The following is a 224,834-nucleotide window of genomic DNA, read 5'->3' on the forward strand; positions in this document are numbered from 1 at the left end:
CAGTGACAGCGACGCGCACTCAGTCGCCGAGCGCCGCCTGCATCAGCGCACGCGTCGCCGCGTCGAATTCGACGGTCCCTTCGGCGAGGCCCTTCGCCATTTCCTTGCCCAGCTCGACCCCGAACTGGTCGAACGGGTTGATCCCGAGCAGCACGGCGTTGGCGAAGACACGATGCTCGTAAAAGGCGATCAGCGCGCCGAGGCTGCGCGGCGTCACCTGGTCGAGCAGGATTGTCGTCGACGGGCGGTTCCCGGGATAATTGCGCGCGCCATCCTCGCTCGCGCGGCCCGTCATCAGCGCGGCGCCCTGTGCGATGCAATTGGCGACGAGCGTTTCATGATGCGCATCATCGAGCAGATGGTCGGGCTCGCGTGCGACGACGAACTCGACCGGGGTCAGGTGCGTCCCCTGATGGAGCAACTGGAACACTGCATGCTGTGCGTCGGTGCCGACGCCGCCCCAGGTGATCGGCGCGGTCTGCTGCGCCAGCGGCTGGCCGTCAAACGTCACCGATTTGCCGTTCGATTCCATTTCGAGCTGCTGCAGATAGGACGGCAGCAGACGAAGCCGCTCGTCATAAGCAAAGACTGCGCGCGTCTGGCACGCGAGGCGGTTGGCGTAAATCTGGTCGGCGAAGGCGGCGAGCAGGCAGATATTGTCCGCGCCGTCGGCGAGGCGGAAATGGCGGTCCATCTCGGCCGCGCCTTCCAACAGATCGGCAAAGGCGTCCCAGCCGAGCGCGAGCGCGGCGGGAAAACCGATCGACGACCATAGCGAATAGCGGCCGCCAACACTTTCGTTGAACGGCAGTATGCGCGTTTCATCGATGCCCCATTCCATCGCGCGCTCGGGCTTCGCGGTCAGCGCGATAAATCGCCCGACCGGATCGACAACGCCCGCTTCGTCGAGCCACTGCAGCGCCGAATTGGCGTTGAGCAGGGTTTCGGTCGTGGTGAAAGTCTTCGAAGCCACGGCAACGAGCGTATGCTCGGGACTGAACTTGGCGAAGGCTTCGTCGAGCGCAGCGCCATCGACGTTCGACACCACCGCGACATCATAACGATCGCTGTGACGGCCGAGCGCGTCGATAAGCAGATCCGGGCCGAGCGCCGACCCGCCGATGCCGATGTGGAGCAGGTGGCGGATCTCGCCGAACGCGCCGGCCTCGATCGCGTCGATCATCATCCGCATCCGCTGATGGAGCGCCTGGGCGGCATGAACCGACTCGGGAGCCCCATCCCCGCGCTCGGCGCTATGTTCGGCAGCACGATCCTCCGTCGGGTTCGCGATCCCGCCCGAGAAGAGCGTTTTGCGACGACCGGCGAAATCCTGCGCTTCCGCAAGGCCGGACAGGATCGCGATCGCCGAGGTGTCGAGATGGGTCTTGGCGAAGTCGAAACGAATGTCGGCGACGCTGCGCACCAGCGCCTGCAGCCGCGCTTCAGGGTCGGCGGCGACCAGATCGATCAGCTTCTGCGGCTGCCAGTCGGAGAGGGCCTGCCAGGCATCGGGGGCGGTTGTCATCGTCATTGTCCTCAACGGGGGAGTGAATCGCCGACTTTCTCTAAGCCTGCCGCCAGCCGCGCGCCAGTGTCGTCCGCCGATATTTGCTTGACGTGGCAACCTATTCATCGCCAATGCCGCGAGATGACCAATGCCAGCTTTACCGCCGATGTGACGCCCCCAACCGGGCCCGTGCCGCCCACGCCGACCCCGGCACCGGTGTCGGCCAAGGAAGAGGCGGTCGACACTGTCCGCTTCCTCGCGCTGCTCGCGATCGCAGTGCTGATTTTCCGCAGCTTTTTCCTGTCGCCCTTCAATATTCCTTCGGAATCGATGCAGCCACGACTGCTCATCGGCGACTATCTGCTCGTCAACAAGATGGCCTATGGTTATTCGAAATATAGCCTGCCGTTCAGTGTCCCGCTGATCCCGGGCCGCATTTTCGCGCGCACCCCCGAACGAGGCGACGTGGTCGTTTTCAAGGCGCCGCCGGTCGCCGACAATGATTATATCAAGCGCGTCATCGGCCTGCCCGGCGACAGCGTGCAGGTGAAGGACGGCATCGTCTGGCTGAACGGTAAGCCCGTCCAGCGCGAAGCAATGCCCGATTTCGTGATCCCCGTGACCCCGAACATGATCGAGGCATCGCGCGCGACGGGCACCCTGCCCTGCTATTCGCCCGAGTTTGAGGAAATCGCCGCCGACGGCCAACGCCAGTGCCGCTACAAGCAGTTCAGAGAAACGCTGCCCGGCGGAAAAAGCTATAACATCCTCGACATCACGACGATCCCGGAAGACAATACTCCGCTCGTCGTCGTTCCCGAGGGCCATTTGTTCCTGATGGGCGACAACCGCGACCGCAGCGCCGACAGTCGGTTCCCCGCGATGGAGAATCAGGGCATCGGCCTCGTGCCCGAGGAAAATCTCGTCGGCCACGCCCTCGTCGGCATGTTCTCGACCGATGGATCGGCGAGTTGGCTAAACCCGATCAGTTGGTTCACCGCCGCGCGCTGGGAACGGATCGGGGACGGTTTTTGAACGATCCCCTCGACACCGGGGCGCTCGCCAGCATCATCGGCGACGCTCCGGGCGATCCGGCGCTCTATGATCTGGCGCTGACGCACGGCAGCACCGGGCGCGCCGACTATCAACGGCTCGAGTTTCTGGGCGACCGTGTCCTGGGGCTCGTGATTGCGTCTGAACTCTACACGCGCTTCCCCACCGCAAGCGAAGGCGAGATGTCGTCGCGGCTGCACGTGCTCGCGGCGGGCGCGACGTGCGCTGCGGTGGCGCGCAAGCTCGATCTGACCGCACTGATCCGCTTCGGCGCGCAGGCACGTAACGACGGCGGGCGATACAGCGACAATATTGCTGCCGACGCGATGGAAGCCCTGATCGGCGCACTCTATCTCGACAAAGGTGCTGATGCGGCGCGGCAGTTCATCCTGACCCATTGGAACGAAATGATCGACGGGCAGCAGGCGGCGCCGAAACATCCGAAGGCGGCGCTTCAGGAATGGGCGCTCGCACGCAAACGCCGCCCGCCCGAGTATGAAATCGTCTCACGCGAAGGCCCCGACCACGCGCCGCGCTTTCGTATCGCGGTGAGCATCGGCAAGCTCGCCCGTGCTGAAGCCGAAGGTGCATCGAAACAAGCTGCCGAAAAGGCGGCGGCGGCGGCGTTGCTCGCCGAACTCGAAGGAATGAAATTATGACCCAGCATTGCGGTTTTGTCGCCGTCGTCGGCGCGCCCAACGCGGGAAAATCGACCATCGTCAACGCACTCGTCGGCCAGAAGGTCGCGATCGTCAGCCCAAAGGCGCAAACGACGCGCACACGGTTGATGGGCGTCGCTATGGACGGCGAGACACAGATCGTTCTGATCGATACGCCGGGCATCTTTGCCCCCACCCGCCGGCTCGACCGCGCGATGGTCGCGGCGGCGTGGAACAGCCTCGATCAGGCCGAGGCGATCCTGGTCATGATCGACGCCGCCGCCAAGCTCGGCGAACGTGCGGAGCGCGTGCTGCAGGGAATCGAGGGGCGGCCCGAGAAGAAGTTTCTTGTGCTCAACAAGGTTGACCTGACCAAGAAGGACAAGCTGCTAACGATCGCGACCCAGCTCAATGAGCGCGTCAAATTCGACGAAACCTTCTTCATCTCAGCCAGCACCGGCGACGGGGTTCCCGAACTCAAGACGACACTGTCGAAGCTGATGCCCGAAGGGCCTTGGCACTTTCCCGAAGATGAGGTCAGCGACGCGCCCGAACGCATGCTAGCCGCCGAGATCACGCGCGAACAGCTTTACCGCCAGCTCCACGAGGAACTGCCTTATCAGTCGACGGTCGAGACCGAGAAGTTCACGACGCGCCCCGACGGAAGTGCCGAAATCCACCAGCAGATCCTTGTCGCACGCGACAACCAGCGCGCAATCATCCTGGGCCACAAGGGCGAGCGCATCAAGGAAATCGGCAGCAAGTCGCGCGCCGAACTGACCGAACTGCTGGGACGCAAGGTTCACCTGTTCCTGCATGTGAAGGTCAAGGCGAATTGGGACGAGGACCGCGGCGTCTATCGCGACATGGGGCTCGACTGGGTCGATTGAGCCTGCGGGTACTTGCGGGAGAATATATGGAACGTCCGAAATCGATCATCGCCTTCGAAAGGGCTTTCTGGGCTTCTTTCGCGGTTGGCCTGCTAGGTGGGATTTTGAGCTGGAATCAGGTGCTTGCGGCCTATGAGCGCGAGCCGTCGATTGCTGCGATGGGCTTTGGCAGCGGGTTTCTGATCTCAATCTGGTGCATCAGCTTGGCGTGCCAGTTCCTCTTCTGGTATCTTATTGCGCGCAAGGCTAGCAATGTAACGCGATGGGTCTACGTCGTGCTAATGGGCCTTGGCATTATTTCGGCACTCGCGACGATTAATGATCCCGCCATGCCCGGCGGCGTCTCATGGATTTTCAGCCTCGCGTCGAGCGCGCTGACCGCGCTTGCTATCTTTTTCCTATTTCGGCCCGATGCGTCGGATTGGCTGACCAAAAAGCGGTATGTCGATCCAGATACCTTCCGCTAGTCGCTAAATCCTCCGACAGTCATTCGGCGGCGCGTTCCCGTCGAAGCGCGCCGTGATCCAGCCGATCGTTTCCTGCGCGCTGTCGCGCGCGGCATCGACATGACCGCCCGTCATCTCGATCCAGCGCAGCGCCGTACCGCGGCGGCAGACGGATTTCGCAAATTTGCGGGTGACGGCGGGGGCGATGATCGTGTCCTTGCTGCTTTGCGCGATCAGCAGAGGTCCCGGCACGCGTGCCGGATCGACGCTGTTGGCGCGGGCGAAGCTTCCCCATGGTTCGATTTTGGCGATGTCCTTGTTCTTCGTGGCGCGAACAATGGTCAGGACGCCGAGGATCATGCCGAACTTCGGCTTCTTTTCCAGGCTGATGCAGTTATTCTCCGCCAGTCGGTGGATGATGCCCTGGTTCGTGCGGTTGGCTATGCCGTCCATCGAGAAGCCATAGAGCGTCGACCAGCTATGCAGCGTAAAGGATAGGAGAAGTGCGCGCGCATTCTTGTCGCTGCCCTCGCGCAGATTGGCCGCCAGATCGGTCGGGGGCGCCGCTGCAGCAGTGGCCACGAGCCGCAAGTCGGGCGCATGTGAGCGCGCGGCTATCGCGGTCCAAAGCGCCGCATGGGCGCCTTGCGATTCACCCCATACCGCGAAGTCGGCGCCCGCAGCGGCGCCCGGGATTTCGCGCGCCGCGCGCACCGCGTCGAGAACCGCATTGGCAGTATCCTGACCAACGAGAAAAGGGTGCATCGTAGAGCTTGCGAGGCCGATATAGTCGGGCGCGACCACAACATAACCGCTGCGGACGGCATCCATTCCGGCGGTCGCCGCGAAGAAGTTCGGACTGAGCGAGGGCGCGCATTTTTCGGCGACGCCCCATGCGCCGTGGGTCCAGGCGATAACGCGGCGCGGACGCGACGGCATCGCTTCCATCGGGGCCGCAACGATGCCCGTTACCGCGAGGCGCTGACCATTGCCGTTCGTCGTCCAATATTGCACGCGCCAGGCCTGCACGCCCGCTGGCGTATCCTGCATCGGGTCGGCCGATATCAGGCGCCCCGCCTGTTGAGCGGCGGCGGGTAAGGAAAATATGGACAGAATGGAAAGCAGGAAGGCGGCGAGCAGGTGGCGCATGGACAGTCTCCCGGATGCGCCACCCTATCATGCCTTGGCAGCGGCGCAAACGCCGCCGGTCGAGACAGTTATTCCGCCGCCGCCTTTTTGGCCGGAGCTTTCTTTGCAGCCGTTTTCTTGGCCGCGGGCTTCTTAGCCGCAGCTTTCTTCGGTGCCGCCTTTTTCTTGCCCTTCGCCGGCCCCTTCGCCGCGCGCGCGTCGATCAACGCGATCGCTTCTTCCAGCGTCAGCGTCGCCGGATCTGCTGTCTTGGGCAGGGTTGCATTGGTCGTGCCATCGGTGACGTAAGGACCGAATCGCCCTTCCATCAGCTTCATCTCGCCGCCGCTTGTCGGATGTGGGCCGAAGGTATTGAGCGGCTCGGCCTTGGTCCGTCCGCGCCCGCCGCCCGCAGCAGCTTCGGCGATGCGCACGACCGCGGCGTTCATGCCGATATCGAAGATTTCGGCGGTGCCCGTCAGTTTCGCATATTTGCCGTCGTGGAGCAGATAGGGGCCATAACGCCCCAGCCCTGCCATGATCGTCTTGCCGCTTTCGGGATGCACCCCGACCTCGCGCGGCAGGCTCAGCAGTCGCAGTGCATAATCAAGGTCGAAATCCTCGCCCGGAATATCCTTCGGGATCGACGACCGCTTCGCCTCCTTGCCGTCACCGAGCTGGATATACGGGCCAAAGCGCCCGCTGCGCTTCGTCACCTCCAGCCCGCTGTCGGGATCATTTCCCATCGTCTCGGGACCGGTATCCGCACCGTCGCTACCGCCTGGCTGCGCAAACTTCCGGGTGAATTTGCAGTCGGGATAGTTGCTGCACGCGATAAACGGCCCGAACTTGCCGCCGCGCAGCGCGAGGCGCCCGGTGCCGCAATTGGGGCAGAGGCGCGGGTCGCTGCCGTCGCCCTTGTCCGGGAAGAGATAGGGGCCGAGGAATTCGTCGAGCGCCGCGGTGATCTCCGACGGCTTCTGCTCCATCACTTCGCCGGTGCGCGGTTTGAAATCGCGCCAGAAGCGCTCAAGCACCGCCTGCCATTGTGCACGACCGCCCGACACGTCGTCGAGTTCTTCCTCGAGCCCGGCGGTGAAATCATAGCCGACATAACGTTCGAAGAAGCGTTCGAGGAACGCCGTCAGCAGCCGCCCGCTCTCCTCTGGGATGAAGCGGTTCTTCTCGACCGTCACATAAGCGCGGTCCTTGAGCACCTGCAGGATCGAGGCATAGGTCGACGGACGCCCAATGCCGAGTTCCTCCATCTTCTTGACGAGGCTCGCTTCGGAATAGCGCGGCGGCGGCTGTGTCTCGTGGCTTTCGACCTCGACGCCGGTTTTCGCCGGCGCATCGCCCTTTGCCATCGCCGGCAACAGGCGCGCATCCTCGTCGTCGCCAGCATCGTCGCGGCTTTCGTCGTAGAGTGCAAGGAATCCAGGGAATTTCACCACCTGTCCCGTCGCGCGCATCACCGTCTTGCCGGTGCCGTCGGACAGATCGACGCTGGTGCGTTCGAGCCGCGCCGACGCCATCTGGCTCGCGAGCGCACGCTTCCAGATCAGCTCGTAGAGGCGGCCATGATCGCCGCTGCCTGCCTTGTCCTTCGAAAAGTCGGTCGGGCGGATCGCCTCATGCGCTTCCTGCGCATTCTTTGCCTTGGTCTGATACTGGCGCGGCTGGTCGGGGACATAGCCACCGTCGTAGCGCGTCGCGATGGCTTTGCGGGCCGCGCTGATCGCGCTTCCATCCATCTGAACGCCGTCGGTACGCATATAGGTGATCGCGCCATCCTCGTAGAGCGCCTGCGCCACGCGCATCGTGTGGCTTGCGGAGAAGCCGAGCTTGCGCGCGGCTTCCTGTTGCAGCGTCGAGGTCGTGAACGGCGGCGGCGGATTGCGCGTCAGCGGCTTGGTCTCGACCGCATCGACAGTGAAATGGCCCGCCTTCACATCAGCTTCGGCGGCGCGCGCGTCGGCCTCGTTCGTGATCGAGAGGCGCTCGATCTTGTCGCCGCGCCAGCGCGAAAGCCGCGCCTTGAACGGCGTACCGCCCATCTCGAACAGGCCGGTCACCGACCAATATTGCTGCGCAACAAAAGCCTCGATCTCGCGCTCGCGCTCGACCACCAGCCGCAGCGCGACCGACTGGACGCGGCCGGCCGATTTTGCTCCGGGCAGTTTGCGCCACAGCACCGGCGACAGGGTGAAGCCGACGAGATAGTCGAGCGCGCGGCGCGCCCGGTAGGCGTCGATCAAATCGGTGTCGAGCTCGCGCGGATGCGCCATCGCATCGGTCACGGCCTGCTTGGTGATTGCGTTGAAGGTGACGCGATCGACCAACGCCGGCAGCGCCTTCTTGCTGCGCAACAACTCCTGCACATGCCAGCTAATCGCCTCGCCCTCGCGATCAGGGTCAGTCGCGAGAATCAGTCGATCGGCGCCCTTCGCGGCGTCCTGAATTTCCTTCATCCGCTTCGTTTTGTCGGGATACAACTGCCACTGCATCGCAAAGCCGTCGTCAGGATCGACCGAGCCGTCCTTGGGCGGCAAGTCGCGAACATGGCCATAGCTGGCCAGAACCTTGAAATCGCGACCGAGATATTTCTCGATCGTTTTCGCCTTTGCGGGCGATTCCACAATTACCAATTGCATTAAAAAACTATCCCCGTCACCGGCTCTCACATGTACGCGCGAGGGTGGCGGGGATAGCTTGATTCCGTCAAGCTGGATTTTTTCTTATCCATCCTGCCATTTGAAATCGGCGGGCAGGATGCATTTGCCGGCGTCATATTTGCCGACACTGCGGATGATTTCCTGGTCGTCAGGCTCGACGCGGCGGCCGCTGATCTGGCTGTCGATCACACGGCGGACGAGCGCATCGAGCTTGGTCACAAGATAGCAGTCGATCGCCGGCGGCGCGTGCGGATCGCCGACGCCGCTGTCGTCGGTCAGGAACAGATAGCGCGACTGCGTCGCTGCCGCCATCGCGCGCATCGCATATTCGGCCTTGTCAGCGACGCCCGAGGCGGCGACCGGCGTGATATGAATGCGCTTGGCGCGCGCAGCCTCCGCAGCAGCCCAAGTCCTGCCGAACTTGTCGTCGTGCGGCGGCGCGTCGGCGACGAGCAGCAAGGACTTCACCGCGTCGGGACGCCAGTCCTGCCCGACCGCGCGGATCATCGCCTGATCCATCGCCTCGGGATAGTCGCCACCACCGTTCGCATCCTGCCGCGCCAGCGCGCCCTGCACGCGCCCAATGTCGCGATCGAAGGCAACCGTGCGCGTGACATAATCATCGCCAAGGTCGCGGTAGAAGACAAAGCCGATCCGGATATCGAGATCGCGGTGCTTCGCCGTAATCGCGCCGATGATAGAGCGGAGTTCGGCCTGTAAATAGTTGATCTCGTCGCCCATGCTGCCCGTCGTGTCGACGACCAGCATCAGGTCGAGCTTGGTCGCTTTCGTCGCCGCCTGGTTCGCGGTCAGGCCGACGACCTGCCCGCCTGCGGCATTGGCGACCAGAACCGGTCGTGCGTCGGCGATGTTGCGCCCGGCCTTTCGCGCCGAAACGGTGATTCGTTCGCTCAGCCGGTCGAGCCCGGGGAAAAAGACCGCGCTGCCGTCGGCCTGCGTCGCCATGGTGATGCTGTTGCCGTCGCTGCACGTCACCACGACGTCGGCGAAGGGGATCGGCTGGCCGCTGCGGTCATTGACCTTCACCGTCACGACGCGCGTGGTATCGACCCGCGGCAGGTTGCGGACTTCCTGCCCCAGATCGCCGCTGCGATTGACGTAGGCGACGTAGAGCTCGGGGTTGAGCAGGTCGTCATGCTCGCCCGCGGTCAATATGCCCGATTGGGGTTGCGGCTGCGGCCGTGGATAGGAACGCGGAGGGACGATGCCAGGGCTGACGCGTGCGAAATCCGAAGACGAGCCCGGGGTCGGCGCGGCCGAAGCGGGCGGCGGCGGGAGCGCCTCAGCGGCGGAATAGCTGGAACCAGCGCCCGCTCGCGATCGAGATACCACCACCTCGGCAGCATCGTCGGAATAGGATGGGGGCGGCGGAGCCATTGGCGGAGGGGGCGGCGGCGGCGGAGGTGGTGGTGGCGGCGGAGGGGCGGGCTCGACGGCCATTGCCTCTTCGCGATCACGTTTCTCGCTCCCCCGCGTGTTGATGCTGCCATTCAACGGCTGCGGCTGGGGCTGCATCTCTGGATCGAGCTGGGGCAAGGGCGCGGCGTTGCGGCAGAAGCCCTGGTCAGGAGAAGGCCGCGAATGCGCCATCGCGAGCGGTATTGGTGCGGGCGCTGCGGCCAGTACGGCAACCATAGTCACGCTTGTCAGAAACCGGCTTCGCATCAACAAACTCCCCACCATGTGATACAATATCATTAGCCTGTGGCTCGGCCGCTGAACTGTGGCTGAACCGCGATGAGGCGTTAGATTGTCAAGGGTTAGCCAGCAGTGCAGCCAATCACATCAGCGAAATCTTCCCGCCGGCATGGCGCTCGACACGGCCTGCCAACTCGAGTTCGAGCAAAATCAGTTGCACCGTAGACGCGTCCTGTCCCGATTGACGCACCAGTTCATCGACCGCGACCGGCGTCGGCCCCAGCAAGTCAATCAGCGACCGGCGCCCGCCTTCGCACGCCTCCGCTGGCGCAGGAGCGGCGGCGTAGCGTTGCACGGGCTCGCGCACCATCCGCACGTCGATCGGCCCGACCGCTTCGAGGACATCGTCGACTGTCTGAATGAGCGTCGCGCCCTCGCGGATCAGCAGATTGCAGCCCTGCGCGCGCGGGTCCAGCGGCGAGCCTGGAACCGCCATCACCTCGCGCCCATAGTCGCCGGCACGCCGTGCGGTGATCAGCGATCCTGACCGCGGCGCCGCCTCGATCACGACCGTGCCGTGCGCGATCCCGGCGATGATGCGATTGCGCGTCGGGAAGTGGCGCGCGAGTGGTTCGGTCCCCGGCGGCTGTTCGGCGATCAACAACTGGTCGCTCGCGATCTTTTCCTGCAGCGCGGCGTTTTCGGGCGGAAAGGCGATGTCGATTCCGCTCGCGATCACGCCCGCCGTCGAGCCCCCGAGCGCGCCGATATGCGCGGCGGTGTCGACACCACGCGCAAGGCCGCTGACAACCGTGACATCGCGGGCGGCGAGGTCCGCCGCGAGTTGGCGCGCGTAGCGGCAGGCGACCGCCGACGCGTTGCGCGCGCCGACGATCGCGACGCATGGACGCCGCAGCATGGACGCATCGCCGCGCACGACAACAACCGGCGGCGCCCCCTCTACCTCACGCAGCATCGGCGAATAATCATCCTCGTCGCTGAAAATATGCCGCGCGCCAAGCGCCGCCACACGCTCGACCTCGCGCTCGGCAACATCAAGGGAGGCGATGCGCGCCTTCCCTGCCCCACCGCGCAGTACGAGATTGGGAAGTGCGTCGAGCGCCGCCTCGCCCGAACCAAAGCGCAACATCAACTGGTGCCAGCTGACCGGCCCGACGTGCGGCGTGCGAATCAGCCGGAGCCGCGCCAGCCGCTCGGAGTGGGTCACGCGCGCCCGGCTCCTTTGTCGGCGTCCTTGCTTCTGCCGATACGCGGCTCGGTCCCGGCGCGCAGCCGCGCGATATTCTCTCGGTGCCGCCACAGCACGATGACCGCGAGACCCGCGAGCCCGATGGCGTAGATGGGATAACCTAAGGCGAGCGCGGCGATCGGTGCCGACACCGCGCCGAGCATCCCGCCGAGCGAGGATATGCGGAGCAACAAGACTGCCGCGAGCCACACGATGGCGAAAATAAGTCCGATCGGCCAGGCGAGCGCAAGTGCAAGGCCCAGCAGCGTCGCGACCCCTTTCCCGCCCCGGAACTTCAGCCACACGGGATAGCAATGACCGATCATCGCGGCAGCACCCGCTATCATCGCGGCATGTTCGCCGAGTTCGGGAACGAAATGGCGCGCGAGCAACACCGCCACCGCGCCCTTTGCACCGTCGAGGATCAGCGTCGCCGCCGCGAGCCCTTTGCGCCCCGTGCGTAGCACATTGGTCGCGCCGATATTGCCTGATCCGATCTGGCGCAGGTCGCCCGCACCGAACAGTCGCGTGAGGATCACGCCGAACGGGATCGACCCCAAAAGGTAACCCGCAGCAATCAGCAAATATAAACTCATGACGTTCCCCGCTCGCTTTGAAGCAATGTGGCGCCGTTACCCGAATCAATCAATGGATTCGGCAAGATTGGCAACCAAAGCGGACGAACTCGCCGCCCCATTGAGTGCCCCCCGGGTCGCTGCTAGGCGGGGCGCATGACCATGCCTGCTCCCGATGCGCCGATCCTCTTCTTCGACAGCGGCCTTGGCGGGCTGACGGTTCTCGGGCCGACGCGCGCATTGCTGCCGACGGCACGGATCGTCTACGCTGCCGATTATGCCGGCCTGCCCTATGGCAAGAAGAGCGACGAAGAACTCGCGGCGCGCGTCCCCGCGCTGCTCGGCCGGCTCGTCGAGCGCTATCAGCCGCGCCTTGCGGTCATCGCATGCAACACAGCCTCGACGATCGCCTTGGGACATGTTCGGGCCGCGCTCGACCTGCCGATCGTCGGCACGGTTCCGGCGATCAAGCCCGCAGCGGAAATGACCAATAGCGGTGTGATCGGCGTTCTGGGCACCGAGGCGACGGTGCGCCAGCCCTATGTCGATGATTTGAGCGCCAGGTTTGCGGGCGGCAAGACCGTCCTTCGGCACGGGAGCCCGGGTCTTGTCACCGGCGCGGAAGCGAAGTTGCGCGGCGATGCAGTCGATCCCGCAGTCATCGCGCGCGCGATTGCGGGCCTGCGCGAGCAACCGGGGGGCGACGCGATGGACGTCATCGTGCTTGCCTGCACCCATTTTCCATTGCTCAAGACGGAATTGCAGGCGATCGCGGGCCCAGACGTCGCGCTGATCGACGGCGCCGAAGGCATCGCGCGTCGCATCGCCCATCTGACCGAAGGGCAGGATTGGCCCGACGCGGCAACGCCCGGCATCGCAGTCTTCACGCGCAGCAACGACCGCCCGCCGCCGCCGCTCGCCGCGCTCTCGCCCTATGGCATCGGGTCGCTCGAGACGATCTGATAGGACAATTTGTCCCATAAGTTGCGAATCGTTCGCACTGGATTTCAGCCAGATTCGGCGTTATTGGCCCGCGTGTTAATAGCCGCCGGAGGGAGCGGCTCAAGAGCTGCACTAGCACCTGACTGCGGGGCTGAGACGTGAACTACAACGATATTTTCGCACGCGCGATCGACCGGCTGCACGAAGAAGGACGCTATCGCGTCTTCATCGATATCCTGCGCAATCGCGGTGCTTTTCCGAACGCACGATGCTTCGCGGGCCACAACGGGCCGAAGCCGATCACGGTGTGGTGCTCGAACGACTATCTCGCGATGGGCCAGCATCCGAAAGTCATCGAAGCGATGGAAGGCGCGCTGCACGACGTGGGTGCCGGTTCGGGCGGGACGCGCAATATTGGCGGCAACACCCATTATCATATCGATCTCGAACATGAACTCGCCGACCTCCACGGCAAGGATGGAGCACTGCTCTTCACCTCGGGGTATATCTCGAACGAAGCGACGCTCGGCACGCTCGGCAAACTGCTGCCGAACTGCATCATCTATTCGGACGAACTCAACCACGCGTCGATGATCGCGGGCATCCGCAACTCGGGCTGCGAAAAGCGCGTGTGGCGGCATAACGACCTCGCGCATCTCGAGGAACTGCTCGCCGCCGACGATCCCGACGCGGCGAAGCTGATCGCGTTCGAAAGCGTCTATTCCATGGATGGCGACGTTGCCCCGATCCATGCGATCTGCGACCTTGCCGACAAATATAACGCGCTCACCTATTGCGACGAAGTCCATGCCGTCGGCATGTACGGCCCGCGCGGCGGCGGCATTACCGACCGCGACGAAGCGGCCGACCGGGTCACGATCATCGAAGGTACGCTGGGCAAGGCGTTCGGCGTGATGGGTGGCTATATCGCCGCCGACAAGAATATTATCGACGTGATCCGCAGCTATGCGCCGGGCTTTATCTTCACGACCAGCCTGTCGCCGGTGCTCGTCGCGGGCGTGCTCGCAAGCGTGCGCCACCTTAAGGCGTCGAGCGTCGAACGCGACGCGCAACAGGAAGCCGCGGCTTACCTCAAGCAGAGCTTCCGCGACGCGGGCCTCCCGGTCATGGATTCGACGACGCATATCGTCCCGCTGATGGTCGGCGATCCGGTGCGAGCGAAGAAGATCAGCGATATCCTGCTCGCCGAATATGGCGTCTATGTGCAGCCGATCAATTTCCCGACCGTGCCGCGCGGCACCGAACGCTTGCGCTTCACGCCCGGCCCGGCGCATGACGAGGCGATGATGCGCGAACTCACCGAAGCGCTGGTCGAAATCTGGGACCGGCTCGAACTGCAACTCCAGAAGGCCGCGTGACGACTGCACCCCGTTACGACGACGTCGTGGTCGGGCGCCGCTCGATCCGCGGCTTTCTCGACAAGCCTGTACCGAAGGCGCTGATCGCCGAGATCCTCGAAGTCGCAATGCGCGCGCCCTCGTCGTTCAACAACCAGTGCTGGAATTTCTCGGTCGTTACCGGGGAACCGCTCGCGGCGATCCGGCAGGGCAACACTGACGGCATCCTTGCGGGCAAGCCCGACAGCCGCGAATTTCGCCGCTTCGACGGCATCGCCGACGACCATCGCGCGCGTCAGATCGAGATCGCGAAACAGCTATTCGGCGCGATGGGCATCGCGCGTGACGACAGGGATGCGCGGCAGGACTGGGTGCTGCGCGGCTTTCGCCAGTTCGATGCGCCGGTCAGCATCGTCGTCACCTATGATCGCGTGCTGCTCGGCAGCGACATTGCGCCCTTCGACTGCGGCGCCGTTACCAATGCGCTGGTTAACGCCGCCTGGTCGCGCGGGCTCGGCTGTGTGATCAACAGTCAGGGGATCATGCAAAGCCCCGTCGTGCGCGAACATGCGCGCATCCCCGACGACCAGGTCATCATGATCTGCGTCGCGATGGGCTGGCCCGATGCCGATTTCCCGGCCAATGCGGTGGTATCGAACCGTAAGAGCGTCGACGAGGCGGTAAGGTTCGTGGGTTTCGAGGATTGATTGGTGAGGTCATTTTCCACGCGATCGGTGCGGTGGTAGATTTCTTCGCCGCAGGAAAACTCGATTACGGACTGCGCAAGCATTTCTGGCTCCGCGCGATCTTTCTTGCAGTCCTCGCAATCGCGATTGGTCTCGCTGCGGGCTCGTTGCTACGTATCGTTGCATAGCTTTTCGCAGAAGGTGCATTTCAACCGCCTTCGACAAGCTCGATGTGCATCGATAAGGTGAACGACGAATCCCCTCCCCGGTCTCGAAAGATTGTCATGCCAACACAGCGTTATAGCTATACCGCCATCACGCTCCACTGGCTCATCGCTCTGTTGCTGGCATTCCAGATCGCGCTCGGCTGGGCGCTTGAGGGGAACAACAGCCCCGAATTGTTCGCACGGTACCAACTCCACAAATCGGTCGGCATCACGATCCTGTTGCTCAGCCTTGCACGTCTCGCGGCTCGCCTGTTCACACCGCGCCCGCCCGCGTCCGACGGCCCGGCATGGACGCGCGCGCTCGCCAGTACGGTGCACTGGCTTTTTTATCTCGCGATGATCCTCGGGCCGCTCACGGGCTGGCTTCTCGTTTCGACCGCGCGGGTTCAGGTCCCCACGCTGCTATACGGCCTCATTCCATGGCCGCACTTGCCTGTTGGCCGAAGCTGGCATGAGCCGGCGGAGTCGATCCACGGCGCGATGGCGTGGCTCGCGATCGGCCTGTTCGCACTGCATATTACCGGCGCGCTTCGCCACCAATGGCTGCTCGGCAAACCCGAACTACAGCGGATGATCCCCTTCGCGCGCGGCAAGGCCGTCGGTGCGGCGATCGGTGCGATCGCGCTGGTTGCCGGTGCTTTCACTGCAGGCAATTCAATCTATCCGGACAAGAAGCAGGCAACCACGAAACAGCGGCCGGCGGCACCGGTCACGCCGATCTCGGCAGCGACTACCACGCCCGCCCTTTCGGCCGAAGCACCCGAAGCTCAGGCGGCCGAAGAAGCGGTGGCTGAAGATACGAAGCAGCCGCTCGCCGACTGGACGGTCGCATCGGGCGGACGGCTGGGCTTCACGGCACGCTGGAATGGCGAAGCGATCGACGGCCGCTTCGGTCGCTGGCGCGCCGCGATCCGTTTCAGCCCTGACGAGCTGGCGAATTCGACAATTCGCGTGACGGTCGATCTCGGGTCGGCCGACACGGGCGACGGACAGCGCGACGATTCGCTGAAGAGCAGCGATTTCTTCGACGTCGGCGCGCATCCGAGCGCAGTCTTCGCCGCGCGCGATATCCGCCATCTTGGCGGCGACAAATATGAGGCACGCGGCACGCTCGACCTACGCGGCACCAGCAAGCCCGCAACGCTGCGCTTTACCTTGCGCATCGAGGGCGACCGTGCGCACGTTGCCGGAACCGCGCGCATCGACCGTACAGCCTTCGGCGTCGGTCAGGGCGAATGGGCGGCGACCGACGCGATCGCCGCTGCCGTGGATATCATCTTTTCCTTCAACGCCACACGTCCGGCGTCCTGATCGATCAGGACGAAGGGCGCATCATGCCCCAGAAATGCGGGCCGCCGGGTACGTCCCATTGGACTTGGGTAACGAACCCGAGCCGCTCGTAAAGCGGTACATTTTCGGGTGTCGCCGTTTCGAGCCAGCAAGGCAGCGCTTGATCGTCAGCGACGGTGATTTGCTCGCGAATGATTCGTCCGCCGTGTCCCTTGCCCTGATGGCTTGGGCGGACGCCGACATAGTGAAGGTACCAGAAACGCCCCTTGGGTCGGTGCGCGTCGATGCTCGCTTGCACCTTCAGTCCGCGCGGCAGGGCGGTGCCGAAGGTCGCGACAAGCGGGACGACGGTTCGCAGGAACTCGAGCGTGCCGCTGTGCGCCTGCCCCGGCGCGCGCCAGAGAGCCGCAGCCTCGTCGTCCGGCGAGCGCAGCGCGACGCCGACGCGGACATCAGCGGGGACGAGGACCCGAAACAGGCTGCGGAGCGCGCGGGCGCGGTGATCGGGGTCGGGCAATATCCACGACAGCGCGGGGTCTGTCTGAAACGCCTGTGCCAGTGTTTCGGCGACGGAAGCCAATTCGGCGGTCCCCGCCGGCGAGATCATATCGGTCATTGCGCCTCCCCCCACCAAAGGAGCAGGTGTCGCGCGGCTTGGCAAGACTAGCGCGGGCGTTTGTCGAGCCGCAACGCCCAGGCATAACCCCGATAGAGCCGAGTCACCGCGAGCCGCGCACCGGCATCGTTCGCGGCTTCGCGCGCGGCTTCGATCAGCAGTGCGCGTGGTTCGACATGAAAGCGCGCGAGCCACGCGAACAGCGTGCTGCGGAACCAGTCAGGCATGTCCTCCTGCTGTCCGAAATCGACGATATGCAGCGAACCATAAGTCGACAGATGGCGCATCGCTTCACCGATCGCGCCCTGCCAGTCGGGGATCATCGACAATGTATAGCTTTGAAAAATACGGTCGAAACTGGCGGTACGGAACAACGCGTTCGGATCGAAACCTGTTGCGTCAGCCTGTGCAACGCTCACGCGTCGCGCCAGCCCCGCGTGGGCGATCGCGGCGCGAGCCGTTTTCAGCATCTCTTCGGAAATATCTATCCCGTGAAATTTGGCGCTCGGCCAGCAGCGCGCCGCTGCGATAAGATTACGCCCCGTGCCGCAACCGATTTCGAGTACATGTCCGCCGGCCGGAGGCGACAGTTCATCGATCAAGCGGTCGCGCCCAAGCAGGTAATATTTGCGCGTCAGGTCATAGATGTGACGCTGTCCGCGATAGACGCCGTCCATGCGTGCGGCATGCCCATCCCCCCGGATCATCGTCAGCCTTTCAGGATATAGAGGTGGACCCCGCCGTAGATCGCCGAGCGATCGCGCCGTGTGTAATCGAGCGATTCGGCGGCGCGATAATCCCATCGCCGCAGCAGGTCGTCGGGAAGCCGACCCGGCAGCAAGCTTGGTTCGGCGGCGGTGCGAAAAAGGACGCGGGCACCGGGGCGGGCGGTCCGCGTGACTTCGCTCCACAGGGCGGTCAATTGCGCGTCGCTCATCCAGTCCTGCGCATCGAGGAATATGTAACGGTCAAAGCTGTTCGCATCGGCCGCCGCGAGCATGTCGGTCATGTTCGCGTGAAGCACCGTAACCCGCCCCGCGCGGGCGCGGACGGCGGCATAATGATCCGCGTGCAGATAGGGCGGCAACGACGCAGCGGCGTGCTTTCCATAGCCGCGACCAAAGGCTTGCCAGGCGAAATAATTATCCTCGAGCGCAAAATCGCAGGTCAATTTTTCAAGGCGCGCGCGCAACACATCGGCCATCGGCCTTCCGTCCGCGAGCGCGTCATATTGCGCCGGCGGAATGCCCAAACCGAACAGCGACGATCGCTGGTCCGTGACCCAACGGATGAACTTGCGATCGAAGAAGGGCGCGAACTTCGTCTCGAAAATCGTGCGCTGTTCTTCGATCGTCTTCGCTTCGAGGAACTGGCGCGGATCGACGCGGTGCATGCGAGCGACGAGGTGCGCGACCCCGATAAAATTACCGAGCAGTCCGCGCTTGTAGAGCCCGTGCGCGAAGCCGTTGATCCGGCGGCGCCCGACCAGGTCGCGGCCTTCCCAATAGCGGCGGGTTACCTCGTCCAGGTGGGGTCGGACGAAGGCACGATAGTCTGCGATGTTGCTGCTGTTGTCGGCGTCGGCGAAAAAGCGGCGAAGGCTCGCATGATCGGACAACCGCTGGATCGCCACGCGTTTAAGATTGTTAAGTGCGACATGCGCGGTGTTGAGGTCGACCGCGACAATCTCCGCCGGGTCGGCGGTCAGATAGGAAAAGACATTGCAGCCGCCGCTGGCGATCGTGGCGATCCGGTTGCCCGGTTCGATCGCCAGCGCCTCCATATCGACGACCGGGTCTTCCCATATCTGGGCATAGACGAGGCCTTTGAACGCTAGCGCGAAAGCGCGGTCGAGCAGGCGTTGTTTCTGCTCGCCATCCTCGCGAACGACGGCGGCGGCGATCTTGCGATTGGGTCGGCTGGCCATGCGAATGGGTATCCCGGACAAGGTTGATCCGGGGCTGCCCATTGCATGCTTTCATGCGATTTCCGTGCCGGTTCGATGACAATCCGGCGACATACGAGAAAATATGCGTACCTCGACAATCGTCATTCCCGCGTAGTCAGCGACTCTGCGGGAATGACGAAGATATTTGTCAGTCGCGGCAGTAGCCCTCACCTTCCTTCACGATCAGGCATTCCTTCTTGCCGGCCAGATATTTGAGACCGGTTTCGTCGCCGTTGCCGCGACGCAGGCTGAGTTCCTCGGTCCCGCGCTTGAACTTGATGCCATGCTCGCTGTCTTCGCCATCATAGGTCCCCTTGGTGTCGAGGTCCGACTGCATTTCGAGCTTGTATTTCCCTGGCGCGGCGGTCGTGATCGTGGCGTACATGCCCTCGACCCCGGTCCACTTACCTGCCCAGCTCGCGAAGCGATGCGGCGCGGTCGCGGGATCGGTTGCCTCTGCGCCCTCGGCCGGAACGGTCTCGACCGGAACCTCGGTGGTCGTGGCATCGGTCGGCGCAGGCGCGGGCGCCTCTGCCTTTTCGCAGCCGGCCAATAGAACCAGCGCCGCAGCGCCCGCCAAAATTGCACTCTTCTGCATCATGCTTCTCCTTCCCCGTCCAAACGCATGTCGGCGGATAAGTTTCCGCCAGCCTATTCGGTGATGATCTCCGCGAATTTCAGCGGATCGACATTGCCGCCCGACAGCGTGACGAGAGTCGCGTCCGTTACCGACACTTTGCCCGCGAGCACCGCCGCCAACGCGGCCGCTCCGCCGGGCTCGACGACAAGGTGCAGCTTCTCGAACGCCAGCCGCATTGCATCGCGCACTTCGCTGCGCGTCACGGCAACGCCCTTTACGCCGCGCGCCTGCAGCACCGCGAAGTTGATCGGCCAGGTTTGTGGCGTCTGCAAGGCGTCGCATTCGGTCGGATAGGTCATATCCTCGACCGAAAGGATTTCGCCGGCAGCAAGGCTGCGCGTTACATCGTCCCAGCCTTCGGGCTCCACGGCAACAATTTCGGCCTCGGCCAGCGCAAGAGCGAGTCCTGCCGACAGACCGCCCCCGCCACAGCAGGCGACAACCTTGTCGGGGCTGCCGATCCCGCGCGTAACCATCTGCGCTTTCGCTTCGGTTCCGGCGCTGCCCTGTCCCTCTATGACCCACGGATCACCATAGGCATGGACGAGCGTCCCGCCGCGTTCGGCGAGCAGCTTTGCCGCGACCGCGTCGCGCGATTCGGTCACGCGATCATAGAGCACGACCTCGGCGCCCAGTTGGCGCGTTGCGGCAAGCTTCATCGCCGGCGCATTGCTCGGCATCACGATCGTCGCTTTGATCCCCAGCTGCTTTGCCGCCCATGCGACGCCTTGCGCATGATTGCCGCTCGATACACCGACGACGCCCGCCGCCGCCTGTTCGGGCGTCAGATCGGTCAACCGGTGCCAGGCGCCGCGGATCTTGAACGCTCCGACGGGTTGCAGGCATTCCGCCTTGCACCAGATCGTCTTGCCATCGACTTCGAGCGGCAACAGCGGGGTTTGCGGGAGCAATGCAGCGACTTTCGCCGCGGCGCGTTCGACACCCGCAAGCGTGGGTGCGCGGTTCGGATCGAGCAAGGGATCGGGGCTTTGCTGTGTCATGGCTTCGTCCTATAGGGCCGGCCATACAAGACAAGCCACATAGGTAGGCGCAGGAGATTTTTCGATGAGCAAGGTTCTGGTGATCGGCGCAGGCGGCGTCGGTTCGGTCGCGGTGCACAAGATGGCGATGAACCCCGACATTTTTCCCGACATCACGCTGGCGAGCCGCCGCAAGTTCAAATGCGACGCGATTGCCGAATCGGTGAAGGAACGCACCGGCGTCACGATCAAGACCGCCGAAGTTGACGCCGACCATATCGACGCGACCGCAGCGCTGATCCGCTCGATCGGCGCGACACATGTCGTCAATCTCGCACTTCCCTATCAGGACCTCACGATTATGGAGGCCTGTCTGTCGACCGGCGCGCATTATCTTGATACCGCCAACTACGAACCCCGCGACGAGGCGAAGTTCGAATATCATTGGCAGTGGGCCTATCAGGACCGCTTCAAGGAGGCTGGTCTGATGGCGCTGCTCGGTTCGGGTTTCGATCCGGGCGTGACGAGCGTGTTCACGACCTGGCTCAAGAAGCATCATTTCGACCGCATCGACACGCTCGATATTCTCGATTGCAACGGCGGCGATCATGGCCAGCATTTCGCGACCAACTTCAACCCTGAGATCAACATTCGCGAAGTGACCGCTGTCGCTCGTCACTGGGAAAATGGCGACTGGGTCGAAACCCCGCCGATGTCGGTGAAGCAGCAGTTCGATTTCGAGGCTGTCGGCCCGAAGACGATGTACCTCATGTATCATGAGGAGATCGAAAGCCTCAAAACCCACTTGCCCGAAATCAAACGCATCCGTTTCTGGATGACATTCGGCGAGGCCTATATCACGCACCTTACCGTCCTCCAGAATGTCGGCATGACGCGCATCGATCCGGTGATCTACGAAGGCCGCGAGATCGTACCGCTGCAGTTCCTGAAGGCCGTCCTTCCCGAACCGTCGAGCCTCGGCGAGACCACCAAGGGCAAGACGAACATCGGCGTCATTGCGACCGGTCTGGGCAAGGATGGCAAGGAAAAGACGCTCTATCTCTATAATATCTGCGACCATGAGGATGCCTATGCCGAAACGGGCAATCAGGCGGTGAGCTACACCACCGGCGTACCGGCGATGATCGGCGCCGCCATGATGGTCACCGGCACGTGGAACGGCGACGGCGTGTTCAACATGGAACAGATGGATCCCGATCCCTTCATGGACATGCTCAACAAGCATGGCCTGCCCTGGCAGGTGAAGGAATTGGACGGTCCGCTCGATTTCTGAGCGATTTTACGTTTTTCGTCATTTCCGCGAAAGCGGGAACCCGTTAGCCACGGCGAAACTGGGTCCCGCTTTCGCGGGAATGACGAAAGGTAGCCCGAATGAAATTGCAATTGGCAGCGATCGCCTTGTTTGCTGCTTTCGCCACGCCCGCCGCGGCTCAAACCGACGACACCTATGCCCCGGCACGCGCAATCGTCGCCGACATCGGTAAAATTGTTACGCCAAACGGTGTGCAGGAGACCTTCGAGGCCACCCTCGGCGGGGCGCGGCAGGTCGTGAACGTGCGCGGTTCGGACCGCGACAATCCCATCCTGGTTTTCGTGCATGGCGGACCCGGCGCGGTCGAAATGCCCTTTGCCTGGGCTTTTCAGCGGCCGTGGGAGGATGTCTTTACCGTCGTCCAATATGATCAGCGCGGGGCCGGCCGTAGCTATCCGCTCAACGATCCCGCGACCCTTGCGCCGACGATGACACCCGAACGCTACCGCGACGACGCCATCGAACTGATCGAGTTGCTCAAAAAGCGCTATGCCAAACGCAAGGTCGTGCTGATGGGCCATAGCTGGGGCTCGATCGTCGGCCTGTCGGTCGCGGTAAAGCGGCCCGACCTGCTCTACGCCTATGTCGGTGTCGGCCAGGGCATCGATTTTCGCGAAGGCGAAAAGGCCGGTATGGCGTGGACGCGGGCCAAAGCGCTCGCGGCAGGGAATATGGAGGCCGTCCGTGCGGTCGATGCTCTCGCACCCTATCCGAGCGGCGAGTTCACGATTGCGAAAGCCGACGGCTGGCGCAAATATGCGATCCCCTACGGCTCGCTCATCTATAACAAGCCCGACCTCAAATATTATTTCCAGACGCCGCGCCTTTCGCCTGAATATAGCGAGGCCGACCGACAGGCGTGGGGCAAGGGCAGCGAGTTTTCTGTGACGACGCTCTGGCCGCGTTTGGCCGATGTCAGCTTCACGAAGGTCAAGAAGATGGATGTACCGCTGGTCTTCCTGCTCGGACGGCATGATTATACTGTCCCTTCGCCGGTGGCGGCCCAGTGGTTCGGACAGGTTGAAGCACCCTCAAAGAGGCTCGTCTGGCTCGAACATTCGGCGCATATGCCGATGGTCGAGGAGCCGGGTCATTTCTTCGCCGCGCTGCTCCGCGACGTGCTGCCGCTGACGAAGGACCGGAAATGACTGCCTATCTCGCGCCGATCGGCCTGCTGTTCGTATCGAACATCTTCATGACATTTGCTTGGTACGGCCAGCTTGGCGCCGTGTCGCGGCCCGTCTGGCTGGCGGTGCTGATCGCATGGGGAATCGCCTTTTTCGAATATTGTCTTGTCATCCCCGCGAACCGCATAGGCTATGGCGTTTACAGCGCCGCCGAACTCAAGACCTTGCAGGAAGTGATTACACTGGTCATATTCGCTGGGTTCGCGGTCTTCTGGCTCGGTGAGAAGCTGACCCTGAACCATCTCGTCGGCTTCGGTCTGATCGCGGCGGGTGCGTTCTTCATCTTCAAGGGACCGATTGCGGTCTGACAGGAAACACAAGCGACATGGAAACCCGTGCCGGCGATCCCGGAGCCTTTGCCCGCTTCGACCTGACCCGAGTCCCCTCTCCCGCATTCATCGTCGATGCCGCAAAGGTGCGCGCCAACCTCGCGTTGCTGCGCCATATCGGCGACGCGTCGGGTGCGCGCGTACTGGCGGCGCTCAAGGCGTTCTCGATGTGGTCCCTGGGGCCGACCGTCATCGAATATCTCGACGGCGTATGTGCTTCCGGCATCTATGAAGCGAAGCTCGGGCGCGGCGAATATGGCGGCGAAGTCGCAACCTATTGCGCGGGCTACAAGGAAGCTGACCTGCCCGAGATCGCGGCGCTGTCCGACCATCTGATCTTCAACTCGCCGGGGCAGATCTCACGCTTCCGCCCATTGCTCGATGAATTGCGGGCGAACGGCGAAACATTCGACATCGGCCTACGCATCAATCCGATGCACAGCGAAGGCGAGGTCGCGAAATATGATCCTGCGGCGCCGTGCAGCCGCCTCGGCTTCCCGATCAGCCAGCTTCTTCCCGAACATATGGAGGGCGTCGACGGCATCCATATGCACAGTCTGTGCGAACAGGATTTCCCGCCGCTGCAGCGCACGTGGAACGCGGTGCAACCGATGCTGCGCCCCTTCTTCAGCCAGCTCAAATGGATCAATTTCGGCGGCGGCCACCATGTCACGCGGGCCGATTATCAGGTCGATGATCTGATCGCCTTCCTGAAGCAGGTGCGTGCATCGACCAACTGCGATGTGATGATCGAGCCCGGCGAGGCCATCGCGCTGGACGCCGGCATCCTCGTCGGCGAGATACTCGACCTGTTCGACAATGGTATGCAGATCGGTATCACCGACATTTCGGCAACCTGCCACATGCCCGACGTCATCGAGGCGCCCTACCGCCCCGCGATGCTCGATGAGGGCGACGAGGGCATGCCGGTCCGGCTCGGGGGCCCATCATGCCTGGCGGGCGACGTCATTGGCGATTACCGCCTTCCCGGCGGCGCGCGCATCGGGCAACGTTTCGCATTCCTCGACCAGGCGCATTATTCGATGGTCAAAACCAACACCTTCAACGGCGTGCCGCTACCGTCGATCTGGCTGTGGGACAGCGAGAGTGACGCACTCAAGCTGATCCGCGAGTTCGGTTATGAGGACTTCAAGACGCGGCTCGGATAAGGTCGCGTCAGAAGTGCGAAGCGTTGAAAATCAACGCGACCGCCCGGCCCCGCGCATCGGTGGCGGCGAGCGAATTCCAGATGTCTTCGCATTCGAACCCGCATTGGATGTCGCGATTTTCGTGGCGTGCGGTAATCTTGTAGCGCCCTGCCGGCGCCTGTCGGCACGCATTCGCGGCCCGCGCCTTGCCGAACGCCTGATTCTGGACCGCCTTATTCCCCTTCGTGGGGATCGCCCGAACGGCGGCACGCGCACCATCGACAGTCGCGCATAGATAGAGCGTGCTCATCGTTGCCGGATCGTAGTTGATCAGACCATTGGGCGCGAATTCGGACAACCAGCGCTCGAAATCGGTGCGGGGATGCTTGTTGTTTCCCATTTCATCGACGATCCCGACGACCCGAACGCCCTTGGCGTTCGCGCCGCGATAGATAAGATAGGTTTCGCTAGCTGAGGCGAGCTTCAGCGTCCGCCGCGCCACCGCCTGCTGGATCGTGATCACCGACGTCGCATCGGAGCTGTCCTGCGAGCAGCCGGTCGCCGCCAGGCCCTGAAAGAACAGGCTGGTGTCGATCGTATGATTCCGCGGCGCGGGCTGCACGCCATAATAAGTACCCAACATCTGACGCGCTGCCGACTCAGTTGGGCAAATGACCGTCGAAAAATCGTTCGGGATATCGATTTTAGCGGGTAGCGGCTCTCCGCCCCCCTGCACTGCAATCATCATCACCCACGCGGACAAGCTCATCGGCGGTTCCTTTTTTTGTTCGAAGGCAGGAGCTTAACGTGCGAGCGGAGGCGGGGTCAATCGATGGTCGTGCCTGTTTCCGCCAGAGCTTGGTGAATATGGCTGACCACCACCGATCCCTCTCCGACCGAAGATGCGACGCGCTTTACCGATCCCTTCCGCACGTCGCCGACGGCATAGATGCGCGGCCAGCTCGTTTCGAGGCGGCTTGGCATGCGGTCGAGCGACCAGCCCGCCTTGACCAGTTCGAGCGGCGCGATATCGGCGCCGGTCTTCACGAATCCGCGATCGTCGCACACCATCTCTTTGGGCAGCCACCGGGTGTTCGGAGTGGCACCAAGGAACAGGAACAGGAAGCGGCAATCGCAATGATCCTCGGCTCCCGTCTCGCGGCAGCGATAGGTCAGGCCGGCCAGATGCTCCTCGCCGTGCAGACCGACGACGTCGGTCGCGGGAATGATCTCGATGTTCGGATGCTCTTCGAGCCGCTTGACCAAATATTCGGACATCGTCTCGCGCAGGCTCGCACGGCGGAAGATAACATAGACCTTCTTTGCCACGCTCGCGAGATAGATGGCGCCCTGCCCCGCCGAGTTGCCCGATCCGACGACGGTCACCTCTGCATTGCCGCAGAGCTGCGCCTCCATCGGCGTCGCGCCATAATAAATGCCGCGGCCCTCATAGGATTCGATGCCCTCGATCGGCAGGCGCTGATATTCCGCGCCGCTCGCCACGACCACGGCACGGCTGCGCAGCTTGCGCCCGTCGGCAAGATGCAAGCAATAGGCATCGCCGTCGCGGTTGATCGACGTCGCGCGGACGGGCGCGACCAGTCGCGCGCCGAACTTCTGCGCCTGCACCGTCGCCCGGCGCGCCAGCTCATTCCCCGAAATGCCGGTTGGAAAACCCAGATAATTCTCGATCTTCGACGACGTGCCCGCCTGCCCGCCGGGCGCGAGCGAGTCGAGCGCGATCACCGTCAGCCCTTCGGACGCGGCATAGACCGCTGCCGCTAGCCCGCCGGGGCCGCTGCCGACGACGATGACATCAGCGGTCGCACCATCGGGTAACAGATCGAGCCCGAGCCCCGCCGCGAGCTGTTCGGGGGTCGGCTGAACGAGCACGTCGGCTGCGCCCAGGATGACCGCCGGCAACTGGTCGCCGGTCAGCCCCCGTTCGGCCATCAGATGCCCCGCGACCGGTCCGTCGGCGGGATCAAACCAGCGATGTGCGACACCATGCTTCATCAGCAGGTCGCGCAAGGCATAGACGCTGCGATCCATCGCCGCGCCGATGACGATCGTCACCGCGAAACCGCGATTATTGCTGAATTCGCGGCGGGCGGAAAGAACGCGGACGAAAATGTCCGAATAATAGGAGTTGCCGGCAATAAGACGCTGGAAATCGGCGTGGGCGATACGGATGACCTCGCCGTCGGCGCCCATCTCGACGCGCGACAGGTGGCGCTGTCCGGTCAGTACCGACAGGTCGCCCGCGAACTGGCCGTGCTCCATCCAGCCGACGCGCCTTCTCCCTTCATCGGTGGAGGCGAAAATATCGGTATGTCCCGAAAGGGTGATGATGCAATCGGGCGCCATCATGCCCTCCTCGACGATCAGATCACCGGCGCGATGCGACTCGATTGTGCCGAACGCCGCCAGTTCTTGGAGTTCCGCGTCGGAAAAGCTGTGATTAACGTCGGCGCGAGACACCATGGCGGGGAGGTCCTTTTCGGGTTTGGCGATGCGCCATCCCTAGCGCGGCGGTATGGCTTTGTCTCGCGTTTGCGCGGTTTGGCGCAGATCGGCCCCGGTTCGGCCCCGGTGTTACCGGACTATTACAAAATTGCGCGATAGGGTCTTTACAGGGGGGACCCCCCTGCATATATCGCCCTCCGCTGCCCCAGGGGGACTTCCAATAACCGCAAGGCAGCCTTGTCGTTTACCGTTTAATTTTGGGGGTCCCTTGAGTTGCACCAGCATCATAGCGCCCACGGGCTGATTCAGGCACTTTCGCCGATCGAACCTGTTACGCTTGTCCGCCCGCACGCCGCGCGGCGCGCAGCGCGTTTCTTCATCGAGCGTTTTCCCGGCACGACCATGTATGCGGTCAAGGCGAATCCGTCGCCTGACCTCTTGCGCGTGCTGTGGGATTCGGGTGTCACCCATTATGACGTCGCCTCGATTGCCGAAGTGCGTCTGGTTGCCCGCACGCTTCCCGAAGCAACGCTCTGCTTCATGCATCCGGTGAAGGCTGAGGAAGCGATTTCCGAAGCCTATTGGAAGCATGGCGTCCGCACCTTCTCGCTCGACACGCTCGACGAACTCGAAAAGATCGTCCGTGCGACCGAAGGCGCGCAGGATCTGAACCTGCTCGTGCGCCTGCGCGTCTCGTCCGATCATTCGAAGCTCAGCCTCGCCGCCAAGTTCGGCGCCGAAGCCGACGAGGTCGTCGAACTGCTTATGGCGACACGCCAGGCGGCCGATGCGCTCGGCATCTGCTTCCATGTCGGCAGCCAGGCGATGACGCCGCATGCCTATGCGCAGGCGATGGAGCGGGTTCGCGCCGCGATCGTCGCAGCATCGGTTACCGTCGACATCATCGATGTCGGTGGCGGCTTCCCTTCGTCCTATCCGGGCATGGAGCCTCCGCCGCTCGACGCTTATTTCGAGACGATCCACCGCAGCTTCGAAAGCCTGCCGATCAGCTATTCCGCTGAACTGTGGTGCGAGCCGGGCCGCGCCCTGTCGGCCGAGTATAGCTCGCTGATCGTACGCGTCGAAAAGCGCCGCGGCGAAGAGCTGTACATCAACGACGGCGCCTATGGCGCGCTGTTCGATGCCGCGCATGTCGGATGGCGCTTTCCTGTCACGCTGCAGCGCGACGTGGCGAGCGACGCCGAGATGATGCCGTTCAGCTTCTATGGTCCGACCTGCGACGATCTCGACCATATGGCAGGCCCCTTCTTCCTGCCCGCCGACATCAAGGCTGGCGATTTCATCGAGATTGGTATGCTCGGCGCCTATGGCTGCGCGATGCGAACCAAGTTCAACGGCTTCGGCGCAGACGAGACGCATGTCGTCAGCGACGAGCCGATGGTCAGCCTCTACACCGGCGAAATCGAACAGGAGCGCCGCAGCGCGACGGTGACCAAGCTGTTCTGACGAACCGCAATATGGAAAATGAAAGGGCCGGCGCAGCGATGCGACCGGCCCTTTCTCTTTTGGGCAGGGCCGCTAGATTGCGCGGCCCATGCAGCCCTTTCATCACCTTCTCGCCAACAATCTGATCGCGAACATCACCAATTTTACGGTGTGGTTCGCGCTAACCTTCTGGACCTTCCTCGAAACGCAGTCGGTATTCGCTACCGGCGTGATCGCGGGCATCTATCTCGTCCTGACCGCGATGCTCGGCATCTGGTTCGGCAGCCTTGTCGACCATCATGGCAAGCGGCACATGATGCTGGTGTCGAGCATCGCATCGCTTCTCCTCTACACCGCGGCGCTTGCCGGCCATGCGCTTGACCCCGCTATTCGCGGCGCCGACACCCACGGCATCACTCTCTGGCTCTTCATCCTCATCACGATGCTCGCCGTGATCGCCGGCAATATCCGCATGATCGCGCTGCCTACGCTCGTAACCCTGCTCGTGCCCGAGGATCGCCGCGACAAGGCGAACGGGCTGGTCGGAATGGTAAGTGGCATCGGATTCCTGATGACGTCGGCGATCAGCGGCTTCCTTGTCGCGTGGGGCGGGATGGCCGGGGCGCTTTACTTCGCCATCAGCTTCACCTCGATCGCGATCCTTCACCTGCTGTTCGTCCGCATCGACGAGCCGCGCGATCCTGAAACGCATGACGCCCCCCGCAGCATCGATCTCGCGGGGACGCTGCGCGTCGTGCTCGGCATTCCCGGGCTGATCGCACTCATCCTCTTCACGACGTTCAACAATCTTCTGGGCGGCGTTTTTATGGCGCTGATGGACGCCTATGGCCTGTCGCTGATGAAGGTCGAGGAATGGGGCCTGCTATGGGCTGTCATTTCCTGCGCCTTCATTGTCAGCGGGATGGTGATTGCACGGACGGGCCTCGGTGCGAATCCGGTCCGCACGCTTCTCCTCGTCAATCTCGCGGCGTGGATCGTCGCGGTCTTCTTTACGATCCAGTCGTTGGTCATATTGCTCGCCGCCGGCTGCTTCATCTGGATGTTCCTCGGCCCCTATGCAGAGGCGGCAGAACAGACCACGCTGCAAAAGGTCGTCCCCTACGAACGTCAGGGCCGCGTCTTTGGTTTCGCACAGTCGGTCGAGCAATCGGCCTCGCCGCTCACCGCCTTTCTGATCGCCCCGCTCACGCAGTTCGTCTTTGTGCCCTTGATGACTGACGGCGCGGGAGCCGACGCGATCGGTGACTGGTACGGTCGAGGGCCCGAACGCGGCATCGCGATCGTCTTTTCGATCGCCGGGCTGTTTGGCGTGCTCGCGACGATTGCCGCGTTCCGGTCGAAATCCTATCGGCGGATATCGGCCGCCTATAACAGCGAAACCGACGACAACACCGGCGCCCTGACAGAACAGCCAGTCTGACGACGAAGCCCCTTCCGTTTTACTTTGCAATCATTCTATCGTGTCCGCGAAGCAGAGAGAGGATGCGTGCTTATGTTGTCAGGGATCCGGATCGTCGATCTCACCACCGTCATTTTCGGACCCTATGCGACGCAGATGCTCGCCGACCTCGGCGCCGAGGTGATCAAGGTCGAAACACCGGGGCTCGGCGACATATCGCGTTATCTAGGCAGCGGTATACCCGATCCGACGATGGGGTCGATCCATCTGACGGTAAACCGCGGCAAGCGATCGATTGCGCTCGACCTCAAAAATCCTGAGGATGCCGCCGTGCTGCGCGAGCTGATCGTGACCGCCGACGTGTTTTTCCACAATGTCCGGGGCAAGGCGATAGAGCGGCTCGGTTTCGACTATAACGGTTGCAAGGCGCTGAAGCCCGATATCATTTATGTTCATGGCACGGGCTTCGGGCAGGATGGCCCCTATGCTGACCTTCAGGCCTATGACGACGTCATCCAGGCCGCGACTGGCACGACCAGCCTTCTCCCGCGCGTCGACGGGAACCCAAGCCCGCGATATTTCCCGTCGCTGATCGCCGACAAGATCGCCGGCCAATTCGGCGCGCAGGCGATCCTCGCCGCGCTGGTCCACAAGCTGCGAACCGGCGAGGGGCAAGAAGTCGAAGTGCCGATGTTCGAATGCTTCGCCGCCTTCATGCTCACCGAACATCTGCGCGACGCGGCGCTCGATCCGCCGATCGGTCCGGCGGGTTACCCGCGCCAACTCGACCCAACCCGCCAGCCGTTTCCGACGAGCGACGGTTACCTTGCGATCGTACCCTATACACCCGAATCGACCGCGCGGCTGATGGACCTGCTCGGGAGCGCCGGCTTGCTGGAAACCCCGGAATATGAGGCCGCCAAAGCCAAGGGGCGACATATGCCGATTATCTACAGCGAGATCGCGCGCAAAACCCCCGCGAAGTCGAACGCCGAATGGCTCGAACTCTTCGCCGCCAATGACATCCCTGCGATGGCGGCGCGCGACCTCCAGGACATTAAGGAGGACCCGCATTTTGTCGCGACCGAATTCTTCCGTCACCGCACACACCCCGATGTCGGCGCCTTTCATGAGATGCAGCCGCCGGTGAAATATGACGCGATGCCACGCCGCGATCTGGGCTTCGCGCCGCGCGTCGATGGCGACGGCGCGGCGATCCGGGACGAACTGGCGCGCTGAACTTCGCCGGTTGCATTGTCGGCGCCGTGCCTTAGCATCGCCGCAAAACAGACAGGGGGAGCCAAATGTCCGAAAGCCTTCTCGCACCCGGCGCGGTGCTCGTTCTCTGGACTCTCGTCGTGCTGGTCTGGGCGGGCGTAACGCGTTTCCGGGCCTTTTCAAAGGTCGGTATCGACCTGAAGGCCGCGCCGCCGGGCGGGCGCGGTGTTGATCTGGAGGGCGTCCTTCCGCCGCTCACCAACTGGAAATCGCACAACTACACGCATCTGTGCGAACAGCCGACGATCTTCTACGCAGTGATCATCTTCCTGCACCTGTCGGGCGGCAGCACCGACCTGACGCGCGGGTTGGCGTGGGCCTATGTCGTGCTGCGTATCGTTCACAGCTTCTGGCAGTCGACGGTGAACCGCGTGCCTGTCCGTTTCGTGATTTTCTCGGTCGCAACGCTGTGCCTGTTCGCGCTGTCGCTGCTGGCCGTGATCGCTACTTTGGGTTGAGGGGGAAAGAATATGGATACGAACGCAATATTAGGACCGGTCGCGACACTCGCGCTCTGGTCGATGATTATGTGGGTGTGGATGTACGCGACGCGCATCCCCGCGATGCAGCGCGCCAAGATCGACGCGGCGAAGATGGTCGGCGGGACGGGCAAGAGCCTTGATGAGGTGCTACCCCCCGACGTGCAGTGGAAGGCGCATAACTATAACCATCTGATGGAACAGCCGACGGTGTTTTACGCCGTCGCGCTGGCGCTGGCGATCGGCGGCATGGGCGGCGGGCTCAATGCGCAGCTTGCCTGGGCCTATGTCGCCCTTCGCATCCTGCACAGCCTGATCCAGGCGACGGTGAACCGCGTGATGTGGCGCTTCGGCATTTTCGCGCTGGCCAGCCTCGCGCTGATCGCATTGTGCATCCACGCCTTCATGGGCTTCGTGCTACACTAAGCCTTTAGCGTGAAAAGCGCGCGGCCAGTTCCACATGGGTCGACCAGCGGAACTGGCCCACGGGCTGCACCCAGTCAAGCGTGTAGCCGCCTTCGATCAGCGTCTTGGCATCACGCGCGAAACTCGCGGGATTGCAGCTAACATAGGCGATGACTGGCGCGGTCGACATCGCCAGTTGCTTCACCTGCTCCTCGGCACCAGCGCGCGGTGGGTCGAGGATGACCGCGCCGAAGCGGTTCAACTCGGCGGGCACGAGGGGCCGACGGAACAGATCACGATGTTCAGTTGCGACGAGCGCCCGCGCGCGGTTCGCCGCGCCCGTCAGCGCCGCGATCGCATCGCGCGCGCCCTCGGCCGCATAGATTTTGCGTCCCGCCTGCACCGACAAGGCGAAAGTACCGACGCCAGCGAACAAGTCGGCGACCGCGCCTGCATCACCAATCGCCTTGGTCACCGCCCCGATCAGCGCCGCTTGCCCGGCACTCGTGGGCTGGAGGAAGGCAAAGGGCGGAACTTCGACAACGATATCGCCAAAGCGCATCGTCGGCGGCTCGGGCTGCCAGAGGATTTCTAGCCCGTCGCCCTGATCGATCGCGAACCGCGCCAGATTGTGCGCACCAGCAAAGTCTTGCAGCGCCATCGCAGCGTCGAGCCCTTCGGCCTTGACGCCTTCCAATATCAGTTCGACGCCCTGATCGAGCATCTGCAGCTTGACCTTCACCGGACGGCGCGGCTGAGCGATCATTACCAGCAGTTCGCGCACGGGGGCAATCAGTGCAAATAGCTCGGGAAGCAACAGCGGACACATCCGCATATCGACGATCTGGTTGCTCTGCGCGGCGTTGAAACCGATTGACACCTGCTTGCCGGTGCGAAGCGCGGTCAGGACGGCGCGACGGCGGCTTTGCGGAGGCGACAACACTGCGGGCAGGACCTGGACGCCCGTAACCTCTTGCCCCTCGAGCCCACCCACGACACGGTCGCGCACGAAGTCGGCGAGCGCAGGTTCGGCGACATGCTGCAACTGGCAGCCGCCGCACTTGCCGAAATGGCGGCAAGGCGGGTCGGTGCGGTTCGGGCCCGGAATAATAATCCCGTCGTCGCGGACGCGGTCGCCCGGCACGCCGCCCGCCACATGACGGCCGTCGCCCGTCACGCCATCGCCGCGCGCGGCAATGCGCTCGATCAGCGCAGCTTCACTCATTTCAGTCCCTAACCAGATCGTCGGCTACAAGGCCGGGGCCTATACGCGCCGCTTGCGCGATATGCCACCCCACCGCCGCGACGGCGGCATCGAAGGCATCACCACCGCGCGCCAGCATTGCGCCGCACGCGCCGGCGAGCACATCGCCCGTTCCCGCCGTCGCAAGCCAGGGGCTGCCCGGCCATGCCGCGGCAACGCGCCCATCGGGTGCGGCGATGATCGTGTCGGCGCCCTTGTAGACGATGACGGCCTGCGTCCGCACCGCCGCGGCTTTTGCGCGGTCGATCTTGCTGCCGTAAAGCTGCGGAAAGGCGCGCGCGAACTCACCTTCGTGCGGGGTCAGGATCGCTTTGCGCGGCGTTTCGGACAGGCGCGGTAATGCCGCGTCAATCGCGGCAGCGTCCAGAACGAGCGGCTTGCCGGAATCGAGCGCGGCCTCGACGTCGAACAGCAGTTCGTCGCCTGCGGGAAACCCCGGACCGATCACCACCGCGCCGACGCGAGGATCGTTCAACCGTTCGCCGAACCGGGCGTCGCTCTCGGCTATGATCGCGGCGAAAGGCGGAGGCGCACCTCCTTCCAGCACGACATAGCCGGCGCCCGCGCGAAGCGCCGCCGCGGCGCTGAGCCCCGCAGCACCGCGCATCGGCCCCGCAAACACAAGCACCGTGCCACGGGTGAATTTGTGCGAAGCTGCATCGGGCTCAGGCGTTTGTAGCTTGGGCAAGCTACTCATCATCTTGTTTGCCGATATCCCGATCGACGCGAGAAGCACGCGCCCGCACGCTGGCGCTGTCGGCAACAGCACATGAGCGGGTTTGAGAGCGCCGAGCGCCAGCGTCACATCGGCACGAAGCGGCGGCATCCAGGCGGCCGCACCGTCGCCGTCCACCCCGCTCGGGATGTCGACCGCCAATATGCGGCTATCGGCAAAATGCCCAATGATTGTCGCCAGTTCGTTAGCAATCGGGCGCGTCAGCCCAACGCCGAACAGCGCATCGACAATCAAGGGCGCCGGGGCAAGGCGGCCATTCAGCACTTCAACAGGCCCAGTCCAGCCGGCGCGCGCAGCTTTTGCCAGATCGGTCGCAGGTTCCGCCAGAGCGGCGACCCGTACCGTGGCTCCACGCTCCGCGAGCAAGCGCGCGGCGACATAACCGTCGCCGCCATTGTTGCCGGGACCGCAGAGTATCAGGATCGGCGCACCTGCGGCCATGCGCCAAGCGGTATCGGCAACCGCTGCGCCCGCAAGATCCATCAATTCGGAGAGCGAGGTGCCCTGTATCGCGCACGCCGCCTCGGCTTCGCGCATCGCCTTGGCTGTCAGGATCGGGGCGCCGGCGGGAACAGACATGACCCCTGCCCTATCACGATCGCGCGAAAGCGCCTACTTCGCGCCGCCCGTATTGGCGGGCAGGCGATAGCGGTCATTGGCGATCGCGACTTCGATCATATTGTTGCCGACGATGCTCACCTTGGCGGGTTCGGCGCCGTCGGCCGAGACGACACCGCGCCCGTCGGTCGTGATCTGCAGGCGGCGATAACCGACATTGCCGCGCCCGACGACGAGGATCGTTCCGCCCTCGCCGCTCATTTCCTCGACGGTGCAGGTCCGGTCGAACAGCTTCGAGCCTTCGAGCGCGCATTCGATACGTCCGTCCTCGGCCGCCTCGCGCGATCCGCGCGCTTCGGCGTCGGCAAGCTCGCTATTGTCGGGTGCGCGGTTGCAGGCCGCGAGCGCGACCATCATCAGCAATGCCCCCCCAAGTTTTTTCATCCCTTGCCCTTCAACTGCGACAGGTCGCGCACTGCGCCGCGTGCGGCGCTGGTCGTCATCGCGGCATAAGCCTGAAGTGCTACCGAAACCTTGCGCGGGCGCGGCTTGACGGGCTGCCATGCAGCATCGCCCTTCGCCTCCATCGCGGCCCGGCGCTCGGCCAGCACGCTATCCGCCACGGCCAACACGATCGTTCGCGACGGGATGTCGATATTGATCAGGTCGCCATTCTCGACCAGCCCGATCGCGCCGCCCTCGGCCGCCTCGGGCGAGACGTGGCCGATCGAAAGGCCCGAGGTGCCGCCGGAGAAACGCCCGTCGGTGATCAGCGCGCAGGCGGCGCCGAGGCCCTTCGATTTGAGATAGCTCGTCGGATAAAGCATTTCCTGCATTCCCGGGCCGCCTTTCGGCCCCTCGTAGCGGATGACGACGACGTCGCCCGCCTCGACTTGCCCCGTAAGGATACCCGCGACCGCGGCGTCCTGGCTCTCATATACTTTGGCGGGGCCGGAGAATTTGAGGATGCTCTCGTCGACCCCTGCGGTCTTCACGATACAGCCGTCGAGCGCGATATTGCCCGATAGCACGGCCAGCCCGCCGTCCTTGCTGAACGCATGATCGGCCGAACGGATTACGCCTGCCTCGCGGTCGAGGTCGAGGCTGTCCCAGCGCCGGTCCTGACTGAACGCGGTCTGGGTGGGCACCCCGCCGGGCGCGGCCATGAAGAATTTCTGCACATCGGGATCGTTGGTGCGCGAAATATCCCATTTGTTGAGCGCATCGCCGAGCGTCGCGCTGTGCACCGTCGGCAGGTGCGCGTGAAGCAGGCCCGCGCGTTCGAGCTGGCCGAGGATCGCCATGATCCCGCCAGCGCGATGCACGTCTTCCATATGGACATCGCTCTTGGCGGGCGCGACCTTCGAAAGGCAGGGCACGCGGCGCGAAAGACGGTCAATGTCGTCCATCGTGAAATCGACGCCGGCCTCGAACGCCGCGGCAAGCAGATGAAGCACCGTGTTGGTCGACCCGCCCATCGCAATATCAAGGCTCATCGCATTTTCGAACGCCTCGAAGGTCGCGATGTTGCGCGGCAGCACGCTGTCGTCGCCCTCCTCATAATGGCGGCGGCACATTTCGACGACGATCCGTCCGGCGCGCAGGAACAACTCCTTGCGGTCGGCATGCGTCGCGAGGGTCGAGCCATTGCCGGGCAGCGACAGGCCCAGCGCCTCGGTCAGGCAGTTCATCGAGTTGGCGGTGAACATGCCCGAGCAGCTGCCGCATGTCGGACACGCCGCGCGTTCGATCTCGCTGACTTCCTCGTCCGTATATTTCTCATCCGCGGCGGCGACCATCGCATCGACCAGATCGAGCGCGACCTCCTTGCCCTTCAGCACGACCTTGCCGGCCTCCATCGGCCCGCCCGAGACGAACACGACGGGGATGTTGATGCGCAGCGCGGCCATCAGCATGCCCGGCGTGATCTTGTCGCAATTCGAAATGCACACCATCGCATCGGCGCAATGCGCGTTGACCATATATTCGACGCTGTCGGCGATCAGGTCGCGGCTCGGCAGCGAATAGAGCATGCCGTCATGCCCCATCGCGATGCCGTCATCGACCGCGATCGTGTTGAATTCCTTGGCAACCCCGCCCGACGCCTCGATCTCGCGCGCGACCATCTGGCCGAGGTCTTTCAGGTGGACGTGTCCCGGCACGAACTGCGTGAAGCTGTTAACCACGGCAATGATCGGTTTGCCGAAGTCGCTGTCCTTCATCCCCGTCGCGCGCCAGAGGCCGCGTGCACCGGCCATATTGCGGCCGTGGGTGGTGGTGCGCGAACGATATGAAGGCATTTTCAACAGTCCTGATAATTTTATTTCAAAAATGTGCGAAGAGACGCGCCTCTACACGCCTATCCGGGCAGATTCAATGCAACTTTGCTGCACATGCGAGAAAGGCGTCCGGCGAACAGCGCCTGCCCCGCCGCATCGCCGACCAGATCCTGCCGCATCTCGATCCCGACATAGGGAATGCCGTTCGCTTCGGCGTGGCGGTTCATCGTCGCGTTGAGCAACTTACCCGAATAGGGCTGCTGGTCGCCAACGATCATTTCTTCGGCTTCCAGGGCCGCGATTGCCGCCGCTGCGAGCCGATCGTCCTCATTGTACAGAACGCCGACATGCCAGGGCCGCGCTTGATCGGGATGTGCGGCGAGCGACGGCGTAAAGCTGTGCAGCGACAGGACCATCGCCGGGCGATGCGCCGCGATCGTCGCAGCGATATGGTCGTGATAGGGCCGGAAAAAACGCGCCAGCCGTGCCTCGCGCCCATCGTCGCCCAGCGCATTGCCGGGAACGGCATGCCCATCGCTGGCGATCGGCAATACGCCCGGCGCATCCTCATCGCGATTGCAATCGACGACGAGGCGCGACACGCCGCCGAGGATTGCCGCGTCGACCGCGCCGCCTTCAACGAGTAGCGCGGCCACCTCGGCCACGCCGATATCGATCGCGATGTGATTGGTCAGCAGCATGGGATCGATACCCAGATCGATATCGGCGGGCACGAAAGCCGACGCATGGTCGGCGATCAGCAGGATACCCCCGGTCCGCGCCGTTCCGATCTGCCGCCAAGCCTCGCTCACCGTAATACTCCTGCCATGGTCCACCAGTCCGGATGCCGTTCCGCCAGCGTTGCAGCGGCCGCGTCGCGCTCGGCGGCGGAATCGAACAGCGCGAAACAGGTTGCTCCCGATCCCGACATGCGCGCCAGCCAGGGCCGCAATGCCCCCAGTTCGAGCAGGATATCGGTAATCGCCGGACATTGCGCGATTGCCGCGCGCTGCAGATCGTTACGCGCGCCGAGCAGCCCGGCGCGCATGTCGGCGCCGGTGAAGAGTGCGCCCCGATCGACCCCATCCCACGCGGCAAACACCGGACCCGTCGCAACCGGCAGACGCGGATTGACGAGCAGGACCGGCGTCCCGCCGAGGCTTAGCCCTGGCACCGGGCTCAGTTCTTCGCCCACGCCGACGCCAAGGCACGTCATGCTCGCCACGCACGCGGCGATATCGGCACCCAGCGGGCTCACCAGCCGTGCCAAGGTCGCATCGCCCAGCTCGGGCAAAAAATGCTTCCGTATGAGCCGCGCCATCGCCGCGGCATCCGCCGAACCGCCGCCGATCCCTGCCGCGACCGGCAGCCGCTTCGTTAACGTCACGGCAAGCGGCGGCACCCGGTCGGCGCCATAGCGCCCGCGCAGCAGCGCCAGCACCTTCATCACCAGATTGTCGCCGCCCGCGCTCAGCCCTTCACCGAATTCACCGTCAATCGCCAGCGCATCCTCGTCCGCGAATTCGGCCGTAATCGCGTCGCCGCCGTCGACGAAGGCGAACAGCGTCTCGATCTCATGATAGCCGTCGGCCCGCCGCCCGCGCACATGCAGCGCAAGGTTGATCTTGGCCCAACCCGTCTCGTGGAACGCCGTCACGGTGCAGTGGTCGCGTGGGTCAGCCCGTCGCGCAGTTTCGCCTCCAGCCGGGTCGCCATTTCGGCGTCGGCGATCAGCGCCGCTGCACGCCAGTTATAGCGTGCGCGAAACTTCTGCCCCGCCTGCCAATAGGCATCGCCCAGATGTTCGACGATCACCGCATTTTCGGGCTCGCCGAGCTGAGCCTTTTCGAGCAGCTTGATCGCGTCGTCGGTGCGACCGGTGAGGAAATAGGCCCAGCCAAGCGAATCGGCGATGCTCGCATTCTGCGGCGCCTGCGCCCATGCCGCCTCGATCCGAGCGATTGATTGTTTTACGTCCTTACGCCGTTCGAGCGCCGAATAGCCGGCGAAGTTCAGGATCGACCCGTCTTCAGGGCGCAGCGCGACCGCCTTTTCCATCAATGGCGCGGCCGCATCCCACTGTCCCGCCTGCAGCAGCAACTCGGCGCGGGCGATCAGCAAAGTACCGCGCAGCGACTGGTCGCCTTCATCGTCGCCCAGCGCGGCTTCGAGCCGTTCATAGGCCCGCGACGCCGTCGCCGGATCGTTCGAGCGCCGCGCAATGTCGGCAAGGCGGACCAGCATGCTGCGCGCGGGATTTTCGTTCGCCGCGACCTCGGCAAGCTTGGCTGCGCCGGGAAGGTCGCCGGCATCGGCGATCAATTCGGCGCGGCGCATCATGAGCACCGGCGGCAGCGGCGTCCGCCCGGTATCGAGCAGCGCGATCGCATCCCCCTGTTGCCCATTGCGATCGAGCGCCTCCACAAGCGTCGTCCGCACCGCCATATCCTGATCGTTCAGCCAATAAGCCGCGCGTGCGAACAGCAGCGGCAGTTTCGCGCTGCCATTGGGGGTCCGCGCCAGTCCGTCGGCGAGCAAACCGAGCCATTGCGCCGTGCCGGCGCGCGGGGTCGACACCGGCTGATCGGGCAAAAGCAGCATCGGATCCTCGCGCTGGCCCGACGCAAGCGCAATCCGTCCGCGAAGTCGCTGCGCCGCATCGCGCTCGCCCGCTTTGTCGAGCGTCGCCGCGAGGCGCAGACCCACCAGTTGGCTCGTCCGGTCGGTCAATGTCACGCCATCGCTCAGCATCACCGCCGCGGCGGTGCGTTTCGTCGCGATCTGGACGAGTGCGACCTGAAGCGTCAGCGCAGGTTCGGGCCGTATCCGGCTGTTCGCGCTAAGCAAATGGCGCTCGGGGAAATTCTCGCGCGCGCCGACGTCGATCCATGCATTCACCGTCGGGACGATCAGCCGCGCGATCGTATCGGCGCCCGCCTTGTCGGCGCGCCCCGCCATATAGTCGCGCGCCGCTTTCCAGTCCGACCGGCGCATCGCGTCGACCATCAGCACCAACTGCGCATCGAAACGCCGATCACCGGCGGTCCACAGCCGAAGCGCCGCCGAGCGCGAGGCCTCAAGATCGCCTGCCTCGATCGCTTGCTCCAGCATCCGTCCGCTGAGGCCCGGCAAATCGGGCGCGACGCTGGAGACCGCGGTCAAGGCCGACAGCGCCGCTGCGGGCTCGCCGCCCTCTTCCGCCAGCCGCGCCCGCACCAGCGCGTTGAGCGCGGCGCCATTATCGTCGATTGCCCACGCCGGCACCGCCGCCGCGAACAGGCCGGCGATCAGGAACAGGCGAACGGGCTTACATATTGGGGTAATTGGGGCCTCCGCCGCCTTCAGGGGTGACCCAGTTGATATTCTGGGTCGGGTCCTTGATGTCGCACGTCTTGCAATGGACGCAATTCTGCGCGTTGATCACGAATTTCGGGTCGCCTTCTGCCTCGCCGACGATTTCGTAGACGCCCGCCGGGCAATAACGCTGCGCGGGCTCGTCATAGAGCGGCAAATTATACGCCACCGGGATCGACGGGTCCTTGAGTTGCAGGTGGACCGGCTGATCTTCCTCATGATTGGTGTTCGAAATGAACACCGAGGACAGGCGATCAAAGGTCAGCACGCCGTCGGGCTTGGGATAATCGGGTTTCGGCATGATGTCGGCCCGGTACAGGCTCTCATTGTCCGGATGATGCTTCATCGTGAAGGGAACTTTGATCTTCAGCGTTTCGAGCCACATCGTCATGCCCGACAGGATCGTCCCGGCCAGATCGCCATATTTCTCGACGAGCGGCAACACGTTGCGGACGACGCTGAGTTCCTTCTTGACCCAGCTCTCGTCAAAGGCCGCCTGATAGGCGTCGAGCGTGTCGCTGCCACGACCTGCGGTCACCGCGGCGAACGCCGCTTCGGCCGCCATCATCCCCGACTTCATCGCGGTATGCGTGCCCTTGATGCGCGGGACGTTGAGGAAGCCGGCGGTGTCGCCGATCAGCGCGCCGCCCGGGAAAGCGAGTTTGGGTACCGATTGCAGCCCGCCGTCGCTGATCGCGCGCGCGCCATAGGAAACGCGCTTACCACCCTTCAGTATCTTGGCGATCTCCGGGTGGGTCTTCCACTTCTGCATCTCCTGGAACGGGGAGATGTGCGGGTTGCGATAGTTGAGCCAAGTCACAAAGCCCAGGGCGACCTGCCCGTTCGCCTGATGATACAGGAAACCGCCGCCATTGGCATTCTGGTCGAGCGGCCAGCCCTGCGTGTGGATCACGCGGCCGGCGGCATGATTCTCCGGCTTGATGTCCCAGAGCTCCTTGACGCCAAGGCCATAGACCTGCGGCTCGCAATCGCTGTCGAGCGCGAACTGCGGCTTCAGCATCTTGGTCAGATGGCCGCGCACCCCCTCGGCGAAAAAAGTGTATTTTGCATGGAGTTCGAGGCCGGGGGCGTAATCGCCCTTGTGGCTGCCGTCGCGCGCAATGCCCATATCGCCGGTTGCGACGCCTTTGACCGAGCCATCTTCATTGTAGAGGATTTCCGCCGCGGGAAAGCCCGGGAAGATTTCGACGCCCAGCCCTTCGGCCTGTTCGGCCAGCCAGCGGCAGAGGTTGCCAAGGCTGCCGGTGTAGGTCCCGACATTGTGCATGAAGGGCGGCGTGATGATGTGCGGCAGGCTGAACTTCTTGCCCTTGGTCAGCACCCAATGCTGGTTGTCGTTGACCGGCACCTCGGCGAGCGGGCAACCCATCTCGCGCCACTCGGGAAGCAGTTCGTCGAGCCCCTTGGGGTCGATCACCGCGCCCGACAGGATATGCGCGCCGACTTCCGATCCCTTTTCGAGGATACAGACCGACAATTCGCTGCCCGCGTCATTCGCCAATTGTTTGAGGCGGATCGCCGCCGAAAGCCCCGCCGGCCCTGCGCCGACGATGACCACGTCATAGGGCATCGATTCCCGTTCGCTCACCGCAAATACCTTTCTGCCGTCCCTGCGCGGACATTCATCGTGTCCTGCGCTCATTCTGTCACGATTTGCGATGCCCGCCAATTGACGCGTCCGTCAACTGCCTGTTTGAAACAAAATCATGGGTGGGCAAAATTCAGCCTTGCTGGCGGAAAGCATTTGCGACTGGTGGTCGCTGGCGGGTGTCGACGCGCTTGTCGGCGAGCAGCCGGCGGGCTGGCTCGTCACGCCGCCTGCAAATGACGCTGCGGCAGCCAAGCCGAAACGCGTTGTTCAGGCCGAGCCCGAACTGCCCCCGCTCCCCCCAGCACTCCAGCGCCAGGACGCGGCCGAAGACGCCGAACCCAAGGGTCCGGTCGTGTTTCCGGACGATTGGACCGAATTTCGAAACTGGCTTGCCGAGAGCGACGACGTGCCCGGCAGCCAATGGGACGCGCATCGCGTCCTTCCCGTCGGCGACGCCGGGGCGCCGCTGATGCTGCTTACAGCATGGCCCGAAATCGACGATCAACAGGGCGGAACGCTGTTTTCCGGCGCGGCGGGCAAGCTGCTCGACGCGATGTTGCAGGCGATCGGCATGGCACGCAGCGACTGCTATGTCGCTAGCCTCGCGGTGACGCGGCCCGCCGGCGGCCGCTGCGACGGCGAAGAGGCGGCCGAACTCGACCGCCTGCTCTGGCATCATCTGCGACTGGCGAAACCGGGCCGCCTGCTGTTGATCGGAAGCGATATCGTGCGCATGGCGGCCGCGACCGCGCTGCCCGATGCGCGCGGACGGTTACTGAATATTAACCAAGATGGCGGCAATCTGGAGGCTGTGGCTGTGGCGCATCCGACGATGCTGCTGGCCCGACCCGCCCAGAAAGCGGCGGCATGGGATAGCCTGAAACTGTTCAACCGGGGACGTTGACGGATGCAGAATATGACCAGAACCCTGATTTCATGCGCCGCTCTGGCGATTTCTATCAGCGCGGCACCGGCGTTCGCCGCCGATGCCAGCAACCGCGACCTGATGTCCGCGCCGCAGACGGTGCCCGATATCCTGTCGTCGAAGCAGAAACAGCTTTATACGCAGGTGCTGACGGCGATCCGCGGCCAGCGTTGGGCCGACGCCAAATCGCTGCTCGACGGGGCGGACAATGGCCCGCTCAACGATTTTCTGCGCGCCGAACTGCTGACCGCCGCGAACAGCCCGCGCGCCGAAGTTTCGGATATCATGCCGATCCTGTCGCGCTCCCCCTTTCTGCCGCAGGCGGAGCAGCTCGGCCGCCTCGCCGCAAAGCGCGGCGCGACCGACATGCCGACGTTGCCGCTGCAGTCGCGGCTCGCCTGGTCGGGCAGCGCGCCGCGCCGTCTCGGTGCCGACGCGATCAGCAGCGACCCCGTCGCCGCGAGCCTTGCGCGAACGATCCCCGAGCGGATCAAGAATGACGATCCCGCAGGCGCCGAAGCCCTGCTCAACGCGGTCGCGGACCGGCTGACGCCCGAAGCGCGTAACGAATGGCGGCAGAAGGTCGCCTGGTCCTATTATATCGAGAATGACGACGCGAACGCGTTGCGCCTCGCGAACGATTGCAGCGATGGCCAGGGCGCCTGGTCGACGCAGGGCGCTTGGGTCAAGGGCCTCGCCGCCTGGCGCACCCGCGACTATCGCACCGCCCTCACCGCCTTCGACCGCGTTTCGAAGGAAGCGCCCGATAGCGAGCTGCGCGCAGCCGCTTATTATTGGGCTGCCCGCGCCGCCGTCGCGGCGGGCGAACCTTCGTCGGTCCAGTCGCGCCTGCGGGCCGCAGCCGCCAACGAAGAAACACTTTACGGCCTGCTTGCCGCCGAAATACTCGGCGTCGAAACGACCGCCCAACGCGAGAATGTCCGCGCCGACCGCAGCGCCTGGCGCGCGCTCGAAGATATGCCGAACGTTCGTATCGCGATGGCCTTCGCGGAAATCGGCGAGGATAATTATGCCGGCGCCGCGCTGCGCCATCAGGCGCTGATCGGCGATCCGCGCCAGCATGAGCAATTGCTTGCCATGGCGGGCGCGCTCAGCCTGCCCGAAACGCAGCTCTATCTTGCGCACAACACGCCGCAGGGGCGCAAGCTCGCGGCGCAGACACGCTATCCGCAGCCGAAATGGGAGCCGAACGGCGGCTGGAAAGTCGACCCTGCGCTAGTCTTTGCCCATACGTTGCAGGAATCGCGGTTCCAGCGCACCGTCGTCAGCCCCGCCGGCGCTTTTGGTCTGATGCAAGTCCGCCCGGGCACCGCGCGCGATATTGCGCGCTGGCGCGGCGACGCCGGCACCGGCGACCTGCGCATTCCCGCGGTGAACATGGATATGGGGCAGAGCTATCTGCAATATCTCAGCCGCGACCCGTCGACTGGTGGCCAGCTGCCGAAGGTCATCGCCGCCTATAACGCCGGCCCCGCGCCGATCGCGCGCTGGCAGACCGAGATCCGCGACAATGGCGATCCGCTGCTCTACATCGAATCGATCCCTTATTGGGAAACGCGCGGTTATGTCGGCATCGTGCTGCGCAATTACTGGATGTACGAAGCGCAGCAGGGCAAACCGTCGGTCAGCCGCGCGGCGCTCGCGCAGGGCAAATGGCCGCGCTTTCCCGACGGCAAGGATCGCACGCGCCTGACCTATGCGGGCGGCATCGCGAATGCCGATTGATCGGAGCGCGAATGCCGATTGACGAGAGCCTCGTCTTCAAACCCGTCCGCATTGCGCTGCTGACCATATCGGACAGCCGCAGCGCCGCCGACGACCGGTCGGGCGACAAGCTGGAACAACTGCTGACCACTGCGGGCCATATCTTGGCGGCGCGTGCGATCATCAGGGATGAAACCGACCTGATCGTCTCGCGCCTGCATAACTGGATCGACGATCCGGAGGTCGATGTCGTCATCACCACCGGCGGCACGGGACTGACGGGCCGCGACGTGACCCCCGAGGCGCTGCACCGGCTCGACGGCAAGGACATCCCGGGCTTCGGCGAGCTGTTTCGCTGGCTCAGCTATCAGACGATCGGAACCTCGACGATCCAGTCGCGCGCCTGCGCCGTCGTCGCACGCGGCACGTATATCTTCGCGCTTCCCGGCTCGACCGGGGCTGTGACCGATGCGTGGGAAGGCATTCTTTCGACACAGCTCGACAGTCGCCACAAGCCCTGCAACTTCGTCGAACTGATGCCGCGCCTCACCGAATAGCGCATTTGTTCTTTATTTGTTCTCACTGGCGCGATATTCTGCGTGGGTGGAATCAACAAAGCCTCTTCCCCCGATCGCGGGCCGTGGCGCCCCGACGAACCTGCGCCCGACCCGCACCGGTTCGGCCGAGCGCGTCGCCGATGGCGACTGGCTTGATGCGGCGGAAGACATCGACGGCGACATTCCACGGCTTCGCACCACGGTAACCGTCGAGCATCCCAAAACGATCATTTCGCGCAACAAGTCCCCCGACATCGGCTTCGATCGCTCAATCAATCCCTATCGCGGCTGCGAGCATGGTTGCATTTATTGTTTCGCGCGTCCGACGCATGCGTTTCACGACCTGTCACCGGGGCTCGACTTTGAAAGCAGGCTGGTCGCCAAACCCGATGCGGCGAAGCTGCTTCGCGCCGAACTGGCGAAACGCGGCTATGTCGCGGCGCCGATTGCGATCGGGACCAACACCGACGGCTATCAGCCGATCGAGCGCGAATGGGGCATCACCCGATCGGTGGTCGAGATACTCGCCGAAACGCGCCACCCCCTCATCATCACGACCAAGTCCGACCGCGTGCTGCGCGATATCGACCTGCTCGCCGATATGGCGCGCGACAATCTGGTCGGCGTCGCCGTTTCGGTAACGTCTCTGGACCCGCAGATCGCCCGCACGCTCGAACCACGCGCGCCGCACCCGCGCCGCCGCCTGGCCGCGATCCGCAGGCTGATAGACGCGGGCGTGCCGACGCAGGTCAATATCTCGCCGATCATCCCCGCGATCACCGATCACGAGATCGAGGCGATCATGGCCGCCGCCGCAGAGGCCGGCGCGATCCGTGCGTCCTATATATTGATGCGCCTTCCCCATGAGGTAGCGCCGCTCTTTCGCGCCTGGCTCGCCGCCCACTATCCCGACCGCGCCGACAAGGTCATGCATATGGTGCAGGACATTCGCGGCGGCCGCGACAACGACCCGAATTTCTTCACGCGAATGAAGGGCCAAGGCGTCTGGGCGCAGCTCATCCGCACGCGCGTCAAGCGCGCGGCACGCGAGCATGGCATGGACAGGAGCTTCCCGCCGATCCGTAGCGACCTGTTCCGTCCACCCGAGCGCGATGGGCAGATGGAGCTGTTCTAGCGACAGGTACAGACAAACCGTCGCGCCCGCGAAGGCGGGGGCCGCTAGCGTCATGGAGCCGAACGCGATGAGGCAAGCCTACGTCTACATCATGACCAACAAGCCGATGGGCATCCTCTACATAGGAGTCACAAACGACCTTCCATCTCGAATCCACGCGCACAGGTCAGGGACGGGCTAGGAATTTTGCCGAAAATGGAATCTCAAACGACTGGTCCCTGCCGAACCATTCGACCGGATCGATGAAGCGATTGGTCGGGAGAAAGCTTTGAAGAGATGAAACCGGGTATGGAAACTGCGTCTGATTTCAGAAGCCAACCCCGAGTGGATCGATCTGTTCGAACCCCTCAACAACTGAAAGGTGCCGCCAGCGGCCCCCGCCTTCGCGGGGGCGGCGGTTATTCCATCAGGCCGCGTCCAGCGACCGTAGTTTGTAATCCTTATAGTCGTCGCGGATCTGGCGCTTCAGAATCTTGCCCGTCGCGGTGTGCGGCAGCTCGTCGACGAAGACGATCTCGTCAGGCAGCCACCATTTGGCGACCTTGTCCTTCAGATAATCGACAATCACCGCCTCGTTCGTTTCTGCACCGGGCTTCCTGACGATCAGCAGGATCGGCCGCTCGTCCCATTTGGGATGATAGACGCCGACTGCCGCCGCTTCCTGCACTCCGGGCGCGCCGACCGCCGCATTTTCAAGCTCGATCGAGCTGATCCACTCGCCACCCGATTTGATGACGTCCTTGGCGCGATCGGTAATCTGCATCACGCCATCGGGGTGAATGACCGATACGTCGCCGGTATCGAACCAGTCCTCGGCATCGGCGGCGTCGGCATCGGCCTTGAAATAACGCCGGATGATCCACGGCCCGCGTATCTGGAGCCGTCCGCTGCTCTGTCCGTCACGCGGCAGTTCCCTGTCCTCGTCATCGACGATACGCAGTTCGACGCCGAACGGCGGGCAGCCCTGGCGACAGACGACGTCGACGCGCTCGTCAAAGCTCATCTCGCCCCAGTTCCACGGCCGCTTGCCCATGGTGCCGATCGGCGATGTTTCGGTCATCCCCCAAGCGTGCGCCACTTCGACGCCGGCCCTCATGAAACGTTCGATCATCGCGCGCGGCGCGGCGGACCCACCGATGATGACGCGCGTCAGCTTGCCATAATCGATGCCCGTTGCATCCATATGGCCGAACATCGCCAGCCAGACCGTCGGAACGCCCGCGCTGTGCGTCACACCCTCGTCATGCATCAGGTCGCACAATATTTGCGCGTCATTGGTCGCCGAAAAAACCAGCTTTGCCCCCACCGTTGCCGCCGCGAAAGGAATGCCCCAGCTATTCGCATGGAACATCGGCACGATCGGCAGGACGACGCTGCGGTTCGACATGTCGAACACGTCGGGCTGGATCTCGGTGATCGCGTGGATGACGTTCGAGCGATGTTCGTAAATCACGCCCTTCGGGTTGCCCGTCGTCCCGCTTGTGTAGCAAAGCCCCACCGGATCGCGCTCGTCGAGCTCGACCCATTCGAAACTGCCGTCTTCGGCATCGATCAGGTCACGATAGGAAGAATATCCCTCGCGCGCCGGCGCGTCGAACAGGATGAAGTGTTCGACCGTCGGCAATTGCGGACGCAACCGCTCGACGATGGGCAGGAACATCGCGTCAAAGAACAGGACGCGGTCCTCGGCGTGATTGATGATATAGACGAGCTGCTCGTCGAACAGCCGCGGATTGACGGTGTGCAGCACTCCGCCAAGCCCAGCGCTGCCGTACCAACTGACCAGATGATAGCCATGGTTCATCGCCAGCGTTGCGATCCGATCGCCCTTTTTCATCCCGAGCTTGGTCATCGCCGCGGCAAAGCGACGTGCATCCTTGCCGACATCGCCCCACGTCGTTCGCGTCATGCTGCCGTCGGCCCAGCGCGAAACGATTTCGCGTCCCGCATGTTCGCGCGCGGCATGATCGATCAGGCTTGTGACGAGCAGCGGCTGGCCCTGCATTCCCATATTCAGGCATCCTCAAATTATCGTTGCCGGTCAGGAATAGGGCCGGAAATGCTCCACGCGCAAGGGCCAAGCCAGAAACAACCGCTCCTCCAATCGCGAGGGGGCGCCATCCGTCGGTTTCCCGAACGACGGCAGGCATCTGCAATCAGCCGGGCAAGCCATCCATATGGGGCACATCGATCAGGTCGGCGTCCCATTCGGCACGGCTGGCGCAGCATATATGCGCGGTCGGGCGGATATCGACGGGTCCATCGAGGCTGCCGGCAGGAACGACGAGCAACGCGCCATTGTTCTGCACAATGGGTAGCGCCGACCCGCATATGCGACAGAAACTGCGTTCGTGACGCGTATCGGGCAGCCGGAAAGAAGTCACCGCTTCGTCACCCGACAACCACTCGATCGTCGCACTGGTCGCGAACAGGTTCGCGCCGTGCGCCGACCCGCTGTTCTTTCGGCACCGCGAACAATGGCACAGGAAAAAGGCGTCGAACCCGCCCGATATTTCGAATTTCGCGGTGCCGCAAAGGCAGCGCCCCGACGTTTTCTTCTCCGTCATGTCTTGCCCCGCCTAACGAACGCGGAAATCGCGCTGCGCGACCAGCGACAACGCCGCCTCGCTCACTCCGGCGATCATCTCAAGACGCGAGACGGTGTCCGGCCCCAAAGCGAAACCGCGCCCCAGCTCGACGCGGATATCCTGGTCGGTCAACGGATCGCGCGTCGCGATGACGACCTTGCCGCGCGCATCCTCACGCGTTTCGAGCCAGCGCGCGATCTCTGCTATCGCGTCGGGCAGCTCAACCCGGCATGTGAGTTGCAGGGCCGCCGTCGCGGCGATATCCACGAGCGACTGGGCTCCGCGTACCGTCACCCGCGGCGTTTCTTCGCCTTCGAGCAGGTCGAGTTCGACCGACAAAATCGCGCAGCCGCCGTCGGCGGCGAGCGCTTCGAGCGTCTTGCCAGCCATCTCGTCGAAGCAGCTCGACTGAAACTGTCCGCTGCGGTCGGACAAGGTCAGATTGAGGAAGCGGTTGCCGCGCTGCGACACGCGCGGCCGCGCGCTTTCGACCATCGCCGCCATCACCATCGGGATGCGCGTGCCCGGCGTCATTTCGACATTGTCGCAGATATCGCCATAAGAGCGCGCTCCGCGCGCCGAAATGATCGCTTCATATTGCTCGACGGGATGCGACGAAAAATAGAAACCGAACGCGTCCTTTTCGCGCGTCATCCGCTCGGCAAGGGTCCATGGTTCGGCGGCGGGCAGTTGCAAAGCCGGCGCGATCGCGATGTCGCCGCCGAACAGGCCGCCCTGCCCCGTCGAACGTTCGTGCGCCGAACTGTTCGCGCAGGCGAGGAGGCTCTCTGCCCCGGCAAAGGCGCGCGGACGGTCGGGTTCGATACAATCGAACGCCCCTCCCCCCGCCAGCGCCTCGATCTGGCGCCGGTTGAGCAATTTTGGATCGATGCGGCTCGCGAAATCGTCGAGCGAGGCGAAGTCGCCCTTGGCGCGCTCGGCGACCAGCGCCTCCATCGCCTTTTCGCCGACGCCCTTCAGCGCGCCGAGCGCGTAGCGCACCGTCAGCCCGTCATCGCTGCGCCCGACCGAGAAATCGGCCTCGCTGTCATTGACCGACGGCGGCGAAATTCCGACGTCCAACCGCCGCATATCGTCGATGAAGATCGACAATTTATCGGTCTGGTGGCTGTCGAAGGACATCGACGCCGCGAAAAATTCGTGCGGATAATGCGCCTTGAGCCACGCGGTCTGGTACGACAGCAGCGCATAAGCGGCGGCATGGCTCTTGTTGAAGCCATAGCCCGCGAATTTGTCGATCAAGTCGAACAGCTCGTTCGCGGCCTTGGGCGCGATCTGGTTATGCTCGCCGCAGCCCTTGACGAACGTCTCGCGCTGCGCGTCCATTTCAGCCTGGACCTTCTTGCCCATCGCACGGCGCAAAAGGTCGGCGCCGCCAAGGCTGTACCCAGCCAGGATCTGCGCCGCCTGCATCACCTGTTCCTGATAGACGAAGATGCCGTAGGTTTCGGCGAGGATGCCTTCGAGCAGCGGATGCGGATAGGCGATCGGCTCGCGCCCGTTCTTGCGCGCGCCGAACAGCGGAATATTGTCCATCGGCCCGGGGCGATAGAGCGCGACGAGTGCGATGATGTCGCCGAAATTGGTCGGCTTCACCGCCGACAGCGTGCGCCGCATCCCTTCGGATTCCAACTGGAACACCCCGACGGTCTCGCCGCGCTGAAGCAGCGCATAGACTTCCTCGTCATCCCACGCGAGCCCGTCGAGATCGACGTCGACACCGCGAAGGGCAAGCAGGCGCTTCGCTTCCTTCAGCACCGACAATGTCTTGAGGCCAAGGAAGTCGAATTTCACCAGCCCCGCGGTCTCGACATATTTCATGTCGAACTGCGTCACCGGCATATCCGAACGCGGGTCGCGATAGAGCGGGACCAGCTGGTCGAGCGGACGATCGCCGATCACCACGCCCGCGGCATGGGTCGAGCTGTGCCGCGGCAGCCCCTCAAGCTGGCGCGCCATGTCAAAGAGACGGCGTACGCCATCGTCCTGCTTATATTCGGTCATCAGCTCAGCAACGCCGTTGAGCGCGCGCTCGAGTGTCCAGGGGTCGGTCGGATGGTTCGGCACCAGCTTCGCGAGCCGGTCGACCTGACCATAGCTCATCTGGAGCACACGGCCGGTGTCCTTGAGCACGGCGCGCGCCTTCAGCTTTCCGAAGGTGATGATCTGCGCGACGGTGTCGCGGCCGTATTTCTCCTGCACATAGCGGATCACCTCACCGCGCCGCGTTTCGCAGAAGTCGATGTCGAAGTCGGGCATCGACACGCGTTCGGGGTTGAGGAAGCGTTCGAACAGCAACCCCAGTTTAAGCGGGTCGAGATCGGTGATCGTCAGCGCCCAGGCAACAACGCTGCCCGCACCCGAACCGCGCCCCGGCCCCACCGGGATATCGTGCGCCTTCGCCCATTTGATGAAGTCGGCAACGATAAGGAAATAGCCGGGGAAGCCCATCTGGGTGATGACGTCGACCTCGAAATCGAGGCGCTTCACATAGGCTTCACGATCTTCGTCGGTCAGTTCGGGATAATGCGCGAGCCGCGCCACGAGCCCCGCATGCGCGTCGGCCTTCAGCTGCGCCGCCTCACCCTCGCGGTCGCCGGCAAGGCTCGGCAGGATCGGCGCGCGCTTCGGCGCCATGAACGCGCAGCGCTGTGCGATGACGAGCGTATTGCGGATCGCCTCCGGCAGGTCCGAGAAAGCGTCTTCCATCGCCTCGGCAGGTTTCAGCCAGGCTTCGGGGCTTGAAACGCGCCGGTCCTCGCTCTCGACATAGGCCGATTGGGCGATACACAGCATCGCGTCGTGCGCGGGATGGAAATTCGGCTCGACAAAATTCGCCGGGTTGGTTGCGACGATCGGGAGCGCGCGGGCATAGGCCAGATCTATCAGCGCGGCTTCGGCCGCGATCTCGGCCGCGTCGCCGCGCCGCGAGAGTTCGATATAGAGGCGCCCGCCGAACAGCGCTTCCAACTGCTCGACATAATCCTCGGCCGCGCTCTTCTGCTCCCCCGCGAGCAACCGCGTCAGCGCTCCCTCGCCGCCGCCGGTCAGGCAGATCAGCCCATCGGTCCGCCCCGCGATATCGGACAGCAGGACGTGCGGATCCTGCTCGACCGGCCGGGCGAGATGCGCCGCCGATACGAGCGCGCAGAGATTGTCATAGCCGGCATTGTCCTGCGCATAGAGCGCGAGCCAGTCGATTTGCGGTGCGCCGTTGGCAAGGCGCGGCCCCGGACGGGCGACGCTCAGCAGCGTGCCGACAATCGGCTGCACCCCCGCCGCCTTGCACGCTTCGCCAAAAGCCATGACCCCATAGAGCCCGTTGCGATCGGCGACCGCAATCGCCGGAAACCCGCGCTCGCGCGCTGCTTTCGCGATCAACTTGGGCTCGATCGCCCCCTCCAGCATGGTGAAACTGGAAAAGACGCGCAGGGGGACAAAGGGGCTGTAGGCCATCGGATGACGCTACAGTGACAGCGGTGATTCTGCCAAGGCTTAACCCAGCAGTTCTTCAATCTCTTTGCGCAACTGCTCGGGCTTCGTCGTCGGCGCGTGGCGCGACACCGTCTTTCCGTTCCGGTCGACCAGGAATTTGGTGAAATTCCACTTGATCCCGCTGCCGAGCAACCCGGTCTTTTCCTTCTTCAAATGTTTGAAGATGGGGTCGGCATCGTCGCCGTTGACGTCGATCTTGGCCATCAGGGGGAAGCTGACGTCATAGGTCAGCGAGCAGAAATTCGCGATTTCCGCCGCGTCCCCCGGTTCTTGCGCGCCGAACTGGTTGCACGGGAAAGCCAATATCTCGAATCCGCGATCCTTATAATCGCGGTACAGCTCCTCCAGCCCTTCATATTGGGGCGTGAAGCCGCATTTCGACGCCGTGTTGACGATCAGCAGCACCTTGCCCCGATAGTCGGCAAGCGATTGCGACCCGCCCCCGGGCAGCTTCGCCGAAAGATCATAAAGCGCCATCGTTCATCCCCTCCAATTTTCCCGAGCCTACGCCTCGATATGCCCCTCGTGCAAGCGCAGTACCCGGTCCATCTTTGCCGCCAGCCGCTCGTTGTGCGTCGCCACCAGCGCCGCCGAGCCATGATCGCGCACGAGCTTGACGAACTGATCGAACACCCGATCGGCGGTCGCCTCGTCGAGGTTGCCCGTCGGCTCGTCGGCCAGAACCAGAAGCGGCCGGTTCGCCAGCGCGCGCGCAACGGCGACGCGCTGTTGCTCGCCGCCCGACAGCTTGCTCGGCTTGTGATGCAGCCGCTCGCCCAGCCCGAGGCGCCCGAGCAGGTCCGCTGCGCGCTCCTCGGCCTCGGCTTGCTTTGCGCCGCGGATCAACTGCGGCAGCACGACATTCTCGATCGCATTGAAATCGGGCAGCAGATGGTGGAACTGATAGACGAACCCGATTTTCTCGCGCCGCGTCTTCGTCCGCTCACCTTGTTCAAAGCGCGTGACGTCCTCGCCGTCGATGCGGATCGTTCCGCCGAAGCCGCCTTCGAGGAGCCCAACGGCTTGCAGCATGGTCGATTTGCCCGACCCCGACGGACCGAGCAGCGCGACAATCTCGCCGCGTTTCAACGACGCATTGACGCCGCGCAGCACCTCGATCGTTACCTCGCCCTGCGTAAAGCTGCGCTTCAGCTCGACCAGTTCCAGCGCGACATCATTCATAACGCAGCACCTGCACGGGATCGGTATTGGCGGCTTTATACGCCGGATAGAGCGTAGCGAGGAAGCTGAAGACGATCACCATGATGACGATCGCCGTAATCTCGACCGGATCGGGCTTCGACGGCAATTCGGTGAGGAAGCGGATCGACGGATCCCACAAGGGTTGGCCGGTCAGGAATTCGACGCTGCGCAGCACGCCCTGACGGAAATAGAGCAGCGAGAAACCGACGATCATCCCGGCGATCGTCCCCGCAATGCCGATCGAAAGGCCGATCGCCATGAAGATGCGCATCACGGAATCGCGGGGCGCGCCCATCGTGCGCAAGATTGCCATGTCGCGCGTCTTGGCGCGTACCAGCATGATCAGCGACGAGATGATGTTGAACGAGGCGACGAGGATGATCAGCGACAGGATGACGAACATCGCGACACGCTCGATCGACAAGGCCTCGAACAGGCTGGCGTTCATCGATCGCCAGTCGGACACGACCGCCTTGGCGGCCACCTTTTCGGCTAGCGGTCGCAATATCTCGCCGACCTTGTCGGGATCGCTGGTCTTGACCTCGATCATCTGGACCTGATCGCCGGTGAGCAGCAGCAACTGCGCATCCTCCATCGGCATCACGACATAGGCCTTGTCGAAATCATAGACGCCGATCTCGAAGATCGCCGAGATGCGATAGCTGATTTCGCGCGGCACGGTACCGAAGGGCGTCGAACGCCCCGCCGGGTTGATGATCGTCAGGTTCGACCCCACCGTGGCGCCCAGGTTACGTGCCAACTCGCTGCCGATCGCGACATTGCCCGATCCCGGGGTCAGTGTATTGAGGCTGCCTTGCAGCACCTTGCCGTTCAGCGTCTCGTTCTTGCGGATGTCGGGCACGGTCATCCCGCGCACCAAAATGCCCTCGACGCGGCCGCTGAAGGTACCGAGCAGCGGCTGTTCGATCAGCGGCGTTGCCGAAACGACGCCGGGCGTGGCCTTTGCCTGCTTCAGCACGTCCTGCCAGTCGTCGATCCGGCCGCCGAAGCCCTGTACTACCGCATGGCCGTTCAAACCGACGATCTTGTCGAACAGGTCGCTGCGCACCCCGTTCATCACGCTCATCACGATCACCAGCGCCGCAACGCCGAGCATGACCGCGGTGAAGCTGAACGCCGCGGCGACGAAGATGAACCCTTCGCCGCGCTGCGGAAGCAAATAGCGTTTGAAGATGGTGCGTTCGTAAGGACGCAGGATCATGGAGCGATGGGCCTTTGCGGCGCATGGGAAATGACACGCATATGGGCCGCTTTAAGCGTCGCCAACCCCGCTGGCAATGGCCGCTGGAATGGCCGGAAACTGCAAATGATTTGCGAAATTGTGTTGCCGATAGGTCACAGCGCCAGGCAAAAGCAGGGCCGACCACCCGTCAGATGGTGACAAAGCCCCCCTGCGGACCTACCCACATGGCTTCTGGTTCAACGCGGCCCAAAGGCCCGGCTCCAGGGAGTGCAGGCCTTTCGCCAGGCCTGCAACAAAGGGGGATGGCGAGTGTTCGTCACAGGCGCCCGGGTCTTGGGAACGAGGCCCGGGCGTTGTGATTCCAGCGCAGCTCCGCCAGCGACCAGCGTTCCCGACAATTTCCTTCAGGGGATTGCGTAAGTCACATTGGCCTGCCCGACCGGCTTGTCCGCATCGTCGGTCCAGACACGGATATCCATCACCGCGAGCCTTTTTCCGAGGCGAAGCATTTGCGCATCGGCAAAGAGCGGGCCCGGACGGCATGGCCGCAAGAACTGGTAGTTAAGCGCGCTCGTCACCGCCATCGCGACCGGCCCGATATGCGCCAGAACCAGCGCATAGGCGGCCATATCGGCAAACCCCATCTGCGTCGGTCCCGAAATCAGTCCGCCCGGGCGAAGCGCCTTGTCGGTCGGATCCATCCTGGCCTGGATGAAACCCGGCACGGCGGACACGACATGACCGCGTGAGCCGGGTTCGGAATGCGGGAAGGCGCGTTCCAGAAATTCGTTGAGCGCGTCCGCGTCCATGCGGATCGCGCCCGACGATATCGGCGCCGCCTCCCCCACCATCAGATCAGCGCGTCAGCTTTTTATACGACGTGGCGTGCGGGCGCGTCGCATCGTCGCCAAGGCGGCGGATCTTATCCTCTTCATAGGATTCGAAATTGCCTTCGAACCACTCGACATGGCTGTCGCCCTCGAAAGCGAGGATGTGCGTCGCGAGGCGATCGAGGAAGAAGCGGTCGTGGCTGATGACCACGGCGCAGCCCGCGAAATTTTCGAGCGCTTCTTCGAGCGCCGCGAGCGTTTCGGTGTCGAGATCGTTGGTCGGTTCGTCGAGCAGCAGCACGTTACCGCCCTGCTTCAGCATCTTCGCCATATGGACGCGGTTGCGTTCACCACCCGAGAGCTGACCGACCTTTTTCTGTTGGTCGACGCCCTTGAAGTTGAAGGCACCGACATAGGCGCGCGTCTGCATCTCGTGCTTGCCGATGGTCATCATTTCGGAGCCGCCCGAGATTTCTTCCCAAACATTCTTGTTCGGGTCGAGCGCGTCGCGGCTCTGGTCGACATAGCCGAGGCGCACGGTATCGCCGATGGCAACGCTGCCGCTGTCGGCCGTTTCCTGTCCCGTGATCAGTTTGAACAGCGTCGATTTACCCGCGCCGTTCGGACCGATGACGCCGACGATGCCGCCAGGCGGAAGCGTGAACGACAGATTTTCAAAGAGCAGCTTGTCGCCATAGGCCTTCGAGATACCATCGACCTCGATAACCTTGCCACCGAGGCGTTCGGGGACCTGAATGACGATTTGCGCCTTGCCCGGGATGCGCTTTTCCTGCGCCTCGACGAGCTGGTCGAAGCTTTTGATACGCGCCTTCGACTTGGCCTGGCGGGCCTTCGGCGACTGCCGAATCCACTCGAGCTCGTCCTTGATCGCCTTCTGGCGACCCGCGTCCTCGCGCGATTCCTGCTCGAGGCGCTTGCCCTTCTTTTCGAGATAGGTCGAATAATTGCCTTCGTAGACGAAATAGCGGCCGCGATCGAGTTCGAGGATCCAGTTCACGACATTGTCGAGGAAGTAGCGATCGTGGGTGACGAGGATGACGTTGCCCGGATAGTCGACGAGATGCTTTTCGAGCCAGGCTACGCTTTCGGCGTCCAAATGGTTGGTCGGCTCGTCGAGCAACAAGATCGAGGGCTTTTCCAGCAGCAGGCGGGTCAGCGCGATACGGCGACGTTCGCCGCCCGACAGATTCTCGACGCTCCAGTCGCCGGGAGGGCAGCGCAGCGCTTCCATCGCGATTTCGAGCTGGTTGTCGAGCGTCCAGCCGTCGACCGCGTCGATCTTTTCCTGCAGCGTGCCCATTTCTTCCATGAGCGCGTCAAAGTCAGCGTCTTCCGGCGGGTCGGCCATCAGCGTGCTGATCTCGTTGAAGCGGTCCATCATGTCCGCGACGCCGCGGACGCCGTCCATGACGTTTTCCTTCACCGTCTTGGTCGGATCGAGCTCGGGCTCCTGCGCCAGATAGCCGACGGTGATCCCCTCGCCCGGCCAGGCTTCGCCGGTGAATTCGGTGTCCATGCCCGCCATGATCTTCATCAGCGTCGATTTACCCGTGCCGTTCGGGCCGACGATGCCGATCTTGGCATCGGGGTAGAATTGCAGGCTGAGGTTGTTCAGTGTCGGCTTTTGCGCGCCGGGATAGGTCTTGGTCAGACCCTTCATCACGAAACTATATTGGGCGGCCATGGATATGCTCCGGTATGGGCTGGGCCGCGGGCGCGGCCGGGAGAGTTTTCAGTTGCGCGCCGGTTAGCGAATGGGCGCGCGATTGGCAATCGGCGCTTGCGCGCGCGGGGCGCGCCGTTACGAAAGCGGCATGAAAATCCCTCGCACTTCCACCGGCCTTGCTGGAATCGCCGCCCTTCTCTTCTCCACCGCCGTATCGGCCCAAACGGCGCCGAGCGCAGCCGAACTGGCGCAGCAAGGCGACGATCCGGCGTGGGCGATCACCGAAGGACTAACGACCGAAATCGGCCCGCGACAGGCGGCGACCGAGGCGGAGGCGGCAGCGCGGCGATGGGGCGTCAAGCGGCTCACCGAAATGGGGTTCCAGAATGTGCGCGAAGAACCCTTCATGATGCAGACCTGGGTGCGCGGCACCGAGGAAGCATCACTGATCAGTCCCTATCAGCCGCAGAAGCTCCACATCACCGCACTCGGCACCAGCGCCTCGACGGGGCCCAAGGGGCTGGAGGGCGATGTCGTCTATTTCGCGAGCTATGACGCGCTAGTCGCGGCGCCCGACAATCTGGTGAAAGGCAAGATCGTCTTTATCGATCATCAGATGAAAGCCGCGCAGGACGGCAGCGGCTATGGCCAATATAGCCGCGCGCGCTTCACCGGTGCGAATGTCGCGGCCAAGAAGGGTGCGGTCGCAGTCGTGATCCGCTCGATCGGGACCGACAGCCACCGCAACCCTCACACCGGCGGCACAAATTTCGAAGCCGGCGTCAAGCCGATCCCCGCCGGCGCGCTCTCCAATCCCGACGCAGACCAGTTGGTGCGGCAATGGAAGCGCGTCAATGCGGGCCAGGCGGCCGCGCCGCTGCGGATGAAATTGCTCCTGACGCCGCGGAACCTCGGTCAGCAGCGTTCGGGCAACGTCATCGCCGAAGTGCCCGGCAGCAATCCCGATGCAAGCCCCGTCATCATCGCCTGCCATCTCGATAGTTGGGATTTGGGCACGGGCGCGATCGACGATGCGGCAGGATGCGGCATCATTACTGCCGCCGCGAAGCATGTCATGTCGGCCGGCCAACCGCGCCGCACGATCCGCATCCTGTGGGCGGGCGCCGAGGAAGTCGGCGTATTTGGCGGCAAGGCCTATTTCGATGCGCATGGCAAAGAAAAGCATGCCGTCGCCCTGGAGTCCGATTTCGGCGCCGACCGCGTGTGGCGCGTCGACTTCAAACTACCCGACAGCGCCAAGGCGCTTTCCGACCGGATTGCCGCCGCGGTGATGCCGTTCGGCGTCGTGCGCGGGAAGCAGGCGGCCAATGGCGGCGCCGATATCGGCGCGCTTGTGCAAGCGGGGGTTCCGGCGGTCGATCTGGCGCAGGATGGGACACGCTATTTCGATATCCACCACACGCCCGACGACACGCTCGACAAGATAGACCCTGCGCAATTGCGGCAAAATGTGACAGTTTGGGCCGCGACTCTGGCGATTCTGGCGAACAGCACGGACGACGAGCTTCCCTAGTATGACGGAGAAATGACAGAATCCCGCGCGCCCCGGCCATCTCAATTATTTTTGTTGACGATTCATGCGGAACGGCTAAATCCCGCGGCTCGCGGTACGGGAAGTTTGCCCGGACGCGTTAAGGCATTTTAGGGAGCCCACACATCATGAAGAAGTTTGCTGCTATCGCCGTTGCTGCCAGCATGTTCGCCCTCGCCGCTTGCGGTGAAAAGGCTGCTGAAGAAGCCACCACCGAAGCTCCGGCCGCTGAAGCGGTTGCTGAAGAAGGCGCCGACGCCGCTGCTGCTGGCGCTGAAGCCGCTGCTGCTGGTGCCGACGCTGCCGCTGCCGGCGCTGAAGCTGCTGCTCCGGCCGACGCCGCTGCTGCTGCTCCGGCTGCTGACGCTGCTGCCGCTCCGGCCGCTGACGCCAAGGCTGCTGCTCCGGCTGAAGAAAAGAAGTAAGTCGCAGCCCTTCGGGGCGTTGACTGAAACGAGAAACGGGCGGTCTTCCTTCGGGAAGGCCGCCTTTTTCTTTGCCTGCCTTTTGCTTTGCCCGCCTTTTTCGTCGAAGACGCATCGGTGGGATAGACTTGTGCCCATGCCCTGTCTAAGGCGCGGGCAGTAGTCGGGGAGTAGCGCAGCCCGGTAGCGCGCCTGCTTTGGGAGCAGGATGTCGCAGGTTCGAATCCTGTCTCCCCGACCACTATCTTCCCAAAGCGATCATCCGGCAGAGGTCGCGATCAGCCGCGCATAGAAGTCGATCATGCGCTTGAAGCTGTCGATCGTCATATGTTCGTTGGTGCCGTGGATCATCGCGGTTTCCTTGAGCGTGAAATGCATCGGCATGAAGCGATACACATCCTCGGAAATCGGCTCCATGCTGCGGCTGTCGGTCGCCGCGACGACCAGATAGGGCGCAACGACCGCATCGGGTGCGTCGGCCCGCGCTGCGGCAACGACATATTTCCAACCCTGCGAGCTGGTTGACGAGACGCGCGACGGTTCGTTCGGGGGCTTGACCCAGCTAAGTTCGACCGGCGCATCGCCGACCGCCGCCTTGGCGCGCGCCATCACGTCGGCCGAACTGTTCCACGGCGCAATGCGATAGTTGATGAGCGCGCTTGCCGATTGCGGCAGCACATTCTCCTTCGGGCTCCCCTCGAGCATCGTCGGCGCGATCGTCGTATGGAATGCCGCGGCCGATGAGGGCGACGCCGAGAGCTGTTTTCTGACCTGCGACCCGAGCAGCCACTGGTTGGCAACCGCCAGCTTCGTCGCACCGCCCTTGTGCGCGGCGAGCGCCTCGACCATCGCCGCGCCCGGACCGCGCATCTCGATCGGGAACGGGCTTTCGGCAATCGCCAGCACCGCACGCGCCAGCGTCGTCACGCCAGTTTCGGCGGGCGGCATCGAACTGTGCCCGCCGGGCGCGTTCGCGGTGACCTTCAGCGTCGCATAGCCCTTTTCGGCTACGCCGATCAGGATCGCAGGCCCGTCGATCACCGGTGTGTCGCGCAGAACGACGCTACCCTCATCCAGGGTGTAAAGCGCGCGCACGCCCTCTGCCTTCAGCTTGGCGGCGGCCGCGACGGCGCCCGATCCACCCGCCTCTTCGTCATGCCCCGATACGAGGTAGATACCGCGCTTGGGCTGGAACCCGTTTGCGGCCAGCGCCTCGATCGCCTCGAACAGGCCGATGAGCGAGCCTTTGTCGTCGACGGTGCCGCGACCCCAGACCGCCTTTTCCGCAACCGTTCCAGCGAAAGGTGGGTATTTCCAGTCCTTTTCGGTGCCTTCCGTGACGGGCACGACATCCTGATGCGCCATGACGATGATAGGAGCGAGCGACGCGTCGCTACCCGGCCAATGATAGACGAGCGTCCGGTTCGGCAGGATGGTACGCGTCATGACGCGGTGGGTCGCCGGATAGGTCGTCGCGAGCCAGCTATGCAGCCGGTCCCATTCGGCAATGTCATTCTCGGCCGGGTCCTGGTGCGAAATCGTCTTGATCTGCGCCGCGGCGCTAAGGTGCCCGACGGCAGCATCGAGATCATAGGTCGGCGCGGCAGCCAGCCTTATGTCGGAGCCATCGGCGATGTCCTTTGGCGCGAAGGTCGCGGTCCGTACCGCCACCGTTCCCGCGATCACCGCCACGATTGCCAGACCGCCAAGCAAAACCGTCCGCCGCTTCCCCATGTCCCTCTCCTTCTGCCAGCGCAATGAAGAGGCATCGGTTTCGATTTGCAAGGGAAATACATGGGGAAATGGTGGGCCCGGCAGGACTCGAACCCGCAACCTAGCCGTTATGAGCGGCCAGCTCTAACCATTGAGCTACAGGCCCCCTTTGCAACCCAGTGGGGGTGTGCGGGCGATAGCGGACGCGGTTGCGCGTTGGCAAGCGCCAACGATCAGGCGCCTTGCGACGGGCGTGCTTTTCGTTCGGCCATCGTCAATATTTCGGCGGCCGTGGTCGGCTCCACGCCGCGCCGCGCAAGGTGATCCAGAACGACATCCCACCAGCGATAGAATAGCGCAAGGTCTGCATCGTCGCGGACATAGGGCGTGTTTCCCGGCTGCAACGACGGCGAGTGAAACGAGAAGTTGAGCACCGGAAGGCGCGCCTCGATGGCGATATCAATGGCCCTGCAGGCGCGTTCGGCCGGAATGCCCTCGGGCGTCAGCGCGATCCGTTCGACCAGCCCCAGACGGGCGAGTGCCGCGCCGGCATGCGTGCCGTTACGCGCGACCCGGTGATAAATGCTACGCCCCGCGCCGCCGAGCAACCCGTCGAAGACCGTCGTGACCGGCATTTCGAGTATCGCGCCCTGCCCCGTTCGAACCCACCATGGATATAATGGCGCGTTGCGATAATCGGGCCCGTACCCGGCGCGATAATCGAACCCGCTACGCACCGATGTGTCACAGCGGAACCCCAGTTCGGCCAGCATCGTCGCGCTATCCGGCCCCAGCCCGTACCGCCCCGCCCGATAAACCGTCGGCGCAATCCCGAAGCGGCCGCGGATCGCATCGCGCAGCGCCGTCATTTTTTCGCGTTGCAGCGCGGCGGGCAGGTTTCCGGTATAGCTGTTGCGCGCGTTTACATCCTCGTCGTGCGGCGGGGTCACCCAAGGATGAAGCTGCGCCCCGATTTCGCAGCGGCCGCCCGCCTGCGCCGCGCCGAGGATGTCGACCGCTCGGTCGTCGGCTACAATCGGCCAGTCGACAAGATAGATGGGCTGGACGGCGGCGCGCTCGAAATAGTTCTGACATTCGGCGAGCGCGGGAACGGATCCGAGACGATAACCGGTGCGCGCGAAGGGCGCCGCCCAATCGAAATCCTCTTCGGTGTCGATCGTGACCCAGAAGCGCGGCCGTTCGCCCGCTTCCAGCCCGATCAGATCCGATGCGGCCGGATACGCAAAGAAATTGCCCGCAGGCTGCACCATGCTCCCCTTTGCCGCCACAGCGAGGCCGCCCGGCCTCGGCTTACTCGCCTTGCTGGGCTTCCAGCTCGACTTCGGCCTTCGAGTTGGCGGAGGGCAGGTGCAAGGTCAAGGCGTTATGCCCGATATCGAGGCGTCCGCCGCTTCCGCGCGCGAGGCTGTCGACAAGACGGAGCGAGAAACCGAGGCTGAGCACTGCCGCGCCGGGCGCCTCGCCTTCGGGGCTGAAACCGGGATCGAGCAATTCCGCCGCAGTCGCAAAGCGTATCGTCGCCGGACGTACGATGCGGAGTTGGAGCATGTCATCGTGCCGTGATTCGGTGACCAGTTGCCCAACCACGATCGCGCCAGGTTCGGATACATCGACGAGCGCCGTCAGCAGGCGGCCGACCATTCGTCGCACATTGGCGTCGCTGGCGAACCCGAGGAAGGGCCCTCCGACCCGCGAGATGCTGAGGTCGACGCGCTGGTCAGCAAGAAGGCCTGCGAGTTCGCTTTCGACCTGGGTCACGATCGCGCCGATATCGACGACGTCTTCGGGTATCCCTTCGACGCTGACGGTATCGCTTCGCGCCGCGGTTTCCAGATCGTCGATGATCGCCTGTACCGACGCGGCATCGGCCACGATCTTTTCCGCCATCGCGCGATAATTATGACTTACCGGGCCGAACATCTGCCCCGAAATAATCTGCGCGAAGCCGGAAATGGCATTCAGCGGGCTGCGAAGCTCATGGATCAACTGCCGGATCGAATCACCAGAATCCTCTGGTGCCGGTCGGCCGTACGGCATCTCATTGCGGTGCGGACGGCGCGCGCTCGCCCGGTAGCCACGGAACTGCCCTGTCGCGGGATCGAACCAGGGCAGCGCCGAAAAGCGCCATTCGCCGGCATCGGCCGGCGTCCCTTCCAACATCATGCGTGCGTTGATGATTTCGGCCCGCTGGCGAAAGGCACCTGCCGCAACGCCGTCGGTCCCGGGTTCGCCGCCGAAAGCCGCTTCGGCGATCGACAGGCCGACGACCGCGCCGCGGGTGACGCCCTCGACCCAATGGATCACGCCATCGGGGCCGGTTTCGAACAGGAAAGCGGCACGCGGCGCCTGCGACTGGGTGGGGCGTGCGCGCGTCGACTGATATTTGTCGATCCGGCGGACGAGTTCGCTGATCTGGCTCGGATGACTTTCCAGCGCGGGCTCCGGCACCACTTCCACAGCAATGACGGACTCTTCGGCGGCTGCGATTTCGGGCTGCGGCAAAGCAACCGACGCACTGCCAAGGCTGGCAAGGGCGCGACACACGCCATCCGGAAGGTCGGAGCGGCTCGCCAGTACCGATCGCGCCATCGCGCTTGTGGCTGGCAGGACCGCCAGCCAATCGGCCTCGGCAAGACGCGCGTCGCGCAGCATGATTGCCGACACCGCCGGCACATCATTCGCATAAAGCGCGACGAGCGGCGCAAAGCGCCCATGACGCGCAATAGCGCGTGCGCAGTCACGCCGTACGGATTCGGGGACGCGCGGCCGAAGCACGGCGAGCGCATGCAGGCTGCGACGAATATCTTCATCGCCCAGTTGATTGCCGCGCTGCGCCAGAATATCGGAGAGTTGTCGCCACGCCGTGATGCTCGCACGGCGATCCGCAGGCGCTTGGCGCAAGATGGTCGCAATCATCGAGTCAGCAGTCACGCGAATTGAGCCCCACACCCTCGGTTGTTGGTTAGCATATGCTTACCGGCTAGCGTGAATCATCCGGTCATGAAAGTGCCTTAACCTTCCGCGTCGCATTGTGGGACAATTGCATTCGCCTGAAATAATATTATGGTCGCCGCAGTTTTGGAAAACGGATGTTTCAACGATGGCTAGTCAGAAATTCGATCAGATTGATTTGCAGATATTGGGCGAGCTGCAAAAGAACGGGCGGATGACGAATGTCGAACTGGCACAGATGGTGGGATTGACCGCTCCCCCCTGCCTTCGCCGAGTCCGGGCGCTTGAGGAATCCGGGGTTATCCGGTCCTATCACGCCGACCTCGACGCATCGAAGCTCGGTTACGGGATTACTGTCTTTGCGATGGTCAGCTTGCGCAGCCAAGCCGAATCCGACCTCAAGGCGTTCGAAGATTATGTCGGCGGCCTGCCCGAGGTGCGCGAATGCTATATGCTGAACGGCGAAATCGACTTCCTGCTCAAAGTCGTCGCGCGCGACCTGCAGAGTTTCCAGTCTTTCCTGACCGCCCATCTGACCTCGGCGCCCAACGTCACGAGCGTGAAAACCTCGCTCACGATTCGCACTGCGAAGCAGCTCGCGGGCATTCCCGTCGAACTCTGAACGTTAACGGGCCGGATACAGAAAAGGGGCGCCATCCCGAACAGGATGGCGCCCCTTTCTTTTTTCTGGAAACCGATCAGTTGGTCGCAGGCGCGGCCGGAGCGGCAGCCGGAGCCGCAGCCGAGGCATCAAGCTTGACCAACCAAAGGTCGGCCAACCGCTTGCGAGTACCGGCCACCTGGCCGAAAGTGGCCTTCGCGGCCGCCTTGTCGCCCGACAGGGCCTGAGCAACGCCGAGCCGGTACGTCCACATATCCTTGTCGGCAGCGCCCTTGGCCGCAGCCTGATAGAGCGGGATCGCATCGGCATAATGACCATAGCCGACGAGCGCGTCCGCGGTCGCGCCTGCCGTCTTGGGATTGCTCAGCGTCGAAGGCTGCTTCGAATAGGCAACGATGGTCGATCCCTCGTTGCCGGCACGCGCCCTCTGGTCGTCGCGGCGTGCTGCCAGCTTCGAGTCGGTGCTGGGAAAGACCTTCTTCTGCTCGCCTTCCTGGATCACGGCCACAGCTTCGCCCGGCAGGCCGTCGCTGGCTGCAAGCGCGCTATACTCGTCATATTCGAGGCGTTCCGACATGGCACCCGCGGCGCGCATCAGACGCATGATATCGAGCGTGAGCGATTCCTGTTCCTTGGGCGTCCCTGCCGCCGGCGAGGCCTGCAGGACCGAGAACAGCGTCTGGCGCCAAACTTGCGGCTGGCCATAGTCGCGCAGGCGCGCGGTCATCAGCGTCAGCATCTCGTCGTTCCGCTTGGCGGCCTGCAGCGCCCTGATCGGCCGAACATAGAGTTCGTCCGACGGACGTTGCCCCGCAGCGCGGCTGGCGTCGATCGCGGTCTTTGCCGTAGCAATACCCTGATCAACCTGTCCCGAGCTCAAATAGCTGTCCATCAGCAGGACGGGGATGTTCGCTTCGGTCGATCCGGCTGCACGCGCGGCCTCGAGCCGCTTGATCGCTTTGGGATAATCCTTCGCCGAATAGGCAAAATTGCCCGAGAAGAAGCTGTAGACCGCGAGATTTTCGGGCGGGGTCAGGCCGGAATCGAGCATCGCATCGAGCGCCTGTCCCTGAAGCGCCTGATCCTTGTTCAAAATGCCAAGCTGAAGCTGGTAGAATCCGACGAGATATTTGTCGTCGGGGGTCGTGGCGCTCGCCTGACCTTCGCCCAGCGCCGCCTGCAGCGTCGCCGCGTCCTTTGCGGTGCTCGCGTCGGTCATTTTCTTAAGCGCGGGTGCGAAACCCTTGCTGGCAGTCAGCCCCTTGCCCTTCGCCTCTTCTTCCTTCTTGGGCTTTTCCTTCTTCTGGGCGGCAGCCGGTGCCGCGGTCGCCATCAGCGCGCAACCCAGCACGGCCGCCATCGCGGTTGCGGGCATCGAGCGGAAACGGTTGAACATCGAAATCTCTCCTTTGAACTCGGCCGCCTTCCCCAACGCATGCAGGTTCGGCCGCGCGTCGTAAACGCGGCTAAACCCGTCGCGTTGCCAAGGCAAGACAGCCGGCATCGATATTTCAATGGACGAAGACGGCTGAACCGGAATTGAACCCGTTCTGCCGGTCGGGCCGTGCCGCCCGGGTGCGGTCAGGCGATCGCGTCGATGGCCTGATTAATCTGTCGCAGCACCGCCGGATCGCCCGGAGCGCCCTCGATCGCCGCGTCGGCGAGCTGGATCAGAGGAATGATGCCGAAAGTCGCGGCGAGCCCTTTCAGTCGGACCGCCGCCATTTCCCAGTTCGCGTCACAGCGGGACCTGCGCATCAGGTCCGAAAGGTCGCGCGCGCTGCCCGTAAAGGCGCTGCGCAGGTCCATCGCCATCGCCGGATCATCGCCGAACGCCGCGCTGAGATATCGGTCGAGGGGGCCACTGTCGAAGGACATTCCACAGGATTGGCAGCCCCGTAGTTAAGTTTCCGTTTCATGGCGGCCATTTGATGCTAAGATGTCCGGATGACGGGGGATAAGAAAATCGTCGGATTGTGGCGGAATTCCGCGGCAAACCAGGAAGCAGACGGCGCCGAGCCGGCCGAAGTGGCCGGCCCTGAAGCCGCGCCCGCGCCCGAAGCCGAGGCGCCCACCGAACGAGATTGGCTCGAAATGTCCCCCCTCCCCGATGCCGGGTTCGCCGACGCCGGTGATTCTGACGATGCGTCGACATGGCGCGATCGTGCCGCCCCTGCGCTGCTTATCCTGCTTGCGGTCGGCTGGGCCGGATTCGCGCTTTTCGTTGCAACGGACGGTTTTTCGCGCGGCCCGGCCCTCTCCGCTTGGCCACCTCTTGTCGCGACGATCGCGATGCCGTTGACGTTGCTTGCGGTGCTATGGATGACCATGCTCAGGTCGGGCCGGTCCGAACAGGCGCGTTTCGCGCGCATCGCGACCGCACTTCGCGAAGAGAATATGGCGCTCAACCAGTCGATGCATTCGCTCGGCCTGCACCTCGCCGATGCGCAGAAGCAGCTCGGCGACCAGGCGAAGATCGTCCAGCAGCTTGGCCTGGACACCGTGATGCGTCTCAACGAAAGCAGCGACAAGCTTGCCAGCAACGCCTCGGTCATCGCCAATGCGCACGACCAGCTCGCGCGTTCGGGCGATGTCGCGCTGCAGCGGATGGACGGGCTTCTCGCTGGCTTGCCGCGGATCGACGATGTCGCGCAGCGGCTCGCGGTCAATTTTCGCGAGGCCGGGTTCGTCGCGCATCAGCAGGGCGCAAATCTCGAAGCAAAGCTTGCGGCGCTGGGCGAAGAGGCGGCCAAGGCGGCGCAGTCCGGCACCGAATCGACCGCCGCTGTCCTTGAGGCGATCGTCGCGTTGCAGGAACAGACGAAGGAAACCGAGACGAACCTGCTCGCCGCGTCGACGCAGGTTAGCGACGTGCAGGACTTGGCCCTCGCGCGAATGACGCAGACCGCGGCCTCGGCACGCGACGATATGGCAACGACCGTCGCCACAATAACCGAGCGGATGGATCAAAGCTGGCGGCAGTTCCGCGAAGGTGTCGACGATGCCGGTGCGCTGATGGACGCCAAGCTTGCCGTCGCACGCGATGCCGGCGATGCGATGGTTGCGCAGCTCTCCGCCCATGCCGACGCCAGCGACGCGCTCGCAGCGCGCCTTACCGCCCATGTCACGGAAGTCGGCCAGCAGCTCGAAATTCTCGATGTCAGCGTCAGTGCCAGCACAGGCGTGATCGGCCGCTCTATCGACGATACCAAGTCGCAACTGGGCGCCTTCATGCAGGAAGTGCAAAGCGGCAATGCGTCGGCGCACCAACTGATCACCCATGCGGAATCGCTGCTTCTCGCGCTCGATGCCGTCACCCGCGAACTCGACGAAACCCTGCCGCACGCGCTCGACCGGATCACCTTGCACGGCAAGACCACGCAAACCGCCTTGTCGCAGTTGCGCCCCCTGCTCGACGCATCGGAACTTGTTGCCCAATCGACGATGTCGCACGTCAATGCCGTGCAATCGACGCTCAAGGCCAATGAAGAACAGATGGCGGGCCATGCGGTCAGTCAGCAGGAACTTGTCGACCGCATCAACGGCTCGCTCGCAGAGGCGGAGGCGGCGCTGGCCAAGCTGCGCGATGGCGCCGATGAATTCGCCGAACGTGGCGGCGCGCGCATGATCGCGACGCTCGGCGAGGTTCGCGCAACCGCTGATTCGGCCGCTGACGAGGCACGGCTGACGCTCGAAAAGCTGGTTACGAGCGCGCGCGAGACGATGCAGGCGACCGCGACCGATGCGATCGATGCCGCCTTCAAGAATGAAATCATGGCGCAATTGAGCGCGATCGAGGACGCTTCAGCGCGCGCCGTCGCGGCGGCCGATGGCGCCGCCGACCGGCTGGTGCGCCAGTTGAACACGATCATGGATACCAGCGCCAGCGTCGAGCAACGCGTGAGCGAAGCCGAACAGGCGATCGCCGCGTCGGACCGCGATTCGCTTGCGAAACAGGTCGGGCTGCTGACCGAGTCGCTGAAATCGACCGCAATCGACGTGACCAAGATCCTGTCGAGCGAAGTCAGCGATACCGCATGGGACGCGTATCTGAAGGGCGACCGCGGCGTTTTCGCGCGGCGCGCGGTCAAGCTGATCGACAACAGCGAGGCCAAGGAAGTCCTGCGCCTCTATCAGTCCGACGATGCTTTCCACGCGTCGGTGAACCAGTTCATCCACGATTTCGAAGCGATGCTCCGCGTCCTCATCGGCGCGCGCGACGGATCGGCCATCAGCGTCACCTTGCTCTCATCCGATATCGGCAAGCTGTATGTTGCGTTGGCGCAGGCGATCGATCGCCTGCGGAACTAGCGGCATTGGGATCATGCTCCGGCGTGGTGGGCTTCGACCGGAAGCCGGCCTCTCCATATCGTCACCCCGGACTTGATCGGGGGGCCCGCTTGATGCCGAAGTCAGGAGTGCGTCAAAAAAGCGGGATCCCGGGTCAAGCCCGGGATGACGAGAGCGAAGAAACGACCGTAAACCACCGATAGAGATATGCTCCCCGGCGAAGGCCGGGGTCCAGAGCGCAACCTGGCAAAGGTCGGCTCTCTAAAGCTCTGGGCCCCGGCTTTCGCCGGGGTTCACGTAGGAACCACCAACGCCCGCTCACCACCCCAAAACCGACGATGCCAGGATGGCCAATCGGCCCTTTGCTCAGGCCCGCCCGGTCAAGACGTCGGGATCAGCCCAGCCGTTCACATAGGCCATATAATAAAGGCCGAACGCGATCGTCGCGGCGATCGTCATCTGCAGCAGGATACGACCGGGGCGGAAGGTCGCTGGCGCGCCGGGTTCCTGTCCCTTGACCAGCGGCGTAGCATCATCGCTTGCGCGCCGTCCGTGGAAGGGCAGCACGAAAAACGCGCTGAACGCCCAGAACAGCAAATAGATGGCGAGCGCGGAAGTCCATTTCATCGTTGCAGGTCCGTTCAAATGTCGACGAGCATGACATCGACGACGGGCTTCTTGCCTGTCCAGTCGGTCGCGACACGCCGCACGCCGAGCCGGATCGCCTCACGCAGCTTGTCTTCGTCGCGCGCTGGGCCGGTCGCGGCCTGTTCGGCAGCTTCGCGCATTTCGTCGATAAAGGCTTCGCGCTCGTCCTCCACGGGCACGCCGCGATAGCTGATCGCGCTTTCGACAAAGCGCTTGTCCGAGAAGATCGCGGCGACGGTGATATGGCCGTTGAGCGAAAGCTTGCGCCGCTCGTTGATCGTCTCGCCATCGGCTGGCAGGATGACGTCGCCGTCGAGGATCAACCGTCCCGCGCGCACGCGCTCTACGATCTTTGCCGGCCCAGGTGCCAAATGCACCAGATCGCCATTTTCCTGTATCAAGGCTCCGGGAACCCCAGTTTCGAGCGCGAAACGCGCCTGTTCGTGCATATGCCGGATCTCGCCATGCACCGGCACGACCAGCTTCGGGCGCAGCCAGCCGTACAGCGCGGCAAGCTCGGGCTGACCCGGATGGCCGCTGACGTGGATATGTGCCTGCTTCTCGGTGACCGTCAGCACATCCTTGGCGGCGAGCTGGTTCATGATCCGCCCGATCGCGACCTCGTTGCCGGGAATCTGCTTCGACGAGAAGACGACGGTGTCGCCCGCCTCGAGCTTGATCTGATGAATGTCGGCGGCCATACGCGCCAGCGCGGCCCGCGGTTCGCCCTGCCCGCCCGTCGCGATCACCATCACCTTGTCGCGCGGCAGCCGCATCGCCTCGTCGAAATCGACGGTGGGCGGGAAATCCTTGAGGTAACCGACCGAGCGGGCGACGCCCAGAATGCGGTCGAGCGAACGACCCGCAACGCAAAGCGTGCGCCCCGTCGCCTTCGCAACCGCGCCCAACGTCGCGAGCCGCGCCGCGTTGGAAGCGAAAGTGGTAACGACCACCCGGCCTTTGGCCGCGCCGACCGCCTGTTCCAGACCCTTGCGAAGCCCCCCTTCGCTCCCCGAAGCGTCGGCGTTGAAGGCATTGGTCGAATCGCAGACGAGGACGTCGACGCCTTCGTCGCCGACCTTGGTCAGCGCCGCGGCGGTGGCGGGAACGCCAAGGACCGGCTCCTCGTCGAGTTTCCAGTCACCGGTGTGGAACACGCGGCCATAGGGCGTGTCGATCACCACCGCGCTCATTTCGAGGATCGAGTGCGCAAGCGGGATCAGGCGGATACCGAACGGCCCGAGCTGAAAACTGTCGTCAATGTCGACGGTCCGAAGATCGACCTCTTTTTCAAGACCTTCTTCGGCGAGCTTGTGCGCGATCAGACCCGCGGTGAAACGATTGGCGTAGAGCGGTACGCCAAGGTCGGCGGCGAGATAGGGAATCGCGCCGATATGATCCTCGTGACCATGCGTCAGTACGATGCCGAGCAGGTCCTTCTTGCGATCCTCGATGAATTCAAGGTCGGGCATGACGATGTCGATGCCCGGATAATCGTGGCTGCCAAAGGTCACGCCAAGGTCGGCCATGATCCATTTGCCGTCGCAGCCATAAAGATTGGCGTTCATGCCGATCTCGCCCGACCCTCCCAATGCGAGAAAAAGCAGCTCCTTGCCCGGAGTCGTCATATTATTGGCTTCCATTGATGATAGAGGTGCATCAGCCCGTTAAGCGTCAGGTCGGGTTCGATACGATCGAACAGGTGCCCCTGTTCCTGAAATAATGTCGCGAGACCACCCGTCGCGATCACGGTAAGCGGCTTGCCGATTTCGGCCTTCATGCGTGCGATCAGCCCTTCCATCATCGAGACATAGCCCCAATAGACGCCGATCAGCATCTGGCTTTCGGTAGTGCGCCCGATAACACTGGTCGTTGCCGGGGCTTCGATCGCGATGCGCGGCAGTTTCGCCGCGGCGGCGACCAGCGCCTCCAGCGACAGATTGACGCCGGGCGCGATGATGCCGCCCAGATAGGCGCCGTCGGGGCCGATATGATCGAGCGTCGTTGCGGTACCAAAGCTGATGACCAGCTTGTCCTTGTTCGGCTCTACCGCCTGCGCCGAGATCGCGTTGACCGCACGATCGGCGCCGACCGACTGGGGTTCGTCGACTTTCAGCGCGATGCCCCAGGTCACGGGTTCGCGGCCCGCGACGAGCGCATCGACGCCGAAATATTTGACCGCGAGCAACTGCAGATTGTGGAGCGCACGCGGCACGACGGTCGAGATGATCACCGCCTCGACATCGGCGCGGTCATGCCCCTCGATCCGCATAAGCTGGTCGAGCCAGACCATATATTCATCGGCAGTCCGGCGATCATCGGTTGCGATACGCCAGCGCGCCAGCAGTTCGGTGCCGCGGAACAGCGCGAATTTTGCGTTGGTGTTGCCGACATCGATCGCGAGCAGCATCTATTTCCTCTCCTCGACCGGGCGGCGCAGTTCGACGTCGCCCGCATGGACCAGCATGGTCTCGCCGCCGCCCAGGCGCAAGCGCAGCGCGCCATCCTCGGCAAGTCCGTCGAAGAAGCCGTCGATGCCCTGTTCGGACACGCGAAGCGGCGTACCGATCGGATGCGCCTGCGGGATCCATGCGCGAACGATGCTCGCGACGCCTTCCTGGCGCCAGGTCCACAGCGCGTCGATCATCGCGATACCAAGCGCCCCGGCGAAATGGTCGCGGTCGAGCGAGACGCCCTTGCCCGCGAGCGTCGCCGTCGGGCGATCGGGCAGTTCGGGCGCGGCAGTCAGATTGACGCCAATGCCGATGACCACCGAATTGCCGGTGCGTTCCATCAATATGCCGGCGCATTTCGCGCCATCGATCAACAGGTCGTTGGGCCATTTGAGCTGCGCGCCGACATGCGGGGCGAGCGCGGCGACGGTCTTCGCAAGCGCAACCCCGGCAACGAGGGCGAGCGTCGCCGCCGACGGATCGCCGATCGTCAGATGAACGACGGTCGAGCCCATGAAATTGCCCTGCCCGTCGTTCCAGCCGCGCCCGAGGCGGCCACGCCCAGCGGTCTGGCGGTCGGCGACAAGCCAATGGCCTTCCCCGACATGCTCACCGCCTGCCAGCCGCGCCAGCAGGTCGGCGTTGGTCGAACCTGTCTGCGCGATCCGCTCGATAGGCGGTATCAGAACAGCACCGCAGCGGCGCTGGCCGAAAGGACCGCCAGCACGGGAATGAAGAGATAGCCGATGACCGACAGCCACAGCGCGCTCGCGGTGATCACCGCGTCCTCGACGATCGCACCGCCGCCCTTGGGGAATTCGGTGTCCGACTTGTCATCGAAGTACATCGTCTTGATGATCGCGATATAATAGAATGCGCCGATCACCGAAGCGACGATACCCGCCACCGCCAGCGGTACGAGGTTCGCGTTCACCGCGGCCTCGAACACCAGATATTTCGGCCAAAAGCCAAAGAGCGGCGGAATGCCGGCAAGGCTGAACAGGAACACCGCCATCGCCGCGGCCAGACCCGGACGACGCTGCGACAGACCGGCGAGCGCGGGAATGCTCTCGACCTGATTGCCATCGGCGTCGCGAAGCTGGATCACGACCAGGAACGCACCAAGCGTGGTCAGCATATATACGAGCAGATAGGTCAGCACGCCCTCGACCCCCTGCTGCGTTCCGGCGGCGAGTCCGACGAGCATGAAGCCGACATTGTTGATCGACGAATAGGCCAGCAGGCGCTTGATATTCTTCTGCCCGATCGCACCGACCGCGCCAAGGATGATCGAGGCGAGCGACAGGAAGATGATGATCTGTTGCCACGCACCGACCGCGGGGCCCATCGCGTCGATCACGACGCGCGTCATCAACGCCATCGCCGCGACCTTGGGCGCGGTGGCGAAGAAGGTCGTCACCGGGGTCGGCGCGCCTTCATAGACGTCGGGGGTCCACATATGGAACGGCACGGCGCTGATCTTGAAGCCGAGGCCCGCAAGAACGAAGACGATGCCGAAGATCAGGCCGATGTTGAGCTCACCGCCGAGCACCTTCGCGATGCCCGCGAAATCGGTGGTGCCGGTGAAGCCGTACAGCAGCGAGATGCCATAGAGCAGCATGCCCGACGCAAGCGCGCCGAGGACGAAATATTTGAGGCCGGCTTCGCTCGACCGTTCATCGGTGCGCATGAAGCTAGCGAGCACATAGGCCGCAAGGCTGTTGAGCTCGAGCCCGACATAGAGCGTCATCAGGTCGCGCGACGAGGCCATGATGCCCATGCCGAGCGCCGCGAACAGGATAAGCGTCGGATATTCGGCGCGCATCCCGCCGTTGAAAAAGCGCGGCGCGATGACGATACAGACGAAGCTCGCGGAATAGATCAAAAGCTTGGCAAAACCGCCGAAGCTGTCGACCGACAGCGTACCCGAGAAGACCGTCGCATCGACACCGAACAACGCGACGACCGCTGCCGCGGCGGCGGCGAGCGTCAGCAGCGAGCTGAGTTGATAGAGGCCGACATTGCGGTCACCGAAGAAGGTGCCGAGCATCAGGGTGATGAGCCCGCCGATCGTCAGGATCAGTTCGGGCCAGATGAGCATCAGGTCGGCGGTCATTTGACGCCTCCTGCATGGCTCGATCCGTGGGCCGGTTCACCGTGCGGTTTGGCAGCTTTCGGCTTGCCGGCGGCAAGGTGCGCATCGCCCGCGGGCTTGGCAGGAGCCAAGCGCGCAACGACGGTGGTCACATCGCCGCGCATCGGCGCGAGGAAGCTTTCGGGATAGACGCCCATCCACAGCGCCACGGCGGCCAGCGGCACCATGATCGTCCATTCGCGTGCGTTGAGGTCAGGCATTGCCTTCACATCGTCCTTGGTCAGTTCGCCGAACACGACGCGGCGGTAGAGATAAAGCATGTACGCGGCACCGAGGATGATGCCGGTGGTGCACACGAAGGCGACCCAGCTCGAGGCTTCATAGATGCCCGCAAGGCTCAGGAATTCGCCGACGAAGCCGCTGGTCCCCGGAAGCCCGATCGACGCCATGGTGAACAGCATGAAGAACAGCGCATAAGCCGGCATGTTCACGGCAAGGCCGCCGTAACGGTCGATTTCGCGCGTGTGGAGTCGGTCATAGATCACGCCGACGCAGAAGAAGAGCGCGGCCGAGACGACACCATGGCTGAGCATGATGATCAGCGCGCCTTCGATCCCCTGCTGGTTGAAGGCAAAGAGACCCGCGGTGACGATCGCCATATGCGCGACCGACGAATAAGCGATCAGCTTCTTCATGTCGCTCTGCACCAGCGCGACGAGGCTGGTGTACACCACCGCGATCATCGACAGGCCAAACACGATCCACATCAGCTGCGCCGACGCGTCGGGGAACATCGGCATCATGAAGCGAAGGAAGCCGTAGGAACCGAGCTTCAGCAGCACGCCCGCCAGGATCATCGAACCCGCGGTCGGCGCCTGCACGTGCGCGTCGGGAAGCCAGGTGTGGACGGGCCACATCGGCATCTTGACCGCAAGGCTGGCGAAGAAGGCGAGCCACAGCCACGTCTGCATCTGAACCGGGAAGTCATAGTTCAGCAGCGTCGGAATGTCGGTCGTGCCCGCTTCGTGGATCATCGCAATGATCGCGATCAGCATCAGCACCGATCCGAGCAGCGTGTAGAGGAAGAATTTGAACGCCGCATAGATGCGGTTCGCGCCGCCCCAGATGCCGATGATGAAATACATCGGGATCAGGCCGGCTTCGAAGAAGATGTAGAACAGCAGCAGATCTTGCGCGCAGAACACGCCGATCATGATTGTTTCCATGACGAGGAACATCGCCATGTAGAGGCCGACGCGCTGTTTGATCGCGTCCCAGCTCGCCAGAATGCAAAGCGGCATCAGGAAAACGCTGAGCATGATCAGCATCAGCGCCATACCGTCGATACCGAGGGCATATTGGAAACGCCCGAACAGGTCGGCGCGCTCGGTGAACTGCCACTGCGCACCGCCAATGTCGAACTGTGCCCACATGATGCAGCCGAGGACGAAAGTCGCAAGCGTCGCGCCCAGCGCGACAAAGCGCGACATCTTGTCGCCGACGAACAGGCAAGCGATGGCGGCGATCGCGGGGACCGCCAGCATCAGCGAAAGGATCGGAAAGCCGCTCACAGGAAATTCACCATGGCCCAGCTAGCGAGGCCGACAAGACCGAGCAGCATCACAAACGCATATCCATAAACATAACCCGATTGCAGTCGGACCGCGAGACGGGTCCCCCCAGCGACGAGCGCCGCGGCGCCATCGGGACCAAAGCGGTCGATGGTGCCTTCATCCCCGCGCTTCCAGAAGAAGCGGCCGATCGCGAAGGCGGGCTTCACGAAGAGGAAGTTGTAGAGCTCGTCGAAATACCATTTGTTGTACAGGAACTGGTGGAGCAGCTTGAACTGCGCCACGAAGCGCGCCGGCAGCGTGGTGTTGCGGATATAGCTGTTCCACGCAAGGAACAGGCCGATCGCCATCACCGTGAACGGCGTCCATTTCACCCACAAAGGCACTTCGTGCGCGGCGTGCATGAGATGTTCGTCGAACGCGAGGCTGCCCTTCCAGAACGCCATGCCCTCTTCGGGATAGATGAACTGGTGGTGGAACGCGATGCCCGCGAACACCGCACCGATCGACAGCACGACCAGCGGGATCAGCATCGTGATCGGGCTTTCATGCGGGTGATAGCCCGCGGTGCCGTCGCTGTGCGCGCCGTGATGGTGGTGATCGTCGTGCGCCGCATGCGCATGATCGTCGTGGCCGTGGCCGTGATCGTCATGAACCGCGTGCTGGATATGCTCGCTCTGTTCCCAGCGCGCCTTGCCATAGAAGGTCAGGAAGACGAGGCGCCACGAATAGAAGCTGGTGAGGAAGGCCACGAAAATGCCGACCCAGAAAGCGATGACCCCGCCGCCGCCACTCGCATAAGCGGCCTCGAGAATGCCGTCCTTCGAATAGAAGCCGGCAAAGCCCGCGACGCCCGCGATGCCGACGCCGGTGATCGCCAGCGTACCGAGCATCATCGCCCAATAGGTAAGCGGGATCTGTTTCCGCAGCGCGCCATAATAACGCATGTCCTGTTCATGATGCATCGCATGGATGACCGAACCGGCACCAAGGAACAGCAAAGCCTTGAAGAAAGCGTGCGTGAACAGGTGGAACATCGCCGCGCCATAGGCGCCCGCGCCCGCTGCGAAGAACATGTAGCCAAGCTGCGAACAGGTCGAATAGGCAATGACGCGCTTGATGTCCCACTGCGTCGTCGCGACGGTCGCGGCGAAGAAGCAGGTTGCGGCGCCGACGAACATCACGACGCCCTGCGCGACGTCCGACGTTTCGAACATCGGCGACAGGCGGCAGACCATGAAGACGCCCGCTGTGACCATCGTCGCCGCGTGGATCAGCGCCGACACCGGGGTCGGGCCTTCCATCGCATCGGGAAGCCAGGTGTGCAGGCCAAGCTGCGCCGACTTGCCCATCGCGCCGATGAACAGCAGCAGGCAGAGGATCGTCATCGTGTCGAGACGCATTCCCATGAAGCTGATCGTCGAACCCGCCATGCCCGGCGCAGCGGCAAGAATCTCGGGGATCGAGACGGTGCCGAACACGAGGAAGGTGCCGAAGATGCCAAGCATGAAGCCCAGATCGCCGACGCGGTTGACGACGAACGCCTTGATCGCCGCGGCATTGGCGCTCGGCTTTTTATACCAGAAACCGATGAGCAGATAGGACGCGAGGCCGACGCCTTCCCAGCCGAAGAACATCTGGACAAGATTGTTCGCGGTCACGAGCATCAGCATCGCGAAGGTGAAAAGCGACAGATAGGCGAAGAAGCGCGGCTGGTCCGGGTCTTCCTCCATATAGCCCCAGCTATAGAGGTGGACGAGCGCAGAAACCGTCGTGATCACGACCAGCATCACTGCGGTCAGCGTGTCGACGCGCAGCTCCCAGTTGAACTGAAGCGCGCCCGACGAAACCCAGTGCAGCACCGGCGTTACCGTCGCTTCGCCGCTGCCCGTCACGAACGACAGGAAGATCGGCCAGCTCAGCGCGCAGCTAGTGAACAGCGCGCCCGTGGTCAGGATTTTGGACGGCACATTGCCGATCACGCGCTGGCCGAGGCCTGCGATGATTGCCGCCAGCAGCGGCAGGAAAACGATCGCCTGAATCACCGGTTTACCCCTTCATCCGGTTGGCATCGTCGACGGCAATGGTGCCGCGGCCGCGGAAGTAAATAACGAGAATGGCAAGACCGATGGCGGCTTCACCCGCAGCGACGGTCAGCACGAACATCGAGAAGACCTGCCCGACAAGATCGCCCAGCGCCGCGCTGAACGCGACGAGGTTGATGTTCACTGCCAGCAGGATGAGCTCGATCGCCATCAGGATGACGATGATATTCTTGCGGTTGATGAAGATGCCGAGCACGCCGAGCGTGAAAAGCACCGCCGAAACGGCGAGATAGTGGCCGACCGAAATCACAGTTCCATCCCCTGCCCGACGCCCGGATCGACCAGCCGCGTCGCATCCTGCGGACGGCGCTGGTTCTGCTTCGAGATATTCTGCGTACGCACCCCGCCACGCTGGCGATGCGTCAGCACGATCGCGCCGATCATCGCGACGAGGAGGACGATACCCGCCGCCTCGAACAGGAAGATGTAGCGCGTGTAGAGAAGCTCACCGATCTGTTGGATATTGCTCTTGTCGCTGACGACCGGCGCGGCGCGCGCCGCAAGATCGACACCGCCGGCGCTCCAGGCGCCGACCGCGAACACCAGTTCAGCGGCCAGGATGATCGCGACGAGCGCGCCCAGCGGCAGATAACGAACGAAACCCGCGCGCAACTCGGCGAAATCGATGTCGAGCATCATCACGACGAACAGGAACAGCACCGCGACCGCGCCGACATAGACGATGACAAGCAGCATCGCGATGAATTCGGCGCCCGCGAGCAGCATCAGCCCCGCCGCGTTGAAGAAAGCGAGGATCAGCCACATGACGCTGTGGACCGGGTTACGCGCGAAGATCACCATGGCCGCAGAGGCGATGACGATGGTCGCGAACAGATAGAAGGCGAAGAGTTGGATCATGTGCGCGCGCCCTTACCGATAGGGCGCGTCGGCGGCAAGATTCGCCGCGATCGCGCGTTCCCATTTGTCGCCATTGGCGAGCAGTTTGGCCTTGTCATAGAGCAGTTCTTCGCGCGTTTCGGTCGCGAATTCGAAGTTCGGCCCTTCGACCACCGCATCGACAGGGCATGCTTCCTGACAGAAGCCGCAATAGATGCATTTGGTCATATCGATGTCGTAGCGCGTCGTGCGGCGCGAACCGTCGTCGCGGGGCTCGGCCTCGATCGTGATCGCCTGCGCCGGACACACCGCTTCGCACAGCTTGCACGCGATGCAGCGTTCCTCACCGTTCGGATAGCGGCGCAGCGCATGCTCGCCGCGGAAACGCGGGCTCAGCGGGTTCTTTTCGAACGGATAGTTGATCGTCGCCTTCGGCTTGAAGAAATATTTCAGCGTGAGGGCGTGCGCCTTCACGAACTCCCACAAAGTGAAGCTTTTGACGAGATGGGCAACGTAACTCATGAGTACCTCGTCAGCATCAGATAGCCGGAGATCAGGAAGATCCAGAGAAGCGAGATCGGCAGGAACACTTTCCAACCCAGCCGCATCAGCTGGTCATAGCGATAACGCGGGACGGTCGCCTTGACCCAGCTGAAGACGAAGAAGAAGAACAGGATCTTCGCGAACAGCCAGATGATGCCGGGAACGGCATAGAGCGGTGCCCAGTCGATCGGGGGCAGCCAGCCGCCCCAGAACAGCACCGCGTTGAGCGTGCACATCAACAGGACGTTGGCATATTCGCCGAGCCAGAAGAGCGCGAAGCTCATCGACGAATATTCGGTCTGGTAACCCGCGACGAGCTCGCTTTCGGCTTCGGTCAGATCGAACGGCGCGCGCGCGGTTTCGGCGAGCGACGAAATCAGGAACATGACCGCAAGCGGGAAGAGCAGCAGGTTGAAACCGAAGGCGTTGACGATGCCCAGGCCGTGGCCCTGCTGCGCCTTGACGATCTCGTTCATGTTGAAGCTGTCGGCGAAAAGCACGACGCCGATCAGGATGAACCCGATCGAGACTTCATAGCTGATCATCTGCGCCGAGGCGCGCATCGCCGAGAAGAAGGGATATTTCGAGTTCGACGCCCAACCCGACAGGATCACGCCATAGACGCCCAGCGACGAGATCGCGAGGATGTAGAGCAATCCGACGTTGATGTCGGCGAGCACCGCGCCCGAATTGAACGGGATCACCGCCCACGCCATCAAGGCGACGGTGAAGGTGATGATCGGCGCGATCAGGAACAGACCGCGGTTCGCCGAGGTCGGAATGATCGTTTCCTGCAGGAACACTTTCAGACCGTCGGCGAAGCTTTGCAGCAGGCCGAAGGGGCCAACGACGTTCGGACCACGGCGCAGCGCAATCGCCGCCCAGATCTTGCGGTCGGCATAAATGATCATCGCGACGCTGAGCATCAGCGGCAGCGCGATGAGCAGGATGCCGCAAATCGTCGCGACGCCCCATGCCCAATCGGCGTCCATGCCCCAGGAGATGAAGGTCTCGGTCATTTCTTGGCCCCGTCCTGGTTTTTCCAACCATTATGCGGCCCGGGCTTCTCCGACTTGCGCGGATTGAACCCGCGCCAGACCGAATAGCCCATCCCGACCAGCAACACGCTGGCTATCGCATGTACCGGGGTCATTCCGCGGCCTCCGCAAAATCGACGCCATGAACCAGCTCTTCCGAACAGCGCTGCATCGTCGGTGACGCGCGGCAGATGGCGTTGGTGAGGTAGAAATCCTTGATCGGCGACGGGATCGCGCGCGCCTCGGGCTTTGCAGCCAGCTTCGGCACCGACCAGCCATAATCGGCAAGACCCTCGACGCCGAGCGCGGGCACCGCCGCGATCATCGCCGCGCGGCACTGCGCAAAGCTGTCGAAACCGACCGACACGCCAAGCGCGTCGGCGAGCGCCCGGAAGATGCTCCAGTCTTCGCGCGCGTCGCCTGGTGCGAACACCGCCTTTTCGCTGCGCTGAACCCGGCCCTCGGTGTTGACCGTGGTGAAGTCCTTTTCGGTCCAAGCCGCGGCGGGCAGGATGACATCGGCGGCATGTGCGCCCTTGTCGCCATGGTGGCCGACATAGACTTTGAACGTGTCCGGCAGCGCCGCAAAATCGACTTCGTCGGCGCCAAGGAAGAAAGCGAGCTTCGGCTTGGCCGCGATGACATCCTTGATGCCGCCCGGCAAACCATAGCCCAGCATCAGCGAGCCCATGCGCGCGGCCGAGAAATGGACGACATTATAGCCGTTCCAGCCGTCCTTGACCGCATTCACCGACTTGGCGAGCGCGAGGCCCGCGCCATGAACGCCGGGCACCGACAGCGCGCCGCCGCCAAAGATCAGCATCGGCCGCTCGGCGCCCTTGAGCGCATCGAGCACCGCGGCGGGCAGCTTTGCCACGATCGAAGCGTCGTCGCCGAGCCACTGCGTCTTGTAGGTCAGGTCGGTTTCGGGGCCGATGGCGAAAACCTTCGCGCCCTTCTTCCACACCGCCTTGCGGATGCGCGTGTTGATCAGCGGCGCTTCCCAGCGCAGGTTCGTGCCGACGAGCAGAATGACGTCGGCGTTTTCGGCCTCGGCAATGCCGGTGTTGAAATTGACCGCCGACAGGCTGGTGACGTCATAGTCGAGCCCGGTCTGACGCCCTTCGAGCAGCGTGCCGCCCAGCGCATTCACCAGCGACTTGGCCGCGAACATCGTTTCGCAATCGGCGAGATCGCCCGCCACAGCCGCGACCGAAGACCCTGCATTCACCGCCTTGATCGCTTCGAAAGCCTCGGCCCAGCTCGCCTCGACAAGCTGGCCGTCCTTGCGAACATAAGGCCGGTCGAGACGGCGACGCGTCAAGCCATCGACATGGTGCCGCGTCTTGTCGTTCGCCCATTCCTCGTTCACGTCATCGTTGACGCGCGGCAGCACGCGCAGGACCTGACGGCCACGCGCATCGATGCGAACATTGGTGCCGACGGCGTCCATCATGTCGATGCCGAGCGTCTTGGTCAGTTCCCACGGACGCGCTTCGAACGCATAGGGCTTGCTGGTCAGCGCACCGACCGGGCAGAGATCGACGATATTGCCCGACAATTCGCTGCCGACGGCGCGCTCAAGGTAAGACGTGATCTGCATATTCTCGCCGCGATAGATCGCGCCGACATCTTCCACGCCCGCGACTTCCTCCGCAAAGCGGACGCAGCGCGTGCACTGGATGCAGCGGGTCATCACCGTCTTGACGATCGGACCCATATATTTCTCGGTCACCGCGCGCTTATTCTCGTCATAGCGCGTCGCGCCGCGACCATAAGCGACCGACTGGTCCTGCAAATCGCATTCGCCGCCCTGATCGCAGATCGGGCAATCGAGCGGATGGTTGATGAGGAGGAATTCCATCACCCCCTCGCGCGCCTTCTTCACCATCGGGCTGTCGGTCTTGATCACCTGCCCCTCGGCAGTGGGCAGCGCGCACGACGCCTGCGGCTTCGGCGGGCCGGGCGCGACTTCGACCAGGCACATGCGGCAATTACCAGCGATCGACAGGCGTTCATGGTAGCAAAAGCGCGGAATTTCCTTCCCCGCCATCTCACACGCCTGCAGAACGGTTGCGCCCTGCGGGACGTCGAGTTCTACGCCATCTACAGTTACTTTAGGCATCTTCAGTCCTTAGCTGCCACCGTCGGCTGGCTCTCGCCGACCGATAGCCGATAAAGCGCTTCTCCGATCACGCCGCGAAGGACGGATTTGGAAAAGGTCAATTTGAATCCTTCCAATACGCAGCCACCGACCGTCGGAACGATCTGGGCAAAGGCCGCGCCTTCAGCATTGCTCGCCACCATGCTCAGAATGAGCTTCCGCGACTCCTGCGGCGCCTTGCGAACCGTGCAATCGGCTATCTGCCGAAGCGCGACGCGCGGCTGCGGATCGCCATAGGCTTCGGCATCGCTGCCCGCTGCATAATCGATGGCAGGAACCGCTGCGAAATCGACAGGACCATCCTTCCGGAATTTCTTCAGGTACAAAACGTCATAGACGCCGCTACGGAACAGTGATTCATTGAAGGTCATTTGTCCGGACGAAAGACACTCGTCGGTTGAGAGGCTGCTTGCCGCCTTGTGGGCAGCCTTCGATCCCGGAAAGGTGTCGAGATAGAGTTCGACGCGCGTCCGCGAATTGTCCACGGCGCACTCAGCATAGCGGTACATCGCGACGCGCGCGCCATCTTCCTTGCTGGCGCCCGGCCCTTCCGGAATCTGCGCAGGCGCAGGCCCGAGACGGCTGCCGACCCGTTGCGCATGCGTCGCCGGGGCAAGCAGGAGCGCGCCCGACAGAACAGCAAACAGAATGGCCGATCGGCGCATTATTCGGCTGCCTCCAGCGCGCCGCCATTCTCGCGGATGCGGCGTTCGATTTCGGGGCGGAAGTGCTTGATCAGGCCCTGGATCGGCCACGCCGCGGCATCGCCGAGCGCGCAGATGGTGTGGCCTTCGACCTGCTTGGTGACGTCGTACAGCGTATCGATCTCGCTGATGTCGGCGTCGCCGGTGCGCAGCCGCTCCATCACGCGCCACATCCAGCCGGTGCCTTCGCGGCAGGGCGTGCACTGGCCGCAGCTTTCATGCTTGTAGAAATAGCTGATGCGGCTGATCGCCTGAACGACGTCAGTCGACTTGTCCATCACGATCGCGGCGGCGGTGCCGAGGCCCGATCCGACGGCTTTCAGCCCGTCGAAGTCCATCGGCGCGTCCATGATCTCGGCCGCGGGGACGAGCGGAACCGACGAACCGCCGGGGATCACCGCAAGCAGATTATCCCAGCCACCACGGATGCCGCCGCAATGCTTGTCGATCAGTTCGCGGAAGGTGATGCCCATCTCTTCCTCGACGACGCACGGGCGCTCGACATGGCCCGAGATCTGGAAGAGCTTGGTGCCCTTGTTATTCTCGCGCCCGAAGCTCGCGAACCACGGCGCGCCGCGGCGGAGGATCGTCGGGACGACCGCGATGCTCTCGACATTGTTCACCGTCGTCGGGCAGCCATAGAGGCCCGCACCCGCCGGGAACGGCGGTTTCAGGCGGGGCTGGCCCTTTTTGCCTTCGAGGCTTTCGATCATCGCGGTTTCTTCGCCGCAGATATACGCGCCGGCGCCGCGGTGGACGAAGACGTCGAAGTCATAGCCCGATTTCGCGGCGTTCTTGCCGAGCAGGCCGGCGTCATACGCCTCCTGCACCGCCGCGAACAACGTCTCGGCCTCGCGGATGAATTCGCCGCGAATATAGATATACGCAGCGCGCGCGCGCATCGCGAAGCCCGCGATCAGCGCGCCTTCGATCAGCTTGTGCGGATCGTGGCGGATGATTTCGCGGTCCTTGCACGAACCCGGTTCGGATTCGTCGGCGTTGATGACGAGGAAGCTCGGGCGGTCGGCGCGCGGTTCCTTCGGCATGAAGGACCATTTGAGCCCCGTTGGGAAGCCCGCGCCGCCGCGGCCGCGCAGGCCCGACGCCTTGATCTCTTCGATGATCGCGTCCTGGCCGCGCTTCATCAGATCCTTGGTATTATCCCAATCGCCACGCGCTTGCGCGGATTTGAGGTTCCACGGCTGGAAGCCGTAGAGATTGGTGAAGATGCGATCCTTGTCGGCAAGCATGGCGTCTACTCACCCTTCCCTTTGCCGGCCTTACGCGCGGCATAAATGGAGATAAACATGGTGGCGATCCCCATGAAGACGGCGCCCAGTGCGATCCAGACCGCCATTACCAGTCCTTCCGATAGTCATGGTTGGCCTTGACCATTTCCTTCAGCGTCGTCGGGCCGCCTTCGGGCTCGCTCGTGTGACGCTTCGGATTCTGCGTTCCCGCCTTGGGCGACTTGCCCGCGGCCAGATCGTCGAGCAGGCGGACCGTGCTGTCGTAATCGAGATCTTCGTAATTATCGTCGTTGATCTGGACCATCGGCGCGTTGGTGCAGGTGCCCATGCACTCGACCTCGGTCAGCGTGAACAGGCCGTCGGGCGTCGTCTTGCCCTTCACCATGCCGCGATTCTTGCACGCGGCCATCACATCGTCCGACCCGCGCAGCAGGCACGGCGTCGTGCCGCAAACCTGCACATGATAGCGGCCGACGGGGACGAGATTATACATGGTGTAGAAGGTCGCGACCTCATAGGCGCGGATGAAGGGCATATCGAGCGCGGCGGCGACATATTCGATCACCGGCACGGGCAGCCAGCCCTGCGTCTGCGTCTCTGCACCGACCTGTCGCTGCGCGAGGTCGAGCAGCGGCATCACCGCCGAGCGCTGACGCCCCGCGGGATAGCGCGCGATGACCTGCTTCGCCTTCTCGGCATTTTCCTTCGTCCACGCAAAAGCGCCCCAGCGCGCGCGGGTTTCAGCTTCATCTGGAATTTGCGGTGCGTCGGCCATTAGCGGTCACACTCTCCGAAAACGACGTCAATGGCGCCGATAATTGCGGTGGTATCGGCGAGCATGTGGCCTTTCGACATCATGTCCATCGCCTGCAGGTGGCTGAACGCCGTCGGACGAATCTTGCAGCGATACGGCTTGTTGGTGCCGTCGCTGACCAGATAGACGCCGAATTCGCCCTTGGGGCTTTCGGTCGCCACATAGACTTCGCCCGCCGGGACGTGGAAGCCCTCGGTGTAGAGCTTGAAGTGATGGATCAGCGATTCCATCGACTGCTTCATCTCGCCGCGCTTCGGCGGCACGACCTTGCGGTTCAGGCTGGCGATCGGCCCCGTGGGCATGTCGCGCAGGCACTGCTTGATGATCTTTGCCGACTGATAGACTTCCTCGACGCGCACCATGAAGCGATCGTAGCAATCGCCGCGCGTGCCGACGGGAATGTCGAATTCCATCGCCGCATAGGCGTCATAAGGCTGCGACTTGCGCAAATCCCACGCGATGCCGCTGCCGCGGATCATCGGGCCGGAGAAGCCCCACGCCAGCGCATCTTCCTTGCTCACCGTCGCAATGTCGACGTTGCGCTGTTTGAAGATGCGGTTGTCGATGACTAGGCTCATCGCGTCGCCAAACAGCTTCGGCAGACGCTTTTCGACCCATTCGCCGATGTCGTAGAGCAGGCGTTCGGGCACGTCCTGATGGACGCCGCCCGGACGGAAATAAGCCGAGTGCATGCGCGCGCCCGAGGCACGTTCAAAGAAGTTCAGGCAATCCTCGCGCAGCTCGAACACCCACAGGTTCGGGGTCATCGCGCCGACGTCCATGACGTGCGACCCGATGTTGAGCATATGATTGCAGATGCGCGTCAGCTCGGCGAACAGCGTGCGCAGATATTGCGCGCGCGCCGGAACTTCGAGGTCGAGCAGCTTTTCGATCGCGAGCACATATGAGTGCTCCATGCCGAGCGGCGAGCAATAGTCGAGCCGGTCGAAATAGGGCAGCGCCTGCAAATAGGTCTTATATTCGATCAGCTTTTCGGTGCCGCGATGAAGCAAACCGACATGCGGGTCGACGCGCTCGATGATTTCGCCGTCGAGTTCCATCACCATGCGCAAAACGCCGTGCGCCGCGGGATGCTGCGGGCCGAAGTTGATCGTGTAATTGGTAACGGCCTGATCGCCTGCGGTATCGGCGGTGTCGACCGGATAGCCTTCGAACATGTCGCTGCCGTGGTGCTTGACCTGAGGAGAGTCGGTCATGCGTCACCTCCTGTTTTGGGCTTGCGCGGCGCGCGCGGCTTGGCCGGAGCCTTTTCCGCCTTCGCGGTCGCCGGCGTTTTGGCGGCCTTGGTCGCCGGCTTCGCGCTGGCGCCGTCGCGGCTCGTCTTCGCGGCCTTGATGTTGGTCTTCGCCCCTGCCCCGGTCTGCTCGGGCTTTTCAGTGGTCTTCGGGGTCGGCGGCGGCGGCGCCTTTGCCGCGTCGTCGGCCTTTTTGACTTCAGCCGCGGTCAGCGGAGTCGGCGCGCCCTTGCCCGGCGCTTCGCCCGTGCCGCCGGCCTTTTCATCGCCGGGCAGCACATAGTCGGCGCCTTCCCATGGGGACAGGAAGTCGAAATTGCGGAAATCCTGCGCCAGCTTCACCGGCTCGTACACGACGCGCTTGTCTTCTTCGCTGTACCGCAGCTCGATATAGCCGGTCAGCGGAAAATCCTTGCGCTGCGGATGCCCCTGGAAACCATAGTCGGTCAGGATACGGCGCAGGTCGGGATTGCCCGCGAACAGCACGCCGTACATGTCGAACACTTCGCGCTCGAGCCAGCCTGCATTCGGCCACACGGGCACGATCGTCGGCACCGGAGTAGCCTCGTCGGTCGACACGCGGACGCGCAAACGGTGGTTCTTCGTGACGCTGAGCAGGTGATAGACGACCTCGAACCGCTCGGCGCGGTCGGGATAATCGACCCCGGCGATTTCCATCAGCTGCTGATATTCAAGCTTGTCGCGCAGTTCGACCATCACCCCGGCGACGGCTTCGCGCGTCACAGTGATGCTGTCCTCGTCAACGGTGAAGACATGCGCGAGCAAATCGGCACCGAGCAGTTTTTTCAGCGCGTCGGCCAGCGCCGGCTGCGGCGCCACGAGGGGAGCAGGATGGGCCATCAGCGTTCGATCGTCCCGGTGCGGCGGATCTTCCGCTGCAACTGCATCACGCCGTAAAGCAGGGCTTCGGCGGTCGGCGGGCAGCCGGGGACATAGATGTCCACGGGCACGATGCGGTCGCAACCGCGCACCACCGAATAGCTGTAGTGATAATAGCCGCCGCCATTGGCGCAGCTGCCCATCGAGATGACATATTTCGGGTTCGACATCTGGTCGTAAACCCGGCGCAGCGCAGGCGCCATCTTGTTGCAGAGCGTGCCCGCCACGATCATCACGTCGGACTGACGCGGCGATGCGCGCGGCGCGGCGCCGAAACGCTCCATGTCATATCGCGGCATGTTGACATGAATCATCTCGACCGCGCAGCAAGCGAGGCCAAAGGTCATCCACCATAGCGAGCCGGTGCGCGCCCAGTTGAACAGATCCTCGGTCGAGGTGACGAGAAAGCCCTTGTCGCCGACTTCGCTGTTGAGGTCGTCGAAAAAGCCCGCGTCGGGGCTGGTCCCCGGCGCCACCGGGAACATTTCCGGGTTCGCACCCGGGGCGACCGGCATCTGGCCGGGCATGATGATACTGGAAGTGCTCATTCCCAATCCAACGCGCCTTTTTTCCACGCGTACACAAGGCCGAGCGTGAGTTCGGCGAGGAAAATCATCATCGTGGCCCAACCCGCCCAGCCGATTTCCTTCAGGCTGACCGCCCAGGGAAAGAGGAAGGCCGCTTCGAGGTCAAAGATGATGAAGAGAATAGCGACGAGGTAAAAGCGCACGTCGAACTGGCTGCGCGCGTCCTCGAACGCCGGGAAGCCGCATTCATATTCGGTCAGTTTCGCCGGGTCCGGCTTGTGCGCCCCGGTCAGCCGCGCGACGCCCATCGGTAAGAACACGAAGGCGGAGGACAGGCCAACGGCGACGACCAGAAAGATCAGAATCGGCAAATATTGCGTCAGATCGACCATGGGAGCTCGCAGTTCAGTTGTTTTGGGGTGTCTTTGCACCCGTTTATCGGGGGCGCTTTAGGCCACGATGCCGCGTGTCGCAAGCGCTGCGGGCAGGATTTTCGTATCCTGTGTGACCAAAAGCATATTGTGCGCTGGCGAGCGGACCTATCGCTGTGATACGCAACCGGAAAAGGGTCGCACTGCCGCGCTTTTCAGGCGCAACTTGGACAAAGGGAGCATCCATGGGACCAATCACCGTTCGCGCCATCACGGCTTTGGGCGCCGCCGCGCTTTTTTCGGCGACTCCGGCGCACGCCGAACTGATCAACGCAACGAATCCCGCGACGATCAAGGCAATTCTCGAGTCGCAAGGCTGGCCCGCGACGCTGGTCAGCAAGGCCGGCGACGATCCCTATCTCGAGAGCAATCGCAACGGCCTCAAATTCCTCGTCCTGTTCATGAACTGCGACGAAGGCAAAAAGTGCAAGACGCTGCAATATTATATGGGGTTCAGCGACGCGAAGGGCGTCTCGCTCGACCGGCTCAACCAGTGGAACAAGGACAAGCGTTTCGCCCGCGCGTACAAGGACGATGAGGGCGATCCGGTGCTAGAAATGGACGTCGACCTCGATTTCGCGGGCATACCGCGCGAGAATGTAGGTGAGACGTTCAACACGTGGGCGTCGCTGATGGACAGCTTCCGCGAGTATGTTTTCGAGAAGTGATCTGAACAATCACTCGTCACCCCGGACTTGATCCGGGGTCCCGCTTCTTAACGTCACAAAGCGGGATGCCGGATCAAGTCCGGCATGACGAAGGAGAGGACGAGAAAACGCCGATCAGGCGTTGCGAAGCGCGCCCGCGACAAGCTTCTGCAGCTTCGAATGCACTGCGGCGCTGCCGGCAATGAATTCGCTGCGCTCGATCGCGCGGTCGCCGCCGCGGAAATCGCTGACGAAGCCGCCGGCTTCGCGCACGAGCAACATGCCCGCGGCGACGTCCCAGACTTCCAGGTCGCTTTCCCAGAAGCCGTCGTAACGGCCCGCCGCGACCCATGCGAGGTCGAGGCTGGCCGCGCCGAAGCGGCGGATGCCGGCAACTTCAGGGGCGACTGCACCGAAAATGCGGCTCCACTGCGCCATATTGCCGTGGCCCATATAAGGGATGCCGGTCGAAATCAGGCATTCGTTCAGGTGGCGGCGCGATGCGACGCGGAGGCGGCGGTCGTGCAGCCAGGCGCCGCGGCCGCGTTCGGCCCAATAGCTTTCGTCGGTGACGGGCTGATAGACGAGCGCCGCCGTGACGTCGCCCCAGCCGCCGCCGGGCTTCGGTTCCTGTACCGCGATCGAAATCGCGAAATGCGGAATCGCGTGGAGGAAGTTCGACGTGCCGTCGAGCGGATCGATGATGAAGCGCGGCTTGCCATATTCGCCCTCGATCTCGCCGGCCTCTTCCATCTTGAAGCCCCAGCCCGGACGCGCGTGGGTCAGCTCGTCATAAAGCGTGCGCTCGGCTGCCTGATCGGCCTTCGACACGAAGTCGGCGGGCCCCTTCTGCGAGACCTGCAGATGCTCGATCTCGCCAAAGTCGCGGCGCAGTTTCGTGCCGGCCTTGCGCGCGGCGCGTTCCATGACGGTGATGATGCCGGATACGGCCATATTTATTTCCTTCAACGCGTCGCCCCCGCGAAGGCGGAGGCCGCTGGCTGCGTTGCGCCAAGCTGATAGCGGCCCCCGCCTTCGCGGGGGCGACTTCACTTAGTCCGCGCGGCGGACATATTCGCGGTCGTACACATGCACGACGATCTTCGTTCCGCTCGTGATATGCGGCGGCACCATCACGCGCACGCCATTGTCGAGGATCGCGGGCTTGTACGACGACGAAGCCGTCTGGCCCTTCACGACCGCATCGGCCTCGACGATCGTCGCTTCGATCGTTTCGGGCAGCTCGACAGAGATCGGGCGCTCTTCCCAAAGTTCGAGCACGACGTCCATGCCGTCCTGCAGGAATTCATGCGCTTCGCCGACGACATCCTTCGAGATGTTGATCTGTTCGAACGTATCCTTGTCCATGAACACCAGATCGTCGCCCTCGGCATAGAGGAACTGGAAATCCTTGGTGTCGAGGCGGATCTTTTCCACCGTATCCGCGCTGCGGAACCGGTTGTTGAGCTTGCGCCCGTCGATCAGATTCTTGGCCTCGACCTGCATATAGGCGCCGCCCTTGCCCGGCTGGGTGTGCTGGATCTTGGTGACCTTCCAGATCCCCTTTTCATATTCGATAATATTGCCGGGACGGATTTCAACGCCGGTGATTTTCATCGCGCACACTCACTAGACAAGGATGGAAAGAGCAAAGCCGCGCCCCACCGGGCACAGCTATCAGGTGCGCGCCTTTAGCCGCGACAGCGCCGAAGGGCAAGCCGTGTGTCAGGGCGTCGCGACGACCATCGCGCGCGTCCGCCGATAGCTGAGCCACACCAGGCCGACGAAGAGGATCAGGCCGACCCACGGCGCGTAAGGCGCATAACCGTCACCGACGACTGCGAGAGGCGAATCGCTGCCGCTGCCCGCGACGATGCCCGCATAGAGCACGCCGAACAGGCTTTCGCCGACGATCATGCCCGTCGCGGTGAGCACGCCCATGCGGTGCGCGAAGCCGGCATTCGGGCGCTTCGCCGCCCAGCGGTCATAGAACCAGCCGCCCACCGCACCGATCACCACCGGCAGGATCACCGCCATCGGCAGGTAGATGCCGATGCCGATCGCCAACGGAGGAAGCCGCAGCTTGCCCGCGCGGCCGAGCAGCGCGTCCACGATGATGAAACCGACGCCCGCGAGCACGCCATAACCCAGCATCGTCCAGTTGAGGTCGCCGCCGAGCACACCCTGCGCCAGCGACGAGATCAGCCCCGCCTGCGGTGCCGCAAGCGCGTTCGGCCCGGCGCCCGGCGCCCCGACAAAGCCGAGCGTTTCGTTGAGCACATTGAGCACCGGCGGCACGACGAGCGAACCGAAGATCACACCGATGATCAGCGCGACCTGCTGTTTCCACGGCGTCGCGCCGACAAGCTGGCCGGTCTTGAGGTCCTGAAGATTGTCGTTCGAAATCGTCGCGATGCCAAAGACCAGGCCGGTGACGATCAGCGCATAGGCGACCATCGCGTCGATCTCCGCCTCGCCCCCGCCGCGGCCGGGCAGGCCGAGGAGCAGAAGCGACGAGGCGATGATCGCGAGGATGCCGATCCCCGATACCGGCGAGTTCGACGCGCCGATCAGGCCCGCCATATAACCGGTGACCGACGCGATCATCAGTCCCACGATGATGATGAACAGGATCGCCCCGGCGATCAGCGCGAACGACGCCCCGGCGAGCGGCCCCCCGGCAAGCACCGTCCACAACAGCCAGCCGATCGGCAGCATCAGCGCCAGCGAGCCGCCGAACACCCAGTTGATCGACATATCCTGTTCTTCGATCGCAAGCGCCTGGCCGCCCTGACGTGCGCGGCTTGCGGCCATTGCCGAGCGAATACCGCCGATGACCGGACCCGCGATCTTGATCAGCGTCCAGATCGCGGCGACCGCGATCACGCCGGCGCCAAAGAAACGCACATCGGCGCGAAACACCGTATTCGCCAGCGTCTCGGCATCGCCCGTCCCGCCTTGCGTGAGCGCCGGCAGCAGCACCCACCAGCCGGTGACCATGCCGACAAGCTGCGCCATGCCGACCGACAGGCCGACGAGGTGACCGACGCCGAACAACGCAAAGGCAAGTCCGCCCGCGATCCCCGTCGCGCCGCTGCCGACGGCGAACCAGCGCGCGACTTCGGCGCCGGCGAGCTTCATCTGGGTGAGCAGCGTAAAGCCCGCAGCGACGAGGCTGTTCCACATCAATGCCGAAAGGCCGGCGCGATTTTCCTCGGCACCCTCGGCGCTCGCGGCCCCGACCTGCAGCACCTCTGCGGCGGCGCGGCCCTCGGGATAGGGAAGATCCGAATCGACAACGAGAGCGCGACGCAGCGGGACGGAGAAAAGCACGCCCAATATGCCGCCAAGCATCGTGATTGCGGTCGTTTCGAGCAGCGGGAAACCCTGCCAGTAACCGACCATCACCAGCCCCGGCAGCACGAAGATGATCGCCGCCAGCGTCCCTGCGGCGCTCGCGATCGTCTGGACGATATTATTCTCGAGGATCGTCGACCCGGCCATATAGCGCAGCAGCGCCATCGAAATCACCGCTGCCGGGATCGAGGTCGCAAAGGTCAGCCCGACCTTCAAGCCCAGATAGACGTTCGCCGCCGTGAAAGCCAACGTCAGCAGACCGCCGAGCAGAATCGCACGGATCGTCAGTTCGCGCCCGCGTGAGGTCGGCGTGGTGGTGTCTGTCATCAAAATTCTCCCCGTGCGCTGTCTTGCGGGGCACCGCCCGCAGCGCAAGCAAAAAGCCACGAACCGAGGTCCGTTGGACCGAAACGCCAAAAGCGACGAACCGACATCCTTTTGACGTATCGGTCCAATATGCGGCGCGGCATCAATGCGAAATCGGTGTCCATGATGAGTATCGACCTTTCCGATCTTACTCCGCCGCCCCCGCGCGGCAACGCAGCAACCTCATCGCGCGGGGCGCCTTGCGCCGGCCTTTTCGGCTGGCGCAAGGATGCGGCGGCGCCGCCTGCACCCAGGGATGATCCTAAAACGCCGGGGCGCAATTACCCGGCGGGCTGATCCTGAAGAAGCGCCGCGAAAGCGCGCACGGCCGCACCCGGCCCTTCGGGATGGGCCCATATGCCGCCGGAAACGGCAAGAAAGTCAGCCCCGGCCTCGATCAGCGTCGGCGCATTTTCTATCGTAATCCCGCCGATCGCAACGCAGGGCAATTCGAACATTCCCTGCCACCATTCGAGAATTTCGGGGTCCGCGTGATGCTCGACCGTCTTGGTCGTCGTCGGAAAAAATGCACCGAAGGCAACATAATCGGCGCCCGCCTCGCCCGCTTCCATCGCCAGATGACGGCTCGCATGACAGGTAACGCCGATCTGCGCCTGCGGTCCCAGTAACCGCCGCGCTTCCTTCGGATCGCCGTCGCCCTGCCCCAGGTGCACCCCGTCAGCGCCAAGCCGCTTCGCGAGCGCGACATCGTCATTCACGATGAACGCGACGTCATGGGCGGCGCAGATTTCCTGCAACGGTTCGGCAAGCCGCGCCGCGTCATGCTGGTCGAGATTCTTCACGCGAAACTGAAAGGCGGCAACGGGTCCGGCGCCCAGCGCTTCGGTGAGTTGGCCCGGAAAATCGCCACCGACGTCGAGCGGCGAAATGAGGTATAATTGGCAGGTCGGTGCTTTCATGGCGCGTTCATAGCGGCGCCGTCACAGACGGGCAAATGCAGAACATATACCGCATGGCGATCGTCGCCCTCCCCGCCGCTCTCGCTCTCTCTGCCTGCGCCACGACGCGCGCCGCGCCGCTGCCCGACGGCAGCGACGTCGCGCTTGGCCAAAAGGCCTATGTCGACGGGCCGCTTGTCCAGCCGGTCGAGGTGGTTGAGGACAGCCGTTGCCCGATGAACGCGCGCTGCGTCTGGGCAGGCCGCGTGCGCGTGAAGATGGTCTGGATTCGCGGCAATGGTGAAAAGCAGCCGTTCGAAGCGACGCTGGGCGAGCCGGTGCAGCTTGCCGACGGCCAATTCACGCTCGAATCGGTGCGGCCGGAAAAGATGACCAATGTGACGATCAAACCGTCGGACTATCGCTTCTCGTTCCGCTTCGCGGGCGGGCTCTAAAGCACCCGCGCCAGCACGAACCCGTCCCAGCCCTTGGCGCCGACCGTCTGGATAGCGGTCGCGTCGAGGCGGGGATTGCCGCTCAGCATATCGAACAGCGCGCGCGTGCCGACGATGCGCTCGTCGTCGCTGTCCGCGTCCAACACCCCGCCCTCGCGCACGACATTGTCGACAATGATCATCGTGCCGGGGCGGCCCAGGCGGATCGCTTCGTCGACGTAGCGGACGTTGCTCTGCTTGTCGGCGTCGATGAAAACAAAGTCGAACGGCGCTTCACCGGTCATCGCCGCCAGGCTCTGCACCGCCGGGCCGACGCGGATGTCCACCCGGCCCGCCAATCCGGCGCTTTCAAGATTTTCCTGCGCTACGCGTGCGTGATGTGCCTCAAGTTCCAGCGTCACCAGCGTTCCGCCCTCGGGCAGCGCCCGCGCCAGCCAGATCGTCGAATAGCCGCCAAGCGTCCCGACTTCGAGGATGCGTTTTGCGCCGGCCATCTGCGCGAGCAGGAACAGCATCTTGCCCTGCGCCGCCGACACGTCGATCGGCGGCAGCCCTTGTCTTTCATTGTTCGCGAGGGTGGTGGCAAGCGCATCGTCCGCGCCCAGCAACTTGTCGGCGATATAATCGTCGACGGCTTGCCACCTCTCTCCCATCACTTCAGGCCACGGAGGCCGCGTGAATTTCCTTGATCGCGCCGCCGAGCGATGCGTTGAATTCCTCATCGCTCATCTGATGGCGCAGGTCTTCGAGCAAGGCGCGGCTGAAGCTCGCGATGATGCCCGGGTTCTTGGCCAGTTCGACGCAGGCTTCGGGGCGGGCAAAGCCACCCGACAACGCGACGACGCGCAGCACCTTGGGGTGATCGACCAGCGGCTGGAACAGCCCGGCTTCGGTCGGCAGCGACAGTTTCAGCATTACCGGCGCGCCGGTCCAGGCGTCGAGCGCCGCGATCAGTTCGTTCAACAGCAGGCGGTCGGCGGCATCGCGCTCGGCGCTCTTGATGTTCACCTCGGGTTCGATGATCGGAACCAGCCCATGCGATGCGATGCGCGCCGCTTCGGCGAACTGTTGTTCGACGATCGCCTTGATACCCGCGGGATTGGCAAGATTGACGACGCTGCGCATCTTGGTGCCGAACACGCCCTTGGCAACCGCACGCTCGCACAGATCGTCGAGACCGGGGTTCGCCTTCATCAACTGGACGCCATCGGCCTCGTCTTCCAGACCCTTGTCGACCTTCAGGAACGGAACGACGCCGCGCTCCCACAATAGCGCGGGCACTGGCTTGCCGCCCGCTTCGCCGTCCATCGTGCGTTCGAACAGGATCGCGCCGATCACCTTCTCGCCATTGAAGCAGGGTGCGGTGACGATGCGGCTGCGCATGTCGTGAATCAGGCCGAACATTTCCTCATCGTTCGAGAAAGCGTCCGCTTCGATCCCATAGCCCTTCAATGCCTTGGGCGTCGAACCGCCGCTCTGGTCGAGCGCGGCGATAAAGCCCTGCCCCGATTTGATCTGGTCGAGCATGGCGGCATTGGCGGTGGTCATAAGATCTCCGGTTGTTTGCATACGTATGTGGCGGTGCGCATAGCGAGCCCTTGGGCGCGATGCAATGCGGTGGGAAAGTCTAGGCCTTCAGCGCGTCGACGCCCGGCAACGCTTTGCCTTCCATCCATTCCAGGAAAGCGCCGCCAGCGGTCGAAACAAAGGTGAAATCGCCGGCCACGCCGGCATGGTTGAGCGCCGCGACGGTATCGCCGCCGCCCGCGACCGAGGTCAGCGAACCTTCGCGCGTCAACGCTGCTGCGGTTTTGGCGAGCGCGACGGTCGCGGTGTCGAACGGCGGCGTCTCGAACGCGCCGAGCGGACCGTTCCAGACGAGCGTGCGGCAGTTCTTGAGCACATCGGCCAGCGCCTCGACCGCGGCGGGGCCGACGTCGAGGATCATTTCATCGGCCGCGACTTCATGCACATTGACCGTGCGCGTCGGCGGGTTCGGGGCGAATTCCTTCGACACCACGACGTCATAGGGAAGATGGATCGTGCAGCCCGCGGCATCGGCCGCGTCGAAGATCGCATTGGCGGTGTCGACCAGGTCATGCTCGCACAGCGACTTGCCGACATCGACCCCGCGTGCGGCGAGGAAGGTGTTCGCCATGCCGCCGCCGATGATCAGATGGTCGACCTTGCCGACGAGGTTGCGCAGCACGTCGATCTTGCTCGACACCTTCGCACCGCCGACGACTGCGGCGACCGGATGCGCCGGATTGCCGAGCGCGGCGTCGAGTGCCTTCAGCTCGGCCTCCATCGCGCGCCCCGCATAGGCGGGCAGACGGCGCGCGACGCCCTCGGTCGAACCATGCGCGCGGTGGGCGGCCGAAAAAGCGTCGTTTACGTACAGGTCGCCAATCTCGGCCAAGGCGTCGGCGAAGGCCGGATCATTCTTTTCTTCGCCGGGATAGAAGCGCGTGTTTTCGAGTACCGCGACATCGCCCGCCGCGAGCACCGCGATGCCGGCCTTGGCGCCTTCGCCGACCGCTTCGGGGATGAACATGACCGAATGGCCAAGCACATCCTCGACGCCGCCCATGACGAGGCTCAACGATTGGGTCGGGTTCTTCGCGCCCTTGGGTCGCCCGAAATGGGCGAGGAGCAGCACGATCGCGCCCTTGTCCGACAGTTCCCGGATCGTCGGCATCGCGGCCTGGATCCGGGTCGCATCGCTGACCGCGCCATCGATCATCGGGACGTTGAGGTCGACGCGTACGAGCACGCGCTTGCCGGTGACGTCACCGATATCGTCGAGGGTTTTGAACGCGGTCATTCTTTTCACTCCGTACCCGGAGCGTGCCCCCGCAAAGGCAGGGGCCCATCTCCTATGCCATCCTTCCCCATCCCCTTCCGTCCGATACCATATCGGCGGGAGATGGGCCCCTGCGTTCGCAGGGGCTCAGGCAAATTACAGGAACTTGGCGATCACGCCCGCGGTGTCGATCATGCGGTTCGAGAAGCCCCATTCATTGTCGTACCAGCTAAGCACGCGCACCAGCTTGCCGTCGATCACCGAGGTTTCGAGGCTGTCGATCGTCGAGCTTGCCGCATTATGGTTGAAGTCGATCGAAACCAGCGGCTCTTCGGTATAGCCGAGCACGCCCTTCAGCGCGCCTTCGGCCGCGGCCTTGAGCACTGCGTTGACTTCTTCCTTGGTGGTTTCGCGCAGCGGCGTGAAGGTCAGGTCGACGACCGACACATTCGGGGTCGGAACGCGGATCGACGAACCGTCGAGCTTGCCCTTCAGTTCGGGCAGAACCAGACCGACGGCGACCGCGGCACCGGTCGAGGTCGGGATCATCGACATCGCGGCGGCGCGGGCGCGGCGCGGATCGTCGTGGATCTGGTCGAGGATCTTCTGGTCGTTGGTATAGGCGTGGATCGTCGTCATCAGACCGCGCTCGATCCCGATCGCCTCGTGCAGCACCTTGGCAAAGGGCGCGAGGCAGTTGGTGGTGCACGACGCGTTCGAGATGATCAGATGGTCGGCGGTGATCTTGTCGTCATTGACGCCGAACACGACGGTCAGGTCGACTTCCTTAGCGGGGGCAGAGATCAGCACGCGCTTGGCACCGGCGTCGAGATGCTTCTGGCCGCCGGCCTTGTTGGTGAAGAAGCCGGTGCATTCCATCACGATGTCGATGCCGTTTGCGGCATGCGGGAGCGCGGCGGGGTCGCGCTCGGCGGTCACCTGGATGCGCTTGCCGTTGATGATCAGGTCGTTGCCATCGACTTCGACGGTGCCGTTGAAGGCGCCGTGGACCGAATCATGGCGGAGCAGCCGGGCATTCGCCTTGGCATCGCCCAGGTCGTTGATCGACACCAGCTCCAGATCGTGGTCGGTGCGCTCCAGAATGGCGCGCGCCACATTGCGGCCGATGCGTCCGAAACCGTTGATTGCAACCTTCACTGCCATGTCGAAACGTCCTTTCTGCGTGGAATAAGCCGGTCCTTAGTTGCCGAGCTTTGCCAGTATCTGGGGGGTGATAGCGTCGGCGGTAAGGCCGAAATGCTTGAATAGGTCTTCAATCGGAGCCGAAGCGCCAAAGCTGTCGATGCCGAAACGCAGGCCGCGGCGGCCGGTGTAGCGTTCCCACCCAAAGGTCGTGCCCGCCTCGATCGACACGAGCAGCGCATCGTCGGGCAGGATATCGGCCTGATAGGCGGCGCTCTGTTCGTCGAACAATTCGGTCGAGACCATCGAGACGACGTCGGCGCCATGACCGGCAGCTTCGAGCTTGTCGGCGACTTCGATCGCGAGCGACACTTCGGAGCCCGTCGCGACGAGTACAACCTTGCGCGCGGCCGAGGCGGCGCGAAGGCGGTAACCGCCTTTTGCACAAAGATTTTCGGTGACGTCATGACGGAGCGGCGGGAGGTTCTGACGCGTCAGCGCGAGCAGCGACGGGCGGCTTTCCTGCGCAAGCGCGAGCGCCCAGCATTCGGCGGTCTCGACCGCGTCGGCGGGACGCATGACGAGCAGGTTCGGCATCGCGCGCAGCGACTGAAGATGCTCGATCGGCTGGTGCGTCGGGCCGTCTTCGCCGAGTCCGATGCTGTCGTGCGTCATCACATAGACGACGCGCTGCTGCTGGAGCGCCGACAGGCGGATCGCGGCGCGGCAATAGTCGGCAAACACCAGGAACGTGCCGCCATAGGGAATGATGCCGCCATGGAGCGCCATCCCGTTCATCGCGGCCGCCATGCCGAACTCGCGAATGCCGTAATAGATATAGCGGCCCGAATAATCATTCTTCGTCAGTGGCTTGGTCGACGAAGTTTTTGTATTGTTCGAACCGGTCAGATCGGCGCTGCCGCCCACAAGCGCCGCGATATCGGCGGTCAGCGCGCCGAGCGTATTTTCAGACGCCTTGCGCGTCGCAACCTTCGGCGGTTCGGCGACCAGGCCATCGAGATAGGCCTTGAAGGCGTCGCCCGGAACGATCTTGCCAGCTAGACGATCTACAAATTCGCTTTTCTTTTCGTTATTTGCGAGGCGATCGCTCCATTCGTTATGAAGCCCCTTGCCCTTCTCGCCAAAAGCCGCCCAGGCCGATGCGATATCGGCGGGAATGACGAACGGCTCGGCGGTCCAGCCGAGTTCCTTGCGCGCTGCGGCAATCTCTTCGGCGCCCAGCGGCGCGCCATGCGTCGCCGACGTGCCCTGCTTGGTCGGCGCGCCGAAACCGATGATCGTGCGGCACGCGATCAGCGACGGACGCGGATCGGCAAGCGCGGCGTCGATCGCACGGCGGATATCGGCGGGGTCGTGCCCGTCGCAGCTTTCGACATGCCAGCCGGTCGCCGCATAGCGCGCCGCGATATCCTCGCTCGTCGACAGGTCGGTCGATCCGTCGATGGTGATCTTGTTATCGTCCCAAAGCACCGTCAGGCGGCCAAGACCAAGATGTCCGGCCAGACCGATTGCTTCGTGATTAATGCCTTCCATCAGGCAGCCGTCACCAGCGATCACCCAGGTGCGATGATCGACGAGGTCGTCGCCATAGAGGGCGTTGAGATGCCGTTCGGCGATTGCCATGCCGACCGAGGTCGCGAGCCCCTGGCCCAGCGGCCCGGTCGTCGTCTCGACGCCTTCAAGCTCGAAATTCTCGGGGTGGCCCGCGCACGGGCTGTGCAGCTGGCGGAAATTGCGAATGTCGTCGAGGGTCGGCCGCGCGTAGCCCGCAAGATTGAGCGTCGCATAGGCGAGCATCGAGCCATGACCCGCCGAAAGGACGAATCGGTCGCGATCGGCCCATTTCGGATCGGTGGGGTCGAACTTCAGATAATCCGAATAAAGGACGGTGGCGACGTCGGCCATGCCCATAGGCATCCCGGGATGGCCGCTGTTTGCGGCCTGTACGGCGTCCATCGCAAGCGCACGGATCGCGTTGGCGAGCTGACGTTCGGGCAGTGTCATGAGTCCCCCGGGAAAGGATGTGAAGGTGACCGGATTCGGTGCGACAGCCCTTTGCGGTCGCACGGTCAGGAGTCAACCGCCCGCGGCACGAATGCGGCACAAATTCCGGCGCATTTCGGTGTGGAGAGGCGATTGCACCCCTTCCCCGGCGCTGCTAACCCTTAAGCATGGAACTCGATCTCGACGAATCCAGCCTGGCCATCGGCCGTATCGAGCGCGCATTGAGCCGTATCGAAAAAGCCCTGACCGACCGGGCAAACCGCCCCGCACCCGCCGTGGCAGCGCCCGCCGCCGACCAATCGGCACTAAAGGCCGAGGTTGCCGCCGTTATCGGCGAACTCGACCGACTGATCGCGGAGGCCGACCGTGGCTGACGTCAAGCTCACCATCGCCGGACGCCCCTATGACGTGCATTGCGCCGACGGTGAGGAGGGGCAACTGATCCAACTCGCGTCGGTAGTCGACGAAAAGGTGCGCACGATGCCCGGCGGTACCGAGGTCCGGCAATTGTTGTTCGCGGCATTGATGCTTGCCGACGACGCGCAGGAAGCGCGAGGCAAGATCGAAAAGGCCGAACCGCAATCGGATTCGCTCCGCGCGGCGGTGGCGCTTGCTGAAAGCCGCGAAGCGACGGCGCGCGACGAGCTGCAGGCTGTAGTCGCGCGCGAAAAGGCAGCGCTCAAGGAACTGGAAACGGCACGGCAGGCGCCCCAACACTCTTCGCCTGCGGTCAACCCATCGAACAATCGCGCCTTGTTGCAAATTGCCGACCGAATCGAAGCGCTCGCAACGAAAGTCGAGCAGCTCCCTTGAGGAAAACGGCCCGCGCGCCTACATAGGGGACGGCGGGCACTGCCCGGCACGAGCTTTTGCGAAAATCCCTGAGGCGATACATCATCCTAGGGGGCTGTCCCTGCCCGGACCCTGGTCCGACGTATATGGTCCCCACCTGACGTTACTGGCGTCAGAGGACTTTCCAGCAAACGACCTCGGCGGTCCCGCCAACCGATTCACTTATGTCCCAGAGGAGGCGATGACCGACTTGTCCGCCGATCTGGTCCAGCAAAAACAGAAATTGCGCGACCGGCTGCGCTTTCGGCGTCGGCATTTTGCCGCAAATCTCGACGGCATGGCGCAACTGGCGGCTTTTCGCGCGCTACCTGCGCCGCTTTCCGATCTTCTTGCCGATCACGCCATCGTTGGCGCCTATATCGCGTGGGGCGACGAACCCGATATCATCCCGATGCTCTCCGGCGTTGCGGAAGGAGGGGCTCTTGCCCTGCCCCACCACAGCGGTCGGGTCGACACGATGGATTTTCGTCGCTGGCGACCCGGCGAATCGCTCGCCAAGGGGCCGTGGAGCACGCAGCAGCCCGCCGACGACGCCCTCTTGGCGATTCCGGACATCTTATTCTGCCCGCTCGTCGGGTTCGATCGCCAGGGCGGCCGCATCGGCCAGGGCGGCGGCCATTATGACCGTTATTTCGCCGCGCATCCCGATGCACTGCGGATCGGTATCGGCTGGTCGGTGCAGGAAATCGACGCTACGCCGCGCGAATCGACCGACATCGCGCTCGACGCGATATTGACCGAGCAGGAATTCATCCTTTGCGGAGACCGTTTGTGAGCCAGGATCCAGCCAATCCCCAGCCGAGTTGGCGCAAACCAGCAGGCATGTTCCTGATCCTCGCCCTTATCGCGGGATGGACCGCGATCGTCGTCAGCCTCTCGCCCTGGGTCGGCAACTGGCCGGTGCTGGTGCAGGCTGTGTTCTACCTGATTGCAGGCATCGTCTGGATCGCGCCGCTGAAACCGCTGCTGCGCTGGATGGAATTGGGGAAATGGCGCGGCTGAAGCGCCGCGCCATTTTTCCCGATTTCCAGTGATGGAAGGTCCCAAGCTGCGGTGGCCATCCCATCCGAAAAAGGAAGGAATGGCGCGAGTGACGGGGCTCGAACCCGCGACCTCCGGCGTGACAGGCCGGCACTCTAACCAACTGAGCTACACCCGCGTGTGCTTGGGAGCCGCGCCAATATGGCCCTCGCCCCGACCTGTCAACCGTCGCTTTCATCCTGTGTGCGATTTAATCGATCGCGCACCTCGTCGGTGGTCGTCAGCGTGCCATGTTCGAAAAGGAAACCCGCCAGATCGGGCGTTCCCGTCGACGCGAGCACGGTCTGCAAAATCAGCAGCAGTGGCACAGCGAGCAGAGCGCCCGGCGTCCCCCATACCCATCCCCAGAAACTCAACGATACGAGAATCAGCAGCGGATTGATCGTCAGTCGCTTGCCGAGCACGAGCGGCGTGATCAGATTCGCCTCAACCAAATGGACGCCGATAAAGATCAGCGCCGGCAATAGGGCGAGCCCGACGGCATCGAAGGTCATGAGTCCGCCAAGCCCGAGCAGCACTGCCGCGACGATCGGCCCCAGATAGGGCACGAAATTGCAGATACTGACGATCCCGCCCCACATGAAAGGCGATGGCATCCCGAGCGCCCAGAGCAGGAGCGAGACGGTCAGGCCGAGAATCGCGTTGATCATCGTGATCGTCGCCAGATAGTCGGCGGTCGCATCGACGACATTCTGGATCACGCGCGCGGTCTGCATCGCGCCGTCGAAGCTGCCGCGCCGCCGGATCGTTCCTTTGCGCAGCCGCGTCCAGCCCGCGAGAAAGAAGAAGATCACGAGCACGGCGAAGAAGAGCTGAATTGCCGCCGCGGGCGCCGACGAGATGAAATAGTCGACCACCGAAGTCGGTGCCGTCGCCGCCACCGCCTGCGCGGTCGCTTCGGTTCCGCTCGCCACCGACAGCAATGTGCGATCGACGAAACGCTGCAACGTCGAATAAAAATCGATCAGCGGCGCCAGATTGCTCTGGATACGCGGAATCGATTCGGGGATTCGCGCGAACCAGCCGGTCGCGGGCACGACGATGATCGCCAGCGCAGCGTTGATGATAGCCAGAAAAGTCGCGAGCGCGAGGAACGATGCGAGCGCCGACGGCACGCCGCGCCGCTCGAGCCATTCGAGCAGCGGAACAAGCGCGATCGCGATGACGATCGCCGCAGTCAGCGGCAGGAAGAATTCGGCGCCCGCCTGCAGGGCAAAGGGGAGCCCCAGGCAAAAGCTTGCGCCGAGGATCAGCGCAAGCGCGGCAAGCAACCGGTCGCGACGGAAATCGTCGATCTCGATCTGGTGCAGCGGATTGACGCGCGACGAACGCACATCCTTGCTGCCCCGGTCGTCCGCCACCCCTGCTCTCCTCGTTAACCGCCTCGTCTTACGCGAGCTTTACTTTCCGCGCCAGTCGCCCCGTTTTGCGACGAAACGCGTGCCCCGCTGTCCCCATCTGGGTCAAAACGCGTCTTTCTTCCTGCTTTTTAACCAGAAATTACCCTTTATCGGCGACTGAAGGCTCCAAGGACCAACCTTTCCGGAGTCAAAGTGATGATGAAAGCGCCTGTGGGGGGCGCGAAGCATCAGCTTCTACCCTCGTGTTCAATTTTCGCGCTGCTGGCCGCATTTGCGTTGCCGATGCAGGCCGAGGCGGCCGGCACTCGCGCCGGCTCCACCATCAGCAACACGGCAAGCGCGAGCTTCGATACGGGTGGCGGCACGACCACTGTCGATTCGAACCGCGTCGACCTGCTTGTCGACGAACTTCTCGACGTTACGGTCGATTCGAGCAATCCCGCCGATGTTCCGACAACGCCCGGTGCGACGGGTCAGCTTCTGACTTTCTCGGTCACGAACAACGGCAACGGCGTCGAAGCTTTCGGCCTAACGACGATCGCCAATGCGGGGGGTGACAATTACGACCCCGTCGTCACGCAAATCTATCTGGACAATGGCGACGGCATTTTCGACGCCAGCACCGATACGCTCTATACTGCAGGCGCCAACGACCCGTCGCTCAACCCTGACCAGAGCATCACGGTCTTCGTCCTTGCGACGACACCCGGCACGGTGGTGGACGGCAATCGCGGCATCGTAAGTCTCGTCGCCGCTGCCAAAACGGGTACCGGCGCGCCCGGGTACAGTTTTGCCGGCCAAGGCGAAGGCGGCGGCGATGCCGTCGTCGGTTCGACCGGTGCCGACGGACAGGACGCCGGCGCTTTTGTTGTCGCGGCTGCGACGGTAACACTCGTCAAATCGGCGGTCGTGAGCAATTCGCTCGGCACCACCGACCCGATTCCGGGTGCCGTTATCACCTATACCATCGTCGCCACCGTCGCCGGCAGCGGCTCGGTCAGCGGCCTGGCCGTGACCGACAATATTCCCGTGGACACCAGCTACGTCCCCGGCTCGATCACGCTCGGCGGTATTGGTCTGTCCGACGCGGCCGATGCCGACGCGGGCGATTATAACGGCACGCGGATCAACGTCGGGCTCGGCACTGTTGCCGGCGGCCAGACCCGCACCGTCACCTTCCGTACCCGAATCAACTGATGGAGATGCGCATGCGCACCGCTCTTTTTCTTTTGCTCGCCGCGCTGATGCCCGGTCAGGCGCTCGCCGCGAACCAGGTCGCGCTCGACAACAATGTATTCGTCGAACGCGTGACGACCGACGCTCAGGGAAAGCAGAAGATCCTGCTCGAAGAACCAAAGGTTGTCGTTCCCGGCGACCGGCTTGTCTTCGTGCTCAGCTATCGCAACGCGGGGGCACAGCCCGCCGACAAGTTCGTGATCACGAATCCGATGCCCTCGGCGGTTCAATTTGCCGATGCGGGCGATACGCGGCCACTCGTTTCGGTCGACGGCGGCAAGCAGTGGGGACTGCTTTCCGACCTCAGCATTCCGATGAACGATGGCGCGCGCCGCGCGGCACAGCCCGCCGATGTCACGCACGTCCGCTGGGCTTTTGCCAAACCGATTCCGGTCGGCGGGGCGGGCAAACTCATGTTTCGGGGAGTTGTAAAATAGCCAATTAATAAAGCCGCTTAATGGTTGCCAGCGGTGGGGAAACGGCAGCCGACATAAAACCCAGGAGCTCAGCTATGACCAGCAAGCTGACGTATATGGGTGTCATCGGTCTGGCGGCGCTTTCGAGCGTCGCCGCCACGCCGGCTTTTGCAGCCGGCACGACCGCGGGCACCACGATCACCAATACCGCCACCGTCGACTATCAGGTCGGTGGCGTCGCACAGGCCCAGCAGCAAGCGGCGAACAACTTCGTTGTCGACCGCAAGATCAATCTGCTGGTCGAAGAGGTCGGTACGGTCACGACGAACGTCGTCCCGGGCCAGACCAACGCCGTCACGACGTTTCAGCTGACCAATACGTCAAACGAAACGCTCGATTTCGCGCTCGTGGCTTCGCAGATCACGGGCGGTACCGCCGCGCACGGCGGCACCGACGCGTTCAATGTGAACAACATTCGCATCTATCGCGATAATACGGTCACCGGCACGGTCGGCAGTTGGGACGCCGGCGACACGCTGATCACGGCCTATGTCGACGAGCTTGTCGTCGATACGGCGATCCGCCTGTTCGTTGTCGCCGATATCCCGACGACGCTTGCGGTTCCTGCCGTCGTCAACGGCGCCGTCGCCGGCGTGACTTTGCGGGCCACTGCGCGCGAAGGCGGGCTTGCCGGCACACAGGGCGCGGCGATCACCGAGACGACCGGCGCCAACACCGCTGGCAAGGATACGGTTTTTGCCGACATCGCCGGAGTGGCAGGCGATGTTGCGCGCGACGGCTCGCATAGCGACAACGACGATTATACGGTGCAGACGGCGACGCTTGCCGTGACCAAAAGCAGCCGTGTCATCTCGGACCCGTTCAACAATACGACGAATCCGAAGCTGATCCCGGGTGCGGTGGTCGAATATTGCATCGCGGTCGCCAACACTGGTGGTGCCGCCGCAACCTCGGTCCTGATCACTGACCCGGTTCCGGGGCAGTTGACGTTCAGTGCGGGCACTATCCTGCTGGGCGGCACGGTCACCGGCGGCGTTTGCGACTTCAACGGCACCGCAGGCGGCAGTTACGCCGCACCGAATGTGTCGGGCACGATCGCATCCATCGCAGCGGGCGCCGCAAGCACGCTCGTCTTCCGCGCGACCGTAAACTGATCGGATAACCGATGGAGCAGCGGGTGCGGCCCAAAAGCCGCCTCCCGCTGCTCCCCTCGGGGCTGTTATGGCATTCCGCAGCAAATTTTCCGGCCTTGTGACCGCCCTGGTCGCGGCAGCAATGCTGCCTGCGGCAACCCCGGCGCGCGCGCAGGTGATCATGAACACGGCTTCGGCGCAGTGGACGCATGACGGGCAACCCGGTCAGGCGCTGTCGAACCGCGTCGATGTGACGGTGACCGCGCGCCCGCCCGAACGGCCGACGATTACCACCTATCGGCTTACGGCCGGCGGCGGCGACCGGTCCGTGCCGTTGGCGCCCACCCAATGCAGCCGACCGGGAGCCCGCGCAGCCGCGGTCGGTACCAGCGCGGGCGACGCAATCCCGCTGAGCGGCGTCTATGAGGGCATTTCGACCGCCCCCGCATCGCTGCAAAGCACGAACAATTTCCGCGCCGGCGAAGTGCTAGTCGTCGGGGTCACGCTCGCATCGGCGAATGCCGATCCGCAGCTGCGTGACACCCTGTCGGTCATCCTCGAACTCGAGAATGGCGACAGCGAGCAGATCGTGCTGACCGAGACCGCGAACAACAGCGGCGAATTCGTCGGCATCATCAACACGGTCGGCGTCCCGCCTGCCGTCGTCGCGGGCGATTGCCGACTGTCGGTCAGCCCGGGAGCGCCTCTGACGCTGCGCGTGACCGACCAGGCAAGCGCCAGCCTCGTCGCGCTGGCAACGATCAACTTCCTCGTCGATCCGTTCGGCATCGTGTTCGACAGCGGCGATGGCGCGCCCGTCGCGGGAAGCCGCGTGACGATCATCGACACAGCGACCGGCCAGCCTGCGCAGGTGTTCGGCGACGATGGCGTTTCGGCCTATCCCTCCAGCGTCGTCACGGGTCAGAGCGTCACCGACGCAGGCGGCACGACCTACAATTTCCCGCCCGGAGACTATCGCTTCCCCTTCGTCGCGCCCGGCACCTACCGTCTCGTCGTGTCGCCGCCCGCACCATATACCGCGCCGTCGACGTCGAGCGCTGCGGCTCTGGCAGGCCTTCGCCGCCCCGACGACGGTCAGCCCTTCACGATTACCGACGCGAGCTATGGCAACAGCTTCACGCTGAGCAGCCCCGCGCCCGTGCGCGTCGACATTCCGGTTGACCAGCCCGGCCTGCCGCTAATCCTGCGCAAGACCACCTCGACGCAGGTCGCCGTTCCAGGCGATGTCATCCAGTATCGCATCGAAGTCGCCAATCGCGATACACGCCGCAACACCGGCGCGGTCACCGTTCGCGACGTTCTGCCCGCAGGAATGCGCCTTCGCGCCGACACCGTGCGTGTCGATGGTGTTCGCGTCGATGCAGTGGTTCAGTCCAATGGCCGCGAGTTCGCGGTCACCTTGCCCGGCATCGCAGCCTCGCGGTCGTCGCTGCTTACCTATCTGGCCGAAGTCATCGTGTCGGCGCAGCCGGGCAATGCGCTCAACAGCGCGACCGCCACCGACAACCGCGGCTCGACGAGCAATGTCGCCGAGGCGGCGATCTCGATCAAACGCGATCAGCTTGGCGACCGCATGACGATCATCGGCCGCATCACCGACGGCGGCTGCACGGTCGATCCGGGCAAGGCAGACGGCATCGCCGGTGTGCGCGTGATGCTTCAGGACGGCAGCTATACCGTCACCGACGAGGATGGCCGTTATCATTTCGAAGGCGTCCGTCCCGGTTTGCATGTCGTTCAGATCGACCCATCGACGCTGCCGCTCGACCGCGAGCCGATCGATTGCGCCCGCTCGACGCAGAGCGCTGGCAGCCAGATCTCGCGCTTTATCGAGGGCCGTGGCGGCGCGTTGAAGCGCGCCGATTTCCGCGCCGTCGCCAGCACGCCGCGCGCCGCGCCGAACGTCACCGCCATCGAAGCGCCGAAGCTATTAAGCGACCCCGATGCCGCCGGGTCGGGCCGCGACTGGCTCGCTGGGCAAACGCCGGGCATTGGCTGGCTCTTCCCTGAAAGCGACCACAACCCCCGCTCGAAGGCGATCCGCGCTGCAATCAAGCACGCGCCCGGACAGACGGTTTCATTGCGCGTGAACGGGAAACCCGCCGACGCACTGGCATTCGAAGGGACCAGCAAGTCGGCCGACGGCAGCGTCGCGGTCAGCCTGTGGCGCGGGCTCGAAATTCGAGAAGGCGAAAACAGCCTTGTCGCCGACGTGAAGGACGCCAATGGCGTCACGATCGAGACGCTGGAGCGCAACGTCCATTATTCAATCACGCCGATGCGCGCGGCGCTGATCCGCGAAAAGTCGGTTCTGATTGCCGACGGCGTGACGCGCCCCGTCATCGCGGTGCGCCTGACCGACCGCGACGGCAAGCCGATCCGCGCCGGCCTCACGGGCGACTTCAGCGTCCCCGCCCCTTACTACCCCGCCGTCGAAGCCGACGCCCAGCAGGCACGGCAGTTGTCAGGCCTCGAACGCGCGCAGCCGTTGTGGAAGATCGATGGCGACGACGGCATCGCCTATATCGAGCTCGAACCCACTACCGCGTCAGGAACGCTCGCGATGGATTTCACGTTCCGCGACGACAAGGTGACGCGCAAGCAGACGATCGAAACCTGGCTCGATCCGGGCAACCGTCCGTGGACTGTCGTCGGCTTTGCTGCGGGCACCGTTGGGTACAACACGCTCGACGACCGGATGGAGCCGTCGGCAGAAACGCTCGACGACCTCAACGCCGACGCGCGCCTCACGCTTTACGCAAAAGGCCGCGTGCTGGGCAAATGGCTGATGACGCTGGCCTATGACACCGACAAGGACAAGGATGACACGCGTTTCGGCGGCGTGATCGATCCGCGCGCCTATTACACCATCTATGCCGATCGCAACGAAACTCGTTACGACGCCGCCTCGGTGCGCAAACTCTATCTGCGCCTCGAACACCCGCAATTTTATGCGATGTTCGGCGATATCGAGACGGGCATTTCGGAACCCGAACTCGCCCGCTACCAGCGCGCGCTCAACGGCGGCAAAGCGGAATATCGCAGCCGCAACGTCGCCGCGACCGCGTTCGTCGCCGACACGCCATACCGCTTCCGCCGCGACGAGATCCAGGGCAATGGCCTGACCGGTCCGTATCAGCTCAGCGCGCGGGACATCCTGCCGAACAGCGAACGCATCGTCATCGAAACGCGCGACCGCCTGCACAGCGAGCGCATCGTCGATAGCGTCAGCCTGTCGCGCCATGTCGACTATGACATCGACTATCTGTCGGGCACGATCCGCTTCCGCGAACCGGTGCTCAGCCGCTCGTCGAACCTCGACCCGCAGTTCGTCGTCGCCGAATATGAAGTCGATGGCGTCGGTCAACGTGTCCTCAACGCGGGTGGCCGCGTCAGCTATCAGTCGACCGACGAGAAACTGCGCGTCGGCGCGACCTTCATCCATGACGAGGACGGCAACGCCAAGACCAACCTTGGCGGCGTCGATGCGCGCTATCGCCCGACGATCGAAACCGAAGTCCGCGCCGAACTCGCGCTGAGCGACGCCAAGGCGGCCAATGGCAGCACGGCCGCCAACGGCACGGCAAAGGCGTGGCTGATCGAGGCCGAGCATCACAGCAGCAACGCCGACTTCCTCGCCTATGTGCGCGAGCGTGAGGCCGGCTTTGGTACCGGGCAACTCAACAGCAGCGAGAATGGCACGCGCAAATTCGGTTTCGATGCGCGGATGAAGGCCAGCCGCAATCTGTCGGTCACCGGCAGCGCATGGCAGGAAGATTATCTCGACACCAATGCGCGCCGCCGCGCTGCCCGGGCATTGGTCGAATATGATAATGGCACCAGCGTGATGCGCGCCGGGCTGACCCACGCCGATGATCGCCTGACCGACGGCACGAACAACCGTTCGAATATCGTCCAGCTCGGCGCAACGCAGCGGTTGATGAACAAGCGCCTCGAGCTCGATGCGCAGACCGAATTCGCGCTCGGCGGCAAGGATGCGAGCATCGATTTCCCGACCCGCCATCGCCTCGGCGCCCGCTTCGCCATCAATCGCGACGTCAATCTGGTCGGCAGCTATGAAATCGCCGACGGTGACACGATCAAGGCGCGCACCGCGCGGCTCGGCTTCGACCTGACGCCCTGGTCCGGCGCGCGCCTGCTCGCCACCGCCAATCAACAGGAAATCGGCGAATATGGTCCGCGAAGCTTCGCTGCCTATGGCCTGTCGCAATCAATCAAGCTCGGCGAGCGCTGGTCGGTCGATTTCTCGGTCGACGGCAACCGCACGATTGGCGGCATCAGTGCCGGTGATGTGCTCAACGTCGAGCAGCCCGTCGCCTCGGGCGGTTTCCTCGGCGACAATGGCACGTTGACCGAGGATTTCCTCGCGATCAGCACCGGCGCCACCTATCGCGCCGACCGCTGGACGCTGACGGGCCGCGCCGAATATCGCGATGGCGAAATCGCCAATCGTTACAGCCTGACGCTGGGCGGGCTCCGCCAACTCGGCGAGGGTCGCGCGCTCGGTGCGCTCTTCACTTACGCCAAGGCAAGCGGAACGGGCACCGCGCCGATGACCGAAGTCATCCAGTTCGAAATGAGCTGGGCGCACCGCCCCGCGGCGTCGCGCGTGTCATGGCTCAACAAGAGCGAGTTCCGTTCGGACAAGGTGCGCGACGCTGTCGCTGGCGAAGCTGGCCCGATCGGCGGCCCTGAGCTGACGATCGATGGCGACGCGACGAGCCGCCGCCTGCTCAACAGCCTGTCGGTGAACTGGACCCCGCTTGGCGATCGCGGAATCGGCCCCGGCGACGGCTGGTACGAACGCGCCGAAATCGGATTCTTCTGGGGAACGCGTTATAATTTCGACCGCTTCGGCGCGGATGACGTCAAGGGCTGGTCGAACCTGATCGGCGCGGACATCCGCTTCAACCTGAGCGAGCATGTCGATGTCGGCGCTTCGGGTACTGTTCGCGTCGGCACCGATGCCGATACGGTCAGCTGGGCGGGCGGTCCAACGATCACGCTGGCGCCGATGACGAATGCCAACATCACCTTCGGCTATAATTTCGCGGGCTTCCATGACCGCGATTTCGAAGACGCACGATTCTCGCGCTCGGGCGCCTATGTGACCTTCAAGCTGAAGTTCGACCAGACGAGCTTTGCGGGGCTGGGGCTGTAGAGCCGAAGCTGGAATTCCGTTCGTGTCGAGCGAAGTCGAGACACCCGGCGTGCGTGCACGGCCGATGGGCATCTCGACTTCGCTCGATGCGAACGGATTGTTGTTGGGCTTAGTCCGCGAACAACAGAACCGGCGTTTCGACCAGCTTCTTGAGCGCCTGAACATAGCTTGCCGCGTCCCAGCCATCGACGACGCGATGGTCGCAACTGATCGACAGGTTCATCAGCTTCGCACGGCGAATTTCATCGCCGTCAAAAACCGGGCGCTCGACGATCTTGTTCGGGCCAATGATTGCGACTTCAGGCCGGTTGATGACCGGGGTCGTTGCGATGCCGCCGAGCGGGCCAAGCGAGGTGACAGTCAGCGTGCCGCCGGTCAGTTCCTCGACCTTGGCCTTGCCGGTGCGCGCCGCTTCGGCGAGGCGCGTGATTTCGCTCGCGAGTTGCCACACATTCTTGTCCTGCGCATCGCGGATCACCGGAACCATCAGTCCAGCATCGGTCTGCGTCGCCATGCCGAGATGCACCGCGCCATAACGCGTCACGACGCCGCCTTCGTCATCATAACGCGCGTTGATCATCGGGAATTGCGGAATCGTGCGGCAGATTGCGACGATCAGGAAGGGCAGCATCGTCAGCTTGGGACGGCCGCCGCGATTGGCGTTCAAATCGGCGCGCATCTCTTCGAGCGCGGTGACGTCCATTTCCTCGACATAGGTGAAGTGCGGGATCGCGCGCTTCGACGCCGCCATATTCTCGGCGATCTTGCGGCGCATCCCGATGACCTTGATCGGCTCGTCGGCGCGGGCACGCGAGGCGCCAGGCGCGCTATAGCCCTGCCCGCCGCTGTAGCGGAGGAAGGCGTCGAGGTCGGCGTGACGGATGCGGTCGCCTTCGGCGTGGACCTGTCCCAGATCGACGCCCAGATCCTTGGCGCGCGCGCGGACCGCGGGCGATGCGAGAACGGCGCGGCTGTGTGCCGCAGCTACCACTGGCGCCGGCGCAGGCGTTGGAGCCGGCACGGGCGCGGGCGCCGCGACCGGCGCGGGAGCAGCAACCTCAGCCACCGAAATCTCTTCGGCGCCCGGCGTCTCGGCCGCAATTTCCTGTTCGACTGGCGTATCGGCGGGCGGCGCGTCGACCGCGCCATCCTCGTCGGTCTCGATCACGGCCAGCGTCGACCCGATCGGGATGAGGTCGCCGACCTCGCCCGCCAGTTCGACGACGACCCCCGAAACGGGCGATTCCATTTCTACGGTCGCCTTGTCGGTCATCATGTCGGCTAGCTGCGCGTCTTCCTCAACGCGCTCGCCGATTTTGACGTGCCAAGCGACGATTTCGGCCTCGGCAATGCCTTCGCCGATGTCGGGCAGACGGAATGAATAACGGGCCATGGCGTCAGTCCTTCAAAATCTTGGTCAGCGCGGTCGCGATGCGCACCGGGCCGGGGAAATAGGCCCATTCGAGGCTATGCGGATAAGGCGTGTCGAAGCCGGTGACGCGTTCGACCGGGGCTTCGAGATGATAGAAGCAGCGCTCCTGAACCAGCGCGGCCAGTTCGGCGCCGAAGCCCGAAGTCCGCGTCGCTTCATGGATGATCAGGCAGCGGCCGGTCTTTTTCACCGAGGTTTCGATCGCCTCGATATCGAGCGGCAGCAGCGTGCGCAGGTCGATGATCTCGGCATCGATGCCCATTTCCTCGACGATCGTCTTGGTCACATGCACCATCGTGCCATAAGCAAGGATCGTCAGCGCTTCGCCCGAACGTACCGTCGCGGCCTTGCCGAGTTCGATGCGGTAATGACCTTCGGGCACCGTGCTCGCGTCATGCTTTGACCACGGCTCGACCGGACGATCATAATAGCCGCTGAACGGACCGTTATAGATGCGCTTGGGTTCGAGGAATACGACGGGGTCATTATCCTCGATCGCTGCGATCAGCAGGCCCTTGGCATCATAGGGGTTCGAAGGGATCACCGTTTTCACTCCGCAGATATGCGTCATGATGCTTTCGGGCGACTGGCTGTGCGTCTGACCGCCGAAGATGCCGCCGCCGAACGGGGTGCGCACCGTCATCGGGCAGATAAAATCCCCCGCCGAGCGATAGCGCAGACGCGCCGCTTCGCTGACGAGCTGATCAAGCCCCGGATAGATATAGTCGGCGAACTGGATTTCGGGGACCGGGCGCAGGCCATAGGCCCCCATGCCGACCGCAACGCCGATAATACCGCATTCGTTGATCGGCGTGTCGAACACGCGCGTTTTGCCATGCTTTTTCTGAAGCCCCGCGGTTGCGCGGAACACGCCGCCGAAAAAGCCGACGTCTTCGCCCATCACGACCATATTCGGATCGCGTTCGAGCATGACGTCCATGGCGCTGTTGATCGCCTCGATCATGTTCATGGTCTTGGTGGCGGTTTGGGTTTCAGCGCTCATCATTCGGGCTTCCAATTGGGGCCGAACTTGGCCTCTTGCTCGGCGAGCATCTGCGCGCATTGTTCCTTGAGGTGCCAGGGCAGTTCTTCGAACACATCGTCGAACATCGTCTCGAACGGCTGGTGCATGCCGTGGCCCAATATCCCGAGCTTCTCCGACTGTTTCTGCGTCGTCTTGACCAGATCGTCGAGTTCTTTGGCCTGCGCTTCGTCACGCTCGCCGTCCCATTCGCCCAGCGTTTCGAGATGCTGGCGCAGTCGCGCGATCGGATCGCCTAGCGGCCACGCGGTTGCCTCGTCGGCGGCGCGGTAGGCGCTTGGGTCGTCCGACGTGCTGTGGCCTTCGCTGCGGTAGGTGAAATGCTCGATCAGCGTCGGGCCGTTGTTCGTGCGTGCGCGATCCGCCGCCCATTGGGTCGCAGCATAGACCGCGAGCGGATCGTTGCCATCGATACGCAGCCCGGCAATGCCGTAACCGACGGCGCGCGCGGCAAAGGTCGTGCGCTCGCCGCCGGCAAAGCCCGAGAAGCTCGAAATCGCCCACTGATTGTTGACGACGTTGAAAATCACCGGCGCATTGTAAACGGTCGCAAAGGTGAGCGCCGAATGGAAGTCACCTTCGGCCGACGAACCCTCGCCGCACCATACGGTCGCGATCCGGCTGTCGCCCTTCGACGCTGACGCCATCGCCCAGCCCACCGCCTGCGGATATTGCGTCGCGAGATTGCCCGAAACGCTGAAGAAACCATGCTCGGGCGCCGAATACATGATCGGCAACTGACGGCCGAGCAGATGGTCGCCGCGGTTCGAATAGATTTGGTTCATCATCTGGATCAGCGGATAATCGCGCGTGATCAAAATGCCCTGCTGCCGATAACTCGGAAACACCATGTCGGTCCGGTCGATCGCCATCGTCGACGCGACCGAGGTCGCTTCTTCACCGGTACACTTCATATAGAAGCTGGTCTTACCTTGCCGCTGGGCACGGAACATGCGGTCGTCGAACGCCCGGGTTAGCATCATATTCCGGAGCATCGTGCGCAGCCGTTCAGGCGACAGCTTCGGATCCCACTGCCCCTTTGCCTTTCCGTCGAAATCGAGCACGCGGACAAGACCGTAGCTCAGTTCGCGCATCGCGTCGGGTTTCGTCGCTTCACTCGGGCGTGGGGCCGCTTCGACCGCAGGAACTTCGATATCGCCAAAGTCCGGAGTATCACCGGGGCGATAGCGCGGTTCGGGGATATGAAGCGACAGCGGCGGCAAATTGCTCGCCGGGCGCTGAGGCGTCTCAGGCATATCTTCTTCCCTTTAAAGCGCGAATCAGCGCCTAGTTATATTTCAACGTGGCGACATATTATTACAGACGCCATACGAATGCAACGGCAGCAATCAGACCGCGACAGGCGCGGAAATATGCGCTTGCGGCGCATAGTCCTCGACCGCGAAATCCTCGAATCGATAGTCAAAAATGCTCGAAGGCCGGCGAAGGATGCGCAGCTTTGGCGCGCCGCCCGGAACGCGTGATAATTGTTGTTCAACCAGTTCCGCGTGGTTCAGATAGAGATGTACATCGCCGCCGGTCCAGACGAGCTGATGCGCATGGAGCCCCGCTTGCTCGGCGACCATCCGCGTCAGGAGCGCCGCCTCAAAGACGTTGAAGGCAAAGCCCAGGCCAAGATCGCACGAGCGCTGGAACAGCAGGCACGACAGTCCGCCATCGCTGCGGACATGAAATTGATAAGTCATGTGACACGGTGGCAGCGCCATGCGGTCAAGGTCCGCGACGTTCCAACCGGTAAAGATATGCCGGCGAGACCCCGGATTGTTACGGAGCGAATCGATCAGCGCCGAAATCTGATTGTGCCCCTGCTCCGCGCGGCGGAACAGCCCGTCGCCTGCCGCTTCGTAACGTGGCCAGTTGACCCACTGGTGACCATAGACCGGGCCGAGATCGCCCCATCGAGCAGCAAAATCATCGTCCGCGACGATCCGCGCCTCGAAGTCCTCGATGCCGATCGTCTCGCCGGTCTCGCGGCGATATTTGTCGAGCGGCCAATCGGTCCAGATCTTCACACCCTGTGAAACGAGCGAACGGATATTGGTGTCGCCCGTCAGGAACCACAACAGTTCGCGCAGCGCGGTCTTCCAATAAACCCGCTTAGTGGTGAGCAACGGGATTGCGTCGTCTTTCAGAGAGAATCGCATCGTCTCTCCAAACAGCGAGCGCGTCCCTACCCCGGTGCGGTCGACGCGCTCGTCGCCCTCGACCCAAATACGCTGCATCAGGTCGAGATATTGAAGTTCATAATGGATGGAATCAGGCAAGAGTCGGCTCCCGGCTTTGTCTTTCGGTGCTAGGCCTAGCGTCGCGACGGGACAAGGGAACAACATGCACGACGCCGCAAAGCGTCCGATCCGGGGCAGTTACGTGTTGGGGATCGCGTAAGCCGGGCGCATGTCTACGGTGATGACCCTGTTCGAACCTCTCGGCAAAGCGCCGGACCCATCGGCGATGGCAGGCTTCGTGCCGTCTCAGCTTGAAGGCGATGTAGCGCGCCTGTTGCTGCGCCCACTGTTCGATAACGATCGGGAAAGCCTGCTGCTCGCAGCTTTCGACGCCTTCGAGCGCCTTGTGCAGCTCGAACGCGTCGACGGGAGCAGCTCGACACGCTGCGTCGTTCCGCCGCGCGCTTGGCGCGCACTGTTGGACAGCAGTATTGCGACGGTCGTCATGGCGCACAACCATCCCTCCGACACGCCATGGCCAAGCGATGCCGACATCAGTGCAACGCACGATGCCGCACTTTTCCTGCGGGCCATGGGCATCGATCTGGTCGATCATCTGATTTTCGTCGCGGGCGGTCATTTCAGTTTTCGAACTGCCGAAATGCTCTAGTTACGGCAATCATCTTCAATGTGCCGATTGGCGCTTGAAGTTCACAGATTGCGCGTCTAGAGGACCGCCCTGCCTTCGCGGCGACCCCGGTCGGCGCGCAGATCGGTCGGGGAGTAGCTCAGCCTGGTAGAGCACTGTCTTCGGGAGGCAGGGGCCGGAGGTTCGAATCCTCTCTCCCCGACCAATTTCCTGCATATTGCAGATTCTGCACCGTCTCTTCTTGTAAGTCGGCGAACAACCCCCTAAATTCAAACTACGCTGCTGTGGTTTTCCCCCTTTCCATCGTGGCGAGTGTCCCGCCAGCTTTGGCGCGGACGCGTCCTCCCTGGACCCTGGCCACCTCGTACTTCGGTACGAGGTGGTTTTTTATTCAGCGGCTTGCGGGAATAGTTCGGCTTCGGGGCGCATCTCCCCCAAATCGCTTACAAGTTCGGCAAACCACCGCGCCAACCGCGCAACACGCGCCGAATCCGGCGACCGTTCCGGCGTCAGATAGAGGCTACGGTCGATTTCGACCTGCACCGCGTGAATCCCGTCGCCGGGCCGACCATGTGTGCGAATGATATGCCCACCAGCATAAGGCTGGTTGCGCGTCACGACTTCGCCCAGCCGTCCGGCTGACGTCATCACGCGCCGGACCAGCCACTCGCCCGCGGTTTCGCCGAAGCGATCGCCGATCACGATTCGCGCGCCATGACCCACCTGCCCGACGGGAATCGAAGGCATGGAATGCAGGTCGATCAGAATCGCATGACCGAAACGATCTCGCGCGCTCCGCAAAGCCTCGCCCAGTGCAGTGTGATACGGCCGATGGAACGATTCGAGCCGCCAATGAAGGCCCGCGCCGTCAATCGGTCGCTTCCAGAGGGGGCCGCAATCGGCGAGCCTTGTCGGCACTACGCCGAGTCCCGCCCGTTCCTTGCGCCCTGGTGCCGAAAACTGCGCACGCAAAGGAATTGCCACCTCACCGGGCGCCATCTGTCCTTCGCCGCGATTCAAGTCGGCTACGGCGCGCGCCCACAACGCCGCCACGACCGTGGCCCCCGCATCCGTCGCCTCTGCCGCGATCAGATCGCTCCACGCGTCTTCGAGGCGTTCGAGTTGTGACCGTTCGACTCGCGCCGCCTCGATGATGTCAGGCGGATAGACGCGGCCGGCATGCGGCACCGACACGATCACCGGCCCGTTTGCCGCGGGCCGGTTGACAGCGATGGCGGCAGGCGGGATGCTGCGGAACGACATAGAGCATGGGTGGCAAAAAAAGCAGGACGAATCCAGCGCCGCGCGTCAATTTGTTAAATCTCTGACGCTATGCATTGCATAATAGAGGGGGCAGACGACCGGAACCGGCTGCGCCGAAGGACCAGGGAACAGATTTCAACATGATTCGCATTTTGCTGGCCGAAGATGACGATGTGATGCGCGAATATCTTGCACGCGCGCTCACGAGCGCCGGCTATCACGTTACAGCGGTCGATCGCGGCACCGCTGCCGTTCCCTATATCGATTCGGGGACCTTCGACCTTTTGCTGTCCGATATCGTGATGCCCGAGATGGACGGGATCGAACTCGCCCAGCACACCGCAAAGGCGGCGCCGCAGACGCAGGTGATGTTCATCACCGGCTTTGCCGCGGTTTCGCTGCGTGCCGAAGAAAATGTTCCGCAGGCAAAGCTGCTCTCGAAGCCCTTTCACCTCAAGGATCTGGTGCGCGAAGTCGATAATATGTTCGGCCGCGCCGACCGGTCGAGCCAACAATAACGACGCCGCCTTGCGCGAAGGGCTTGCCAAGCCGCGCAGAGGCCTTTAGGGGGCGCGTCACCCCAAGGGATGGGCGTGTAGCTCAGTGGTAGAGCACTGTGTTGACATCGCAGGGGTCGCAAGTTCAATCCTTGCCACGCCCACCATTAAAAACGCCGCCACCCCAATGGGTTGGCGGCGTTTTTGCGTTCAGGCCATTCCGCGCGCAAGATCGCCGCGCGACGCGTCGCCGATCTGGCTGCCACCGTCGCAATCGAGGATCGTGCCGGTGATGTAGCCGGCCGCCGGGCTGCACAGGAACACGGCCGATTCGGCGACCTCCTCAATCTCGCCCCAGCGCTTCATCGCGATGCGGTCGAAATGCGACTGACGCGTCGCGGCGTCGGGCGCGAGGCGCGCCATGCCCTCGGTTCCTGCGATCGGCCCTGGCGAGATGCCGTTGACGCGCACCTCCGGACCCCATTCGAGCGCGAGTACGCGAATAAGCTGGTTGATCCCTGCCTTCGCCGCGCAGGCATGCGCCTGCAACGCGGAGGCATTGATCGCCTGCCCCGCCGTGATTGCGATCAGCGACGCGCCCGGACGGTTGAGCAGGTCATGGCAGCCGCGGAACACGTTGAAGGTGCCGTTGAGGTCGATGTCGACCACGGTGCGAAACGCGTTCGCCGACATGCCGAGCACCGGAGCGAGGAAATTGCCCGCGGCGCCCGAGATCACGATGTCCATCGGCCCAAGTTTTTCAACGACCGTCTCCATCACCCCGCGAATCGCGGCATAGTCGCGCACGTCACCCGACAGACCAATCGCGTCATGCCCGATTTCGGTGGCCGCGCGCTGCGCCTTGTCCGGATCTCGCCCCGCGACCGCAACCTTCGCGCCCAGTTCGGCAAAGCGCTTCGCGATACCGAGGTTGATACCGCTTGTGCCACCGGCAACGAAGGCCGTCTTGCCGGCAAGCAAATTATCGCGGAATGTCGTCATGCTTCTCTCCCTTGTCCTGTCTCTAAAGGCCGATGCTGCCGATGCGGGGTTGACGGATCGAAACCAGTCGCCTTTTGAAACTGGAACAGACAGCAAGGATGATCCCATGGCAAGTGCCGGCCCCACCTCGAACAGCTTCATCTCGCAGCGACTGAAGCTTCACTACGTCGACTGGGGCAATCGCGGCGCCGCGCCGCTGCTGCTTGTGCATGGCGGCCGCGACCATTGCCGTAACTGGGACTGGGTCGCCGAAAAGTTGCGTGATCGCTATCATATCATCGCCCCCGACCTGCGCGGTCATGGTGACAGCGCATGGTCGCCCGACGGCAATTACGCCATGGACACTTTTGTCTATGACCTGGCGCAGTTGATCCATCAGCTCGACCTTGGGCCGCTGTCGATCGTTGCCCATTCGATGGGAGGCAATATCGCGCTGCGCTATACCGGCCTCTACCCCGACAATGTCCGCAAGCTTGTCGCGATTGAGGGACTCGGCCCCTCGCCCAAGGTTATCGCCGAGCGCGCAAAGACGGGCTATGCCGAACGCTTCCGCAAATGGATCGATGACAAGCGCCAGGCCGCAGGGCGCACGCCGCGCCGCTATGCGACGCTCGAGGACGCCCTCGCCCGCATGATGGGGGAGAATGGTTACCTGACCGAAACGCAGGCGCGCCACCTGACCATCCACGGCATCAGCCGCAACGAAGACGGCACCTGGAGCTGGAAGTTCGACAATTATCTGAACGTGTGGCCGGCGTTCGACATGCCGCAGGACGATATCGCCTCATTGTGGGGAGCAATCAGCTGCCCCACGCTCCTGCTCTATGGCGCGAACAGCTGGGCCTCGAACCCCGAGAAGGACGGTCGCCTTCAGCATTTCAACACCGCGAAGGTCATTGAATTCGAAAATGCGGGCCACTGGCTCCATCACGATCAGTTCGACCGGTTCATGTCCACGCTAGACGAATTCCTCTAAAAGCGTCGCCGGTTGCGCGCCGCGGCGCGCGATGGAAGGCGGCGCGATGGCCTATACGGGGCAGATTACGGGACGACAGAAGATGCTGTCGGGAGGCGGTGCTCTGCTCGCTGTGGTCGCGGTCGGTCTTGGCCTTGCCAGCGGTCTCGATCTCGACGTCGTTCGCAAGGCAGGTGAGGCGATCACCGCTATCGCCATCCCTGCCCCGTCGCCACCCCGCGAAGAAGCCAAGCCCGCGAGGGCGCCAAGCGAAAAGACTAGCGGCAAAGCTTCGGCCCCGAACAAGACCGCCAAGGCGGCGGCCGTTACCGCCCCACCGCCGAAGCTGCCTCCGATCGCGCCACCTGTCGCAACCGCGGCCAAAACCGGGACTGGAAGCGACGTAACAGCCGGCGCCGCGCCGACCGCTGGCCCGGGATCGGGCGCCGGTGGTCGGGGCGACGGCACGGGCGCAGGCGGAACGGGCAGCGGCGGCGGAAGCGGCAGCAAGGCCGTCTGGCGGAGTGGCACGATCCGCGATCGCGACTACCCCCACGAAGCAAGCCGGGCGAGAACCGGCGGCGAGGTCGAGGTGCGTTTCACGATCGAAGCCAGCGGCCGCGTCAGTGGGTGCCGCGTGACACGGTCGAGCGGCGACGCCTCACTCGACCGGACGACGTGCGCACTGATCGAAGAGCGCTTCCGCTTCAAGCCTGCAACCGACGCCGCCGGCGCGCCCGTTGCGAGCCAATATGGCTGGCGGCAGAGTTGGTGGCTTGAGCGGCGGCGCTAAGATCGTTCCGCCCCCCATATCAATTGCGACAATATCGCGAATGATTCGCATTAGAGTTGACATTGCGATCGACTCTCAATAGCGGCGCCCTCAACCAAACACAAAATAGGGGGTTTATCGTGAAGCCATCGTCATCCGCTTCGTTCCTCGCGCTCTCCTGCGTGGGCAGCCTGATCAGCGCTCCTGCGCTCGCCGCAAAAGCCGACGCGGCGCAGGATGCGCCGGGCAGCCGCAGCGACATCATTGTAAGCGGCACGCTGGCAACCGAAGTGGAATCGCCCAAATCGACCGCGCCGATCGTCGACACGCCCCAGACGATCACGGTCGTATCGCAGGAGCAGATCCGCCAGCAGAATTTGCTGACGCTTCGCGACGCTTTGTCCACAATCCCCGGCATTACCTTTGGCGCAGGCGAAGGCGGCGGCGGCTACGGCGACTCGATCAATCTGCGCGGCTATTCGGCGAACAACGACCTGACCGTCGACGGCGTGCGCGACAGCGCGCAGTACAGCCGTACCGACCCCTTCAACCTGCAACAGATCGAAGTCTATAATGGCGCAAACTCCGTCTTCAACGGATCGGGCAGCGTCGGCGGAACGATCAACCTCGTCAGCAAGATCCCCTTTGCGCGCAACGCGACCACGGTCCAGGCGGCCGTCGGAACCGACAATTATTATCGCGCCGCGGTGGACAGCAACTGGCGCCTCAGCGACCTGATCGCAGTGCGCATCAACGCGATGTATCATGAGAATGACGTGCCCGGCCGCGACGTCGAATCCTACCAGCGCTGGGGCGTTGCACCCTCGATCACGATCGGCGTCGACAGTGACACGAGCCTGACGCTCGCATATATTCACCAGGACGACGACAACACGCCGATCTATGGCGTCCCCTACATTCTCGGCGCCGTCAACAACGGGCCGTTGCCAGGTGTCGACGACAGCGATTATTTCGGGATCGTCAACCTCGACGAACAAAAGACAAAGGTCGATCGCCTGACCGCGACCTTCCGTCACGCGTTCAGCGACAATGTCTCGATCCGCAATCTGACGCGCTGGCAGCGCGTCCATCAGTACAGCCAGACGAGCGCGCCGCAGGGTGTATTCTGTCTCGCCAACGGACTTCAGCCGATCGGCGCGAACGCGGCCGCCACTGTCGGCATCGCCTGTCCCGCGGGCCAGAATACCCCGGGCACCTATTATCCTTCAGGACCACGCGGCCTAGTCCGCGATCAAGTCAATGACCTGCTGCACAACCAGACCGACCTGACGATCCTGAGCGGCACCAAGGGCGGCCTGTTCAACACGCTCGTCATCGGCGCGTCCTACAGCCAGGAAGATTATTCGATCGAGAATGCGCAGTTGCTGCGCAATCCGGGCGGCGCAACGCCCAACCCTGTGCTGCCGCCGATCAGCCTGTCGAACCCGAACACGGTCTGGACCGGCCCGGTCAACTATATCCGCACCGGCAACAGCTATGGCGACACGCGCAACTGGGCGATCTATGCCTTCGACACGCTCGAAATCTCGCCGATGTTCGAAATTAACGGCGGCGTCCGTTATGAAAATGCGCGCAATATCTTCCGCGCCGACACCGTGACGACCCCGGCGACCGGCGCGGTCTACACCCGCGGTGCGGATCAGGTCAGTGACGAAAATCTCTTCTCGTATCGCGTTGGCGCTGTCTTCCATCCGATCGAGAATGTCAGCCTCTACGCCGCTTATGGCAACGCCAAGACGCCGACTTCAGCCAGCGTCCGCGCGGGCTGCGGCCTGCCGGCGAGCCCGACGGCCGCCGATCCCTGCGCGACGGCGCCCGAAAAGGCACGCAACATCGAATTCGGCGCCAAGGCCGAGTTGATGGACAAGAGACTGCTGCTGACTGCCGCCGTGTTCCGCAACGAGCGCACCAATTATCGCGTGCCTTCGAATGACCCGGCGGAGCCCGCCTCGCTGCAAATCCTCGACGGTCGCTCGCGCGTCGACGGCATTGCTCTCGGCGTAAGCGGCAACGTCACGCCTGAATGGGCGATCTTCGCGAACTATACCTACCTCGACGGCAAGGTGAAGCAGAGCGTTTCGGACTTCTGCCTTGCGAATCCCGGTAGCACCGGCTGCGGCAATAGCGCCGCCATTCCCGATCCGCAGCGCGGCGACCGGTTGTTCCAGACGCCCAAGCATTCGGGTAGCCTGTTCACCACCTATGCGTTCCCGTTCGGGCTGCAGATCGGATACGGGCTGTCGTATCAGGGTAAGTTCTCGACGCACCAGCGCAACCTGGCGCAGCGTACACCGCTGTCGGTCGACGACTATTTGATCCATCGCGCGTTCGTGTCGTACGACTTCAAGAACGGGCTTGTTGCGCAACTCAACGTCTCCAACTTCACCGACGAGGAATATTACACGGGCGTCCGCAACAATGTGAACGCGACGACCGGGGCGGTGACCGGCGGCTGGGCGACCCCCGGCGACTCGCGCTCGGCGGTGTTCAGCCTCTTTTACAACTTCTGATCCTGGTGGGCGGGCGCGGCGATTGCCGTTCCCGCCCCTTTCAGCCTAGAAGCGGCACATGATCCGCATCATTCCCGACGTGCTCGACGCCGACGGTGTCGCCAAGCTCCGCTCTATTCTCGACGCCGCCGACTGGATCGACGGCAACGAGACTTCGGGTCCGCAGGCTGCGCTAGCGAAGCGCAACCAACAGCTCCCGGAATTTGGCGAAGCCGCAGCCGAGGCGGGCCGGATCGTACTCGACGCACTGGGCCGCGCACCGCTGTTCATAGCGGCGGCGCTGCCACTCAAAATCTATCCGCCCTATTTCAATCGCTACGCCGGCGGCGAGAATTTCGGCGATCACATCGACAATGCAATCCGCATGCGCCGCGGCAGCGATTTCCGGATGCGCAGCGACCTGTCGGCGACGCTCTTCCTTGCCGATCCCGACACCTATGACGGCGGCGGCCTCGTTATCGAGGGCTTTACGCAAGAGCCGGGTATAAAGTTGCCGGCCGGGCATATGATCCTCTACCCGTCGACGACCGTTCATCGTGTCGAACCCGTCACATCGGGTACGCGGGTCGCCAGCTTCATGTGGATCCAGTCGATGGTGCGCGACCAGGGTCAGCGCAATCTTCTCTTCGATCTCGACATGGGCGTTCAGGGGGCCGCAGCCACGATGGGACAAGGGGACGCGACTGTGGTTCGCCTGACCGGCGTATATCACAATCTTCTGCGGCGCTGGGCCGACAGCTAGTCGAGCATCGCGCGCCAACCGCGCGACAGATATTCGCGGTCCCCGGCAACGATGCACGCCGCCAGTTCCAAATCGTCGGCCAGCCCAATCCCCGCCTCCGCTCCCAAAACGGTCAGCGCCGTCGCCCATCCGTCGGCCATCATGCATCGGCGGTGCAGCACGGTGACGGACAAAACGCCGTTGACGATCGGGCGTCCCGTGACGGGATCAAAGCTGTGCGAATAATGCCGGCTATCGGCCATGAAACCGCGGCGATAATTGCCCGATGTCGCGACCGAAAGGTCGTGTAATGCCATACGCCATGGCGGAATGGACGAGGTGGGCGGCATCTCGACATCGACCCACCAGGGTTGGCCGTCGGGGCGCATTCCCTCACCGCGCAGTTCGCCGCCGACTTCGAGCAGGAAATGCCGTACACCGGCGCCGAGCAACCATTCGGCGGCGAGATCGACACCATAGCCCTTGGCGATCCCCGACAGGTCGAGTGCTGCCCCTTCGCCGCGCCGGATGCAACGCGTCGCCGGGTCGAAGTCTATCGTGCGGTCGCTCGCGCCAAGCTGTTCAGGCACGGCCTCAATGGGGCCGACGCTACCAAAGCCCCAGGCCTCGGTCAGCCGCCCAAGCCCCGCATCGAATGCGCCGCCACTCGCCCGCGCGATTCCCAGCGCGCTCTCAACCACATAAGCGAACTCGTCGGGGATATGACACCACAGGCCGGGCGCGGCGCGGTTGAAGCGAGACAGGTCTGATTGCGTGTCCCACTGGCTCATCTGCGCGACGACCCGGTCGAACGCTGCCCGCACGCCGTTCGTCGTCCCCGCAGGCGGAGATACCGCCAGCAGCGACCAGCTTGTTCCCATCGTCTCGCCGGAGAAGCTTTCGATAATCGCCCCGGCGTTGCGCCCGGCAAAGGCCGCGGGCGTAAGCGCGCGGGGGATCAGAATGCGGTCGGTCAGGGCGCGAGCACTTCCAGCGTCGTGACATAGCTTGCGCGGCGCTGCGGCGCGGGGGGCGTCGCGGGCTCGGGCGCGCCCTCTTCACGTTCTGCCTGCGGCGTAGTGACGTTCAGCCAATAGAGGCCAGGTTCGGTCCAGTTGATCGCGACCTTGCCGTCGGCGCCGGTTTTGAGGTCCATCTGGCCAAGCTGGTCGCGATAACGGATGCCGCCCGGGATCACCGTGACCGGCAGGCCTGCGGCAGGTTTGCCGTCGAGCAGGAACTGGAAGGTCGCCGCCTCGCCCGCGATCAGATCGTTCGGATGCGTCACGGGGACGAGTTCGATGCCCTTCCCCGTCGGCTTGAACAGGGTCGTCGTCGGCTCACCCACCGTCACGAAAATCTCGTTGCGGTTGTTCGATTCGGCAGTCTTCACATTTGTCGCACCGGCGGGGATGCGCTCGGCGAGGTTCGTTGTGGTCGTACCGCGCGGCAGCCGCTCGGTTTTGCCGTTCAGATCATAGCTGCCCATCACGCCGTCGGAAACCGAGGCGATGCGCCAAGTGCCCTTTTGCGTCAGATGGACGTCGAAGGTGCTGCGATAGCGGCCCGTTGACTTATTCTCGATCGTCGCCTCGCTGCCGTCGGGCGCCCAGGCCTTCAATGCGTCGAGACGCAGCGGCTGATGCTCGAAATAGAAGAGGTCGTTCGATACTGCAGCGTCGACGGTGACCCATACGTCATCGCCCGACAGAACGGTCGACGACGGCAGCATCCACTGACGGTGTGCGGAAGCCGGAACGGCGACCAGCGCAGCCAGCGCGGCGGTCGCGGCGAAACCCCAAATTCGCTTCTTCATATCCCTGTCCTTTCAGTCTTTAGCGGAAGGCGACCGAAACGGCCCCCAGTTCAGTCGTCCCTGCGGCGCGCCCGCCTGCCCCGGCCTTGGCGGGCCAGATGAAGGGAATGCGCAGCAGTTCGCGGCCGCCAACCTCACGCGCGGCTTCGATCACCAACGTGTATTGGCCGGGTGCCGCTGCGCCGAGTTGCGCGCGTGTGAAGGAGACCTTGTGCGCGCCGGGCGCACGCGTCGCGCCCGTGATGCCGTTTGCGGGGAAGGTCATCGAGCGGCCGGCGGCGCGCCACCACTGGCGCACGTCGCGAAGCCACTTCGTCCCCTCGTTCGCCTTCATGTCATAATCATACCAGACTGCGACGGTCTTCGCGGGTCCGCCGGCCTTTTCGACCCAGATCGCGACATAGGGCTTGTGATATTCGGCGACCTTCAGCCGCGGAATATTGATCGTGACATCCATCGTCGCCGGATTGGCAAGCGCGACCGTCGGCACACCGAGCACGGCGCCGAGGCCGATCGTGCCGCCGAGGATGCGCACCGGGGTGGAAAGCTGCATGATGGGTCTCCCTAGTGAATGAAGATGATGGCGATAGCGGCAGGGATCGCGAGGCCCAGTCCGACGAGCGGCCAGGTGCTCTTGCGCTTCGCCGAATGTAGCTGAAGCAGGAACAGGCCGGTGATCGCGAATACCAGGCAAGCGAAGGAGAAGATGTCGATGAACAGGCTCCATTCGCCGCCCGAATTGCGCCCCTTGTGAAGATCGTTGAGGTAGGAAATCCATCCGCGGCTGGTGACCTCTCCCGACGCGGCGCCGGTCTCTAGGTCGATCGCGACCCAGGCATCGCCACCCGGGCGGGGCGCGGGCAGATAGACTTCGCCTTCGGACCATTCCGCTTCCGCCGACGCCTTTACCGGGAAGCTTTCTTCGACCCATTCGGCGACGGCGGGCGGAAGGGGTGCCTTCTCCGCATCGGGCGCCGCAGCATTGAGGCGCGCCAGCAGTGCTTGCGGCAGCTGCGCCGATTGCTGCGTTACGACAGGCGAGCCCTCGATATCGGCGGCATGGTTGAGCGTGAAGCCCGTAATCGCGAATAGCAGCAGGCCGATCAGGCTGACGGCCGAGCTCATCCAGTGCCACATATGCAGCTGCTTCAGCCAGAAGGCCTTCCGGCTCTTTTTAGTCGCCGGTCGCGAAGATGTGGGTGCGTGCATCTGGAAGTTCTGCCAAAAAGATGCACGGCCAGTATCGCGAACGATTCGCAATTACAATAATTATTCCAGCCTTACGCTGATGCAATACGCCATCGTTCTTACGCAATCAGGCCGGCGCGGCAATCCAGCGATCGACTTGCGCTTCTAGCACTGGCAACGGTACCGATCCGCGTCCGAGGATGATCTCGTGAAACACGCGCTGGTCGTATCGCGGGCCAATTGCCGTCCGCGCCTTGTCGCGCAGCGCGAGGATGCGCTGCATGCCGACCTTATATGATGTCGCCTGTCCGGGCGTGACGAAATAACGGCGAATTTCAGAGCGGATTTTTCCGATCGGCTGCGGCGAATTGGCGGTGTAATAGGCCAGCGCCTCGGCCTCGCTCCATCCCTTTGCATGAATTCCGGTGTCAACCACCAGGCGGATCGCGCGCCAAATCTCGCGTCCCAGCCGACCGAAATCGCTGTAGGGATCGGTGTAGAAGCCCATCTCCTTCGCAAGCCGCTCGACATAGAGCGCCCATCCTTCGCCATAGGCACCATAGAAATAATTCTTCCGGAACTCGGGCGTGCCGGTCATTTCCTGCGCGAGCGCGATCTGCATATGATGACCGGGGTGGCCTTCGTGATAGACGGTGCCCTCGATCTCGTAGATCGGGGTCGCGCGCGTATCGGCGAGATGGACATAGAAAATGCCCGGTCGCGACCCATCGAGCGCCGCCGGCGAATAATGCGCGGCGCCGCCCGGCTCTTCGCGAAACGCCTCAACGCGCTTGACGATCAGATCGGCCTTGGGCAGTCGCCCGAATTGCTCGGGCAGCCGCGCACGCATGCCGGCAAGATAATCCTCCGCCTTTTTGAGATAGATCGCGCGGCCTGCGTCGTCGTTCGCGACATAGAAACGATCGTCGCTGCGCAGGAAGACGAAAAAGTCCTCGAGCTTGCCGTCGAAGCCGATTTTCGCCTTGAGCGCTTCCATCTCCGCGCGGATACGCGCGACTTCCGACAGGCCGAGCGCGTGAATTTCCTCGGCGGTCATGTCGGTCGTCGTCTGCAGCCGCAGCATCGCGTTATAATAAGCGGCGCCATCGGGCAACGCTCCCGCGCCGCGCGGGTCGGCAGAGGCCTTGGCGCGGTCGGCGATGAGCCAGGCGCGCAGCCGGCCGTAAGCGGGCTTCATCGATCCCGTCATTGCTGCGGCGACCTGTGCGACGTAGCGATCGGACGCCGCAGCGTCGGCCTTCCCTTCGGTCACGAGACCCGACGCCTTTGCCTTCGCATCGGCGAACAACGCATTGTCGGCACCGTCGTCGAATGGCGCGCCGGTGGTCAGCCGCCCGACGAGCTCGATTGACTGGTCGTAGGCGAAGCCGGGCATTCTCACCCCACTTGCCGCCGAAGCCTTGGCGCGGTCGAGATAGACATCGAGCGTCGGGCCAAGCGCGGTGACTCGGGCGATATAGGCATCCATATCCGCGGTCGTGTCGACACGATGCTGGTTGATCATGAAATTCGGCAAGCCGGTGTGTGGGCCATTGCGGTCGAAGACATAATTATGCCCGCGCCACTTCGTCGACGCCTCGGCCCGCTCAAGCTCCAGCAGCCACATGTCATATGACACCCGCGCGTCGTCACCGAGCGTCGCCGGGTCGAACTTCTTCTTCATTTCCGTGACATTGGCCCGGCGCCAGGCAAGCCGGGCAGCCGCAGCCGCGTCGCTCGGGTCGGTAAAACGGTCCTGCTGTTCCTTGCGGCCAAGCTGGGTGAGCTGTTCGGGGTCGAGCGCGATCTCGGCCTCGAAAGCCGCGTCGAGAAAGGCGGTAAACGCCGCGTCGCTTGTGCCGCCCTTCGCCGCCGCCCGCGCTGCCGGCGCAGCGATCAGGCTGGTCGCCAATGCCAATGAGAATTCCCGTCGTGATAGCCGCACTGGACACCCTTCCCTGCTTCGAAGCCGTCGGCGGTACCGCGATTGACGCCCGCGAGCCAAGGCAAAATTTCGGGGAGTCAGCCTAGCCCCCATCAGGGCGGGCTCGACGAAGGAAGGTGGTGGCGGAGACGGAGCCCGCCACATTGCCACTCGAGTCTATTGAAATACAACCCGTTTTTTTCATGAAATTTCTCCGATACCATGGATGATACCATGGACGCGTTTGGCACTGGGACCCTCGATTGGCTTACAGTGATACTTCGGCTTGAAGGTATCCCTGAACGGATTGCAGTCCTTCGATATCTCGGGTCATGACATCAAGCGGCGTGCGGCCTCGAAAGAGCTCACCTGCGTTCTCTCTTCTGATCCAGCCGTCCGCTCTCGAATGAACCGGGAGGAGGATGTTGATGGCCTTGAAAATTTCAAGAATTGCAATGAGTCGCTGGGCGATGGCAGTAGGCACCTGCTCTATTCTCAAATCGTTGAGCGTCTCCAAATCCTCATAAGAGATCACTCCGAGCAATCCCACTTTCTCTGACGGGGATAGAGACCAAGCGCGAGCCAAACCCGCGAATATTCTCATGATGGGATTTGCAGGTGGCGTCTCATTGATGTCGATGACCGCCCGTTGATCCACCCATGCAATTGGACTGGCGAGACCGGCCGCCCCGACAACGCGCAGGACAAATCCTGCCAAGATTTCGAAATCACCTGATTGAAGGATATCACTGCCTGTTGGAATCCCAGGGTGGGCCGCCACCCATTCCTCTAGCTTTCGTCGGTACTGGTCATTGTCGTCCTCAACCAAGACCGTTCTCCCTGCGCCAAGATGCCCACTCAAGGTCCATAATCGTCCTGCCCTCATCGGTGCCGAGGGGCCGTGCGAACTTTCCGAAACCACTCGGAAGAAGTTCTCGTGCGGGAACCATAACATGTACATGCGGAGAGCCTGGTCGCGCCGCCCTGGCGGGGACATGCATTACAGAGATTGCTGCAACCCTATGCTCTGATACAATACGCTGCCTGACAAACTCCTGAGACGTTTGCCAAGCTTCGTGGAGCCGCAGTTCGGGCGGTATGACTTCGGCTTCCGGGAACCGTAATGTCACAATGACAATCACATCTCGAAGCTGGTACCCCTGCTCATCATATGCCCGAGCGAGGCGCTGGGCACTCCAGAGTTCATCGCTAGCCCCCGGCGGCAACTGAACCGAATGCATGAAGCATGTTGGATTGATCCATGCTGCTTTTGAATCCTCAGGGCGGAGGACCGGATACATTCGCTTGAACACCGCGCTCTCGGCAGTCACTTGAGCTCCTCCGTTTACTGGCTCAGCCTGGATGATCCCAAACGACAGATTTTCGGTCACGCCGATGACGGGCAGATAATCGAGACCAGGCGGCGGCACTTTCATTTTTTTTGCCATTACGTGATCCCCACATTGCGGGTGCGGCGGGCGATCATCTTGGCAGCCTCGCATAAGCCGTAGGCGCGCTGATCGAATGTGAGGAAAGGAGGATTGCAGTCGAGCCGCAGACCGCCTTCTTCAAGGGCAACGTACGGACCGCTCGCCTCTGGGAGGAGCCAATAGCCATCTGCCCGATGAACGTAGAGCAGCATGCGGTCCAAGTGGCAGAGGGCGCCGTCTATGTGGCTCACCACGCCGAAACGGACGTGGTTTAATACTTCGGGGTAAAATCCGTGATGACTTACAACGACATCACAACCCGTGGATATAGCGGCGTGCTGCATAGCATCGCGAAACATCACCGGATCGCACACAGTTGCAGCAACGATGAGCTTGCGGTCTCGGAGCCGCGCTGCTCCTGCTGGCAACCCCAACCGAACTTCTACCGCATCTCTGTCACCGAACACGTCTTGAAGGAAGATGCTCATCATCCTCCCGCTCACGCGCGAAACGCGTTCATCCATAATCTTGGTCATTGAGAGAATCTCCGTCTTATAGTGATCGGAGCCCCCTCATTTTTCATCTACTCGGGAGCTCACGGCATCCCGAACTTGATATTTTTACTTAACCAAATTGGGTCCCGGCAGGAGGCATTCCCAGCCAATCGACAGGCCAGGCAGACGACTGATGAACTGATGCTCAACTCAGCGCGTGCAAGTTGAGTCATCTGGTGGAAGCCAGTTTCTGATGAGCTAAGAATCTGAGAGCCCAGCCAGCGGGCGGTGCGTGCGACGAATGACATTTCCGCGCCGTCGTTTTGCGATCTAGTGGCACGTTTTCGCTCGAATTTTTTTCTCGAGACTGCCTTACAGACGGAGGCAGCTATTTCGGCGGAGCTAAAAACTCCTGCTCAGCCTTCACGCATTTCAAGCTGGCTGTTCGCTTGGGCGATCAGGCCGTCGAAGAGCGGCAAAGTCTCGATGATCTTCTCGATGGCGTGCCGAAGCGGGCCGAGAGCATCTTCGGGTGCTTCAGCTTCGAAGGCCAATGCGAGTTCTTCCTGATCAAATTTGAGCGGGAGGTAGATGCGGGAAGGCTTTTCAAGGCTGAATCCGGCGTCGAGAATGGCTTTTACCGCCGGGTTGTGGTCTGAAATAAATCCGTTCCATTTACCGCCATGCCGGACACACCGCTGTTCAAAATAAAACCCCGCACCAGTGCCGCTCGGAGATGTTCCCGTGAAGTTGGATAGCCAGCTTTCGTCGTTTCCGCCTTTGATTTGATAACCCAGATAGAAGGCAAATCGTCCGCGGCCGACGGCCTCATTATCTTGTACCCAATCCTTTTTCCGAAACCAGAATTCCTCGTCTTCTTCGTTGCGATAAGACACCAGCGAAGCATTGTCGGTCGCAGAATCGAATACCGAAGAGAAAGCCTTAAAAAGTTCGAGCCACAAAATGTCGTCGAGATAGGCTCTCGTTTGCTCGAATTCTCCAATATTTCGCGTGATGAGCGCGTTCAGCTTGGGGTCCGATTGCATAGAAATATCCTAAGAAGTCGTCTGGAACGTCGAGACATGGTCTGCGAACGCGAGGATTAGCCAGTCGGAGAACTCGCGCTCTGCTGCCTTTACCGGCGCTATGTGACGAGCGGAGACCGATATGTCGCGCCAGCTGGCGGGGACAACCTCACCAGGATCGGCGCCAGTCCGGGTCAAATAAATGAGCGACCAGCCTTGTTTTCCGGGAGAGATAGCTGCGAGCCTTCCCAGAGCCGCGCGGTAACGGGCAAGTTGTTCGACACCTTCCCCGGCATCGATCTTGATCTCGATGCCCACAATTTGGGTTTTCGTTTCAATCAGAATATCGAGGCGGTCGCTCAATTCGGCCATAGGATTGGCTTCGGCTGTGATGGCGTACCCCATGTCTAGCTCGCTTTTCGACGGCAAATGGCAGTCTCGCCCGCGTTCAATGCGGCGAAAGAAGGCATTGAGGAACGCGGCGGCCCGCGATCCTGAACGTCGAGGATCCCAAAACTGGGTCAGGACGGCGCTATTAATCACCTCCAGTCGGTCCACTCGCACCATCGACCACGGATTCAGAAATACCCCCCGACTTCTGGCGTCTGCAATCGGCTGGCCGATCTCACCGAAAAATCTTGCAATCGCAGTCGAATTGATCGGCGGTTGCTGCACTAAGCAGTGGGGAAACAGTGCTCGGGCAGCGGCAAAGAATTCTGTAATCCGGGGAAGGTTCGGGTTGTCGGTCAGTGACATCATCCGGCGCTACGCCGCCGCCGGATGATCGGCCAAACTATAGCCTGGCGCGGGCAATTTTTTGCGTGGCCTATGATCATCGGAGGAGGCCGGCCAGCATCGAGACGCCCTTCGACGAATGTTCGGTGGGCATTCGATTCCCGAACATCTGAGCAACTACCTCACGCAAGCTATCGACATCTCCCGCCGCAATTGCCGCATCTCCCTCTCTTGTGAGTTGGTCATGCAGATTTTTGTCAAGGGCGGAGAATCGTTCGTCGCGCAAATTCTCAAAAACTGCAGCGATGAAGGTCGGTTGTTGGAAAAGAGCTCGCTGAAAAATGGAGCGCGCCTGTTCAACCAGATCCCTGGCCTTTTTCCAATTGCCATTGCTGAGCTCTTCCCGAGCCGAATGAAGCAATGTAGAGAGGCGCTGCGCCGTTTCTGCCTCGATCTTTTCAATAAGGTCGGCCGCTCCTTCCTCAATCCGATCAATTTCTTGGAGCAGCATTGCCTTGCGGTGTTCAGGCGCGTCGCTAAGCCGGGCTAGTTCCTGCTGAACGTGAAGAGCCTCTTCTGTCGCCAATCGCCGGGCCTCGGCATCAATGGAATTATCGAGAAGTTCTTGTTGACGCGCTAGACGGCGCTCCATTCGATCAAGTTCCGACGATGCACCCAACGCCGATCTCGCGTGAGACAGAGCTTGTTGCGCTTCACCGAGCTTTTTGGTCGCGAGTAATTCGCCCTCGTCGCCATCAAAGCGCTCATGGTTGGCCTGCGGGACATAATAGCTCTTGTTATCCAAGTGGATCCCCAGATCAGGGATTGCGACCTCGCAGTTGATCAAGCCGTTGTCGTCCATGCTCCAGTGGATTTCGATACTCGATCCCGCGACTAAACTGTCCCCATCGTCGAGGATATCGTCGGCGCGAATGCGGAAGACGCCAATGGAAAGGTTTAGAAGCGGGTCGTCGACGCCTTCGGCGTGATTGAAAAGCTCGACATCGAAATGGGAAGGGATGCCCCCAGTCAGCGTCTCGCGAAGACGGTAAGAGGATGTATTTTTTACGGGTAACGGGGTGCCCTTTGAAATCAAGGGAACGAGGATGTTGCGGCGCTCGGATGCCGGGCCGTCAGCAATCTTGACCGAGACTGTTTGGGTTGCGTGTATGGCCGCCGCCGTTGCTGCGGAACGCATAAACTCAATGGTCTGCGGCTCGCACGCGGGTTGACCGTCGACATCGGTGACGGTCAGTTTGAATTGATGTGCGCCGAGACTGGGAAGAGGAAGGCTGAGCGATGCTTTGCCATCGAAATTGACAATCCCGCTGTCAAAGCCCTGCGGCCCGGTGATTTGATAGCAATAGGATTTATCCTGGGTGTCGGCCGTGATCCGCAACTTTGCATTTTCGTCCGATGTTCGGGCAGTAAAGGCGAGCTTGAGTTCTAACTTGCCTTCGACCGCCAAGCTGCCGCGAGCGCTTTTCCGTTGCCCCGTCGCGCTGCCCCAGTCGCGGCTTTCGGCAAAAATTGCTGCACCTCTCGCAACTGCTGTCATAGGGTCAGTCTTATGGTCAGCGGGGACGCCAAGTTCTCGGCTAACGGTCTCACGTATGACAGGCATTTTTGAAGGGCCACCGATGAAGACTATCCGGTCAATGTCCTCGTGGTTTAGGCCATTGTCGGTTAGAATCTTACGGCACAAGGTGATGGAGTCATCAATCTGATCAGCGATCAGCGTCTCTAGCTGGGCGCGACTCACTTCGACTTCGGTGTAGATTTCCGTACCTGCGTTGTCGGTAGCGCGGGCATCTTCCTCGCTTAAGAAGACGATCGTTTTATCGCGGCTCGATAGCTCGATTTTCGCCATTTCGACCTTCATCCGCAGAATGCCGAACATTCTCCGATACTCGGGACGAACGGCGGCGTCGGCAGGAAGATCAAATTTTTCGGCGAGCCAGGGACGGACTATCGTGTCCAGAATGCCGCGGTCGAAGTCGCGGCCGCCGAGCATGTTGATGCCCTCATGTGCGATGACATTTACCGCACCGCCGCTGGCTTCGACAAGCGCAACGTCGAAAGTTCCGCCGCCTAAGTCGTAAACGAGAAATCGCCCGTCTCGGCGCGACGCTCCCTCCAACGCAGCCATGGCCGCGGCGACTGGCTCCTGCAGCAGGCCTACTCGAGACAATCCGGCCGCTCGGGCAGCACGAATGGTCGCCTCGGACTGCATTTGGTTGAAAGCGGCGGGGATAGTGATAATTGCGCCCGCGACGTCTACCGAACCCGATTCAGCGGTCGCCTGCCGGATAAGCTGGCGGATGATCTCGGTACTTGCTTCTTCCGGGGTGAGGATCTTGTCCGCTCCCTTAAGTTCGATCGTGCTCGAGGTTCCCATAAGCCGCTTGAAGCCCTGAGCGACGTTTTCAGGAGACAGCTCGGCCTGCGCCTGTGCCCGGGTACCGACCGACATGTGGCCGCGACGGTCAAAGTAGAGCGTGCTGGAGAGTACGTCTTTGCCGTCTTCGGTTTTGAAAAGCCTAATGCCTCCGCTATCAATGCCGACAATCGCCGAATTTGAAGTTCCTAGATCAATTCCGAGATACATTGTTCTCTGCCTTCTTTACGGCCACTCGGGCCGAATGAATAACCTGTCCTTTGCAGATAATCGCTGGCTCGATCGCCTTGTCGACTACCAATGGTTCCGCATCGTCAAACTCGTCGTGATTGATCGCAACGGCGGGAATTTCCGGGCCAAAAATCTGGCCCTCGAAGGTCGCGAGCTCCACCTCTAAGCTGGAGAGATGCTGTGCGAGCCGTCCGGAGGAAAACCTGACCTGCGCTGCAAATCGTTCGCTCCGGTCGCCGGAAAGATTGTCGCTAATTCGTTCGCAACTGCGCAGCAATTTCCAATAATCGATGGCTAAGTTCGCCCAGTTTTCAAGCTCATTCGCCATAGGGATTTCCTTCGGGCACACTCTCGCCAAGTTCGTCAACCGCGTCACCAAATGTCGGCGCAGCATCATTCGATGGTGCGAAGGGCTGCGGGGGCCGAACAATTGTCGGCGATGGCGCACTCGGTCCGAGCAGCTCCACTCCCTCTCTCCGGAGGCGGTCGGTCTCAAGAATAATCTCGCCGTCAACCGTCGCTTTATCTCGCTGATCGTAATTAAATTGGCCACAGCGACTATTAAAATCGGTAACTTCGGCATTAAAGCGATTCTGCTGCGTATAAGAACTGACTGCCGCCCGCGCAGCATCCAACCGCTCTGTCTGTTTAAGGCAATAGCGTAGTTCAGATAACGAGAGCGATGTCCCGGAATAAGGTTCCGGCGGCGTCTCGGTACCATCGTCCGGCGTGGCAACCGTCTCGCTGGCATCTGCCAACGGATCCTCTGCGGCTGCAGTTGCGTCATCAAGGATCGCCTCGTCCGAGCTCGCATAGGCTGCGTCTTCGGCGACACTGTCGTTTCCGCCGCCCGAATTGCTGAAGATTGCGATCAGAGCGATGATGCCGATGACGCCCCAGCTGACAAACGAGTTGGTCCGTCCGGAAATAATTTTCTCGTCAATCTGCTGCTGTATCCGAGAATATTGCGCTCTCTCGTCGGGATCCTCGCTTTCCATCAAAACTGCGCAATGAGCCTTGGCATCCTTAAAATTACCTGTTCGCAGCGCTTCAGCTAGGCGGATGGAGGCTTTCGTTCGTTCAAGCGTCTCACGATCTTTCTGGAGAATGGTCACAAGTTCTGGCGGCAACTTATTGACGGCCAGAAACAGATAATCGAGAATGACGGCCGCGCCCTCGCCATCTTCCTGATTATTGTGAAGGGCGATCGAAAGCGAGCGAACGAGCCGCACAGCGCCGGCGACAATGTTTTGATCACTCTGGCGATCAATGATCTCGCCGTACAGGCGTCGAACTTCGCCTACAGGATCAGGCGATGTCATCGTAAAACCCGCGCGGGCAATTGTGGAACTCGTTTTGCTTAAATTAGATACCGCCCGATCTACCGCGGCTGCCAACGGCATCAGAATGGATGCAACACGTTGGTCCTGTTCGAGAGATACTAATGCGTCCACATCGCCGGCAAGCTGGGCGGCGGCGCTCGGTAGCTCGGCGAAAATCTTCTGGGCCAATTCACTCAGTCGGAGTGCATCGGCATGGCGCTCATGTTCGTTGGCCAGCGTGAGCACTGCTCGACGAACTTCTCTGTAGAGGCGTTCCGAATGAACTTCATCAGCTCCCAGGTGCTGGTCGGCTCGCTGCAACGGTTGTGCAATTCTGTCCCAATCGAGCAACCGCTGTTCCAGCTTGGGGAATATTGCCCGACCTGAGAGATGGCCGACATAATCATCCAACAGCAAGGAGATCGCGGTGATTTCGTTCTCGAGCGTCGGAGAAACCAGCTGCTCGTATTGAGCGATCAGACTGGTCGCCAAGCGGTCTTTGCGAAGTGAGGCGGCGGCGCAGCGCACTTCTACAATGCGCAGCACTTCGTCGGTTGCGGCGTCAAAGCGCGCGAATGCGTCAAGTGCGAACGCAGCGTGCCGTTCCGTCAGCGACTTAAGCTCACTGGCGATTTCGGAACTGGACACCTTACCAAAACCTGAAACCGATCGCTCTTCCTCGACCGTTCGGTGAAGATCGCCTTCTTCAATATCTAAGTGAGCTGCCAGCAGCTGGTCGATGAGCCGGCGGGATTCGGTAACACTTGTTGATATCCGGGATGCTTCCGCGATTAGGTTGGCCTTCGCAACACCGCCTACATTCTGGGCTGCTTCCTCCAACTGCACGGAGGTTCGAAGCTTTAACGTCGCACGGGCGTCGCTCGGCCGCATTCCCAGAAGATAGGACAACTCGGCCGAAATCCGCTCTCTCGGAGTGAAGAGCGCCTGGCGGGCCATATCCAGCTTGCGCTCGGCGTCAGTTGTTTCGGCGTCGAGCAAGGCGTCCTGATGCGCGTCATTGATTTCGTCACGCCGCGCTCGCGGACTGACACCGAGCACTGCGAAGGGATTCTCAAATAGGTGGAGCGAAGTCACAGGATTCTCTAATCTATCGAATTGTCAACAGAGCGGGGGCGGCTTGCATTGCCCACCACCAAATCGGCACGCTATTGCGCGCGGTTCTTGAAAGCCTTGGACGCGTCATTCTTCCCCCTCTGATCCTATTTGCCTGTCGTCGGGAACTGATCAATTCTTTTTTTCGCTATGAGGTGCCCGCTTCCAAGGGAGCGTGAAAAGCCAAGCCTTCGCGTCTCATCACGAGCTCGGTTTTTATAGTGAATGGGGCTCCTTTTCTGATCTCCATCACTATGTGCGCAACTCGTTGTCGATAGTTGCGGCTCACGCGCAGGGTCGTGGCCAGGTTAGTTTATGATCCGAATTGGCGGTAATTCCTTTGTCAGGGTATTGCGGGGGACGAACCCTTTTTATGGACCCGCGATAGTCGCGGCGACTAAGGCGAACGGGAGGCGTCGGAGTGATCAAAGAGCCTAAAACGTTGCAAGAAGCATTGTTCGCCGTGTGACACATAGGCGATTTTCGGGCTGCCGAAGGTTCAATCATACGAATCGCCAACTACAGACATAACTAAGGAGGGCAATCGCGGGGCTAGGAATGGCGGCTTTGAACTTGCGTCGAGAACGGCCCAAACAGTCATTTGCTGCCGTAGAGGACCGGCTTGCTATCTTGGTCTGCTTCTGATGGTTTTCGCTCGAGAGCGGACGGTCTTCAAAGAGCCAGGTTCAATGGATTAATCTCGATCGACCGAAAGCGGGGCGAACCTTCTCCACAGGGCAAGAAGCCTCGACGAAATTGATCGGTTTCACGCCTGTCCGATAAAAAGCACCGCGCTTGATCGTCACTTAGAGACTCAATACTCACCAAGTCCGCGCAGAATTGGCCGAGCGGGCCCTTTTTTTCGACGTTTGAATTGATCGAGCATAAGAGGATGGTGTTAGAATTTGAGTATGCTCGGACGGTGACATTATCTACAGGTTCGGATGGACATAAGCTGGCGTGAATGAGGATACAGGGGCTTGAAGGCGAAGAAGCGCGCGGGGGTGCGTAAACTCATTAAATCAGAAGACGCGGAGCGCCGACGCAAGGTAGATGCAGCGATTCGACATGCACAAAAGGTCGTTAGGGAAACCGGGGTCTGTGCACCGGTGGTTTTCCGTTCCACTCTTGTTGGAGAACCGAGTTCGCAGGCTCCAACCAGACCAGCGCCCCGTCCGCGAATTCGCAATAAGAACAATGCTGGGGCCCGCGTACAGCCCGCGAATCCCGCAATGGACGAAGCATTACGCAAGGCACTCAATCTCGCTCCAAGGCCCTGCCCTGCGCCGCGTGAGCCTCTGGCAGTAAAAGGCTCACCGCCGCCTTCGAGTGCTGCAAAAGCGGCGCCCATGGTAGCGACGCCGCGCACGATATTTTCAAGGGGTTCCGAGGGTAAGGCAACTGAAACGTTGCCAACAAACGTGGCGAAAAGGGCCGCCAAGAAGGCTGCGAAGAACGCACCTAAAAAGGCTACGAAGCGTGTTCGGGAAAGCCATGCCCGGCCCTTATCCAAAGCATCTAGTCGCTTAGCGAAATTGACCAAAAAGCTAAGGTCTGAAAGAATTGATCGCGAAGGGACAACGGAACTCAACGAGATTTCTCGCCGGGATTTGAATGCTCGTTTGAGCTCTGCGAAGGACGCTGAACGCGCTGCTGGGCAATCTCCATTTGAGAAGCTGAAGAGGGATTGGTCTGCGGCATTTAACATGCTGCAGCGTTATGAGGATCAAGATCCGAATGCTGCAAATGTGGTCGATGCCAGGCGTCGGCTTTATTTGATCGAAGCGGAATGGGACCGACGTCACGCATTGAAGCCAGGAGATCCGGACTATTTCCCTTGGCCTTCCACCGATATAAATCCGAGTTCAAGCGATGGAAATGCGATTGAACGGCGCGAAATTGGAATGCTATCCTATCTTGGATATCATGTAGGCTTAGGCAGCCAATTGACTGGCTCGCAGCGTACCCGACTGCTGGGCCAGATCTTCACGATGCGGCTGCCTCCACTCAATGGCCTGGACTACATGAGAGATTGGGGAGCACCGCGGACCGGGCCTCGTCTTCGCAAAATCGCAGAAAATATCGCGAGTTTCGCAAAGAACGCGAAAGGCAAAAATCATCCATCAATGGACACGGCGATCAGCCATTGGGAAGATGACCTCAAGCATTTGCGGCGTCACTTCTATGATCGACGCTTTGATTTCCAGTGGCCACGATCATGAGCGGCGGCGGGTTGACGAAAGACATTTCACGGAAAGAAAAAGCCCGCTCAATATTCCGATCCCCACCCATTCCTTTGCATTGATGGGATGACGTACGCACTCGGCAGCTCGCGACCTCCCGTTAGAGATGGCTGCTGTCCTTGTTCCAAAAGCCGTGCCCTGCTACGGCCCAGAAAAGATTAGCATTCAAAGGAAAAAATTGCATGGAAGATCCCGAAACGCTCGTCTCATTGACGGCCGATATCGTTGCGGCCCATGTCAGCAACAACAGCGTGGCTATATCAGATATTTCGTTGATCATCCGATCGGTGCACGACGCGCTTGCGGGTCTAGGGACGACCGACAAGCTGGAAGTTAAACAAGAGCCCGCAGTCTCAATCCGCGCATCGGTGAAGCCCGATTACATTGTCTGCCTTGAAGATGGCAAAAAGCTGAAAATGCTGCGCCGCCACCTTATGACGGCGTATGACATGACGCCCGACGACTATCGCGCGAAATGGAATCTTCCCAAGGACTATCCGATGGTCGCGCCCAACTACGCTGAGACCCGTCGCACGCTCGCAAAAGCGATCGGCCTCGGAACCAAAGGGCGCGGTGGCGGCCGCAAGCCCGCCGCGCGCGGCGGTGCTAAAGCGAAGTAGTGCCATGGAGCCTATTCGGGCCTGCGCCGGATAGCGCTCTAGTGGCGATCCGCATTGAAGCGTTGCGCTGCGGTATTTTGCTGGCGCTTGTAGTAGATCGGGCGACAGATCGATGTTCGACCGAACAATCGACGCCCCGTGCATGGGACAACGCTTCGTTCGCTTCTCCCGGCAGCGTCCGACTGCCAAATGCGGCGTAACGGCTAGGAACGCCCCCGCCTCGCGATCAGAGGCCGGGGCGCAATCTAGATCAACCCTCAGTCGGTGTCGTTGCCGGAGCGATATCCAAAACTGGTTCAGATGCAGGCACTGTGGCGGTCGCGGCGGGGACCGCCATCGGCGGAGCACCAACCGGAACTTGCATAGGCGCCGGCCCACCATTCGCGAAGGCCAATACAACATCTTCGTCGATGAAGCCGCCGACATTGCCGCCCTTGGGCAGAACAGCGCTGGTGCCAGTTACAAAGAAGCCTGCGATTGGAACCAAGGCGATAGCGCCTACAACGCCCGCCGTACCGGTAACGCCTTTATCGTCAAAAGTACCGGTCAGACGGATTTGACGGCCGTTATGGCGAAGATACAGGATGCGCGCGTCAAGCTTGCCGGATTTCCCCCACATGCCCTTGTTCCGCACGGTAGTGATTTCGCCCCAAGCGGGCGTGCCGCTCGGAAGCACGGTCACGCCATTCACGATGACAGGCTCCGACACCTCCATCATGAAACGCTGCCCGACGCGTGCGGCTTTCTTTTTCGTTGTGATCTCTTCCATCAATCGAAGGGCTACCGGCGTACCGGCGCGGAGTACCGCGTTCGTAGTTACGACTTCGGGTATGGCAGTGGACGCCGGCGCAGCTGGCACTACGACGGGCTGTTGCGCCAAAACTGCAGGCGACACAAAGAGTGTGGCCGCAGTCGCGGCCATAGTTACGAATTTCATTGATAAACTCCCCCAATATGTCCCCGGATATAGCTGGGACGTGTCGAGGGGCAATTACAATTAGTGCCGAGTTGGCTTTTTCTCTCCCATTCTGGAACACTAAAGGCCAGTTTTCTAGCCTTCCAGCTCAATCCCGAGCGTTTGTTACTCGCGCACGTACCAAGATGATACTTCGCCCTCTGCTTTTGGACATGGTGTCAGCTATCGATACGGCCTCAAAACAGCCCGGCGTGAATGCCCGATGGCGAAACCCCTTTTAGCGAACAGCCAGTAGAAAATCGGAAGCCGGTGTTCGTTAGAAGAAATTAGCCGGCCGCCAGTCAGTCACACCGGTGCTTCTGCCAAAAACGGTCCCAGCGCGCTGCATAGCCATCTCGGACCATGGCGCAGGATATGTCGCCAATGGAGGGGGAAGTACAAAAGGCTGCCGTGCGATTGCCCCCTGCCCCGCCCGCCGACCGACACCGCATCGCCGGGCCCGTCACGCTCACATGGCCCGAACGCAGAAACCCCTTCGGAGTGCCGAGAAGCCGGGCCAGATGGTCGCGAGCAGCAACGGCGTCCGCGCTCGGACAAGGATGCCCGGGGCGACACGACCCATCGATCTCCCGCGCGGCAATTCCAGAAAGGCGGATATGCGGGCCCTCTGCGCACCATATGGGCCCGTCGCCATCCCAGACCGCTACAGGGGTACATTCAAAGGACTGGCCCGCGGGAACAACAGCCACAGCGAGCAGGAGTGCAATCGTCATCTCAGTGCCATTTCCTTCGGCAGCTCCTCATTTGCGGCAAACTCGACCAAACCGACGATGACGACAAATCAGAGATTGATGCAGCGCTCGACTTCACTCTGCAATTCGACCTTCTGGCCGCGAAACTCCATGGTTCCGTCGCTGCTAATCGTAAAAATAGCCCGCACATCGTCACCTGGAACAGGACTGCTCCAATTGTGTACGATGATCATGGTGTCCCGCCCCTTTTCCACGACCGTAGATGCCTGACCCGTTTTCGCAGCGATTGAGGTGATGACGCAGAACTTCAGATCGGTGTGATTGGTCGTTTGCCAAACCTTCAACGGAGGTTCGGCCAGCGTTTTGTACAGATCACGCGCATCCGCCGATGCAGGTGCTAAACATGCTATGATCGCCAGCGCGTAAGCTCGCATTCCCGTCTCCCTTTAATCAGGGCGCCATAGGTCGCGCGGGTTCATTGTGGCAAGAGGCGGAGGACCAGCTCACTTCGGCGCCTGAATATTTTCGAACATATGTCCTGATAACAATGGGTCCAGGGTGTCAGCGTGCGCTGACGCCCATGCCTGCCAAGCATCCAGTTCTTCGGGCAGCACGTTCGCCCTCCCCTGCGCGGCAGCCAATTTTACGTGATCGATCAGAGATCGAATGCGCACAGCGCGGGCGAGCATCTCACCGCATTTTTCAAGATGCTCGACCCTTTGCGCTTCAAGCTGCTCCAGTCGACGCCTTTGGGATTCAATCTCTCTCTGCCGCGCCGCCTCTTGTCGTTCAATTTCCTCGACGAGCGAACGGCGGAACGCTGCCTCGCCTGCGACGATGATATCGGCAGCTATTTCCGCAAGCCGACTCTCGAGATTTCCGCTCTCCCCGTCCTGCCAGGCAGCTTTCGCACCCAGTTGCGTGGGCCAATTTATAGCAAGCTGAAGCGGCGTCGAGGCAGGTAGATCACGCGCTGGGCGCCGATATCCACTGATCAATTCGGTCCGATGCTTGCCAACTATCGTCATCTCAAGGCTGAGGTTCATGTCGCCGATGTGGGCTACCGCCCCAAGGCCGCGATCATTGTTTGAAGCTACACCGGAATGATTTCGCCCAGACAGGACAAAGAACAGGCCGTTTAGAAATCGCAGCTTACGCTGATCGAGTGGCGTATCGAATTCGGGGACGCGCCAATGCGAGCGATCTTTGGCGGCTTTTTCGCGAAGCATATCCTCGCGCTTCAAAAGATGTACAAGCCCTGGATGGCGCCGATCGAGGCTGCGCGGAACTGAAACGCGGCCGATCGCTTTCAATTCGACTGCGCGCAGCTCTTCAAGATTCTCAGCCACAGCGGTCGAGGCAAATGGCCCGCTGGCTGGCATCGGTGGCGCCGCGGCGATAATGTCCTTGAATCTGTGGTCCATCCTTATGCGCCCGGTTTGCCCCGGTCGTCGGCTGGGGGCTCCGGGTGGGCCAGCTACTGATTTTCCTGCATGGACGCGGTTCCAATGGCCCTGCGGCGGTGTGCCGATCCCTTTGGCGTGCAGCATTTTTTTGAGCGCGACGTCCGAGATGCCTACCCTTTTTGCCAAGTCACGCATTGGACCGCTCCAGGCAAAATCAATCAACGCCTGCGGGGAGACGTAAATGTCATCGTTTCTGAACCAGCTCATTCCTATCCTCGTACAGCGCTCTCATCACCGGTTCCTCGCAAACCGGCTCTATCCATCTCGAATCTTTCAACTTTCATAAGCACCTTGCATCCTGCTGGGAATGTCTCGCGATCGCTTTCATCTTGGTGCATGTTGAATGGATCGATGAATCCAATTGGCCGAAGAAGCTGTTTAAATGATGACATCGGAGCGCGAATTATGGGCGTGCGCCCTCGCCATCGAGAACCAACATGGTGAGCAGGCCGCAGTCTGGATAGCCGATAGGATCGGCGCGCTTGCACTTGAAGGCAATGCAGATGGCGTCGCTCGCTGGAAGGCGATTGCCGAAAAGCTGTGTTTGCTCTGGACGGGTGAACGCCCGCTATCAATGTGAGATCGCTAAGCGGACGTGGACCTCAGCGGTAGGGTTCGCAGGCGATCCCGTCGTTATCGCCGTCCATCCCTTCTCGATACCCGGGTTCGCCGCGGTAGACAGGCGCGGTACCGGCGGCCCGCGCATCGTCGCAGCCGCGCCAATAGTCGCCATCCTGTGGGGCGCGCGCTCGGACGATACCGGATTTCACACCGACATCTCTTGCGACATCCAATGCGGCGGCGCGTTGCTCGGGGCTCGACAATATCGCCCCACCAGCGAGTACCGCACCAAATATGCTGGCTCCAGCGATGACGCTACCGACCGAACTGCCTCGCGAGCTTCGGTATTTGGTGCGCCGATGCCCGTGATAGCGGGGCTCGTGGTAATGAGGGCGTTTTCCCATGGCCGCTGAGCTACAGCGGAGAGGTAAAAGAGTTATTTGTGACCTTAGCTTCATAGAGATCAAATATGGAAAGGCCGGTCCCGATACGTCGCGACCGCGTAGCGGGGCAACCTTCCCGGGATGCCGCTCTTGAATTTTGTCCAGATATGGACTAAATCTAATTCGGAGCAAAAAGATATGACTGCACAAGCTAATGCTGCACCTACGCAGGCATCCCCCGCAAAGACAGTCTTTGCTCGCTTCGAGCCGGCAAATCGGCGCCGTCTGAGCGGGCCTGCGCTGCGCACCTTCCTCGCGATCGCCGATCTTTGGAATTTGAGCGAGGAGAAGCGACGCCTGATTCTGGGCTATCCCTCACGCTCGACTTATCACAGCTGGGCGAAACAGGTTCGCGAGCATCGCGACATCACGCTGGATGTCGACGTGCTGATGCGTATTTCGGCGGTCCTCGGGATTCATCAGGGCTTGGGCGTTCTTTTCGAAAATGAGCGCGACGGAATTGATTGGCTCAAGAACCCTCATGACGGTCGCGTCTTCGGAGGCAGTCCGCCGATCGATATTCTCAGCAATGGGACGCAGGACGGCCTGATGGTCGTTCGCCGGTTCATCGATGCTGCCCGGGGCGGGCTCTACATGCCTCCTACGGCGGATGAAGCTGGCTTCCCGCCATATGAGGATAGCGAGATCATCTTCCAGTGACAGACCAGCTTACAAAGGCACCCAACCCCAGCTTTCGCCTGATCCCTTCCCGCTTTCCGCCGGTCGGTCTCTTCGATTCCGTTGCTACTGCTGCAGACGCTGAGGCGGTGATGGATCTCGTGGGCTGGACCAACGACCGGCTCGTTGCCGATCGAATTGCTCGTTTGCCAAAACCACAATGGGTATTTGGAAGTGCCAACTCCAGCATCATCATGGCTTCGTTCCTTCACGGCGCACCTGATGGCATGCGCTTCAACGGTCCCGATCTTGGCGCCTGGTACGCTGCCAAAGAGATTGAGACTGCCATTGCGGAGGTCGCTCACCATCTTCGCCGCGAAGCCATCGCTCGCCGAGAAGTGAGCATGAGCCGGACCTATCGAACTTACTCGGCGGAGCTAATCGGCCGCGATTACCTCGATATCCGCGGTCGTCATCGCGATCTGGCAGATGTCTATCGATCGGATAGCTACCACGCGTCACAGGCGTTCGGGGAATCCGTTCGCTCATCAGGACAATCCGGGTTGATCTTCGACAGCCTGCGCCGAAGAAACGGAACCAGCATGGTCTGCTTCATTCCGACGTCCGTTACTAAAGTGGTGCAGTCCGATCATTTCAAAATCACCGTCGCGGCCAGCGATCGAAAGATCGTTGTAAACCGCCTCGCCGCGTGATCCGAGACGTCAGCTACCGTCGCCGATCTCGTCCATCAGTCTCTGTACAGCGGATATTGGAGTAGCGTCCGTAAGCCGGATCGTCTCTGACGTGCCCTTCCTTCAAGGCCGGACTCTAATCAAGACGGGAGGAAAATTAGGGGGTCATGTCAAAGGATGCCCAGCGCCACACGCTCCGTTAAACTCCCGTGCTCCAATTCCAGAATGACTGATATGCGGGCCCTCTGCGCACCATCGCGGTGCCATCGGTCCTGCGCCTTGATCGCGGCAAGAGGCATAGGACGGTATCACTTCGGCTTTCGAGTATTTTCAAACATTTGTCCTGATAACAACGGGTCCAGGCTGTCGGCGTGTCGACCGCAATGGCCGCTGACATCACCGACCATCTCTGGTCGGAGAAAGATGTTGTCGCTAAGGTCGATGAATAGCGCCCACTCCTAAGGCACCGGGGCATATAAAAACGCGCGCTGCGACTGGCTTGTTCACACTAGATTTACAGCGCGGGATTAAAGGGGAGGAAGAAAGGTGTTGACAAGTGTTCACGGTGCCCTAAATTTAGGAGGCAGCACTGGCTAGGCCGCGACACCCCGACAAGGATGTCGAAGAGGCCGTCCAATATGCGGAGAGCCTAGGTTGGTCTGTGCGGATGCAAGGTCATTGGGGCCGTATGTATTGCGCTCAGTCTGATCGAGATGGTTGCCAGTTTGGAATTTCCGGATCGCCGAAAAATGGCGGCAACCATGCAAAGCAAATTGCACGGGCAGTGGATCGGTGCCCGCATCAGAATGGAGTAGAGGAGGCAGATGATGGAAACGTATGAATTCACGGTCATTGCCACCGGCCTTGACCCACAAGATGAAGGCTTTGAGGCGCTATTCTATGACGCTGGCTGCGACGATGCTCTGGTATCGTTTCAGAAGGGGCACATACTCGTCGATTTTAGCCGAGAGGCATCCTCATTGGAGGAGGCCATTGGGTCCGCAGTGGACAATTGCCGCGCGGCAGGCGCCATAGTGGAGCGCGTTGAGCCTGACCCCTTGGTCAGCCTGTCTGACATCGCGACCCGCTCGGATATGAGTCGCTCTGCTATGACAAATTACTTCAAGGGTCACAGGTCCGAGGGGTTCCCCGCTCCGAAGGCGCGCGTTACCACAGCGAGCCCGCTTTGGGATTGGTCCGATGTTTCTATCTGGCTATATCATCACGACCGGGTGTCGAAAGAAACGGCGATCGGAGCAACGGTTTTCAGTGTCGCAAACGATTTACTGGAATGCGACGACAGCAATTTTCGATCCCAACTTCACGAGAAGGTGACGGAAAGAATCGCCGCGATTTGATTGAGCCCCGCTCCGGCGGGGCTTTCTTTATGTACGTTCGCTAGATTCAAACTGCGACATTACCTGCTATCGAACGAAGTTCCTCGCGAGCTTCGATTTTTACCGACGACCGGCTGGCTGCGGTCGCCAAGGTGGTTAGTCCGATGATTTCAAAATCAGCAACACGGCTCGCTATCAAACGATCGTTGTAAACCATCTCGTCTCATCTCAGCTGCCGTCGCCGATCTCGTCCATCAGCCTCTGTACGGCGGATATTGGAGTAGCGTCCGTAAGCCGGATTGTCTCGCCGCAACCGGGGCATTCGATCGTCCGTCCCAGGCGCAAAGTTCGGTAGCTCACACTGAACTCTCGCCGGCAGCCTGGGCAACTTCCCGAAGCACGGATATCGTCGAGCTCATGGGCCATATCTGTAATATATGCGATGAGGGGCTGAATTGGAATGCTCAGAGCAACGCTGAGCCCACTGGCCTAAAGGGGCGAAATGAACGCAGTTAAAGCAATCGTGGCCTGGTTGGTTCGCAAGGGAATCGTGTTCGCGTTGATTGTAGCAGCAATAGCGTTCCATCAATTTGTTTGGCCGTTGATATCAGACGGAACGGCGCGAACTGCGGCCACCGAAGAATGGAAATCACCGGCTGAGATCAGGACCAATCTGATAAACCTGAAGCGCCAGGCGATCGCTGATCTCGAGATATCTCAACGCCAGTTCCTCGCCATGTCCGGGACCGAGTTAGAGGCGACCCTTCAGGAGAAACGCAGCGATCTGGCCAAAACGGACTTGGATCTGAAACAGCAGCAGGGATGGTTGGCGAGCGTCAGACCCACAGCGATCATTGCGCGCGAGAAACTGAAATTGCGGCGCGGCAAATTGTCCGCCGAAATCGCGCTGCTTGAGGCAGTCATAGACCGCGAGGCGCGCCGTGCCGCGTTCAACAGAATCTCCTTTCCGAGTCAAAGCGCCGTCGAGGTTGCCCGTATCGCGTGCGACCGAGCGAACAAGGCTGTGCGGACATTCAACAACGGCAGCTATGTGAAACGGGCTGCGGCCAATCTCCTCGACAATCGCGCCGTGAAGCTCACGCAGACGGCAAGGGCCGCCTGCCTCAGCTATAAATCCAAGAGATCTGCGCGGGAGACTGGCTTGGCCGCCGGCAAGGTTGCGCGGGCGGAATTGGAGGCATCCCAAGTTGCCCTCGCGCAAGTCCGAAACGACGTCGCGGCTAGGATCCACGATTACTCCCCCGATGTTACCAAGCAAACGGTTCGAAGCATATTATTGAAGGCCCTGCTCGTGCTTGGGGCGATCATCGCGATGCCATTCATTATCCGCACGATCTTCTACTATGTTCTCGCCCCTCTGGCAGAGCGCCGGGCATCAATCCGTATCAAGGTTCCCGGAGCCGGCAACGTGCCTATTCCGCCTGCGGAAAATTCTCGCGTGTCGGTTCTCATCACCTTGCGCAAAAGCGAGGAACTCTTGGTGCGGCAAGATTATCTGCAATCGACCGCCCTCGGCGCCAAGAAAGACACGCGTTGGCTGCTCGATTGTCGGCACGTCTTTTCTAGCGTTGCCAGCGGCCTGATCTTCTTAACGCGAATTCGGGGAGAAGGAGAGAACACCACCGTCTCTGCGGTTCGTGATCCGTTTGCCGAGCTCACTGAGGTCGATATGCCGCAGGGTGCCGCTTGCGTGTTGCATCCCCGTGCGCTCGTCGCCGTCGCGCAGCCTGAAGGGCAACCAGTTCGGATCACGAGCCATTGGCGTTTGTTCTCTCTCAATGCCTGGCTGACGCTGCAACTTCGCTACTTGGTCTTCCATGGTCCATGCCGGCTGGTCATCAAAGGTGGCCGCGGCATCCGGTTGGAACGGGCAGAGCGCGGCCGTATCTTTGGACAAGACCAGTTGGTTGGATTTAGCGCGGATCTTGCATATTCTGTGACGCGCACAGAGACATTTGCGCCATATCTGTTCGGTCGCGAACAGCTGTTCAAAGACAGGGTCGAGCAAGGCTCTGGAATTCTGATCATCGAGGAAGCGCCGCTATCAACTCGGCAGAAAGGCGGAGTCCGGGGCGGACTGGAAGGCGCGTTCGACGCAAGCTTGAAGGCATTTGGCATATAGGCTCGAAGTGTTGATGCACTTCGCCCGCAATCCACGAACGAAAAAGGCGGCCGATAGCTGGCCGCCTCATGCTGACAAATTGGACCGCGTCAGCCGCCCGGCACGTCTTCTTTGGAGATCATGTCTCTTTCCTCCACTTGTATTTCATAGCCTCACCATACCGTTATATCTTTGCACAATCAATCGCGTCCGCGCTGCTGCATTGCCTTGTACGCAAGCATTAAGTCGGCTGGGTCGATATCGGTCGGATTGGCCGCAACGATCGTCTGCGGGAACGTCGGGACTGGAGCTCGCGGCTTGGCAAGCACTGGCTGGCCGCGGACGATCACCTGTTCTTTCGCGGCAACACGCGCAACAGCCTTTGCAGGTGACTGAGTGATTAATCGCGCTGCAGCGATATCGCCTGCATCGGCGCGCATTTTTAGATATTCGTTCCATGTTGGCTTTCTGCCCCGTGCGAGCGGGCGAGCCTGTTGTGAATGGAGCTCACTCAATGCGGCAAGCTCGAGCCGCGACACTTCGAGCGAAAATTGACGATAGAACCCGCGACGTTCGCTGGCCGGAAGCTGTGCAGCTTCTCGTCGCCTGCGGATCATCAACAGCCTTCGCTTGCGTGCGCGTTCCAAGGCTTGTTCTTTACGCAGCCGGTGACGTGCCACACGTTTGTCGCGCTCGGCTGCAGCATGCTGCAGCGCGAGTAGATCAAAGCCGTCCTTTAGCCGCTGACGATCAGTGCCAGGGCCAAGAGGTGCCCCTGGCCTCGTTGCCGTACGTTCCGGCCACCAGCGTTCGAAACTTTCTGCTTCGCTCGCGTGTCGCGCCTCAAGACGGCGCAGCCCATATTTGCGATCGGGAAGATCGAGGTTCGACGCCCGAATTCGGTTACCCGGATCCGCCGCATCAAAGATGACCAGACCTCGCAATTCTTCGGTTTTCTTTGTCGTTCGATATATGGGTTCAAAGTCTAGACCAGCTGCGCAAAGCGCGTCTCGTTTCGATGGCCAGTCAGGCGTATCAAGAGCGCTTCGTATTTCCTCTGCCCGCTCCATGAGCGGTATCGAACCCACCCGATCAGACCGTCTCTGCGGGGCCGCAGGTTTGTCTTTGGCTTCCCCCGCCAAGCGTGCTTGCGCAGCCTCGGACGGCGTACGAAGCGCGCGAAGCCCAAGCTGCCGTTCCAACTTCCGGCATGTATCCATCACGCGAGCGAGTGCGCGAAAGTCATATGTCCGAAGGGCCCGGGCGGACACCGGGACAGCATCGACTTCCGCATCGGACAGTGCATGCGGACCGATATCATCGACGGCGTTACCTTTGCGGAGGAACCAATGCTTTGGAGGTGTCTGACCAGTTTCAGGATCGATCGTGCAGTAGAAGATGTGTACGTGGTCGTGCGCTTTGTCCGAATGGCGAACGACGACGCGCTGGAGACCCACTAGTCGAAGCGCAATGGTAATTTCGCTGGCACAGTGCCGCCATTGGTCGGCGTCGAGCGCGCCGTCCTCGATTGCAGCTGAGAGTGAGATATGCAGCAATACATTCTTCGCGCGCGTGCTAAGCGCAGCAACTGCAGCCATCTCGTCTGCGGCGAGCTCGACGGATGTCACGCCCTTTAAGTCGAGGACCTCATGGACGCGATTCTCGACGAGGTATCGAACGATGCCGGCAAAATCCGCACCCCATGTAATGTTGCTGATCATGACTTTGCGATATTCACTGCCTGCAGCAGTTCTCTGTATGCATCGATGAGTTCGTCCGATCGAACCTGCTCGCCAGAGTTCATGTGTCGCGCGATCTGATTGACATTATTGCCGAGCTGACGGACGGCGCGGACGAGATCGCGTGAGATCACGATCCGCTTGTTCGCACGTCGAACGAGGCGGCGTAGAACTTCGGCCTCGCTGCACCCTGAATATGCGGCGACCGCCTGAAGCTGGGCGAACTCATGCGCGTCCCAGCGCGTGCTGCGAACGATTTGTCTCTGGCGATTTTCGGATCCGGTCTGTCCGGGCATTTTCATTCCCCTAGGGTGAAATTCTTCGGTCTCGAGGAGGGGTTTGGGGAGGACAGCGTCCTCTCCAACAAGGTCGGGCCACGCGGAACAAGCGACAGAGCGAAGCGACAGAGCGCGGACCAAAGCGCCGCTGCAGCGGCGCGGTAGTCGTTGGCCAGCCCTTGCTGTTTCCTCCCTTATTTCGATTGAATCTGTGATTTTCTTGAACGTGGCGACGCTTGTCGTCGCCACCCCCCTCCCCCCGACGCTGAGGCGTCAGGGGGTCGCTGCGTATCAGCCGTTGCCTGCGCGGCGATCGGCGTACTCTGCACCGCAGATCATGAGGTCATTGCGGATGGTCTCGTTGCGGATTGGGACCGGCCTGGTGCCATTCCTTGCGCTGGTTACGAACCCGCCTGTCGCGGCATCGACACAACGGCCGAGCTCGCGATCGGACGCTGCATGCGTTGCCGCTCGTTCGGCTTTGATATGGTTTTCGCCAAGCACCCAACCGGCGCCGCACGCGAGCATGCCGATCACGAGCGTTCCGAGTGCCGTCGTGAAGTAGAGCTTTCGCGCCGTATGCGTTGCGTCGACTGGCAGCGTGTCGCGCACCTTTAGCATGGCCTTCAACGCAGCATCGTCGATGCGAGCTGGCAGGTCATAGTGGATCTTCTGCTGAGCCTCACGCCCGGCCTGTGCGATCGTCGCTTCAAGCTGCTGAAGGAAATTCATCCGGGCCACTAGTTCGTACATTGCGCCCGGGCTGGTCGCAATTTCGGCAGGCAAAGCGCTCATCATTTCGTTCAGCTGACGATAGTCTTCGGCCGTAGCCGCACGGCCTAAGACATTGCGCATGATCTGTTCTGCAAGGCTGCTCATGGCCGGCCTCCCAAGAGATCAGAGAGCGGTTCAAGCGCATCTGCAACAGCCTCCCACCAAAGATCGAAGTCAATTCGATCAGTGAGTCCAAGTTCCACTTCAGAGAGATTATGAAACGGCGCGCGGGCCCTTGCGATTTTGGTTCGAACGAAAATCGGCAAAACAGGTAGGTATGCTTCGATGCCGCCGTTGCGGATAAAACTAGCTCGTGCTTTCGAGCCGTTCCAAAGTTCGAATTTGGACGGATCGGAGCCGAAGCGACCGTTCATCAGAAAAATCGTTTGCGGCTCTCCGGCGACCTGCAGGGCCGTGTCGAGCAACCAGATCGAATCTTCTTCTTCGCTGGCAACCCAAACGTTTATGAAGTCACGGTTCAGTGCCTCCGAGACCCGCTTTAGGCGAATGGTTTCCTCAGCCATTTCGGCGCCGATGTTGCCCGGAAGGTCGACGATAATTACGCAGTCGTCATTCACCCGCGCCCAAGCCTCATATAGAGAAGTCCACCCGAGTGGGTCGCGAAGAGGCACTCGCTCAACGCCGATACTTCGATCGTAATAGCGCTCGAGATGTCCATTGCGTGCGTCGGCATCAAAGGCGGCTACCTCATATCCCTGCGCAATTAGCCAGCCTGTAATTGTGCGCGCACCGAAGCTCTTACCCGTCCCCCCTTTATCACCTCCTACCAAGATAATTCGCCGCCGTTTGCGCGGATTTGTAAAGTCTGCGTTGGATGCAAGCATCGCCATGTGCATTTCCTTTGAACAGGATAGACGCCAGGGCTCGCCGCGCACGCGCGGCGAGATTGGCGAGTTTCCAGTGAAGATCGAGAATTGAGGCGCCGCCGACCCGAGAACCATCGGGTGCGTCAATGCCCCTGCTGTTAGAGCAAATCGGGGGAAAGGTTCGGGATCACCTCGCTGTTCCCGAGGCCAATCTTTTGACCACTTGCAAGAGGCAGATCCCCGCTGCGTGCGTCAGCGGCGAAGCCGGCCTCGTGATATCCTTGCATCGCGGACCAACCGATAACTGATCGGGCTGCGAAGCTTTTTCCGACCCCGCCCTTGTCACCACCCATGAGAACCGTGGGCCGCTGATTACGTCGTTTTGTGAAGTTTGCGTTCGATGCGCGCACTGCCATTTTGGGTTCCTTTACTAGACAGGTTGCTAAGGCTCGCAGCGTAGGGGCAGCGAACTTGGTGAGTTTCGATTGAAGATTGAGCAGCGAGATTGCCGCGTCCCCGAGAACGGGCAAGCGCACCAATCGCCGCTGTCCTCAGAGCAAATCGAGGGAGAGGTTCGGGATAACCTCGGTGGTCCCGAGGTTAATCTTGCGGCCGCTTGCTAACGGCGCGGGCTTTGCGTCGACGTCGACTGTCGACTTTTTCCGCGAGCGCGGCGGAACGCGAACGACATCCTTTTGCCGCACATTTTCACGGTTTGTCTTGCGGGCATTGGTAAGTGCGGTACGCAACATGCTCTCGCTTACTCGAGCATCGTTCATCCATTCGCGCACGCCATCTTTGCGAAGCAGCGCCGGCAGCTTCACCATGGGGCAGTGCGCGATAACTGCGCTTGCGAACTGTGTCGCAGCGACGCGAGGCACGTCGGCATTGGATGCCGCTTCGACAAGCGACTTCCCGACTAATGCGCCAAATTCTTCGTGCGTGTGCATTTCCATTTCTCCTGTCGTGAAGGCTGGATTGCCTTCTGCTCGACAGGACGCACGTATGCATTGTGCGTGAGGCGTCCCACGGGGGGCTACATCGCATTAATGTTTTAGCTGCAATTTTAGGCGACTAGCTCGGAATACCAGTCCCACCGATTGAGCGAGCGATGATTAAACAACTGAAGCAGGCGATGGCGTTAATGGATCCTGCATCGAGTTTCGACTTTTTCCGAATCGCTGCCGACATCCGCAAGGAAGTTGATAAGCGACTGAATGGCGGAATTGATCGGGAGGAGTTTGAAAGGCAGCTCTTTCAGTTTCCTGACATGGCACAATTGCCGATTGGTCATCTTTTCGATCACCGCGTGAGAATGCCCGAGCAACAAGCCAGGACGCTGCTCGCAGGAGATGAGGCCGCCCTAAGAGAGGTTCTTTCTCAGATGCTATGCAACCCTCACGAACAGGGTGCGGAGATAGTCGCAGAGGCACTCAAGCTTGATCCCAGCGAAGATGCACACCGTTTCGTCGATTTTCATCGATCATATCCGAACCTAGCGATCAATTGTCTGACTGGCCATCATGAGGCCGCGCTAGCAATTTCGCTACTGACCCCAAAGTTAGATATTCCGAAGTTCAATCATCTGCTCGTCTCAACTGCGATCTACTACGGTGCGCTTCAGCTGCAGATTGTCTCAGCGCGCCAGCGGGGAATTGAGATATTTCAGTTCGGAGAGGAGGAAGATGAAAAAGGCCGATCAATGGGCGCAGTGGTCGACAATTTCGCTCTAATAGGCGCTGGGCTGGAAAAAGCCTTCGACGGCGTTTTCTCGGATAAAAAGCTCAAAGGTAGGCCATTAGAAATCATAAGCCAGCTCAGGGAGTTTGGAGAAACATTCGAAAAAGAAGCGTATGTCAAACGCCTCGGCCTGAGCGAGGCTGACCTGCTCCACGAACTCCGCACTTTCTATGGCTACCTATCTCCACGGATCGATTTGATCAGGTCGTGTATGAACCGAGCTAAGCCAAAACCCGCGTTCAAGGATCATGATCCAAAAAATGCCAGGCTGCGAAGCGAGATGCGTGCTTTCGTTACCACGGCGGTAGCCGGAGGCGTGACGGGCGGCGAACAAATTGCGTTTGCAGGTCTGCGGCTATTATCATTTTCGCGGCTACTTCCAAATATAGTATCAGGGCGAACGCGATGGCCAAAGCGCCATGAACGTTGGTTTGGCCCCCTTGCCGGATTTCAGAATAAAGACGCCGCGAAGCTGATCCTCGTGGCGCGCTCGGCGGTCTGGATCACGTCACAGTATCCACCGGCATTTAGCCCGGAGGGGCACCCGTATGATCTTCGGGGCTCCTTTGAGTTGCACACCAAAAAAGGAAATGTTCCGGGTCAAGATCTGATCAAAGCTACGAAGAAAAAGGCAAGCGCTTGGATCGTGCCTGATCATGTTGCATCGGCTACTGCCGATCTTGGCGGTGCCCAGCAATGGGATATCCAACCAGAATTCTATTTAGGAAGCGCAGCGCCAATCGGCCCAGCTGCAAGCAAAAGCTCGATGCATTTGGGATTGGGGAGGAGCCACATCCCTTCCCCGCTTTACTCCGCTCCGCGGAAATCTCATCATCTCTATTGAGCAGGGAATGGAAGGAGGAAAAATGTATCTAAGCGCCCGCAGCATCGATCGCTGAGCTGATATTCTCATTAACGCTCCTCTTTCCCCATCATCCTCCCTGAGCTTCAATTGATCAACCCGTTCAGCCGGGAAACATCTACGGCGTGATCAATCTGCGTATTTCGGTTGAACTGCGTAACCGCGGACAAAAGTTGCGAAATTTGTGCCCGTCCCGTTGATATTTCGGTCAGATTCAGAGTGGCTGTATTCAGCAATTTATCCGACCCGACAATATTGTGATTGCTGATCGCGCCCGCCCTCCGACCCAACCCACCATGATGCGGGTACAGCAGCATGAGGTTTCGACAGTCGTAGATCTGCCCGTAGGCCATCATTTGATAAACATCGCCTTGGCTCACGCCCTGCTTCGGGTCATCAATAGACGCCGCGAGGCGCTTCCATTTCGTATCGATAATGATCACTGGATTGCTGCCGCGACGAACGATTATATCGGGCTTCGTCATGAAACGGCGAGCTCCTGTCGGCGCCAGATCATCGTCAAGTTCGGCGAGGCAGTGAAGCCGCCCGCCTTGCAAGTGAACGGTGAGGCCGGTGCCAGCACAGGCGCGTCGGATCAATCTCCCAACATATTCCTCAAAGAGTTTGTTCATCTCGAAGAGCAATGAAAAACCAGTGCCTTGCCCGCTAGTAGTGGTTTGGAAGCGATCGCCAAGAAGGAGACGCGCAAGCGCGAGCAGATCCTTCCACCTAGAATTGGTGCGGTCGAGAATGACTTGGTCCCAAGGAAGCTGTTTTATGGGCACGTCGCGGATATCAGCGAGCGCAAATCCGAGCTCGCGAAGCCGACGCTGGTTCCGCTCAGAACGAGAGATTGTCATCAGCCGCCGCACCGCAGCTTTCATGATCTGATTGAGGGGAATGTCACTCGAAAGCTCATCGAATCGGCAGGCGAGACGATCGGGCGCTGCAGCGAGAGATGTAAACTGCCGTTTGACGTCCAGGCGGCCGCGAAGCTTGGGCAGATCATCTTCAAAGCCCGCATAACGCCGCGGCAGACCTCTATGCAGAGCGCCGAACAGTTTTTCGCAGAAGAGGCGAATAAGGATCTCGAGAAGATTCTCCTTTTGGCGTCCAAGTTCGGCCATCTGCCCGCTCGCAATGTCGAGATCGAGTGCGGTCGCCAGCATATGTACGAGGTTCTGACGGATCTGCGACTTCGACTCGTCGCTATCACCATCGCCGAGCCCGTCGATCTTTGGCAGTATTTCGAGCGAGCAGCCTTCGGCAGCAATAATTCCTACGACCTGCTGAGCCTTTAGGAAGCTTCTCGCATGTTGCAAAATTCGCGCACCATCATCGCCACCCAGGGGACTGGCTTTGGCAACGGCGGCAAGGCGATCCGCCGCCCACTGAGGAATCTCATCCTCACCGGGGCCGTAGTTGATCTTACGCCACTCAAGAATGGAGCGGTGATGGATCATCCGAAATAATCATACACGTCATCGTCAAACTCATCGCGAACGGACCAGCGATAGCGTTCTTCGCCAAAACCGTCCGACTGCATACCGGCTGGCGGCATAAGTTTGACCTGGGTTACAAAACGTCCTGCTCCGTCGGCATCTCCGAGCACCAATGCAACCTTGCTCCAGTCCTCATAAAAATACTCAGCGAGAAGCGGGATTATGCGGTGTCGCATCACATCATGAACATCGTCGATGTCCGCGCAATGCATGAAATAGGCATGCCCAATTTGATGTTCACGATCGAAAAGATACTCGATCCGCTCGTTGAGCGTCCGCAGGAGGGCGACAAGATTAATACCTGTCAGTGTCGAAGAGTCCTTTAGGAGCTCAGGCCTTGGCATCAACTCCTGAAAAGTGAAACGACGACGAAGCGCGGTATCAAGGAGCGCAATCGAGCGATCTGCCGTGTTCATCGTACCAATTATATGGAGGTTGTCAGGAACGCCAAAATTGTCGCCCGAATAGGGCAGTTTGACGGTCATCGCATTCTTCCGTCCAACGCGCTTATCGTCTTCGATTAGCGTTATGAGCTCGCCGAACACCTTAGAAATGTTTGCGCGGTTGATCTCGTCGATTATGAGCACAAACTGGTCTGGGCTCTCCTTGATCGTGGCTTCGCTGCCAGGAAGCAGTCGCGACAGAGCCTCGTGTTTGAGGCGCGACTGCTTCAAACGATAGCAGCTGCGCATCGTGAATTTCCCGTCATGGATCGTTTCCACGGGGAGCGGTTCATCTAATGTAAGAAGCCATCGGACGGCGCGCCGGTGATTATACTCTCGAACATCCGTTGGCTGATACTCATACGGTCCGACGATTTCGCCTATAGCGCGAAAATAGGAATTGCCGGCCGATACGACCACCAGGTCACCGATTTCCATGGATGTCCGGAAACGCCAAATCTGTGAGATATTACCGTCGTTGCCGTTGGTGCCAGGTTCGATCTCGTTCCACTTGTCGTGAATCGCCTGATACTGATCATATTTGGAATCCGACCAATCGATGTCGCCGCCCCATCCCAGCACGATATAATTGCCGTCAATGGCGGCATCGTAGATATGATCCTCGCTCCCCGCACGACCCAGCGACATCTTAAAAATCTGGCGGCCGGCAAGATCGTAACCCTTGGCCTGCCCGGCGGCTTTGCGTGATTGTTCGGCAAGTGCGCAAATGTCCCGGAAGATGCCGGTCTTTGGTTCGAGCCGAAATCCGACACTGGGGGAATCTTCATCAGATTCTTCGCCTCCGGTGACGGGACGCATGCCTTCGACGAATTCTTCGTAGGCATAAGACTGGTGAAACGTGACAAAGTCAATTTGCCCCGCCTTCCGAAGCGCCTCATATCTCGCAAGGACCTCAGCACGTGTTGAGGGCGCGGTACCGTCGCAAAGCCGAACGGCTTTTTCGGCGGTATGAAACGTTTTCCCGGTCCCGGGAGGTCCATAGAGGATCAAGTTAGTGGGATTAACGTCGGGCCGTGCATCGTCAGCCTGCGCCTCTCGGGAAATAAGCCCGTCTTCAGTGCGCTCGACAACTTCGAACCCGAGACGTGTCACCATCTTCCTTGACCGCGTAGCATCAAAGATCCGCTCCGGCTCTCCTCCGACTTTACGGATCGCAACATTTGTGATGGCTTTGCAGGGATAAAGCTTCCCCCGCTCGGCAATCCAATACTTCTGTGGTTCACCGAACCCATGCGCCTCAACAAATACGCTGAGCGTCGTGCGGTCAAATTCGTCGAGCGTTTCAAGGACGGCTTCGCGCGTCAGCATATCGGGTTCCAATTCCAACGATTGATACCAGTCGAGCGCAGCAGTGAAGCTCGCCCGGTCCGAGATATCGAGTTTGATTACGGGTCAGCGCTTTGACTCGCAGGTTAATCCCCGCTGGTCGCAAGGGGAGAGTTATTTCACGACATAGGCAACCCGACCAGTGTTGAACGCTCGAAGTTTGCCCAGCCGGTTGGATCGAGGAACTTATCGAAATCGTCGCGTGTCAACAGGGAGTAATGGAACTTACTGTCTTCAGCCAAGCGTTCAGATGCTTCCTTTTTTGCGAGCACAATGGGATCGTTCTCCTTCCACGCCGATTTGACCTCGACCAAATGCGTAGAGCCGTCTTCGCGCAGGATTAGGAAATCGGGGTAATAATTGCAGACGGTACGAGATTCTGGGTGGATGTAGTTTACTCGAAAGCCAGACTGCCCATGCACCAGCATGCCGGTGAAGTAAATTTTGTCGCCGTCGTTGAGTTTAAGGACCTTCTCAAAGAAGTCGATCTCGGGCTGGCTGTCGAAGCAGTAGTGGTCAAGGTGGAAGGTCCGATGCCGTGTGCCTACGTACTCCGGGAAATCTCGACTAGCGACGAGTTGCGGCTTAGCCCGGAAGGTGAATGACGGGACGCTGTTTGTTTCCGGGTTATAGCCCTTAACCAGCTCGATTTTTTCCTCGACTGAATCATCGAACGTCTTGATTTCAAAGATCGCGTGGAAAATGGACGGAATTACCAGATCATATAAAACGTCGTTCGACATGTTCACCGCTTCGACTAGTCGGGGCAGGCCTGCATCGGTACTCTCCAACATGGTCGAGATGTCAAAGGGAGAGACGCTATCGCCTGCGAAGTAGCGGGCTGCTTCGGCAACCAGAGTGTATTCGCTGAACTTGCGATTTTCGAGGCGCGCCGTGACATCTTCTTGCTCGTCGATCGCCGCGTTCACTGCCTTCCGGCGGCGCAGGATTGCGCGATAAGGTTCCAGGGCGGCGTCCGAAAGGTCGAATGCCAGCCTTTCGGGTTCATCTTTTCGCCGCGTTTGAAACAGCTGACGGCGGCGCGTGATCGTTAGGACCACCGGAGGAGGGACGGCTGTGACGATGTATGTCTCATTGTCATCGGTCTTTTTCGGGCCAATCTCATCGGTCGTTACGCGGAAATTCTGCTGAAGCTCATCCTTCAGGATCTCCATGTTCTCGGCCGATAGGTAAATGTGCCCAGTTTCCTGAACATCGCCGATCGAGCGCAGGCAGCGCATGGTTGATTGCAAAACAAAAATGCGGGACTTGGGCTTGCGATAAAGCGCTACGCCGAACAATGAACGGCAATTCCAGCCTTCGCGCCCTTTTCCGACCAGTAAGATAAACTGCTTATCCGACGATTCGGTATCGAGCCGATTGAACTCGCGGATATCTTCATCCGTCGTAAGCTTTTCATCGCCGACGTTCACCAAAATCCGGCTCGTCGCCACGCCTAGATCGGTGAGAATCTTTTCCAATGCGGGGCGAAGTTCATTGTCGAGTTCATCAATTGTGGATGCGAAGATTGCCAGCTTGGGGAGCATCCCCTCCCTGCGGTTTTCGCCTTCGCGCTCCCAGAAGTCCTGCACCGCCAGCTTAAGGAAGTCGCCCGACTTCACGTTGCCGGAATAATCGACAAAATCGGGCTGTTTGAGGTATTTGTTATCGATCGCTGGCTTCAGGCCGTAGGCATAAACCACTTCGGGCATGATCGTATCTTTGACATACGGCGTGCCAGTGAAATTGTAGCAACCGACTACGCTGGTCTTCTTGTGTTCCAGAGCGCGTGCCAGCTCGTCGATAGTAGTACGCAACGCAGAATCTTGCTTGGCCTGACCCAGATCCTTTTCGAGCGCGGCTCCCATCGAATGGTGCGCTTCATCGACATAGACACCGAGCTGTGGCAGGCGGGCGATGCGTTGAAATCGCGCGTTGACTGCCAGATCAGCGTCGGTTTCTGGCGCAGCTTCGCCCAACATTTCGTATAGTTCACCATATACCTCCGACAGCGTGCCTGTCTTTTCGGAGAACAGCTTGTCGGTCGCAGTTGTTGTGGCAGAACGGCGTTTCAGGATGATCTTCTGCGTGTTCGAAATGATGACGTTGAACGATGAGCCGTCCTGCGCGCCGATGGTCGATGCAGTGTCATCAAGGAAATGGAATTTCAGATTTGAACGCAGGAAATTGGCATATTCCGGCGGGACGACGTTGCTGAGATCGAACGTCTGGATTTCCTTCAGCGATTGCAGCACCGTCTTGTCGGGCGCGAACACCAGCGCATTTTTGCAAAAGCGCGCGTCTTTGCTGAATTTGTTAGCTAGCAGAAACTCATAGAAGATGCACGTCGCCATTAGAATAGTTTTGCCCAGCCCCATGGTCAGCGCAAAAATGTAGTTTGGATAGGATCGGGCGCGTTCACTCAGTTTCGCGAAGATGGCCTCATATTGCGCCTCGCCTTCGAGCTCCATGAACGGCAGCAGTGTGCCCTGTCCTCTGCGATCAGCGCCGGTCGTCTGGAACGCGGTGAAGAGACCTTCATTCTTCGCCCATTGCTGAAACAGCTGGTGAACGTGGGCGTTGTCGCCAAACTCCTTTAGGAAGACATAAATCTCCAACGCCTCGAACTGCGGCTTGCGAAGGAAGGCATCTGTCCGCAGTGCGGGATCGTTGAAATCTAGGATTTGCTTCGAAAGCTGCTTATAGTCCCTCCGGATCGTGCCGCGGTTGTCGGTGTAGAATTTCAACAGGGCCTGGAAGAAGGCGAAATCCTGCCGGATCGTCTTCTTGCCCTTAGCCATTCTCGGTTTCGCCTTCCCATGACTCAGAAAGGAGGTCGGTGATCTTCACTCGGATTGTCCCGGCATCGGCAGGGATCGAATATCGGCCAGCCACCAGTTCATCCTTGCTCGGCGCATCGACGATGGCGGGAGTCAGCACCGCCCCGTCATAGTGAAAATCAACTTTTACGCTTTCAACGAGCTGGCGCCAGTCGACTACCGCATCGCTCTCGAGCGAAAGCTTTTGTAGCAGGTTCATTGGATAGAACCCCTTGATGACCAGTTCGCCATTCTCGATGGCAAGGCGCGCGTCGGAAGCTCTTTTGAAATGGAGGTGAGCCTTGTCGCGGATCAGATCGGTCACCATCACCTCGATGTCAAAAGGCTTGGCTTCCTTTTGCAGCGCCGGTCCAAGGTCCGGCTCATGCCCCATGCAGACGAGATGGATGCGCTCGACCGGCTTGTTGGGCGCACCGGCCTGACGGCGTTCAAACGCCTTAAAATCGAGGCCATTGATCACTTCGTTCAGATCTTGGCGAGTCGCGATGCGGTTCACCGGCATGATCTTAACCAGATAGCCTTCGCGCTGACCGTCGAACGCGCTGCTAGCTGGAAGCGGCTGCAGCTCCATCGCCTCACGGATAAGTTCCTTGGCCTCGACCGGGTTGCGGAAAAGGTCGTAATTGTTGACGTTATACAGCTCGAAGCCGAGATAGTATTTTTCCGGCGCGGTGGCCCCTCCGCTCACTAAGTCATTGCTCCCGCCGCCGATGTCTCTCCGAGTTGCGTTCAACCGCTTGATCGTAGTTTCGATGGCTCCCAGATTGATGTCAGCGCCAATAAAGCGACGACCAAGCTTCATTGCGACTGCTTGAGTGGTTCCTGACCCCATGAAACAGTCGAAGACAAGTCCCCCTTGTTCGGAACAGGTCGAAATTACACGCTGCAAGAGCCGTTCCGGCTTCTGGGTTGGATAATCGACCCGTTCGCTCGACCCGGGGCTAATCCGGCTGACATCATCCCAGATATCCAGGACGGCGGTCCCTTTGGCATCCTTTAGAAATTTTTTTCGACTGAGGCTTTTACCGGTTGATGAGAGGATGATCTCGCCTGCGTCGTAAAGGTCCTGCATCTTGGCTTGCGAGTACCGCCAATATCCGGAAACACCGAGAAACGTGTAATATGGGTTACCCTTTGCAGCCCCACCTGGACCATCAACTGGGACCAGTCTGTATTTCTCGCCAGACTCTGGGTCTACGTGTTTGTAGTCTCTGTTCAGTATTTCTTCTGTGTAAGGGACAAATTGATCATTCCAAACTGGATTTCCTGATTTCGAGTATAAATATAAATAGTCAGATACTCGACCAAAAAACTTTGCGCCTTGCCCGCTATTTCCCTGAGCGTGAGACCTACGCCACGTTATGCAATTGTGAAATTTATCAGGTCCAAATATTTCATCAAGTATTAATCGGATGTGGTGGCCACGATGCGAATCGCAATGGAAAAATATTGAACCATTTTCTGATAGAAGCTCCCTGCACAGCGCAATTCGTTCGTAAACAAACTGACAGTACTGATCATTCGACCAGATGTCGGCGTACTGCATTTCTTCAAAGGCAGATCCATCGCTATGTGCGGATGCGCCCTTAATCCTTATTTCTTTTCTATAGTCTACCTTACTGTCAAATGGAGGATCTATGTAAACGAGATCAACCTTGCCGCGAAAATCCCGCAGCAGGTGGGACATTACCTGAAGATTATCGCCCCAGTAGATGCGGTTCCACCAGCCATCCGTAGGATCACCGTACGATTCCCTCTTCTGGGCAGGGAAATACTGGGTGGATTTGAACGGGCGCTTGCCCGCCCAACGCAATTCGGGGAACCCACGGATAGGTGGCAGATCGAATTCAAACGTCTCAAATGCCTCTGGGATATCCTTGCTCATGCCGCCCTTTCAAGTCCCGCTTTTTGCTTTTGCCAGGCCTCATGCGCGGCAGAATGTCATATCGCAAAATGACCGGAAATCGCAGTTTTTGCACAGCTTCTCCGGTCGCTCTCGCAACCCATAGTCACTGGCAACGATTCTGCCGATAACAGAATCGACCTGATCAATCGTGCCCTTGATATCCGCAGTTTCGCGATTGAATGTGATGCGCGGGTTTCCGGCCTCCTCGCCTGTGTAATACAACACCATTCGATCTACCCGCACGCCGCGTTTTTCTTCGAACAAATGGGCGTAAATCTGGAGCTGACGCCGGTATCGTGCCAGCTTTTCAGCATCCTCGATTAGGTCAGGCTTCTTCTCGGTCTTGAAGTCGATGATCTCCCACGCGCCGTCTTCGGCTTGGATCAGATCGACATTACCGGTCAGAACGTAATTGTCCTTCAGCAGGCTCAACTCGACCTCGGCCTCGCGGAGCCGGTGCCAGTTCTTCCGTTCCCGGTCGACATAGTTAGCAACATGGCGGCGCGCGATGCGCAGCACTGGCTCGCCAAGATAGACACGCTCTTTCTGCGAAATGTTGGCGTAGTTGGTGCGAAACCAATAATCGATTTGGTCCGTGGTGACCTTCCTTTCGTCACCGCGTAGCACGGACTTGTGGATGTCCTCGATCGTCTGGTGAACAAGTGTGCCAAACAGGATGGCGTTGGTCCGAACCGGCGCGAACTCCAGATCCTTGAAGAACCGATATTGCTGCGGGCACGCCTCGAAAATCAGCACGTCAGAGGTGAAGGAATAACTGTGCTTGAAGTTGCCCGCCTTGATTGTGGCCAATTTGGCGCTGGCCGGATCGAACGTAAGTTCGCGCCAACTTTTGAGCGGGGCATAGGCCGGCTTGAAGTACTGCGTGGGGACATTGCGCTGCCCCTTGGCCTTGGGCGTGTTTTCCTGACAGCTGAGCACCAGCATGTTCTGGGCGCGTGAGAAGGCGGTGTAGAACAAGCGCCAGAAGTCGAACGTCTTGATCCGGTCGAGTGGTTCGAAAGGTTCGCCTTCGCCGAACTCCGCTTCCAGCAGCGCATCGAGCGGCGATTGTTGGTGACGCGGCACCGCATCGAGTGAGCCGGCAATGACAATCGGGAACTCAAGCCCCTTCGACTGGTGGATTGTCATCAGCGAGACACAGCCGGAGGGAGCATATTCAGCCTCATCCTCATACTCTTCGATCCCGCCATCCCAGAGGAACCGCAGGAAATAATTGAAGAGCATCAGCAGATCGCGCTCCAGCCTGTCGGGCTGAAGGATGATTACGTTATAGAGATATTCGAACTTGTTCAGCAGGCGTGAGAATTTGGCCAGGTTCCGCGCGGGGCGGCTATCAAGCACGCCGCCATGAGCGATGTCCTCGCCGAGATAGCGGCTGAAGGTAGGGAACTGAACCAGATCGTAGAACAGGTTTGCAAACGAGTAGTTGGTATTCTCGGACAGCGAGAGGTGCTGCCGGGCCTTGTCCTTGATCCAAGCTGCAATCTGCGCATCATCGCCTGATTTAAGGTGCGCGATGAAATCACTCAGGCAACGGTCGAAATAGGCCCAGACATCCAGCTGCATTCCCTCGCGGGTAGCTCGGATCGAGCCATACTGCGGGAACAAGAACATGTAGGCGCCGATCATCAGACGAATTTCGTCGCGTTCGAAATACATGTTGGATCGCGGCGCAAAGATCGGAATGCCCGCAGCTTCCAGATCATTAGCGAAGCGCACAACCTTGGGATTCCGAACCGAGCGGAACAAGAATGCAACCTGATTCCAATCCTTGACGATACCGTCGGCGCGCAGCTTGGTCAGGAAGGCAACAGTCTCACTCGCCCAGTTGTCTTCGCCATCTTCACCGGAAACTTTGAACACGACAGGCCGCGCAGCACGATCGTCGCTGGCAGCCTCAATCACCTTGCCGAAGCGGTAGGAACGGTCCGGCCCCTGCCAATCCGCCAACTCCATCCAGCGGTTGTAGAAGTCGACGATATCGGGGTGGGAGCGGTAGTTCTTAGTTAGGTAGATCTGCTTGCAGCTTCCAGCGGGAAACCGCGACGGGAATTCGAGAATGTTGCGGATCGATGCGCCGCGAAACCGGTAGAGCGCCTGATCGTCATCGCCGACAACACATATGTTGTGATGGCGAGAGGCAAGTTTGAGCACGATCCGTTCCTGGATCGTGTTCGTGTCCTGATATTCGTCGATCATCAGATAATCGAATCGAGAACAGAGCTTTTCCTCAACTTCCGGCAACCCGAGCAGCCGCAACACCTCAACCTGAATGGTCGAAAAATCGACGTAGTTATATTGCTCCAGCAATGCCTGATAGCGCGTGTAAGCCGCACCCAAAATTTGCAGTTCGGACGCCGTAGCGGTTGCCATCGCGTCCGTATCGACCGCTTCTTCAGAGATCTTGTTGAGATAACCACAGAGCCGGTCAGCGACCCGCCATGAGGAAAGCCCGGGCGTCGGCCGAATGAATCCCTCTAGCCCGTCAATCTCACGAAACTCTGGCAATCGCTGGAACACGAAATACTGCTGGTCAAACTGGTCGAGAATCGTGAAATTGCGTCGGATACGTGAGAAAGCACGGAACTCCTCGATGATATCAAGAAAAATAGAATGAAGCGTGCCGACCGTCAGGTCCATCGGATTGATGGCCGAACCGGCCTTCTGAAGGCGTTCAGTGATACGGGTTTGAAGCTCTTTGGCCGCTTTTTCGGTGAACGTTGAAATCAACACGCGCCCGGGTGCGACTTCGCGTGTCGCAAGCAGGTTCGCAGTGCGCTCAACAAGACTGAAGGTTTTTCCGGAGCCGGGACCCGCAACAATTAGAACTGGACCATCAAGCGTCTCGATCGCTTCGTATTGTTCGACATTTGCTGACAATTGGGGCCACCCAAAAACTGGGCTACTGCCCGACGGAAGGCAAGTTAGCGGGGCATGCGGTGAAACGCAAAGCGCTTCAATCTATGTGCTGCGAGGGTGGGAGTTAGGAAGAGATCTTGCCCCTTCCCAAGATGAGTCGAAAACTTGACCCCCATCATTGCGAAGACTGGAATCTCAGTGGAGGACGGGTGAGAATGACAACCGCAGCATCTGTTAGGCGGAAAACTGTCATTTCATAAGCTAACATAATCGGGATTTTCGTCATTATCTGGATGTCACCCCCCCGTGCGCAATTTTACGAGGTGACTACGTTTGAGGGATGACCTCGCACTCCAAGATATCGCGGCTTCAATCCCGTCCTTCAGCAGCCGTTCCCGAAGCGACGGTGCTCGCGGAGGAGCTTGCGAAGCTAATATCAGCAAGTCCCGCCGCGCTGCAGTGGATAGTTGATGCGCTGCAGAGAAGCCAAACGAAAGAGAACGAACCAAAAAATAAGTGTCGAGGATGCGGCTGTGAACCGAAGACTATGAAAGACACCTCAGCAGCCCCAGAGGTATATGACCCTCTGGTTTCGCTCGACGCGGTTATGCCAATCGCTGGCATTGGCAAAACCAAAATTTATGAGCTCATGGGGCAAGGCAAGTTTCCGAAGGCCTATAAGCCAGGCGGCACATCTTCCCGGTGGAGCCTGGCTGAAGTCAAACGTTGGCGTGATGAGCAGCGGCCCGGCTGACGTTGGCGAATTTGCAGGAAATCTGTTTACCTCGGTCTCCCAGGACCATTTGCAGCCCATCGAATTGGGCCTTCGAGCAATGTCTCTGCGGGCCAAAACCCCTCAAATAGAATGTCGGCCCATTCCTGCGCGAGCTGACGTCGACGCGGCATATAGTCCGCGCGATTATACGCATCTTCCGAAGCTGACACGAGCGTCCCGCGTGAGTTTGAGGAATCCGAGGCCTGTGGCTCGTGCGCCAACATCAAATCAATCACGGCTCGGTCGCCATCTTGGCCTAGCTCTTTGGCTCTTTGGTTCATGAAGGTAGAGAAAGCGGCGCGAAAACCGTGCGGCACGTGCCGCTGATAATAACCGGCTCGAATTAGGTGAGCCCTTAACGTGTTTTCCGAGATCGGCCGGTTAACCTGCCGTTCGCCTGGAAAGCATAGCTGGAACTTGCCCGTGAGCCGCTTGAGCTGAGCCATCACGTCGACCGCTTGCCACGACAGAGGAACATGGTGATTGAAATCAGGGCTGCCCTTTTTCGCCTTTATGCCTTTCCTTCGGGATGCTGGGATAACCCACGTCGGCGAATTCCCATCAAGATCGACAAACTCACCCCAACAGGCCCCTGTCAGGTCTCCAGGCCGAACCGCTGTTAATGCCAGAAGGCGAAGCGCTAGCTTAGTCTGTCCACGGCAGCGCTGAGCCTCACAATCCAATAACATCTGGCGCACGGCCCTAATCCGGCCGTCCTGATCACTTTCTTCGTCAACGATTGAGGGCTGATGCTTGGACTCAGGAACGGGCTTCAGAGCCTTCGATAATGTCGCAGCAGGGTCACTGTTGCAGAGCCCGGCTGCTATCCCATAAACAAACACTCCAGAAATTCTCTGGCGCAAGCGATGGGCTGTCTCGATCGAGCCGCGATTTTCCACTACGCGTAACAGCGCCAATATGGCGGGCGCCTTCAATTCCGCGATCGGCTCATCACCGATGAAGGGAAGGACGTCGCGCTCAAGGCTGACGAGCACATCTCCCGAATGGACAGCCGACCAGCGCGCCAGATGGTCGGTAGTCCAGCGATCAGCCTGCTTGTGCGACCATTTGCCTTCATTCAGCGCCGCCGATTCGCGAAGTTTTTCAAGCGACCAGCCACTATGTAGTTCAAACCATCCTTCCATTGCCGCTCGGAAGCTATTCTGCTTTTGGACCGATTCGGCTCGTTCGACGGCTCGGCGTTCTTCAGCTGGATCGCGATCTTGGCTCAGCAAACGCTTCGCCTCGTCGCGTTTCGCTCGCGCGTCTAATAGGCTGACAGCCGGATAAGATCCAAAGCTCAACGTCTTTTGAACTGGCTTACCGGCAGAATTCCGCCCGAAAGTATAATTCATCCGCCAGTGCTTCCCGCCAGACGGAGTCACTTGAAGGTAGAGTTGCCCGCTGTCGCCGAGGCGGTAGGCGGCTTCGCGCGGCTTAGCGGCTTTGATCTTCGCGTCGTTAAGCACCCTCGCCTCCGATACCATGGACGACCGGACCGATACCATGGACAGTACCATGGATTTGCGCGGACGCCTGCGGACGGGTGCGAACGCACCCGCCTTCAGAAAGAAGAGATAAGCCAAGAAAATCAACGTTCTGTGAACGTCTGCGAACTCGTAAGTTTGCAGAAATGGCGGAGACGGAGGGATTCGAACCCTCGGTACCGGATTTACCAGTACGACGGTTTAGCAAACCGTTGGTTTCAGCCACTCACCCACGTCTCCGCATGGTCTACCGTGCTAACGGCAGGTTTGGCCTAGGCGGGTCGCTATAGCCATGCACCTCGCGCCCCGCAACGGCAAAGATTGCGCATTTTTAGGTGCCTTATCGACATTTCGTCGTCCGAATGATTCGGTCTGGCGTAAAATCGACTCAGGTCATCGCCGGTTCATTTGCCCGGGCGTCAAAGCGAGTCATGATTAACGCAGATTTCGGCGCCTGGGTGCCGTTCGATTTTTGGGGGTCCAATATGCGGAAGACGTTCACCAGCCTTGCCCTGGCAGCAATGGCATCGTTCGGCCTCGCGCTGTCGCCGCTTACAGCGTCGGCGCAGATGCGCGAAGTCGACCCCAACAGCACCGTGATCGATTCCGATCTCAACAACCCGTCGCCGCCGCCGGTATCTAGTGATTCGACTGTCGGCACCTCGTACGACAGCGACCTCGCGACGGGCGACCAGCAGACGAGCGAAACCCCGCCCGTCGACGGCACCGAGGCCGACGTCTCGGCGACGACGGTCGCAGCGACACCGGGCTCGACCTACAAGAAGGACGACCTGATCGGTGCAGCCGAAGGCGTGTTCGGCAAGGGCGCGCAAGGCCTTGCGGGCATGATCGAGGACATCCTGAAGAAACAGGGCGAACCCAATGCCTATATCGTCGGACGCGAAGCCGGCGGCGCGCTCGTGCTTGGCGTGCGCTATGGCTCGGGGACGCTGCATCACAAGATCGAGGGCGAACTGCCCGCATATTGGACGGGACCGTCGATCGGCTTCGACGCTGGCGCGAACGCCGGCAACACCTTTGTCCTCGTCTATAATCTGTTCGACAGCGAGGATCTCTACAAGCGTTACCCCGCAGGCGAAGGCGCCGCCTATCTGGTCGGCGGTTTCAACGCGAGCTATCTGCGCCGCGGCGACGTGGTGCTGATCCCGATCCGTGTCGGCGTCGGCGCGCGGTTGGGCGTCAACGCCGGCTATATGAAGTTCCGCAAAAAGCAGAACTGGGTTCCCTTCTGAAAACTGACCCGTTTGCCACGGGGGCGATAGCCCGCGCTTCGGCGCGGGCTTTTTCTTTGCGCGGATGATAATATGCCGCGGTAGCTGACCGGGAGATCGACGACATGACTTCGCAGCCTGCGGGCGGCCCGCATTATTCGCCGTTCACGATCGGCGGCGGCCTCATCTTCGTGTCGGGCCAATTGCCGCTGCTGCCCGGCCGCGATACCTCATTGGCGAGCGCGCCTTTCAGGGAACAGGTCGAGCAGACGCTCCGGAACCTTGAAGCTGTCCTGCAGAGCGCGGGCGCCGACCTTTCGCGGGTGATCAAGACGACCGTCTATCTCAGCGACATATCCGACTGGGACGACCTGGACATCATCTATGGTGCGTTCTTCGGGACGACGCGCCCGTCGAGGAGCGTCGTGCCCACCGGGCCGCTGCACTTCGGATTTCGGATCGAGATCGAGGCGGTCGCGCTGGCCGGAGAGGCCGCCTAGTCGCCGTCGAAGGCAATCAGGGTTTCGCAGGTAAGGCCCGCAGCCTCCAGCCGTTTCGATCCGCCCAGATCCGGCAGATCGATCACGAACAGCGCCGCCGCGACCTCCGCCCCAACGCTCTGCATCAATGCCGCGGTTGCGAGAATCGTGCCGCCCGTTGCGAGCAAATCGTCGACGAGAACGACGCGGTGGCCTGGCAGGACCGCACCTTCGTGCAGTTCCAGCCGGTCGACGCCATATTCGAGTTCATAATCGACGCCGATGGTGACGCCGGGCAGCTTGCCCGCCTTGCGCACCGGGACGACGCCCAGCCCCATCGCGGTCGCCATTGCGGCGCCGAACAGGAAGCCGCGCGCCTCGACCGCGACGATGAAGTCGGGCCGATGCGCGGCGGCGAGCGCGCTCAAGCGGCGCACACTTTCGGCAAAACCGGCGGCGTCGCCGATTAGCGTCGTGATATCGCGGAACTGGATGCCCGGCTTTGGAAAGTCCGGGATGGTCCGGACGAGCGACGCGAGGTCGAGGTCCGGCTGAGGCGGGAGGGCGATCATGCAGGCCGCCCTCCCCGGCTCATCAATGCTTCTTGTCGGCCCAGATGTTCCGGTACGACAGGTAAGTCAGCACGGTGAAGATCAGCAGGAAGAAGAAGACTGCATAACCCACCTGGATGCGCTTGATCAGCTTCGGCTCGGCTGTCCAGACGAGGAACGCGGTCACGTCCTTCGACATCTGGTCGACGGTCGCCTTCGTGCCGTCCGCATAGGTCACCTGATTGGGTGCAAGCGGCGGTGCCATCGCGAGGTTGAGGTTCGCGAAATAGGGGTTGTAGTGCAGCCCCGTGCCCGGCTTCAGTTCGGCCGGCAGGTTCTTCGGCGGATTCTGGAAGCCCGTCAGCAGCGAATAGACATAGTCCTTGCCGCCTTCGCGCGCCTTGGTGATCAGCGAAAGGTCAGGCGGCAGCGCGTTGTTGTTCGCGGCGCGGGCAGCCGTTTCGTTCGCATAGGGCGACGGGAAATAATCCGACGGCAGGCCGTCGCGCGTTGCCGGTTCACCCGTATCGGGGTTGATCGACGGCACCTGGAAGCCCTTGGCAAAGGTCTTGATCTGGCCTTCGGTGTAGCCGAGGTCCGCAATGTCGCGGAAGGCGACGAGGTGCAGGCTGTGGCAGGCCGAGCAGACTTCCTTATACACCTGCATCCCGCGCTGGAGCTGGGCCTTGTCCCAATGCGGCAGGACAATGCCATCGCTGGCCAGCTTCAGATGCCGGGGGTGTTTGTGAAACTCATGCGCGACATTGGCTTCATTGCTGAGCGGCGTCGTGAAGATCGCGAGCACCAGCGCGGTAATGAAACCGAGACCGACGAGAAAACCGAGCGGACGAACCATGGCTGTATCAGCTCCTATTAAAGTCCGGCGCTCAGGCCGTTGCCGATGCCGACGCGGTGTCGGTGGCGTGTTTGGCGAGGACCGCTTCGGTGATCGAATTCGGCATCGGAAGCGGGCGTTCGATCCGCGACACGATCGGCAGGATCACCAGGAAGTGAGCGAAATAATAGATCGCACCCAGCTGGCTGAGAATCACCCACGGCTGCTCCGCCGGCTGCATGCCGCACCAGCCAAGCAGAAGCACGTCGGCGACGAGGATCCAGAAGAAGATGCGGTACAGCGGACGATAGTTTGACGACTTGATCGGCGAGCTGTCGAGCCAAGGCAGGAAGAACAGCAGCGCGATCGAGGCAAACATCGCGATGACGCCCCACAGCTTCGCATCGATCCACAGGAAGTTGAAGGTGAAGGCCTTCAGGATCGCGTAGAAGGGCAGGAAGTACCATTCGGGGACGATATGCGCCGGGGTCGAAAGCGAGTTCGCCGGGATATAGTTATCGGCGTGGCCGAGCGTGTTCGGGCTGAAGAAGGTCAGCGCGACGAAGATCAGCAGGAAGACGCCGACCCCGAAACCGTCCTTCGCGGTGTAATAGGGGTGGAACGGCACGGTGTCCTGTTCGTCCTTCACCTCGATGCCCGTCGGGTTCGACGAACCCGGGATGTGCAACGCCCAGATATGCAGGATGATGACACCCAGGATCACGAACGGCAGCAGATAGTGCAGCGAGAAGAAGCGGTTGAGCGTGGCGTTATCGGGGACGAAGCCGCCGAGCAGCCATTCGCGCACCGGTTCGCCGACGATCGGTATCGCCGAGAAGAAGCCGGTGATCACCTGCGCGCCCCAGAAGCTCATCTGGCCCCACGGAAGCACATAGCCCATGAAGGCGGTCGCCATCATCAGGAGGAAGATCACGACGCCGAGCAGCCACACCATTTCGCGCGGCGCCTTGTACGAACCGTAATAAAGGCCGCGGAAGATGTGCAGATAAACGACGATGAAGAACATGCTCGCGCCGTTCATATGCGCATAGCGGATGAACCAGCCGGCATTCACGTCGCGCATGATATGCTCGACCGAATTGAATGCGACGCTCGCGTTCGCGGCATAATGCATCGCCAGAACGATACCGGTGATGATCTGGATCATCAGCGCGGCGCCGGCGAGGACGCCGAAGTTCCAGAAATAGTTAAGGTTGCGCGGGACCGGATAGCCGGGGCCCGTGGCATTATAGACGAGGCGCGGAATCGGCAGCTTCTCGTCCATCCACTTCATCAGCGGATGCGTCGGCTCATAGGGTTTGGCCCAGGGAAAGCTCATCTTATCTCGCTCCTCAGCCGATCGTCACGACGGTGTCGCTGTTGAATTCATAGGGCGGCACAACCAGATTCTTGGGCGCCGGCCCCTTACGGATACGCGCCGCGGTGTCATAGTGCGAACCATGGCACGGGCAGAAATAACCGCCGAAATCGCCTTTGTTCTCACCTTCCGCGGCACCGAGCGGCACACAGCCAAGGTGCGTGCAGACGCCCAGCGTGATCAGCCAGTTTTCCTTGCCGGGCTTGGTGCGCTGGTCGATCGTTTCGGGATCGCGGAGATCGCCGAGAGGCACAGCCTTGGCTTCAGCGATTTCCTTGGCAACGAGGTTGCGCACGAACACGGGCTGCTTGCGCCAGCTCGTCTTGATAGCCTGGCCGGGCTGAATCGCCGAAATGTCGATTTCGGTGGTCGACAGCGCGAGCACGTCGGCCGACGGGTTCATCTGGTTGAGCAGCGGCAGCACCACGGCAACCGCACCGACACCAGCGAAACTCACCGCCGCAATATTGATGAAATCCCGGCGGCGTACGCCATCTTCGATACCGGCGTTGAGTTCAGATTCACTGGCCATTCGACTGCCCTTGCATGGGTGAACTAACAAAAGTTCTCGAAGTTATGGCCGCCCCTGTTGCACGCGCACAAAAGCGCACAACCCGGCGGCCCCTCCGGGAATTGCGGGCCTGATAGCCGCACTGTCCGGGCTTGCCAACAGGCAATTTCTGCTTCTTTCACTGTACTAAGGCGCCGCACCGAGCCCTCTCGATTCCTCGCGGCGTCGCGGCTATGGGCCATGCATGGAAATCGCCCTGTTTCAGCCGGATATCGCGGGCAATGTCGGTACGACATTGCGCACCGCAGCCTGTTTCGGCGTACCCGCGCATATCATCGAACCTTGCGGCTTTCCCTTCTCCGACGGCGCGTTGAAGCGCGCCGGGATGGACTATGCCGTAAGGGCGAATGTACGCCGCCATGCGGACTGGGATGCCTTTCGGCAATGGAGCGCGAACGCGGGCCGTCGGATCGTGTTGCTGACCACCGCGGGCGCGACGCCCCTGCCCGCCTTCGCATTCGAGCCCGACGACGTCCTGCTACTTGGCGCCGAATCCTCGGGCGTGCCGCCCCATGTCCATGACGCGGCCGCAGCACGGGTGGCGATTCCGATGCAGGCCGGCTTTCGATCCTTGAATGTCGCGGTCGCGGCTGGCATCGCGCTCGCCGAAGCGCTCAGGCAAACGAAAGGCTTTCCCGCATGATCTCGCTCGATCCGCAGCAACAGACGGCACGAACCTGGTTCGAATCACTCCGCGACCGGATCTGCGCCGAGTTCGAGAAGATCGAATCCGAAGCCGGCAGCGATGCGCGCTTTGAATATACGCCGTGGGATCGCGAAGCCGACGGACTGGCCCCCGGCGAGGGCGGCGGCGGTGTGCGCGGCGTGATGACGGGGCGGGTTTTCGAGAAAGTCGGCGTCAATGTCTCGACCGTCGGCGGGCAGTTCGCACCCGATTTCGCCGCGTCGATCCATGGCGCGGGCGAGGATCCGAGCTTCTTCGCCACGGGAATCAGCCTGGTCGCGCATATGGCGAATCCGCATGTCCCCGCGGTGCATATGAACACGCGCTTCCTCGCGACGACAAAGCGCTGGTTCGGGGGCGGCGCGGATCTCAACCCGCCGATACCGTACCAGGAAGACACCGACGCCTTCCATGCGCGCCTGCGCGCGGCCTGCGCTCCCTTCGGCCCCGACGTTTATGAACGCTATGCCAAATGGGCCGAGGATTATTTCTTTATCCCGCATCGCGGCGTCCATCGCGGCGTCGGCGGCATCTTCTACGACCATCTCGAATGCGGCGACGACGCCGAGTTTGATCGGAATTTCCAACTGACGCAGGCAGTCGGCGACGCCTTTCTCGACATCTTCCCGCAGATCGTGCGCCGCCGGATGGGCCTGCCCTTCACCGACGCCGAGCGTGAGGCGCAGTTGATCTGGCGCGGCCGCTATGCCGAATTCAATCTCGTCTATGATCGCGGCACGCTGTTCGGGCTCAAGACCGGCGGCAATATCGATGCGATCCTGATGAGCCTTCCGCCGCTCGCCAAGTGGAACTGACGTAAAAAGGGCGCCTTCGAATTCGAAGGCGCCCCCAGAAGACCGCCGAGGCGATCAGGCAAAAACGTCAGACTGACCGTGCTCGCCAAGGGCGCGATAGATGCCTGCCGGCACGCCGACCTGCAAATAGGCGATCGGGATACTCAGCAAAAGCGCTCCAACAATGATGGCGAGGATCGAACCGCCGCTGGGCACGCCCCCTCCGGCAAACATCGACACCCCAACAACCATTCCCAAGATCAGGAAGACGACGAAGAAGGCAATGCCGAGCAGGATGAAATAACCGAAAATCTTCCACTGCGCGGCCGCGGTCATCCGCCACGATTCGCCAAGTCCGGTCAGGACGTTGAAGGTCCGCCGGTCCGCCATCACCGGCCCGGTGCAGCAAAAACGTGCCGCGAGCCAGATCAGGAACAGGAAGAACAGCAGCATGAGCAGGAGCATGATGGCGCTGCTCCCTGCACTGGGCGCGCCGCCCATAGCCAAAGGCGCGAGCGCGCTCCCAAAGACGACGAAGCCGATCAGCACCAGCACGAGCACGACAGCAATCAGGAGCAGGAACGTCGGCAGCGCCGCGACCAGCCCAAAAGCAAGCGCCGATCCCAGCGGCTCGGCGCCGTTCGAGAAACCGATACGCCAAGACGTAAAATAGCTGCCCATCTGCAGGATATAATTGACCAGGCTGATGAGCATCATCAGGCCGCCCATCGCCGCCAGTCCGCCGCCCGCGGCAAGGCTCATCGGGTCGGCCATCATTGCGCCGCCGCCAAGCGCGAATTGCAGTACCAGCGGGGCAGCGATGCCGACCCCTATAAGGGCAATCGCATGATTGGCGCCCTGCCCGGCAAAGAAACTCGTCGCATAAGACCAAGCTTGACCGATGCTAAATCGATTCATTCCTTTTCTCCCCCTGAATGACTCCCCAATTGCGACCCAAATTATGCGAATACGCCGCCGTCAGCGCGGACGGCCAACTGACGATAGATCGATGCAATCACCGCCGTATTGAGCAAGCCGAAGGCAGCCGATACAGCCGAATTAATCGCACTGCCGATCAGATGGCCGAACGTGCCCTGCACTCCGAAAAGCCCCGTGATACCTGCAGTGATCGCCGACACGACGAACAGGACAATCATGAACAGGATGACGAACAATGCGATGCGCCACCCATTGCCCCGCGTCAGATCCCAGCTGCCCTGCAGCGCCGTAAGCGGATTCTTGAGATCGCGATCGGCGAGCAGCGGATAAACGGCAGAGAATCGTCCGACGAGGTAGATCGCCGGCAGGATCAGCAACAATGCGGCGATCCCGAAGAGAAACATCTGGATCGCGAATATCGCAATCAGCGTCGGGATCATCGCAAATGCGAAGGCCAGCGCCTCGCCGACACTGGTTCCCGCGCGTGCAAGCCACAGCCGCAGGATGGCGATCGAGCCGAACGTCGAAGCGAGGGCGATGCCCAGAACCCACGGCAGTTGCTGCCGCATATCGGCGAGCATCAGCGTCATGAGTTGGTCCGGCGTTGCATCGCTAGGCGGGGCGAAGGGAACGGGGCCCAACACCGCCAGCGCCATCCCCGGCAGAAAGAGGAATATGCCCGCAAGAATGCTGGTAAACGGTAAATGGGCTTTCACAAGCGTCACCGCATCGTCCCACGCCGCACCCATGTCGAATTTTACCATTGATACCCCGTCATTTTTTCGTTCGTCGTTGCATCGAAGGTGACGATCTTGAGCGCGTCTGTCCAGCCCTGTCGGTAAAGCATGCCCTAGGTCTTGCGCATGGAGCTCTGGCGCGCCAGATAGCCGGCGCGATGAGCATGCTTCCTCCACCAGAATGGACGATCAGTTCCGGCCTTACCGACTATGATGTCGCGCTGTCCGACATGGAGGCCCGCGCCGCCGCGATCCATGCCGGAGACGCCGGGGAACGCATCTGGCTGATCGAGCATCCGCCGCTTTATACTGCGGGGACGAGCGCCGATCCGGCCGAGCTGCTGAGCCCGCAATTTCCGGTTTACGATGCCGGGCGCGGCGGACGCTATACCTATCACGGCCCCGGCCAGCGTGTCGGCTATGTCCAGTTCGACCTGACGAAACGCGGCCGCGACGTGCGCGCCTATGTCTCCGCGCTCGAAGGCTGGGTGATCGACGCGCTCGCGCTGCTCGGGGTCGAGGCGCGCCGCGCCGAAGGTCGTATCGGGATCTGGACCGACGACCTGGATGGCCGAGAGGCGAAGATCGGCGCGATCGGGGTGCGCGTGAAGCGCTGGGTGACGATGCACGGCTTCTCGCTCAACGTCGCACCCGATCTTGCGCATTTCGGTGGCATCGTGCCTTGCGGCATCGCCGAATTTCCGGTGACCAGCCTTGCGGCGCTCGGCAAGACGGCAAGCTTTGCCGACGTCGATGCCGCGCTGGTGCAAACGCTGCCCGCCTTTCTCGACAAGCTTTCGCCAAGCGATTAGGAACGCCGGATGACCCGCACCCTTCTCGCCTCGCTCTCCCTGCTTGCTCTCGCTGCCTGCGGCGGCGGCGACACCGCCGGCAAGTCAACCACCAAGCTCGACGCGGTCGAAGTCCAGCCAGGATCGGTGAGCGATTCGATGATCATCCTCGACGATGCGGTGAGCGACGGGACCGCGGTCGACAACAGCATCCCCGATGACGGCACCAAGAAGGATGCGGCGAAGACCGACGAAGCGGACGCGGCGGAAGAGCCAGCCGAGGAAGGTGCCGGGGCCGATAATCCCGATGCGGTCGATATGCCGGCTGCGAAGAAGGCGATCACCACCACCGACGCTGCCGCCAAAAAGGGCGAATAAGCTCTAGCGCAGCCCCAGATTCTTGTGCGTCTGCAGCGACAGGCGCCAGCGCGGGTCATCCATAACCAGATCGATGCACGCCTGAACATTCGCGGCGGCGTGTGGGTCGTCGAGCGGCTGGACGAGCAGATGTTCGAAATCGAGCGCCGCAAGCCACGCGACGTCGCTGCCCGGCTGCGGCCAGACAAGCTTCAGCTCGTCGCCACTCGTCTGCACCAGTTCGCTGCCGGCCTTTGGACTGACGCAGATCCAATCGATGCTGCGCGGGATCGCGAAAGTGCCGTTGCTTTCGATCGCGATGGTAAAGTCGCGCTCATGCAGCGCGTCGATAAGCGCCGCATCGACCTGGAGCATCGGCTCTCCGCCGGTCAGCACCACATAGCGGTCGTCGCCGCCCTTTCCCCAAGTTTCGGCGATGACATCGGCCAGCGCCGCCGCGCTCTTGTACTTTCCGCCGAGGCTCCCGTCGGTGCCGACGAAATCGGTGTCGCAGAATTGGCAGATCGCCTTCGCGCGGTCCTTCTCGCGTCCCGTCCACAAATTGCAGCCGGCGAAGCGGCAGAAAACCGCGCGGCGCCCTGCCTGCGCGCCCTCCCCCTGCAGCGTGAGGAAAATCTCTTTGACCGCGTAAGTCATCGGTTCAGGCGTAGCGCGTCGGATCGGCGAGCCCCGCGTCGGCGAAGCCCTTGCTGCGCAGGCGGCAACTGTCGCACGATCCGCAATGCAGCCCGTCGGGCGTTGGGTCATAGCAGGACCAGCTCATCCCTGCGTCCATGCCGAGCCGAGCCGCTTCGGCGGCGATATCGGCCTTGGTCATATGCTGGAGCGGCGCATGGATGTGGAACTCGACGCCTTTGTCGCCGTCGCGGGTTGCCAGCGCGGCGAGTTTTTCGAAGCCCTGGATGAATTCGGGGCGGCAATCGGGATAGCCCGAATAGTCGAGCGCATTGACACCGATGACGATATCCTGCGCAGCCCGCGCCTCGGCAAGCCCGAGCGTCAGCGACAGGAAGATGAGGTTGCGCGCGGGGACATAGGTGACCGGCACGTCGCCGCCCCCCTCGACTTCGGGGACGCCATCCTTTGGCACGTCGATGTCGGCGGTCAGCGCCGACCCGCCGAAGCGGCGGAGGTCGAGCGGCAGGACGATATGTTCGGCCGCCCCGACATAATCGGCGATCCGCGCGGCGGATTCCAGCTCGACGCGGTGGCGCTGGTTATAATCGATCGTGAGCGCGACGATCCGCGCGCCGGCTTCGCGTGCCAGGCCCGCACAGACCATCGAGTCGAGCCCGCCCGACAGGAGGACGATCACCGTTTTTCCGGAAACTTGCTGCATCGGCGCCAGATAGGCCCGTGGCGCGGGGGGTGCAAGGGCTGTGCCGCACCAAAAGAAATGGGCCGCGAAGCTGCTGCGACACGGCCCAGTTCGGCATCACAGCCGTTAGGGAGAAGGGCACACATCGGTATGCCACCCACTCACCCTGACACGGGATGGTTAATATTTCGTTCGATCAGCAGCCGCCGGTACGGCGTGCCTCGATCGCCTGCGAGAAGGGTTTGCCCTCGGCGATCCCTTGCGTATCGATCTGGACGAGCCGGTTCGTCTCGCTACGGATGCTTGTACGGCCATGCCCTGCACCGGGGCAGGTATAATGGACCGTCACCGAATTCGGCGTGTCCTCAATGACATAGCGCGAACAATTTGCGCGCGGATGCTGAATCTGGATCAGCCTGCGGGCGTCGCCAAGGCATACCGTCTGCAGCACGGCATCCTTGCCGCGCTCGCGTAGCTGCCAGCTTCCTTTTTCCAGCCGGTCGAGCATCGCCAGCGACGGCGCCTGCGCGGGGACCGCGCCGGCGCCCGCAAGGCCGAGCGCCATCAACGACATTCGCAACATGGGAGAGAAGATCGCCATTCCACCTATCCATTGGCCGCCCGCGAACGAGCGAATATGCGACCCCGTTCCCACTTAGCTAGCAAGCCGGGGATGCGTTTTCAACCGCTTGGCGCTGAATTTACTCGCCTCGCCGTGAAGAACGGCAGCGATTTCGTCGCTATTCCGGCCGATTGTGGGTCGCGATTTCATCCAGCGGGATCGGAAAGAAACGCGAGCAAAAGGCGCAGTCGACGACGATCCGGCCATTCTCGTCCGCCATATCGGCGCGCTCGGCCTCCGGAAATTGCGCGAGCACGCCCGCGAAATATCCGGTGCTGCACCGGCAGCCGCGCGACACCGTCACGCCGGCCTCGACGCGGACCTCGTCCTCGTGAAACAGCCGCCAAGCGAGCGTTTCCAGCGAGGTTGCAGGATCGGTAAGCTCCTCGGCCTTCAGCGTGGTGGCGATGGTCTTGGCATGTTCCCATTCGGGAGTGTCGTGCCGTACATGCAGACGGTCGCGGCCGACTTCGCCTTCGGGCAGATGCTGCAGCAACAGGCCGCCCGCGAGACACCCCGCCTCGGCGTCATGTCGCGCGGCCAGCTTGATCAGGCTCGAAATCTGTTCCGACTGCTCGAAATAATGCTCGGCGGCCTCGCCGATCGAGCTGCCTTCAAGCGGCACGATACCCTGATAGCGCTCGCCCGTGGTCGCCTGGTCGAAGGTGATCGCAAGGAAGCCTTCGCCGAACAAGGCGAACAGGGTCGGATCCGACCCGACCTCGGCAAGCCGTTCGGCATCGAATTTAAGGTAACCGCGCAGTTCGCCCGCGCGATAGTCGCAGACGAGCAGTTCGACGGGGCCGCCGCCGGTCTGCGCCTGCAGCGTCATCTGGCCGTTTTCGTCCTTCAGCGTCGAACCGAGCAGCACGGTAAGCACCAGCGCCTCCGCCAGCAGCTTTTCGGCGACCGGCGGATAATTATGCGCGCCGATGATCGTCTGAAGCGTCGGCCCCAAACGCACCAAGCGCCCGCGGACGTGCCGTTCGGCGATCGTGAACAGCAGGGGCTGGTCGAACCAGGTTTCGATGATTTCACTCACGTCTTCAAACTCACAATTTTCCGAACGCCCACAGCAGGATCGATTTCTGCGCATGGACGCGATTCTCGGCTTCATCCCATACACGCGACTGCGGGCCGTCGATCACCGCGTCGACCACCTCGTCGCCTCGGTGCGCGGGAAGGCAATGGAGGAAGATCGCATCTTCCTTGGCGCCGGTCATCAGCCGTTCGTCGACCTGATACGGCGTCATCGCCGCGATCTTATTATGCGCATGGTCCTGCCCCATCGACACCCAGGTGTCGGTGACGACAAGATCGGCGCCCGCAACGGCTTCACGCGCGTCGCGCGTGATGTCGATCCGGACGCCCTTCGCGCGCGCTGCTTCGACGAAGCCCGCCTCGGGCTCATAGCCCTGCGGCACGCCGGCGCGGACGTTGAAGCCGAAGAGGCCCGCGGCCTCGATCAGCGAACCAAGCACATTGTTTCCGTCGCCGAGCCAAGCAAGCTCGAGCCCCGGCAATGCCTTGCCGCTTTCGACGATCGTGAGCAGATCGGCAACGATCTGGCACGGGTGCGACAGGTCGGTAAGCCCGTTGATCACCGGGACGCTCGCATATTCTGCAAGCTCCTCGGCCTTCGCATGATCGTCGGTGCGGATCATGATCGCGTCGGCGTAGCGCGACAGCACGCGAGCGGTGTCGGCGATCGTCTCGCCGCGACCCAGTTGGGTGACGCCCGCGTCCATGATCATGGACGTGCCGCCGAGTTGGCGCATCGCGATATCGAAAGAGGCACGCGTGCGCGTCGAATTCTTCTCGAACACCATCGCCAGCACATGTCCCGCGAGCGGCGCGTCCGCGTCGGGCTTGCCCTTTGGCCAGCCCGCGCGCGCCGCCTTGCGATCGATCGCGTCGGCGAGCATCGCGGCGACCGCGTCCCCGCCCGCATCGGACAGGTTCAGGAAGTGCCGCATCAAACTTCGGGCGGCGTGTAGCTCGCCGCGCCCGCTGACAGTTTTTCGATGAACTCGGCGATATGGCTGTCGTCGATGTTCAGCGGCGGCAGCACGCGCACGACATTCTCGCCCGCCGCGACGGTCAGCAGCCCGTGGTTGTCGCGCAGATGCGCGACGAACGCGCGGCTGTCCGAATTGAGCTTGAGCCCGAGCATCAGCCCGACACCGCGCACGCTGTCGAACAGTTGATCGTGGTTCGGAATTAGCTGTTCAAGCGCGCCGCGAAGGCGCTCGCCGGTCGCCTTGACCTGATCGAGGAAGCCCTCTTCGAGCACGACGTCAAGCACCGCCTGCCCCGCCGCACAGGCGAGCGGGTTACCGCCATAGGTCGATCCATGCGTGCCGATGACCATACCGCGCGCCGCTTTCTCGGTCGCCAGGCATGCGCCCATCGGGAAGCCACCGCCGATACCCTTGGCGCTCGCCATGATGTCGGGGGTCACGCCGAAATGTTCATAGGCGTAGAGATGCCCGGTACGCGCAACGCCGCACTGCACTTCGTCGAACACGAGCATCAGGTCGCGCTTGTCGCAGATGTCGCGCAGCGCCTGCAGGAAAGGCTGCGAAGCCGGGCGAATGCCACCTTCGCCCTGGATCGGCTCGACCAGGAAGCCTGCCGTATTGTCGTCGACCAGATCGAGGGCGGCGTTGATGTCGTCGAACGGAGCATAGGCAAAGCCCGGCAGCAGCGGGTCGAAACCCTTGCGCAGCTTTTCCTGATTGGTCGCCGAGATCGTGCCGAGCGTGCGGCCGTGAAAGGCGTTGTTGAAGGTGATCAGCGTGTGTTTTTCGGCGTTCCCCGCGCTGGAATGATAAGCGCGCGCCGTCTTGATCGAACATTCGACCGCTTCGGCACCAGAGTTGGTCAGGAACACCGTGTCGGCAAACGTGTTCTCGACCAGACGCGCGGCATAGGCCTCGCCCTGCGGGCTGCCGTAGAGGTTCGACACATGCATCAGGGTCGCGGCCTGATCCTGGATCGCCTTGGTCAGGTGCGGGTGGCCGTGGCCGAGCAGGTTGACCGCGATGCCGCTGGCGAAGTCGAGATAGCGCTCGCCTCGTTCGCCGATCAGATAGGCGCCTTCGCCGCGAACCGGACGCACACCGCACCGGGGGTATACGGGCATCAGCGGCGTGATCGTCATGGCAGGCACCTTTCATTCAAAAGTAAAAAAGGCGACCCCAAAACGGGCCGCCCTTGGTCGGACCGCCCCTATACTGCCGCAGCCGGAGCCGCGTCAACACAGGGGGTGGCCCAATCCTTCCCATGGCCATGCCAAAGGGAGGATCGTTAGATTGACTTGCCCGCCTCCATAGCGAGCGCGACCGAATGTTTGCGCGCGTCATGGTCGTACATGGACGAGGCGACAATGATCTCATCGACGCCGGTGCGCGCCTGGAACGCCTTAAGGCCGGCCGCTACGTCGTCGACCGTTCCGACCGCCGAACATTGCAGGACATGGTCAAGGATCGCGCGCGCGTTCGGCGGGAGGCTGTCCTTGTAGCCAGCAAGCGGCGGCTTCATCTTGCCCGGATTGCCGGTACGCAGCGCAACGAAGGCTTGTTGCTGCGACGAGGCCAGCAGTTCGGCTTGTTCGCGCGTGTCGGCGGCGAAGACGTTGAAAGCGGCGGCCGCATAAGGCTGCGCCAATTGTTCGGACGGCTTGAACTGGCGGCGATAGATATCGAGCGCTTCATCCAGAGCGTCGGGCGCGAAATGGCTGGCGAAGGCATAAGGCAGCCCGAGCATCGCCGCAAGCTGTGCGCCGAACAGGCTGGAACCGAGGATCCAGAGCGGCACATTCGTCCCCTCACCCGGCACCGCGCGGATGCCGAGGCGGTCGTCGCCTGCCAGGAACGCTTGCAGCTCGACGACATCCTGCGGGAACTGCCTTTCGTCGCTCGCAAGGTTGCGGCGGAGCGCACGCGCGACGATGCCGTCCGAGCCGGGCGCACGACCAAGGCCGAGATCGACGCGGCCGGGGAACAACGCTTCGAGCGTGCCGAATTGTTCGGCGATCACCATCGGGGCGTGGTTCGGCAGCATGATACCGCCCGCGCCGATGCGGATCGTCGAAGTCGCCTGACCGATATGCGCGAGCACGACCGAGGTCGCGGCGCTCGCAATCCCCGCCATGCCATGATGCTCTGCAACCCAATAGCGTTCGTAACCGAGCGCCTCGGCATGGCGAGCGAGATCGGCGGCGTTCGCGAGCGACTGGGAAATTGTGCCGGTGTCGGTGACGGGCACAAGGTCGAGGAAAGAGAGTTTCGTCATGAAACTGATATGCGGTGCGGGTCGTCGCGGTTCAAGCGCAGCGGTTCGCGGGCGGTACGAAGAAAAACTATGCGCGCTCGTCCTTTGGCGAGTCCATCAGCACATAGGTGGTGATCGAATGCACCTGCGGCAGCACGCCGAGCACCTCGGTATGAAAATGCTTGTATGTCGCCAGGTCGTCGGTCTCGACGCGCAACAGATATTCGATCGTGCCGGTGATATTGTGACATTCGCGCACCTCGGGCGCGAGCGCCATCGCCGCCTCGAAATCGGACTGCGACTGTTTGGTGTGCGATGACAGACCGACGGTCACATAGGCGATGAAGGTCAGTCCGAGCTTCGCGGGGTCGATCACCGCGCGATAGCCCTTGATGACCCCGCTGCGCTCCAATTCTTGGACGCGCCGCAGACAGGCAGACGGCGACAGCCCGACGCGTTCGGCAAGTTCGAGATTCGAGATTCGTCCGTCGCTCGACAATTCGCGCAATATATTGCGGCCAATGGCATCAATCTTGGTCATAGATTGCATAATCTATCGCAATGCGCCCCATCTTTGCAATCCGTCGCGCATCGAAACGCATTATGTTGCGCCCTATGGATCAAACCGCTCTCGTCGCGCTCTCCGCCTTCGCTCTCGTCTCGTCGATCACGCCGGGGCCGAACAACATGATGCTGATGGCGTCGGGCGCCAATTTCGGCCTCCGCCGTACTGTCCCGCACGCGCTCGGCGTCGGTTTCGGATTCACGCTTATGATCGTCCTTGTCGGGGTCGGGCTGATGGGGTTGTTCGATCTGTTCCCGATCCTCAATACGGTGCTCAAGGTGGTGAGCGTCGCCTATCTGCTGTGGCTTGCGTGGAAGATCGCCAATGCGGCGGCGCCCGACACCGAAAGCGGCGGACGCGCCAAGCCGATGACCTTCTTTCAGGCGATTCTCTTTCAGTGGGTCAATCCCAAGGCCTGGTCGATGGCGCTGACGGCGATCGCGCTCTACGCTCCCGACCGCAATCTTGGGGCGGTGCTGCTCGTTGCGATCGTGTTCGGGATCATCAACCTGCCCTCGACCAGCCTGTGGGCGGTGATGGGCCAGGTACTGCGAGGCTGGCTGTCCAGCCCGGCGCGGCTGCGGGCGTTCAACTGGACGATGGCGGCGCTGCTCGCCGGATCTCTCGCGCTATTGATCTGACCCGATTGCAAGGTTGCATCGCGCAACCTATGGACGGCGCTCCCCTCTTCTGACCGGAGAACAAGAGCATGCAGAGTCGTCGTCTCGGCAAGAGCGCCATCCATGTGTCCGACATCTGCATGGGGACGATGACCTTCGGCAGCCAGACCGAAGAGGCCGAGGCATTCCGTATCCTCGACCGCTGCTTCGACGCCGGGATCAATTTCTACGACACCGCCGAGGGCTATCCGGTGCCGCCCGACATCAAATGGGTGGGCCGCACCGAGGAAATCGTCGGCCGCTGGATGAAGACCAAGCCGCGCGACGCGATCATCCTTGCGACCAAGGTATCGGGACCCAGCCATGTGTGGTTCAAGTCGCCGTGCCGCAACGGCATGACCGCGCTCGACCGCAAGAACATCTTCCAGGCGGTCGACGACAGCCTGACGCGGCTCCAGACCGACTATATCGACCTCTATCAGACGCACTGGCCCGACCATGATGCGCCTTATGACGAGATGATGGACGCGCTCGACGAACTCGTCCGCGTCGGCAAGGTCCGCATCCTCGGCTGTTCGAACGAGACGAGCTGGGGATTGATGAAGTCGCTGGCGGCGTCGGAACGCCTTGGCGCCGCGCGCTATCACACGATCCAGAATAATTTCAGCCTCAACAACCGCCGCTTCGAGGATGAGCTGGCGCAGGTGTGCCGGCAGGAAGGCGTCAGCCTGATCCCCTATTCGCCGCTCGCAGGCGGCGTCCTCTCGGGCAAATATCAGGACGGGGCCCGCCCCGAGGGTGCGCGCTTCTCGCGCTATCTGGGCATGGAGGGACGGCAGGCCGCGATGGGCCGCCGTTTCGTCAACGAAAAGAGCCTCGCGGCGACAGCGCATTACCTCCAGATCGCCGAAGAGGCGGGGCTGCATCCGGTGACGATGGCGACCGCCTGGTCGAAACAGCATGATTTCGTGGCTTCGACGATCGTCGGCGTGAGCGCCTATGATCAGGTCGATCCGATCCTCGACGCAATGGAACTGGTGCTCGCGGACGATGTGATGAAGGCGCTGCACAAGGTCAGCAAGGACATCCTCTACCCGATGGGCTGAACCGACGGCCATTCGAGGCTTAACGCACCGCCAACCGGCAGCGCGCGCCATGCCTTCGAAAGCCGGTCGAACGCCTCGAACACGTGCGGCCGCGCAGCGTCGATCCGCGCGCGTTCGTCGGCGCTGAGCGAGCCGCGCGTACGCTCGGCCTCGCCCAGCGCAGCGCGCTGCGCCGCGGTGTCGGGACGCGAGCGGCTACGCCATGCGATGTCGAAGAGGAAGGCGGCGAGTTCGGACAATTCGCCCTCGCGGCCCTGGCTTTTGATCAGCTTTGCGCCCTTGGCGACCTGTTTGCGCGCCGCGCGCTGGCGTTCCTTTGCCGACAGCGCGCCGCCTGCCTCGACATGGAAGGAGCCCGCATCGCCGCCCGCCGCGATCTGACCGAAGACGCCGGTCTTGAGCCCCAGCGCCGCCTCGACCACAAAATGCACCATGTCGTGCGGCAGGTCGGGGTCGAAGCCGGGCGCCGGGTCCATCACCAGCACCGGCGCATCGGCACGCTCGATCCGCATGGAGTAGCGGCGATCGCCCGATCGGATGAAATGGACTTTCATGGGCCCCGCCTATAGGCTTCGCAGCGGTTCCACCAAAAGGATTTGCGATGACTTCTGTCCGCCGTGCGTTTTTCGCCCTCGCTGCTTTTTCCGCCATCATCGGGACCGCGCACGCCGCGAACCCGGTGATGTTCCGCGATGCGGGCTGCGGATGCTGCCTCAAATGGCTCGAGCAGGTGAAGGCCTCGTTCGGACAAAAGGCGGTCGTGGTGAACTCGCCCGACATGAATGCGGTCAAGGACAAGCAGGGCGTGCCGCAGGCGCTGCGCAGTTGCCATACCGTGCTGGTCGGCGGCTATGTCATCGAGGGGCATGTGCCCGCGAAGGACATCGCGCGCCTGCTCCGCGAAAAGCCCAAGGGCGTAAAGGGCCTTGCGGTCGCCGGCATGCCGATGGGATCGCCCGGCATGGAGCATGGCGACCATCGCGAAGCCTATAAGGTCATGACCTTCGGCCCTGCAGGCCAGCGCGTCTTTGCAAGCTACGCCGCCAGCGGCGGCGCGCACGCGCACTGAGCGCGTTGCCGCAAATCAGGCCAGCTCGGCCTTGAACAGCTCGAGCATCCGGCTCCATGCCTTTTCAGCGGCCGCTTCGTTATAGGCGCGGCCGTCGGGCGGGCACCAGCCGTGCATCGCGCCTTCATAGACTTCGACTTCATGCCACTGTTTGCGCGGCGCGAGCACGGCGTTCAGCAAGACCTTCTCGTTCGGCGTTTCCTTGTCGTCATTGTCGGCGATCGCGAACAGATAGCCAGCGTTGGTTTTCGGGATCAGCAGGTGCGGGCTGTCGGGCTTGTCGGTACCGACACCGCCACCGTGAAAGCTTGCCGCCGCACCGACGCGGTCAGGTTTCAGCGCCGCCGTATAGATCGTCATCGCGCCGCCCATACAATAGCCGGTGGTGCCGATCTTGCGCTTCGTATCGACTTCCTTCTGCGTGTCGAGAAAAGCGAGATGCGCCTTCGCGTCGGTCTCGACGATCGGGCGCGTCAGTTGCTTGAGATAACCGAACAGCTTTTCGCGGATCGCAGGGTCGCTAAAGTCGTTGGCGGCATCGACCACCGGCGACTTCTGCCAGCGGTAAAAGGGGTTCACGGTCAGCACGGCATAGCCTTCGGCTGCAAGCCGGTCGGCCATCTGCCGGAATGCAGGGCGAAGTCCGCGGATATCGGGCCACACCAGCACGGCGGGATGCTTACCCTCTGCCGGAGCGACGAAATAGGCATCGCAGGTACCGTCGTCGGTCTTGATCGTGACATCGCGGCCCTTGACCGGCTTGCCCGCGATTGCCCGCGCGGGCAACGCCGCGGCCAACGCGCCCGCACCTGCAAGCACTGTGAAGCTGCGCCGTCCAACGGACATGCCGGCACGATCAAGATCGGCTTCGGTGTTCTCGGTGCACATGTGTCTCTCCTCGCTGGGCGTTTTGAAAAGTCGCTGAAAACTGCGCAACTTCACTCGGGATTCGATTGTCGCGCCGTCATCGGGATGCGAACGAATGGCAAAGCTAATCCAGCACCATTTTATAGGACAGCGATTTTTGGGCAGCCCCCTGTCGCGGCAATAGCGTATTTAGAAGATGAGAGACGCCACCTCGTCAAATGTCAGCGCGACATGATGCACGCCGACCTCGCGCAGCATCTCACCATGCCCCGCGCGGTCGACGATATGGCCCGCGCCGCAGAAACCGACCACGGCCATTCCCGCGGCAATTGCCGCCCGCGCCCCCGTCGGCGAATCCTCGATGGCGAGGCATCCCGCGGGGTCGACGCCAAGACCCTTCGCGGCGGCGAGATAGATGTCAGGAAACGGCTTGCCTCGATCCCAGCCGTCGGCGCTGTAGACATGCTCCCCGAAATGATGGCCGAGCCCGAATAGGCCGAGTGCCCAGCCGATATATTCGGCGCGGCTCGACGAAGCGATCGCGCGCGGTAGCGGCCCCAGCGCGTCGAGAAATACAGCGACGCCGGGCACGGCATCGAAGCCCTCCATATAGCGCGCCCGCGCCCGCTCGCGGTGGGTCTCGCGAAAATCGGCGGGTAGTGCGCGGCCATAGCGCGCGACGATGCGCCGTTCGGTTTCCTGCCAATTATGGCCATAATAATCGCGCAGGCACTCGTCATAGGTCGCGGGCATGCCCGCGGCGGTCAGGCTTTCGGCAAGCGACAGGTTCGCGCGCACTTCGCTGTCGGCGACGACGCCATCGAAATCGAAAATGATCGCGGCAGGCGTCATGCGAATCTCACAATCTTCATACTTGGTGCCTAGGCGTTTCACGATCAGGAGACAGCATCATGAAATTCATTTCCTTGAACTCGCGCGGCGGCAATTATCTGGTCGTCGCCGAAAATGTCGCCTGGCTCCGCGATTATGAGAACGGCCAGACGCAGGTCGGGATGGTCGGCGGCGCACCGCTGCTGGTTTCGGGCAAGATCGAGGAGATCGCAGCGTCGATCCTTGCCCAGGCCAACGCGACGGAGTGACCGCGACTATTTCAGCGCATCACCTCATGCTCGCGCGCATAGCTCCATGGCCCCTCGCCGGACCAGCCGCGACCGTCGGGGAAGCTAAGCTTTAACCCGCTGAGCTGCGCCGGGTCGAAAAGGCGCATGTTCACGCCCATCATGTCGACCTCTCCGCCCATCCGTTCGATCAGTCCCTCGGTTGCCGACCAGTGCGTCGTACAGCCACAAGTCGCGCAAAAATGCAGGTCCGAATTGGGGTTTTCGCGGTCGGCGCGATTATAGGTGCGCGTCGCACCCTCGATCACGACGTCGCGCGGCGACATATAGCTCCAGAGGATGCCGTGCGAGAAGCAGAGCGAGCAATTGCACTCGGCGATTTCCTCGGGCGCCTTGGCAAGCCGCACCGAGACGGCGCCGCAGTGGCAGGTGGTGTTCCAGCTCATTTCGCCTGCACTCTATAATCCATATTTATCATTCCTTGTGACCAGCTCCAGTCCCGTCTCGACCAGCGTGCCGGCATCGACGGCATCGCGCGAGACTGGATAGAATTCGGAGACGCGAAAGGCCGCGCCGATCGCCATCAATTCCAGTTCCTTCGCCCCCAGAATTGCGTCGCGCACCTGCAGGAAATGCCGATGCATGTACGATGGGCCGTTTGCCATGAGCGTCGAATCGTCAACGGGCGCGCCGTCGCTCACGACTAGAAGGATGCGTCGCCGTTCGAGGCGGCTCTTTAGCTGATTGACGCCCCATTCCAGGGCCTCTCCGTCGACATTTTCGCGCAGGACATCGGGGTTCAGCATTTGCCGCCAGTCGTCCGGATCGAGCGCCGCATTGTCGAACGGCTGGTACAAGATATGAAGCAAGGCGCATAGGCGCCCGGGTCTGGACGGCTTTCCATCGCGCAGCCATTTGCGCCGCGTAAAACCACCATGCCAGCCAGCGGTCGAATAGCCGGCAACCGCGACACTTGCGCCGCGCCTTCCCAGCTCCTCCGATAGGCGCCGAACCCCCGCGGCAACCCACGCCATCGGTTCGCCACGCATCGAACCCGATTGATCGACCATGAGTAGCACAGCGGTACTGGAAAGTTCGCCGTCTTCATGAGTTTCCAGCGCCCCCAAATCTCCGAGCCGGTCATAATTGTGTTCTGCGCGATCGATCTGGAGACGCCACTTCCGATCATCCTTTTCGAGATATCCCTTTTCGCCGTCGGGGCTGATCTCCGGCAAGCTTGTCGGTACAGCGGCAGCAGAGAGGGTACGGTCGAATTCGCGCGTATATGCTCGATAAAGCTCGTTTTCCGGGCCATCTTCCACCTGTTGCGGCGTGCGGCGATGGAAACCGACCGTCAGCGCGGCGATCAGCGCAACCATGGCCAGCGCGATACCGATATCGACCAATCCGGGCGTCATACCCCCTCCGCGATGCGTCTCCTACTCGACCGTAACCGATTTCGCGAGATTGCGCGGCTGATCGACGTCGGTGCCCTTGGCGACAGCCACATGGTACGCCAGCAATTGCACCGGCACCGCGTAAACGAGCGGTGCGATCAGCGGGTGGACCTTGGGCATTTCGATCGTCGCCATGCAGCCGTCACCGGCTTCTGCGAGCCCTTCTGCGTCTGAAATCAAGACGACCTTGCCGCCGCGCGCCATGACTTCCTGCATGTTGCTGACGGTCTTTTCGAACAGCGGGCCCGAGGGAGCGAGGACGATGACCGGGACCGCCTCGTCGATCAGCGCGATCGGGCCATGCTTCATCTCACCCGAGGCGTAACCCTCTGCGTGGATGTACGAGATTTCCTTGAGCTTCAGCGCGCCTTCCAGGGCAAGCGGATAGTCGGGGCCACGACCGAGGTAGAGCACGTCGCGCGCGGGGGCGACGAGATGCGCCATCTTCGAGATTTCCTCGTCGTGCGCGAGCGCGGCGTTGAGTGCCGCAGGCGCCTCGATCAGATGCTTGACGATCTCATGCTCTTCCGCGGCGCTGAGCTTACCCTTTTTGAGCGCGAGATGCGCGGCGAGCGCGGCGAGCACCGCAAGCTGACAGGTGAAAGCCTTGGTCGACGCAACCCCGATTTCGGGACCGGCATGCGTTGGCAGCAGCAGGTCCGCCTCGCGCGCCATGCTGCTGGTGGGAACGTTGACGACGACCGCGATCGTCTGCCCGTTCGCCTTGCAGTGGCGCAGCGCCGCGAGCGTGTCGGCAGTCTCGCCCGACTGCGAAATGAAGAGCGCAAGCCCGCCCGGCTGGAGCACCGGGTCGCGATAACGGAACTCCGACGCGACATCGATGTCGACGGGAACGCGCGCGAAGGTTTCGAACCAATATTTGGCGACCATGCCCGCGTAGAAGCTGGTGCCGCACGCGACGATCGTAATGCGCTCGACCGTCGACAGATCGAAATCCATCTGCGGCAACGCGACCGTCTGTTCGAGCGGACGAATGTAGGAGGAGAGCGTCTGCGCGACGACGGTCGGCTGCTCGAAAATCTCCTTCTGCATGAAGTGGCGGTAATTGCCCTTTTCGACCGCGGCGGCCGTGACGCCCGAGGTCGTGATTTCGCGCGTCACGGGATTATTGTCGGCGTCGTAGATCTGCGCACCATCCTTGGTGATGACCACCCAGTCGCCCTCATCGAGATAGGCGATCTTCTGCGTCAGCGGCGCAAGAGCCAAAGCATCGCTGCCCAGATAGGTTTCGCCCTCGCCATAACCCACGACCAACGGCGAACCGAGGCGCGCCCCGATCAAAAGGTCGGAATGCTGGCGGAAGGCGATTGCGAGCGCGAAGGCGCCGCGGAGCTGCGGGAGGACCGCCTTCACCGCGTCCTGAGGTGACTTGCCCGCTTCGACCTGTTCGCTGACGAGATGTGCGACGACCTCGGTATCCGTCTCGCTCTCGAACTTACGGCCGCGCGCGGTCAGCGCCTCGCGCAGCGGCTTGAAATTCTCGATGATCCCGTTGTGGACCAGCGCGACCTCGCCTGTCGCATGCGGGTGCGCGTTGCTCGTCGTCGGCGCGCCGTGCGTCGCCCAGCGCGTGTGCGCGATGCCGACGGTGCCGGGCGCGGGATTGCCGGCGAGTTCCTTGACGAGATTGCCGAGCTTACCCTCGGCGCGGCGACGGATCAGTTGGCCGCCCTCGACAGTGCACACGCCCGCCGAGTCATAGCCGCGATACTCCATGCGCTTCAGCCCGTCGACCAGACGGTCCGCCACCTGGTCCTTGCCGATGATTCCGATAATTCCGCACATGTGGTCTGGCTTTCTTCTAAAGCGTGTAGGGAACGCGAATACCCGGCATCGACGCCGGAAACACCTTGATATTGCGTGTAACCAGGATGCGCCCGCTGATCTGTGCGGTCGCCAGTACGAAAGCGTCGGCCAAGGTCAAGCCCTTGCGCTCGGCGCGCAGCGCCGCGGCACGACGCGCGACCGCATCCCCGATCTCCTCGACCTGGAAGCAGCCGAGAAAGGCCTCAACCGCTTTCACCGATGTGGGGTCGGCCGCTGACATCACCTCGGTCCAGCTGACACGACTCACGCTCTTGCGCCCGGCGCGGCGGATCTCGGCCCGCGCCGCTTCGATGCCGTTCAGCGCGTCGATCAGGATGTCGCTATCGAACTGCGCGTCGATCATTCGCGCTTGCCCCTAAGCCGCCGCTGATATTTCAGCCCGTCGCCGATATCGTCGCGGGTGCGAAAGATTCCGAAGGCGTTATCGATCGCGTCGCCTGACACGTCCGCGCGATAGGCCGCTACCGCACGGCGAACGAGCTCGGCCCGTGACACGCCTAGCTCGGCCGCAAGCGCGTCGAGCCACTGGATATCGTCATCGGGGATGTCCGCGAGAAAGCGCATGCCAGATTGATATCATATCATGATATCAAATCAAGCGGGCAGTTGCTTTCGATAGACGAGAACGCCGGTTTTTTCGGCAATGCGATCGTATAGCAGCATCGCGGTATCGTTGGTTTCGTGCGTCAGCCAATAAACGCGCGGGAGCCCGCGCTCCTTCGCCGCGTCATAGACGGCCTCGATCAAGGCGCGGCCGACACCCTTGCCACGCGCGTCGGCGGTGGTGAACAGGTCCTGCAGATAGAGCGACGGCAGGAGCGAGGTGGTGCTGCGATGGAGCAGATAATGGGTCAGGCCGAGAAGGGCGCCGTCCTGCTCGGCGACCAGCGCGAACATCGGCTCATAGGGATCGTAGAAGCGATCCCAGGTCGCGGCGGTGACCTCGGGCGCCAGCGCCGTATCGCCGCTGCGGCCGTAGAAGGCGTTGTAGCCGTCCCATAGCGGGAGCCACCGATCGTAATCGGCGCGGGCCGCGGGCCGGACGATCAGGCCGCTCATGTCCGCCCGAAATTGCGGTCGACGAAGATCATCGCGAACTGCACCGGATCGGGCGCTTCGCCATTTCCTGCGGCGAAGCGCGCCTTGCCATCGGTCCAGATTTTCAGAATTTGCGCGGGCAGGTCGGGGCCGAATTTCATCTGCTGCTCGACGATCTGTTCCCAGCTTCCCTTCACGTCAAAGCTCTGTTCGAGCTGCGGCACCATCGCTTTGCAATAGCCCTCGGTCGCGGGGTCGAGATGGCCGATCGCTTTCAGCACCCAGGCGTCGACGAAGCGCAGGAAAGGCTTGTCGGTGTAGCGATCGGTCACTTTGTGTTCTCCATCCATTCGTCGCGCAGCAAGCCGAAGATCAGCGAATCGCGCACCCCAATGTGCGTTTCCCATTCGCCGCGCAGCCGCCCCTCATATTGGAAGCCAAGACGCTGGATTAAAGAGATCGACCCGGCATTTTCGGGATCGGTATCGGCAAAGATGCGGCGCAGCTTCAGATCATCGAAACCATGGTCAATCACCCGCGACACCGCTTCGCGCGCGATCCCGTTGCCCCAATGATCGCGGTTCAGGATATAGCCGACCTCCTTCACGTCGGGCTTGCCGTCGATCAGGATCACCCAGCCGAGCGCGACATCGTCACCGGCGGTGATCGCCCAGCAATCATAGCCCTGCCCCTCGGCGGCATTGCCTTTGACATAGTCTGCCGTCTCGGCGAGCGACGCGTGCGGCCCGCTCGACCACCAGGTCATCACTTCGGGATCGGACAGCACGGGAAAGAGCGCCGCGGCATCGTCCTCGCGCAATTGGCGCAGCACGAGGCGCGCGGTGGTCAGTGTCGGTGCAGGCATCGGGTTATTTCTTTTCCGCCGCTTTTTTCTTGCGCATTGCCTCGTGGAAACGGTCGGCCCAGCCGGGCTTGACCAACTGCTCGCCGCGCACAAGCCGCAGTTCGCCATCGGCGACGTCGCGCGTCACCGCGCTGCCGGCGGCGACGATCGCATCGGCGCCGATCTTTACCGGAGCGACCAGCGCGCTGTTCGATCCGATGAAGGCACGCTCGCCAATCTCGGTCTTATATTTGAAATAGCCATCATAATTGCAGGTGATCGTGCCCGCGCCGATGTTGGCCCCCGCGCCGACGGTGACGTCGCCCAGATAGGTCAGGTGGTTGGCTTTGGCGCCCTTGCCGAGCACCGCCTTCTTGGTCTCGACAAAATTGCCGATCTTTGCCTTTTCGCCAAGGACCGTACCGGGCCGGAGCCGCGCGAACGGACCGACTTCGCAGCCCGTGCCGACGATTGCGCCTTCGATATGGCAATTCGCGCGGATCTTCACATTGTCGGCGATCTTCGCGCCGGGGCCGAAGAAGACATTGGGCTCGATCGTTACGTCGCGGCCAAGCTCGGTATCCCAGGCGAACCATATGGTGTCAGGGGCGATCAGACTGGCGCCATCGGCCATCGCCTGCACGCGGCGGCGCGCCTGCCATTCGCTTTCCATCGCAGCAAGTTCGCCGCGGCTGTTGATACCGGCCACATCATAGGGATCGGTGACGACGACCGCACAATGCCGCCCGTCGCCGTTCGCGATATTGACGATGTCGACGAGATAAAATTCCTTCGCCGCATTGTCGTCGGTAACACGCGCGAGCAGCGCGAAGAGGTCGGCCGATTTCGCGGCCATCAGCCCCGAATTGCAAAGGCGCACCGCACGCTCGGCGTCGGTCGCATCCTTATGCTCGACCATCTTGGTGACATAGTCGCCGTCAGTGATGACGCGGCCATATTGCTGGGCATCGGCGGGCTCGAACGCCAGCACCACGACCGCGGGCGCATCGGGGGCATTGAGCCGGTCGATCATCGCCTGCATGGTCGCGGCGGGAACGAAGGGCACGTCGCCATAGAGGATCAGTACATCGCCGTCGAAGCCCGTCAGCGCGCCCTCGCCCTGCTGCACCGCATGGCCGGTGCCGAGCTGCGGCTCCTGAACCGCCAGGTCCGCGCTTCCCGCCAGCGCCGCCTCAAGCTGATCGGCCTTGTCGCCGACGATCACGACTTTCTTTGCCGGGCTCAATTCATCGACGCTCGCCATCAGGTGCAGCAGCATCGGGCGGCCGGCGATCGGGTGCAGAACCTTGTGCAGGTCCGATTTCATGCGGGTACCCTTGCCCGCGGCAAGGACGATGGCGGCGATGGGATTGCTCATGCGCGCTGCCATGCCAGCAAATCATTGCGGTTTCCAGAGCATCGCGCCATGCGGGGCCGATGAACGCATTTCCTTTCGCGACCGTCGGCTTCGACCTCGACGGCACGCTCCTCGATACGCTCGGCGACCTCGCTGCCGCGGTCAATCACGCGCTGGCACTGATGGATCGCGCCCCGCTGAGCCCGGACGCCGTGCGGCCGATGATCGGGCGCGGAGCGAAGCATATGCTGGAGGAAGGCCTGCGCGCGAGCGGCGGCGTTCCAGAGGGGGCGGTCGAGCGGCTCTATCCCGAACTGCTCGACTTTTACGGGGCGCATATCGCAATCGAAAGCCGACTTTTTCCTGGCGTAGTCGCCGCGCTGGACCGGCTCGACGCGCTGGGCGTAAAGACCGCCGTCGTCACCAACAAGGCCGAGCATCTTGCGCGCATGCTGCTTGCCGAATTCGGCTTGGCCGATCGCATGGCGACGATCATCGGCGGCGATACGCTGAATGTCCGCAAGCCCTCCCCCGAACCGATTCACGCGATGGTGGAGCGATGCGGCGGCGGCCGCGCGGCCTTTGTTGGTGACAGCATTTATGACGTCATGGCGGCAAAGAATGCCGGCGTGCCGAGCGTCGCGGTCAGCTTCGGCTTTCTCGATCGCCCTGCGCCGGAACTTGGAGCAACCTATGTGATCGACCATTTCGACGAACTGGTTCCGCTTCTCGCGACGCTTTAGGGCGGATCGACATTCAGTTCAGGTACGTGAGCACCGGAAGCACGCGAAATCGCCATTTGCAGGCTGTCATGGGCTGAATGTCGATCCGCCCTTAGCGCTTGCGCCACTTCGTCCAGAGATGCCTCGCAAGCATCGCAGGCGGCATGCGCAGCCAGTGCGAGCGAATATAGAAAGCCTGTTCGAGCAGCGGATCGGTGACGCGGCCCCAATCGTCGCGCGCCAACAGGCGGCGGCGAAACCACGCATCGGCCGGGTCCTGGCGATCCCATTTCCCGGGCAGCTCCGCTCCATAAAGATCGCGCGCCAACCGCGCCGCCCGATGTACGGGCGTCCGCAACCCGTGGAGATCGGCGCGCGCATCGAGCTTGCCCCAATAGTCCGCGTCGGCCAGCGCGAATTCGCGCGTCATCAGGTGGAAATCCCACAGATTGCGCAGACCGCCCTGCAAATCGCCGTCGGCGAGCATATGCGCCGCGCAGTGGCACGCCATGTCGGCAGGGTTCAGCACCGCATGGCCGCTTCCGCTTGTCACGGCGTCGCTCATCAGCGCCAGCGCATCGGGCGTAATCCGGTGGGTGCGCGGCAGGATCGTGTGGTGGACGTCGATCATCCGGTCGCGCACTTTGTGGATCATCGGCGGCAGCTCGTGCATATGCTCGCGGTAATAGGCGTCGTCATAGGGATCCGACTTCACCCATTCCCATCCCGCCTTGAGCAACAGATTTTCGGCGCGGCGGATGTCGGAGGCGAGAACGAGGATATCAAGGTCGCCGATCTGCCGCCCCGCGGCGCACGCCATATCGGCAGCGGCATAGGCTGCCCCCTTCAGCAGCACGAACTCGATGCCCGCGGGCGCGAGCGCGCGCCGCGCCATCTCCGCCTCCCACAAGGCCTGCGCCTGCGCGACCTTGGCGGCCGCGCGCTGGTCGGCGAAGAGCGCGGCGACAGCCCGCGGAACGTCGGCATCGACAAGACGATACGCGAGCGTCGCAAGCATCGCCTCGCTACGCGCGACCCCGATCACGCCGTCCCAGTCGCGCGCGAGGAGCGTAGCGGGAGCACGCCGAGCCGCGAGCAGGTCGACGAAGGTCCGCACCGCGCTCACCGGGCGGTTTCCGCCCAGAGCTGCTCAACCAGCGCGATGCCGGCGGCGCTGTCGGGATAGGAAATGCCGAACGCCGGCGTTTCGCGAACAAGCCGCGTCAGCGCGGCGAAGCCCGCTTCGCCAAGCGCGACATAGTTGGTCGACGCCTCGGTCAGCCGCACGAACGCCTCGCCCTCGCCCATCGGCTCGATCGCAGTTTCGCCGCCGAAGCGCGGAAACAGCAACAGGGCAGGACGCGCGGGTTCGTGCATCGCGGCAATGGCGCTGGCACGCGGGATCAGGTGACGAATGTCGCCCTTGGGCGTCGCCGCAAGCAATGGCCCGAGCCGAGCCGGATCGACATGCGCCGCGACCTCAGCAATTGCGTCATTCTTCAGGCTGACCGCGCGCGGAAAGGCAAAGGCGTCGCCCGCGGCGGGGTCGATCAGCGTGAATTCGTCGCCCATCAACCGCCAGTCGCCCTCAACGCCCTTCTCGCCGAGCAGCGCCGCGAGGGTCGATTTTCCCGACCCCGACTCGCCCGACATGATCAGCGCGCGGCCGTCCTTCGCGACCGCGCTCGCGTGGAGCAGCATGTGCCGCCGCCACCCGAGTGCGACCTGCAAATTCATACCCATTTCGGCCGCAAGCAGCCCCATCGACAAGGGGAGCGGCAGCGCGTCGGGAACGACAAAATCGCCCCCGATATGGACCGGGGGACGCAGCCGGCGCCGCCAGGGCCGCGCCGCGAACAGGCGCACCGTCGCGTCGGCGGGGCGCGCTTCGTCACGCGGATAGCCGGCGTAAAGTCGCTCAAGCGCCGCGATCGGTTCGGCCCAGTCGCTTCCGATCCGGAACTGCACCGGGCCGACGGCAATGCGCGTACTATGCCTCACGCCCGCTCCACCAACCCCATCGCCGCGAGTTCGTCGAGCCGCTCGGCAAGGATCGGCTGCACATCGTCATCGCCGTCGAAATCGAAGCTTGCCGCAAGCCGTGACGCGAGGAGCGCAGCACCGCACGGGTCGACGCCCATGGCTTCGAGGATTTCGGGCATCGGCGAGACGACGAGGTGCGTCTGCATGGACCGCCGGTCGAATATCGCGGTCAGCTCACCCAAGGGCTCGATACGCAGCGCGCCCGGCGGCGCGGCGCGATAGGTGCGATCAGTCATAGGTTTCGGCGGCGGCAGTCAGCTTCGCAAGGATGGCCATCAGCGTCGCGCGTTCGCCGGCGGTGATATTCGATTCAAGCTGCGCCTCGCTCGCCAGCGCCGCAGGAACGATCGCATCATAGAGCGAACGGCCCGTTTCGGTGAGTTCCAGATGATGTGAACGCCCGTCGGCTTCATGCGCCTGGCGCGCGATCAGATTTCGGTCGGCCAGCGCCTTTGCAGCGCGGTTCACGGTAACCTTGTCCATCCGCGTCGCCTGCACCAGCTCGCGCTGGGTCTTGGGCTGTCCCTCGCCGAGCACCGCCATCAGTCGCCATTCGGGAATCTTGAGCCCAAAGCGATTCTCATATTCGGCGGCGATCCGGCTCGAAAGGGCATTTGACGCGATGGACAGGCGGTACGGCAGGAAATTGTCGAGATTCAGCTTCTTCGCGGCCATGCCTTGTATATCCCAAAAACCGTGAACCCCGGCGCGGACCATCCTATCGCCTGTTTCGGACCTGTGAAGGGCGCAATGTCGGGAAAATCAGAAAGAAACGCGCGCGCCGACCCAGATCGTACGCGGCGTCGCGCGTTCGACGATACCCGACGAGGAAATCGCTGCAGGGACAAGTTCGTCGAACAGATTTTCACCACGCGCCTCGATGCTGATCGCCTCGGCAAGCTTCCACGATACACCTGCATCCAGCGTGAGCGCATCGCCCAGTTCCAGAAGCCCGAGGTCGTCCTCATTCTGCTTGCCGACATAGCGTAAGGTCGCAAAGCCACCGAACGGCCCATTCGCATTGCTGCGCAGCGACACGCTGCCGCCATGCTTCGCGATCTGCGCCGGGCGACGGCCGTCGAGCGTTGCGGCGCCGCCCGACGCGTCGACCTTTGCATCGGTGAAAGCATAAGTGGCGCGCAGCGTCGCGGGGCCGATCCGCTGCTCGGCGCTGACCTCGACGCCCTTGCTGTCGATCGCGTCGAGATTCTGCCGCTGGTTGAGGTTCGGCGCGAGCGTCACATTCGCGATCGCGTTCGTCAGATGATTGGCGAACAGCGTCGCGGACAGCTTCGTACCGTCGCTGTTCCAGTCGACCCCGACCTCGCCGCCCCACAGCCGTTCAGGCTTGAGCATTTCGTTTGCCGTAGTCACCTCGGCGCCGACGCGGAAAGGGCGGTAGAGTTCGTTGAGCGTCGGCAGGCGCCAGCCGCGATAGCCCGCGGCGCGCAACGACAGCGCGTCCGAGGTCCAGCGTACGCCTGCGCGGCCGCTGCCTTCCCACCCCTGCCGCGCCGCAAAGCGCAGGTCGGCGATCACGGGGCCGGAAATATTGCGTTCGAGACGATAGCCTTCGCCAAGCGACCAGCGATCGACGCGCCCGCTGAGCGTCCAGAGGAAGCCGTCATTCGCGTCGCCCGATGTCCATTCGGCGAAAGCGCCGACGGTATCGCTGCTGCCGCCGGCGATGCGGTGGCGGCCGGGGATCACGCCGCTAAAGAAGAAATCCTCTTCGGTACGGCCGACGGTGCGCCGCCAGTCGAGCCCGAGGCGCAGCGGATTGGCCCCGTCGAGTGCCGGACGCAGTTCGAACCGCGCGCCGAGCCCGGTCGCGGGAACGCGCTGGAACAGCGCCGGCGCGACGCTGTTCCGCCCCGCCGCGACGCTCGCAAAGCCGCTTTCGAAATCGCGGAGTTGGACATAGGCGAGCGCGAGCCATTGCGTCGCGCCGGCTGGATCGTGGACGAAGCGCAAGCTCGCATCGACACCGTCGAATTTGCTTTGCGTGAAATCGGTCCCGCGGTCGCGCCGGTCGGAAAAACCACGCACGCTGGCTTCGATCCGGCTGTCGTCACCGGCGTCGAAACGCAAACGCAGGCCAAGTCCGCCCTGTTCATAGGGCGCGGCGCGATCGACGCGGCCGCGCTGGCCGTTGGCGACGGGAATGAAGCCGTCGCCGCGGCTATAGCGGCCATCGACCGCCACCTTTCCCTCGCCGATTTCGCCGCCGGCCGACGCCGATGCGTCCCAGCCGTTGCGGCTGCCATAAGCGATGCTGGCTTCGACGCCATCGGTCATCGTCGAGAATAGGCCGACCGTTCCCGCCAGCGCTCCGGGACCATCGACCCCGCTCCCGCCGCCCCGGGCAACAAGGATGCCGCCAAGGTTGATCGCGTCATAGGCACTCCACGCGACCCACCCGCCGAAAGGGTCGGCCTGCGGTATACCGTCGAGCGTTACCAGCGCCCGCGCCGACGCGTTGCCGCCAAGGCCGCGCAACGTGATGCCCTGGCTGGTCGGGTGGGCGGAGCGCCCGTCCGATCGCCGAAACTGCACGATGCCCGCCTCGTCGCGCAGGCGGTTTTCGATGCGAGCGCCCAAGCCCTGTTCGGGATAGGCAATCAGGCTGGAGCCCTGCACCGTATCGCCGTCCGCCGGTTGGAGCGCCCCGCTCCCCCTTACGATGATGATTTCGGTCGGAATGCGCGGAACCCAAAAGCTGCAACAGCCGCCATCGAATTCGGATTCCTCCGTTTCAGCCTGCGCGTCCTGCGCCATCGCCGCCGCCGGCAATGCCAGCGCGGCCGTTCCGATCAGAAGGCGGATCACGCGGGCTTGACCGCGTCGGGATGCGCCTTCTGGAATGCCTCCAGCGCCATGCAGGCCGCGTCGATCTCGGCCAGCCGCGGAAAGGCGTCGAGCGGCACTTCGAAGCGGCGCGCGTTATAGATTTGCGGGACGAGGCAGCAGTCGGCGATCCCCGGCGTATCGCCGCCGAGATAGCGGCCGTCGCCCGCCATCGCCTCCAATGCCTCGAACCCCTGCATGATCCACGTTGCGATCCAGCGGTCCTTGGTCTGCTCGTTGAGGCCAAGGTCGCGTTTCAGATATTTGAGCACGCGCAGATTGTTGAGCGGATGGATATCGCTCGCGATCACCTGTGCGCGCGCCAATGCGACCGCGCGCGGCATCGCCTCTTCGGGGATCAGCCGCGGTTCGGGGTAAGCACGATCGAGCCAGTCGATGATCGCCATGCTCTGGATGATCGGTTCGCCGTCGACGACAAGCATCGGGACAAAGCCCTGCGCATTCTGTTCCAGATACGCATCGCTGCGTTGCTCGCCCGCGATCAGGCTGACCTCGACGCGCTCATAATCGAGCCCTTTCAGGTTCAGCGCGATACGCACGCGAAAGCTGGCCGAGGAGCGGAAATAATCGTGGAGGACGAGCTGGGTCATGACCCGCCTAATGCGATGCTTTCGGCATCTCCGCAATCCATTGCCGCAGCAGCGCCGCACCTTCCTTGTGCACCGTCGACCGCCCGACCTCGGGCATCGCGATGCCGGGGTCGGTGCTTTCGAGGCGATAGATCAGAAAGCTGTGGTCGGGGTCGCCCGGCGCAACAGCAAAGTCCATCCCCCCGCTCCCCCGCCCCGCCGCCGTCGGGCGCTTGCCGATACCATAGTTCACGCCCGCCGGGTCATCGGTCCAGCGCAGGAACAGCCCGCTGTTCGAGGCGCTGCCCGCCGGATTGTGGCAATGCGCGCAATTGACGTCGAGGTAGGCGCGCGCGCGATCGGCGACGCTGCCGGCCTTGGCATCGTCCCATTGCGGCATCACTGGCTTGAGCGCCGCCGGATTTTCGAAATAGAGGCTACGCAGCTTGCCCGACGCCGCCGGGTCGACGATGAAATTGCGCGCCTTGGGCCCGATCGGCACGATCTCTCCGCCAAGGCTGTGGCATTCCTTGCACTGATTCTTGTTCGGGACCGCGTAACGAATGCTATGCGTTTCGCCGTCGGGGCTCTTGAAGGTTACGGGAACGCGGCGCCCGCCCAAGGCCAAGGTCGCGTCCTTGCCGTCGGCATCCCAGATATAGGGAAGCGCCACCCACCCCGACGCCCGCCGTATCAGCAGGCGCGTCTCGACCGGCCGCCCGCCGTTGACGTCGTTCCAGCCAAAGCTTTTGACGAGCACCGTTCCCACCGGAAACTCGATGACTCCGTCGTTTCCGACCTTCGCCTTCTTTCCCGCCGGGATCGAGACGAAGCGATGCTTTTCGGTATAGTCGCTGAACAGCGGCGCGCGCAGCGTATAGCCGATGCCGGTCGCGGGCTGCCCGGGATCATTACCGCGAAACAAGCCGAACTCCGACAATTTGGGCGGCATCGCGTCGCTCTCCACGACAGCCTGATCGACGCCCGGCGGCGCAAGCGCCGCCCCACCGCTCGAGCATAATAATGCCGCAGAGAGCGCGGCCAATATCCGCTTCACCGGACCTTCGCCTCCATCGCATCGGGCAGCTTGATCACCGGCAGCGCCGGGGGCGGCGTGCCCTTCGACAGGTCCGCGGGTGCCGGCTTCGCTTCGCTCTGCGGCGTTCTCACATCGGGCAGGTTCAGCGAAAGCACCCCGACCTTGTCGAGCACGATGGCATCGCCCGCGCCATCCCACAGCACCGGCGGGATGCTGCCGCCGAGCGCCGCCGCGATCATGTCGCCGCCGGGAAATTTCGGCGCATAGCCGGCCTTGCCATGCTGATTGCCGCGCACGACGATGCCCTTCGGCAGCGGCTGGTACTTCGGATCCTTATGCTCGTAGCGATAGCCGACGATCATGACGTTTGCGGTGCCGTTCTGGTCGAACACATTGTCGAAAACCTCGACATTGCGGTTCGCCATGATGAGCACGCCCGTGCCGGTCGGGACGCTCGCGACAATATTGCCCTTCGGTGCAAAGTTCGGCGTACTATTGTCGTTGACGATATTTTCGAAGACACGGACATTGTGCCCGCCCTGCATCGGCAGGCTGGGCAGGTCGAACACGAGGATGCCGCCGGTATTCTTCGTCGCGATATTGTCGTGGACGTCGGCGCCATAGCTGTTCTCGATCTCGATCCCCGCGACATTTTCGGTCGCGATCGAATCGCGGACGACGATATTTTTCGACTGCCCGACATAAATGCCCGCATCCGACGCACCGCGCACGAAAACGCTGTCGATCAGCACGTCGCTGCTTTCGACCGGGTAGATACCATAGGCGCCGTTGGTTTCCTTTGGCCCCGCGGTCCATTCGACGCGCAGCTTGTAATAGACGATGCGGTCGGCGCCCTTCGACTTGATCCCGTCGCCCTTGGTGTTGAGCACGGCAAATTCGGTGAGCAAGACATCTTCTGAGGTGACGAGCAGCCCCTCGCCCGCGCCCTGCTGGCCCATAAAATCAAGGATCGACCCGCCCTCGCCCGCCCCGGCGCCGCGTACGGTAACATTGGCGACGTCGAGCGACAGGCCGTCGGTAAGCTTCCATACGCCCGCACCCAGTTGCACGATGTCCCCAGGCTCGGCGAGGATGAGAGCCTCTTGCAGCTTTTCATTGGCGTCGGGCGTTGTTGCGCTGACGCTGATAACTTTCGCCGCCGCCGGATTGGCGGCAAATGCTGCCACGATGCAAAGCGTCGCCGCGTGGCGCAGGCCATGGAATCGCATATGTCTCTCCCCTTATTTTCGGGGAACATGGTGCAAGACTTGACGGATGCCAAGCGTGTTGCTGACATATGTGTAGCTAACCCGGGGAGAGGTCGCTTTGATTCACAGATTTGGTTTGGCGCTTGTCGCCCTCATCGCCGTGCCGTCGATGGCCGCCGCGCCTGCGCCGATTGCCGGGCGCTGGAAAACCGACGATGGCAAGGCCGTCGTCGTCATGGCCGCGTGCGGCAACAAAATGTGCGGGCGCGTCGATCGCCTGCTGATCAAACAGCCCGCCGGCGGCCAGCTCGACGAACGTAACCCCGACAAGGCGAAGCGCGGCCGCAAGGTCACCGGCCTGCAGATTTACTGGGACCTTGTGCCGCATGGCGACGGCTGGAAGGGCGAAGGCTACAGCCCCGAGGACGGTCGCTATTACAAGGCGCATCTGCGCGCCAATGGCGGCAAGATGACGATGAAAGGCTGCGTCAGCCTGTTCTGTCGCACGGTGACGTGGACGAAGATGAGCTAATTCTTACCCTCCCCATCGCTTCGCGACGGGGAGGAAATTAGGATCAATCTTCGCCCAAAATCCAGTCGACCCCGGCGGAGACATGTATCCGCGTCGTGTCATAGATCGGCAGGAGATTGGCGTCGGTGTCAACCAGCATCACCAATTCGGTGCACGCCAGCACGATTGCCTGGATATCCTGCTTTGCGATGTCGGTGATAAAGGTCTTCATCGTGCGGCGCGAACTTTCGTTCACCTTGCCGAGCATCAACTCTTCATAGATGATCCGGTCGATCTCGTCGGCGCGGCTCGCGTCATAGGGCGCGAGCGTCAGTCCGTGGCGGACGAGGCGCTGGCGGAACCAGGGTTCGGTCATCACGTTGCGCGTGCCGATCACCGCCGCCGCCTTGATCCCGTCGGCCTTCATCTTCTCGCCGGTTTCGTCGACGATATGCAGGATCGGGATCGAGATCGCCGCAGCGACATCCTCGGCCACCTTGTGCATCGAATTGGCCGCGATCATCAGCGCGGTCGCACCCGCCGCTTCGAGCCGCTGTGCCGAGGCGATCAGCACGTCTTTGGCATGCGCCCATTGCTCCGGCGTCGTGATGCGCGACAGCTCGCAATAGTTGAGGCTTTCCATCAGGATCGGTGCCGAACAGGCGGTGCCGAGGCGCTTTTGCACGCCCTTGTTGAGATGGCGGTAATAAAGCTCGGTCGATGCCCAGCTCATTCCCCCGATCAGGCCGATTTTGCGCATTTCATCTCCAGAAAAACAGAAATCCGTTCGCCCTGAGCTTGTCGAAGGGCCGTTCTTTCATCCGGTAGAGGAAAAAACAGTGCCTCGACAAGCTCAGCACGAACGGAGTTTTGATCGGGTCGTCGGATTTAGTGCCCGCTACCGCTCAACGCCTTAACGATATCGTCGGCCATCTTCTTCGCATCGCCGAGCAGCATCATCGTCTGGTCCATGTAAAAGACGTCGTTGTCGACGCCGGCGTAGCCGACCCCGCCCATCGAGCGCTTCACGAACAGCACCGTCTTCGCCTTTTCGACGTCGAGCACGGGCATGCCGTAAATCGGCGAGGTCTTGTCGGTCTTTGCCGCCGGGTTGGTCACGTCGTTTGCACCAATGACGAAGGCGACGTCGCACTGCGCGAATTCGCCGTTGATGTCCTCAAGCTCGAACACCTCGTCATAGGGAACGTTGGCTTCCGCGAGCAGCACGTTCATATGGCCGGGCATGCGTCCCGCGACCGGGTGGATCGCATATTTGACGTTCACGCCTTCCTTTTTCAGCTGGTCGGCCATTTCGCGGAGCGCATGCTGCGCCTGTGCGACCGCCATGCCGTAGCCGGGGACGATGATGACATTTTCGGCCTGGCTCATCAGGAAGGCGGCGTCTTCGGCGCTGCCCGGCTTCCACGGGCGCTGTTCCTTCGAACCGCCCGCGCCACCGCCCGAATCGTCGGCACCAAAGCCGCCCGCGATCACGCTGATGAAACTGCGGTTCATCGCGCGGCACATGATGTACGACAGGATCGCACCCGATGAGCCGACGAGCGCACCGGTGATGATCATCGCGGTGTTGCCGAGCGTGAAGCCCATCGCCGCCGCGGCCCAGCCCGAATAGCTGTTGAGCATCGACACGACGACCGGCATGTCGGCACCGCCGATCGGGATGATCAGCAGGAAGCCGATCGCGAAGCTGAGGCCGGTGATCGTCCAGAACACCCACGGCGACTGGTCCTGCGTGAAATAAGCCGTCAGCGCGACGATCGCGGCGAGTGTGCCGAGGTTGATGATGTGCCGCCCGGGCAGCATGATCGGCGAACCCGACATATTGCCGTTGAGCTTGAGGAAGGCGATGACCGATCCCGAGAAGGTGATCGCACCGATCGCGATACCCAGCCCCATCTCGACACGGCTCACGACATGGATCTGTCCCGCGGCATCGGCGATGCCGAATGCGACGGGGTTGAGATAGGCGGCCGCCGCCACCGCGACCGCGGCGAGGCCGACAAGGCTGTGGAACGCCGCGACAAGCTGCGGCATCGCGGTCATCGCGATCCGCCGCGCCATCACGATGCCGATGACGGCACCGATGCCGATCGCAACGAGGATTTCGACCAGCCCGACCGTATCGAGGAGCCCGTCGGCGGTCGCCGGCGCGTGGGTGAGCAGCGTGGTCACGACCGCGATCAGCATGCCCGCCATCCCGAAGCGGTTACCGGCCTGCGCCGTTGCCGGGCTCGACAGCCCGCGCAGCGCTAAAATGAACAGGACGCCCGCTACCAGATAAGCGACGGCCGCCCAGGGATTGACCGCGAGGCCATGGCCGCCGGTCGCGGCGGAAAGGATCGACTGAAATTCCATCTCAGCGCTCCTTCTTCTTGTACATCGCGAGCATGCGTGCGGTAACTGCGAAGCCGCCAAAGATGTTGATGCTCGCCATTACCACGGCAGCGAGGCCGAGCCATTTCGACGACGCCGAGCCAGCGGCGGCGCTGGCGATCAATGCGCCGACGATGATCACCGACGAAATGGCGTTGGTGACGCTCATCAGCGGCGTGTGCAGCGCCGGGGTCACCGACCAGACGACGAAATAGCCGACAAAGCAGGCCAGTACGAAAATCGAAAAAATCGCGATAAAATCCACGGGCTCGCTCCCCTGCTGATTCCGTTTCGCGCACCTCTTGCCGCGCCCCGCCGGGTGTGTCGACTCCAAAGCACCCAAAAAGAAGCGCCCGCATTCCTCAGCGTGAGAAATGCGGGCGCTTTACGACATAAAATATCGCTTCGCCGGTCGGCCCGGCATCGTTTTTTACATCTTTGGAACGAGCACCGCGTCGATGACATGAACGACGCCGTTCGACTGACCGACATCGGCCTGCGTTACCGTCGCCTTGTCTCCGTTCGCACTGGTCAGCAGGATCGTGTTACCGCTCTTCGCCGCGATCAGGTCCTGCCCGTCGACGGTCTTGAGCACCGCCTTACCGCCACCTTCGGCGATCTTCGCGGCAAGGTCGGCGGCGGTCAGCTTGCCGGGAACGACATGATATTTGAGCACGCCCGCCAGCACGTCCTTCTGCGCCGGTCGCATCCAGCCGTCGCGCGTGACCGGCGGGACCTGCGCAAAAGCCGCATCGGTGGGCGCGAACAGGGTGAACGGCCCCGCGCCCGAAAGCGTCTCGGCAAGCCCGGCCTGCGTCACCGCCGCCGCCAGCGATTTGTGATCGGGCGAGGCCGCAAGATTTGCCGCGATCGTGCCGCTCGCCACCATTTGCGATGCGCCCGCGGCGGGCACGGGGGTGGTTTCGCTGTTAGCAGCTTTCGTCGTTTCCGTCGGTGTTTCGTTCTTGCCACCGCAGCCCGACAGCACGAGCGCGGCCGCTGCGGCCGTCAAGATCAGATGAGTTTTCATATTCTTACCCTTCGCATAACGGACGCAGCGGCCCGAATCGTCAGCCGAAGGTGGGCATCAACACGCCATTGATGACATGAATGTTACCGTTCGACTGTTCGACATCGGCCTGCGTGATGAAGCCGCTGCTGCCCTGCGTTCCGTCAACCTTGATGTTGCCCTGCACCTCTGTGAAGGTCAGCGTCTCGCCCTCGACAGTCGCAAGCGTCGCCTTGCCGCCGCCGGCTTTGATCTTTGCGAACAGATCCTCGGCGGTCACGCGTCCCGGGACGACATGATAGGTCAGCACCTTGGCGAGCGATTCCGTGTTGCCCGGGTTCATTAGCCAGTCGGTCATCGGCTGCGGCACCGCGGCGAAAGCCTGATCGGTGGGCGCGAAGATGGTGAAGGGCTGGCCCGCAAGCTTTTCCGATACGCCCGCGGCGGTCAGCGCGGTTGCCAGCGTCTTGTGATCGGGCTTGGCAGCGATTTCGAGCGCGATACCGGTGGGCTGCGCGGGCGCGGCAGGGGCCGCTGCTTCGGCGGGGGCAGCAGCATCGGCCGCGACTTCGGCTTCGGCCGGAGCCGGAGTTTCCTGCGCATATGCGGGCGACAGGGTGGCAAGCACGAACAGGGAAGTGGCGAAAAGCTTCGCAGACGACATCAATCATTCTCCAATTGGTTGAGAGTCAGAGTTAGGAAAACCCTGAACGCATAGTAACCAAAGGAAGTTTCATGAAAAGGCCGAAAACGGCCATTTTTTACGATTTTATCAGCGACCGACGATCAATTGCGCCATCAACTGCTGAATCTTCTGCGGGTCGCTCTTGCGCGAAATCTTGACCTCGAGCGGCGTCGCGGCGCCCGAAACCCATACTTTCATATCGGCGTCGAGGTCGAAGGTGCCGGCGGTCTCGAAAGAGAAACGCGTGACCGAGCGCCAGGGAATGCTCTGGAAATCCTTTTTCGATCCCGTCAGGCCCTGCACATCGACGAAAATGAAGCGCAGGTTCGTGAGCAAGACGGTGTCGCGAATGGTCCGGAACGCGGCGAGCACGCGCTCGCCCTCGATCAGCCATGCCTGAAATTCGGCCTGCGCGCCGGCGATGTCGATATCCCCGGCGCTGAACAGTCCCATCGCTTCAGCCCAGCAGCCGCTCGTTAACGACCTTGCCGCCCTGCGTCAGCCGCACGGCGTTGCCGATTTCCTCGTCGAGCACGGGCTTGCCCGCTTCCTTGTCCCAGAATGCCGAGAGGAAGTTGAACAGGTTGCGGCTGAACAGCGCGCTGGTATCGGCGGGCATCAGCGCGGCAATATTCCGGGCCCCGATCACGGTGACCCCGTGGATCTTCTTGGTCTCGCCCGCGACCGAACCTTCGACATTGCCGCCGCTTTCGGCCGCCATGTCGACGACCACGCTGCCGTTGCGCATCGTAGCAAGCTGCGCGTCCGAAATCAGCCGCGGTGCCGGGCGACCCGGGATCAGCGCGGTGGTGATGACGATGTCCTGCTTGGCGATATGCGACGACACGAGTTCGGCCTGCGCCGCCTTATATTCGTCCGACATTTCCGTGGCATAGCCGCCGGCGCCTTCGCCCTCGATTCCCGCGACGGTTTCGACGAAGATCGGCTTGGCGCCAAGGCTGAGAATCTGTTCCTTGGTCGCCGCGCGCACATCGGTCGCGCTGACCTGCGCGCCGAGGCGCCGCGCGGTCGCGATTGCCTGCAGCCCCGCAACGCCGACACCCATCACGAACGCCTTTGCGGCGCTCACCGTGCCGGCGGCGGTCATCATCATCGGAAAGGCGCGGCCATAGGCGTTGGCCGCGATCAGCACCGCCTTATAGCCCGCGAGATTCGCCTGGCTTGAGAGAATATCCATCGACTGCGCGCGCGTGATGCGCGGCATGAATTCCATCGCCAGCGCCTCGAGCCCGAGCTTCGCATAGTCGTCGACACGGGCGCGTTCACCGAACGGATTAAGGCCCGCAGCGAGCCATGCACCGTCGGCAAAACCCGAAAGCCCCTTGGGATCCGGCCCCTGCACGGCAAGAATGATGTTCGCGCCCTTCAGCGCATCGGCGCGGGTGCCGACCTTGGCGCCTGCGGCGCTATAATCGGCGTCGGCAATCGACGCATGGTCGCCCGCGCCCGATTCAACAGCAACTTCGGCGCCCAGACCAATGAATTTCTTCACGGTTTCGGGGGTCGCGGCGACGCGGGTCTCGCCGGCGGCGAGCTCCTTCAAGACGGCGATGCGCATGCCGGTCCGGTCAGGACGCGATGAGAAGGACGACGCCGATAACGACGATCGCGGTGATGATCGAGCCGATCTTGAACAGGCTGATGAAACCCGCGTAGGTTTCTTCGGCTGCCTTCATTTCCTGCTGTGCCATCGCTTTTCCCCTTTTACCTTCCGTTCCTGTGCGCGAGCGCACAGCGCCGCACCCCAGAATCGGTTATCGCGCCGGTCTTAGCCACGCACCCCGCCATGCTCAAGTGCGGGTTTGATCGCTGGACATCGCTACGGGAAAAGACGAATGCCCTTAATCGCCCTTTTACCCCTGTCGGATACACATGCAGCCCTCAGCAGAACAAACCCATAGCAATGTCGGTTCAGGGGGCAGATTCGAAACGATGACGAACACGCGCGACACGCGAACGGTCATGATCGTCGACAGCGAGCCTGCCCAGCAGCGCTTCCTCGCCGCCCTCGTTTCGCGGGGCGGCTGGCGTAGCGTCATCGCACCCGATACCGATACCGCGCTTGCGAAGCTCGGTACCCAGGAAGGTATGGCGCTCGACGCCGTGCTCGTCGACCAGGGTGCGCCGGGGATGGATATCGCCGAATTTGTCGCCGAGCTGCGCCGCTGGCGCCCCGCCCTGCCGCTCGTCGTGATCACGATGCGCAACGGCGTCGAGGTCGCGGTCAGCGCGATGCGCGCCGGCGCCAGCGACTTCGTCCAGAAGCCCATCGCACCCGACCGCCTTCTCGAAGCGCTCGACCGCGTCGTGTCGACCAGCGGTCCGCAGGGCGAACTCCGCCCGCTGACCGAAAAGCTGCGTGCGCCGCTGGCGTTCGAGGAAATCATCGGTTCGAGCCCCAATTTCCGCAGCGCGCTGGCGATCGCCGCCAAGGCCGCGCGCGCACGCGTGCCGGTGATGATCAACGGCAAGCCCGGCACCGGCAAGGAAGTCTTCGCCCGCGCGATCCACAGCGCCAGCCCGCGTGCGCGCGGCCAGCTCGTCATGGTCGATTGCTCAGCGGTGTCGCCAGGGCTCATCGGTTCGGGGCTCTTCGGTCACGAACGCGGCGCCTTTCCCGGCGCGTTCGATCGGCAGGTCGGGCGCCTCGTTCAGGCCGACGGCGGCAGCATCATCATCGACCATGTCGAGTGTATCCCGCTTGAAACGCAGGCCAAGCTCGTCGAATTCCTCAACAGCGGCGAAGTCCAGATGATCGGCGGATCGATCCGCCAGAGCGTCGACGTGCGCATCATCGCGACAAGCGCAAGCCCGCTCGACAAGCTGATCGAGGCCGGCCACTTCCGCGAGGATCTGTTCTACGCGCTGTCGAGCGCGCAATTCACCCTACCCTCGCTCTCTGAGCGCCGCGGCGACGTCGGCCCGCTTGCACGCCACCTGCTCGCACGCATCGGCGGGCTGCCGGGTATGGCGACGATCGGTGTCACCGACGACGCGCTTCGCCTCCTCGCCGCCTATGCCTGGCCGGGGAATGTCCGCCAGTTGCAGGATGTGCTGTTCCGCGCTGCGGTCGAGAGCAAGACCGACGTCCTGACCAGCGCCGACTTCCGCGCGATCGAAGCCGCGCTTGGCGGCGGGGCCAGCAATGACCGCGACGTCGCGATCAACGGCGAGGCGATCGGCGTTACTTTATACCTGCCCGACGGCAATCTGCGTCCGCTCGAGGAAATCGAAGCCGACGTAATCCGCCTCGCGATCGGCCATTATCGCGGCCGGATGAGTGAAGTCGCCCGGCGCCTCGGCATCGGCCGCTCGACGCTCTATCGCAAGCTGAGCGATCTCGGAATCGATACCGCGGCCTGAACTACCACAGGGGAAGCTGCGCCGCGAAAAAGGGGCGCGGCGTACACAGCGGATGGTCGACATACTCGTCACCTTCATACCCCTGCTCGAACCGTTCACGCCGATATGAAAAATGCAGACCGCCACCGCCGCGAAAGATCAACAGCGCATGCTGGTTGCGCAGGTGCGGACTTTCCGTCGCGCGCATAAGGAGCGGCGACAGGTCGAGCACCGTGCGTGCGGGCCGATAGTCCCCGTCCCCGTCACCGATCATGATGCAATAGGGCTGTCCTACGGCGCGCGCCTCCGCTGCGCGCGCAACGGCTGGCGGCCAGCTCAAAATATTGACCATTCCGACGATAATCGTGGCGCCGACAGGGATAAGGACCCAGCGACCGCGCACCGATCGCCATGCAAGCGTCAGCAGGAACAGCGAGACCGCCGCGCCGATGATCAACAATGTCCAACCACCGACCCAGCGCGCGATGGGCGATGCGAACTGCCAACCCGACCATCCGGTAAGGACGATGGCAAGCCCCGCCCTGAAGGGGCGATAGTCGATCAGATCGAGACGGAATTTCCGTGAGACGATCAGGTCGATCAGGGCGCGAAGGCCATAGGCCGCCAGCCAGAGCAGCATCGCGCCCATTACAATCATCTGGCCCCACCGTCCCCAGTCGTTGTCCATACTCATCGGGCGGCCGAGCTCCCAGGAAAGCCAACCGACCGCCAAAACGAATACGCCGAGCACCCACCCATAAATCTTTCGCGGCGCCAAAAGCAGGAAGAGCGGCAGCCCCAGAAACAGGAGCTGAAACAACGCCGCCATCTTTATGTCAGCCCGTCAGCGCCGCATCGCGCAGGCCGCGCCAGACGCGCAGCGCCTGTCGGTTTTCGGCGATGTCATGGACGCGCAGCAACTGCGCGCCCTGCGTCGCCGCCTGATAGTGGAGCGCCACGGTGCCGCCGAGCCGCTGGTCGGCGGCCGCCTCATTGTCGAGCGCGCCGATCATCCGCTTGCGGCTGGCGCCGAACAGGATCGGGCAGCCCAAGGTATGGAACAGCGCGAGCCCGTTGATCAGTGCCAGATTGTCGCCGACTCCCTTGCCGAACCCCAGCCCCGGATCGACGATGATCTTTGACCGGTCGACCCCGGCGGCAATGCACGCGGCCACGCGCTCGGCCAGCATGTCGTAAACATCGAACAGCACGTGCGCATAGGCGCCGCCCTCATGCGGATCGCTCTTGGCTGACGGCGCATGCATCAGCACGACCGGGCACCCAGCGTGCACGACCACTTCCATGGCACGATCATCGTGACGCAGCGCCGAAATATCGTTGACGATCCGCGCACCGGCGGCGAGCGCCGCCTCCATCACCGCAGCCTTGCGCGTATCGATCGACACGGCGACCCCGCCGCGCGCGAGCGCAGAGACGACGCCTTCGATACGCTTAATTTCGTCGCCTTCCCACACCACCGGGGCGCCGGGGCGCGTCGATTCACCCCCGACATCGATGATCGAGGCGCCCGCCGCGCCCATCGCAAACCCGGCCTCGGCAGCGGCGGCGACGTCGACATGCTTGCCGCCGTCCGAGAAGCTGTCGGGCGTGACGTTCAATATTCCCATGAGCTGCGGCTCATTCAGCCGGATCGTCCGCTCGCCCAGTTGCAGATTGCCGCGCGGCCGCACGACGCCGTCGCGCTGCGCCGTCGCCGATTGCGCCAGCCGGTCGGGCATCGCCGCGACCCAGGCATTCCATTCGGAAACCGGAACGATCGTCGATTCGACCGTCAGTCCGTCGCGCAGGCTGACATGCCAGGCGGCGAACCAGACCATCGTGTCGGCGATCCGCAGGCAATTGTCGTCGAGTTCGTGCGGCCGATCGACGAAGCAGGTCGGGCGGCAATAGATTTGCGCGTCCGCTGACGCGGCGCCGAGGTCGGGCTTGGTCAGCGGCTGGAACATCAGGCTTCGTTCGCCAGCAACCAATCCTGCCGTACCGCGTCGATCACGCGCAATTCCTTGCCATTGTCGACGTGCCAGAAGGTCCAGCCGTTGCAACTCGGCGCGCCTTGCAGGCTTGCACCGACCTTATGGATCGACCCCGCCGGCTGGCCGTCGCAATCGAGGCTGCCATCGACCCGCACTTTCGCCTTCCAGCGGCGCTTGGCGTCGGTCAGTACCGTTCCTGGTGCGATCATGCCGCATTCGACGAGCGTACCGAACGCGACGCGCGTCGCCGCCTTGGGCGCCATCATCGTCTTCACCGCGCTTTCATCGAGCGGCAGCGCCAGTTCGATGCGCTCCAGCGCGGCCGCGATATAATCATCCTCGCGCTCGATGCCGATGAAATGGCGGCCGAGGCGCTTTGCCACCGCGCCCGTCGTGCCGGTGCCGAAGAAGGGGTCGAGGACCACGTCGCCGGGGTTCGAACAGGCGAGCAGGATGCGATAGAGCAACGCTTCGGGCTTCTGCGTCGGATGGACTTTCGTGCCGCCCTTCTTCAGTCGCTCTTGACCGCCGCAGATCGGGATCAGCCAGTCCGAGCGCATCTGAAGCTCGTCGTTCAGTGTCTTCATCGCGCGATAATTGAACGTATAGCGTGACTTTTCGCCCATCGACGCCCAGATCAGCGTCTCATGCGCGTTGGTGAAGCGCGTGCCCTTGAAATTCGGCATCGGGTTCGCCTTGCGCCACACGATGTCGTTGAGGATCCAGTATCCATTGTCCTGCAGCGCGGTGCCGACGCGGAAAATATTGTGATAGCTGCCGATCACCCAGATGCTGCCGTTCGGCTTCAGGATGCGCTTCGCTTCCTTGAGCCAGGCGTGGGTGAAGCGATCGTAGGTCGCGAGGCTGTCGAACTTGTCCCAATCGTCGTCGACCGCATCGACCTGACTTCCGTCGGGACGCAGCAGATCGCCGCCGAGTTGGAGGTTATACGGCGGATCGGCGAAGATCATATCGACCGAAGCGGCGGGCAGGCTGCGCATCATTTCGACGCAATCGCCCTGCAAAATGCTGTCGAGCGGCAGGTCCGCGGGGTCTACCTTGGGCGTCCGCAGCTTCGCCGCCGGCGCCTTGACCCGTTCCATAACACCCATGCTTCACCCCGTTCCTTGCTCGTAAGAAGGCCCTGATGAGTCAGGCGGAGTCCGCCGTCAAGCGCAGGAGTCTAGGGATTCCGCCTCTCTAACTGGTTAACGCGAGGAGAACGAAACGAGTCTGCCACACCATATGGAGTCATCAGCGAATCGCAGACTCAACCACTGGTAGTGTGGCGGTGAGGACTCACTTCCGAAAAATTTTTTGCGGTGCGGGGTCAAAGCCCCGGATCGACCCCGGTCAATTCGATTGAACGCATCCAAAGCTCGCGTGCCAGCTTTGGATCGCGCGCGTCGCGAGTTGCGCGCGCGGGCCCCGAGCGTCCCGATATCTCACCAAGCCCCTGCGGCCCCAGATAGTCGCCGCCCTGGACGCGCGCGCCCGTTGCCGCCTGCAGCGTCGGCCAGGCACCCTGCGCTGCGCTGTTGAAAAAGGGGCCTGCAAGCGGCGTCATCGTGCGTAGCGGGAGCGGCAGGTGCCGGGTCAGTTCGGTGAGCGCCACCCCCGGGTGGCATCCGATCGCCTGCGTCGCTCGTCCTGCGGCGCTCAAACGACGGTCGAGTTCGAACATATGGAGCAGGTTCGCGAGCTTGCTCATCTGATAGCGCGCCCAATTATGATAGCTGCGCGACGCCGACAGATCGCTGTAATCCATCGCGCCGCTCTTGTGCGCGATACTGCCGGTGATGACGATCCGGTCGTCGACATGGCCGTGGACCAGCCCGGTGAAGGCGAAGGTGCCCAGGTGATTGACCCCGAATTGCAGCTCGAAACCCTGCTTCGTCAGCGTCCTCGGTGGGATCATCACCCCGGCATTGTTGATCAGCACATCGATCCGCGGACCCGAGAGCACGGCCTTCGCCGCATCGCGGACCTGGTCGAGATCGGCAAGATCGAGCGGCTGGAACGAAAGCTCAGCCTTTGGCACGTCGATCCAGATGCGGTTCATCGCGACCTCGGCCCTGTCCTCGTCGCGGCAGGCGAGGACCACATGTGCGCCGCGCGCTGCGAGGATTTTTGAGACTTCGAAACCGATCCCGGCATTGGCACCGGTGACAAGGAAAGTGCGGCCGGTCTGGACCGACACATCGTCGGCCGTAAATCCCCTGCTCATCCTTTTCCCCCCTTGGTTTCGGGTTTTCAGACCAGCTGCATTTGGGCGACCGGGGCAAAACTGGTCCGATGATGCGGCGTGGGGCCATGCTGCCGCAGCGCCGCAAGATGCTGGGCGGTACCATAACCCATGTTGGTTTCCCAGCCAAAGCCGGGGAAGTCGCGCGCCGCTGCCACCATGAAGCGGTCGCGATGTTCCTTCGCGATGATGCTCGCCGCCGAAATACAGGGGTGCAGCGCGTCGCCGCCTATGATCGCGCGCGCGGTATAGCGCCAGCGCGGCAGGCGGTTGCCGTCGACCAGCACCTCGGCGGGTTCGAACCCCAGCGCTTCGACCGCGCGCGTCATTGCGAGGAAGGTCGCCTGCAGGATGTTGATGCGGTCGATTTCCGCAACGCTCGCCTCGCCGACGCCCCAACGGCAGCGCGTCTTGATCTGCGCTTCGAGTTCGGCGCGGCGTTTTGCGGTTAGCTTCTTGCTGTCATCGAGACCATCGATGCCGCCTTCGCAGAGCAGCACCGCCGCCGCGACCACCGGGCCCGCCAGCGGCCCGCGCCCGGCTTCGTCAACGCCGACGATCATATGCGCCACGGCGGATAGCGCCGATATTCGGCGGCCTGATACAGGCACAGGCGATTGCCCGCGGGATCGGTCAGTCGCGCCTCGCGCCAGCCCCATTCCTCATCCTTCGGCATCTGGTCGAACCGGACGCCGCGCCGCGCCAGATACGCGACCCACGCGTCGAGCGCGCCGCTTTCCAGATAGGTCGTGGCACCGCCAGCCGCGCCGTCGCCGACATGGATCGACAAGGTAACGCCGTTCGCAGCCTCGAAGCGGGCATATCCATTGTCGGGACTATCGACGATCTGCTTCAACCCCATCTGCTTGTAGAAGGCGACTGATACCGCATAATCATTTGCGGGCAGCGTGACTTGGTTGAGCGCCGGGCCGGTGAACAGCCCGTCGTTACGCACATATTGCTGCCCCATCGGGCCATGCCCCTGCCCCAGCCCCGGTGCATCGTGCAGCGAAAGGCGCACGAAATCCCGCGCACGCGCGATCGCGGGCTCAAGCGGCATTCCCTGCGCCAGCCCCGTTGCGATCGCGCTCGCAAGCGTGCAGCCGGTGCCGTGGCTGTGCGGCGTGTCGATCCGTGGTGCTTCCCAGCGCGCAACCTCGCCCTCGCCCGTTTCGAGCAAACGGTCGATCACCGTCTCGCCCTCGGCATGGCCGCCCTTCACCAGCAGCGAACAGCCGTGTGCGAGCACCGCTTCCTCACCGCCAAGCGCATCGAGTTCGGGCAGGTTCGGCGTCGCGACCATCGCGCGGTTCAGCAACGCGCGAAACGCGTCGATTGTCGGCGCATCGGCGAGGACCGATCCGCTGGTGGCGACCATCACCGGATCGAATACAAGCGCAGCCTGCGCGAGGTCTGGCTGCGACAATCGTTCCGCCACCGCCGCAGCGGTTTCGGCGCTGCCGATCATGCCGATCTTGACCGCATCGACGCCGATGTCCGACGCGACGCTGTCGATCTGTTGCAAGGCCATCGCGGTCGGGACCGGATGGACGCCCTGCACCCCCAGCGTGTTCTGCGCGGTGATCGCGGTGATCGCGGTCATCGCATGGCCGCCGAGCATCGTGACCGCCTTGATGTCGGCCTGGATACCGGCGCCGCCGCCGCTGTCAGAACCTGCAATAATCAGGACGCGCGCGGTCATGGTTCATCAACATAAGGATCGTCACCCCGGACTTGATCCGGGGTCCATGATGCCAGGGCAGCGGAGGATGCCGGATCAAGCCCAGCATGACGAAAAAGGGAATTGGTCACCCCTTATGCTTTCGCTCCGTCGACGCGGGGAATTTGGCCAGCGCCGCGCCTTCGCGCAGCGGCCGGTCGAGCAGGTCGCCGCCGCAATTGGGGCAAATCTCGTCGAGCTTGTCTGCGCAGTTCGCGCAGAAGGTGCATTCGAACGAGCAGATGAAGGCCCCGTGAAGATTGGCGGGCAGATCGCGTCCGCATTTTTCGCAATCGGGTCGCATTTCAAGCATGATAAGTCTCTTTCGGTTCTAGAAAATCAAATGGCTATGCCGCCGCGGCGCGCACCGCGTCGCAGATCATGTCGACGACCTGCTCGACCTGTCCGGCATCGTCGCCCTCGGCCATCACGCGGATGAGCGGTTCGGTGCCGGACGGACGGATGACGAGACGCCCGCGCCCGTTGAGCGCCGCCTCGCCCTCGGCGATCGCCGCGATGACATGCTTGTCCTCGAGCGGCTTGCCGCTGGCAAAGCGGACATTCTTCAAAAGCTGCGGCACGGGATCGAACTGGTGGAGCAGATCGCTTGCCGGCTTGCCGCCGGCAACCAGCTCGGCAAGCACCTGCAGCGCCGCCAGCGTCCCGTCGCCGGTGGTCGCATGATCCGACAGGATCATATGCCCCGACTGTTCGCCGCCGACGTTGAAGCCGCCTTCCTTCATGCGTTCGAGCACATAGCGGTCACCGACCTTGGTGCGTTCGAGCCGCAACCCTTCGCCTTCGAGAAAGCGTTCGAGCCCGAGGTTCGACATCACCGTTGCGACGACCCCGCCGCCCTTTAAACGCCCTTGCCGTGCCCAGCTCGCTCCGATCAGTCCCATGATCTGGTCGCCGTCGACGATCGTCCCCTTTTCGTCGACGACGATCAGCCGGTCGGCATCGCCGTCGAGCGCAATGCCGATGTCGGCGCCGCTCGCAACCACAGTTTCCTGAAGCAAGGCGGGCGCGGTCGATCCGCATTTGTCATTGATGTTGGTGCCGTTGGGCTCGACCCCGATCGCGACGACGTCGGCGCCAAGCTCCCAGAACACCGTTGGCGCACTGTTGTAAGCCGCTCCGTTCGCGCAATCGAGCACGATGCGCAGCCCGTCGAGGCGGACCGATTCGGGCAGGCTCTGCTTGACCGCGTGGATATAGCGGCCGCGCGCATCGTCGATGCGCTTGGCGCGGCCGATATGCGCCACATCGGCGAGCTTTGGCTCGACGGTCAGCAGATGTTCGATCTGTGCCTCATCCTCGTCGGAGAGCTTGTAGCCGTCGGGGCCGAACAGCTTGATCCCATTGTCCTGATAGGGATTATGGCTCGCCGAAATCATCACGCCGAGGTCGGCGCGCATCGAGCGCGTCAGCATCGCGATCGCCGGGGTCGGCATTGGGCCGACCTGCACCACGTCCATGCCCACACTGGTGAAGCCGGCAACGAGCGCATTTTCGAGCATATAGCCCGACAAACGCGTGTCCTTGCCGATCACGACGCGATGCTTGTGTTCGCCGCGCAGAAAATGTGCGCCCGCCGCCATCCCGACGCGCATCGCGACCTCCGCGGTCATCGGCGCCCGGTTGGTCAGGCCGCGAATCCCGTCGGTTCCGAAAAACTTGCGCATGTTCCCTCTGCTACTTAAGCCAAGGCCGACAAAGCCTGCCCCGGCGTCCACGGGATGGCCCCCGCGGAGCATTTCCCGGCCCAAAAACCGGTTCCCGTTTGTTACGGGAGGTGCTCTAAGTCACCCTTATTTGCTTGGCAAGCAGGCCAGAAAAAACGCCGGGAGAATCCGCTTTGAAATCCGCTTGGTTCATTCTCTCGGCGCTTGTCGCTGGCATGTTGCTAGGGATCGCCGTCGAACTTGTTTCGCCCGCTGCGGGCACTGCGTCGCTTCCCTATATCGAACCGATCGGGCTGCTCTGGCTCAACGCGCTCAAGATGACGATCGTCCCGCTTGTCGTCGCGCTGCTCGTCACGGGTATCACCGCGACCGCCGATGCCGCGCGCGCAGGCAAGCTCGCCTTCCGCGCGGTGATGACCTTTCTGGGTGCGATCTTCCTGTCCGGGTTGATGACGCTGCTGCTCGCGCCCTTGCTGCTCCGCCTCTTCCCGCTGTCTCCCGGCGCCGCCGAAGCGCTGCGTCACGGACTTGGCGGCACGACCGAGGCAGGCCCATCGCCGACCTTCGGCGATTTCCTGTTGTCGCTCATTCCGACCAACCCGATCGCGGCGGCGGCAGACACGGCGATTCTGCCACTCATCGTCTTCACGACCATCTTTGCCTTCGCGATCACCAAGCTCGAGCCGCCGCAGCGCGCGACGCTGTCGGGGCTGTTCAAGGCGCTCGGCGATGCGATGCTGATCGTCATCGGCTGGATCCTCGCGCTCGCGCCTATCGGGGTTTTCGCGCTCGGCTATGCGCTTGCGGTCAAGGCGGGAGTCGCGGCGTTCGGTGGGCTTGTCCACTACGTGCTGATCCTGTCGGCGATCGGTGCCAGTTGCATTTTGCTCGGTCTGCTCCTCGCATGGCTTGTCGTCGGCATACCCCTCCCGCGCTTCGTCCGCGCGATGGTTCCGACGCTCGCGGTCGCGATCAGCACGCAAAGCTCGCTCGCAAGCCTGCCGGCGATGCTGAAGTCGTCGGAGGAACTCGGCGTCGATCCGAAAAAGGCCGACGTCGTCCTGCCGCTCGCGGTCGCGCTGTTCCGTTTCACCAGCCCCGCCATGAACCTTGCCGTTGTCGTCTATGTCGCGTGGCTGTTCGGCATCGAACTGACGCCTTGGGAAATGGCCGTCGGTCTCCTCGTCGCAATGGCGGCTGCGCTTTCCTCGGTCAGCCTGCCAGGCTCGATTAGCTTCGTGACGTCGATCGCCCCGATTGCGGTGTCGATGGGCGTTCCCGTCGCACCGCTCGGGCTGCTCGTCGCGGTCGAGACTTTCCCTGACATTTTCCGTACAATCGGCAATGTTATCGGCGACGTCGCTGCGACCAAATATGCCGCCGACGGCGTTGAAGGCGAGGCCCCTACCGTAGGAGAAACCGCATGAAATACCGCAAGCTCGGCCACGGCCTCGAAGTTTCGGCGATCGGCATCGGCTGCATGCCGATGATCAAGGGCGGCAATATCCTTTATGGCGAGGCCGCCGACCTCGACGAATCGACGCGCACGATCCACCGCGCGATCGACCTGGGCGTCACCTTTTTCGACACCGCGCAAATCTATGGCCCGTTCAGCAACGAGGAATTGCTGGGCGAGGCGATCAAGGGCAAGCGCGACGGGCTCGTCATCGCGACCAAATTCGGCTTCAAATTCGACGGCAGCCAGATCGTCGGCGTCGACGGCTCGCCCGCCAACGCCCGCGCCGCGTGCGAGGGTTCGCTCCAGCGGCTCGGCATCGACACGATCGACCTTTTCTACCAGCACCGCGTCGACCCGTCGGTTCCGATCGAGGAGACCGTCGGCGGCATGATGGAGCTGGTGAAGGAAGGCAAGGTGCGCCACATCGCGCTTTCCGAAGCCGGCGCCGACACGATCCGCCGCGCCGCCAAGGCTGCGCCGATCACCGCGCTGCAAAGCGAATATTCGATCTGGGAGCGCGATGTCGAGGACGACATCCTCGGCGCGTGCCGCGACAATGGCATCGGCTTCGTCCCCTATTCGCCGCTCGGCCGCGGCTTCCTCGCGGGCGCGGTGCGCAGCCGTGACGAGCTTCCGGAGAATGACTGGCGCCGAAACGACCCGCGTTATTCGGACGAAAACCTCCCCGCCAATCTTGCCATCGTCGATGCGATCGGCGCGGTCGCGGACAAGCATGGCGTATCAAAGGCGCAGGTAGCGCTCGCCTGGCTGCTCGCACAGGGCGACGACATCGTCCCCATTCCCGGCACCAAGCGCCGCGCGACGATGGAAGACAGCGTGGCCGCTGCCGAGGTCACGCTGACCACCGACGACCTCGCCGCAATCGATGCAGCCGCGCCCAAGGGCGGAACGAGCGGCCCGCGCTATGGCGAAATGGGGATGCGGATGGTGCGGCTTTAGGCACCCAGTCGGAGGGGCAGCTTTCGACCGGTTGCTGCCGTTGCAGGTGTGTGCCCCGGCGAAGGCCGGGGTCCAGAGCGCAACGAGCAGAGGTCGGCTCTCTGAAGCCCTGGGCCCCGGCCTTCGCCGGGGTGCGCAAATGGGAAACGACCGGTTGCCGACCAATCCTTTTTCGTCACCCCGGACTTGATCCGGGGTCCCGCTTGAGGCCGAAGTCAGTGAGCGCGTCAAAAAGCGGGATCCCGGGTCAAGCCCGGGATGACGGAAGTGGGGGGCGGGATGTCCGCTTCCCACCCCAAAACAGACATCACCTTCAAAATAGGCCTTTCCTACATTATCCGGCTATGCCAGCCTTCATCCGGCTCTTTCAATCGGTGAACAAAAAGGCGGTGGCTGCCTGGCTTGCGGGTTCGACCATGATCGGACGTGCCGCGCACATCCAGCACGCCGCGACTGGCAAATCGGGGCGCTCATAGGGCTGAACTTTACTGAACTTTGGAATATCCAGCCGGGCGATGTCCAAAGAGGGCAACGTCAGCTCACCACCCCAAAAACAGACATCAACTTCTGCCCTTTGCCTTAACCCTTAACCTCCATCCGCTCGCACAGCGCATCGACCTTTCCGGCCAACTCGTGAATCCGCATCTGATCGAGCTTCTCGTGCAGCCGCATGATCTCCAGCTCCGCGCGCAGGTTGATCTCGTAATCGAGCCCTGCCGCGATTCGATCCTTCGCCGACGCGCGGTTCTGGCTCATCATGATGATCGGCGCCTGGATCGCCGCGAGCGTCGAGAGCATCAGGTTTAGAAAAATGAAGGGATAGGGATCGAACGCCATCCCCCAGCGGGCAAGCACGTCCGAATTGAGCAGCATCCAGCCGAGCAGCACTGCGGTGAAGGCGATGATGAAACCCCATGAACCGCCCACCGCAGCGACACGATCGGACAGGCGCGCGCCGAAGCTCGCCTCGGCATCATCCAGGTCGGCAGCGTCGCGGCTGATCAGTCGCCGCTCGGCAATCGCATCGAGTACCCGAAGCTCGTCGGCGTCGAGTTCGTCGAGCGGCCGCCCAAGCAGGCGAAGCGACAGGTCTGCGGTCGTCGTTTTATCGTGCATTATATCAACCCATCCAGCGCCAGATTCCGGCCACCATATATCCAAGCGCGCCATGTGCCCATGTCGCGACAAGCCAAAGCACTATTCCACCGAACAGCGCGTGCGGCCGCGGAATCGTGTCGCCCCATGGCGCCGCCCCGCCGATCTGCCGCGCATAGGGCAGAAAGCTTGTCCGCGATGCCCAGCCGCGCCAGGCATCGCCCATCAGCCTTGCCTTCTTTGCATCCTGCCCCGCCGAACCGACGAGCGCGAGGAAGATGATGATCGCCGACAGAATGATCTGGCCAGGCGTCGGCATCACCAGCGCATGGGCAAAGGCCCACAGCGTGAAGCCCCACATCATCGGATGCCGCGTGATCGCAAACACCCCGCGCGGCGCAGCTTGCGCTGCCTTCGCGGCGCCCGGCGCCGGCATCGCGGGGTTGCCGATCAGCGACCCCATGAACAATATGCTCGCAAGCAGCACGATCAGCGAGGCCAGCATCCAGAGCGGATCGTCGACCGCCCATAAGGGCGGCTCGGCGGGCATTCCGCGCCACGCCTGCACCAGCAGGATGAAAGTCGCGATCGCGACGACCGAATAGACGATCTGGAACCCGCGCTCGCCCAGTCGGCCCGCGAGCCCGTCGCGCAAGGGATGCGACAAGGCAAGATGCGAGCCGACGAACAACACGCCGGTGACGATCAAAAGCGACATGGGCTGCATGGCCAATCCCTCCTTACCGCCGACGGCCACGCGGACGGCATGGCGACTCGCGGCGTCATGCCGGCACCATCTGCCACCAAGGTAACAGTGTCAACATAGAGGCGAGGAGCAAGGCAGGCGCTGCCGCGCCTGCCCGTCCTTATCTGTC

At 62.2% G+C, this 224,834-nt stretch carries 220 protein-coding genes, 6 tRNA genes and 1 pseudogene (1 of these 227 only partly in view); 70 read left to right on the forward strand and 157 right to left on the reverse strand.

Annotation, left to right across the window (positions count from 1 at the left end):
- Nucleotides 1–19: 19 nt before the first annotated feature.
- Nucleotides 20–1,525: a glucose-6-phosphate isomerase gene (gene pgi, locus KEC45_RS08745; protein ID WP_062183879.1), complete on the reverse strand. Its 1,506-nt coding sequence runs from the start codon at nt 1,523–1,525 to the stop codon at nt 20–22.
- 198 nt (nt 1,526–1,723) lie between these two features.
- Here pgi and lepB point away from each other — a divergent pair, with 198 nt between their 5' ends.
- The 4 genes from lepB to KEC45_RS08765 are packed head-to-tail and all read left to right on the forward strand — an operon-like array spanning nt 1,724 to nt 4,576.
- Nucleotides 1,724–2,542 carry a signal peptidase I gene (lepB, locus tag KEC45_RS08750; RefSeq protein ID WP_062183876.1) on the forward strand — a complete coding sequence of 273 codons (819 nt, stop codon included), beginning with the start codon at nt 1,724–1,726 and terminating at the stop codon, nt 2,540–2,542.
- On the forward strand, nt 2,539–3,219 hold the full coding sequence (gene rnc, locus KEC45_RS08755) for a ribonuclease III (RefSeq protein ID WP_083435911.1): 681 nt from the start codon (nt 2,539–2,541) through the stop codon (nt 3,217–3,219). The genes lepB and rnc overlap by 4 nt, the downstream gene beginning before the upstream one ends.
- Nucleotides 3,216–4,109 carry a GTPase Era gene (gene era, locus KEC45_RS08760; protein ID WP_062180375.1) on the forward strand — a complete coding sequence of 298 codons (894 nt, stop codon included), beginning with the start codon at nt 3,216–3,218 and terminating at the stop codon, nt 4,107–4,109. Before rnc ends, era begins: the two co-directional genes overlap by 4 nt.
- A gap of 26 nt (nt 4,110–4,135) precedes the next feature.
- Complete coding sequence (locus KEC45_RS08765) at nt 4,136–4,576, forward strand: hypothetical protein (protein WP_062180372.1); 441 nt, start codon at nt 4,136–4,138, stop codon at nt 4,574–4,576.
- A gap of 3 nt (nt 4,577–4,579) precedes the next feature.
- On the opposite strand, the gene KEC45_RS08770 is transcribed toward KEC45_RS08765, so the two are convergent.
- The 5 genes from KEC45_RS08770 to plsY form a co-directional block, all read right to left on the reverse strand.
- On the reverse strand, nt 4,580–5,704 hold the full coding sequence (locus tag KEC45_RS08770) for a lipase family protein (RefSeq protein WP_062180369.1): 1,125 nt from the start codon (nt 5,702–5,704) through the stop codon (nt 4,580–4,582).
- 68 nt (nt 5,705–5,772) lie between these two features.
- Complete coding sequence (gene topA / locus KEC45_RS08775) at nt 5,773–8,337, reverse strand: type I DNA topoisomerase (protein ID WP_062180366.1); 2,565 nt, start codon at nt 8,335–8,337, stop codon at nt 5,773–5,775.
- Nucleotides 8,338–8,421: 84 nt separating this feature from the next.
- A complete protein-coding gene (locus tag KEC45_RS08780; RefSeq protein WP_252171938.1) occupies nt 8,422–9,531 on the reverse strand; it encodes a vWA domain-containing protein in 1,110 nt (369 codons plus the stop codon).
- A 628-nt stretch (nt 9,532–10,159) separates the two neighbouring features.
- Entirely contained in the window at nt 10,160–11,245 is a 1,086-nt protein-coding gene (dprA, locus tag KEC45_RS08785; protein ID WP_062180361.1) for a DNA-processing protein DprA, read from the reverse strand.
- Nucleotides 11,242–11,862, reverse strand: a complete 621-nt coding sequence (gene plsY, locus KEC45_RS08790) for a glycerol-3-phosphate 1-O-acyltransferase PlsY (RefSeq protein ID WP_062180358.1) — start codon at nt 11,860–11,862, stop codon at nt 11,242–11,244. Before plsY ends, dprA begins: the two co-directional genes overlap by 4 nt.
- 135 nt (nt 11,863–11,997) lie before the next feature.
- Between plsY and murI the strand changes: the two genes are divergently transcribed.
- The 5 genes from murI (at nt 11,998) to KEC45_RS08815 (ending at nt 16,365) form a co-directional block, all read left to right on the forward strand.
- Nucleotides 11,998–12,804 carry a glutamate racemase gene (gene murI, locus KEC45_RS08795; protein ID WP_062180354.1) on the forward strand — a complete coding sequence of 269 codons (807 nt, stop codon included), beginning with the start codon at nt 11,998–12,000 and terminating at the stop codon, nt 12,802–12,804.
- Nucleotides 12,805–12,941: 137 nt separating this feature from the next.
- Nucleotides 12,942–14,162, forward strand: a complete 1,221-nt coding sequence (gene hemA, locus KEC45_RS08800; protein WP_062180351.1) for a 5-aminolevulinate synthase — start codon at nt 12,942–12,944, stop codon at nt 14,160–14,162.
- Nucleotides 14,159–14,848 carry a nitroreductase family protein gene (locus KEC45_RS08805; protein WP_062180349.1) on the forward strand — a complete coding sequence of 230 codons (690 nt, stop codon included), beginning with the start codon at nt 14,159–14,161 and terminating at the stop codon, nt 14,846–14,848. The genes hemA and KEC45_RS08805 overlap by 4 nt, the downstream gene beginning before the upstream one ends.
- A complete protein-coding gene (locus tag KEC45_RS08810) occupies nt 14,845–15,015 on the forward strand; it encodes a hypothetical protein (RefSeq protein WP_193749139.1) in 171 nt (56 codons plus the stop codon). Before KEC45_RS08805 ends, KEC45_RS08810 begins: the two co-directional genes overlap by 4 nt.
- A 96-nt stretch (nt 15,016–15,111) precedes the next feature.
- Nucleotides 15,112–16,365 (forward strand): YceI family protein, encoded by a 1,254-nt coding sequence (locus KEC45_RS08815; protein WP_062180347.1) that lies wholly within the window; start codon nt 15,112–15,114, stop codon nt 16,363–16,365.
- Nucleotides 16,366–16,369: 4 nt separating this feature from the next.
- Here KEC45_RS08815 and KEC45_RS08820 read toward each other — a convergent pair whose 3' ends face one another.
- The 5 genes from KEC45_RS08820 to KEC45_RS08840 form a co-directional block, all read right to left on the reverse strand.
- Nucleotides 16,370–16,960, reverse strand: a complete 591-nt coding sequence (locus KEC45_RS08820; RefSeq protein ID WP_252171939.1) for a GNAT family N-acetyltransferase — start codon at nt 16,958–16,960, stop codon at nt 16,370–16,372.
- Nucleotides 16,961–17,007: 47 nt separating this feature from the next.
- Nucleotides 17,008–17,667 carry a class I SAM-dependent methyltransferase gene (locus KEC45_RS08825; RefSeq protein WP_062180343.1) on the reverse strand — a complete coding sequence of 220 codons (660 nt, stop codon included), beginning with the start codon at nt 17,665–17,667 and terminating at the stop codon, nt 17,008–17,010.
- 2 nt (nt 17,668–17,669) lie between these two features.
- Nucleotides 17,670–18,887, reverse strand: a complete 1,218-nt coding sequence (locus KEC45_RS08830; protein ID WP_062180340.1) for a DUF3419 family protein — start codon at nt 18,885–18,887, stop codon at nt 17,670–17,672.
- A gap of 169 nt (nt 18,888–19,056) precedes the next feature.
- Nucleotides 19,057–19,506: a hypothetical protein gene (locus tag KEC45_RS08835; protein ID WP_062183873.1), complete on the reverse strand. Its 450-nt coding sequence runs from the start codon at nt 19,504–19,506 to the stop codon at nt 19,057–19,059.
- Between the two features lie 53 nt (nt 19,507–19,559).
- Nucleotides 19,560–20,549 (reverse strand): threonine/serine dehydratase, encoded by a 990-nt coding sequence (locus tag KEC45_RS08840; RefSeq protein WP_062180337.1) that lies wholly within the window; start codon nt 20,547–20,549, stop codon nt 19,560–19,562.
- Nucleotides 20,550–20,613: 64 nt separating this feature from the next.
- Between KEC45_RS08840 and KEC45_RS08845 the strand changes: the two genes are divergently transcribed.
- From KEC45_RS08845 to KEC45_RS08860, 4 genes are all read left to right on the forward strand, one after another.
- Nucleotides 20,614–21,822 carry a saccharopine dehydrogenase family protein gene (locus tag KEC45_RS08845; RefSeq protein WP_062180333.1) on the forward strand — a complete coding sequence of 403 codons (1,209 nt, stop codon included), beginning with the start codon at nt 20,614–20,616 and terminating at the stop codon, nt 21,820–21,822.
- Nucleotides 21,823–21,920: 98 nt separating this feature from the next.
- Nucleotides 21,921–23,009 carry an alpha/beta fold hydrolase gene (locus tag KEC45_RS08850; RefSeq protein WP_062180331.1) on the forward strand — a complete coding sequence of 363 codons (1,089 nt, stop codon included), beginning with the start codon at nt 21,921–21,923 and terminating at the stop codon, nt 23,007–23,009.
- Complete coding sequence (locus KEC45_RS08855; RefSeq protein ID WP_062180329.1) at nt 23,006–23,356, forward strand: DMT family protein; 351 nt, start codon at nt 23,006–23,008, stop codon at nt 23,354–23,356. The genes KEC45_RS08850 and KEC45_RS08855 overlap by 4 nt, the downstream gene beginning before the upstream one ends.
- Nucleotides 23,357–23,373: 17 nt before the next feature.
- Nucleotides 23,374–24,546, forward strand: a complete 1,173-nt coding sequence (locus KEC45_RS08860) for a carboxynorspermidine decarboxylase (RefSeq protein WP_062180327.1) — start codon at nt 23,374–23,376, stop codon at nt 24,544–24,546.
- Nucleotides 24,547–24,553: 7 nt separating this feature from the next.
- Here the strand turns inward: KEC45_RS08860 and KEC45_RS08865 are convergent, their stop codons facing one another.
- Together KEC45_RS08865 and KEC45_RS08870 are read right to left on the reverse strand one after the other, a co-directional pair.
- Nucleotides 24,554–25,168 (reverse strand): hypothetical protein, encoded by a 615-nt coding sequence (locus KEC45_RS08865; RefSeq protein ID WP_252171940.1) that lies wholly within the window; start codon nt 25,166–25,168, stop codon nt 24,554–24,556.
- Nucleotides 25,169–25,350: 182 nt separating this feature from the next.
- Nucleotides 25,351–27,009, reverse strand: a complete 1,659-nt coding sequence (locus KEC45_RS08870; protein WP_252171941.1) for an FAD-dependent oxidoreductase — start codon at nt 27,007–27,009, stop codon at nt 25,351–25,353.
- A gap of 255 nt (nt 27,010–27,264) precedes the next feature.
- Between KEC45_RS08870 and KEC45_RS08875 the strand changes: the two genes are divergently transcribed.
- From KEC45_RS08875 to KEC45_RS08895, 5 genes are all read left to right on the forward strand, one after another.
- On the forward strand, nt 27,265–28,458 hold the full coding sequence (locus KEC45_RS08875) for a type III PLP-dependent enzyme (RefSeq protein ID WP_062180320.1): 1,194 nt from the start codon (nt 27,265–27,267) through the stop codon (nt 28,456–28,458).
- Between the two features lie 88 nt (nt 28,459–28,546).
- Entirely contained in the window at nt 28,547–29,878 is a 1,332-nt protein-coding gene (locus KEC45_RS08880) for an MFS transporter (protein ID WP_252171942.1), read from the forward strand.
- Between the two features lie 72 nt (nt 29,879–29,950).
- Nucleotides 29,951–31,096, forward strand: a complete 1,146-nt coding sequence (locus KEC45_RS08885) for a CaiB/BaiF CoA-transferase family protein (RefSeq protein ID WP_238586636.1) — start codon at nt 29,951–29,953, stop codon at nt 31,094–31,096.
- A 65-nt stretch (nt 31,097–31,161) separates the two neighbouring features.
- A complete protein-coding gene (locus KEC45_RS08890; protein WP_062180308.1) occupies nt 31,162–31,593 on the forward strand; it encodes an MAPEG family protein in 432 nt (143 codons plus the stop codon).
- Between the two features lie 12 nt (nt 31,594–31,605).
- Nucleotides 31,606–32,040 carry an MAPEG family protein gene (locus tag KEC45_RS08895; RefSeq protein ID WP_062180306.1) on the forward strand — a complete coding sequence of 145 codons (435 nt, stop codon included), beginning with the start codon at nt 31,606–31,608 and terminating at the stop codon, nt 32,038–32,040.
- A gap of 4 nt (nt 32,041–32,044) precedes the next feature.
- Here the strand turns inward: KEC45_RS08895 and KEC45_RS08900 are convergent, their stop codons facing one another.
- The 8 genes from KEC45_RS08900 to KEC45_RS08935 are packed head-to-tail and all read right to left on the reverse strand — an operon-like array spanning nt 32,045 to nt 41,819.
- Nucleotides 32,045–33,244, reverse strand: a complete 1,200-nt coding sequence (locus tag KEC45_RS08900; protein ID WP_062180303.1) for a class I SAM-dependent RNA methyltransferase — start codon at nt 33,242–33,244, stop codon at nt 32,045–32,047.
- 1 nt (nt 33,245) lies between these two features.
- A complete protein-coding gene (locus tag KEC45_RS08905; protein WP_062180300.1) occupies nt 33,246–34,598 on the reverse strand; it encodes an NAD(P)H-hydrate epimerase in 1,353 nt (450 codons plus the stop codon).
- Nucleotides 34,599–34,631: 33 nt separating this feature from the next.
- Nucleotides 34,632–35,021 (reverse strand): hypothetical protein, encoded by a 390-nt coding sequence (locus KEC45_RS08910; RefSeq protein ID WP_062180297.1) that lies wholly within the window; start codon nt 35,019–35,021, stop codon nt 34,632–34,634.
- On the reverse strand, nt 35,018–36,877 hold the full coding sequence (gene ilvD / locus KEC45_RS08915; protein WP_062180294.1) for a dihydroxy-acid dehydratase: 1,860 nt from the start codon (nt 36,875–36,877) through the stop codon (nt 35,018–35,020). Before ilvD ends, KEC45_RS08910 begins: the two co-directional genes overlap by 4 nt.
- Before the next feature lie 59 nt (nt 36,878–36,936).
- Nucleotides 36,937–37,668 (reverse strand): N-formylglutamate amidohydrolase, encoded by a 732-nt coding sequence (locus KEC45_RS08920; RefSeq protein ID WP_062180292.1) that lies wholly within the window; start codon nt 37,666–37,668, stop codon nt 36,937–36,939.
- Nucleotides 37,665–38,513, reverse strand: coding sequence for a 4-(cytidine 5'-diphospho)-2-C-methyl-D-erythritol kinase (locus KEC45_RS08925; protein ID WP_062180289.1), 849 nt, complete (start codon nt 38,511–38,513; stop codon nt 37,665–37,667). Before KEC45_RS08925 ends, KEC45_RS08920 begins: the two co-directional genes overlap by 4 nt.
- Complete coding sequence (locus tag KEC45_RS08930) at nt 38,510–40,120, reverse strand: hypothetical protein (RefSeq protein ID WP_252171943.1); 1,611 nt, start codon at nt 40,118–40,120, stop codon at nt 38,510–38,512. Before KEC45_RS08930 ends, KEC45_RS08925 begins: the two co-directional genes overlap by 4 nt.
- A 43-nt stretch (nt 40,121–40,163) precedes the next feature.
- Entirely contained in the window at nt 40,164–41,819 is a 1,656-nt protein-coding gene (locus KEC45_RS08935) for an electron transfer flavoprotein-ubiquinone oxidoreductase (RefSeq protein WP_252171944.1), read from the reverse strand.
- A gap of 118 nt (nt 41,820–41,937) precedes the next feature.
- Here KEC45_RS08935 and KEC45_RS08940 point away from each other — a divergent pair, with 118 nt between their 5' ends.
- The 5 genes and pseudogenes from KEC45_RS08940 (at nt 41,938) to KEC45_RS08960 (ending at nt 46,522) form a co-directional block, all read left to right on the forward strand.
- A complete protein-coding gene (locus tag KEC45_RS08940) occupies nt 41,938–42,726 on the forward strand; it encodes a uracil-DNA glycosylase family protein (protein WP_062180283.1) in 789 nt (262 codons plus the stop codon).
- A 12-nt stretch (nt 42,727–42,738) separates the two neighbouring features.
- Nucleotides 42,739–44,493, forward strand: coding sequence for a lytic transglycosylase domain-containing protein (locus KEC45_RS08945; protein WP_062183867.1), 1,755 nt, complete (start codon nt 42,739–42,741; stop codon nt 44,491–44,493).
- Between the two features lie 11 nt (nt 44,494–44,504).
- Entirely contained in the window at nt 44,505–45,029 is a 525-nt protein-coding gene (moaB, locus tag KEC45_RS08950; protein WP_062180280.1) for a molybdenum cofactor biosynthesis protein B, read from the forward strand.
- 100 nt (nt 45,030–45,129) lie between these two features.
- Entirely contained in the window at nt 45,130–46,164 is a 1,035-nt protein-coding gene (locus KEC45_RS08955; protein WP_062183864.1) for a PA0069 family radical SAM protein, read from the forward strand.
- A gap of 67 nt (nt 46,165–46,231) precedes the next feature.
- Nucleotides 46,232–46,522, forward strand: a pseudogene (locus KEC45_RS08960) (GIY-YIG nuclease family protein).
- Nucleotides 46,523–46,570: 48 nt separating this feature from the next.
- On the opposite strand, the gene KEC45_RS08965 reads toward KEC45_RS08960, so the two are convergent.
- The 8 genes from KEC45_RS08965 to ettA all read right to left on the reverse strand — a co-directional run bounded on the left by KEC45_RS08965 (nt 46,571) and on the right by ettA (nt 57,210).
- On the reverse strand, nt 46,571–48,175 hold the full coding sequence (locus KEC45_RS08965) for a long-chain fatty acid--CoA ligase (RefSeq protein ID WP_062180277.1): 1,605 nt from the start codon (nt 48,173–48,175) through the stop codon (nt 46,571–46,573).
- Nucleotides 48,176–48,320: 145 nt separating this feature from the next.
- On the reverse strand, nt 48,321–48,731 hold the full coding sequence (locus KEC45_RS08970; protein ID WP_062180275.1) for a GFA family protein: 411 nt from the start codon (nt 48,729–48,731) through the stop codon (nt 48,321–48,323).
- A gap of 12 nt (nt 48,732–48,743) precedes the next feature.
- Nucleotides 48,744–52,229, reverse strand: a complete 3,486-nt coding sequence (dnaE, locus tag KEC45_RS08975; protein ID WP_062180272.1) for a DNA polymerase III subunit alpha — start codon at nt 52,227–52,229, stop codon at nt 48,744–48,746.
- A 39-nt stretch (nt 52,230–52,268) separates the two neighbouring features.
- Complete coding sequence (locus KEC45_RS08980) at nt 52,269–52,745, reverse strand: glutathione peroxidase (protein WP_062180269.1); 477 nt, start codon at nt 52,743–52,745, stop codon at nt 52,269–52,271.
- Nucleotides 52,746–52,772: 27 nt separating this feature from the next.
- Nucleotides 52,773–53,450, reverse strand: coding sequence for an ABC transporter ATP-binding protein (locus KEC45_RS08985; protein ID WP_062180266.1), 678 nt, complete (start codon nt 53,448–53,450; stop codon nt 52,773–52,775).
- Nucleotides 53,443–54,693: a lipoprotein-releasing ABC transporter permease subunit gene (locus KEC45_RS08990; RefSeq protein WP_062180262.1), complete on the reverse strand. Its 1,251-nt coding sequence runs from the start codon at nt 54,691–54,693 to the stop codon at nt 53,443–53,445. Before KEC45_RS08990 ends, KEC45_RS08985 begins: the two co-directional genes overlap by 8 nt.
- Nucleotides 54,694–55,079: 386 nt before the next feature.
- A complete protein-coding gene (locus KEC45_RS08995; RefSeq protein WP_083435765.1) occupies nt 55,080–55,526 on the reverse strand; it encodes a PaaI family thioesterase in 447 nt (148 codons plus the stop codon).
- Nucleotides 55,527–55,530: 4 nt separating this feature from the next.
- Complete coding sequence (gene ettA / locus KEC45_RS09000; RefSeq protein ID WP_062180258.1) at nt 55,531–57,210, reverse strand: energy-dependent translational throttle protein EttA; 1,680 nt, start codon at nt 57,208–57,210, stop codon at nt 55,531–55,533.
- A gap of 130 nt (nt 57,211–57,340) precedes the next feature.
- Between ettA and KEC45_RS09005 the strand changes: the two genes are divergently transcribed.
- The 3 genes from KEC45_RS09005 to KEC45_RS09015 all read left to right on the forward strand — a co-directional run bounded on the left by KEC45_RS09005 (nt 57,341) and on the right by KEC45_RS09015 (nt 59,410).
- Nucleotides 57,341–58,726, forward strand: a complete 1,386-nt coding sequence (locus KEC45_RS09005) for a M20/M25/M40 family metallo-hydrolase (RefSeq protein WP_252171945.1) — start codon at nt 57,341–57,343, stop codon at nt 58,724–58,726.
- Between the two features lie 204 nt (nt 58,727–58,930).
- Nucleotides 58,931–59,332, forward strand: a complete 402-nt coding sequence (locus KEC45_RS09010) for a hypothetical protein (protein ID WP_193749137.1) — start codon at nt 58,931–58,933, stop codon at nt 59,330–59,332.
- Between the two features lies 1 nt (nt 59,333).
- Nucleotides 59,334–59,410: transfer RNA gene (locus tag KEC45_RS09015), tRNA-Pro, on the forward strand.
- Nucleotides 59,411–59,427: 17 nt separating this feature from the next.
- Here the strand turns inward: KEC45_RS09015 and KEC45_RS09020 are convergent.
- The 4 genes from KEC45_RS09020 to KEC45_RS09035 all read right to left on the reverse strand — a co-directional run bounded on the left by KEC45_RS09020 (nt 59,428) and on the right by KEC45_RS09035 (nt 63,834).
- Nucleotides 59,428–60,903, reverse strand: a complete 1,476-nt coding sequence (locus tag KEC45_RS09020; RefSeq protein ID WP_062180253.1) for a M20 family peptidase — start codon at nt 60,901–60,903, stop codon at nt 59,428–59,430.
- A gap of 69 nt (nt 60,904–60,972) precedes the next feature.
- Nucleotides 60,973–61,048, reverse strand: a tRNA-Ile gene (locus tag KEC45_RS09025).
- 67 nt (nt 61,049–61,115) lie between these two features.
- Complete coding sequence (locus KEC45_RS09030) at nt 61,116–62,153, reverse strand: polysaccharide deacetylase family protein (RefSeq protein WP_062180251.1); 1,038 nt, start codon at nt 62,151–62,153, stop codon at nt 61,116–61,118.
- A gap of 40 nt (nt 62,154–62,193) precedes the next feature.
- A complete protein-coding gene (locus KEC45_RS09035) occupies nt 62,194–63,834 on the reverse strand; it encodes a histidine kinase dimerization/phospho-acceptor domain-containing protein (protein ID WP_252171946.1) in 1,641 nt (546 codons plus the stop codon).
- A 169-nt stretch (nt 63,835–64,003) separates the two neighbouring features.
- Here KEC45_RS09035 and KEC45_RS09040 point away from each other — a divergent pair, with 169 nt between their 5' ends.
- Nucleotides 64,004–64,477, forward strand: coding sequence for an Lrp/AsnC family transcriptional regulator (locus KEC45_RS09040; protein WP_062180245.1), 474 nt, complete (start codon nt 64,004–64,006; stop codon nt 64,475–64,477).
- Nucleotides 64,478–64,553: 76 nt separating this feature from the next.
- Here the strand turns inward: KEC45_RS09040 and KEC45_RS09045 are convergent, their stop codons facing one another.
- Nucleotides 64,554–65,873, reverse strand: coding sequence for a hypothetical protein (locus KEC45_RS09045; protein ID WP_062183855.1), 1,320 nt, complete (start codon nt 65,871–65,873; stop codon nt 64,554–64,556).
- Between the two features lie 185 nt (nt 65,874–66,058).
- Nucleotides 66,059–66,355 carry a hypothetical protein gene (locus tag KEC45_RS09050; RefSeq protein WP_062180242.1) on the reverse strand — a complete coding sequence of 99 codons (297 nt, stop codon included), beginning with the start codon at nt 66,353–66,355 and terminating at the stop codon, nt 66,059–66,061.
- 69 nt (nt 66,356–66,424) lie between these two features.
- Between KEC45_RS09050 and KEC45_RS09055 the strand changes: the two genes are divergently transcribed.
- Complete coding sequence (locus KEC45_RS09055) at nt 66,425–68,788, forward strand: hypothetical protein (protein WP_062180239.1); 2,364 nt, start codon at nt 66,425–66,427, stop codon at nt 68,786–68,788.
- Nucleotides 68,789–69,133: 345 nt separating this feature from the next.
- Here KEC45_RS09055 and KEC45_RS09060 read toward each other — a convergent pair whose 3' ends face one another.
- The 20 genes from KEC45_RS09060 to KEC45_RS09155 all read right to left on the reverse strand — a co-directional run bounded on the left by KEC45_RS09060 (nt 69,134) and on the right by KEC45_RS09155 (nt 88,062).
- Nucleotides 69,134–69,394, reverse strand: coding sequence for a DUF1467 family protein (locus tag KEC45_RS09060; protein ID WP_062180236.1), 261 nt, complete (start codon nt 69,392–69,394; stop codon nt 69,134–69,136).
- Nucleotides 69,395–69,408: 14 nt separating this feature from the next.
- Nucleotides 69,409–71,043, reverse strand: a complete 1,635-nt coding sequence (locus KEC45_RS09065) for a ribonuclease J (RefSeq protein ID WP_062180233.1) — start codon at nt 71,041–71,043, stop codon at nt 69,409–69,411.
- Nucleotides 71,040–71,825 (reverse strand): type III pantothenate kinase, encoded by a 786-nt coding sequence (locus KEC45_RS09070; RefSeq protein WP_062180231.1) that lies wholly within the window; start codon nt 71,823–71,825, stop codon nt 71,040–71,042. The genes KEC45_RS09065 and KEC45_RS09070 overlap by 4 nt, the downstream gene beginning before the upstream one ends.
- Nucleotides 71,826–72,629: a biotin--[acetyl-CoA-carboxylase] ligase gene (locus tag KEC45_RS09075; protein WP_083435763.1), complete on the reverse strand. Its 804-nt coding sequence runs from the start codon at nt 72,627–72,629 to the stop codon at nt 71,826–71,828.
- The gene (gene nuoN, locus KEC45_RS09080) at nt 72,551–73,984 is read right to left on the reverse strand and encodes an NADH-quinone oxidoreductase subunit NuoN (protein WP_062180228.1); all 1,434 of its coding nucleotides are present in this window, start codon (nt 73,982–73,984) and stop codon (nt 72,551–72,553) included. Before nuoN ends, KEC45_RS09075 begins: the two co-directional genes overlap by 79 nt.
- A complete protein-coding gene (locus KEC45_RS09085; RefSeq protein ID WP_062180225.1) occupies nt 73,981–75,534 on the reverse strand; it encodes an NADH-quinone oxidoreductase subunit M in 1,554 nt (517 codons plus the stop codon). Before KEC45_RS09085 ends, nuoN begins: the two co-directional genes overlap by 4 nt.
- Entirely contained in the window at nt 75,531–77,579 is a 2,049-nt protein-coding gene (gene nuoL, locus KEC45_RS09090) for an NADH-quinone oxidoreductase subunit L (RefSeq protein ID WP_062180221.1), read from the reverse strand. Before nuoL ends, KEC45_RS09085 begins: the two co-directional genes overlap by 4 nt.
- Before the next feature lie 4 nt (nt 77,580–77,583).
- On the reverse strand, nt 77,584–77,889 hold the full coding sequence (gene nuoK, locus KEC45_RS09095; protein ID WP_003051614.1) for an NADH-quinone oxidoreductase subunit NuoK: 306 nt from the start codon (nt 77,887–77,889) through the stop codon (nt 77,584–77,586).
- Nucleotides 77,886–78,497, reverse strand: coding sequence for an NADH-quinone oxidoreductase subunit J (locus KEC45_RS09100; protein WP_039573819.1), 612 nt, complete (start codon nt 78,495–78,497; stop codon nt 77,886–77,888). The genes nuoK and KEC45_RS09100 overlap by 4 nt, the downstream gene beginning before the upstream one ends.
- Before the next feature lie 12 nt (nt 78,498–78,509).
- The gene (nuoI, locus tag KEC45_RS09105; protein ID WP_054587889.1) at nt 78,510–78,998 is read right to left on the reverse strand and encodes an NADH-quinone oxidoreductase subunit NuoI; all 489 of its coding nucleotides are present in this window, start codon (nt 78,996–78,998) and stop codon (nt 78,510–78,512) included.
- Nucleotides 78,995–80,038, reverse strand: a complete 1,044-nt coding sequence (gene nuoH / locus KEC45_RS09110; RefSeq protein ID WP_062180218.1) for an NADH-quinone oxidoreductase subunit NuoH — start codon at nt 80,036–80,038, stop codon at nt 78,995–78,997. Before nuoH ends, nuoI begins: the two co-directional genes overlap by 4 nt.
- A complete protein-coding gene (locus KEC45_RS09115) occupies nt 80,035–80,172 on the reverse strand; it encodes a hypothetical protein (protein ID WP_177175964.1) in 138 nt (45 codons plus the stop codon). Before KEC45_RS09115 ends, nuoH begins: the two co-directional genes overlap by 4 nt.
- Complete coding sequence (gene nuoG / locus KEC45_RS09120; protein ID WP_062180216.1) at nt 80,169–82,181, reverse strand: NADH-quinone oxidoreductase subunit NuoG; 2,013 nt, start codon at nt 82,179–82,181, stop codon at nt 80,169–80,171. Before nuoG ends, KEC45_RS09115 begins: the two co-directional genes overlap by 4 nt.
- Nucleotides 82,182–82,183: 2 nt before the next feature.
- Nucleotides 82,184–82,885 (reverse strand): hypothetical protein, encoded by a 702-nt coding sequence (locus KEC45_RS09125; RefSeq protein ID WP_252171947.1) that lies wholly within the window; start codon nt 82,883–82,885, stop codon nt 82,184–82,186.
- A complete protein-coding gene (gene nuoF, locus KEC45_RS09130; protein WP_062180207.1) occupies nt 82,885–84,174 on the reverse strand; it encodes an NADH-quinone oxidoreductase subunit NuoF in 1,290 nt (429 codons plus the stop codon). Before nuoF ends, KEC45_RS09125 begins: the two co-directional genes overlap by 1 nt.
- Nucleotides 84,175–84,280: 106 nt before the next feature.
- Nucleotides 84,281–84,949 (reverse strand): NAD(P)H-dependent oxidoreductase subunit E, encoded by a 669-nt coding sequence (locus tag KEC45_RS09135; protein ID WP_062180204.1) that lies wholly within the window; start codon nt 84,947–84,949, stop codon nt 84,281–84,283.
- Nucleotides 84,949–86,166: an NADH-quinone oxidoreductase subunit D gene (locus KEC45_RS09140; RefSeq protein ID WP_252172029.1), complete on the reverse strand. Its 1,218-nt coding sequence runs from the start codon at nt 86,164–86,166 to the stop codon at nt 84,949–84,951. Before KEC45_RS09140 ends, KEC45_RS09135 begins: the two co-directional genes overlap by 1 nt.
- A 35-nt stretch (nt 86,167–86,201) precedes the next feature.
- A complete protein-coding gene (locus KEC45_RS09145) occupies nt 86,202–87,104 on the reverse strand; it encodes an NADH-quinone oxidoreductase subunit C (RefSeq protein WP_062180202.1) in 903 nt (300 codons plus the stop codon).
- Nucleotides 87,104–87,628 carry an NADH-quinone oxidoreductase subunit B family protein gene (locus KEC45_RS09150; RefSeq protein ID WP_152682438.1) on the reverse strand — a complete coding sequence of 175 codons (525 nt, stop codon included), beginning with the start codon at nt 87,626–87,628 and terminating at the stop codon, nt 87,104–87,106. Before KEC45_RS09150 ends, KEC45_RS09145 begins: the two co-directional genes overlap by 1 nt.
- 59 nt (nt 87,629–87,687) lie before the next feature.
- A complete protein-coding gene (locus tag KEC45_RS09155) occupies nt 87,688–88,062 on the reverse strand; it encodes an NADH-quinone oxidoreductase subunit A (RefSeq protein ID WP_062180201.1) in 375 nt (124 codons plus the stop codon).
- A gap of 224 nt (nt 88,063–88,286) precedes the next feature.
- Between KEC45_RS09155 and KEC45_RS09160 the strand changes: the two genes are divergently transcribed.
- On the forward strand, nt 88,287–88,769 hold the full coding sequence (locus KEC45_RS09160) for a YbjN domain-containing protein (protein WP_062180200.1): 483 nt from the start codon (nt 88,287–88,289) through the stop codon (nt 88,767–88,769).
- 114 nt (nt 88,770–88,883) lie between these two features.
- Here the strand turns inward: KEC45_RS09160 and KEC45_RS09165 are convergent, their stop codons facing one another.
- The 4 genes from KEC45_RS09165 to thiE all read right to left on the reverse strand — a co-directional run bounded on the left by KEC45_RS09165 (nt 88,884) and on the right by thiE (nt 93,391).
- Complete coding sequence (locus tag KEC45_RS09165) at nt 88,884–89,702, reverse strand: inositol monophosphatase family protein (protein WP_062180199.1); 819 nt, start codon at nt 89,700–89,702, stop codon at nt 88,884–88,886.
- A 99-nt stretch (nt 89,703–89,801) separates the two neighbouring features.
- Complete coding sequence (gene efp, locus KEC45_RS09170) at nt 89,802–90,365, reverse strand: elongation factor P (RefSeq protein ID WP_062180198.1); 564 nt, start codon at nt 90,363–90,365, stop codon at nt 89,802–89,804.
- A gap of 108 nt (nt 90,366–90,473) precedes the next feature.
- Nucleotides 90,474–92,432, reverse strand: coding sequence for an OPT family oligopeptide transporter (locus KEC45_RS09175; protein WP_062180197.1), 1,959 nt, complete (start codon nt 92,430–92,432; stop codon nt 90,474–90,476).
- A 320-nt stretch (nt 92,433–92,752) separates the two neighbouring features.
- Nucleotides 92,753–93,391, reverse strand: a complete 639-nt coding sequence (thiE, locus tag KEC45_RS09180) for a thiamine phosphate synthase (protein WP_062180195.1) — start codon at nt 93,389–93,391, stop codon at nt 92,753–92,755.
- Nucleotides 93,392–93,426: 35 nt separating this feature from the next.
- Here thiE and KEC45_RS09185 point away from each other — a divergent pair, with 35 nt between their 5' ends.
- Entirely contained in the window at nt 93,427–93,825 is a 399-nt protein-coding gene (locus KEC45_RS09185) for a hypothetical protein (protein ID WP_252171948.1), read from the forward strand.
- Here the strand turns inward: KEC45_RS09185 and KEC45_RS09190 are convergent.
- From KEC45_RS09190 to tkt, 5 genes are all read right to left on the reverse strand, one after another.
- Nucleotides 93,822–94,478 (reverse strand): O-methyltransferase, encoded by a 657-nt coding sequence (locus tag KEC45_RS09190; RefSeq protein ID WP_062180192.1) that lies wholly within the window; start codon nt 94,476–94,478, stop codon nt 93,822–93,824. The genes KEC45_RS09185 and KEC45_RS09190 overlap by 4 nt on opposite strands.
- Before the next feature lie 4 nt (nt 94,479–94,482).
- Nucleotides 94,483–95,352 carry a fructose bisphosphate aldolase gene (locus tag KEC45_RS09195; protein WP_193749189.1) on the reverse strand — a complete coding sequence of 290 codons (870 nt, stop codon included), beginning with the start codon at nt 95,350–95,352 and terminating at the stop codon, nt 94,483–94,485.
- Between the two features lie 100 nt (nt 95,353–95,452).
- Nucleotides 95,453–96,649: a phosphoglycerate kinase gene (pgk, locus tag KEC45_RS09200; RefSeq protein ID WP_062180187.1), complete on the reverse strand. Its 1,197-nt coding sequence runs from the start codon at nt 96,647–96,649 to the stop codon at nt 95,453–95,455.
- A 135-nt stretch (nt 96,650–96,784) separates the two neighbouring features.
- Nucleotides 96,785–97,792 carry a type I glyceraldehyde-3-phosphate dehydrogenase gene (gene gap, locus KEC45_RS09205; protein WP_062180183.1) on the reverse strand — a complete coding sequence of 336 codons (1,008 nt, stop codon included), beginning with the start codon at nt 97,790–97,792 and terminating at the stop codon, nt 96,785–96,787.
- Nucleotides 97,793–97,828: 36 nt separating this feature from the next.
- On the reverse strand, nt 97,829–99,796 hold the full coding sequence (gene tkt / locus KEC45_RS09210) for a transketolase (protein ID WP_062180180.1): 1,968 nt from the start codon (nt 99,794–99,796) through the stop codon (nt 97,829–97,831).
- A 167-nt stretch (nt 99,797–99,963) separates the two neighbouring features.
- Between tkt and KEC45_RS09215 the strand changes: the two genes are divergently transcribed.
- The 4 genes from KEC45_RS09215 (at nt 99,964) to KEC45_RS09230 (ending at nt 101,650) form a co-directional block, all read left to right on the forward strand.
- Entirely contained in the window at nt 99,964–100,170 is a 207-nt protein-coding gene (locus KEC45_RS09215; protein WP_062180177.1) for a hypothetical protein, read from the forward strand.
- The gene (locus KEC45_RS09220; protein WP_062180174.1) at nt 100,163–100,609 is read left to right on the forward strand and encodes a cell division protein ZapA; all 447 of its coding nucleotides are present in this window, start codon (nt 100,163–100,165) and stop codon (nt 100,607–100,609) included. Before KEC45_RS09215 ends, KEC45_RS09220 begins: the two co-directional genes overlap by 8 nt.
- 220 nt (nt 100,610–100,829) lie before the next feature.
- Entirely contained in the window at nt 100,830–101,423 is a 594-nt protein-coding gene (locus KEC45_RS09225; protein ID WP_062180171.1) for a 5-formyltetrahydrofolate cyclo-ligase, read from the forward strand.
- Entirely contained in the window at nt 101,420–101,650 is a 231-nt protein-coding gene (locus KEC45_RS09230; RefSeq protein WP_083435762.1) for a DUF2842 domain-containing protein, read from the forward strand. The genes KEC45_RS09225 and KEC45_RS09230 overlap by 4 nt, the downstream gene beginning before the upstream one ends.
- Before the next feature lie 80 nt (nt 101,651–101,730).
- On the opposite strand, the gene KEC45_RS09235 is transcribed toward KEC45_RS09230, so the two are convergent.
- A tRNA-Asp gene (locus tag KEC45_RS09235) sits at nt 101,731–101,807 on the reverse strand.
- Between the two features lie 43 nt (nt 101,808–101,850).
- A complete protein-coding gene (locus KEC45_RS09240) occupies nt 101,851–103,050 on the reverse strand; it encodes an AI-2E family transporter (protein WP_238586630.1) in 1,200 nt (399 codons plus the stop codon).
- A gap of 195 nt (nt 103,051–103,245) precedes the next feature.
- Between KEC45_RS09240 and KEC45_RS09245 the strand changes: the two genes are divergently transcribed.
- From KEC45_RS09245 to KEC45_RS09260, 4 genes are all read left to right on the forward strand, one after another.
- Nucleotides 103,246–104,247 carry a DUF11 domain-containing protein gene (locus tag KEC45_RS09245; protein WP_062180165.1) on the forward strand — a complete coding sequence of 334 codons (1,002 nt, stop codon included), beginning with the start codon at nt 103,246–103,248 and terminating at the stop codon, nt 104,245–104,247.
- An 11-nt stretch (nt 104,248–104,258) separates the two neighbouring features.
- Nucleotides 104,259–104,723 carry a hypothetical protein gene (locus KEC45_RS09250; protein ID WP_238586629.1) on the forward strand — a complete coding sequence of 155 codons (465 nt, stop codon included), beginning with the start codon at nt 104,259–104,261 and terminating at the stop codon, nt 104,721–104,723.
- Between the two features lie 74 nt (nt 104,724–104,797).
- Nucleotides 104,798–105,877 (forward strand): DUF11 domain-containing protein, encoded by a 1,080-nt coding sequence (locus KEC45_RS09255; RefSeq protein WP_062180159.1) that lies wholly within the window; start codon nt 104,798–104,800, stop codon nt 105,875–105,877.
- A 67-nt stretch (nt 105,878–105,944) separates the two neighbouring features.
- Nucleotides 105,945–111,059 (forward strand): hypothetical protein, encoded by a 5,115-nt coding sequence (locus KEC45_RS09260; RefSeq protein WP_252171949.1) that lies wholly within the window; start codon nt 105,945–105,947, stop codon nt 111,057–111,059.
- Nucleotides 111,060–111,168: 109 nt separating this feature from the next.
- Here KEC45_RS09260 and KEC45_RS09265 read toward each other — a convergent pair whose 3' ends face one another.
- From KEC45_RS09265 to thyA, 4 genes are all read right to left on the reverse strand, one after another.
- Nucleotides 111,169–112,452: a dihydrolipoamide acetyltransferase family protein gene (locus KEC45_RS09265; RefSeq protein WP_062180153.1), complete on the reverse strand. Its 1,284-nt coding sequence runs from the start codon at nt 112,450–112,452 to the stop codon at nt 111,169–111,171.
- 4 nt (nt 112,453–112,456) lie between these two features.
- Nucleotides 112,457–113,494, reverse strand: coding sequence for an alpha-ketoacid dehydrogenase subunit beta (locus KEC45_RS09270; RefSeq protein WP_062180149.1), 1,038 nt, complete (start codon nt 113,492–113,494; stop codon nt 112,457–112,459).
- Nucleotides 113,494–114,789, reverse strand: coding sequence for a 3-methyl-2-oxobutanoate dehydrogenase (2-methylpropanoyl-transferring) subunit alpha (locus KEC45_RS09275; protein WP_062180146.1), 1,296 nt, complete (start codon nt 114,787–114,789; stop codon nt 113,494–113,496). The genes KEC45_RS09270 and KEC45_RS09275 overlap by 1 nt, the downstream gene beginning before the upstream one ends.
- A 93-nt stretch (nt 114,790–114,882) precedes the next feature.
- A complete protein-coding gene (gene thyA / locus KEC45_RS09280) occupies nt 114,883–115,776 on the reverse strand; it encodes a thymidylate synthase (protein WP_062183841.1) in 894 nt (297 codons plus the stop codon).
- A gap of 172 nt (nt 115,777–115,948) precedes the next feature.
- On the opposite strand from thyA, the gene KEC45_RS09285 reads away from it, so the two are divergent.
- Together KEC45_RS09285 and KEC45_RS09290 are read left to right on the forward strand one after the other, a co-directional pair.
- Complete coding sequence (locus KEC45_RS09285) at nt 115,949–116,389, forward strand: JAB domain-containing protein (protein WP_083435761.1); 441 nt, start codon at nt 115,949–115,951, stop codon at nt 116,387–116,389.
- A gap of 107 nt (nt 116,390–116,496) precedes the next feature.
- Nucleotides 116,497–116,573, forward strand: a tRNA-Pro gene (locus KEC45_RS09290).
- A 182-nt stretch (nt 116,574–116,755) separates the two neighbouring features.
- Here KEC45_RS09290 and KEC45_RS09295 read toward each other — a convergent pair.
- A complete protein-coding gene (locus KEC45_RS09295; protein WP_083435760.1) occupies nt 116,756–117,631 on the reverse strand; it encodes an N-formylglutamate amidohydrolase in 876 nt (291 codons plus the stop codon).
- A 140-nt stretch (nt 117,632–117,771) separates the two neighbouring features.
- Between KEC45_RS09295 and cpdR the strand changes: the two genes are divergently transcribed.
- A complete protein-coding gene (gene cpdR, locus KEC45_RS09300) occupies nt 117,772–118,149 on the forward strand; it encodes a cell cycle two-component system response regulator CpdR (protein ID WP_062180140.1) in 378 nt (125 codons plus the stop codon).
- Between the two features lie 71 nt (nt 118,150–118,220).
- Nucleotides 118,221–118,295 (forward strand) — tRNA-Val (locus KEC45_RS09305).
- Nucleotides 118,296–118,338: 43 nt separating this feature from the next.
- On the opposite strand, the gene KEC45_RS09310 is transcribed toward KEC45_RS09305, so the two are convergent.
- A complete protein-coding gene (locus KEC45_RS09310) occupies nt 118,339–119,130 on the reverse strand; it encodes an SDR family oxidoreductase (RefSeq protein WP_062180137.1) in 792 nt (263 codons plus the stop codon).
- Nucleotides 119,131–119,236: 106 nt separating this feature from the next.
- Here KEC45_RS09310 and KEC45_RS09315 point away from each other — a divergent pair, with 106 nt between their 5' ends.
- The 4 genes from KEC45_RS09315 to KEC45_RS09330 all read left to right on the forward strand — a co-directional run bounded on the left by KEC45_RS09315 (nt 119,237) and on the right by KEC45_RS09330 (nt 124,130).
- Entirely contained in the window at nt 119,237–120,106 is an 870-nt protein-coding gene (locus tag KEC45_RS09315; protein ID WP_062183835.1) for an alpha/beta fold hydrolase, read from the forward strand.
- A 46-nt stretch (nt 120,107–120,152) separates the two neighbouring features.
- Nucleotides 120,153–120,878, forward strand: a complete 726-nt coding sequence (locus tag KEC45_RS09320; protein WP_062183832.1) for an energy transducer TonB — start codon at nt 120,153–120,155, stop codon at nt 120,876–120,878.
- Nucleotides 120,879–120,997: 119 nt separating this feature from the next.
- Entirely contained in the window at nt 120,998–123,388 is a 2,391-nt protein-coding gene (locus KEC45_RS09325) for a TonB-dependent siderophore receptor (protein ID WP_252171950.1), read from the forward strand.
- Nucleotides 123,389–123,446: 58 nt separating this feature from the next.
- On the forward strand, nt 123,447–124,130 hold the full coding sequence (locus KEC45_RS09330) for a Fe2+-dependent dioxygenase (protein WP_062180131.1): 684 nt from the start codon (nt 123,447–123,449) through the stop codon (nt 124,128–124,130).
- Here the strand turns inward: KEC45_RS09330 and KEC45_RS09335 are convergent.
- The 13 genes from KEC45_RS09335 to KEC45_RS09395 form a co-directional block, all read right to left on the reverse strand.
- Nucleotides 124,127–124,990 (reverse strand): FAD:protein FMN transferase, encoded by an 864-nt coding sequence (locus KEC45_RS09335; protein WP_083435759.1) that lies wholly within the window; start codon nt 124,988–124,990, stop codon nt 124,127–124,129. The genes KEC45_RS09330 and KEC45_RS09335 overlap by 4 nt on opposite strands.
- A gap of 92 nt (nt 124,991–125,082) precedes the next feature.
- A complete protein-coding gene (locus KEC45_RS09340) occupies nt 125,083–125,925 on the reverse strand; it encodes a DUF4198 domain-containing protein (protein ID WP_062180124.1) in 843 nt (280 codons plus the stop codon).
- A 19-nt stretch (nt 125,926–125,944) separates the two neighbouring features.
- Complete coding sequence (locus KEC45_RS09345; protein WP_062180121.1) at nt 125,945–126,478, reverse strand: DUF2271 domain-containing protein; 534 nt, start codon at nt 126,476–126,478, stop codon at nt 125,945–125,947.
- Between the two features lie 11 nt (nt 126,479–126,489).
- Entirely contained in the window at nt 126,490–127,134 is a 645-nt protein-coding gene (locus tag KEC45_RS09350; RefSeq protein ID WP_062180118.1) for a PepSY-associated TM helix domain-containing protein, read from the reverse strand.
- Between the two features lie 106 nt (nt 127,135–127,240).
- On the reverse strand, nt 127,241–129,031 hold the full coding sequence (locus KEC45_RS09355; RefSeq protein ID WP_252171951.1) for a DUF885 family protein: 1,791 nt from the start codon (nt 129,029–129,031) through the stop codon (nt 127,241–127,243).
- A 274-nt stretch (nt 129,032–129,305) separates the two neighbouring features.
- Nucleotides 129,306–129,866, reverse strand: coding sequence for an antitoxin Xre/MbcA/ParS toxin-binding domain-containing protein (locus tag KEC45_RS09360; protein ID WP_252171952.1), 561 nt, complete (start codon nt 129,864–129,866; stop codon nt 129,306–129,308).
- The gene (locus tag KEC45_RS09365) at nt 129,859–130,485 is read right to left on the reverse strand and encodes a MobA/MobL family protein (RefSeq protein ID WP_252171953.1); all 627 of its coding nucleotides are present in this window, start codon (nt 130,483–130,485) and stop codon (nt 129,859–129,861) included. Before KEC45_RS09365 ends, KEC45_RS09360 begins: the two co-directional genes overlap by 8 nt.
- Nucleotides 130,485–131,003 (reverse strand): hypothetical protein, encoded by a 519-nt coding sequence (locus tag KEC45_RS09370; protein ID WP_252171954.1) that lies wholly within the window; start codon nt 131,001–131,003, stop codon nt 130,485–130,487. The genes KEC45_RS09365 and KEC45_RS09370 overlap by 1 nt, the downstream gene beginning before the upstream one ends.
- A gap of 374 nt (nt 131,004–131,377) precedes the next feature.
- Nucleotides 131,378–132,007, reverse strand: a complete 630-nt coding sequence (locus KEC45_RS09375) for a hypothetical protein (protein WP_252171955.1) — start codon at nt 132,005–132,007, stop codon at nt 131,378–131,380.
- Nucleotides 132,008–132,016: 9 nt separating this feature from the next.
- Nucleotides 132,017–132,745 carry a PD-(D/E)XK nuclease family protein gene (locus KEC45_RS09380; protein WP_252171956.1) on the reverse strand — a complete coding sequence of 243 codons (729 nt, stop codon included), beginning with the start codon at nt 132,743–132,745 and terminating at the stop codon, nt 132,017–132,019.
- Nucleotides 132,746–132,818: 73 nt separating this feature from the next.
- Entirely contained in the window at nt 132,819–135,329 is a 2,511-nt protein-coding gene (locus KEC45_RS09385; protein WP_252171957.1) for an Hsp70 family protein, read from the reverse strand.
- On the reverse strand, nt 135,313–135,678 hold the full coding sequence (locus tag KEC45_RS09390) for a hypothetical protein (protein WP_252171958.1): 366 nt from the start codon (nt 135,676–135,678) through the stop codon (nt 135,313–135,315). The genes KEC45_RS09385 and KEC45_RS09390 overlap by 17 nt, the downstream gene beginning before the upstream one ends.
- On the reverse strand, nt 135,668–137,767 hold the full coding sequence (locus KEC45_RS09395; RefSeq protein WP_252171959.1) for a hypothetical protein: 2,100 nt from the start codon (nt 137,765–137,767) through the stop codon (nt 135,668–135,670). The genes KEC45_RS09390 and KEC45_RS09395 overlap by 11 nt, the downstream gene beginning before the upstream one ends.
- A gap of 998 nt (nt 137,768–138,765) precedes the next feature.
- Here KEC45_RS09395 and KEC45_RS09400 point away from each other — a divergent pair.
- Both KEC45_RS09400 and KEC45_RS09405 read left to right on the forward strand, forming a co-directional pair.
- Nucleotides 138,766–140,007, forward strand: a complete 1,242-nt coding sequence (locus KEC45_RS09400) for a hypothetical protein (protein WP_252171960.1) — start codon at nt 138,766–138,768, stop codon at nt 140,005–140,007.
- Between the two features lie 203 nt (nt 140,008–140,210).
- A complete protein-coding gene (locus KEC45_RS09405; RefSeq protein WP_252171961.1) occupies nt 140,211–140,648 on the forward strand; it encodes a MucR family transcriptional regulator in 438 nt (145 codons plus the stop codon).
- A 250-nt stretch (nt 140,649–140,898) separates the two neighbouring features.
- Here the strand turns inward: KEC45_RS09405 and KEC45_RS09410 are convergent, their stop codons facing one another.
- From KEC45_RS09410 to KEC45_RS09425, 4 genes are all read right to left on the reverse strand, one after another.
- Nucleotides 140,899–141,417, reverse strand: coding sequence for a hypothetical protein (locus tag KEC45_RS09410; protein WP_368389970.1), 519 nt, complete (start codon nt 141,415–141,417; stop codon nt 140,899–140,901).
- Between the two features lie 488 nt (nt 141,418–141,905).
- Complete coding sequence (locus KEC45_RS09415) at nt 141,906–142,337, reverse strand: thermonuclease family protein (RefSeq protein ID WP_252171962.1); 432 nt, start codon at nt 142,335–142,337, stop codon at nt 141,906–141,908.
- Nucleotides 142,338–142,405: 68 nt separating this feature from the next.
- Nucleotides 142,406–142,750, reverse strand: coding sequence for a hypothetical protein (locus KEC45_RS09420; protein ID WP_252171963.1), 345 nt, complete (start codon nt 142,748–142,750; stop codon nt 142,406–142,408).
- Between the two features lie 69 nt (nt 142,751–142,819).
- On the reverse strand, nt 142,820–143,989 hold the full coding sequence (locus KEC45_RS09425; RefSeq protein ID WP_252171964.1) for a hypothetical protein: 1,170 nt from the start codon (nt 143,987–143,989) through the stop codon (nt 142,820–142,822).
- Between the two features lie 175 nt (nt 143,990–144,164).
- Here KEC45_RS09425 and KEC45_RS09430 point away from each other — a divergent pair, with 175 nt between their 5' ends.
- The gene (locus tag KEC45_RS09430; RefSeq protein ID WP_252171965.1) at nt 144,165–144,362 is read left to right on the forward strand and encodes a hypothetical protein; all 198 of its coding nucleotides are present in this window, start codon (nt 144,165–144,167) and stop codon (nt 144,360–144,362) included.
- Between the two features lie 22 nt (nt 144,363–144,384).
- Here the strand turns inward: KEC45_RS09430 and KEC45_RS09435 are convergent, their stop codons facing one another.
- Entirely contained in the window at nt 144,385–144,801 is a 417-nt protein-coding gene (locus KEC45_RS09435; protein ID WP_368389965.1) for an excalibur calcium-binding domain-containing protein, read from the reverse strand.
- A 75-nt stretch (nt 144,802–144,876) separates the two neighbouring features.
- Here KEC45_RS09435 and KEC45_RS09440 point away from each other — a divergent pair, with 75 nt between their 5' ends.
- The 3 genes from KEC45_RS09440 (at nt 144,877) to KEC45_RS09450 (ending at nt 147,454) form a co-directional block, all read left to right on the forward strand.
- The gene (locus tag KEC45_RS09440) at nt 144,877–145,446 is read left to right on the forward strand and encodes an MbcA/ParS/Xre antitoxin family protein (protein ID WP_252171967.1); all 570 of its coding nucleotides are present in this window, start codon (nt 144,877–144,879) and stop codon (nt 145,444–145,446) included.
- Nucleotides 145,443–146,117 (forward strand): RES family NAD+ phosphorylase, encoded by a 675-nt coding sequence (locus tag KEC45_RS09445; RefSeq protein WP_252171968.1) that lies wholly within the window; start codon nt 145,443–145,445, stop codon nt 146,115–146,117. The genes KEC45_RS09440 and KEC45_RS09445 overlap by 4 nt, the downstream gene beginning before the upstream one ends.
- 803 nt (nt 146,118–146,920) lie before the next feature.
- Nucleotides 146,921–147,454, forward strand: coding sequence for a hypothetical protein (locus tag KEC45_RS09450; RefSeq protein WP_252171969.1), 534 nt, complete (start codon nt 146,921–146,923; stop codon nt 147,452–147,454).
- Between the two features lie 46 nt (nt 147,455–147,500).
- Here KEC45_RS09450 and KEC45_RS09455 read toward each other — a convergent pair whose 3' ends face one another.
- Nucleotides 147,501–147,650: a hypothetical protein gene (locus tag KEC45_RS09455; protein ID WP_252171970.1), complete on the reverse strand. Its 150-nt coding sequence runs from the start codon at nt 147,648–147,650 to the stop codon at nt 147,501–147,503.
- A 285-nt stretch (nt 147,651–147,935) separates the two neighbouring features.
- Here KEC45_RS09455 and KEC45_RS09460 point away from each other — a divergent pair, with 285 nt between their 5' ends.
- Nucleotides 147,936–149,576 (forward strand): hypothetical protein, encoded by a 1,641-nt coding sequence (locus KEC45_RS09460; RefSeq protein ID WP_252171971.1) that lies wholly within the window; start codon nt 147,936–147,938, stop codon nt 149,574–149,576.
- 179 nt (nt 149,577–149,755) lie between these two features.
- Here the strand turns inward: KEC45_RS09460 and KEC45_RS09465 are convergent, their stop codons facing one another.
- From KEC45_RS09465 to KEC45_RS09490, 6 genes are all read right to left on the reverse strand, one after another.
- Nucleotides 149,756–151,276: a relaxase/mobilization nuclease domain-containing protein gene (locus KEC45_RS09465; RefSeq protein WP_252171972.1), complete on the reverse strand. Its 1,521-nt coding sequence runs from the start codon at nt 151,274–151,276 to the stop codon at nt 149,756–149,758.
- Nucleotides 151,273–151,590 (reverse strand): plasmid mobilization relaxosome protein MobC, encoded by a 318-nt coding sequence (mobC, locus tag KEC45_RS09470; RefSeq protein ID WP_252171973.1) that lies wholly within the window; start codon nt 151,588–151,590, stop codon nt 151,273–151,275. Before mobC ends, KEC45_RS09465 begins: the two co-directional genes overlap by 4 nt.
- 273 nt (nt 151,591–151,863) lie before the next feature.
- A complete protein-coding gene (locus tag KEC45_RS09475; protein ID WP_252171974.1) occupies nt 151,864–152,451 on the reverse strand; it encodes a hypothetical protein in 588 nt (195 codons plus the stop codon).
- Nucleotides 152,448–153,197: a division plane positioning ATPase MipZ gene (locus KEC45_RS09480; protein WP_252171975.1), complete on the reverse strand. Its 750-nt coding sequence runs from the start codon at nt 153,195–153,197 to the stop codon at nt 152,448–152,450. The genes KEC45_RS09475 and KEC45_RS09480 overlap by 4 nt, the downstream gene beginning before the upstream one ends.
- 134 nt (nt 153,198–153,331) lie before the next feature.
- Nucleotides 153,332–153,589, reverse strand: a complete 258-nt coding sequence (locus KEC45_RS09485; protein WP_252171976.1) for a hypothetical protein — start codon at nt 153,587–153,589, stop codon at nt 153,332–153,334.
- Nucleotides 153,590–153,724: 135 nt separating this feature from the next.
- Nucleotides 153,725–154,123, reverse strand: coding sequence for a hypothetical protein (locus KEC45_RS09490; RefSeq protein ID WP_252171977.1), 399 nt, complete (start codon nt 154,121–154,123; stop codon nt 153,725–153,727).
- Nucleotides 154,124–154,284: 161 nt separating this feature from the next.
- Here KEC45_RS09490 and KEC45_RS09495 point away from each other — a divergent pair, with 161 nt between their 5' ends.
- Entirely contained in the window at nt 154,285–155,757 is a 1,473-nt protein-coding gene (locus KEC45_RS09495) for a hypothetical protein (RefSeq protein ID WP_252171978.1), read from the forward strand.
- Nucleotides 155,758–155,861: 104 nt separating this feature from the next.
- Here the strand turns inward: KEC45_RS09495 and KEC45_RS09500 are convergent, their stop codons facing one another.
- The 5 genes from KEC45_RS09500 to KEC45_RS09520 all read right to left on the reverse strand — a co-directional run bounded on the left by KEC45_RS09500 (nt 155,862) and on the right by KEC45_RS09520 (nt 166,714).
- Nucleotides 155,862–157,238 (reverse strand): McrC family protein, encoded by a 1,377-nt coding sequence (locus KEC45_RS09500; protein ID WP_252171979.1) that lies wholly within the window; start codon nt 157,236–157,238, stop codon nt 155,862–155,864.
- Nucleotides 157,235–159,049 carry an AAA family ATPase gene (locus tag KEC45_RS09505; protein WP_252171980.1) on the reverse strand — a complete coding sequence of 605 codons (1,815 nt, stop codon included), beginning with the start codon at nt 159,047–159,049 and terminating at the stop codon, nt 157,235–157,237. Before KEC45_RS09505 ends, KEC45_RS09500 begins: the two co-directional genes overlap by 4 nt.
- Nucleotides 159,050–159,186: 137 nt before the next feature.
- Nucleotides 159,187–161,868, reverse strand: coding sequence for a DEAD/DEAH box helicase family protein (locus KEC45_RS09510; protein ID WP_252171981.1), 2,682 nt, complete (start codon nt 161,866–161,868; stop codon nt 159,187–159,189).
- The gene (locus KEC45_RS09515; protein ID WP_252171982.1) at nt 161,861–163,792 is read right to left on the reverse strand and encodes a site-specific DNA-methyltransferase; all 1,932 of its coding nucleotides are present in this window, start codon (nt 163,790–163,792) and stop codon (nt 161,861–161,863) included. Before KEC45_RS09515 ends, KEC45_RS09510 begins: the two co-directional genes overlap by 8 nt.
- Nucleotides 163,793–163,831: 39 nt before the next feature.
- Nucleotides 163,832–166,714 carry an ATP-dependent DNA helicase gene (locus tag KEC45_RS09520; RefSeq protein WP_252171983.1) on the reverse strand — a complete coding sequence of 961 codons (2,883 nt, stop codon included), beginning with the start codon at nt 166,712–166,714 and terminating at the stop codon, nt 163,832–163,834.
- 628 nt (nt 166,715–167,342) lie between these two features.
- On the opposite strand from KEC45_RS09520, the gene KEC45_RS09525 reads away from it, so the two are divergent.
- Nucleotides 167,343–167,447 (forward strand): AlpA family transcriptional regulator, encoded by a 105-nt coding sequence (locus KEC45_RS09525; RefSeq protein ID WP_252172031.1) that lies wholly within the window; start codon nt 167,343–167,345, stop codon nt 167,445–167,447.
- A 26-nt stretch (nt 167,448–167,473) separates the two neighbouring features.
- On the opposite strand, the gene KEC45_RS09530 is transcribed toward KEC45_RS09525, so the two are convergent.
- Nucleotides 167,474–168,937 (reverse strand): integrase arm-type DNA-binding domain-containing protein, encoded by a 1,464-nt coding sequence (locus KEC45_RS09530; RefSeq protein ID WP_252171984.1) that lies wholly within the window; start codon nt 168,935–168,937, stop codon nt 167,474–167,476.
- 165 nt (nt 168,938–169,102) lie between these two features.
- Nucleotides 169,103–169,195, reverse strand: a tRNA-Ser gene (locus KEC45_RS09535).
- A 245-nt stretch (nt 169,196–169,440) separates the two neighbouring features.
- Between KEC45_RS09535 and KEC45_RS09540 the strand changes: the two genes are divergently transcribed.
- Together KEC45_RS09540 and KEC45_RS09545 are read left to right on the forward strand one after the other, a co-directional pair.
- Complete coding sequence (locus KEC45_RS09540) at nt 169,441–170,208, forward strand: DUF1134 domain-containing protein (RefSeq protein WP_062183829.1); 768 nt, start codon at nt 169,441–169,443, stop codon at nt 170,206–170,208.
- 104 nt (nt 170,209–170,312) lie between these two features.
- Nucleotides 170,313–170,687, forward strand: a complete 375-nt coding sequence (locus KEC45_RS09545; protein ID WP_062180112.1) for a RidA family protein — start codon at nt 170,313–170,315, stop codon at nt 170,685–170,687.
- On the opposite strand, the gene KEC45_RS09550 is transcribed toward KEC45_RS09545, so the two are convergent.
- The 4 genes from KEC45_RS09550 to petA are packed head-to-tail and all read right to left on the reverse strand — an operon-like array spanning nt 170,684 to nt 173,962.
- On the reverse strand, nt 170,684–171,238 hold the full coding sequence (locus KEC45_RS09550; RefSeq protein WP_062180108.1) for an adenine phosphoribosyltransferase: 555 nt from the start codon (nt 171,236–171,238) through the stop codon (nt 170,684–170,686). The genes KEC45_RS09545 and KEC45_RS09550 overlap by 4 nt on opposite strands.
- Nucleotides 171,239–171,260: 22 nt before the next feature.
- Nucleotides 171,261–172,073, reverse strand: coding sequence for a cytochrome c1 (locus KEC45_RS09555; RefSeq protein ID WP_062180105.1), 813 nt, complete (start codon nt 172,071–172,073; stop codon nt 171,261–171,263).
- 31 nt (nt 172,074–172,104) lie between these two features.
- On the reverse strand, nt 172,105–173,391 hold the full coding sequence (locus KEC45_RS09560; RefSeq protein ID WP_062180102.1) for a cytochrome b/b6: 1,287 nt from the start codon (nt 173,389–173,391) through the stop codon (nt 172,105–172,107).
- A gap of 13 nt (nt 173,392–173,404) precedes the next feature.
- Nucleotides 173,405–173,962: a ubiquinol-cytochrome c reductase iron-sulfur subunit gene (petA, locus tag KEC45_RS09565; RefSeq protein ID WP_056374353.1), complete on the reverse strand. Its 558-nt coding sequence runs from the start codon at nt 173,960–173,962 to the stop codon at nt 173,405–173,407.
- Nucleotides 173,963–174,185: 223 nt separating this feature from the next.
- Between petA and KEC45_RS09570 the strand changes: the two genes are divergently transcribed.
- Nucleotides 174,186–174,644, forward strand: a complete 459-nt coding sequence (locus KEC45_RS09570; RefSeq protein WP_062180099.1) for a tRNA (cytidine(34)-2'-O)-methyltransferase — start codon at nt 174,186–174,188, stop codon at nt 174,642–174,644.
- Nucleotides 174,641–175,501 carry an oxygen-dependent coproporphyrinogen oxidase gene (gene hemF / locus KEC45_RS09575; RefSeq protein ID WP_062180096.1) on the forward strand — a complete coding sequence of 287 codons (861 nt, stop codon included), beginning with the start codon at nt 174,641–174,643 and terminating at the stop codon, nt 175,499–175,501. Before KEC45_RS09570 ends, hemF begins: the two co-directional genes overlap by 4 nt.
- Nucleotides 175,502–175,555: 54 nt before the next feature.
- On the opposite strand, the gene KEC45_RS09580 is transcribed toward hemF, so the two are convergent.
- Both KEC45_RS09580 and KEC45_RS09585 read right to left on the reverse strand, forming a co-directional pair.
- The gene (locus tag KEC45_RS09580) at nt 175,556–176,398 is read right to left on the reverse strand and encodes a glycerophosphoryl diester phosphodiesterase membrane domain-containing protein (RefSeq protein WP_252171985.1); all 843 of its coding nucleotides are present in this window, start codon (nt 176,396–176,398) and stop codon (nt 175,556–175,558) included.
- A 41-nt stretch (nt 176,399–176,439) separates the two neighbouring features.
- A complete protein-coding gene (locus KEC45_RS09585; RefSeq protein WP_252171986.1) occupies nt 176,440–177,183 on the reverse strand; it encodes a hypothetical protein in 744 nt (247 codons plus the stop codon).
- Nucleotides 177,184–177,314: 131 nt separating this feature from the next.
- On the opposite strand from KEC45_RS09585, the gene lipB reads away from it, so the two are divergent.
- Nucleotides 177,315–177,968: a lipoyl(octanoyl) transferase LipB gene (gene lipB / locus KEC45_RS09590; RefSeq protein WP_062180093.1), complete on the forward strand. Its 654-nt coding sequence runs from the start codon at nt 177,315–177,317 to the stop codon at nt 177,966–177,968.
- A 9-nt stretch (nt 177,969–177,977) separates the two neighbouring features.
- On the forward strand, nt 177,978–178,325 hold the full coding sequence (locus tag KEC45_RS09595) for a hypothetical protein (protein WP_062180091.1): 348 nt from the start codon (nt 177,978–177,980) through the stop codon (nt 178,323–178,325).
- 3 nt (nt 178,326–178,328) lie between these two features.
- Here KEC45_RS09595 and queE read toward each other — a convergent pair whose 3' ends face one another.
- From queE to KEC45_RS09635, 8 genes are all read right to left on the reverse strand, one after another.
- On the reverse strand, nt 178,329–178,961 hold the full coding sequence (gene queE, locus KEC45_RS09600; protein WP_062180089.1) for a 7-carboxy-7-deazaguanine synthase: 633 nt from the start codon (nt 178,959–178,961) through the stop codon (nt 178,329–178,331).
- A 4-nt stretch (nt 178,962–178,965) separates the two neighbouring features.
- Nucleotides 178,966–179,664 (reverse strand): 7-cyano-7-deazaguanine synthase QueC, encoded by a 699-nt coding sequence (gene queC, locus KEC45_RS09605; protein WP_062180086.1) that lies wholly within the window; start codon nt 179,662–179,664, stop codon nt 178,966–178,968.
- 175 nt (nt 179,665–179,839) lie between these two features.
- The gene (locus tag KEC45_RS09610) at nt 179,840–180,244 is read right to left on the reverse strand and encodes a hypothetical protein (protein ID WP_083435758.1); all 405 of its coding nucleotides are present in this window, start codon (nt 180,242–180,244) and stop codon (nt 179,840–179,842) included.
- A 139-nt stretch (nt 180,245–180,383) separates the two neighbouring features.
- Nucleotides 180,384–181,307, reverse strand: coding sequence for an Hsp33 family molecular chaperone HslO (locus tag KEC45_RS09615; protein WP_238586627.1), 924 nt, complete (start codon nt 181,305–181,307; stop codon nt 180,384–180,386).
- 10 nt (nt 181,308–181,317) lie between these two features.
- Nucleotides 181,318–182,244, reverse strand: coding sequence for an ornithine carbamoyltransferase (gene argF / locus KEC45_RS09620; protein ID WP_062180079.1), 927 nt, complete (start codon nt 182,242–182,244; stop codon nt 181,318–181,320).
- A complete protein-coding gene (locus KEC45_RS09625; RefSeq protein ID WP_062180076.1) occupies nt 182,241–183,428 on the reverse strand; it encodes an aspartate aminotransferase family protein in 1,188 nt (395 codons plus the stop codon). The genes argF and KEC45_RS09625 overlap by 4 nt, the downstream gene beginning before the upstream one ends.
- Nucleotides 183,429–183,574: 146 nt before the next feature.
- Nucleotides 183,575–184,561, reverse strand: a complete 987-nt coding sequence (locus KEC45_RS09630; RefSeq protein WP_193749135.1) for an LLM class flavin-dependent oxidoreductase — start codon at nt 184,559–184,561, stop codon at nt 183,575–183,577.
- A gap of 67 nt (nt 184,562–184,628) precedes the next feature.
- Nucleotides 184,629–185,081 carry an Lrp/AsnC family transcriptional regulator gene (locus tag KEC45_RS09635; protein ID WP_062180070.1) on the reverse strand — a complete coding sequence of 151 codons (453 nt, stop codon included), beginning with the start codon at nt 185,079–185,081 and terminating at the stop codon, nt 184,629–184,631.
- Between the two features lie 74 nt (nt 185,082–185,155).
- Here KEC45_RS09635 and KEC45_RS09640 point away from each other — a divergent pair, with 74 nt between their 5' ends.
- Together KEC45_RS09640 and KEC45_RS09645 are read left to right on the forward strand one after the other, a co-directional pair.
- Nucleotides 185,156–185,746 (forward strand): LysE family translocator, encoded by a 591-nt coding sequence (locus tag KEC45_RS09640; protein WP_062180068.1) that lies wholly within the window; start codon nt 185,156–185,158, stop codon nt 185,744–185,746.
- A gap of 68 nt (nt 185,747–185,814) precedes the next feature.
- Nucleotides 185,815–186,831, forward strand: a complete 1,017-nt coding sequence (locus KEC45_RS09645; protein ID WP_062180065.1) for an aldo/keto reductase — start codon at nt 185,815–185,817, stop codon at nt 186,829–186,831.
- On the opposite strand, the gene KEC45_RS09650 is transcribed toward KEC45_RS09645, so the two are convergent.
- On the reverse strand, nt 186,816–187,385 hold the full coding sequence (locus KEC45_RS09650; protein ID WP_062180063.1) for a hypothetical protein: 570 nt from the start codon (nt 187,383–187,385) through the stop codon (nt 186,816–186,818). The genes KEC45_RS09645 and KEC45_RS09650 overlap by 16 nt on opposite strands.
- A 47-nt stretch (nt 187,386–187,432) precedes the next feature.
- Here KEC45_RS09650 and KEC45_RS09655 point away from each other — a divergent pair, with 47 nt between their 5' ends.
- A complete protein-coding gene (locus KEC45_RS09655) occupies nt 187,433–187,900 on the forward strand; it encodes a DUF411 domain-containing protein (protein ID WP_062180060.1) in 468 nt (155 codons plus the stop codon).
- A 15-nt stretch (nt 187,901–187,915) separates the two neighbouring features.
- Here the strand turns inward: KEC45_RS09655 and KEC45_RS09660 are convergent, their stop codons facing one another.
- Both KEC45_RS09660 and KEC45_RS09665 read right to left on the reverse strand, forming a co-directional pair.
- On the reverse strand, nt 187,916–188,788 hold the full coding sequence (locus tag KEC45_RS09660; protein WP_062180057.1) for a dienelactone hydrolase family protein: 873 nt from the start codon (nt 188,786–188,788) through the stop codon (nt 187,916–187,918).
- Between the two features lie 168 nt (nt 188,789–188,956).
- Nucleotides 188,957–189,619 (reverse strand): HAD family phosphatase, encoded by a 663-nt coding sequence (locus KEC45_RS09665; protein ID WP_062180054.1) that lies wholly within the window; start codon nt 189,617–189,619, stop codon nt 188,957–188,959.
- A gap of 59 nt (nt 189,620–189,678) precedes the next feature.
- Between KEC45_RS09665 and KEC45_RS09670 the strand changes: the two genes are divergently transcribed.
- Nucleotides 189,679–189,867 carry a hypothetical protein gene (locus tag KEC45_RS09670; RefSeq protein WP_062180051.1) on the forward strand — a complete coding sequence of 63 codons (189 nt, stop codon included), beginning with the start codon at nt 189,679–189,681 and terminating at the stop codon, nt 189,865–189,867.
- Nucleotides 189,868–189,878: 11 nt separating this feature from the next.
- On the opposite strand, the gene KEC45_RS09675 is transcribed toward KEC45_RS09670, so the two are convergent.
- From KEC45_RS09675 to glmU, 9 genes are read right to left on the reverse strand one after another with little or no spacing between them, the layout of a single operon-like run.
- Nucleotides 189,879–190,292, reverse strand: coding sequence for a GFA family protein (locus KEC45_RS09675; RefSeq protein WP_062180048.1), 414 nt, complete (start codon nt 190,290–190,292; stop codon nt 189,879–189,881).
- Between the two features lie 12 nt (nt 190,293–190,304).
- The gene (locus KEC45_RS09680) at nt 190,305–191,252 is read right to left on the reverse strand and encodes a hypothetical protein (protein ID WP_252171987.1); all 948 of its coding nucleotides are present in this window, start codon (nt 191,250–191,252) and stop codon (nt 190,305–190,307) included.
- 33 nt (nt 191,253–191,285) lie between these two features.
- On the reverse strand, nt 191,286–193,109 hold the full coding sequence (glmS, locus tag KEC45_RS09685; protein ID WP_062180043.1) for a glutamine--fructose-6-phosphate transaminase (isomerizing): 1,824 nt from the start codon (nt 193,107–193,109) through the stop codon (nt 191,286–191,288).
- A 16-nt stretch (nt 193,110–193,125) separates the two neighbouring features.
- Nucleotides 193,126–193,494: a PIN domain-containing protein gene (locus KEC45_RS09690; RefSeq protein WP_062180040.1), complete on the reverse strand. Its 369-nt coding sequence runs from the start codon at nt 193,492–193,494 to the stop codon at nt 193,126–193,128.
- Nucleotides 193,491–193,715 carry a ribbon-helix-helix domain-containing protein gene (locus tag KEC45_RS09695; protein ID WP_062180036.1) on the reverse strand — a complete coding sequence of 75 codons (225 nt, stop codon included), beginning with the start codon at nt 193,713–193,715 and terminating at the stop codon, nt 193,491–193,493. The genes KEC45_RS09690 and KEC45_RS09695 overlap by 4 nt, the downstream gene beginning before the upstream one ends.
- Before the next feature lie 30 nt (nt 193,716–193,745).
- Nucleotides 193,746–194,210, reverse strand: coding sequence for a GNAT family N-acetyltransferase (locus tag KEC45_RS09700; RefSeq protein WP_062180033.1), 465 nt, complete (start codon nt 194,208–194,210; stop codon nt 193,746–193,748).
- Nucleotides 194,207–194,521, reverse strand: a complete 315-nt coding sequence (locus tag KEC45_RS09705; RefSeq protein ID WP_062180030.1) for a hypothetical protein — start codon at nt 194,519–194,521, stop codon at nt 194,207–194,209. Before KEC45_RS09705 ends, KEC45_RS09700 begins: the two co-directional genes overlap by 4 nt.
- Nucleotides 194,518–195,054 carry a GNAT family N-acetyltransferase gene (locus tag KEC45_RS09710; RefSeq protein WP_062180027.1) on the reverse strand — a complete coding sequence of 179 codons (537 nt, stop codon included), beginning with the start codon at nt 195,052–195,054 and terminating at the stop codon, nt 194,518–194,520. The genes KEC45_RS09705 and KEC45_RS09710 overlap by 4 nt, the downstream gene beginning before the upstream one ends.
- A 4-nt stretch (nt 195,055–195,058) precedes the next feature.
- Entirely contained in the window at nt 195,059–196,411 is a 1,353-nt protein-coding gene (gene glmU, locus KEC45_RS09715) for a bifunctional UDP-N-acetylglucosamine diphosphorylase/glucosamine-1-phosphate N-acetyltransferase GlmU (protein ID WP_238586626.1), read from the reverse strand.
- Nucleotides 196,412–196,470: 59 nt separating this feature from the next.
- Here glmU and KEC45_RS09720 point away from each other — a divergent pair, with 59 nt between their 5' ends.
- Nucleotides 196,471–197,133, forward strand: coding sequence for an HAD-IA family hydrolase (locus KEC45_RS09720; protein WP_062180021.1), 663 nt, complete (start codon nt 196,471–196,473; stop codon nt 197,131–197,133).
- Nucleotides 197,134–197,224: 91 nt separating this feature from the next.
- Here KEC45_RS09720 and KEC45_RS09725 read toward each other — a convergent pair whose 3' ends face one another.
- The 8 genes from KEC45_RS09725 to KEC45_RS09760 all read right to left on the reverse strand — a co-directional run bounded on the left by KEC45_RS09725 (nt 197,225) and on the right by KEC45_RS09760 (nt 204,860).
- Nucleotides 197,225–198,238 (reverse strand): nucleotidyltransferase family protein, encoded by a 1,014-nt coding sequence (locus KEC45_RS09725; protein ID WP_083435756.1) that lies wholly within the window; start codon nt 198,236–198,238, stop codon nt 197,225–197,227.
- Nucleotides 198,235–199,113 (reverse strand): HprK-related kinase A, encoded by an 879-nt coding sequence (locus KEC45_RS09730; RefSeq protein ID WP_062180018.1) that lies wholly within the window; start codon nt 199,111–199,113, stop codon nt 198,235–198,237. Before KEC45_RS09730 ends, KEC45_RS09725 begins: the two co-directional genes overlap by 4 nt.
- A complete protein-coding gene (locus KEC45_RS09735) occupies nt 199,110–199,391 on the reverse strand; it encodes an HPr-rel-A system PqqD family peptide chaperone (RefSeq protein ID WP_062180016.1) in 282 nt (93 codons plus the stop codon). Before KEC45_RS09735 ends, KEC45_RS09730 begins: the two co-directional genes overlap by 4 nt.
- Nucleotides 199,384–199,830, reverse strand: coding sequence for a MarR family winged helix-turn-helix transcriptional regulator (locus KEC45_RS09740; RefSeq protein WP_062180013.1), 447 nt, complete (start codon nt 199,828–199,830; stop codon nt 199,384–199,386). Before KEC45_RS09740 ends, KEC45_RS09735 begins: the two co-directional genes overlap by 8 nt.
- An 87-nt stretch (nt 199,831–199,917) precedes the next feature.
- Nucleotides 199,918–201,984: a TonB-dependent receptor gene (locus KEC45_RS09745; RefSeq protein ID WP_062180010.1), complete on the reverse strand. Its 2,067-nt coding sequence runs from the start codon at nt 201,982–201,984 to the stop codon at nt 199,918–199,920.
- A complete protein-coding gene (maiA, locus tag KEC45_RS09750; protein ID WP_062180008.1) occupies nt 201,981–202,613 on the reverse strand; it encodes a maleylacetoacetate isomerase in 633 nt (210 codons plus the stop codon). Before maiA ends, KEC45_RS09745 begins: the two co-directional genes overlap by 4 nt.
- 7 nt (nt 202,614–202,620) lie before the next feature.
- A complete protein-coding gene (locus tag KEC45_RS09755) occupies nt 202,621–203,649 on the reverse strand; it encodes an SO2930 family diheme c-type cytochrome (RefSeq protein WP_062180005.1) in 1,029 nt (342 codons plus the stop codon).
- Complete coding sequence (locus tag KEC45_RS09760; RefSeq protein WP_252171988.1) at nt 203,646–204,860, reverse strand: parallel beta-helix domain-containing protein; 1,215 nt, start codon at nt 204,858–204,860, stop codon at nt 203,646–203,648. The genes KEC45_RS09755 and KEC45_RS09760 overlap by 4 nt, the downstream gene beginning before the upstream one ends.
- A 115-nt stretch (nt 204,861–204,975) precedes the next feature.
- On the opposite strand from KEC45_RS09760, the gene KEC45_RS09765 reads away from it, so the two are divergent.
- Nucleotides 204,976–205,371 carry a DUF2147 domain-containing protein gene (locus KEC45_RS09765; protein WP_062179998.1) on the forward strand — a complete coding sequence of 132 codons (396 nt, stop codon included), beginning with the start codon at nt 204,976–204,978 and terminating at the stop codon, nt 205,369–205,371.
- 43 nt (nt 205,372–205,414) lie between these two features.
- Here KEC45_RS09765 and KEC45_RS09770 read toward each other — a convergent pair whose 3' ends face one another.
- The 8 genes from KEC45_RS09770 to KEC45_RS09805 form a co-directional block, all read right to left on the reverse strand.
- Nucleotides 205,415–206,110, reverse strand: a complete 696-nt coding sequence (locus tag KEC45_RS09770; protein ID WP_062179995.1) for an aspartate/glutamate racemase family protein — start codon at nt 206,108–206,110, stop codon at nt 205,415–205,417.
- Nucleotides 206,111–206,238: 128 nt separating this feature from the next.
- The gene (locus KEC45_RS09775; protein WP_062179992.1) at nt 206,239–207,726 is read right to left on the reverse strand and encodes an NAD(P)(+) transhydrogenase (Re/Si-specific) subunit beta; all 1,488 of its coding nucleotides are present in this window, start codon (nt 207,724–207,726) and stop codon (nt 206,239–206,241) included.
- Nucleotide 207,727: 1 nt separating this feature from the next.
- Nucleotides 207,728–208,009 (reverse strand): proton-translocating transhydrogenase family protein, encoded by a 282-nt coding sequence (locus tag KEC45_RS09780; protein WP_039573456.1) that lies wholly within the window; start codon nt 208,007–208,009, stop codon nt 207,728–207,730.
- 165 nt (nt 208,010–208,174) lie between these two features.
- On the reverse strand, nt 208,175–208,774 hold the full coding sequence (locus KEC45_RS09785; RefSeq protein ID WP_062179989.1) for a fasciclin domain-containing protein: 600 nt from the start codon (nt 208,772–208,774) through the stop codon (nt 208,175–208,177).
- 40 nt (nt 208,775–208,814) lie between these two features.
- Entirely contained in the window at nt 208,815–209,417 is a 603-nt protein-coding gene (locus KEC45_RS09790; protein ID WP_252171989.1) for a fasciclin domain-containing protein, read from the reverse strand.
- A 108-nt stretch (nt 209,418–209,525) separates the two neighbouring features.
- Nucleotides 209,526–209,891, reverse strand: a complete 366-nt coding sequence (locus tag KEC45_RS09795; protein ID WP_037510620.1) for a PH domain-containing protein — start codon at nt 209,889–209,891, stop codon at nt 209,526–209,528.
- A 4-nt stretch (nt 209,892–209,895) separates the two neighbouring features.
- Complete coding sequence (locus KEC45_RS09800; protein ID WP_062179983.1) at nt 209,896–211,017, reverse strand: NAD(P) transhydrogenase subunit alpha; 1,122 nt, start codon at nt 211,015–211,017, stop codon at nt 209,896–209,898.
- Between the two features lie 10 nt (nt 211,018–211,027).
- Nucleotides 211,028–211,150: an aa3-type cytochrome c oxidase subunit IV gene (locus tag KEC45_RS09805; RefSeq protein WP_062179980.1), complete on the reverse strand. Its 123-nt coding sequence runs from the start codon at nt 211,148–211,150 to the stop codon at nt 211,028–211,030.
- Between the two features lie 241 nt (nt 211,151–211,391).
- Here KEC45_RS09805 and KEC45_RS09810 point away from each other — a divergent pair, with 241 nt between their 5' ends.
- The gene (locus KEC45_RS09810; protein WP_062179977.1) at nt 211,392–212,822 is read left to right on the forward strand and encodes a sigma-54 dependent transcriptional regulator; all 1,431 of its coding nucleotides are present in this window, start codon (nt 211,392–211,394) and stop codon (nt 212,820–212,822) included.
- Between the two features lies 1 nt (nt 212,823).
- Here KEC45_RS09810 and KEC45_RS09815 read toward each other — a convergent pair whose 3' ends face one another.
- From KEC45_RS09815 to glmM, 8 genes are all read right to left on the reverse strand, one after another.
- The gene (locus KEC45_RS09815; RefSeq protein ID WP_152682338.1) at nt 212,824–213,621 is read right to left on the reverse strand and encodes a hypothetical protein; all 798 of its coding nucleotides are present in this window, start codon (nt 213,619–213,621) and stop codon (nt 212,824–212,826) included.
- A 16-nt stretch (nt 213,622–213,637) separates the two neighbouring features.
- Nucleotides 213,638–214,768: a dihydropteroate synthase gene (gene folP, locus KEC45_RS09820; RefSeq protein WP_062179971.1), complete on the reverse strand. Its 1,131-nt coding sequence runs from the start codon at nt 214,766–214,768 to the stop codon at nt 213,638–213,640.
- Nucleotides 214,768–215,907 carry a site-specific DNA-methyltransferase gene (locus tag KEC45_RS09825; RefSeq protein WP_062179967.1) on the reverse strand — a complete coding sequence of 380 codons (1,140 nt, stop codon included), beginning with the start codon at nt 215,905–215,907 and terminating at the stop codon, nt 214,768–214,770. Before KEC45_RS09825 ends, folP begins: the two co-directional genes overlap by 1 nt.
- 218 nt (nt 215,908–216,125) lie before the next feature.
- Nucleotides 216,126–217,022, reverse strand: a complete 897-nt coding sequence (locus tag KEC45_RS09830) for an oxidoreductase (RefSeq protein WP_062179964.1) — start codon at nt 217,020–217,022, stop codon at nt 216,126–216,128.
- A 26-nt stretch (nt 217,023–217,048) separates the two neighbouring features.
- On the reverse strand, nt 217,049–217,603 hold the full coding sequence (locus KEC45_RS09835) for a ribonuclease HII (RefSeq protein WP_062179961.1): 555 nt from the start codon (nt 217,601–217,603) through the stop codon (nt 217,049–217,051).
- The gene (gene thiD / locus KEC45_RS09840) at nt 217,600–218,742 is read right to left on the reverse strand and encodes a bifunctional hydroxymethylpyrimidine kinase/phosphomethylpyrimidine kinase (RefSeq protein WP_062179958.1); all 1,143 of its coding nucleotides are present in this window, start codon (nt 218,740–218,742) and stop codon (nt 217,600–217,602) included. Before thiD ends, KEC45_RS09835 begins: the two co-directional genes overlap by 4 nt.
- Before the next feature lie 106 nt (nt 218,743–218,848).
- Nucleotides 218,849–219,073, reverse strand: coding sequence for a DUF1272 domain-containing protein (locus KEC45_RS09845; RefSeq protein WP_037510600.1), 225 nt, complete (start codon nt 219,071–219,073; stop codon nt 218,849–218,851).
- A 34-nt stretch (nt 219,074–219,107) separates the two neighbouring features.
- Entirely contained in the window at nt 219,108–220,445 is a 1,338-nt protein-coding gene (gene glmM, locus KEC45_RS09850; protein WP_062179955.1) for a phosphoglucosamine mutase, read from the reverse strand.
- Between the two features lie 173 nt (nt 220,446–220,618).
- On the opposite strand from glmM, the gene KEC45_RS09855 reads away from it, so the two are divergent.
- Nucleotides 220,619–221,872 carry a dicarboxylate/amino acid:cation symporter gene (locus KEC45_RS09855; protein ID WP_083435755.1) on the forward strand — a complete coding sequence of 418 codons (1,254 nt, stop codon included), beginning with the start codon at nt 220,619–220,621 and terminating at the stop codon, nt 221,870–221,872.
- The gene (locus KEC45_RS09860; protein ID WP_062179953.1) at nt 221,869–222,864 is read left to right on the forward strand and encodes an aldo/keto reductase; all 996 of its coding nucleotides are present in this window, start codon (nt 221,869–221,871) and stop codon (nt 222,862–222,864) included. The genes KEC45_RS09855 and KEC45_RS09860 overlap by 4 nt, the downstream gene beginning before the upstream one ends.
- Before the next feature lie 579 nt (nt 222,865–223,443).
- On the opposite strand, the gene KEC45_RS09865 is transcribed toward KEC45_RS09860, so the two are convergent.
- From KEC45_RS09865 to KEC45_RS09875, 3 genes are all read right to left on the reverse strand, one after another.
- The gene (locus KEC45_RS09865; RefSeq protein WP_062179950.1) at nt 223,444–223,980 is read right to left on the reverse strand and encodes a DUF1003 domain-containing protein; all 537 of its coding nucleotides are present in this window, start codon (nt 223,978–223,980) and stop codon (nt 223,444–223,446) included.
- Nucleotides 223,981–223,984: 4 nt separating this feature from the next.
- The gene (locus KEC45_RS09870; protein WP_062179947.1) at nt 223,985–224,686 is read right to left on the reverse strand and encodes an NnrU family protein; all 702 of its coding nucleotides are present in this window, start codon (nt 224,684–224,686) and stop codon (nt 223,985–223,987) included.
- A gap of 139 nt (nt 224,687–224,825) precedes the next feature.
- Nucleotides 224,826–224,834: the 3' portion of an amidohydrolase family protein gene (locus KEC45_RS09875; protein ID WP_193749134.1), read on the reverse strand. Its footprint extends 1,293 nt past the window's final position; only the last 9 of its 1,302 coding nucleotides appear in the window; the start codon falls outside the window, past its right edge; its stop codon occupies nt 224,826–224,828.

Origin of the sequence: Sphingopyxis sp. USTB-05, assembly GCF_023822045.1 — a bacterium.
Taxonomy (GTDB): Bacteria; Pseudomonadota; Alphaproteobacteria; order Sphingomonadales; family Sphingomonadaceae; genus Sphingopyxis.

What these genes read in the sequence shown, in the direction of transcription:
- KEC45_RS09625 (WP_062180076.1), bottom strand. Translation starts at nt 183,428, where the DNA reads ATGACGATCACGCCGCTGATGCCCGTATACCCCCGGTGCGGTGTGCGT.
- KEC45_RS09145 (WP_062180202.1), bottom strand. Translation starts at nt 87,104, where the DNA reads ATGGCCCATCCTGCTCCCCTCGTGGCGCCGCAGCCGGCGCTGGCCGAC.
- KEC45_RS08980 (WP_062180269.1), bottom strand. Translation starts at nt 52,745, where the DNA reads ATGGCGCTTTATGATCTTTCGGCGAAGCTGCCCGGGGGCGGGTCGCAA.
- KEC45_RS09190 (WP_062180192.1), bottom strand. Translation starts at nt 94,478, where the DNA reads ATGGGAGAGAGGTGGCAAGCCGTCGACGATTATATCGCCGACAAGTTG.
- KEC45_RS09115 (WP_177175964.1), bottom strand. Translation starts at nt 80,172, where the DNA reads ATGACCCCGGTACATGCGATAGCCAGCGTGTTGCTGGTCGGGATGGGC.
- KEC45_RS09830 (WP_062179964.1), bottom strand. Translation starts at nt 217,022, where the DNA reads ATGAGCAGGGGATTTACGGCCGACGATGTGTCGGTCCAGACCGGCCGC.
- KEC45_RS09865 (WP_062179950.1), bottom strand. Translation starts at nt 223,980, where the DNA reads ATGCACGATAAAACGACGACCGCAGACCTGTCGCTTCGCCTGCTTGGG.
- KEC45_RS09800 (WP_062179983.1), bottom strand. Translation starts at nt 211,017, where the DNA reads ATGCGCATCGCCGTCTTGAAGGAGCTCGCCGCCGGCGAGACCCGCGTC.
- thiD (WP_062179958.1), bottom strand. Translation starts at nt 218,742, where the DNA reads ATGACCGCGCGCGTCCTGATTATTGCAGGTTCTGACAGCGGCGGCGGC.
- KEC45_RS09415 (WP_252171962.1), bottom strand. Translation starts at nt 142,337, where the DNA reads ATGACGATTGCACTCCTGCTCGCTGTGGCTGTTGTTCCCGCGGGCCAG.
- moaB (WP_062180280.1), top strand. Translation starts at nt 44,505, where the DNA reads ATGCCGATTGACGAGAGCCTCGTCTTCAAACCCGTCCGCATTGCGCTG.
- thyA (WP_062183841.1), bottom strand. Translation starts at nt 115,776, where the DNA reads ATGCAGCGTATTTGGGTCGAGGGCGACGAGCGCGTCGACCGCACCGGG.
- KEC45_RS08865 (WP_252171940.1), bottom strand. Translation starts at nt 25,168, where the DNA reads ATGTTGGGTACTTATTATGGCGTGCAGCCCGCGCCGCGGAATCATACG.
- KEC45_RS09060 (WP_062180236.1), bottom strand. Translation starts at nt 69,394, where the DNA reads ATGAAATGGACTTCCGCGCTCGCCATCTATTTGCTGTTCTGGGCGTTC.
- KEC45_RS09560 (WP_062180102.1), bottom strand. Translation starts at nt 173,391, where the DNA reads ATGAGCTTTCCCTGGGCCAAACCCTATGAGCCGACGCATCCGCTGATG.
- KEC45_RS09330 (WP_062180131.1), top strand. Translation starts at nt 123,447, where the DNA reads ATGATCCGCATCATTCCCGACGTGCTCGACGCCGACGGTGTCGCCAAG.
- cpdR (WP_062180140.1), top strand. Translation starts at nt 117,772, where the DNA reads ATGATTCGCATTTTGCTGGCCGAAGATGACGATGTGATGCGCGAATAT.
- KEC45_RS09675 (WP_062180048.1), bottom strand. Translation starts at nt 190,292, where the DNA reads ATGAGCTGGAACACCACCTGCCACTGCGGCGCCGTCTCGGTGCGGCTT.
- KEC45_RS09595 (WP_062180091.1), top strand. Translation starts at nt 177,978, where the DNA reads ATGACCCGCACCCTTCTCGCCTCGCTCTCCCTGCTTGCTCTCGCTGCC.
- KEC45_RS09150 (WP_152682438.1), bottom strand. Translation starts at nt 87,628, where the DNA reads ATGTTCCCGGTGGCGCCGGGGACCAGCCCCGACGCGGGCTTTTTCGAC.
- KEC45_RS09770 (WP_062179995.1), bottom strand. Translation starts at nt 206,110, where the DNA reads ATGCGCAAAATCGGCCTGATCGGGGGAATGAGCTGGGCATCGACCGAG.
- folP (WP_062179971.1), bottom strand. Translation starts at nt 214,768, where the DNA reads ATGTTCCAGCCGCTGACCAAGCCCGACCTCGGCGCCGCGTCAGCGGAC.
- KEC45_RS09385 (WP_252171957.1), bottom strand. Translation starts at nt 135,329, where the DNA reads ATGTATCTCGGAATTGATCTAGGAACTTCAAATTCGGCGATTGTCGGC.
- KEC45_RS09475 (WP_252171974.1), bottom strand. Translation starts at nt 152,451, where the DNA reads ATGAGCAGCCTTGCAGAACAGATCATGCGCAATGTCTTAGGCCGTGCG.
- KEC45_RS08985 (WP_062180266.1), bottom strand. Translation starts at nt 53,450, where the DNA reads ATGAATGATGTCGCGCTGGAACTGGTCGAGCTGAAGCGCAGCTTTACG.
- KEC45_RS08845 (WP_062180333.1), top strand. Translation starts at nt 20,614, where the DNA reads ATGAGCAAGGTTCTGGTGATCGGCGCAGGCGGCGTCGGTTCGGTCGCG.
- nuoI (WP_054587889.1), bottom strand. Translation starts at nt 78,998, where the DNA reads ATGAGTTACGTTGCCCATCTCGTCAAAAGCTTCACTTTGTGGGAGTTC.
- KEC45_RS09310 (WP_062180137.1), bottom strand. Translation starts at nt 119,130, where the DNA reads ATGACGACATTCCGCGATAATTTGCTTGCCGGCAAGACGGCCTTCGTT.
- KEC45_RS09450 (WP_252171969.1), top strand. Translation starts at nt 146,921, where the DNA reads ATGATGGAAACGTATGAATTCACGGTCATTGCCACCGGCCTTGACCCA.
- KEC45_RS09635 (WP_062180070.1), bottom strand. Translation starts at nt 185,081, where the DNA reads ATGACCAAGATTGATGCCATTGGCCGCAATATATTGCGCGAATTGTCG.
- KEC45_RS08905 (WP_062180300.1), bottom strand. Translation starts at nt 34,598, where the DNA reads ATGTCTGTTCCCGCCGGCGCCCCGATCCTGACAGCCAAGGCGATGCGC.
- KEC45_RS09350 (WP_062180118.1), bottom strand. Translation starts at nt 127,134, where the DNA reads ATGCACGCACCCACATCTTCGCGACCGGCGACTAAAAAGAGCCGGAAG.
- KEC45_RS08910 (WP_062180297.1), bottom strand. Translation starts at nt 35,021, where the DNA reads ATGAAAAAACTTGGGGGGGCATTGCTGATGATGGTCGCGCTCGCGGCC.
- KEC45_RS09175 (WP_062180197.1), bottom strand. Translation starts at nt 92,432, where the DNA reads ATGACAGACACCACCACGCCGACCTCACGCGGGCGCGAACTGACGATC.
- KEC45_RS09215 (WP_062180177.1), top strand. Translation starts at nt 99,964, where the DNA reads ATGGAACTCGATCTCGACGAATCCAGCCTGGCCATCGGCCGTATCGAG.
- KEC45_RS09795 (WP_037510620.1), bottom strand. Translation starts at nt 209,891, where the DNA reads ATGGGACTGTTCAGCGCCGGGGATATCGACATCGCCGGCGCGCAGGCC.
- KEC45_RS09870 (WP_062179947.1), bottom strand. Translation starts at nt 224,686, where the DNA reads ATGCAGCCCATGTCGCTTTTGATCGTCACCGGCGTGTTGTTCGTCGGC.
- KEC45_RS09135 (WP_062180204.1), bottom strand. Translation starts at nt 84,949, where the DNA reads ATGGCCGACGCACCGCAAATTCCAGATGAAGCTGAAACCCGCGCGCGC.
- KEC45_RS09370 (WP_252171954.1), bottom strand. Translation starts at nt 131,003, where the DNA reads ATGACCAAGATTATGGATGAACGCGTTTCGCGCGTGAGCGGGAGGATG.
- KEC45_RS09050 (WP_062180242.1), bottom strand. Translation starts at nt 66,355, where the DNA reads ATGTCCTTCGACAGTGGCCCCCTCGACCGATATCTCAGCGCGGCGTTC.
- KEC45_RS09540 (WP_062183829.1), top strand. Translation starts at nt 169,441, where the DNA reads ATGCGGAAGACGTTCACCAGCCTTGCCCTGGCAGCAATGGCATCGTTC.
- KEC45_RS08770 (WP_062180369.1), bottom strand. Translation starts at nt 5,704, where the DNA reads ATGCGCCACCTGCTCGCCGCCTTCCTGCTTTCCATTCTGTCCATATTT.
- KEC45_RS08890 (WP_062180308.1), top strand. Translation starts at nt 31,162, where the DNA reads ATGTCCGAAAGCCTTCTCGCACCCGGCGCGGTGCTCGTTCTCTGGACT.
- KEC45_RS09365 (WP_252171953.1), bottom strand. Translation starts at nt 130,485, where the DNA reads ATGGCAAAAAAAATGAAAGTGCCGCCGCCTGGTCTCGATTATCTGCCC.
- nuoF (WP_062180207.1), bottom strand. Translation starts at nt 84,174, where the DNA reads ATGCTTGCCGACAAGGATCGCATCTTCACCAATCTCTACGGCTTCCAG.
- KEC45_RS09160 (WP_062180200.1), top strand. Translation starts at nt 88,287, where the DNA reads ATGGGACCAATCACCGTTCGCGCCATCACGGCTTTGGGCGCCGCCGCG.
- KEC45_RS08990 (WP_062180262.1), bottom strand. Translation starts at nt 54,693, where the DNA reads ATGATCCTGCGTCCTTACGAACGCACCATCTTCAAACGCTATTTGCTT.
- KEC45_RS09275 (WP_062180146.1), bottom strand. Translation starts at nt 114,789, where the DNA reads ATGCCTGAGACGCCTCAGCGCCCGGCGAGCAATTTGCCGCCGCTGTCG.
- KEC45_RS09650 (WP_062180063.1), bottom strand. Translation starts at nt 187,385, where the DNA reads ATGAAAGTCCATTTCATCCGATCGGGCGATCGCCGCTACTCCATGCGG.
- KEC45_RS09645 (WP_062180065.1), top strand. Translation starts at nt 185,815, where the DNA reads ATGCAGAGTCGTCGTCTCGGCAAGAGCGCCATCCATGTGTCCGACATC.
- KEC45_RS09860 (WP_062179953.1), top strand. Translation starts at nt 221,869, where the DNA reads ATGAAATACCGCAAGCTCGGCCACGGCCTCGAAGTTTCGGCGATCGGC.
- KEC45_RS09580 (WP_252171985.1), bottom strand. Translation starts at nt 176,398, where the DNA reads ATGAATCGATTTAGCATCGGTCAAGCTTGGTCTTATGCGACGAGTTTC.
- tkt (WP_062180180.1), bottom strand. Translation starts at nt 99,796, where the DNA reads ATGACACTGCCCGAACGTCAGCTCGCCAACGCGATCCGTGCGCTTGCG.
- KEC45_RS09690 (WP_062180040.1), bottom strand. Translation starts at nt 193,494, where the DNA reads ATGATCGACGCGCAGTTCGATAGCGACATCCTGATCGACGCGCTGAAC.
- KEC45_RS09375 (WP_252171955.1), bottom strand. Translation starts at nt 132,007, where the DNA reads ATGCAATCGGACCCCAAGCTGAACGCGCTCATCACGCGAAATATTGGA.
- KEC45_RS08825 (WP_062180343.1), bottom strand. Translation starts at nt 17,667, where the DNA reads ATGATCCGGGGGGATGGGCATGCCGCACGCATGGACGGCGTCTATCGC.
- KEC45_RS09555 (WP_062180105.1), bottom strand. Translation starts at nt 172,073, where the DNA reads ATGGTTCGTCCGCTCGGTTTTCTCGTCGGTCTCGGTTTCATTACCGCG.
- KEC45_RS09845 (WP_037510600.1), bottom strand. Translation starts at nt 219,073, where the DNA reads ATGCTTGAAATGCGACCCGATTGCGAAAAATGCGGACGCGATCTGCCC.
- KEC45_RS09710 (WP_062180027.1), bottom strand. Translation starts at nt 195,054, where the DNA reads ATGCCTGCACCGACACTGACCACCGCGCGCCTCGTGCTGCGCCAATTG.
- queC (WP_062180086.1), bottom strand. Translation starts at nt 179,664, where the DNA reads ATGCAGCAAGTTTCCGGAAAAACGGTGATCGTCCTCCTGTCGGGCGGG.
- KEC45_RS09545 (WP_062180112.1), top strand. Translation starts at nt 170,313, where the DNA reads ATGACTTCGCAGCCTGCGGGCGGCCCGCATTATTCGCCGTTCACGATC.
- KEC45_RS09225 (WP_062180171.1), top strand. Translation starts at nt 100,830, where the DNA reads ATGACCGACTTGTCCGCCGATCTGGTCCAGCAAAAACAGAAATTGCGC.
- KEC45_RS09390 (WP_252171958.1), bottom strand. Translation starts at nt 135,678, where the DNA reads ATGGCGAATGAGCTTGAAAACTGGGCGAACTTAGCCATCGATTATTGG.
- KEC45_RS09125 (WP_252171947.1), bottom strand. Translation starts at nt 82,885, where the DNA reads ATGCGCCGATCGGCCATTCTGTTTGCTGTTCTGTCGGGCGCGCTCCTG.
- murI (WP_062180354.1), top strand. Translation starts at nt 11,998, where the DNA reads ATGACCATGCCTGCTCCCGATGCGCCGATCCTCTTCTTCGACAGCGGC.
- KEC45_RS09665 (WP_062180054.1), bottom strand. Translation starts at nt 189,619, where the DNA reads ATGACGCCTGCCGCGATCATTTTCGATTTCGATGGCGTCGTCGCCGAC.
- KEC45_RS09810 (WP_062179977.1), top strand. Translation starts at nt 211,392, where the DNA reads ATGACGAACACGCGCGACACGCGAACGGTCATGATCGTCGACAGCGAG.
- KEC45_RS09285 (WP_083435761.1), top strand. Translation starts at nt 115,949, where the DNA reads ATGTCTACGGTGATGACCCTGTTCGAACCTCTCGGCAAAGCGCCGGAC.
- KEC45_RS09045 (WP_062183855.1), bottom strand. Translation starts at nt 65,873, where the DNA reads ATGTTCAACCGTTTCCGCTCGATGCCCGCAACCGCGATGGCGGCCGTG.
- KEC45_RS09570 (WP_062180099.1), top strand. Translation starts at nt 174,186, where the DNA reads ATGGAAATCGCCCTGTTTCAGCCGGATATCGCGGGCAATGTCGGTACG.
- KEC45_RS08855 (WP_062180329.1), top strand. Translation starts at nt 23,006, where the DNA reads ATGACTGCCTATCTCGCGCCGATCGGCCTGCTGTTCGTATCGAACATC.
- KEC45_RS08840 (WP_062180337.1), bottom strand. Translation starts at nt 20,549, where the DNA reads ATGACACAGCAAAGCCCCGATCCCTTGCTCGATCCGAACCGCGCACCC.
- ilvD (WP_062180294.1), bottom strand. Translation starts at nt 36,877, where the DNA reads ATGCCTTCATATCGTTCGCGCACCACCACCCACGGCCGCAATATGGCC.
- KEC45_RS09735 (WP_062180016.1), bottom strand. Translation starts at nt 199,391, where the DNA reads ATGACTGATCGCACCTATCGCGCCGCGCCGCCGGGCGCGCTGCGTATC.
- nuoG (WP_062180216.1), bottom strand. Translation starts at nt 82,181, where the DNA reads ATGCCTAAAGTAACTGTAGATGGCGTAGAACTCGACGTCCCGCAGGGC.
- KEC45_RS08880 (WP_252171942.1), top strand. Translation starts at nt 28,547, where the DNA reads ATGCAGCCCTTTCATCACCTTCTCGCCAACAATCTGATCGCGAACATC.
- KEC45_RS08765 (WP_062180372.1), top strand. Translation starts at nt 4,136, where the DNA reads ATGGAACGTCCGAAATCGATCATCGCCTTCGAAAGGGCTTTCTGGGCT.
- KEC45_RS09610 (WP_083435758.1), bottom strand. Translation starts at nt 180,244, where the DNA reads ATGGCGATCTTCTCTCCCATGTTGCGAATGTCGTTGATGGCGCTCGGC.
- KEC45_RS09700 (WP_062180033.1), bottom strand. Translation starts at nt 194,210, where the DNA reads ATGAGCGGCCTGATCGTCCGGCCCGCGGCCCGCGCCGATTACGATCGG.
- KEC45_RS09465 (WP_252171972.1), bottom strand. Translation starts at nt 151,276, where the DNA reads ATGATCAGCAACATTACATGGGGTGCGGATTTTGCCGGCATCGTTCGA.
- glmU (WP_238586626.1), bottom strand. Translation starts at nt 196,411, where the DNA reads ATGAGCAATCCCATCGCCGCCATCGTCCTTGCCGCGGGCAAGGGTACC.
- KEC45_RS09065 (WP_062180233.1), bottom strand. Translation starts at nt 71,043, where the DNA reads ATGACGACTCCGGGCAAGGAGCTGCTTTTTCTCGCATTGGGAGGGTCG.
- KEC45_RS08870 (WP_252171941.1), bottom strand. Translation starts at nt 27,009, where the DNA reads ATGGTGTCTCGCGCCGACGTTAATCACAGCTTTTCCGACGCGGAACTC.
- KEC45_RS09835 (WP_062179961.1), bottom strand. Translation starts at nt 217,603, where the DNA reads ATGATCGTCGGCGTTGACGAAGCCGGGCGCGGGCCGCTGGCGGGCCCG.
- KEC45_RS08945 (WP_062183867.1), top strand. Translation starts at nt 42,739, where the DNA reads ATGACCAGAACCCTGATTTCATGCGCCGCTCTGGCGATTTCTATCAGC.
- KEC45_RS09040 (WP_062180245.1), top strand. Translation starts at nt 64,004, where the DNA reads ATGGCTAGTCAGAAATTCGATCAGATTGATTTGCAGATATTGGGCGAG.
- KEC45_RS09505 (WP_252171980.1), bottom strand. Translation starts at nt 159,049, where the DNA reads ATGCTGACGCGCGAAGCCGTCCTTGAAACGCTCGACGAATTTGACCGC.
- KEC45_RS09455 (WP_252171970.1), bottom strand. Translation starts at nt 147,650, where the DNA reads ATGGTTTACAACGATCGTTTGATAGCGAGCCGTGTTGCTGATTTTGAA.
- KEC45_RS09585 (WP_252171986.1), bottom strand. Translation starts at nt 177,183, where the DNA reads ATGGTAAAATTCGACATGGGTGCGGCGTGGGACGATGCGGTGACGCTT.
- KEC45_RS08940 (WP_062180283.1), top strand. Translation starts at nt 41,938, where the DNA reads ATGGGTGGGCAAAATTCAGCCTTGCTGGCGGAAAGCATTTGCGACTGG.
- KEC45_RS09495 (WP_252171978.1), top strand. Translation starts at nt 154,285, where the DNA reads ATGATTAAACAACTGAAGCAGGCGATGGCGTTAATGGATCCTGCATCG.
- KEC45_RS09185 (WP_252171948.1), top strand. Translation starts at nt 93,427, where the DNA reads ATGCAGAACATATACCGCATGGCGATCGTCGCCCTCCCCGCCGCTCTC.
- KEC45_RS09245 (WP_062180165.1), top strand. Translation starts at nt 103,246, where the DNA reads ATGATGAAAGCGCCTGTGGGGGGCGCGAAGCATCAGCTTCTACCCTCG.
- KEC45_RS09005 (WP_252171945.1), top strand. Translation starts at nt 57,341, where the DNA reads ATGAAAATCCCTCGCACTTCCACCGGCCTTGCTGGAATCGCCGCCCTT.
- topA (WP_062180366.1), bottom strand. Translation starts at nt 8,337, where the DNA reads ATGCAATTGGTAATTGTGGAATCGCCCGCAAAGGCGAAAACGATCGAG.
- KEC45_RS09140 (WP_252172029.1), bottom strand. Translation starts at nt 86,166, where the DNA reads ATGTTCGAAGGCTATCCGGTCGACACCGCCGATACCGCAGGCGATCAG.
- KEC45_RS09430 (WP_252171965.1), top strand. Translation starts at nt 144,165, where the DNA reads ATGATGACATCGGAGCGCGAATTATGGGCGTGCGCCCTCGCCATCGAG.
- KEC45_RS09630 (WP_193749135.1), bottom strand. Translation starts at nt 184,561, where the DNA reads ATGACGAAACTCTCTTTCCTCGACCTTGTGCCCGTCACCGACACCGGC.
- pgi (WP_062183879.1), bottom strand. Translation starts at nt 1,525, where the DNA reads ATGACAACCGCCCCCGATGCCTGGCAGGCCCTCTCCGACTGGCAGCCG.
- thiE (WP_062180195.1), bottom strand. Translation starts at nt 93,391, where the DNA reads ATGAAAGCACCGACCTGCCAATTATACCTCATTTCGCCGCTCGACGTC.
- KEC45_RS09165 (WP_062180199.1), bottom strand. Translation starts at nt 89,702, where the DNA reads ATGGCCGTATCCGGCATCATCACCGTCATGGAACGCGCCGCGCGCAAG.
- KEC45_RS09405 (WP_252171961.1), top strand. Translation starts at nt 140,211, where the DNA reads ATGGAAGATCCCGAAACGCTCGTCTCATTGACGGCCGATATCGTTGCG.
- KEC45_RS09640 (WP_062180068.1), top strand. Translation starts at nt 185,156, where the DNA reads ATGGATCAAACCGCTCTCGTCGCGCTCTCCGCCTTCGCTCTCGTCTCG.
- nuoN (WP_062180228.1), bottom strand. Translation starts at nt 73,984, where the DNA reads ATGACCGCCGACCTGATGCTCATCTGGCCCGAACTGATCCTGACGATC.
- KEC45_RS09265 (WP_062180153.1), bottom strand. Translation starts at nt 112,452, where the DNA reads ATGGCCCGTTATTCATTCCGTCTGCCCGACATCGGCGAAGGCATTGCC.
- KEC45_RS08895 (WP_062180306.1), top strand. Translation starts at nt 31,606, where the DNA reads ATGGATACGAACGCAATATTAGGACCGGTCGCGACACTCGCGCTCTGG.
- KEC45_RS09155 (WP_062180201.1), bottom strand. Translation starts at nt 88,062, where the DNA reads ATGGTCGATCTGACGCAATATTTGCCGATTCTGATCTTTCTGGTCGTC.
- dnaE (WP_062180272.1), bottom strand. Translation starts at nt 52,229, where the DNA reads ATGGCCTACAGCCCCTTTGTCCCCCTGCGCGTCTTTTCCAGTTTCACC.
- KEC45_RS09410 (WP_368389970.1), bottom strand. Translation starts at nt 141,417, where the DNA reads ATGGAAGAGATCACAACGAAAAAGAAAGCCGCACGCGTCGGGCAGCGT.
- KEC45_RS08885 (WP_238586636.1), top strand. Translation starts at nt 29,951, where the DNA reads ATGTTGTCAGGGATCCGGATCGTCGATCTCACCACCGTCATTTTCGGA.
- KEC45_RS09660 (WP_062180057.1), bottom strand. Translation starts at nt 188,788, where the DNA reads ATGTGCACCGAGAACACCGAAGCCGATCTTGATCGTGCCGGCATGTCC.
- KEC45_RS09785 (WP_062179989.1), bottom strand. Translation starts at nt 208,774, where the DNA reads ATGAAAACTCATCTGATCTTGACGGCCGCAGCGGCCGCGCTCGTGCTG.
- KEC45_RS09515 (WP_252171982.1), bottom strand. Translation starts at nt 163,792, where the DNA reads ATGAGCAAGGATATCCCAGAGGCATTTGAGACGTTTGAATTCGATCTG.
- KEC45_RS09485 (WP_252171976.1), bottom strand. Translation starts at nt 153,589, where the DNA reads ATGGCAGTGCGCGCATCGAACGCAAACTTCACAAAACGACGTAATCAG.
- efp (WP_062180198.1), bottom strand. Translation starts at nt 90,365, where the DNA reads ATGAAAATCACCGGCGTTGAAATCCGTCCCGGCAATATTATCGAATAT.
- KEC45_RS09070 (WP_062180231.1), bottom strand. Translation starts at nt 71,825, where the DNA reads ATGCTGCTCGCGATCGATGTCGGCAACACCAACGCAAAATTCGCGCTG.
- KEC45_RS09490 (WP_252171977.1), bottom strand. Translation starts at nt 154,123, where the DNA reads ATGCACACGCACGAAGAATTTGGCGCATTAGTCGGGAAGTCGCTTGTC.
- plsY (WP_062180358.1), bottom strand. Translation starts at nt 11,862, where the DNA reads ATGAGTTTATATTTGCTGATTGCTGCGGGTTACCTTTTGGGGTCGATC.
- KEC45_RS08835 (WP_062183873.1), bottom strand. Translation starts at nt 19,506, where the DNA reads ATGCAGAAGAGTGCAATTTTGGCGGGCGCTGCGGCGCTGGTTCTATTG.
- KEC45_RS08860 (WP_062180327.1), top strand. Translation starts at nt 23,374, where the DNA reads ATGGAAACCCGTGCCGGCGATCCCGGAGCCTTTGCCCGCTTCGACCTG.
- mobC (WP_252171973.1), bottom strand. Translation starts at nt 151,590, where the DNA reads ATGCCCGGACAGACCGGATCCGAAAATCGCCAGAGACAAATCGTTCGC.
- KEC45_RS08970 (WP_062180275.1), bottom strand. Translation starts at nt 48,731, where the DNA reads ATGACGGAGAAGAAAACGTCGGGGCGCTGCCTTTGCGGCACCGCGAAA.
- KEC45_RS09500 (WP_252171979.1), bottom strand. Translation starts at nt 157,238, where the DNA reads ATGATCCATCACCGCTCCATTCTTGAGTGGCGTAAGATCAACTACGGC.
- glmS (WP_062180043.1), bottom strand. Translation starts at nt 193,109, where the DNA reads ATGTGCGGAATTATCGGAATCATCGGCAAGGACCAGGTGGCGGACCGT.
- KEC45_RS09380 (WP_252171956.1), bottom strand. Translation starts at nt 132,745, where the DNA reads ATGATGTCACTGACCGACAACCCGAACCTTCCCCGGATTACAGAATTC.
- KEC45_RS09695 (WP_062180036.1), bottom strand. Translation starts at nt 193,715, where the DNA reads ATGCGCTTTCTCGCGGACATCCCCGATGACGATATCCAGTGGCTCGAC.
- KEC45_RS08900 (WP_062180303.1), bottom strand. Translation starts at nt 33,244, where the DNA reads ATGAGTGAAGCTGCGCTGATCGAGCGCATTGCCGCGCGCGGCGATGGC.
- KEC45_RS09250 (WP_238586629.1), top strand. Translation starts at nt 104,259, where the DNA reads ATGCGCACCGCTCTTTTTCTTTTGCTCGCCGCGCTGATGCCCGGTCAG.
- KEC45_RS08965 (WP_062180277.1), bottom strand. Translation starts at nt 48,175, where the DNA reads ATGGGAATGCAGGGCCAGCCGCTGCTCGTCACAAGCCTGATCGATCAT.
- hemF (WP_062180096.1), top strand. Translation starts at nt 174,641, where the DNA reads ATGATCTCGCTCGATCCGCAGCAACAGACGGCACGAACCTGGTTCGAA.
- KEC45_RS09420 (WP_252171963.1), bottom strand. Translation starts at nt 142,750, where the DNA reads ATGCGAGCTTACGCGCTGGCGATCATAGCATGTTTAGCACCTGCATCG.
- nuoH (WP_062180218.1), bottom strand. Translation starts at nt 80,038, where the DNA reads ATGACCGAGACCTTCATCTCCTGGGGCATGGACGCCGATTGGGCATGG.
- KEC45_RS09315 (WP_062183835.1), top strand. Translation starts at nt 119,237, where the DNA reads ATGGCAAGTGCCGGCCCCACCTCGAACAGCTTCATCTCGCAGCGACTG.
- KEC45_RS09100 (WP_039573819.1), bottom strand. Translation starts at nt 78,497, where the DNA reads ATGATCCAACTCTTCGCCTTCTATCTGTTCGCGACCATCGTCATCGCC.
- lipB (WP_062180093.1), top strand. Translation starts at nt 177,315, where the DNA reads ATGAGCATGCTTCCTCCACCAGAATGGACGATCAGTTCCGGCCTTACC.
- KEC45_RS09670 (WP_062180051.1), top strand. Translation starts at nt 189,679, where the DNA reads ATGAAATTCATTTCCTTGAACTCGCGCGGCGGCAATTATCTGGTCGTC.
- KEC45_RS09255 (WP_062180159.1), top strand. Translation starts at nt 104,798, where the DNA reads ATGACCAGCAAGCTGACGTATATGGGTGTCATCGGTCTGGCGGCGCTT.
- era (WP_062180375.1), top strand. Translation starts at nt 3,216, where the DNA reads ATGACCCAGCATTGCGGTTTTGTCGCCGTCGTCGGCGCGCCCAACGCG.
- gap (WP_062180183.1), bottom strand. Translation starts at nt 97,792, where the DNA reads ATGGCAGTGAAGGTTGCAATCAACGGTTTCGGACGCATCGGCCGCAAT.
- KEC45_RS08850 (WP_062180331.1), top strand. Translation starts at nt 21,921, where the DNA reads ATGAAATTGCAATTGGCAGCGATCGCCTTGTTTGCTGCTTTCGCCACG.
- maiA (WP_062180008.1), bottom strand. Translation starts at nt 202,613, where the DNA reads ATGACCCAGCTCGTCCTCCACGATTATTTCCGCTCCTCGGCCAGCTTT.
- KEC45_RS09260 (WP_252171949.1), top strand. Translation starts at nt 105,945, where the DNA reads ATGGCATTCCGCAGCAAATTTTCCGGCCTTGTGACCGCCCTGGTCGCG.
- KEC45_RS09335 (WP_083435759.1), bottom strand. Translation starts at nt 124,990, where the DNA reads ATGGGAACAAGCTGGTCGCTGCTGGCGGTATCTCCGCCTGCGGGGACG.
- KEC45_RS09340 (WP_062180124.1), bottom strand. Translation starts at nt 125,925, where the DNA reads ATGAAGAAGCGAATTTGGGGTTTCGCCGCGACCGCCGCGCTGGCTGCG.
- KEC45_RS09030 (WP_062180251.1), bottom strand. Translation starts at nt 62,153, where the DNA reads ATGGTGCAGCCTGCGGGCAATTTCTTTGCGTATCCGGCCGCATCGGAT.
- KEC45_RS09320 (WP_062183832.1), top strand. Translation starts at nt 120,153, where the DNA reads ATGGCCTATACGGGGCAGATTACGGGACGACAGAAGATGCTGTCGGGA.
- KEC45_RS09435 (WP_368389965.1), bottom strand. Translation starts at nt 144,801, where the DNA reads ATGAAGCTAAGGTCACAAATAACTCTTTTACCTCTCCGCTGTAGCTCA.
- KEC45_RS09425 (WP_252171964.1), bottom strand. Translation starts at nt 143,989, where the DNA reads ATGAGCTGGTTCAGAAACGATGACATTTACGTCTCCCCGCAGGCGTTG.
- KEC45_RS08815 (WP_062180347.1), top strand. Translation starts at nt 15,112, where the DNA reads ATGCCAACACAGCGTTATAGCTATACCGCCATCACGCTCCACTGGCTC.
- KEC45_RS08830 (WP_062180340.1), bottom strand. Translation starts at nt 18,887, where the DNA reads ATGGCCAGCCGACCCAATCGCAAGATCGCCGCCGCCGTCGTTCGCGAG.
- KEC45_RS09805 (WP_062179980.1), bottom strand. Translation starts at nt 211,150, where the DNA reads ATGGCACAGCAGGAAATGAAGGCAGCCGAAGAAACCTACGCGGGTTTC.
- KEC45_RS08995 (WP_083435765.1), bottom strand. Translation starts at nt 55,526, where the DNA reads ATGGTGGGGGAGGCGGCGCCGATATCGTCGGGCGCGATCCGCATGGAC.
- queE (WP_062180089.1), bottom strand. Translation starts at nt 178,961, where the DNA reads ATGACTTACGCGGTCAAAGAGATTTTCCTCACGCTGCAGGGGGAGGGC.
- KEC45_RS09550 (WP_062180108.1), bottom strand. Translation starts at nt 171,238, where the DNA reads ATGATCGCCCTCCCGCCTCAGCCGGACCTCGACCTCGCGTCGCTCGTC.
- pgk (WP_062180187.1), bottom strand. Translation starts at nt 96,649, where the DNA reads ATGACCGCGTTCAAAACCCTCGACGATATCGGTGACGTCACCGGCAAG.
- KEC45_RS09740 (WP_062180013.1), bottom strand. Translation starts at nt 199,830, where the DNA reads ATGGCCGCGAAGAAGCTGAATCTCGACAATTTCCTGCCGTACCGCCTG.
- KEC45_RS09480 (WP_252171975.1), bottom strand. Translation starts at nt 153,197, where the DNA reads ATGGCGATGCTTGCATCCAACGCAGACTTTACAAATCCGCGCAAACGG.
- KEC45_RS09510 (WP_252171981.1), bottom strand. Translation starts at nt 161,868, where the DNA reads ATGGCTAAGGGCAAGAAGACGATCCGGCAGGATTTCGCCTTCTTCCAG.
- KEC45_RS09760 (WP_252171988.1), bottom strand. Translation starts at nt 204,860, where the DNA reads ATGCGATTCCATGGCCTGCGCCACGCGGCGACGCTTTGCATCGTGGCA.
- KEC45_RS09655 (WP_062180060.1), top strand. Translation starts at nt 187,433, where the DNA reads ATGACTTCTGTCCGCCGTGCGTTTTTCGCCCTCGCTGCTTTTTCCGCC.
- KEC45_RS09790 (WP_252171989.1), bottom strand. Translation starts at nt 209,417, where the DNA reads ATGTCGTCTGCGAAGCTTTTCGCCACTTCCCTGTTCGTGCTTGCCACC.
- KEC45_RS09345 (WP_062180121.1), bottom strand. Translation starts at nt 126,478, where the DNA reads ATGCAGCTTTCCACCCCGGTGCGCATCCTCGGCGGCACGATCGGCCTC.
- KEC45_RS09825 (WP_062179967.1), bottom strand. Translation starts at nt 215,907, where the DNA reads ATGGGTGTTATGGAACGGGTCAAGGCGCCGGCGGCGAAGCTGCGGACG.
- KEC45_RS09270 (WP_062180149.1), bottom strand. Translation starts at nt 113,494, where the DNA reads ATGAGCGCTGAAACCCAAACCGCCACCAAGACCATGAACATGATCGAG.
- KEC45_RS09525 (WP_252172031.1), top strand. Translation starts at nt 167,343, where the DNA reads ATGGGGCAAGGCAAGTTTCCGAAGGCCTATAAGCCAGGCGGCACATCT.
- KEC45_RS09195 (WP_193749189.1), bottom strand. Translation starts at nt 95,352, where the DNA reads ATGCTCGACCAGATCAAATCGGGGCAGGGCTTTATCGCCGCGCTCGAC.
- petA (WP_056374353.1), bottom strand. Translation starts at nt 173,962, where the DNA reads ATGGCCAGTGAATCTGAACTCAACGCCGGTATCGAAGATGGCGTACGC.
- KEC45_RS08820 (WP_252171939.1), bottom strand. Translation starts at nt 16,960, where the DNA reads ATGACCGATATGATCTCGCCGGCGGGGACCGCCGAATTGGCTTCCGTC.
- KEC45_RS09460 (WP_252171971.1), top strand. Translation starts at nt 147,936, where the DNA reads ATGAACGCAGTTAAAGCAATCGTGGCCTGGTTGGTTCGCAAGGGAATC.
- KEC45_RS09020 (WP_062180253.1), bottom strand. Translation starts at nt 60,903, where the DNA reads ATGGGGAAGCGGCGGACGGTTTTGCTTGGCGGTCTGGCAATCGTGGCG.
- KEC45_RS09055 (WP_062180239.1), top strand. Translation starts at nt 66,425, where the DNA reads ATGACGGGGGATAAGAAAATCGTCGGATTGTGGCGGAATTCCGCGGCA.
- KEC45_RS09775 (WP_062179992.1), bottom strand. Translation starts at nt 207,726, where the DNA reads ATGGAATTTCAGTCGATCCTTTCCGCCGCGACCGGCGGCCATGGCCTC.
- KEC45_RS09295 (WP_083435760.1), bottom strand. Translation starts at nt 117,631, where the DNA reads ATGTCGTTCCGCAGCATCCCGCCTGCCGCCATCGCTGTCAACCGGCCC.
- ettA (WP_062180258.1), bottom strand. Translation starts at nt 57,210, where the DNA reads ATGGCCGCCCAATATAGTTTCGTGATGAAGGGTCTGACCAAGACCTAT.
- glmM (WP_062179955.1), bottom strand. Translation starts at nt 220,445, where the DNA reads ATGCGCAAGTTTTTCGGAACCGACGGGATTCGCGGCCTGACCAACCGG.
- KEC45_RS09720 (WP_062180021.1), top strand. Translation starts at nt 196,471, where the DNA reads ATGAACGCATTTCCTTTCGCGACCGTCGGCTTCGACCTCGACGGCACG.